This is a genomic window from Cupriavidus basilensis, assembly GCF_008801925.2.
Taxonomy (GTDB): Bacteria; Pseudomonadota; Gammaproteobacteria; order Burkholderiales; family Burkholderiaceae; genus Cupriavidus; species Cupriavidus basilensis.
The window spans coordinates 1,483,179-1,713,864 of sequence record NZ_CP062804.1 but is presented as its reverse complement, the minus strand read 5'-3'; the positions used below and the strand labels follow the sequence as shown (position 1 = coordinate 1,713,864).

General features: G+C 66.4%; 199 protein-coding genes and 1 pseudogene (2 of these 200 only partly in view). 113 read left to right on the top strand and 87 right to left on the bottom strand.

Annotated features, from left to right (window positions below; all coding sequences use genetic code 11):
- A protein-coding gene (locus F7R26_RS28465; protein WP_150984500.1) for a Bug family tripartite tricarboxylate transporter substrate binding protein crosses the window boundary here: on the bottom strand, positions 1-972 show its 5' portion. The gene continues 111 nt to the left of window position 1, outside the view; only the first 972 of its 1,083 coding nucleotides appear in the window; the start codon lies at positions 970-972; its stop codon lies beyond the left edge, outside the window.
- Positions 973-1,251: 279 nt separating this feature from the next.
- Between F7R26_RS28465 and F7R26_RS28460 the strand changes: the two genes are divergently transcribed.
- The 4 genes from F7R26_RS28460 to F7R26_RS28445 are packed head-to-tail and all read left to right on the top strand — an operon-like array spanning position 1,252 to position 6,595.
- Entirely contained in the window at positions 1,252-2,955 is a 1,704-nt protein-coding gene (locus F7R26_RS28460) for a thiamine pyrophosphate-binding protein (protein ID WP_150984501.1), read from the top strand.
- Positions 2,956-3,013: 58 nt separating this feature from the next.
- Positions 3,014-4,438 (top strand): FAD-binding oxidoreductase, encoded by a 1,425-nt coding sequence (locus tag F7R26_RS28455; protein WP_150984502.1) that lies wholly within the window; start codon positions 3,014-3,016, stop codon positions 4,436-4,438.
- Between the two features lie 48 nt (positions 4,439-4,486).
- A complete protein-coding gene (locus F7R26_RS28450) occupies positions 4,487-5,479 on the top strand; it encodes a Bug family tripartite tricarboxylate transporter substrate binding protein (protein WP_150984503.1) in 993 nt (330 codons plus the stop codon).
- A gap of 42 nt (positions 5,480-5,521) precedes the next feature.
- Positions 5,522-6,595: an Ldh family oxidoreductase gene (locus F7R26_RS28445; protein WP_150984504.1), complete on the top strand. Its 1,074-nt coding sequence runs from the start codon at positions 5,522-5,524 to the stop codon at positions 6,593-6,595.
- A gap of 25 nt (positions 6,596-6,620) precedes the next feature.
- On the opposite strand, the gene F7R26_RS28440 is transcribed toward F7R26_RS28445, so the two are convergent.
- The 4 genes from F7R26_RS28440 to F7R26_RS28425 form a co-directional block, all read right to left on the bottom strand.
- Positions 6,621-7,145 (bottom strand): nucleoside deaminase, encoded by a 525-nt coding sequence (locus tag F7R26_RS28440; protein WP_150984505.1) that lies wholly within the window; start codon positions 7,143-7,145, stop codon positions 6,621-6,623.
- 64 nt (positions 7,146-7,209) lie between these two features.
- Entirely contained in the window at positions 7,210-8,058 is an 849-nt protein-coding gene (locus F7R26_RS28435) for an IclR family transcriptional regulator (protein ID WP_241754563.1), read from the bottom strand.
- A 36-nt stretch (positions 8,059-8,094) separates the two neighbouring features.
- Positions 8,095-9,639, bottom strand: a complete 1,545-nt coding sequence (locus tag F7R26_RS28430) for a class I adenylate-forming enzyme family protein (protein ID WP_150984506.1) — start codon at positions 9,637-9,639, stop codon at positions 8,095-8,097.
- 133 nt (positions 9,640-9,772) lie between these two features.
- Entirely contained in the window at positions 9,773-11,377 is a 1,605-nt protein-coding gene (locus F7R26_RS28425; RefSeq protein ID WP_150984507.1) for a methyl-accepting chemotaxis protein, read from the bottom strand.
- Between the two features lie 289 nt (positions 11,378-11,666).
- On the opposite strand from F7R26_RS28425, the gene F7R26_RS28420 reads away from it, so the two are divergent.
- Positions 11,667-12,416 (top strand): EAL domain-containing protein, encoded by a 750-nt coding sequence (locus tag F7R26_RS28420; RefSeq protein WP_241754562.1) that lies wholly within the window; start codon positions 11,667-11,669, stop codon positions 12,414-12,416.
- Here the strand turns inward: F7R26_RS28420 and F7R26_RS28415 are convergent.
- The 4 genes from F7R26_RS28415 to F7R26_RS28405 form a co-directional block, all read right to left on the bottom strand.
- Positions 12,403-13,128, bottom strand: a complete 726-nt coding sequence (locus tag F7R26_RS28415) for a response regulator transcription factor (protein WP_170301766.1) — start codon at positions 13,126-13,128, stop codon at positions 12,403-12,405. The two genes, F7R26_RS28420 and F7R26_RS28415, sit on opposite strands and share 14 nt — an antisense overlap.
- Before the next feature lie 484 nt (positions 13,129-13,612).
- Complete coding sequence (locus F7R26_RS41525; protein WP_277820366.1) at positions 13,613-13,744, bottom strand: hypothetical protein; 132 nt, start codon at positions 13,742-13,744, stop codon at positions 13,613-13,615.
- A 157-nt stretch (positions 13,745-13,901) separates the two neighbouring features.
- Positions 13,902-15,791, bottom strand: a complete 1,890-nt coding sequence (locus F7R26_RS28410; RefSeq protein WP_206702525.1) for a potassium transporter Kup — start codon at positions 15,789-15,791, stop codon at positions 13,902-13,904.
- Between the two features lie 252 nt (positions 15,792-16,043).
- Positions 16,044-17,069, bottom strand: a complete 1,026-nt coding sequence (locus F7R26_RS28405) for an aldo/keto reductase (protein ID WP_150984509.1) — start codon at positions 17,067-17,069, stop codon at positions 16,044-16,046.
- Positions 17,070-17,224: 155 nt separating this feature from the next.
- On the opposite strand from F7R26_RS28405, the gene cls reads away from it, so the two are divergent.
- Positions 17,225-18,658 carry a cardiolipin synthase gene (gene cls, locus F7R26_RS28400; RefSeq protein WP_416351342.1) on the top strand — a complete coding sequence of 478 codons (1,434 nt, stop codon included), beginning with the start codon at positions 17,225-17,227 and terminating at the stop codon, positions 18,656-18,658.
- Between the two features lie 23 nt (positions 18,659-18,681).
- Here the strand turns inward: cls and F7R26_RS28395 are convergent, their stop codons facing one another.
- The 9 genes from F7R26_RS28395 to F7R26_RS28355 form a co-directional block, all read right to left on the bottom strand.
- A complete protein-coding gene (locus tag F7R26_RS28395) occupies positions 18,682-19,152 on the bottom strand; it encodes an ion channel (RefSeq protein ID WP_150984511.1) in 471 nt (156 codons plus the stop codon).
- 167 nt (positions 19,153-19,319) lie between these two features.
- Positions 19,320-19,751 (bottom strand): nuclear transport factor 2 family protein, encoded by a 432-nt coding sequence (locus F7R26_RS28390; RefSeq protein WP_241754561.1) that lies wholly within the window; start codon positions 19,749-19,751, stop codon positions 19,320-19,322.
- Between the two features lie 41 nt (positions 19,752-19,792).
- Entirely contained in the window at positions 19,793-20,578 is a 786-nt protein-coding gene (locus F7R26_RS28385) for an SDR family NAD(P)-dependent oxidoreductase (protein WP_150984513.1), read from the bottom strand.
- Positions 20,579-20,633: 55 nt separating this feature from the next.
- A complete protein-coding gene (locus tag F7R26_RS28380; protein WP_150984514.1) occupies positions 20,634-21,191 on the bottom strand; it encodes a DUF3833 domain-containing protein in 558 nt (185 codons plus the stop codon).
- Positions 21,188-22,510, bottom strand: a complete 1,323-nt coding sequence (locus F7R26_RS28375; protein ID WP_150984515.1) for an MFS transporter — start codon at positions 22,508-22,510, stop codon at positions 21,188-21,190. Before F7R26_RS28375 ends, F7R26_RS28380 begins: the two co-directional genes overlap by 4 nt.
- Positions 22,507-23,037 carry a chalcone isomerase family protein gene (locus tag F7R26_RS28370; protein ID WP_150984516.1) on the bottom strand — a complete coding sequence of 177 codons (531 nt, stop codon included), beginning with the start codon at positions 23,035-23,037 and terminating at the stop codon, positions 22,507-22,509. The genes F7R26_RS28375 and F7R26_RS28370 overlap by 4 nt, the downstream gene beginning before the upstream one ends.
- 1 nt (position 23,038) lies before the next feature.
- The gene (locus F7R26_RS28365) at positions 23,039-24,253 is read right to left on the bottom strand and encodes an SAM-dependent methyltransferase (RefSeq protein WP_150984517.1); all 1,215 of its coding nucleotides are present in this window, start codon (positions 24,251-24,253) and stop codon (positions 23,039-23,041) included.
- Complete coding sequence (locus F7R26_RS28360; protein ID WP_150984518.1) at positions 24,250-25,098, bottom strand: DUF1365 domain-containing protein; 849 nt, start codon at positions 25,096-25,098, stop codon at positions 24,250-24,252. Before F7R26_RS28360 ends, F7R26_RS28365 begins: the two co-directional genes overlap by 4 nt.
- Positions 25,099-25,103: 5 nt before the next feature.
- Positions 25,104-26,447 carry an NAD(P)/FAD-dependent oxidoreductase gene (locus F7R26_RS28355; RefSeq protein WP_150984519.1) on the bottom strand — a complete coding sequence of 448 codons (1,344 nt, stop codon included), beginning with the start codon at positions 26,445-26,447 and terminating at the stop codon, positions 25,104-25,106.
- 188 nt (positions 26,448-26,635) lie between these two features.
- Here F7R26_RS28355 and F7R26_RS28350 point away from each other — a divergent pair, with 188 nt between their 5' ends.
- Positions 26,636-27,250: a TetR/AcrR family transcriptional regulator gene (locus tag F7R26_RS28350; RefSeq protein ID WP_150984520.1), complete on the top strand. Its 615-nt coding sequence runs from the start codon at positions 26,636-26,638 to the stop codon at positions 27,248-27,250.
- A gap of 105 nt (positions 27,251-27,355) precedes the next feature.
- Here the strand turns inward: F7R26_RS28350 and F7R26_RS28345 are convergent, their stop codons facing one another.
- Entirely contained in the window at positions 27,356-27,625 is a 270-nt protein-coding gene (locus tag F7R26_RS28345; RefSeq protein WP_150984521.1) for a hypothetical protein, read from the bottom strand.
- Positions 27,626-27,882: 257 nt separating this feature from the next.
- Positions 27,883-28,911 (bottom strand): sigma-54 interaction domain-containing protein, encoded by a 1,029-nt coding sequence (locus F7R26_RS28340; protein ID WP_150984522.1) that lies wholly within the window; start codon positions 28,909-28,911, stop codon positions 27,883-27,885.
- Between the two features lie 313 nt (positions 28,912-29,224).
- Between F7R26_RS28340 and F7R26_RS28335 the strand changes: the two genes are divergently transcribed.
- Together F7R26_RS28335 and F7R26_RS28330 are read left to right on the top strand one after the other, a co-directional pair.
- Complete coding sequence (locus tag F7R26_RS28335) at positions 29,225-30,634, top strand: sigma-54-dependent transcriptional regulator (protein WP_150984523.1); 1,410 nt, start codon at positions 29,225-29,227, stop codon at positions 30,632-30,634.
- 187 nt (positions 30,635-30,821) lie between these two features.
- Positions 30,822-31,652 (top strand): sensor histidine kinase, encoded by an 831-nt coding sequence (locus F7R26_RS28330; protein ID WP_241754560.1) that lies wholly within the window; start codon positions 30,822-30,824, stop codon positions 31,650-31,652.
- A gap of 243 nt (positions 31,653-31,895) precedes the next feature.
- On the opposite strand, the gene F7R26_RS28325 is transcribed toward F7R26_RS28330, so the two are convergent.
- Positions 31,896-33,854, bottom strand: coding sequence for a hybrid sensor histidine kinase/response regulator (locus tag F7R26_RS28325; RefSeq protein ID WP_150984524.1), 1,959 nt, complete (start codon positions 33,852-33,854; stop codon positions 31,896-31,898).
- 391 nt (positions 33,855-34,245) lie between these two features.
- On the opposite strand from F7R26_RS28325, the gene nthA reads away from it, so the two are divergent.
- The 5 genes from nthA (at position 34,246) to F7R26_RS28300 (ending at position 38,224) form a co-directional block, all read left to right on the top strand.
- Positions 34,246-34,926, top strand: coding sequence for a nitrile hydratase subunit alpha (nthA, locus tag F7R26_RS28320; protein WP_150984525.1), 681 nt, complete (start codon positions 34,246-34,248; stop codon positions 34,924-34,926).
- Positions 34,923-35,594 carry a nitrile hydratase subunit beta gene (gene nthB / locus F7R26_RS28315; protein WP_150984526.1) on the top strand — a complete coding sequence of 224 codons (672 nt, stop codon included), beginning with the start codon at positions 34,923-34,925 and terminating at the stop codon, positions 35,592-35,594. The genes nthA and nthB overlap by 4 nt, the downstream gene beginning before the upstream one ends.
- Complete coding sequence (locus F7R26_RS28310) at positions 35,587-35,973, top strand: nitrile hydratase accessory protein (RefSeq protein ID WP_416351341.1); 387 nt, start codon at positions 35,587-35,589, stop codon at positions 35,971-35,973. Before nthB ends, F7R26_RS28310 begins: the two co-directional genes overlap by 8 nt.
- A 172-nt stretch (positions 35,974-36,145) precedes the next feature.
- A complete protein-coding gene (ribA, locus tag F7R26_RS28305; RefSeq protein WP_150984527.1) occupies positions 36,146-36,742 on the top strand; it encodes a GTP cyclohydrolase II in 597 nt (198 codons plus the stop codon).
- A gap of 129 nt (positions 36,743-36,871) precedes the next feature.
- Complete coding sequence (locus F7R26_RS28300) at positions 36,872-38,224, top strand: sensor histidine kinase (protein WP_150984528.1); 1,353 nt, start codon at positions 36,872-36,874, stop codon at positions 38,222-38,224.
- A gap of 7 nt (positions 38,225-38,231) precedes the next feature.
- On the opposite strand, the gene cqsA is transcribed toward F7R26_RS28300, so the two are convergent.
- Positions 38,232-39,557 (bottom strand): alpha-hydroxyketone-type quorum-sensing autoinducer synthase, encoded by a 1,326-nt coding sequence (gene cqsA, locus F7R26_RS28295; RefSeq protein ID WP_338404712.1) that lies wholly within the window; start codon positions 39,555-39,557, stop codon positions 38,232-38,234.
- A 218-nt stretch (positions 39,558-39,775) separates the two neighbouring features.
- Positions 39,776-40,627 carry an AraC family transcriptional regulator gene (locus F7R26_RS28290; protein ID WP_150984529.1) on the bottom strand — a complete coding sequence of 284 codons (852 nt, stop codon included), beginning with the start codon at positions 40,625-40,627 and terminating at the stop codon, positions 39,776-39,778.
- A gap of 123 nt (positions 40,628-40,750) precedes the next feature.
- Here F7R26_RS28290 and F7R26_RS28285 point away from each other — a divergent pair, with 123 nt between their 5' ends.
- From F7R26_RS28285 to F7R26_RS28260, 6 genes are all read left to right on the top strand, one after another.
- Positions 40,751-41,560, top strand: coding sequence for a sulfite exporter TauE/SafE family protein (locus F7R26_RS28285; protein ID WP_150984680.1), 810 nt, complete (start codon positions 40,751-40,753; stop codon positions 41,558-41,560).
- Between the two features lie 426 nt (positions 41,561-41,986).
- Positions 41,987-42,427, top strand: a complete 441-nt coding sequence (locus F7R26_RS28280; RefSeq protein WP_150984530.1) for an Hsp20/alpha crystallin family protein — start codon at positions 41,987-41,989, stop codon at positions 42,425-42,427.
- A 15-nt stretch (positions 42,428-42,442) separates the two neighbouring features.
- Positions 42,443-42,850, top strand: a complete 408-nt coding sequence (locus F7R26_RS28275; RefSeq protein ID WP_150984531.1) for an Hsp20/alpha crystallin family protein — start codon at positions 42,443-42,445, stop codon at positions 42,848-42,850.
- A gap of 89 nt (positions 42,851-42,939) precedes the next feature.
- Positions 42,940-43,506, top strand: coding sequence for an Hsp20/alpha crystallin family protein (locus tag F7R26_RS28270; RefSeq protein WP_150984532.1), 567 nt, complete (start codon positions 42,940-42,942; stop codon positions 43,504-43,506).
- A gap of 136 nt (positions 43,507-43,642) precedes the next feature.
- Positions 43,643-44,023, top strand: coding sequence for a hypothetical protein (locus F7R26_RS28265; protein WP_150984533.1), 381 nt, complete (start codon positions 43,643-43,645; stop codon positions 44,021-44,023).
- A gap of 386 nt (positions 44,024-44,409) precedes the next feature.
- Positions 44,410-44,598, top strand: coding sequence for a hypothetical protein (locus tag F7R26_RS28260; protein ID WP_150984681.1), 189 nt, complete (start codon positions 44,410-44,412; stop codon positions 44,596-44,598).
- Between the two features lie 21 nt (positions 44,599-44,619).
- Here the strand turns inward: F7R26_RS28260 and F7R26_RS28255 are convergent, their stop codons facing one another.
- The 4 genes from F7R26_RS28255 to F7R26_RS28240 form a co-directional block, all read right to left on the bottom strand.
- Positions 44,620-45,039 carry a hypothetical protein gene (locus F7R26_RS28255; RefSeq protein ID WP_150984534.1) on the bottom strand — a complete coding sequence of 140 codons (420 nt, stop codon included), beginning with the start codon at positions 45,037-45,039 and terminating at the stop codon, positions 44,620-44,622.
- Positions 45,040-45,140: 101 nt separating this feature from the next.
- Positions 45,141-46,112, bottom strand: coding sequence for a GGDEF domain-containing protein (locus F7R26_RS28250; RefSeq protein WP_150984535.1), 972 nt, complete (start codon positions 46,110-46,112; stop codon positions 45,141-45,143).
- 158 nt (positions 46,113-46,270) lie between these two features.
- Positions 46,271-46,687: a hypothetical protein gene (locus tag F7R26_RS28245; protein WP_150984536.1), complete on the bottom strand. Its 417-nt coding sequence runs from the start codon at positions 46,685-46,687 to the stop codon at positions 46,271-46,273.
- 230 nt (positions 46,688-46,917) lie between these two features.
- A complete protein-coding gene (locus F7R26_RS28240; RefSeq protein ID WP_241754559.1) occupies positions 46,918-48,078 on the bottom strand; it encodes a tyrosine-type recombinase/integrase in 1,161 nt (386 codons plus the stop codon).
- 122 nt (positions 48,079-48,200) lie between these two features.
- On the opposite strand from F7R26_RS28240, the gene F7R26_RS28235 reads away from it, so the two are divergent.
- Positions 48,201-49,169: a DNA-binding protein gene (locus F7R26_RS28235; RefSeq protein ID WP_241754558.1), complete on the top strand. Its 969-nt coding sequence runs from the start codon at positions 48,201-48,203 to the stop codon at positions 49,167-49,169.
- A gap of 162 nt (positions 49,170-49,331) precedes the next feature.
- Here F7R26_RS28235 and F7R26_RS28230 read toward each other — a convergent pair whose 3' ends face one another.
- Positions 49,332-50,900 carry a fatty acid--CoA ligase gene (locus F7R26_RS28230; protein WP_150984537.1) on the bottom strand — a complete coding sequence of 523 codons (1,569 nt, stop codon included), beginning with the start codon at positions 50,898-50,900 and terminating at the stop codon, positions 49,332-49,334.
- Positions 50,901-51,190: 290 nt separating this feature from the next.
- On the opposite strand from F7R26_RS28230, the gene F7R26_RS28225 reads away from it, so the two are divergent.
- The 19 genes from F7R26_RS28225 (at position 51,191) to F7R26_RS28135 (ending at position 76,837) form a co-directional block, all read left to right on the top strand.
- Positions 51,191-53,026 (top strand): acyclic terpene utilization AtuA family protein, encoded by a 1,836-nt coding sequence (locus tag F7R26_RS28225; protein WP_150984538.1) that lies wholly within the window; start codon positions 51,191-51,193, stop codon positions 53,024-53,026.
- A 291-nt stretch (positions 53,027-53,317) separates the two neighbouring features.
- Positions 53,318-54,088, top strand: coding sequence for an AraC family transcriptional regulator (locus F7R26_RS28220; RefSeq protein WP_170301767.1), 771 nt, complete (start codon positions 53,318-53,320; stop codon positions 54,086-54,088).
- 108 nt (positions 54,089-54,196) lie between these two features.
- Positions 54,197-55,009 (top strand): TIGR03084 family metal-binding protein, encoded by an 813-nt coding sequence (locus F7R26_RS28215; RefSeq protein WP_150984539.1) that lies wholly within the window; start codon positions 54,197-54,199, stop codon positions 55,007-55,009.
- Entirely contained in the window at positions 55,006-55,908 is a 903-nt protein-coding gene (locus F7R26_RS28210) for a phosphatidylglycerol lysyltransferase domain-containing protein (RefSeq protein ID WP_170301768.1), read from the top strand. Before F7R26_RS28215 ends, F7R26_RS28210 begins: the two co-directional genes overlap by 4 nt.
- A gap of 132 nt (positions 55,909-56,040) precedes the next feature.
- On the top strand, positions 56,041-57,663 hold the full coding sequence (locus F7R26_RS28205; RefSeq protein WP_150984541.1) for an acyl-CoA carboxylase subunit beta: 1,623 nt from the start codon (positions 56,041-56,043) through the stop codon (positions 57,661-57,663).
- A gap of 55 nt (positions 57,664-57,718) precedes the next feature.
- A complete protein-coding gene (locus F7R26_RS28200) occupies positions 57,719-58,873 on the top strand; it encodes an acyl-CoA dehydrogenase family protein (protein ID WP_150984542.1) in 1,155 nt (384 codons plus the stop codon).
- Between the two features lie 39 nt (positions 58,874-58,912).
- Complete coding sequence (locus F7R26_RS28195; protein WP_150984543.1) at positions 58,913-60,913, top strand: acetyl-CoA carboxylase biotin carboxylase subunit; 2,001 nt, start codon at positions 58,913-58,915, stop codon at positions 60,911-60,913.
- 85 nt (positions 60,914-60,998) lie between these two features.
- Positions 60,999-61,784: an enoyl-CoA hydratase/isomerase family protein gene (locus F7R26_RS28190; RefSeq protein WP_150984544.1), complete on the top strand. Its 786-nt coding sequence runs from the start codon at positions 60,999-61,001 to the stop codon at positions 61,782-61,784.
- A 72-nt stretch (positions 61,785-61,856) separates the two neighbouring features.
- Entirely contained in the window at positions 61,857-63,434 is a 1,578-nt protein-coding gene (locus tag F7R26_RS28185) for an acyl-CoA synthetase (RefSeq protein ID WP_193692260.1), read from the top strand.
- A gap of 891 nt (positions 63,435-64,325) precedes the next feature.
- Positions 64,326-64,937 (top strand): methyltransferase domain-containing protein, encoded by a 612-nt coding sequence (locus F7R26_RS28180; RefSeq protein WP_150984546.1) that lies wholly within the window; start codon positions 64,326-64,328, stop codon positions 64,935-64,937.
- Between the two features lie 225 nt (positions 64,938-65,162).
- Positions 65,163-66,035, top strand: a complete 873-nt coding sequence (locus F7R26_RS28175; RefSeq protein WP_043355187.1) for a branched-chain amino acid ABC transporter permease — start codon at positions 65,163-65,165, stop codon at positions 66,033-66,035.
- Between the two features lie 7 nt (positions 66,036-66,042).
- The gene (locus tag F7R26_RS28170) at positions 66,043-67,119 is read left to right on the top strand and encodes a branched-chain amino acid ABC transporter permease (protein WP_150984547.1); all 1,077 of its coding nucleotides are present in this window, start codon (positions 66,043-66,045) and stop codon (positions 67,117-67,119) included.
- 10 nt (positions 67,120-67,129) lie between these two features.
- Positions 67,130-67,927 (top strand): ABC transporter ATP-binding protein, encoded by a 798-nt coding sequence (locus tag F7R26_RS28165; RefSeq protein ID WP_150984548.1) that lies wholly within the window; start codon positions 67,130-67,132, stop codon positions 67,925-67,927.
- Positions 67,924-68,736: an ABC transporter ATP-binding protein gene (locus tag F7R26_RS28160; RefSeq protein ID WP_150984549.1), complete on the top strand. Its 813-nt coding sequence runs from the start codon at positions 67,924-67,926 to the stop codon at positions 68,734-68,736. Before F7R26_RS28165 ends, F7R26_RS28160 begins: the two co-directional genes overlap by 4 nt.
- Positions 68,737-68,775: 39 nt before the next feature.
- The gene (locus F7R26_RS28155) at positions 68,776-70,635 is read left to right on the top strand and encodes an AMP-dependent synthetase/ligase (RefSeq protein WP_170301775.1); all 1,860 of its coding nucleotides are present in this window, start codon (positions 68,776-68,778) and stop codon (positions 70,633-70,635) included.
- A gap of 34 nt (positions 70,636-70,669) precedes the next feature.
- Complete coding sequence (locus F7R26_RS28150; RefSeq protein ID WP_150984551.1) at positions 70,670-72,913, top strand: 3-hydroxyacyl-CoA dehydrogenase NAD-binding domain-containing protein; 2,244 nt, start codon at positions 70,670-70,672, stop codon at positions 72,911-72,913.
- A gap of 52 nt (positions 72,914-72,965) precedes the next feature.
- Positions 72,966-74,138: an ABC transporter substrate-binding protein gene (locus F7R26_RS28145; RefSeq protein ID WP_150984552.1), complete on the top strand. Its 1,173-nt coding sequence runs from the start codon at positions 72,966-72,968 to the stop codon at positions 74,136-74,138.
- 35 nt (positions 74,139-74,173) lie between these two features.
- Positions 74,174-75,784, top strand: a complete 1,611-nt coding sequence (locus F7R26_RS28140; protein ID WP_150984553.1) for a class I adenylate-forming enzyme family protein — start codon at positions 74,174-74,176, stop codon at positions 75,782-75,784.
- Positions 75,785-75,979: 195 nt separating this feature from the next.
- Positions 75,980-76,837 (top strand): AraC family transcriptional regulator, encoded by an 858-nt coding sequence (locus tag F7R26_RS28135; protein WP_241754766.1) that lies wholly within the window; start codon positions 75,980-75,982, stop codon positions 76,835-76,837.
- Here F7R26_RS28135 and F7R26_RS28130 read toward each other — a convergent pair.
- On the bottom strand, positions 76,834-78,459 hold the full coding sequence (locus F7R26_RS28130; RefSeq protein WP_150984554.1) for a class I adenylate-forming enzyme family protein: 1,626 nt from the start codon (positions 78,457-78,459) through the stop codon (positions 76,834-76,836). The two genes, F7R26_RS28135 and F7R26_RS28130, sit on opposite strands and share 4 nt — an antisense overlap.
- Before the next feature lie 286 nt (positions 78,460-78,745).
- Between F7R26_RS28130 and F7R26_RS28125 the strand changes: the two genes are divergently transcribed.
- The 9 genes from F7R26_RS28125 to F7R26_RS28085 all read left to right on the top strand — a co-directional run bounded on the left by F7R26_RS28125 (position 78,746) and on the right by F7R26_RS28085 (position 89,284).
- Positions 78,746-78,997: a helix-turn-helix domain-containing protein gene (locus tag F7R26_RS28125; protein ID WP_150984555.1), complete on the top strand. Its 252-nt coding sequence runs from the start codon at positions 78,746-78,748 to the stop codon at positions 78,995-78,997.
- A 2-nt stretch (positions 78,998-78,999) separates the two neighbouring features.
- Complete coding sequence (locus tag F7R26_RS28120) at positions 79,000-80,340, top strand: type II toxin-antitoxin system HipA family toxin (protein ID WP_150984556.1); 1,341 nt, start codon at positions 79,000-79,002, stop codon at positions 80,338-80,340.
- Between the two features lie 153 nt (positions 80,341-80,493).
- Positions 80,494-81,669 carry an acyl-CoA dehydrogenase family protein gene (locus tag F7R26_RS28115; protein WP_150984557.1) on the top strand — a complete coding sequence of 392 codons (1,176 nt, stop codon included), beginning with the start codon at positions 80,494-80,496 and terminating at the stop codon, positions 81,667-81,669.
- A gap of 129 nt (positions 81,670-81,798) precedes the next feature.
- Complete coding sequence (locus F7R26_RS28110) at positions 81,799-83,424, top strand: histidine kinase N-terminal 7TM domain-containing protein (RefSeq protein WP_150984558.1); 1,626 nt, start codon at positions 81,799-81,801, stop codon at positions 83,422-83,424.
- Between the two features lie 52 nt (positions 83,425-83,476).
- Positions 83,477-84,205, top strand: a complete 729-nt coding sequence (locus tag F7R26_RS28105) for a class I SAM-dependent methyltransferase (RefSeq protein ID WP_150984559.1) — start codon at positions 83,477-83,479, stop codon at positions 84,203-84,205.
- A gap of 181 nt (positions 84,206-84,386) precedes the next feature.
- On the top strand, positions 84,387-85,385 hold the full coding sequence (locus tag F7R26_RS28100; RefSeq protein WP_416351369.1) for a tripartite tricarboxylate transporter substrate binding protein: 999 nt from the start codon (positions 84,387-84,389) through the stop codon (positions 85,383-85,385).
- An 84-nt stretch (positions 85,386-85,469) separates the two neighbouring features.
- Positions 85,470-86,270 carry an enoyl-CoA hydratase/isomerase family protein gene (locus F7R26_RS28095; RefSeq protein ID WP_150984560.1) on the top strand — a complete coding sequence of 267 codons (801 nt, stop codon included), beginning with the start codon at positions 85,470-85,472 and terminating at the stop codon, positions 86,268-86,270.
- A gap of 4 nt (positions 86,271-86,274) precedes the next feature.
- Positions 86,275-88,389: an acetate--CoA ligase family protein gene (locus F7R26_RS28090; RefSeq protein WP_150984561.1), complete on the top strand. Its 2,115-nt coding sequence runs from the start codon at positions 86,275-86,277 to the stop codon at positions 88,387-88,389.
- Between the two features lie 94 nt (positions 88,390-88,483).
- A complete protein-coding gene (locus F7R26_RS28085) occupies positions 88,484-89,284 on the top strand; it encodes an IclR family transcriptional regulator (RefSeq protein ID WP_193692259.1) in 801 nt (266 codons plus the stop codon).
- A gap of 8 nt (positions 89,285-89,292) precedes the next feature.
- Here F7R26_RS28085 and F7R26_RS41520 read toward each other — a convergent pair whose 3' ends face one another.
- The 6 genes from F7R26_RS41520 to F7R26_RS28060 form a co-directional block, all read right to left on the bottom strand.
- Positions 89,293-89,421, bottom strand: a complete 129-nt coding sequence (locus tag F7R26_RS41520) for a hypothetical protein (RefSeq protein WP_277820377.1) — start codon at positions 89,419-89,421, stop codon at positions 89,293-89,295.
- A complete protein-coding gene (locus F7R26_RS28080; RefSeq protein WP_150984563.1) occupies positions 89,418-89,984 on the bottom strand; it encodes an isochorismatase family protein in 567 nt (188 codons plus the stop codon). The genes F7R26_RS41520 and F7R26_RS28080 overlap by 4 nt, the downstream gene beginning before the upstream one ends.
- Positions 89,985-90,083: 99 nt before the next feature.
- The gene (locus tag F7R26_RS28075) at positions 90,084-90,542 is read right to left on the bottom strand and encodes a MarR family winged helix-turn-helix transcriptional regulator (RefSeq protein WP_150984564.1); all 459 of its coding nucleotides are present in this window, start codon (positions 90,540-90,542) and stop codon (positions 90,084-90,086) included.
- A 142-nt stretch (positions 90,543-90,684) separates the two neighbouring features.
- Positions 90,685-92,814: a TonB-dependent siderophore receptor gene (locus tag F7R26_RS28070; RefSeq protein ID WP_150984565.1), complete on the bottom strand. Its 2,130-nt coding sequence runs from the start codon at positions 92,812-92,814 to the stop codon at positions 90,685-90,687.
- Between the two features lie 216 nt (positions 92,815-93,030).
- Positions 93,031-93,249, bottom strand: coding sequence for an FCD domain-containing protein (locus tag F7R26_RS41635; protein WP_338404734.1), 219 nt, complete (start codon positions 93,247-93,249; stop codon positions 93,031-93,033).
- Positions 93,250-93,599: 350 nt separating this feature from the next.
- Positions 93,600-94,925 (bottom strand): hypothetical protein, encoded by a 1,326-nt coding sequence (locus F7R26_RS28060; RefSeq protein WP_150984567.1) that lies wholly within the window; start codon positions 94,923-94,925, stop codon positions 93,600-93,602.
- A gap of 251 nt (positions 94,926-95,176) precedes the next feature.
- On the opposite strand from F7R26_RS28060, the gene F7R26_RS28055 reads away from it, so the two are divergent.
- The 8 genes from F7R26_RS28055 (at position 95,177) to F7R26_RS28020 (ending at position 104,548) form a co-directional block, all read left to right on the top strand.
- On the top strand, positions 95,177-95,884 hold the full coding sequence (locus F7R26_RS28055) for a response regulator transcription factor (RefSeq protein WP_241754765.1): 708 nt from the start codon (positions 95,177-95,179) through the stop codon (positions 95,882-95,884).
- Positions 95,877-97,805, top strand: a complete 1,929-nt coding sequence (locus F7R26_RS28050; RefSeq protein ID WP_150984569.1) for a sensor histidine kinase — start codon at positions 95,877-95,879, stop codon at positions 97,803-97,805. The genes F7R26_RS28055 and F7R26_RS28050 overlap by 8 nt, the downstream gene beginning before the upstream one ends.
- Before the next feature lie 430 nt (positions 97,806-98,235).
- Positions 98,236-98,616 (top strand): hypothetical protein, encoded by a 381-nt coding sequence (locus tag F7R26_RS28045; RefSeq protein WP_150984570.1) that lies wholly within the window; start codon positions 98,236-98,238, stop codon positions 98,614-98,616.
- A gap of 157 nt (positions 98,617-98,773) precedes the next feature.
- Complete coding sequence (locus F7R26_RS28040) at positions 98,774-99,184, top strand: DUF2726 domain-containing protein (protein WP_150984571.1); 411 nt, start codon at positions 98,774-98,776, stop codon at positions 99,182-99,184.
- 521 nt (positions 99,185-99,705) lie between these two features.
- Positions 99,706-99,969 carry a hypothetical protein gene (locus F7R26_RS28035; protein ID WP_150984572.1) on the top strand — a complete coding sequence of 88 codons (264 nt, stop codon included), beginning with the start codon at positions 99,706-99,708 and terminating at the stop codon, positions 99,967-99,969.
- Complete coding sequence (gene mdtN, locus F7R26_RS28030) at positions 99,966-101,015, top strand: multidrug transporter subunit MdtN (protein WP_150984573.1); 1,050 nt, start codon at positions 99,966-99,968, stop codon at positions 101,013-101,015. Before F7R26_RS28035 ends, mdtN begins: the two co-directional genes overlap by 4 nt.
- Positions 100,996-103,023: an FUSC family protein gene (locus F7R26_RS28025; protein ID WP_150984574.1), complete on the top strand. Its 2,028-nt coding sequence runs from the start codon at positions 100,996-100,998 to the stop codon at positions 103,021-103,023. The genes mdtN and F7R26_RS28025 overlap by 20 nt, the downstream gene beginning before the upstream one ends.
- Positions 103,010-104,548: a TolC family protein gene (locus F7R26_RS28020; RefSeq protein WP_150984575.1), complete on the top strand. Its 1,539-nt coding sequence runs from the start codon at positions 103,010-103,012 to the stop codon at positions 104,546-104,548. Before F7R26_RS28025 ends, F7R26_RS28020 begins: the two co-directional genes overlap by 14 nt.
- A 43-nt stretch (positions 104,549-104,591) precedes the next feature.
- Here F7R26_RS28020 and F7R26_RS28015 read toward each other — a convergent pair whose 3' ends face one another.
- The 5 genes from F7R26_RS28015 to F7R26_RS27995 all read right to left on the bottom strand — a co-directional run bounded on the left by F7R26_RS28015 (position 104,592) and on the right by F7R26_RS27995 (position 109,868).
- Positions 104,592-105,926 carry a spinster family MFS transporter gene (locus F7R26_RS28015; protein ID WP_150984576.1) on the bottom strand — a complete coding sequence of 445 codons (1,335 nt, stop codon included), beginning with the start codon at positions 105,924-105,926 and terminating at the stop codon, positions 104,592-104,594.
- A 183-nt stretch (positions 105,927-106,109) separates the two neighbouring features.
- Positions 106,110-107,081, bottom strand: a complete 972-nt coding sequence (locus F7R26_RS28010; RefSeq protein WP_150984577.1) for a quinone oxidoreductase family protein — start codon at positions 107,079-107,081, stop codon at positions 106,110-106,112.
- 70 nt (positions 107,082-107,151) lie between these two features.
- On the bottom strand, positions 107,152-108,210 hold the full coding sequence (locus F7R26_RS28005) for a beta-keto acid cleavage family enzyme (RefSeq protein ID WP_150984578.1): 1,059 nt from the start codon (positions 108,208-108,210) through the stop codon (positions 107,152-107,154).
- A gap of 66 nt (positions 108,211-108,276) precedes the next feature.
- Entirely contained in the window at positions 108,277-109,125 is an 849-nt protein-coding gene (locus F7R26_RS28000; protein WP_150984579.1) for a TauD/TfdA dioxygenase family protein, read from the bottom strand.
- 143 nt (positions 109,126-109,268) lie between these two features.
- A complete protein-coding gene (locus F7R26_RS27995) occupies positions 109,269-109,868 on the bottom strand; it encodes an RBBP9/YdeN family alpha/beta hydrolase (RefSeq protein ID WP_170301769.1) in 600 nt (199 codons plus the stop codon).
- Between the two features lie 164 nt (positions 109,869-110,032).
- Between F7R26_RS27995 and F7R26_RS27990 the strand changes: the two genes are divergently transcribed.
- From F7R26_RS27990 to F7R26_RS27965, 6 genes are all read left to right on the top strand, one after another.
- A complete protein-coding gene (locus F7R26_RS27990; protein ID WP_241754764.1) occupies positions 110,033-111,070 on the top strand; it encodes an AraC family transcriptional regulator in 1,038 nt (345 codons plus the stop codon).
- 486 nt (positions 111,071-111,556) lie between these two features.
- A complete protein-coding gene (locus F7R26_RS27985) occupies positions 111,557-112,243 on the top strand; it encodes a hydrolase (protein ID WP_150984580.1) in 687 nt (228 codons plus the stop codon).
- A 217-nt stretch (positions 112,244-112,460) separates the two neighbouring features.
- Positions 112,461-113,282, top strand: coding sequence for an alpha/beta fold hydrolase (locus tag F7R26_RS27980; RefSeq protein WP_150984689.1), 822 nt, complete (start codon positions 112,461-112,463; stop codon positions 113,280-113,282).
- A 155-nt stretch (positions 113,283-113,437) separates the two neighbouring features.
- Complete coding sequence (locus F7R26_RS27975; protein WP_150984690.1) at positions 113,438-115,303, top strand: amidohydrolase; 1,866 nt, start codon at positions 113,438-113,440, stop codon at positions 115,301-115,303.
- Between the two features lie 42 nt (positions 115,304-115,345).
- On the top strand, positions 115,346-115,786 hold the full coding sequence (locus F7R26_RS27970; protein WP_150984581.1) for a DoxX family protein: 441 nt from the start codon (positions 115,346-115,348) through the stop codon (positions 115,784-115,786).
- 64 nt (positions 115,787-115,850) lie between these two features.
- Positions 115,851-116,147, top strand: a complete 297-nt coding sequence (locus F7R26_RS27965) for a XapX domain-containing protein (protein ID WP_150984582.1) — start codon at positions 115,851-115,853, stop codon at positions 116,145-116,147.
- 30 nt (positions 116,148-116,177) lie between these two features.
- Here F7R26_RS27965 and F7R26_RS27960 read toward each other — a convergent pair whose 3' ends face one another.
- From F7R26_RS27960 to F7R26_RS27950, 3 genes are all read right to left on the bottom strand, one after another.
- Entirely contained in the window at positions 116,178-116,693 is a 516-nt protein-coding gene (locus tag F7R26_RS27960; RefSeq protein ID WP_150984583.1) for a type II toxin-antitoxin system YhaV family toxin, read from the bottom strand.
- The gene (locus tag F7R26_RS27955) at positions 116,690-117,019 is read right to left on the bottom strand and encodes a type II toxin-antitoxin system PrlF family antitoxin (RefSeq protein WP_150984584.1); all 330 of its coding nucleotides are present in this window, start codon (positions 117,017-117,019) and stop codon (positions 116,690-116,692) included. Before F7R26_RS27955 ends, F7R26_RS27960 begins: the two co-directional genes overlap by 4 nt.
- Positions 117,020-117,285: 266 nt before the next feature.
- The gene (locus F7R26_RS27950) at positions 117,286-118,191 is read right to left on the bottom strand and encodes a LysR family transcriptional regulator (protein ID WP_241754763.1); all 906 of its coding nucleotides are present in this window, start codon (positions 118,189-118,191) and stop codon (positions 117,286-117,288) included.
- 130 nt (positions 118,192-118,321) lie between these two features.
- Between F7R26_RS27950 and pcp the strand changes: the two genes are divergently transcribed.
- Positions 118,322-118,969 (top strand): pyroglutamyl-peptidase I, encoded by a 648-nt coding sequence (pcp, locus tag F7R26_RS27945; RefSeq protein WP_150984586.1) that lies wholly within the window; start codon positions 118,322-118,324, stop codon positions 118,967-118,969.
- A 122-nt stretch (positions 118,970-119,091) separates the two neighbouring features.
- Here the strand turns inward: pcp and F7R26_RS27940 are convergent, their stop codons facing one another.
- Positions 119,092-119,931 carry a transporter substrate-binding domain-containing protein gene (locus F7R26_RS27940; protein ID WP_150984587.1) on the bottom strand — a complete coding sequence of 280 codons (840 nt, stop codon included), beginning with the start codon at positions 119,929-119,931 and terminating at the stop codon, positions 119,092-119,094.
- A gap of 270 nt (positions 119,932-120,201) precedes the next feature.
- Here F7R26_RS27940 and F7R26_RS27935 point away from each other — a divergent pair, with 270 nt between their 5' ends.
- Entirely contained in the window at positions 120,202-121,917 is a 1,716-nt protein-coding gene (locus F7R26_RS27935) for a carboxylesterase/lipase family protein (RefSeq protein WP_241754762.1), read from the top strand.
- A gap of 75 nt (positions 121,918-121,992) precedes the next feature.
- Here the strand turns inward: F7R26_RS27935 and F7R26_RS27930 are convergent, their stop codons facing one another.
- Positions 121,993-122,820 carry a phosphate/phosphite/phosphonate ABC transporter substrate-binding protein gene (locus F7R26_RS27930; protein WP_150984589.1) on the bottom strand — a complete coding sequence of 276 codons (828 nt, stop codon included), beginning with the start codon at positions 122,818-122,820 and terminating at the stop codon, positions 121,993-121,995.
- Between the two features lie 17 nt (positions 122,821-122,837).
- Positions 122,838-123,860 carry a fatty acid desaturase gene (locus F7R26_RS27925; RefSeq protein WP_150984691.1) on the bottom strand — a complete coding sequence of 341 codons (1,023 nt, stop codon included), beginning with the start codon at positions 123,858-123,860 and terminating at the stop codon, positions 122,838-122,840.
- Between the two features lie 456 nt (positions 123,861-124,316).
- On the opposite strand from F7R26_RS27925, the gene F7R26_RS27920 reads away from it, so the two are divergent.
- The 8 genes from F7R26_RS27920 to F7R26_RS27885 all read left to right on the top strand — a co-directional run bounded on the left by F7R26_RS27920 (position 124,317) and on the right by F7R26_RS27885 (position 134,375).
- On the top strand, positions 124,317-126,038 hold the full coding sequence (locus F7R26_RS27920) for an ABC transporter ATP-binding protein (protein WP_206702566.1): 1,722 nt from the start codon (positions 124,317-124,319) through the stop codon (positions 126,036-126,038).
- A 53-nt stretch (positions 126,039-126,091) separates the two neighbouring features.
- Entirely contained in the window at positions 126,092-127,792 is a 1,701-nt protein-coding gene (locus F7R26_RS27915; RefSeq protein ID WP_150984591.1) for an ABC transporter substrate-binding protein, read from the top strand.
- 13 nt (positions 127,793-127,805) lie between these two features.
- Positions 127,806-128,813, top strand: coding sequence for an ABC transporter permease (locus F7R26_RS27910; protein ID WP_150984592.1), 1,008 nt, complete (start codon positions 127,806-127,808; stop codon positions 128,811-128,813).
- Entirely contained in the window at positions 128,810-129,652 is an 843-nt protein-coding gene (locus F7R26_RS27905) for an ABC transporter permease (RefSeq protein ID WP_150984593.1), read from the top strand. Before F7R26_RS27910 ends, F7R26_RS27905 begins: the two co-directional genes overlap by 4 nt.
- 40 nt (positions 129,653-129,692) lie before the next feature.
- The gene (locus tag F7R26_RS27900; protein ID WP_150984594.1) at positions 129,693-130,976 is read left to right on the top strand and encodes an SfnB family sulfur acquisition oxidoreductase; all 1,284 of its coding nucleotides are present in this window, start codon (positions 129,693-129,695) and stop codon (positions 130,974-130,976) included.
- Position 130,977: 1 nt separating this feature from the next.
- Positions 130,978-132,228 carry an SfnB family sulfur acquisition oxidoreductase gene (locus F7R26_RS27895; RefSeq protein WP_150984595.1) on the top strand — a complete coding sequence of 417 codons (1,251 nt, stop codon included), beginning with the start codon at positions 130,978-130,980 and terminating at the stop codon, positions 132,226-132,228.
- Positions 132,228-133,589: an LLM class flavin-dependent oxidoreductase gene (locus F7R26_RS27890; RefSeq protein WP_150984596.1), complete on the top strand. Its 1,362-nt coding sequence runs from the start codon at positions 132,228-132,230 to the stop codon at positions 133,587-133,589. Before F7R26_RS27895 ends, F7R26_RS27890 begins: the two co-directional genes overlap by 1 nt.
- Before the next feature lie 369 nt (positions 133,590-133,958).
- On the top strand, positions 133,959-134,375 hold the full coding sequence (locus F7R26_RS27885) for a CBS domain-containing protein (RefSeq protein WP_416351368.1): 417 nt from the start codon (positions 133,959-133,961) through the stop codon (positions 134,373-134,375).
- Positions 134,376-134,438: 63 nt separating this feature from the next.
- Here the strand turns inward: F7R26_RS27885 and F7R26_RS27880 are convergent, their stop codons facing one another.
- From F7R26_RS27880 to F7R26_RS27855, 6 genes are all read right to left on the bottom strand, one after another.
- Positions 134,439-136,523: a HEAT repeat domain-containing protein gene (locus F7R26_RS27880; protein ID WP_150984597.1), complete on the bottom strand. Its 2,085-nt coding sequence runs from the start codon at positions 136,521-136,523 to the stop codon at positions 134,439-134,441.
- 270 nt (positions 136,524-136,793) lie between these two features.
- Positions 136,794-138,002 (bottom strand): acyl-CoA dehydrogenase family protein, encoded by a 1,209-nt coding sequence (locus F7R26_RS27875; RefSeq protein WP_150984598.1) that lies wholly within the window; start codon positions 138,000-138,002, stop codon positions 136,794-136,796.
- Between the two features lie 115 nt (positions 138,003-138,117).
- Positions 138,118-139,266: an FMNH2-dependent alkanesulfonate monooxygenase gene (gene ssuD, locus F7R26_RS27870; RefSeq protein ID WP_150984599.1), complete on the bottom strand. Its 1,149-nt coding sequence runs from the start codon at positions 139,264-139,266 to the stop codon at positions 138,118-138,120.
- Between the two features lie 17 nt (positions 139,267-139,283).
- A complete protein-coding gene (gene msuE / locus F7R26_RS27865) occupies positions 139,284-139,850 on the bottom strand; it encodes an FMN reductase (protein WP_150984600.1) in 567 nt (188 codons plus the stop codon).
- 481 nt (positions 139,851-140,331) lie between these two features.
- The gene (gene groL, locus F7R26_RS27860; RefSeq protein WP_150984601.1) at positions 140,332-141,975 is read right to left on the bottom strand and encodes a chaperonin GroEL; all 1,644 of its coding nucleotides are present in this window, start codon (positions 141,973-141,975) and stop codon (positions 140,332-140,334) included.
- A 73-nt stretch (positions 141,976-142,048) separates the two neighbouring features.
- Complete coding sequence (locus F7R26_RS27855; protein WP_150984602.1) at positions 142,049-142,339, bottom strand: co-chaperone GroES; 291 nt, start codon at positions 142,337-142,339, stop codon at positions 142,049-142,051.
- Positions 142,340-142,693: 354 nt separating this feature from the next.
- Here F7R26_RS27855 and F7R26_RS41125 point away from each other — a divergent pair, with 354 nt between their 5' ends.
- The 9 genes from F7R26_RS41125 to F7R26_RS27810 all read left to right on the top strand — a co-directional run bounded on the left by F7R26_RS41125 (position 142,694) and on the right by F7R26_RS27810 (position 152,271).
- Entirely contained in the window at positions 142,694-143,083 is a 390-nt protein-coding gene (locus F7R26_RS41125) for a phosphatase PAP2 family protein (protein WP_241754761.1), read from the top strand.
- Positions 143,080-143,748 carry an ABC transporter ATP-binding protein gene (locus F7R26_RS27845; protein ID WP_241754760.1) on the top strand — a complete coding sequence of 223 codons (669 nt, stop codon included), beginning with the start codon at positions 143,080-143,082 and terminating at the stop codon, positions 143,746-143,748. The genes F7R26_RS41125 and F7R26_RS27845 overlap by 4 nt, the downstream gene beginning before the upstream one ends.
- Positions 143,745-144,542, top strand: a complete 798-nt coding sequence (locus F7R26_RS27840) for an ABC transporter permease (protein WP_150984604.1) — start codon at positions 143,745-143,747, stop codon at positions 144,540-144,542. Before F7R26_RS27845 ends, F7R26_RS27840 begins: the two co-directional genes overlap by 4 nt.
- Positions 144,543-144,583: 41 nt before the next feature.
- Positions 144,584-145,255, top strand: coding sequence for a response regulator (locus F7R26_RS27835; protein WP_150984605.1), 672 nt, complete (start codon positions 144,584-144,586; stop codon positions 145,253-145,255).
- A complete protein-coding gene (locus F7R26_RS27830; RefSeq protein ID WP_150984606.1) occupies positions 145,252-146,571 on the top strand; it encodes an ATP-binding protein in 1,320 nt (439 codons plus the stop codon). Before F7R26_RS27835 ends, F7R26_RS27830 begins: the two co-directional genes overlap by 4 nt.
- Before the next feature lie 51 nt (positions 146,572-146,622).
- Positions 146,623-148,353 carry a glycosyltransferase family 39 protein gene (locus tag F7R26_RS27825; RefSeq protein WP_150984607.1) on the top strand — a complete coding sequence of 577 codons (1,731 nt, stop codon included), beginning with the start codon at positions 146,623-146,625 and terminating at the stop codon, positions 148,351-148,353.
- A 704-nt stretch (positions 148,354-149,057) separates the two neighbouring features.
- Positions 149,058-150,293 (top strand): bacteriohopanetetrol glucosamine biosynthesis glycosyltransferase HpnI, encoded by a 1,236-nt coding sequence (hpnI, locus tag F7R26_RS27820; protein WP_193692258.1) that lies wholly within the window; start codon positions 149,058-149,060, stop codon positions 150,291-150,293.
- Positions 150,294-150,386: 93 nt separating this feature from the next.
- Positions 150,387-151,373, top strand: coding sequence for a lysylphosphatidylglycerol synthase domain-containing protein (locus tag F7R26_RS27815; protein ID WP_150984608.1), 987 nt, complete (start codon positions 150,387-150,389; stop codon positions 151,371-151,373).
- A 22-nt stretch (positions 151,374-151,395) separates the two neighbouring features.
- Positions 151,396-152,271, top strand: a complete 876-nt coding sequence (locus tag F7R26_RS27810; RefSeq protein ID WP_241754759.1) for a hypothetical protein — start codon at positions 151,396-151,398, stop codon at positions 152,269-152,271.
- Positions 152,272-152,480: 209 nt separating this feature from the next.
- Here the strand turns inward: F7R26_RS27810 and F7R26_RS27805 are convergent, their stop codons facing one another.
- Positions 152,481-153,044 carry a c-type cytochrome gene (locus tag F7R26_RS27805; RefSeq protein WP_416351373.1) on the bottom strand — a complete coding sequence of 188 codons (564 nt, stop codon included), beginning with the start codon at positions 153,042-153,044 and terminating at the stop codon, positions 152,481-152,483.
- A 109-nt stretch (positions 153,045-153,153) separates the two neighbouring features.
- Positions 153,154-154,362: a cytochrome C gene (locus F7R26_RS27800; protein ID WP_193692272.1), complete on the bottom strand. Its 1,209-nt coding sequence runs from the start codon at positions 154,360-154,362 to the stop codon at positions 153,154-153,156.
- A gap of 336 nt (positions 154,363-154,698) precedes the next feature.
- Here F7R26_RS27800 and F7R26_RS27795 point away from each other — a divergent pair, with 336 nt between their 5' ends.
- The 5 genes from F7R26_RS27795 (at position 154,699) to F7R26_RS27775 (ending at position 160,549) form a co-directional block, all read left to right on the top strand.
- Complete coding sequence (locus F7R26_RS27795; protein ID WP_150984610.1) at positions 154,699-155,394, top strand: VIT1/CCC1 transporter family protein; 696 nt, start codon at positions 154,699-154,701, stop codon at positions 155,392-155,394.
- A 126-nt stretch (positions 155,395-155,520) separates the two neighbouring features.
- Positions 155,521-156,033: a sigma-70 family RNA polymerase sigma factor gene (locus F7R26_RS27790; protein ID WP_150984611.1), complete on the top strand. Its 513-nt coding sequence runs from the start codon at positions 155,521-155,523 to the stop codon at positions 156,031-156,033.
- 4 nt (positions 156,034-156,037) lie between these two features.
- Positions 156,038-157,024: a FecR domain-containing protein gene (locus F7R26_RS27785; protein ID WP_150984612.1), complete on the top strand. Its 987-nt coding sequence runs from the start codon at positions 156,038-156,040 to the stop codon at positions 157,022-157,024.
- Between the two features lie 239 nt (positions 157,025-157,263).
- Entirely contained in the window at positions 157,264-159,747 is a 2,484-nt protein-coding gene (locus F7R26_RS27780) for a TonB-dependent siderophore receptor (RefSeq protein WP_241754757.1), read from the top strand.
- A gap of 49 nt (positions 159,748-159,796) precedes the next feature.
- Positions 159,797-160,549 carry a hypothetical protein gene (locus F7R26_RS27775; protein ID WP_150984613.1) on the top strand — a complete coding sequence of 251 codons (753 nt, stop codon included), beginning with the start codon at positions 159,797-159,799 and terminating at the stop codon, positions 160,547-160,549.
- A gap of 74 nt (positions 160,550-160,623) precedes the next feature.
- Here F7R26_RS27775 and F7R26_RS27770 read toward each other — a convergent pair whose 3' ends face one another.
- The 3 genes from F7R26_RS27770 to F7R26_RS27760 form a co-directional block, all read right to left on the bottom strand.
- Positions 160,624-163,668, bottom strand: coding sequence for an FAD-binding and (Fe-S)-binding domain-containing protein (locus F7R26_RS27770; RefSeq protein ID WP_150984614.1), 3,045 nt, complete (start codon positions 163,666-163,668; stop codon positions 160,624-160,626).
- Between the two features lie 209 nt (positions 163,669-163,877).
- Positions 163,878-165,146 carry an MFS transporter gene (locus tag F7R26_RS27765; RefSeq protein WP_150984615.1) on the bottom strand — a complete coding sequence of 423 codons (1,269 nt, stop codon included), beginning with the start codon at positions 165,144-165,146 and terminating at the stop codon, positions 163,878-163,880.
- Between the two features lie 246 nt (positions 165,147-165,392).
- A complete protein-coding gene (locus F7R26_RS27760) occupies positions 165,393-166,613 on the bottom strand; it encodes a pyridoxal-phosphate-dependent aminotransferase family protein (RefSeq protein WP_150984616.1) in 1,221 nt (406 codons plus the stop codon).
- A 170-nt stretch (positions 166,614-166,783) separates the two neighbouring features.
- Here F7R26_RS27760 and F7R26_RS27755 point away from each other — a divergent pair, with 170 nt between their 5' ends.
- Both F7R26_RS27755 and F7R26_RS27750 read left to right on the top strand, forming a co-directional pair.
- Positions 166,784-167,509, top strand: a complete 726-nt coding sequence (locus F7R26_RS27755) for a GntR family transcriptional regulator (RefSeq protein WP_150984617.1) — start codon at positions 166,784-166,786, stop codon at positions 167,507-167,509.
- 85 nt (positions 167,510-167,594) lie between these two features.
- On the top strand, positions 167,595-167,813 hold the full coding sequence (locus tag F7R26_RS27750; protein WP_150984618.1) for a DUF2188 domain-containing protein: 219 nt from the start codon (positions 167,595-167,597) through the stop codon (positions 167,811-167,813).
- Between the two features lie 71 nt (positions 167,814-167,884).
- Here the strand turns inward: F7R26_RS27750 and F7R26_RS27745 are convergent, their stop codons facing one another.
- Together F7R26_RS27745 and F7R26_RS27740 are read right to left on the bottom strand one after the other, a co-directional pair.
- A complete protein-coding gene (locus F7R26_RS27745) occupies positions 167,885-168,172 on the bottom strand; it encodes a XapX domain-containing protein (protein ID WP_150984619.1) in 288 nt (95 codons plus the stop codon).
- Positions 168,173-168,458: 286 nt separating this feature from the next.
- A pseudogene (locus tag F7R26_RS27740) lies at positions 168,459-168,566 on the bottom strand (hydrolase); the annotation flags it as partial.
- A gap of 412 nt (positions 168,567-168,978) precedes the next feature.
- On the opposite strand from F7R26_RS27740, the gene F7R26_RS27735 reads away from it, so the two are divergent.
- A complete protein-coding gene (locus tag F7R26_RS27735) occupies positions 168,979-169,743 on the top strand; it encodes an SDR family oxidoreductase (protein WP_150984621.1) in 765 nt (254 codons plus the stop codon).
- A gap of 110 nt (positions 169,744-169,853) precedes the next feature.
- Here the strand turns inward: F7R26_RS27735 and F7R26_RS27730 are convergent, their stop codons facing one another.
- Complete coding sequence (locus F7R26_RS27730; RefSeq protein ID WP_150984622.1) at positions 169,854-170,561, bottom strand: hypothetical protein; 708 nt, start codon at positions 170,559-170,561, stop codon at positions 169,854-169,856.
- Between the two features lie 251 nt (positions 170,562-170,812).
- Between F7R26_RS27730 and F7R26_RS27725 the strand changes: the two genes are divergently transcribed.
- Positions 170,813-171,130, top strand: coding sequence for a high-potential iron-sulfur protein (locus F7R26_RS27725; RefSeq protein ID WP_150984623.1), 318 nt, complete (start codon positions 170,813-170,815; stop codon positions 171,128-171,130).
- 18 nt (positions 171,131-171,148) lie between these two features.
- Here the strand turns inward: F7R26_RS27725 and F7R26_RS27720 are convergent, their stop codons facing one another.
- The 12 genes from F7R26_RS27720 to gtdA all read right to left on the bottom strand — a co-directional run bounded on the left by F7R26_RS27720 (position 171,149) and on the right by gtdA (position 184,839).
- Positions 171,149-171,553, bottom strand: coding sequence for a Na+/H+ antiporter subunit G (locus F7R26_RS27720; protein WP_150984698.1), 405 nt, complete (start codon positions 171,551-171,553; stop codon positions 171,149-171,151).
- Between the two features lie 27 nt (positions 171,554-171,580).
- Positions 171,581-171,856, bottom strand: coding sequence for a K+/H+ antiporter subunit F (locus F7R26_RS27715; protein ID WP_150984624.1), 276 nt, complete (start codon positions 171,854-171,856; stop codon positions 171,581-171,583).
- A complete protein-coding gene (locus tag F7R26_RS27710) occupies positions 171,841-172,344 on the bottom strand; it encodes a Na+/H+ antiporter subunit E (RefSeq protein WP_150984625.1) in 504 nt (167 codons plus the stop codon). Before F7R26_RS27710 ends, F7R26_RS27715 begins: the two co-directional genes overlap by 16 nt.
- Positions 172,345-172,348: 4 nt before the next feature.
- Positions 172,349-173,881, bottom strand: coding sequence for a monovalent cation/H+ antiporter subunit D (locus F7R26_RS27705; protein WP_150984626.1), 1,533 nt, complete (start codon positions 173,879-173,881; stop codon positions 172,349-172,351).
- Positions 173,878-174,273 carry a Na+/H+ antiporter subunit C gene (locus F7R26_RS27700; RefSeq protein WP_170301770.1) on the bottom strand — a complete coding sequence of 132 codons (396 nt, stop codon included), beginning with the start codon at positions 174,271-174,273 and terminating at the stop codon, positions 173,878-173,880. The genes F7R26_RS27705 and F7R26_RS27700 overlap by 4 nt, the downstream gene beginning before the upstream one ends.
- A complete protein-coding gene (locus tag F7R26_RS27695; RefSeq protein ID WP_150984627.1) occupies positions 174,273-177,098 on the bottom strand; it encodes a monovalent cation/H+ antiporter subunit A in 2,826 nt (941 codons plus the stop codon). The genes F7R26_RS27700 and F7R26_RS27695 overlap by 1 nt, the downstream gene beginning before the upstream one ends.
- Before the next feature lie 308 nt (positions 177,099-177,406).
- Positions 177,407-179,257, bottom strand: coding sequence for an OPT/YSL family transporter (locus F7R26_RS27690; protein WP_241754756.1), 1,851 nt, complete (start codon positions 179,255-179,257; stop codon positions 177,407-177,409).
- A gap of 294 nt (positions 179,258-179,551) precedes the next feature.
- Positions 179,552-180,895: an MFS transporter gene (locus F7R26_RS27685; protein ID WP_416351367.1), complete on the bottom strand. Its 1,344-nt coding sequence runs from the start codon at positions 180,893-180,895 to the stop codon at positions 179,552-179,554.
- Positions 180,896-181,046: 151 nt separating this feature from the next.
- Entirely contained in the window at positions 181,047-182,255 is a 1,209-nt protein-coding gene (locus F7R26_RS27680; protein WP_150984629.1) for a 3-hydroxybenzoate 6-monooxygenase, read from the bottom strand.
- Positions 182,256-182,328: 73 nt separating this feature from the next.
- Positions 182,329-182,973: a maleylacetoacetate isomerase gene (gene maiA / locus F7R26_RS27675; protein WP_150984630.1), complete on the bottom strand. Its 645-nt coding sequence runs from the start codon at positions 182,971-182,973 to the stop codon at positions 182,329-182,331.
- A 49-nt stretch (positions 182,974-183,022) separates the two neighbouring features.
- Complete coding sequence (locus F7R26_RS27670; RefSeq protein ID WP_150984631.1) at positions 183,023-183,721, bottom strand: fumarylacetoacetate hydrolase family protein; 699 nt, start codon at positions 183,719-183,721, stop codon at positions 183,023-183,025.
- 56 nt (positions 183,722-183,777) lie between these two features.
- Positions 183,778-184,839 (bottom strand): gentisate 1,2-dioxygenase, encoded by a 1,062-nt coding sequence (gene gtdA / locus F7R26_RS27665; protein WP_150984632.1) that lies wholly within the window; start codon positions 184,837-184,839, stop codon positions 183,778-183,780.
- A gap of 157 nt (positions 184,840-184,996) precedes the next feature.
- Here gtdA and F7R26_RS27660 point away from each other — a divergent pair, with 157 nt between their 5' ends.
- Complete coding sequence (locus tag F7R26_RS27660; RefSeq protein ID WP_150984633.1) at positions 184,997-185,941, top strand: LysR substrate-binding domain-containing protein; 945 nt, start codon at positions 184,997-184,999, stop codon at positions 185,939-185,941.
- 438 nt (positions 185,942-186,379) lie between these two features.
- Positions 186,380-186,913 (top strand): hypothetical protein, encoded by a 534-nt coding sequence (locus F7R26_RS27655; RefSeq protein ID WP_150984634.1) that lies wholly within the window; start codon positions 186,380-186,382, stop codon positions 186,911-186,913.
- A gap of 56 nt (positions 186,914-186,969) precedes the next feature.
- On the opposite strand, the gene F7R26_RS27650 is transcribed toward F7R26_RS27655, so the two are convergent.
- From F7R26_RS27650 to F7R26_RS27635, 4 genes are all read right to left on the bottom strand, one after another.
- A complete protein-coding gene (locus F7R26_RS27650) occupies positions 186,970-188,394 on the bottom strand; it encodes a DHA2 family efflux MFS transporter permease subunit (RefSeq protein ID WP_150984635.1) in 1,425 nt (474 codons plus the stop codon).
- A 151-nt stretch (positions 188,395-188,545) separates the two neighbouring features.
- A complete protein-coding gene (locus F7R26_RS27645) occupies positions 188,546-189,496 on the bottom strand; it encodes a cation diffusion facilitator family transporter (RefSeq protein WP_150984636.1) in 951 nt (316 codons plus the stop codon).
- 409 nt (positions 189,497-189,905) lie between these two features.
- On the bottom strand, positions 189,906-190,757 hold the full coding sequence (locus F7R26_RS27640) for a universal stress protein (protein ID WP_150984637.1): 852 nt from the start codon (positions 190,755-190,757) through the stop codon (positions 189,906-189,908).
- Positions 190,758-190,922: 165 nt separating this feature from the next.
- On the bottom strand, positions 190,923-191,612 hold the full coding sequence (locus F7R26_RS27635) for a cobalt-precorrin-7 (C(5))-methyltransferase (RefSeq protein WP_150984638.1): 690 nt from the start codon (positions 191,610-191,612) through the stop codon (positions 190,923-190,925).
- Between the two features lie 240 nt (positions 191,613-191,852).
- Between F7R26_RS27635 and F7R26_RS27630 the strand changes: the two genes are divergently transcribed.
- Positions 191,853-194,420, top strand: a complete 2,568-nt coding sequence (locus tag F7R26_RS27630; protein ID WP_170301771.1) for a sensor domain-containing protein — start codon at positions 191,853-191,855, stop codon at positions 194,418-194,420.
- A gap of 41 nt (positions 194,421-194,461) precedes the next feature.
- Here F7R26_RS27630 and F7R26_RS27625 read toward each other — a convergent pair whose 3' ends face one another.
- On the bottom strand, positions 194,462-195,826 hold the full coding sequence (locus F7R26_RS27625) for a M20/M25/M40 family metallo-hydrolase (protein ID WP_170301772.1): 1,365 nt from the start codon (positions 195,824-195,826) through the stop codon (positions 194,462-194,464).
- A gap of 277 nt (positions 195,827-196,103) precedes the next feature.
- Between F7R26_RS27625 and F7R26_RS27620 the strand changes: the two genes are divergently transcribed.
- From F7R26_RS27620 to F7R26_RS27610, 3 genes are all read left to right on the top strand, one after another.
- On the top strand, positions 196,104-196,334 hold the full coding sequence (locus F7R26_RS27620) for an HPr family phosphocarrier protein (RefSeq protein ID WP_150984640.1): 231 nt from the start codon (positions 196,104-196,106) through the stop codon (positions 196,332-196,334).
- 25 nt (positions 196,335-196,359) lie between these two features.
- Positions 196,360-197,502: a DUF1275 domain-containing transporter gene (locus F7R26_RS27615; protein WP_150984641.1), complete on the top strand. Its 1,143-nt coding sequence runs from the start codon at positions 196,360-196,362 to the stop codon at positions 197,500-197,502.
- A 123-nt stretch (positions 197,503-197,625) separates the two neighbouring features.
- On the top strand, positions 197,626-197,805 hold the full coding sequence (locus F7R26_RS27610) for a hypothetical protein (RefSeq protein ID WP_150984642.1): 180 nt from the start codon (positions 197,626-197,628) through the stop codon (positions 197,803-197,805).
- Positions 197,806-197,828: 23 nt separating this feature from the next.
- Here the strand turns inward: F7R26_RS27610 and F7R26_RS27605 are convergent, their stop codons facing one another.
- Both F7R26_RS27605 and F7R26_RS27600 read right to left on the bottom strand, forming a co-directional pair.
- Positions 197,829-200,822, bottom strand: coding sequence for a transglycosylase domain-containing protein (locus tag F7R26_RS27605; RefSeq protein WP_241754755.1), 2,994 nt, complete (start codon positions 200,820-200,822; stop codon positions 197,829-197,831).
- Between the two features lie 254 nt (positions 200,823-201,076).
- Positions 201,077-202,618, bottom strand: coding sequence for a methyl-accepting chemotaxis protein (locus F7R26_RS27600; protein WP_150984644.1), 1,542 nt, complete (start codon positions 202,616-202,618; stop codon positions 201,077-201,079).
- A gap of 245 nt (positions 202,619-202,863) precedes the next feature.
- On the opposite strand from F7R26_RS27600, the gene F7R26_RS27595 reads away from it, so the two are divergent.
- Positions 202,864-204,420, top strand: coding sequence for a methyl-accepting chemotaxis protein (locus tag F7R26_RS27595; RefSeq protein WP_150984645.1), 1,557 nt, complete (start codon positions 202,864-202,866; stop codon positions 204,418-204,420).
- Between the two features lie 61 nt (positions 204,421-204,481).
- Here F7R26_RS27595 and F7R26_RS27590 read toward each other — a convergent pair whose 3' ends face one another.
- Positions 204,482-205,348 carry a LysR substrate-binding domain-containing protein gene (locus tag F7R26_RS27590; RefSeq protein ID WP_150984646.1) on the bottom strand — a complete coding sequence of 289 codons (867 nt, stop codon included), beginning with the start codon at positions 205,346-205,348 and terminating at the stop codon, positions 204,482-204,484.
- A gap of 137 nt (positions 205,349-205,485) precedes the next feature.
- Here F7R26_RS27590 and F7R26_RS27585 point away from each other — a divergent pair, with 137 nt between their 5' ends.
- The 5 genes from F7R26_RS27585 to bluB all read left to right on the top strand — a co-directional run bounded on the left by F7R26_RS27585 (position 205,486) and on the right by bluB (position 211,277).
- Positions 205,486-206,073 (top strand): cysteine dioxygenase family protein, encoded by a 588-nt coding sequence (locus tag F7R26_RS27585; RefSeq protein WP_150984647.1) that lies wholly within the window; start codon positions 205,486-205,488, stop codon positions 206,071-206,073.
- A 144-nt stretch (positions 206,074-206,217) separates the two neighbouring features.
- Complete coding sequence (locus tag F7R26_RS27580) at positions 206,218-207,858, top strand: rhodanese-like domain-containing protein (RefSeq protein ID WP_150984648.1); 1,641 nt, start codon at positions 206,218-206,220, stop codon at positions 207,856-207,858.
- A gap of 282 nt (positions 207,859-208,140) precedes the next feature.
- A complete protein-coding gene (locus F7R26_RS27575; RefSeq protein ID WP_193692256.1) occupies positions 208,141-209,148 on the top strand; it encodes a Bug family tripartite tricarboxylate transporter substrate binding protein in 1,008 nt (335 codons plus the stop codon).
- A 104-nt stretch (positions 209,149-209,252) separates the two neighbouring features.
- The gene (metC, locus tag F7R26_RS27570) at positions 209,253-210,470 is read left to right on the top strand and encodes a cystathionine beta-lyase (protein ID WP_150984649.1); all 1,218 of its coding nucleotides are present in this window, start codon (positions 209,253-209,255) and stop codon (positions 210,468-210,470) included.
- A 129-nt stretch (positions 210,471-210,599) separates the two neighbouring features.
- Positions 210,600-211,277: a 5,6-dimethylbenzimidazole synthase gene (gene bluB, locus F7R26_RS27565; protein WP_150984650.1), complete on the top strand. Its 678-nt coding sequence runs from the start codon at positions 210,600-210,602 to the stop codon at positions 211,275-211,277.
- A gap of 16 nt (positions 211,278-211,293) precedes the next feature.
- Here the strand turns inward: bluB and F7R26_RS27560 are convergent, their stop codons facing one another.
- Positions 211,294-211,764, bottom strand: a complete 471-nt coding sequence (locus tag F7R26_RS27560; protein WP_045240794.1) for an Lrp/AsnC family transcriptional regulator — start codon at positions 211,762-211,764, stop codon at positions 211,294-211,296.
- A gap of 172 nt (positions 211,765-211,936) precedes the next feature.
- Between F7R26_RS27560 and F7R26_RS27555 the strand changes: the two genes are divergently transcribed.
- Positions 211,937-212,257, top strand: coding sequence for a hypothetical protein (locus tag F7R26_RS27555; RefSeq protein ID WP_241754754.1), 321 nt, complete (start codon positions 211,937-211,939; stop codon positions 212,255-212,257).
- Between the two features lie 54 nt (positions 212,258-212,311).
- Here F7R26_RS27555 and F7R26_RS27550 read toward each other — a convergent pair whose 3' ends face one another.
- Positions 212,312-213,025: an NUDIX hydrolase gene (locus tag F7R26_RS27550; protein WP_150984651.1), complete on the bottom strand. Its 714-nt coding sequence runs from the start codon at positions 213,023-213,025 to the stop codon at positions 212,312-212,314.
- A 164-nt stretch (positions 213,026-213,189) separates the two neighbouring features.
- On the opposite strand from F7R26_RS27550, the gene F7R26_RS27545 reads away from it, so the two are divergent.
- Together F7R26_RS27545 and F7R26_RS27540 are read left to right on the top strand one after the other, a co-directional pair.
- A complete protein-coding gene (locus F7R26_RS27545) occupies positions 213,190-214,221 on the top strand; it encodes an SPFH domain-containing protein (RefSeq protein WP_150984652.1) in 1,032 nt (343 codons plus the stop codon).
- An 80-nt stretch (positions 214,222-214,301) separates the two neighbouring features.
- On the top strand, positions 214,302-215,231 hold the full coding sequence (locus F7R26_RS27540; protein ID WP_150984653.1) for a diacylglycerol kinase catalytic domain-containing protein: 930 nt from the start codon (positions 214,302-214,304) through the stop codon (positions 215,229-215,231).
- 8 nt (positions 215,232-215,239) lie between these two features.
- On the opposite strand, the gene F7R26_RS27535 is transcribed toward F7R26_RS27540, so the two are convergent.
- On the bottom strand, positions 215,240-216,163 hold the full coding sequence (locus F7R26_RS27535) for a LysR family transcriptional regulator (protein ID WP_150984654.1): 924 nt from the start codon (positions 216,161-216,163) through the stop codon (positions 215,240-215,242).
- 161 nt (positions 216,164-216,324) lie between these two features.
- Here F7R26_RS27535 and metE point away from each other — a divergent pair, with 161 nt between their 5' ends.
- Together metE and F7R26_RS27525 are read left to right on the top strand one after the other, a co-directional pair.
- The gene (gene metE / locus F7R26_RS27530; RefSeq protein ID WP_150984655.1) at positions 216,325-218,712 is read left to right on the top strand and encodes a 5-methyltetrahydropteroyltriglutamate--homocysteine S-methyltransferase; all 2,388 of its coding nucleotides are present in this window, start codon (positions 216,325-216,327) and stop codon (positions 218,710-218,712) included.
- Between the two features lie 266 nt (positions 218,713-218,978).
- Positions 218,979-221,099 carry a TonB-dependent receptor family protein gene (locus F7R26_RS27525; protein ID WP_150984656.1) on the top strand — a complete coding sequence of 707 codons (2,121 nt, stop codon included), beginning with the start codon at positions 218,979-218,981 and terminating at the stop codon, positions 221,097-221,099.
- Positions 221,100-221,173: 74 nt separating this feature from the next.
- Here the strand turns inward: F7R26_RS27525 and F7R26_RS27520 are convergent, their stop codons facing one another.
- Positions 221,174-222,598, bottom strand: a complete 1,425-nt coding sequence (locus tag F7R26_RS27520; protein ID WP_150984657.1) for a DUF1254 domain-containing protein — start codon at positions 222,596-222,598, stop codon at positions 221,174-221,176.
- A gap of 759 nt (positions 222,599-223,357) precedes the next feature.
- Between F7R26_RS27520 and F7R26_RS27515 the strand changes: the two genes are divergently transcribed.
- The 3 genes from F7R26_RS27515 to F7R26_RS27505 all read left to right on the top strand — a co-directional run bounded on the left by F7R26_RS27515 (position 223,358) and on the right by F7R26_RS27505 (position 226,171).
- Positions 223,358-224,113, top strand: coding sequence for a hypothetical protein (locus F7R26_RS27515; protein WP_150984658.1), 756 nt, complete (start codon positions 223,358-223,360; stop codon positions 224,111-224,113).
- 135 nt (positions 224,114-224,248) lie between these two features.
- Positions 224,249-225,766 (top strand): MFS transporter, encoded by a 1,518-nt coding sequence (locus tag F7R26_RS27510; protein WP_241754753.1) that lies wholly within the window; start codon positions 224,249-224,251, stop codon positions 225,764-225,766.
- Positions 225,767-225,964: 198 nt separating this feature from the next.
- Positions 225,965-226,171, top strand: a complete 207-nt coding sequence (locus F7R26_RS27505; RefSeq protein WP_150984659.1) for a hypothetical protein — start codon at positions 225,965-225,967, stop codon at positions 226,169-226,171.
- Between the two features lie 26 nt (positions 226,172-226,197).
- Here F7R26_RS27505 and F7R26_RS27500 read toward each other — a convergent pair whose 3' ends face one another.
- Complete coding sequence (locus F7R26_RS27500; RefSeq protein ID WP_150984660.1) at positions 226,198-226,530, bottom strand: DUF1488 family protein; 333 nt, start codon at positions 226,528-226,530, stop codon at positions 226,198-226,200.
- A gap of 143 nt (positions 226,531-226,673) precedes the next feature.
- On the opposite strand from F7R26_RS27500, the gene F7R26_RS27495 reads away from it, so the two are divergent.
- Positions 226,674-227,651, top strand: coding sequence for a Bug family tripartite tricarboxylate transporter substrate binding protein (locus tag F7R26_RS27495; protein WP_150984661.1), 978 nt, complete (start codon positions 226,674-226,676; stop codon positions 227,649-227,651).
- A gap of 42 nt (positions 227,652-227,693) precedes the next feature.
- On the opposite strand, the gene F7R26_RS27490 is transcribed toward F7R26_RS27495, so the two are convergent.
- Together F7R26_RS27490 and F7R26_RS27485 are read right to left on the bottom strand one after the other, a co-directional pair.
- Positions 227,694-228,632 (bottom strand): alpha/beta fold hydrolase, encoded by a 939-nt coding sequence (locus tag F7R26_RS27490; protein ID WP_150984662.1) that lies wholly within the window; start codon positions 228,630-228,632, stop codon positions 227,694-227,696.
- A gap of 66 nt (positions 228,633-228,698) precedes the next feature.
- Positions 228,699-230,234 (bottom strand): flavin-containing monooxygenase, encoded by a 1,536-nt coding sequence (locus F7R26_RS27485; RefSeq protein ID WP_150984663.1) that lies wholly within the window; start codon positions 230,232-230,234, stop codon positions 228,699-228,701.
- 192 nt (positions 230,235-230,426) lie between these two features.
- Here F7R26_RS27485 and F7R26_RS27480 point away from each other — a divergent pair, with 192 nt between their 5' ends.
- Positions 230,427-230,686, top strand: partial view of a TetR/AcrR family transcriptional regulator gene (locus tag F7R26_RS27480; protein WP_150984664.1) — the 5' portion only. Its footprint extends 391 nt past the window's final position; 260 of the gene's 651 nt are visible here — the first part of the coding sequence; the start codon lies at positions 230,427-230,429; its stop codon lies beyond the right edge, outside the window.

The following is a 230,686-nucleotide window of genomic DNA, read 5'->3' as shown; positions in this document are numbered from 1 at the left end:
CGAGGCCAGCCGGGCGCGCATGTCCGGCTCCTGGATGATCTTGCCGATGTCCGCGGCAAGGCGGTTGACGATGGGTGCAGGCGTGCCGGCAGGGGCAAACACGGCTTGCCAGGAAACGATCTCGTAGCCTTGCAGCTTCGGGCCGCCGGCCTCGGCCACGGTCGGCACATCGGGCAGTTCGCGGGCGCGCTTGGCAGCCGTGGTGGCCAGCGCGCGGAACTTGCCGGACTGGATCATCGGCATGGCGGCCACGCTGTTCTCGAACAAGACATCGACCTGGTTGCCTAGCAAGGCTTGCACGGCCGGGTTGCTGCCCTTGAACGGCACGTGGAGCAGCTTGACACCCGCCATGCTGGAGAACAACTCGCCGGCCAGGTGCTGCGAGGTGCCGTTGCCGGCCGAGCCGAAGGAGACCGCGCCGGGCTTGGCCCTGGCGGCGGCGATCACGTCCTGCACGGACTTCCACGGGCTGTTGGCGTTGACCACCAGCAGGTTGGGCAGGGTGCCGATCAGGGCCACGGGCTGGAAGTTCTTGATCGGGTCGTAAGGCATCTTCGGATACAGGCTCACATTGATCGAGTGCGAGCTGATGGTGCCGCCGACCAGGGTGTAACCGTCCGGCGCGGCCTTGGCCACATAGTCGGAGCCGATATTGCCACCCGCGCCGGCGCGGTTCTCCACCACCACCGGCTGGCCGATCATCTGCGACAGGCGCTGGCCGATCAGGCGGCCGAGCACGTCCGTGGTGCCGCCCGCGGCAAAGGGCACCACGTAGCTGACCGGCTTGGTCGGCCAGACGTCCTGCGCATGCGCCGGCCGAGCGCCAACGGCGGCCAGCGCGCAGGCGAGCAGGCCAAAGGCGAGGCGAGATGGGGAAACAGCTTGGGAAGCGGAGCGCAAAGCAGCGCGCAAAGCAGAACGGGACTGATGGGCTGGCTGGCCGGCCCGCAAGGGCCGCAGGTGCAAAAGCATGTCTTGGTCTCCATTGTATTTTTGTCCGGGCCATCGCCTTTGCGCTGCGTGACGCGGCCGCTATGCTCTGGCAAGCGGCGCATGTGGCAGGGTGGGATCGCCTGGCAACAGGCTACACGCGTGCCGTGGTAGTAGCCTTGCGTTTTACGCATAACAGAAATGCGCCTGAAGCCAGGTGCCCAAAGCATTCGCGACGTAACAATCGCTCCATTCCTGGAGGTTCCGGATCGCTCCCGTTCCGGCTCCGGCCTGATTGCACCGCACCATTTTCTTTCTGCCATGACCAGCCAATCCGTTGCAGCTACCGTGCCTTCCACTTCCTCCTCCGCCAAGCCGGCGGCGCGCTCCGGCGGCCGGGTCCTGGTGGACGCGCTGCGCATCCACGGCGCGGAGCGTATCTTCTGCGTGCCGGGTGAGAGCTTCCTGGATGTCCTCGACGCGCTGCACGACCAGCCCGCCATTGACCTGATCGTCTGCAAGCACGAAGGCGCCGCGGCCAACATGGCCGAGGCCGACGGCAAGCTCACTGGCCGCCCCGGCATCTGCTTTGTCACACGCGGCCCGGGCGCCACGCACGCCAGCATCGGCGTGCATATTGCAGCGCAGGATTCCACGCCGATGCTGCTCTTCGTTGGGCAGATCGCTCGCGGCCACAAGGGCCGGGAGGCCTTCCAGGAGGTCGACTACGGCGCCATGTTCGGCTCCATCGCCAAGTGGGTGGTGGAGATCGAGGATCCGGCTCGCATCCCTGAGCTGGTGGCGCGCGCGTTCCAGTGCGCCACTTCGGGCCGGCCCGGCCCGGTGGTGATTTCCCTGCCGGAAGACGTGCTGGACGGCCTGTGCGAGGTGGCTGATACCGGCCGCTATCGCCCGGTGGCGGCGGCACCGCGCGCGGCCGATGCCGATGCGCTCGCTGCCGCGCTGGCCGGGGCCGAGCGCCCGCTGGTGATTGCCGGCGGCGCCAACTGGAGCGCGCAGGCGGCGGCCGATTTTGCGGCCTTCGTGCAGCGCTGGAACCTGCCGGTGGCCTGTGCCTTTCGCCGCCAGGATGTATTCGACAACCGCGATCCGCACTACGTCGGGCACCTCAGCCTGGGCGTCAACCCGGCGTTGGCCGAGCGCGTGCGCACGGCCGACGTGATCCTGGCCTTCGGCACGCGGCTGGGCGATATCGCGACCGACGGCTACACCTTGCTGGAGGCCCCGCAGCCGCGCCAGCGCCTGTTTCACTTGCATGCCGACAGCGCCGAGCTGGGCCGCGTCTACCAGCCCGAGCTGGCCATCCATGCGGGCATCGAGCCAGGCTCCGCCATGCTGGCCGCGCTCACGCCGCCGGCGGCGGTGCGCTGGGGCGACTGGACCAGCGCCGCACGCGCCGCGCATACCGCTTTCGTGGCCCCGGCCAAGCCGCACCCGCAGCTCACCGGCGTGGACATGGGCGCGGTGATCGCGCACCTGGACCGGGTCTTGCCCGACGACGCCGTGCTGACCAACGGCGCCGGCAACTACACGGTCTGGCTGCATCGCTACTACGCCTATCGCCAGCCGCGCACCGAGCTTGCCCCCACCTGCGGCGCCATGGGCTACGGCCTGCCCGCGGCGGTTGCCGCCAAGCTGCGCGACCCGCAGCGCACCGTGGTGTGCTTTGCCGGCGACGGCTGCTTCCTGATGTACCCGCAGGAAGTGGCCACGGCCGCGCAGTACGGCGCCAACCTGATCGTGGTGGTGGTCAACAACGGCATGTACGGCACCATCCGCATGCATCAGGAAAAGCGCTATCCCGGGCGCGTCAGCGGCACCGACATCCCGAGCCCGGATTTTGTGGCGATGGCGCAATCGTGCGGGGCCTGGGCGGAGCGCGTGACGCAGACGGAAGATTTCGCCGCGGCCTTTGCGCGTGCGCAGGCCGCGGGCAAGCCCGCCGTGCTGGAACTGGTCACGGACCCGCGCCAGATCACCCCGGCGATGCGGATCGCAGACTGACCTAAGAAGACAGAAGAAGACAGAAGGCAAAAAACAAAATACAAGGCAGGAGACACCCATGACCGATGCCACGCTGGCCGACTTGCGCAACCAGTTTGCCGGCCGCTTGCTGAGCACCGCCGATGACACGGCGCCGTTTCTCACCGACTGGCGCCGCAACTGGACTGGCCGCGCCCTGGCGGTGGCGCAGCCCGATAGCACGGCCGACGTGGCGGCCATCGTGCGCTGGTGCGCGGCGCGCCAGGTGCCGCTGGTGCCGCAAGGCGGCAATACGGGCATGGTGGGTGGCGCCATCCCGGACGACGGCGGCCGCGCGCTGGTGCTGTCCACAGCGCGGCTGAACCGCATCCGCGAGATCGATCCCATCAACAACACGCTCACCGCGGAGGCGGGCTGCATCCTGGCTGCCGTGCAGCAAGCGGCGCAGGAAGCGGGGCGCTTGTACCCGCTGTCGCTCGGCGCGGAGGGCAGTTGCACCATCGGCGGCAATCTCGCCAGCAACGCGGGCGGGGTGCAGGTGCTGCGCTACGGCAATACGCGCGAGCTGTGCCTGGGGCTGGAAGTGGTGACGCCCGATGGCGAGATCTGGGACGGCCTGCGCGGCCTGCGCAAGGACAACACCGGCTACGACCTCAAGCAGCTCTTTATCGGCGCGGAGGGCACGTTGGGTGTGATCACCGCCGCCACCCTCAAGTTGTTCCCGCGTCCGGCGGCGCGCATGACAGCACTGGCCGCGGTGAGCGATCCGCATGCGGCACTGCGCCTGCTGGAACTGGCTCAGCGCCGGCTAGCCGCCACGCTGACGGCGTTCGAGTTGATGAGCGGCGTGTGCGTGGCACTGGTGGCGCGGCATTTCCCGGACTGCCGCGCGCCCTTCGGACAGGCGCATCCCTGGTATGTGCTGCTGGAGAGCAGCGACCCGCATAGCGAGGCGCACGCCACCCAGGCCTTCGGGGAACTGATGGAAGAGGCCTTCGAGGCTGGCATCGTGGCGGACGCGGCCATCGCGGCCTCGCTGGCGCAGTCCGATGGGCTGTGGCGGATCCGCCATCACCTGCCGGAGGCCCAGTCGCTGGAGGGCGACAACCTCAAGCACGACATCTCGGTGCCGATCTCTGCGATTGGCGAGTTCATTGCGCACACCAACGCCGCCATCGTCGCCGCCAATCCCGGCGCGCGCGTACTGGCCTTTGGCCATCTGGGCGACGGCAACCTGCATTACAACGTCAGCGCGCCGTACGGCGTGCAGCAAGCGGACTTTGTGCGGGCCAACGGCGCGGCCATCAGCGCGCTGGTGTACGAGGCCGTGCACCGTGTGCGTGGCTCGATCTCGGCCGAACATGGCATCGGCCAGCTCAAGGTCGACAAGAACGCGCATTACAAATCCCCCGTGGAAATGGCGCTGATGCAAAAGCTCAAGCACGCGCTGGATCCGCACGGGCTGATGAATCCGGGCCGGCTGCTGCCGGGCGCATCGCACTGAGCGCACCGTGCACCGTGCGCGACAAGAAGAACCACAGAGGAGACACCCATGCATCAAAGCTACAAGCCGTCACGCCGCACGCTGCTGGCCATCCTGGCTGCCACCGCCGCGTGCGTGGCGTTGCCCGTGCGGGCGGATACCTATCCGTCCAGGCCGATCCGCATGGTGGTGCCGTTCGCCGCCGGCGGCAATACGGATATCGTGGCCCGGCTGATCGGGCGCGACCTGCAAAAGGCGCTGGGCCAGCCGGTGGTGGTGGAAAACCGCCCCGGCGCCTCGGGCAATATCGGCGCCGACATCGTTGCCAAGTCGGCGCCGGACGGCTACACCTTCCTGATGGGCACGGTTGGCACCAATGCGATCAATGCCAGCTTCTATCGCAAGATGCCCTACGATACTGCCAAGGATTTCACGGCCGTGGCCATGGTCGCTTCGGTGCCGAATATCCTGGTGGTCAATCCCGCCGTGCCGGCAAAGAACGTCAAGGAACTCACGCAGTTCGTGAAGAGCGAAAACGGCAAGGCCACCTTTGCCTCGTCGGGCGCGGGCAGCTCGATCCACCTGTCGGGCGAGCTGTACAAGGTCATGACCGGAACCCAGATGGTGCATGTGCCGTACAAGGGCAGCGCGCTGGCGGTGACCGACCTGATGGGCGGGCAGGTGCAGATCATGTTCGACAACGCGCCGACTTCGCTGCCCTTCGTCAAGTCCGGCAAGCTCAAGGCGCTTGCCGTGACCGGCACCCAGCGCATGAGCGCACTGCCTGATGTGCCGACGATGGAAGAAGCCGGCCTGCCAGGCTTTGTGACCGGCTCTTGGTTCGGCCTGTTTGCCCCGGCTGGCACGCCGCGCGAGATCGTATCGAAGGTGAGCGATGCGGTGATGGCGGCCATGCGCAGGCCCGAGTTCCGCGAGCAGCTGGTCCATGCCGGCGCCGAGCCGGACCCCAAGCCCGCTGCGGAATTCCAGGTCTTCGCGCTGGCCGAGAAGGCACGCTGGGAAAAGGTGGTCAAGGCGGCCGGCGTATCGGTCAACGAGTGAAACCCTGGGCGCGCCGGACGCGCCCTATCTGACGGAGCCCCTATGCAAAGCCACCCCCCAGCCACCGTGCGCCACGACGCCGCCGCCCTGCGCAGCATGGCGCGGGCCATGTTCGAGCGCGCGGGCATGCCCGCCGACCGGGCCGCCGACGTGGCGGACATCCTGGTCGAAGGCGACCTGATGGGCCACGATACACACGGCCTGCAATTACTGCCCACCTACCTGGCCGAGATCGAAAGCGGCAGCATGGCGGTCAAGGAGGACTACGAGGTGCTGGCCAACCGCGCCGCCGTGGCCACCTGGGACGGCAAGCGCCTGCCGGGGCCGTGGCTGACGCTGCGCGCCATGCAAAGCGCGATGGCGCGGGCGCGCGACTACGGCACCGGCACGGTGACCATCCGCCGCGCGCATCATATTGCGTGCCTGGCCGCCTACCTGGAGCGCGCCACGCGGGAAGGCTTCGTCATGCTGCTGTACTCCTCGGCGCCGGCCGCCATGACCGTGGCGCCGTTCGGCGGCACTCGCCCCGTGTTCTCGCCCAGCCCCGTGGCGGCAGGTTTTCCCACGCCCGATGGCCCGGTGCTGATCGATGTCTCCACCTCGGTCACCACGGTCGGCCTGACCACGCGGCTGTACAAGGAAGGCAAGCGCCTGCCGCACCAGTGGCTGATCGATGAGAACGGCAACGCCAGCGACGACCCCGCCGTCATGTTTGCGCCGCACGCGGGCTCGATCCTGCCGCTGGGCGGGCTCGATGCCGGCCATAAGGGCTACGCGCTATCGCTGATGGTGGAAGCGCTGACCGCCGGCCTGTCCGGCCATGGCCGCGACGATCCGGGCAAGCGCTGGGGCAATACCGTGTTCCTGCAGATACTGGACCCGTCTGCCTTTGCCGGCGAAGAAGCCTTTGCCGGGCAAATGGGCTGGATCGCGCGGGCCTGCACGGACAATCCGCCGCGCCCGGGCGTGGATCGCGTGCGCCTGCCGGGGCAGGGCGCGCTGGAACGCAAGGCGCGCCAGTTGCGCGACGGCGTGGCGCTGAACCCCGCCATCCTGCCGCAGATCCAGCCCTGGCTGGACAAGTTCGGCATGACGGCGCCGGCGCCGCTGGCCTGAGGCGCAGCCCGGCGCCGCGGCGCGCTCAGTCCTGCCAGAAGCCCGCGTGCGCCTGCGCCGCCTCGTCCTCCAGCGCGGGGCCCAGCACGGCGACGCGGTGCTGCCCGCGCGCGAACACCTCCCGGCAGGGCAGAGAGAAGGTGGGGTTCTCGGGGTGCGCGCCGGTCAGCGTGAGCAGCCGGTGCTCGGACAGCGCGTACACTACCCGCCCGATGTTGCACCAGTAGATGGCGCCGGCACACATGCAGCAGGGCTCCGCGCTGGTGTAGAGCGTAGCGCTGGCGAGTGCCTGCGGCGACAGCTTGCGGGCGGCTTCGGCCGCGGCGGCCAGTTCGGCATGCTGGGTGGGGTCGCCCTCGGGCGGCATCGAGTTGTTGCCGGCGCTGGCGATGATATTGCCGTCGGCGTCCGCCACCAGCGCAGCAAAAGGATGGCGCCCGCGGGCGCGGGACGCCTCCGACTGGCGGATGGCCTCGCGCAGCAGGCGCAGGTCCTGCTGGCTCAGCCCCGTGGCAGCAGCGCTGGCGTCGGCGGCAATCAATGTGGTCATGGTCTGGTCCCGGTGGGTTTCGTGAAGCGCGTAGTGGCGTAGTGGCGTAGTGGCAAGAAGGTGCCTAGCGATCCTGCGCGCGCAGCGCCGCTTCAATGCCGCGAATGCTCTCGAGCAAGCGCGGGCGCACCGTCTCCAGCAGTAGCGCGGCCGGCACGATGGCGGTGGGCCCGCTGCACGACAATGTCATCGGCGGCAGCGCCGGGCCGGGCCGGAACGCGGCGGCGATCGAGTTGATGTCCGGCAGCCATTCGCCAAACGACGTGGTGCAGCCCTGGCGCTCCACCTCCGCGCGGCTGCGCTCCACAATGGCCTGCGCAGTGGCGGCGTCCGTCCCTTCCTGTTGCCGGAAGGCGGCCAGTGCTTGCCGCTGTTCCACGGCGGGCAACGCTTGCAGGTAGGCACGCCCCGCGGCCGAGGTCAGCCCGGAAATGCGCGTGCCGACCGCCACCCGCAACGTCAGGTATGACTCCGACTGGCAGTTTTCAAAGATCAGCATCTGCGCCCGATCGCGCACGATCAGCGACGTCACGCCCTGGGACAGGTCGGCCAGCTCCTGCATGAACGGCCGCACCACCGCCAGCACATCCACGCCATGCTGCGCCGCGGGTGCAAGGACCAGCGCCGAGCTGCCGAGCTGGTACTTGGCCTGCTCCGGGTCCAGCCGCAGGTAGCCCAGCTCCGTCAGCGTATGCGTGAGGCGCGACACCGTGGATTTGGGCAGGCCGCAGCGCTGCGCCAGCTCGGCATTGCCCAGCCGCGTCTCAAAGCTGCGGAAGCTCGCCAGCACATCGAGACCCCGCGCCAGCGCGGTCACGAAATGCCGGTCTTCCTTGTGCTGCGGCATGTGCTGCGGCATGTGCTGCTGCGCTTGCGTTTCGTGCGGCGAATCTTCGGTCTGCGGTTCTGACATGGGTGGCCTCGGCTGGCTTGGGGCTGCGCTTGCGTCTCAGCCTGCGCTGGCCAGCAGCTCGCGCAGCTTGGCCTTGAGTATCTTGCCGGACGGTGCAGCCGGCAAGTGGGCCACAATCCTGACCTCGGCCGGCATCTTGTAGGGCGACAGCTGCTCACGCAGGAAGGCGCGCAGCGCGGCCTGGTCCAGCGTCATGCCCTCGCGCACTTCCACAAAGGCGATCACTTCCTCGTTGCCTTCCACCGCGCGACCCACCACCGCGGATTGCAGCACGGCCGGGTAGGCGTTGATCGATTGCTCGACTTCCTCCGGGTACACGTTGAAGCCGGAGTGGATGATGATTTCCTTGGAGCGCCCCACGATGGAGACCGCGCCGTCGGCATCGATGCGCGCCAGGTCGCCGGTGTGCAGCCAGCCGTCGGCGTCGATCACCTGCGCGGTCAGGTCGGCTCTGCGGTAATAGCCCTTCATCACATTGGGGCCGCGCACCAGCAGTTCGCCGCTGCCGTCGGGCAGGGGCTCGCCCAGGCGGATCTCCACGTCAGGCACCACCGGGCCCACCGAGCAATCCGTGCGCGGCGATTCCACCCGGGTCTGGCAGACCGTGGGCGAGGTCTCGGTCATGCCATAGCCGTTGTGCAGGATGATGCCGAAGCTCGCCTCAAACGCCGCCTTGAGCGTGGCGGTGAGCGGCGCGCCGCCCGATTGCGCCATGCGCAGCGCGGGCGCTTGCAGCGGCGTTGCCTGGGCGCGGCTCCATTCGATCAGCTTGGCATACATGGCAGGCACGCCATGCAGCACGGTGAGCTGCTCCGCGACCAGCGCGTGCGCCAGCTTCTCGGGGCGGAATCGCGGTTCGTAGAACACGGTGGCGCCGTTGGCGAGCGGGCCCACCAGCAGCACGGACAGGCCGTAGACATGCGAGATCGGCAGCACGCCGTAGACCCGGTCGCCCGGCTGCACGCGCGCCTGCATGCGATTGGAGCGGCCGATGAACATCAGGTTAGCGTGCGTCAGCATCACGGCCTTGGCCGCGCCGGTGGTGCCAGTGGTGTAGATCAGCGCGGCTACCTGGTCGCGCGCCGCTGCGTCCACCGGCTCAGCCACGGCGGCTGCATTGAGCGTGCCCAGCAGCAGCTTGCCCGCATGCGGCCATTCGGCCGGTTGCGCGCCGCGCGCCAGGCCATGCTCGCGTGCTTCGGGATAGGCGTTGTCGAGGTAGAGCGCGATGCGCGCACCCGAGTGTTCGATGATGTTGTCGATCTCGCGGGCGGACAGGCGGGCATTGACCGGCACCGCCCATGCGTCCAGCGCGCTGAGCGCCAGGATCAGTACCGCACAGCCCACGCTGTTCTCGGTCACCAGCACCACGCGATCGCCGCCCCGCACGCCGGCGCCAGCCAGTGCGCGGGCGGTTTCGGCTATGGCGCCGTCCAGCTCGCCGTAGCGCAAGGACCGCTCGGCGTCCATCAGGGCCACGCGTTCGGGGTGGCTCCGGACCCAGGGGCCAATGGTCTGGTGCAGGCGGGAAAATGAAGTGGCAGCCGGTGCGTGCGCGGCGGGCGTGGGGGTGCTACTCATCACAGTCTCCAGATAAGGCGTCCGGCGTGGGCCGCCGGATTTTTCGATGGCGGAATACTCCCACCGATCGCCTTACGCGTCAACTGCACTGTGGAATCCACGTTCTGCATTGCAGAACATGGATTATCCAGCCTCAGAACCGGAAGCGCGCGACTCCAGCCGACAGGCCTGCCGCTTGCTCATCCAGGCTGGCCGCCTGCGCCGTAACGGCTTCGACCAGCTCGGCGTTCTGCCGGCTGGTCTGGTCGAGCTGGGCCACCGCCTCGCCCACCGAGCGGATGCCGCGCGCCTGTTCGTCGGCCACCCCGCACAGCCGCTCGGCCAACTGGTAGCTCTGGCCTACCGCCTGCTCGATGCCGCTCATCGCGCTGACCACTTGCCCGCTAAGCCGTGCCCCACGAGCGATCTCCGAGCTGGCCTGGCCAATGGTGGTGCGAATCTCGCGCGCGGAGTTGGCGCTGCGCTGCGCCAGCCCGCGTACCTCCTGCGCCACCACGGCAAAGCCACGCCCGGCCTCACCCGCGCGGGCCGCTTCCACGGCGGCGTTGAGCGCAAGGATATTGGTCTGGAAGGCGATGCTCTCGATCACCTCGACCATTTCCGCGATATTGCGCGAGTGCTGGTTCACCGTGTCCATGGCGCCGCTCATCTCGTTCACCACCGCCATGCCGGCGTCGGTGGCCTCGCGTGCCTGGCGCGCCATGGCGCTGGATTCGGTGGCCTGGGCGTGGGCCTGGCCGACCAGCGCGGTGAGGCGGGCGACGCTGTCGGCGGCGGCGGTCAGCGCGGCCGCCTGCAGCGCGGTGCGGCGCGACAGATCGTGGTTGCCGCTGGCGATGCCTTCGCTGGCCGCGGCGATCTCGGCGGCGGAGAGCTGGATCCCTTCGAGCACGCCGGCGAGCTGGTCGCGCATGCGCGCCAGCAGGCTCATCAGGCTGTGGTCATCTCCGGGGCGCACGCGCACGGCTTGCTGCAGGTCGCCCGAGGCGATGCGGCTGGCCACCTTGGCCGCGTCCGCGGGCTCGCCGCCCAGTTCCGAATGCAGCAGGCGCGAGGCAAACCAGGCCAGCGCGGCCGCCGCTGCAAGGCTCGCCACCAGCATGCCGACCATCACGGCCTGGGCGCGCAACTGGCTGGCCGTCACGGTAGCTACCGTATCGGCGGCCTGCCGCTCCTGCTGCTTGCGCGTGACCTCGACCAGGTCGGCCAGCTTCTGTAATTGCTCGCCAAGAAAATGGCCGTCGACCGAAACGGCGCTGTCGAACTGCAGGGTATCGAGCGGCTGCTTGCGCAGCAACGTGACATAGTCACGCAGCATCGCCGCGGCGCTGTCGCGTTCCGCTTGCAGCGCGGTGGCCTGGGCGGGTGCGGCCGTGCGCACGGTGCCAAGGGCCTGGTCGAGGCGGGCGAGTGCGCTGTCGATGTCGGCGGTTGCGCCGTCGCGCTCGGTGCTGCTGGTCGCCATGGTCAGGGCAAGCTGGGCGCGGCCTAGCCGGGCCAGCGCCGATTGCGCGCGCTCCGCAGCGATGGCACCCTGCATATCGCGTTGATAGAGCGTATCTGTCATCTGCTTGACCGAGACGAGGCTGAAAATGCCCGTCAGCCCCACCACGGCGCCGAACACATAGACCAGCGCAAATGCCATGCACATGCGCGCGCTGAGGGGAAGCCGGCCCAGCCAGGCGGGCATGCGCCGGCCGGTGCGGCGTGGAAGGCGAAGGTTGATGGCTTGCAACACGGTTGAGACTCCGATGGGCCACGCGGCCCATATGCTGACCCAGGGGGGGCCGCCATCTCGCGCGCCGGCTTGCAGCACCGGCTTACCGCGGGTGACGGCATGACTTAGTTATGGCTTGCATGCTCGCCGCAACCTGTGACGCATCAATGACATCCCGCCATTGCGCAGGGGTAATCGGCTTTGTCATCCGGGTGACACATGACTGACATGAAATAGAGGGCGAGTCACATTGGCTCACCAGCTTCTTGCGCCTGGCGCCGCGCCTCCCCACGTCACGTTCACTCCGCCCATGCAGATTGCCTCCCCCCTGGCCGGCGTGCCCGTGCCGCGGCTACGCTTGCCGCCGCTGCACGCCGTCTTCCAGCCCATTGTGGTGTTCGGGACCGGCCAGGTGCTGGGCTACGAGGCGCTGGTCCGGGGACCTGCCAAGTCACCGCTGGCCATGCCGGAGGCCTTGTTCCGCCTGGCGCGTGACGAGGCCGAGACCATCGAGCTGGAGCTGCGGGCGGCGCGCACTGGTCTGTCCACCTGCCTGGCGAATGGCTTGCGCGGCAAGCTGTTCCTCAACTTCAGCGCGATGGCACTGCGCTACCTGCTGGCCGACGGCGGGAGCGCCATGCGGGCGCTGGTGGCGAACAGCATCGCGCCAGATCGCATCGTGATCGAGGTGACCGAGCAGACCCCCATCGAGGACGCGGAGCGCTTCGGGCAGGCCATGGCCGTGCTCCGCGAACTGGGCATGCAATATGCGCTGGACGACTTCGGCACCGGCCACGCCAATCTCGACCGGCTGGTCCACCTCGCGCCGCACTACACCAAGCTGGACAAGTCGCTGGTGCGTGGCATCGGTAACTGCTCGCGCCGGCTTGAAGTCGTGCGCACGGTGCTGGCTCTGGTCAAGGCGCTGGGCGGCGAGGTGATCGCCGAAGGCATCGAGGATGCCGATGAGCTGGCGGTGCTGCGCGATCTCGGCGTGCCCTTCGGGCAGGGCTACTACCTCGGCAGGCCGGCGCCGCACCCAGTGCTCAGCCAGTACTGAGCGGGCCGGGCCGAGGCAGCCGCGCGCCGGTCTCATCCAGGCGATATCCCTTGCCATACACCATCGTGATGACCAGACCATTGCGGGGGTGGAGCTCCAGCGCCCTGCGCAGGCGCGATACCAGGCTCGCCAGGGCGCGGGAGAACGGTGGCAGTGAATAGCCCCAGATTGCGCGTTCGATATGGGAATGGGACAAGACCCGGCCGACGCTGCCAAACAACAACGCTGCCAGCTCGAACTCCTTGGGGGGCAGCGTGAGCCGGCGTCCCTGGAAAACGACCTCGTGCGCCAGGCAGTCCAGTGTATAGATCCCCACCGCCAGGTCCGGGCTGGGTGTTTGCCGGTGCGCGGCGGCGCGGCGCTGCAACGCGTGCAGCCGGGCCACCAGCTCGCGCGCGCGCAGCGGGCGGATCATGTAGTCGTCGGCGCCCGCCTGGAGGGTATTGACGACCGAGTCTTCGTCGCGCCGCTGGGAAACCACCATCACCGGCACTTTGCTGCGCCAGGCGCCGCGCACCGCGCGCACGGCTTCCACGGCAGGCATGTCGGCAAGGTCGTGGTCGATCAGCAGGACGTCATAGCCGGCTTGGTCGATGCCACGGAAAAGCTCCGCGCTTGCGGGGTAGGTATGGCAAGGCACGCCGGCGCGAGCAAGGGCGTCTGCAATGGCCTTGGCCTCTAGCGACAGATCCGCTAGCAGTGCGATCTTCATAGGCATTGTCCTACTGGCATTAGTGCGGTTCGCGGGCCGGCGCGCGCATCGGCTGCCAGGCCGGTCAGGCTGTCAATGTGCCTGGGCCGGGCGGCCACCGGCCTGCCCGCGAGGCGATCCAGGCAGGATAGTCCGCGACGTCAGGGATATTGTTCGGAACAATCTGCAAGAGGGGGAAGAAGATTCCCAAAGCAGGCGGGGAGCCAATCCACAAGGCGACCGGCATCGCACCGGGCCAAAGTCGATTGTTGCGGCGCACGTACACATTTTGTCCACGATTGCCGGATCGTGTTATCCACAGATTGTGTGGATAACCGCGCTTGACGTGCCGCGCTTGGCCAATGGTGGCGGTTATGTATCGGGCTGCCTAAATTTTGAACAGGAAGGCGGGTGACGCCTCGCCAGCGGCGGAGGACGCGGACAAATTCAGCACGATAGCGTGCGAGGCAGCAAACGCGGATTGCGTCTCGCCAGGGCCAGCGTGCTAGCGGTGGTCGATGCCGGAGGCTTTCCTGACGTAGCCGGTGCCTTTGCCGAGCACCTTGTCAAGCTCGGAGGAGGTGACCTGCCGGGCAGGGCGTGCTTTGCCTGTGGCCAGGATTCTTGATGGCAACATGTCGTTGGTTGGGTCTCCCGCCGGCGTGCACTGAGCGGCAGGCGCGAATCGATCCTTGAGTGGCCGAGAGATAGGTCACGAGAGACAGTGCGTATGACAGTGCGTATTGCAATGAGCTGGCCGGCAGGGGGCGCGTGATCGTCAGGTCGCCCGATCGTCAGATCGAGACGCGCCGGCCGATCTCCACCACCTGATCGCTGGGCAGCCGGAAAAGATCGGTAACGTGCATGCCGTTCCTGACCATCAAGGCGAACAGCTTGCCTTGCCAGCGCGGCATCCGGCTGTCGCCCTCGCGCAGCACGATGGTCTCCAGGCCCATGTAGTAGGTGATGGTGCCCAGGTCCAGCCCGCAGGGCAGCATCTGGGGCTGTTGCAGCAGATTGGGAATATCTGGCCGCTCCATGAAGCCGTAGCGGGCGTTGGCGCGCCAGAAACCCGGCATCGGCTGCGTTAGCGTCAGGCGCTCGGCATCCTTGATCCACGGCACCGTCTCCGTCACGATGCTCACGGCAAGGATCTTCTGCTGCAAGGCGTGGTTGCGCTTGACATGCCACAGCATCACCGGCGGCGTGCCATCCAGCGTTCGCGTCAGGAACACCCCGGTCCCGGGCACGCGCGGGATGCCCTTTGCCTGCACCTCGCCCAGGAACGCGTCGATTGGCGTGATGTCTTCGTTGATGGCCGCCGAAATCGCGGCCGTGCCGCGGTGCCAGATCAACATGACGCCATAGACAACCGCCGCCAGCATCAACGGGATATACCCGCCATCCAGTACCTTGGCGAGATTGGCCACGAAGAACCCGCCGTCAATGATCAGGAAGACGCCCGACACGGCCGCGCTGGCCCACAGGCTCCAGCCCCAGATATCGCGCATGGCGATAAACAGCAGCACGGACGTCATCAGCATGGTGAGGGAAACGGCGATGCCATACGCGGAAGCCAGTTGATCCGATGACTTGAAGAACAGTGCCAGGCTGACCGTCACCACCATCAGCAGCCAGTTGACCGTGCCAACGTAGATCTGCCCGTAGCCCTCCTCGGAGGTCTGCCTGATCTGCAGGTGCGGCAGCCATCCCAGCAGGATCGCCTGGCGCGTCATGGAAAAGGCGCCGGTAATTATGGACTGGCTGGCGATCACCGTCGCCACGGCGGCCAGGATAACCAAGGGCACCAGCAGCGGCGGCGGGCAGAGCAGGTAAAAGATGTTGTGCGTTGAATCGGCCCCGGACAATACCAGCGCGGCTTGTCCGGCATAGTTGAGCAGCAGGCTGGGGAACACGATGGCGGACCATGCCAGGCGGATCGGGCGCGGGCCAAAATGGCCCATGTCGGCATACAGCGCCTCGGCGCCGGTCACGCAGAGGAAGATGCCGCCCAGCACCAGGAAACTGGTATAGCCATTGGAAAACAGGAATTCCAGGCCATAGATCGGATTGAGCGCAATCAGGATCGACGGGTGCAGCAGGATGCCGCGAATGCCGAGCACGGCTATGCAAAGAAACCAAAATGCCATCACCGGCCCGAAGGCCCTGCCGATGCGGGATGTTCCCATGGGCTGGATCGCAAAGAGCGCCACCAGTATGGCCACCGTGGCCGGCAGGATAACGGATTTGGCCTCGGGAACGACAATCTCCAGCCCCTCCAGCGCGGAGAGCACGGAGATGGCGGGTGTGATCGCGCCGTCGCCATAGATCAATGCCGCCCCGAACAGCCCGGCGGCCACCACCAGCGGGCGTTTCTTCTGCTTGATCCCCAACAGCGACATCAAGGCAAGAATGCCGCCTTCGCCGTTGTTATCGATGCGCATGGCAAAGGACACGTACTTCACCGTTGTGACGATAATCAATGTCCAGATCAGCAGGCTCAGCAGGCCCAGGATAACCGGCGCCGACGGCTTGCCCCCCGAGAGCGCGAGTACGGTTTTCAACGTGTAGAGCGGGCTGGTGCCGATGTCGCCAAATACCACGCCCAGTGCGGACAGCCCCATGACGGCGAGGCCGGACCGGGGTTTGGCGGGCGTATCGATCAGCGCAGGGGCTTGCGGCATGACTATTTCTCCAGGCAACCCATTGAAGAACATTCCGGGAAGCCCGGGATGCAGATCATGGCTTGTAAGCCAACATGATGATAAGCGCGAGGCAAAACCCGCGATCTGTCCGCGAAATGCGGGCCGGCCCGAGCGCGAGCCGTTGGCCTGGGCCGGCGGCCCGGCAACCCGGCAACCGTGCGTGCGGGTTGCCGGGCGAACCGGTTGTGCGCAGGGTAGCCTGCGGGCGGGCCGCCCTGGCGGGCAACGCGTTCAGGCTGCAGGAACCGGACGCCCGGTCAGCGGATAGTTCGGGTCGTTGTAGCCATGCGTGGAAGCATGTCCGGGGCGCACCAGTTGGTCGACCAGGGCCTCTTCTTCGGCGGAGATGGGCACGCCGACGGCGCCGAAGTAATCCTCGAACTGTGCCAGCGTGCGTGGCCCGGCAATCACCGAACTGACGATCGGGTTGGCCAGCACCCAGGCGGTAGCGAACTGGCCCAGCTTGAGGCCGCGCGCATCGGCATGCGCCTTGAGCGTCTGGGCAATCACCAGCGATTCCTCACGGAATTCCGTTTCCATCATGCGGCGGTCGGCGCGGCCCGCGCGCGAGTCTTGCGGGGGCTGCTGGCCGGGCAGGTACTTGCCGGTGAGCACGCCGCGCGCGATCGGGCTATAGGGCACCACCCCAAGGCCGAAGTGCTGGCAGGCCGGCAGGATTTCCACCTCGGGCATGCGGTTGAGCAGGTTGTAGTAAGGCTGGCAAACCACCGGGCGCGGCACACCCAGTTGGTCGCACAAGCGTGCGACCTCGGCGATGCGCCAGCCGCGGAAATTGGACAAGGCCCAGTAGCGGATCTTGCCGGCACGCACCAGGTCGCCCATGGCACGCACGGGTTCTTCCAGGTTTTCACCGGGGTAGTCGCGGTGCAGGTAAAGGATGTCGAGGTAATCGGTGCCAAGGCGGCCCAGGCTTTGCTCGACTTCGCGCAGGATCCAGACGCGCGAGTAGTGCGCATGGTTGGGCGCAGCCTGCATCGGGTTGCCGAGCTTGCTGGCCAGGATCCAGTCATGGCGGTCGGCGGCGAGCAGCTTGCCCACCATGCGCTCGGAGCCGCCCTTGCTATACACATCCGCAGTGTCGATTAAGTTGACGCCGTGCGCGCGAGCGCTATCGACGATGCGGCCGGCCTCGGCTTCGTCGGTCTGGTCGGCGAACATCATGGTGCCGAGGCACAGGGCCGATACCTTGAGGTTGCTGGCGCCCAGGCGCCGGTATTCCATCTTGAACTCTGACATTGCGGTCCTCCTTGATGTGGCTGGCGCTAAGGTAGTAAAGCGCTAGGGCGTGAAAGCTTAACGCCTGCGGGGAATTTCTGCCTGCCCCCGGGCCGCGCCTATGCCAGAATGCTAGCCATCGTGGTCCGGCTCCGCCAAGGCGAAATCTAACAATCATGCTCAGCCCCTCCCTCGTCGCGGCGATCGTGCTGGTATTCCATCTGCTTGGCGTCGTTGCGGCTTTGCACGCGGTCATGACCGTGCGCACCGCGCCCGGCGCCATTGCGTGGGCCGGCTCGCTGGTGATGATGCCGTACTTCACGCTGATCCCTTACCTGATCCTCGGCAGCAGGAGTTTTGCCGGCTACGTGAACGCCCGGCGCTTCAACAACGACCGGCTGCGCGAGGTCACGCACGAGATGGAGCCGCACGAGCGCGAGGCACGCGACGCCAGCGTCGTGCACTCGCCCCCCCAGCCTTACCTGCGCGCCTTGCCCCGGCTGACCGGCATGCCGTGCCTGGCCAACAACGCGGTGCGGCTGCTGGTCAACGGCGAGGCGACGTTCGAGGCCATCTTTGCCGCGATCGCCGCGGCGCGGCAGGTGGTGATCGTGCAGTTCTTCATCGTCCACGACGATGCGCTTGGACGGCGCCTGCAGAGCCTGCTGTGTGAACGCGCTGCCGCGGGCGTGAAGGTGTATTTCCTCTACGACAGCATCGGCTCGCATGCGTTGCCGGGCCAGTACGTCAAGGTGCTGCTGGCCGCCGGGGTGGAGGCGCGCGCCTTTGCCACGCGGCGCGGCTTTGTCAACCGCTTCCAGCTCAATTTCCGCAACCACCGCAAGCTGGTGGTGGTGGACGGGGAGTGCGCGTTTACGGGCGGTCATAACGTCGGCAACGAGTACGTCGGGCTAAAGCCGCCGCTGGCGCCCTGGCGCGACACGCATATCGAGATCCGCGGCAGCGCGGTGCTGGACTTGCAGATGGTGTTTGCCGAAGACTGGTTCTGGGCCGCGCGGGAGGTGCCGATGCTGCTGCCCCCGCCGGCAGCACCTGCCGGGGGCATGACCTGCCAGGTGGTGCCGTCCGGCCCCGCCGACGCGCAGGAGACCTGCTCGCTGTTCTTCGTCGAGGCGATCCAGGCGGCGCGCTGGCGGGTGTGGATCACCAGCCCGTACTTCGTGCCGGACGAGGCCGTGTTCGCCGTGCTCCGGCTGGCGGTGCTGCGCGGGGTTGACGTACGCATCCTGCTGCCGGCGCGCCCCGACCATCTCGTGGTGTTCGCCGCCTCCACCCTGTATGCCTACCAGGCCGTCTGCGCGGGCGTGAAGCTCTATCGCTACCAGCCGGGCTTCCTGCACCAGAAGGTTATCCTGATCGACGATGAGGCCGCGGCGGTCGGCAGCGCAAACCTCGACAACCGCTCGTTCCGGCTCAATTTCGAGCTGATGGTGATGACCGCGGACCGCGATTTTACCGCTAGCGTGACGCGCATGCTGGAGGCGGACTTCGCGCAGGCCTGCCAGATCGAGCGCAGCGAATACACCGCTGCGCCGACGCTGCGCCGCGTGGCGATGCACGTGGCCACGCTATTTGCGCCGATCCTGTAACCAGCAGGTGCCGTGCGCCGTGCCTACAGATCCGCTTGCGCCGCTTGCCTGGAGGTGCCGGTTGGCCAGTCGCGGCGCATGATGATGTAGGTGAAGGAGGTCGACCAGCCGATCAGGATCAGGCCCACCAGCGGCTCGATGCTGGCGAGCAGGCGCGTGGCGCCGATCGGCGCGATGTCGCCCAGGCTTTGCGTGGTGAAGGTTTCAAGTGAAAAGTAGAGGTAGACGATGGGCGTGATGGGATGGGCGCTGGTAAGGCCGCCCAGGCCCAGCACATTGCCCGCGACCCAGTAGCCGACGGCGAACACCATGGCTTCAAGGCTATGGGCCAGGATGATGCAGACAATCAGCACGCCAACGTTGACGCGGCCGGTCCAGCGGCGCGGATTCATGCCGGACAGCAGTCGCAGGGCTTCGTAGTGGATGGCGACCACGGTCACGGTCAGGATACTGGCGCTGGCCAAGGCCAGGAGGTCGTGGACGGTGAGGTTCATTGGGCATTCCTTGTCGGGCCGGCATCGCCTCGGTTGGGCGCGGCACGCGGGTAGTGACCGCCATTGCCGCCGGGATGTTCCCAGGAATATGGCCGCACACCGTCACAAACTGCTTGGAATGTAACCGGGGATCACGCGCAATGCCAGCCGCAAGCGCACTAGCGCGGCTAGGAAAGTGGCGTGGCGAAGCGCCGGCGCAGCCAGCCTACCAGCGGCCCTAGCCAGGGCAGTTGCTGCCAAAGCTCCTGCGCGGCGTCCCAGTAGTCGCGATGGAGTGTCACGCGCCCATCGTCGCCAAAGCAAAAATGCGAACTACCGTGCACGTGGTAAGGCTTGCCCTTCAGGGTGAAGTGGAAGTCCCACAGCACAAACGCCTGGCCCGGTTTCCGGAATTGCTCACCGATCACAAAGCGCGGGTTGTCCGTGGCGACGAACATATGCGCAAAGATCCGGCGGATCGCCTCGCGTCCGCGCACATCGTTGAAGGGATCCTTGAAGCGGGCATCGTCGGAATAGAAGCGCGCGATGTCGCCCAGCGAGGCGGGCGAGAGCGTTTCGTACCATCGCAGCAGGGCTGTCAGCCCGGTCGGCTCGGTCAAGTTGGTCAACTCCGTCAGTGCGTTCGGGCCAGTCAATGGCATCACGGCGCGTCCATCACTTTTTGCAGGGCCGCAAGGCGCAGCCGGTAGGGTAACAGGCTGGCGAACTTGAGCACGAGGGTGAAGCGGCGCGGGAAATCGATCTCGAAGCGGCCGCGCGCCAGCCCGTGCAGGATGGCCTCGGCGGCGGCCTCGGGGGTGAGCAGGGCAGGCATCGGGAACGCGTTGTTGGCCGTCAGGCGTGTCTTGACGAATCCCGGGTTGACCAGATAGACGCCCAGCCCGCGCGGATGCAGCTCGGCGTAGAGCAGTTCGGCCAGGTTGATCAGCGCGGCCTTGGTCGGCCCGTAGACGGTGGCGTTGGGCAAGCCCATGTAGCCGGCCACGCTGGCGACCAGCACCAAGCTGCCACTGCCGCGCGCGAGCATGTCGGCAAGCGTGGCCTGCAGCCCGTAGTAGACGCTGTTCAGGTTGGTTTCGATGGTGTGGCGCACGCTCGCGGCCTCCAGCTCCCAGGGGCGCAACGCACGATAGTCGGCGGCGCAAAACACCACCAGGTCCACGCCGTCCCAGGTCTCGCGCAGTGTGTCATGCGCCTGGCGCCAGGCATCGGGATCGGTGGCATCCATCGGCAGCAGCAGCGCCGTGGCGTGATCGCCGGCAACCGCCTTGAGGGCTTCAGCCCGGCGCGCCGACAGGGCTACCCAGGCGCCGCGCGCAAGCAGGGCGCGCGCCAGCGCCGCGCCGATGCCGCTCGATGCGCCGACCAGCCAGACCCGCTTTTCGCGCCAATCCGTCCAGCGGGGGTTGAGTGCCGTCCAGGCCATGGTTGCCTCTCTGATTTGCGCCGCAGCCGCGATTGGCTCATTGCGGCTGATGCGGCTATTGCGGCGATTGCGGGCGCCGGAAGAACACCGTGACCTGGCCAACCTCGAAACCGAATTTCGAGACGCTGGCGCGATTGATCATGGTGCGCGCGTCGACCAGGTACATCCAGTCGTCGAACTGCACGTCATACGTGGTGTCTCCCACTGGCAGCCGCAGCGTGTAGCGCCAGTTCAGCGCGTTGCCCGCGCTGTGCCCGATCGCTTCGCCCACCACGTCGCCGGCGCGGCCGCGCCAGGTGCCATCGGGCTGGCGCGCCAGCGTCCAGGTGCGCTGCTCGGTGCTGCCGTCGCTGTAGGTGAAGTGCTCGTCCAGTACGAAATCGCTGCCTTGCCGGCGGCCCTCGATGGCTACCGTGAAGCGCTTGACGACCTCGCCGCTGCGTTTCTGGAACATGCCCCAGGCCTCGGTCTTGCCGCCGAAGAAAGCCGGCACATCGAGCACGGGCTGCTGCTGCGCATACTGGGAAACTTCCGGGCCGGCGCAGCCAGCCAGCCATAGCGCGGCGTACAGCAGCAGGCGTTTGCCGCAGTGCGAAGGGTCAAGGCGAATCATGTCGGGTCCTCCATCAGTGGTGCCGGGGCCGTGCGCAGGCACAGCATGGCGGCGAGCTTGAACAGGCAGGGCAGGCCGCCGTAGACCAGCGCCAGGGCATGGCTGCCGGCCGCCGTGCCGCCCGCGCCAGGCTGGTAGCCGCACCAGGCCAGCAATGGCAGCGCCAGGCCAGACAGCGCGAGCGCCAGCTTGCCCAGCAGGCTCCAGATGCCGTAGTAGCCGCCGGGTTGCTCGCCGGGGGGAATCAGGCAGGCCAGCAGCACCGGCGGCAGCGCCAGGTCGGCGCCAAGCGCAAGCCCCGCCAGCACGCACACGGCCAGGTAGGCCCCGGTGTCGCCTGTGTCCAGGCCGGCCGCCCAGACAAAAGCGGCCACCGCCAGCACCATGCCAAGCCGCCAGGCCCGCGTGGGGCCGATGCGCGCGCAAAGCCGGGTCCAGAGCGGCAGGCCGGCAGCGCCCGCCGCGAAATAGGCGGCGAGGAACGCGCCGGACCATTGCGGCGCGCCCAGCCGATCCTGGATGAAGAACAGAGCCAGCGTGGCCGGTATCGAGACCGACACCGCGTTGAGGAAATACGGCAGCAGCAGGCGCCGGAATGCGCGGTTGGCGAGCGTGGCGCGCCAGCCGTGCACGCCAGCGCTGTGGTGGCGCCAGGCCGGCGCGCGCCGCAGCAGCAACGCCAGCGCCCCCAGCAGCAAGGCGGCGAACACCAAGGCATAGCCCGCCATGGCCGGCGCGGCGGGCCAGCCCGATGCGCCCAGAAGCCAGGCAGGCAGGACGCTGGCCAGCATCACCCCGGCCAGGCCCGCTGCCTCGCGCCAGGCCGCGGCGCGGGTCAGCGTGGCCGGCTCGCGAGACAGGCGCGCGCCCCAGGCCAGGTAAGCAATGTTGACCACGCTGTGCGCGCTATAGACCAGTACCAGCGAGAGCGCCAGCCAGGCGGCCAGCGCCCCGCCGCGCACGGGCGGCAGCCAGAGCATGGCAAAGGAGGCCGAGAGCACCAGGCACGCCAGCCACAACGCCGGCGCCAGCTTGCCGCGCTGCGCCAGGTGGTCGATCCAGCGGCCGAGGAACGGGTCCTGCACGGTATCGAGCAGACGCGCGGCGAACAACACCGTGCCGGTCGCGGACAAGGCCAGCCCGAGCTCGCTCGCGTAGTAGGCTGGCACCTGCACGTAGACCGGCAAGGCCGCCATGGCCAGCGGCATGCCGAGCAGGCCATAGGCAGCCATGGCGGATGCCGGGGCGGGCGCGGGGAGGGCCGGATTGGGCGCGGCGGGCGTCGTGGCTGCCGCGCTGCCGAGGTGCGGTGCGGTCATTGCGCGAGCCCGAGCAGGCGCCGGCGCAGCGCCGGCGCGCGCGTGGCGGGGTCGAGCCAGATCGAGAAAAACGCCTGCGCGAAGGCGGGGTCGTCGATCTCGGTGGTCAGCCGATCGCCAGCGTAGAAGCGCACGCCCTTGCCGGGCATGAACACGCCGGTGAGCGTGTCGCCCGGGCGCACGTCGACAAACGCCTGCGCCATGCTGGCGCGCCAGCTATCCAGTAACTGCGGGCTGGGCGGCGCGTTGCCGGCGCTGCCGATGCGCTTCATCTCGTCCAGGCTGGTTTCTACCAGGCGCTCACGCTGGATGCTGCGGTCGTAGGTGAGTTGCAGCGCAAAGGGCGCGTCCGGCGTGATCGGCAGCTGTGCGCTCCATAGCTGGGCGGTATAGAGGCGAAATCCAAACACGCGGAATTCGCCTTCGCCCGACAAGCGGGCGGCTTGCACGTCTGCGCGCCAGCCCGCGGCGGCAAGCGCTGGGACACAGAGGAGGGCCATGGCGAGGGCGGCGGCAACGCGGCGCATGTCAGGCCTGCCGCTGCAGCACGAACTGCATGACGTCGGTGCGGCCTTCGTCGAACCCGGCTTCGCAGTAGCACAGGTACAGGCGCCAGGTACGGATGAAGACCGTATCGAAGCCTTGTGCGGTGACATCATCGAGCGCCTGCTCGAAGGCCGCGCGCCAGCGCCGCAGCGTCTCGGCATAGTCCGGGCCAAACACCAGCGTGACGCGGCTTTCCAGCCCGGCCCGCAACCCAGCCTTCAGGAATCGCTCGGGGCTGGGCAGCATGCCGCCCGGGAACACGTACTCGCGGATAAAGTCGCTGCTCGCGCGGTAGGCCTTGAAGCGCTGCTCTTCGATGGTGATCGACTGCACCAGCGCGCGCGCGCCGGGCCGCAAGCGCTGGCGCAGCATCTGGAAGTAGCCGGGCCAATAGCGCTCGCCCACGGCCTCGAACATCTCGATGGAGACAATGGCGTCGTACTCGCCATCGAGATCCCGGTAGTCGCGCAGCTCCAGCCGGACGAGCCCTTCCAGCCCGGCCTGGGTCACGCGCTGCTGCGCTACCTCAAGCTGTGCGGCGGAGATGGTGATGCCGTGCACTTGGATCCCTTGCCTTGCCGCGTGCATGGCAAAGCCGCCCCAGCCGCAGCCCACTTCCAGCACGCGCATGCCGGGCCTGAGGCCAAGCGTGTCGACGATATGCTGGTATTTGGCGTCCTGCGCGGCTTCCAGCGGCCGGCCCCGCTCGCCCTGGAACAGCGCGGCGGAGTAAGTCCAGGTCGGGTCCAGCCAGCGCTGGTAGAAGGCGTTGCCCAGGTCATAGTGCGCGTGGATGTTGCGGCGGCTGCCGGTGCGGCTGTTGGGGCGCAGCCGGTGGCGCAGGCCGTACCACCACCGCGCCAGCCAGCTGCCGACCACGGTCCGCGGCAGCGCGGACTCATTGCGGATGGCCAGGCGCAACAGCGCGGTGAGGTCCGGCGTATCGAGCCAGCCTGCGCGGTAGGCCTCGGCAAAACCAATGTCCCCCGCGCGCAGGATCTCGGCACTGGCACGCCAGTCACGCAGTTCCAGGCGCGCGCCCGGTGCGGCATGCGGATCGCCAAACAGGCGCTGCTCGCCCGAGGGCGCGACCAGCAACAGGTGGCCAACGCGGATGCGCTCGAGCAGGGTTAAGAAAAGACGGGCTGACGCAGGGGCACCGTCGGGCGGCAGGGTTAGCGCGCGAGAGGGCGTCATGGCTTGTTTTCCTCGAACTGCGACAGGTTGGCGGAGGGGTTGGGGAAACTGGTCGGGCCGGGCGGATCGGCACCGGGGCCCGGATCTTTGCCGCGGAACGGCACGTTCTTCAGCCACAGCCGCAGAGCCTGCCAGTGGATGCGCGCCATCACCGACACCGTGAGCCAGGGCTGGCGCGCCAGCGCACCCAGCACATTGGCGCGCGAGAACGGCAGGCGGCGCCCGCCGATCGCGGTACGGATCAGGAGGCCCGTGGCGTCGTAGTAGTCGACGCCGGCAAAGCTGGTGCCGCCGGTTTCGCGCAGGCGGAACGCATAGCTGCCCTCGACCACGCAGAACGGCGACACATGCAGCGCCTTGTGGCAGGTCAGCACGGTGTCGGGACCGATTGCGCAACGGTCGGGCGCGCACAGCAGGTAACGGTGGCTGGCGCCGAAGGTGTTGTTGACCTCGGCCAGCACCGCGCGCAACTGGCCGGCGCGGTCATGGCAATGCCAGAAGCTCACCGGGTTGAAGGCATAGCCGAACACGCGCGGGAACGTCTGCAGCCAGATCTCGCCATCGGCCGGCAGGCCGGCTTCGGCCAGCAGCTTGCGCATCCACGCGGCCAGGTCGCTGCCATCGCGCGGGCCGTAGTCGCGCGTGGCAAGTGACAGCGGCGCCCAGCGGTCGATGCCGAACCACCAGTGGCGCAAGGCAGGCAGGCGGTCGAGATTGCAGCGCAGGTAGAACACTGGATACACAAAGCGGTGCCGTGCGGGACGCAGGCGTTCATGCATCACGCGGCCAAGTAGCAACCACGCGGGCGGCGCGCCGGCGGGGCTGCTGGCGAGGTGGTCTTCCATGCCGCTCATAGCCTGGCCCAGTCCGGCAGCGCATCGAAATCGGCGGCCACGCGCAGCGCGGACTTGAGTCCGTCCTCGTGGAAGCCGTAGCCCGTCCAGGCCCCGGCAAACCAGGTGCGGCGCCGACCCTGCAGCGCGGGCAGCGCGGACTGCGCTGCCACGGCGGCCAGGTCGAAGACCGGGTGCTGGTAGTGGTAGCGGCCCAGTTCCGTGCCGGGCGCTGGCGCGGAGATGGGGTTGAGCGTTACCACCACCGGGGTCTTGAAGGGCAATGGCTGGAGCTGGTTGCACAGGTAGCTCACGCAGACCGGGCGGGTGTGGCCGGCATGATCGTGCGTGCCCGCGCCCGCATCGTGGGTGCCAGCGGCTCCGCCCAGGTAGTTCCAGGCTGACCACACCTTGCGCCGGCGCGGCAGCAGGGCCGGATCGGTATGCAGGATCGCCAGGTTAGGCTGGTACTGGACCGCGCCAAGCGTACGGCGCTCGCCGGGATCCGCGTCGGCCAGCATGCGCAGCGTGGTGGGCGCGTGGGTGGCCAGCACCACCGCGTCGAAGTGCTCGGGGCCATCGTCGGTCAGCAGGTCAACGCCGTGGTCATGCCTGCGGATGCTGCGCACGGGCGTCGATATCCGGATGGCGGCATCGCGCTGCGCCAGTTGTGCGGCGATCCGCCGTACATAGTCGCGCCCGCCGCCCTGCACCGTTTTCCACTGCGGCCGGTTGTTGACCTGCAGCAAGGCGTGGTTCAGGCAAAAGCGCAGGAAGGTGGCGGCAGGGAAACGCAGGATATCGGCGGTCGCGCTGGACCAGATCGCCGCCGCCATCGGCAGCAGGTAGTTGTGGCGAAACGGCTGGCCATAGCCGCCGTCGAGCAGCAATTGGTCCACCGAGCAGCCGCTCTGGGTGGCCAGCGCAAGGTTGCGCTCGGCGGCACCGTTGAAGCGCACGATATCGCGCAGCATCGACAGGAAGCTGGGCGAGAAGAGGTTGCGGCGCTGCGCGAACACGGTGTTGAGGTTGCTGCCGGCCCATTCCAGCCGTCCCTGGTCCAGCGATACGGAGAACGACATATCGGTGGGATAGGCCGTGACGCCAAGCTCGGCGAACAGCGCGATCAGGTTGGGATAGGTGCGGTCGTTGAACACCAGGAAGCCGGTGTCCACGGGATGGCGTACCCCCTCCAGCTCGACCTCGACCGTGTTGGTATGCCCGCCCAGGTAGTTACCGGCTTCAAACAGTGTGATGTTGTGCCGACGCGACAGCAGATAGGCGCTTGCCAGGCCAGAGATGCCTGCGCCGACGACGGCGACGCGCTGGCCGCGCGGATAGGTTCCGGGCGCGCCGCTCATGCCGGCTCCTTGCTGGCGAGCGCGCGCTCGCCAATGGCGCCAGCCCTTGTGGCAGCTTGGCTGGCGGCGGTTGCAGGGCGGCAGTGCTGGGGATTTCCTGAATTCGACATCGCTTTGCCTGGATGGGTGCTAAGATGGTTTCGTACCGAGTTGGAAAAAAGATTACTACATAGTAGCGAGATTTACTAATGAGTATTTTCGGCAGGCTGAGTTTCAAGGACCAGGCTTTCAAGCTGCGTGAGGACGCGATCCTCGATGCGGCGACCCGCATCCTGGCTGGCAAGGGCTTCGACCTGATGACCATGGACGACGTGGCGCTGGAGGTTGGCATCTCCAAGCCCAGCCTCTACAAGCACTTCAAATCCAAGGAAGATCTGGTCGGCGAAGCATTGATCCGGCTGATCGACGGCGCGCTCGAGTACCTGGAGCAGCTCCCGGGCGATCTGACGGGGCTGGCGCGCTTGCGCGCCTTGCTCGAGTGGGCGCTGCGCGTACGCCTGACCGGCGGGCTGCCGTTCCTGCCATCCACCAGCCCGCATGTGCGCGAGATGCTCACGCGCAACCTGCGCTACGTCACGCGCGTGCTCAAGCTCAACCGGCAACTGGAAAAGCTCGTGGCCGAGGCCAAGGCGGCGGGCGAGCTCGATCCGTCGCTCCCCGACGATGTGATTCTGTTCAGCTATTACGCGCGCACTTGCGATCCGGCCGTGGATTACCTGCAGCTGTACAGCAAGCTGGGCACCGACGCGATCGTCGAGCACATGCTCAAGGTCAGCTTTGAAGGAATGCGTAGTCACTTGTAGGCGGGCGCGGGCATGCCGCGCGCTGGTGGTCCTGATGCCTACATGTACGGTGCGCAGCGGGGATTGGATGCGCGCCGGCAGCGCCCGGCGCCGGGGAGGCGGGGCTTAGTCGAACTCGACGTAGAATTCGCCGCGCGGCCCGTCAAAGCCGACGCGTGGCACCTTGCCGTGCTCGCGGCTGGAGCGGGCCAGGGCGCGGAGCTCGGCCTGCCGGGCGGGCTCGCGCAGGCTGCGGCGCGCCTTGGTACTGATCTCGACCGGGCCGCACTGCGGGTTGTCGCAGTCGTATCGCACCCATTGCCCATAGCTGCCGCGACGGGCGCGGGCTGCGGCCTGGGTGCCGCAAAGCGGGCAGTATTCTTGTTTTTCCTTCATCGCCGTCAATGGTCGTAAAGGGGAGGGGGCAGGGGCTGGGAAATCGGTCCTGGCGCCATGCTGCCTCGCTGGCAGTCAGGCAAAGTCAAATGGAAACGTGGCCAGCCACGCAGCCAGGCGGTCAATGTCCAGACAGACTTTGCATACAAGTCTGCGCAGTTCGCGGTCGTGGTGCTGCCCCTCTTTAGAGGGGATCGATTGGCCGAAGGAGCCACCGGGACGCGCTCGGCGCGCCGGCAGCGGGCGAATTGGGCAGCTCAGCTCGCGCGATAGGCATCCAGCCGGTTGTAGAGCGTCTTCAGGCTGATGCCTAGCGAGTGCGCAGCCTGCCGCTTGTCGCCGTCAAAGCGCGCCAGCGTGGCCAGGATGATTTCGCGCTGCGCGTCGGCCAGCGAAGTGCCGATGCGCACATTGACGAAGCCGTCCAGCGTGGCCGGCCGTGGCGGTTGGGTGGCGATATTGGGGTTGGCGATGTCGATGACGCGGTCGGCCAGGATAAAGGCGCGATAGATGGTGTTCTTCAGTTCGCGCACATTGCCGGGCCAGCCATAGTGCCGCAGCCGTTCCAGCGCCGTGCCGGAGAACACCTTGTCGGCGCCTTCCATGGCGTTGAACTCCGCCAGGAAATGCCTGGCCAGCTGCGCGATATCCTCGCCACGCTCGCGCAGCGGTGGAATGTGCAACGGGAAGACCGCAAGGCGGTAAAGCAGGTCCTCGCGCAATTGGCCAGTGCGCACCGCTTCGACAGGGTCGCGGTTGGTCGCCGCGAGGATGCGCACGTCGCATACGATCTGCGTGTCGCCGCCTACGCGGTGGAAGGTGCGCGTCTCCAGCACCCGCAGCAGCTTGATCTGCATGTCGGGCGCCATTTCCGTGATTTCATCCAGAAACAGCGTGCCGCCGCGGGCTTGCTCGAAGTACCCGGCCTTCTGCTGCACGGCACCCGTGAAGCCGCCTTTCTCGTGGCCGAACAACTCCGACTCGATCAGCGTGGGGGATATCGCCCCGCAATTGACCGCGACGAACGGCCCGGCCCGGCGTGCGCCGCGGTCGTGCACGGCGCGGGCTACCAGTTCCTTGCCAGTGCCGCTTTCGCCCACCGCCAGCATCGTGACTTCCGTGGCGGCCACCCGCTCGATCTGCGCGAGCAACTGCCGCATGACGGGCGAAGCGCTTTGCCATAGCAAGGCCGAGGGACCCTGAACGGCGTGCCGCGGCGCGCCGCTTGCCGGCGTGGCGGGAAGGGGAGCGGCAGGCGGGTTGAGGCTTGGCATCGAGAGCGGCATGGGGGGCGTGATCGCCTATGGCCGGGTCGGCGGGAAGTGCGTCGGCGGTGGGGCAATCTGGCGGCGGTTGAGCTAATCCTAGCGCGTGCTTTGGCTTGAGGCCACCGTTTTGAACGGTTCCTGCGCCAACGCGTGCCGGCGTGTGGCGTTGTCAGACAGACACTGGTACCGCTGCGGCTGGCGCCCGCATAAACTTGGTTGTATCCCCGGATTCACCTTGGCGCCAGGACGCACTGCCTCCCTATGTGCTGACATAGGGCCAGGACCGTGCTTGCCGTGGCAGCCGGGTGATGCGGTGCCGATACGGAGAACGATGCCCCACATCCTGATCGTCGACGACGATGAAAATACTTGCGCCGCACTGTCCGAGATCGTGACGGCCGAGGGCTTCACGTCCGCCACCGCAGGCGACCTGCGTGAAGCCTGCCTGCAGATTGGCTGGCAGGTGCCGGACGTCGTGCTGGCCGACCTGAAGCTGCCTGACGGCAGCGGCATGGACCTGTTCAACGAGGTCGGCACCGCTGGTGTCGAGGTGATCCTGATGACCGGATACGCCAGCGTGGAATCCGCCGTGGATGCGCTGCGCCGGGGCGCCACCGATTACCTGGTCAAGCCGATCAACGTGACACGCCTGCGCACCGTCCTGAAGCGCATTGCCACCACCGGCGACCTCAAGGCGGAAATCCATTCCCTGCGCGACGAACTGCGCCGCTACGGCCGCTTTGGCCGGCTGCTTGGCAGCTCCGAAGCGATGCAGGTGGTCTACGACCAGCTCGGCAAGGTCGCGCCCACCGAGGCCACGGTGCTGCTGGTGGGCGAGAGCGGCACCGGCAAGGAGCTGGCCGCGCAGACCTTGCACGAACTCTCCGCGCGCCGGCGCCAGCCCTTCCTGGCCGTGAACTGCGGCGCGATTTCCGCCACGCTGATCGAGTCCGAGATGTTCGGCCACGAGCGCGGCAGCTTTACGGGCGCGGAGCGCCAGCACAAAGGCTACTTCGAGCGGGCCGACGGCGGTACGCTTTTTCTCGACGAAATCACCGAGATGCCGGTCGAGCTGCAGGTCAAGCTGCTGCGCGTGCTGGAGTCCGGCGCCTTCATGCGCGTTGGCACCAACCGTGAGCTGCATGCCGACGTGCGTGTGGTGGCCGCCACCAACCGCAACCCGGAAGACGCGGTAGCCGAGGGCAAGCTGCGTGCCGACCTCTATCACCGGCTCAACGTGTTCCCGATCGAGCTGCCGCCGCTGCGCGCGCGCGCCAACGACGTGGTGCAGATCGCTAACACGCTGCTGGCGCAGATGAACGGCGAGCACGGCACGCAACGCCGCTTTGCCCCGGCGCTGCTCGATAGCCTGCTGCTGCATGCATGGCCCGGCAATGTGCGCGAGCTGCGCAACTTTGTGCAGCGCGCCTACATCATGGCCGACCAGGATCTCATTGCCGATGCGCACGTGCCGCTGCAGGTGGCAGCGGCCAATTCGGCCGCCACCGCCATGGTCTCGGTGCCAGTGGGAATGTCGCTGGCCGAGGCCGACCGCCAGTTGATCTTCGCCACGCTGGAGCAGTGCTCCGGTGTGAAGAAACACGCCGCCGAGATACTCGGCATCAGCCTCAAGACCTTGTATAACCGGCTGGAAGAATATGCCTCAAGGGGGGAGTTGCCGGAATCGCTGCGCGCCAACGGCACGAGGACGCCGCCGGGAAGCACTACGGCGCCGAACTAGCATGTGCGGCGCGCCGCCAGCACTGCTGGCCCGCCGCCGCTGGATCGGATACCCAAAATTGGTAGGGTGCGACCCGGGATTACGGTTTCGCGCTACACGGATGCCTTCCATTAGCGCGAGCGGAATGGTTATTGCATGACAACCGGGCGAGCATGCAGCCCCAAAAGGAATCCCCAAAAAGGTATCCATGTCGCAGCAACATCATCCTTCAGAGGGCCCCGAAGCATCGGATCATCCCGCGACGGTTGAACCCAGCGAGCCGATCCAGAGTGCCGCGGAGGTCGCCACGTTGATCAGCCAGGTGGCGCATGACCTGCGCTCCGCGCTTAACGGGGTGCAGAGCTGGGCCTACGTGCTGGACCACTCGCTCGACACGCCTCCCGCCTCCACGCAGCGGGCGCTCAGCGGCATCCGCACCGGCATGCTGCAGCAACTGGAACTGATCGAACACATGGAGGAGGCGGTGGCGCTGCTGGCCGACGACAGCGCGCCGCAGTGGGAGCGCGTAGACCTGCTGGCCGCATTGCAGAAGGCGACGGACGAGGTACGCCCGCTGGCCGAGGCGCGCGGCGTCACCCTGGCCGCGGGGTGTGTGGATGGCCTTGAGGGGCAGCCTGCCGCTGCCCTGCTGATCGACGCCGACCCGCGCCGCCTGGATCCGCTGCTGCGTCACCTGCTGGTGCATTGCATCCGCCATGCGCGCAGCGCCGATACCGTGGAGGCGCACCTCAAGCCCGAGCCCGGGCGGATCCGGCTGCGCATTACCGAGAGCCGGGCGCCCACCGGCGCACGCAAGGAAGAGCGCATAGCCGTGCTCTCCGATTTCTTCCGCCGGCGCAAGGCCCAGGGTGGCGTATATGCGCCACGCCAAGGCACTGCGCTGCTGCTCGCCAGGCGGCTGGTGGAAATGCATGGGGCGCACATCGAGGCCGAAGGGCAGGGCTGTTCGACCGATAGCGGATCGGTGTGCATTGCAGTGAGTTTTCCGCTGCATGCCACGCCGCCCGGAACCCCTTGAGCCCGTATTTTTTACCGGTTGCGGCATAAAGTGCATGGCGCCTGCGAAACGCCGTTTTCAGTTTGGCTTCGAAGCCTCAGGCCCGCTGCGGCGGCGGGGGCCTGTCGCCTGGCGGCGGATCGCTCACGGGCATGGGCGGATCGGGATCAGGCACCTCCGGCGGCGGCACCTCCGGCGGTGGCGGGTTTTGATCAGGCTCGGGCGTGATATGAAAGTGCATCTGCATGCTCCGTCTCCGAAGAATCAAGGTCGGGGGGCAACCGGCTCCCCAAGTTCATCCAGCATCCGCGACAACGCCTCCAGGTCCACCGGCTTCACCAGATGCTGGTCAAAACCGGCTTCGGCGGTCCGCTGCCGGTCAGCTGGCTGGCTATAACCCGTCAACGCTACCAGCCGCACATGCTGCAACTCCGGTATGGCACGTAGCCGTTGCGCAATCTCGAAGCCATCCATGGCCGGCATCCCGATATCCAGCAAGATCACGTCGGGCTGCGCCTTGACCGCGCGCACGATGGCGGCCGGCCCGTCGATGGCGGTCACTACCGTGTGTCCCATCGCCTCCAGCGTGAGCGCCATGGCCTCCAGCGCATCGATGTTGTCGTCCACCACCATCACCGTGCGCGGCGTGCCCAGCGGGGAGCGTAGCTTGCCCACTTCGGGCTGCCAGCTCTGCCACGGCTGCGCGGGCAACTCCACCACAAAGGTGCAGCCCAGGCCCGCGCCCGCGCTCTGCGCGTATACAGCGCCGCCATGCAGCCTGACCAGCTTTTGCACCAGCGACAGCCCGATGCCCATGCCTTCCTGCCCGGTGGTGCCGCGGGGCTTGTCGCCGTGATGCGCGGTGGTTGGGTCGAAGATGGCTTGCAGCGCCTGTAGCGACAAGCCGGGGCCGTTGTCCCGCACCCGGACCGTGAGCAGCGTGCCATCGCTGGTGACTTCCAGCGAGAGCTGGCCGTCCGGCTGGGTGTAGCGCGCCGCGTTGTGCAGCAGGTTGCTGAAGATCTGCGTCAGCCGCACCAGGTCGCCGCGTACGGGCATTGGCCCCTCGGGCACGCTCAGCCGCAGCGAGTGGCCGCGCGAATCGATCAACGGGCGCACGGCTTCCACGGCGGTGCTCAGCGCGGTGCGCAGCTCGACCAGGTCGTCGCGCAGCACGATCCGGCCCTGGGTGAAGCGTGAAATATCGAGCAGGTCATCCACTAGGCGGGTCAGGTGATGCAGTTGGCGGGCGATGATGTCGCGCGCCTTGAAGGTGTCCTCTCGGCTCGGCGCGCAGCGCATCAGCAAGTCGGCGGCGCTGCGCATCGGTGCGAGCGGGTTGCGCAGTTCGTGGGCCAGCATGGCGAGGAAATCGTCCTTGCGGCGGTCCTCGTCCAGCAGCATGCGCTCGGCGCGCTTTTGCGGAGTGATGTCCTGGCAGATGCCAGCCACGCGATAGAACACGCCGGCCGTGTTGGAGACCGGGAATGCGCGCGCGCGGACCTCGCTGACTTCGCCATCGCCGCGCTCGAGCCGGAATTGCGCATCCATATGGCCGTCGCGCAGCATGGCATCGAATGCAGCCTCCATGCGCTCGCGGTCCTCGGCGTGCACGCTGGCGAGCCAGTTGCGCGGGTTGTGCTTGAGGTCTTCCACCGGGCGCCCCCAGAGCTTGGCAAACGACGGGCTCATGAACAGGAACTGGCTCTCGGCGGGGTCCAGGATCCACAGCGCATCGGAGAGATTCTCGGCCAGCTGGCGGAACAGTTCCTCGTTCTCGCGCAGCGCTTGCGACGACTGGCGGGAGGCCTCCTCGGCCTTGCGCATGCGCAGCAGGGCATTGATGCTCGACACCAGTTCTTCCGCATCCACGGGCTCGATCAGGTAGCTGTCGGCGCCGCCATCCAGGGCCTGAACCCGGTGGCGCGATTCGGTTAGCGCAGATGAAGTCTGCAGCACCAGCGTGCTGGCGGTCTCGGGATCGCTCTTGATCAGCCGGCACACCTCCAGCCCACTGATGTCGGGCAGCTTCACGTCCAGCAGCACCAGGTCCGGGGCATGCTGGCGCACCAGCGACAGCGCAGCCTGTCCGCTCGCTGCCTCCAGCACGGAGAAGCCCGCGCGCTGCAGGATGCGGCCCTTGACGTAGCGAGCCCCGTCGCTATCGTCCACGTTGAGGATCAGCGGGCGCCTGGCGTTGATGGGAGAGGGCAGGATGTTCATGGTGAACTCAGCGAAGTGGCTCCATATCCGCTCGTGCGTTGCGTGGGGCTAGCGCGGGGCGGAGCTTGTAAGAACTTCAAGGACGTCAAGTCCCCGATCGGTATTTTCTGCATGTAGCGTTTGCGCCACGATTCCCCCCTGATATGCCGAAGGCTGCGTTTCCCCTTGGCCGGCCACGGTTTGCGGGCGCGGCCCCGGAGCCGGCAGGCCTGGCTCGGGGCACCTGGAGGCCCGGATGGAGGAAATGGCGCAAAAGCCGTGCCCACGTGCAGGACCCGGCATGAGGAGGGTGCCGGGCGGCCCGGATTGCCAGGCGCCGCACGCGCGGCCATACTGAGCGGTCAGCAGTGTCCATGCCAGAACGATCCCGGAACGCTCTCCCCAGACATCGATGCGCCAAGATTCCCCCGGCTCGCCAGCCAGTCCCCCGCATGACCATGACCATGAACATGAGCACGGCGGCAGCACGCTCTCCGAGATGGACCTGCGCGTGCGCGCGCTGGAATCCCTGCTGGTGGAGAAGGGCTATGTCGACCCGGCCGCGCTGGATGTCCTGATCGAGACCTACGAGCAACACATCGGCCCACGCAACGGGGCGCGCGTGGTCGCCAAGGCCTGGTCCGATCCGGCCTACAAGGCGTGGCTGCTGGCGGACGCCACCGCGGCCATCGCCTCGCTCGGTTTTACCGGGCGCCAGGGCGAGCACATGATTGTGCTGGAGAACACGCCCGCCACCCACAACATGGTGGTCTGCACCCTGTGCTCCTGCTATCCCTGGCCGGTGCTGGGGCTGCCACCGGTCTGGTACAAGTCCGCGCCATACCGCGCGCGGGCGGTAATCGACCCGCGCGGCGTGCTGCGCGATTTTGGCTTTTCGCTGCCGCAGGCGGTGCAGATCCAGGTGTGGGACTCCACCGCCGAGCTGCGCTACCTGGTACTGCCCATGCGCCCGGCCGGCACCGAGGGCTGGAGCGAGCAAGCGCTGGCGGAACTGGTGACCCGTGACGCGATGATCGGCACGGGCCTGCTGCCGGATGTGACCACGCCGGCAACAGCAGGGGAGCCGCAATGAACGGTGGCCAGGACCTCGGCGGCATGCAGGGCTTCGGCCCGGTTCGCCCGGAACCCGGTGAGCCGATATTCCACGCTGGCTGGGAGCGCCGCATGCTCGCACTGACGCTCGCCATGGGTGCGCTCGGCAAATGGAATATCGACACCATGCGCGCGGCCCGCGAAAGCCTGCCGCCGGGGCAGTACCTTGGCAGCAGCTACTACCAGATCTGGTTCGAAGGCCTTAGAGCCATGCTGCTCAGGACCGGCATGGCCAGCGCGGAAGAAATCGCCAGCGGCGTATCCACCGCGCCGCCGCTGCCCCTCGCGCGCATCCTGAGCGCGGATCAGGTCGCCCCGGCCCTGGCGCGCGGCACGCCCAGCGCCCGGCCCGCGCCGGGCGCAGCCCGCTTCCAGGTGGGCGACCGGGTACGCACCCGCCAGATGCATCCCGCCGGCCACACCCGGCTGCCACGCTATTGCCGTGGACGGCAGGGCGAGATCGCGGCTTTGCACGGCGCCCATGTGTTCCCGGACGCCAGCGCCGCCGGGGCGGGCGACCAGCCACAGTGGCTCTACACGGTGCGCTTTGCCGCCACCGAGTTGTGGGGCCCCGACACCACCGCGGCCTCGGTCTGTGTGGATTGCTGGGAGTCCTACCTTGACCCGGCGGAGGTGGCCCATGGCTGATCCGGCGTCAACTTTGCCCTCGCCCGCAAGCCTGCTGGCCATGCGGGCAGCACTGCCGGCACTGCCTTGCGACAGCACCGGACCGGTGTTCCGTGAGCCGTGGGAAGCACAGGCCTTTGCGCTGGCGCTCGCCCTGCATGCGCGCGGCGCCTTTACCTGGACGGAATGGGCGGCCACCCTGTCCCAGGTCATCCGCGAAGCCCAGGCAGGCGGGGATCCCGACAACGGCGAGCATTACTACCGCTTCTGGCTGACCGCGCTGGAGCGGCTCGCGGCGGCCAAAGGCCTGGTCGACGCCAGCGCGCTGCTGAAGCGGCGCGACGCGTGGGACGCGGCGGCCCGGCGCACGCCCCACGGCCAGCCCATCGAGCTTGGCTAAGGCGCCAGGGGGCAGGTTTCAACGCAACGTTCAGGCCAAAGACATGCCGCCGGAGCGCGCCCGGCCACTTGCCCGCCAGCGATCCGGCCCCGCTCGTGCTACCGTAGCGGACTAGACGCTATCAAGCGCCCCGATGCCGCGCCGCCAAGGCCGGCGCAACACTCCGACTGACATGAACGACACAGAGATCCAGCTGATCGGCTCGGCCCGCTTGCCGACCCGTTTTGGCGAATTTACCGCCCACGCCTTCAAGGGTGCCGTTTCGGGCATCGAACACCTTGCGTTAAGCGTTGGCGACATCGCCGGCGAGGCTGTGCTGACCCGCCTGCACTCCGAATGCCTCACCGGCGACGTGTTCGGCTCGTGCCGTTGCGACTGCGGCGAGCAGCTCGACCTGGCCATGAAGAAGATCGCCGAGGAAGGCCGCGGCATCCTGTTGTACCTGCGCGGCCAGGAAGGGCGCGGGATTGGCCTGGGCCACAAGATCCGCGCCTACGCGCTGCAGGACGGCGGGCTCGACACCGTCGACGCCAACCTGGCGCTGGGCCAGGAAATCGATAGCCGCAACTACGCCTTTGCCGCCGACCTGCTGCATCAGTGGGGCGTCAAGTCGATCCGGCTGATGAGCAACAATCCCAAGAAGAAGCAGGCGCTGGAAGCCGCGGGCATCAAGGTGGTCGAGCAAATGCGCCATATCGTGCCGTCCAACGCCGAGAACGAAAAATACCTGGAGACCAAGCGCGAGCGCATGGGCCACCTGCTGGATTGACGCTGCGGGGCAAGCCAGCAGCGGATTCCGGTCTAAGCCGCGAAAAGCGCACAAAATCGAGAAAAGAACCGGGCTATCCGGCTACACTTTCGCATCGTTGCCACCATCAGCCCTAAGCCGGTTCTCAACATGCTTGCCCAGATTCAACGCAGTTGCGGTGAAAGCGCGATGCGCCTGCGCCGGGTGCTTGCCAGGGAAGTCCATCTCGATATCCGCCAGCCGGCCCAGGTCAAGCGCATCCGCCTGCTGGGGTGGCTCGCCTTTACGGGCTACCCGGCGTTCTACCTGATCTGGAAATTCTGGTTTCCCCAGCCTTACGAGAGCCTGGTCCTGCGGCTGGTGGCCATGGTCATGTGCCTGCCGCTGATCGTCTCGCGCGATCTGCGTGACAAAAAATGGCTTCCTGCGCATTTTTTGGCGACCCTGACGTACAGCCTGTCGTTTTTTTTCGTCTACATGTATTTGATGAATCACGGCAACCTGGTGTGGTCCCAGTCGCTCGTGATCGCCGTCATCATCCTCTTCAACTTCAGCGGCTGGCTGGGTGGCGCCACCTCCCTGCTGGTGGGCACCGCCCTGGCGTGGCTCGTCTACAACTACGTGACGCCACCGCCCGCCGCGATGCTGGAGGTGAACTGGCCGATGGAGCTGCCGATCATCGGTTTCACCATCTGTACCATTGCTGTGCTGAAGATCGACCAGCGCATCCTGATCCAGGAAAAGCTGGACGGCATGGCGATTGCACTGGGCACGGTGGCCCATGAGTTGCGCACGCCGATCCGCAGCATCGGCTCCACGGCGCTCGGCATGGGCCGGTACCTGCCGGGGCTGATCCGTTTCTATGAGGAAAACGAGACGCCGGAGAACTCGCTGCACCTGCCGCGAGCCCATTTTGGCCTGCTCAAGGATGCGCTGCCGCGGATCCAGCTGGAGGTTGACCGCATGAACCACGGCATCGACGTGCTGCTGGTCAATGCGCGCGTCAAGGCCCTGCACGGGCCCAGCGAGGTTTTCCTGCTCGGCCAGGCCGTGGAGGAAGCGATCTCCCGCTACCCCTTCGAAGCCAGCCAGCGGGAGCTGGTGCGCGTGGATCTGGAAGAGGATTTCCTGATCCACGCGGACCAGAAGCTGATGGTCATGGTGCTGTTCAACCTGATCAAGAACGCGCTGCACGCGCTGGCGCGGGCAGGGCACGGCGATATCCGGCTGCGGCTGGAGCGCGGCACCCGGCGCAACCGGCTGATCTTCCGCGACACCGGCACCGGCGTGCCGGAGCGCGAGCTGCCGTCCATCTTCAAGCGTTTCCACACCTACCCGCGCAACGAGGGCACCGGCATCGGCCTGGCCTTTTGCCGCGAGACGCTCGAGGCCTGGGACGGGCGCATCCATTGCAGCTCGGTCGAACATGAGTACACGGAGTTCGTCCTCGAGTTCCCGCTTGCCAAGCCGCGGCCGGAGGGCGACGGCGCGGCAAGAAGCTGAGCCGGCGTCAGGCCGTGCCGTGCAACGCTTCGAGGCTGGCTTGCAGCGTGCTCTGCATGGCCACCGGTGGGCGCGCCGCCGGCGCGCGCGGCTTGCGCTGCGTGGAACGCCAGCCGGCCAGGTTCACCTCATCGCGGATTTCCGCGCAGACCTGGATCAGGCGCTCGATTTCCACGGCGGTGAGGTGGGCATGCATGGTCAGCCGCATCAGCGCGCGGTCCCGCGCGGTGGCCGGCGCGCAGAACACGGCGCCAAAGATCCCGCGTGACTGCAAGGCATTGCGCAGCACCAGCGTCTGCTCCTCGGTGCCAGACTCCAGCGCGATGATCTGCTCGGATCCTGCCGAGACGTTGTAGCCCAGCCCGGACAGCGCTTCGCGCACCTGAGCCGATACCGCATGCAGCTGCCTGCGGCGATCGTTCGCCCCGACGATGAAATCCGCCGCGGCGTCGAACCAGGCCAGTTCATGGCTGAGCAGCCCTGAACTGAAAATAGCCGGGCGCGATTCCGCGGCGAAATACCCCTTGAACGACGACGGACACGTCACCAGCCCCGCGCGGCCGCCAAACGCCTTGGCCAGGCTGGCGGTCTGGAAGTGGACCCGCTTCGACAGTCCGAGCTGCGCCACCAGGCCCGCGCCGCCGGGGCCATGCGTGCCGAGCGAATGTGACTCGTCCACCACGATCACACTACCGGTACGCTCCGCCACCTCCACGAAATCGGTCAGCGGGCACAGGCTGCCGTTGGTGCTGTAGACGGAATCCACCACGATGATGCCGGGGCCCTCCTTGCGGATCTGGCGCTCGGCGTGCTCCGCATCGTTGTGCATGAAGGGCACGGCACGGGCGCGCGCCGCGTGGGCGCCTTCCCACAGCGACATATGCGCCAGCATGTCCAGGTAGACCGGCGTGCGCTCGTTGGCGATGCTCTGCAGCAGGCCCACATTGGCCACCCAGCCCGACTGGCAGAGGATGCTGTCCTCGGCGCCGCTGAACTGCGCCAGCTTGCGCTCCAGCCGGCTGGTGGGGTTGTCGCCGTACTGGAACACCGCCGACATCAGCAGCTCGCTCTCCGGCCCGCGCATGGCGGCCGTCTGCGCGCGCACCAGCTTGTCTTCGCCGAGCAGGCAAAGATAGTCGTTGCTGGAAAAATGCACGGCGTCGGGCCCGGGTTGGCGGCCATGCAGCAGGTGGCTGCCGCCCCAGCGCTTCTGTACGCGTTCCACCTCGTGGCCCGCCACCCGCGTAGTGACAAAATCCGGCCAGGCAGCCACTGCGGCGGCCTGGTGCGACGTACGGCTAGCTTGCAGGCAACCCGAATCCATATTGCTCATTACAACCCCCATGAAGTACTCCGACTAAAGAAAATGGCCGAAACGGCCGATAAAGGTCGAGGCAACACAGGTGCATCCCGCGTCCTTTGTTTGCAATATAGGTTCCGGGGCGGAATGCAGCCTGCTGCATGTCTGATGTTGCGCCGACAAGCTATTCTGACGCGTGTACGGGAATTCGCCTTGTTCCGTAGCAGACAAATGGCGCGGCGACGCCACGCCTAGATGCGGGCTAAGGCTTCGGCGGGCATGCCGGCAGGCGGCAATGCGGCGGCCAGCGGCGCGCCGGCGGCGCGCGGGCTGGCCATGCCTTGGCGCAAATATTCTGTGGGGGCGTGGCCCAGCACGCGGCGGAACATGGTCGAGAAGGCCGCCGGGCTGTCGTAGCCGAAATCCAGGGCAATGCGCGTGACGCCGTCGCCGGCGGTCAGCCGGGACAAAGCCAGGACCACGCAGGCGCGCTGGCGCCATGCCGAAAACGCCATGCCGGTCTGCTCGCGGAAAAACCGGCTGAAGGTCCGGCTGCTCATATGCAGCGCCAGGGCCCAGCGTTGCGGCGAATCATGGGTGTCGGGCTGCCGGAGAAAGGCTTGGCATAGCGGCGCGAGCCGCGCATCGCGCGGCAGCGGAATATGCAAGGGCAGCGCCGTCATGCCGGCGATCTCATGCAGCAGCAGGGCGACCAGCGCGCCGTCCCGGCCGTCGGGATCGTAGTGCGCCGGCATCTCCACCGCGCCAATCAGCAACTGCCGCATCAAGGCGGATATCCCCACCACCTGGCACGTATCGCCCGGCCCCGGCACGGCGCCGGGCTCGATATACAGGCTGCGCGTGCTGACGCCCAGCATCGTGACCTCATGCGCCATCCCCGGCGGAATCCAGACCGCGCGCTGCGGCGGAACGATCCAGTTGCCATCGTGCGTCGCCACATGCATCACACCCGTCGCGCCATAGAGCAGCTGCGCGCGGCGATGGGCGTGGCGCGGCAGCCGGTAGCCCTCGGGGTAGTCGGTGCCGATCGCAACCACGGGCCTGGGCACGTGGTCGTAGTCGTCGATGCGGACGTTGCGCATGGCAGGAAAGGGCGGCGGAAGGGTGGAATGGCCGAAACACAAATATTATTGACCAATCTTCGAAAGTTGGCCATGCCAACCGTACGTATCGTGGGCGGACCTGGAACCCACTCCGCCTTTGCGATGCTCTATCTCCTTTTTGTCCTGTTCGGCTGCCTGACTGGCTTGACCTCTGTCTTGTTCGGCTTCGGCGGCGGGTTTGTGGTGGTGCCTTTGCTTTACCGCGCATTGAGCACCGCCGATGCGCCTGGGCCAGGCCAGTCCGCCATGCAGATTGCCGTCGCGACCTCCACGGCGGTGATGATCCTGAGCGCCTCGCTCGCCACCCGCACGCATCGCCTGGCGGGCAACATCCAGTGGCCCTATGTGTGGCCGCTGGGGGGATTCATCGGGTTGGGCGCCATCGTGGGCGCCGGCGCCGCCACGCTGGCGAGCAGCGACGTGGTTCGCCTTGCCTTTGTGGCCTACCTTGGCGTCACGCTGCTGGATTGCCTTGCTCGGCGCGGATTTCTTGCGCGCGCCGGGCAGGACTCGCCGCGGCGGCTCGGGCAGGCGCAGACGGTGGCGGGCGGCCTGGCGATCGGTGCGGTCGCCACGTTCCTCGGCGTAGGGGGCAGCGTCATGACCGTGCCCCTGCTGCGCCGCCGTGGCCTGAGCATGGCGCAAGCCACGGCAATGGCGAACCCCTTGAGCCTGCCGGTTGCCGTGCCGGGCACCCTGGCCTATGTGGTCATGGCGTGGTACCAGCCAGTGGCGCTGGGCCGCGGTTATCTGGGGTACATCGACCTCGCCGCGTTCGGCCTGCTATCGATCGGCGCACTGGCCGGCATCCGCCTTGCCGCCCCGCTGGCCGGGCGCATCCCCGACCGCGTGCATGCGCGCGTCTATCTCGGGCTGCTGGCCCTGGTGATGGTCAGCATGATGTTCAAGTAAGCGCAAGCCTGAAGCCGAACGCGCAGAGGCGTCTGCGGTGTGGCAGCCAAGCCGGCTGCATGCCAGTTCACGCGTTGCCGCTGAAGCTGCCCCAGAGTACGGCGGTGGATCGCATCCTCGTAGAACAGCCAGGCTCGCTTCCGGCTGTCGGCCCATGCTTGCGCGCAGGCAGCGTGTGCCGGGAGATGGTCGCGGTGAAAGACCCCGGCGGGCGCGAGCACGGGCACATCCGGATGTGCCGACACGACCTCCGACACCGCAGGCTTGCTCCCTTGAAATTTGGGTGGCCAATTACTATTTTATTTTTGCTCAGGCAGTCGCGACCATTGCGCGCTGCGTGTTTCTGTTTGTTTGCCAGCAGCTTGGCAGGTGGATGGGAGCGCGTTGCCCCTTCGCCTCCTTGCTGCGTCGAAGGAGGATACGACCATGAGCGACCTTTTCTTTGGAACTGACGTCTTCAGCGAACTCGACCGCATGCAAAGGCAGATGGCGAGCTTGTTCGGCGGCTTCCCATCCAGCATCCGCTCCGGCCGCTTCGGGGCATTCCCCCCCGTCAATATCGGCGCCACGGACGATTCCATCGAGATCGTCGCGTTCGCGCCGGGGCTCAAGCCAGACAAGTTCGAGGTGTCGATCGACAAGGGCTTGCTGACCATCAGCGGCGAGCGCGAAACGGCGCAAGCGGAGGAGGATCCGGAGGTCCGGCTGTACGCGCAAGAGCGATTCACAGGCACGTTCCGGCGCGTCGTCGAATTGCCGCAGAGCGCCGACCCGGACAAGGTTCAGGCGCGCTATGCCAACGGCTGCCTGTCTATCAGTGTCGGTAAGCGCGAAGCCTCTAAGCCCCGGGCGATCACGGTCCAGTAACGCGAGGAGAATGCCATGAACGAAACTACCCAAATGGTTGAACGCGACCAGAATGCGGTGACAAAAGGTCAGGAGGACAGGTCGACGCCGACGATGACACTGCTTCCCGCGGTCGATATCGTCGAGAACAGCAACGGCGTCACCCTCTGGGCCGACCTTCCAGGCGTGACCAGGGACAAGCTCGAGGTGAATGTTCACGACGGCAACCTCCATATCGAGGCGGAAGCGGTCGTGCCCACCCCCCAAGGACTGCGGGTGCAACACGCGGAAATTCGCCAGCCGCACTTCGCACGCGCTTTCTCGCTGAGTGCGGACCTTGACGCGTCGAAGATCGAGGCGAACCTGCAGGACGGCGTGCTCAAGCTGACGATCCCGCGTCGCGACGAAGCGCGCCCACGCCGCATTGCAGTCAACGTGGCGTGAGTGGCCGTCGCCCGCCGGGTAGCGGTGGCATCCGCAAGGGCGCCACCGCAGTGCCCGCGGAAATTGGCTGGACATTCGGTGAGGACAAGATGAAAACAGATCTGGGTAAATGGAACCCCTTCAAGTTCCTACGCAAATCGACAGAGGACGGGCAGCCGGCGGGCGAGTCATCAAATGTTCCCGCGCCAAGGCACCGGACACCGGACTGGCCTGACGTTTCGCGGCTGTTTTCAAGCGACCCATGGCGTGCGATGGGCGAGCTTCTGCATGAACCCTTCGCGGGCTTCGGGGGACTGGATCGATGGTTCGGTGACTTCAGCTCATCGCGCTTCCAGCCACGGATCGACGTGGTCGATGATGGCACGGCGCTGAGGATTACGGCGGAGCTGCCCGGCATGGATCGCGAGGACCTGCAGACCACCATCGAAGATGGCGCCCTGGTGTTGCGCGGTGAGAAGAAGCAGGACATCCGGAGCGAGGAAAACGGCTGCTACCGGCTGGAGCGGGCATACGGCGCCTTCATGCGCAGCATTCCGCTGCCAGATGGCGTCGACCTTGATCACGTCGAGGCGAACTTCGACCGCGGTGTATTGACGCTGCGTCTGCCCAAGACCGGTTCGTCGCAATCTGCGGTGAGGAAGATCGAGGTGAAGTGAGCGGGAGATGCAAGCTGCGTCAAGGGCATAGACTCGCGTGAGCCTGCAGCGAATCCACGTGCGAAGCTGAGGTCTTGAAATCGCGGGACTGGCCTCTATTTTTCCCGGCAAAACACTTCGCGAGAAGGAGGCTTCGATGAAATTCGATTCCGAGTGGGTGACGCTAGGCAGGCATCGGGTGCGGCTCAAGTGCACGCGTGGCTTCCCTACCGAGCGGACGCGGCGCGTGGCGGAGTTGGTCACGATCGCGATCGACAACAACCTCAGCGCGCGGGCCCGGCTGGTGGAAGTCACGGCGCAAGGCGATGCTTACGTGATCAGCATCGGCACGACGTTCGAAAAGGACAGAGAGGCAGCGCCCCACCTGGAAGTGGCCCTTGCCACGATGTTCGGCCTGGCGCTCGATCAGGTCACGATTGACGTTGTCGTCGTCAGTCAAACAGAAGTGGATACGCATTTTGGCGTGTATGAGCGGATGCTGGCAGAGAAGCTCGGTGCCGTGCCGCCCATTCAGTGAAGCGCCAGAATTCGCTTCTGGGCCAGTGACGCTTGTGGCGCGAATCCAGGCATCGGCGTCATGGCAGCCAGGAAGATCCCGTTTCAGGAGTCCGTCGCCGCCGCATCGTGGCGGGTGTCAGCCTGCTGCCCAGTTGGTCAAGCAGGTTGCGGCCAAGACTTCCGACAAGGCCGCGTGGCGGTCTCCGGCCATGACAGCGGCGCGGGCTGCCTACCTTGTGCCGGACGGCACGCCCGGGTGCGGGACGGCTTCGCCGGCTACCTGCGCGCGCTGGCCGACGCGCCGGAGCCCGGCACTGCCTTCGCGCCCGCGATCGGCGCAGGATTGGCATCCCGCCCATAAGCCTTCTAAGATCAAGTCACACTCACCCGTCCAGGGACATGACCATGACCAATGCGAGCAAGCCAGCGGCGCCGACGCCTCACAAGGCGCCCGCACCATCCAAAGCCAAGCCGTCGCCTGCCAGCAAGGCTGACCAGGCGGAAGAAGAGCTCGACGAAGCCCTGAGGGAAACCTTTCCCGCGAGCGACCCGATTTCGGTGGACCACGGACGCGTCACCCGGCCTGCGAAGTAGCCGCTGCACCGGGCCGCCGCGCTAGACCAGTTGCCGCAACTGCGCGACGACGTTCATCAGTTGCCCGTGCGCCACGATCACGCCTGACTCGTCCTGCAGCGCCTGCTGGTAGCGGTCACGAAACGCCGGGTCGCTGTCGGGACCAAACAGTTTCTCGGTGGCCGCGGCCACCGCCTTGCAGGTTTCATCGTGATGCTCGGGCGCGTCCAGCTCTTCGTCGATCTCGATGATCAGCCGCGAGAGCGGGTCCAGCCAGCGGAAATAGGTCTCCTCGGTCACAACCTGCACGAACAGCCCGGCCGGGATCGGGCCATGCAGGCGTTCGTACTCGGTGCGATTCAGCGCGATCACTTCCTTGTGCACCTTCAGGAGCGCGGCTCGCAGGGCGCGCAGGCCGCTGCGGCGATCCTCCTGCTTGGCCAGGAATTGCTCGTGTGCCATAGCCGTTCTCCTTTTCTTGTTGGCTCGGTGGGGCTGCTTGTCAGTATAGGCAGGAGGGCGCGCCCGGCGGTGCGCGCGTGGCTTGGCAGCAACCCCTAGGGTTAGCGCTGGCTTGCCTTGCGGGATGCCTTGTTGGCATACATGGCCGCATCGGCCTCGGCCAGCAGCGCGGTGGTGCCATCGTGGCGCGCCGCATCGAACTGGACGGATCCGACGCTGAACGCGATGTCATAACCTCGCGCCGCCTGCTCGTTGATCGCATCCATGGCCGATTTCAGGCGTGCCAGCGTAGCCTGGCACAGCGCGGCATTGGAGCCGGTCAGCAGCGCCACGAACTCATCGCCGCCCAGGCGGCCGATCACATCGGAGTCACGCAGCGACTGGCGCAACTGCGCGGCAAAGACCGACAGGGCGCGGTCGCCCTCGGCATGGCCAAAGCGGTCGTTGATGCCTTTGAAATTATCCAGGTCGAAGAACAGCAGCGTGGCGGGCTTGTCCAGGCGCTTGCACACATTGAGCGCATGTTGCGCCAGCGCCGAGAAGCCGCGGCGATTGGACAACAGCGTCAGCTCGTCCATGGTGGCCAGTTGCAGTGCGGCCAACTCCTGCTCGGCCATGCGAGCCAGGTCGCGCAACAAGGCGCGGTCTTCCTCGCCGAACTCGCGAGGCTGCACGTCGATCAGGCACAGCGTACCCAGCTTGCTGCCGTTGGCCACCGACAATGGACAGCCCGCATAAAAGCGGATACCGGGCTCGTCCACCACCAGCGGGTTGTCGTGAAAGCGTTCGTCGAGCAGCGCGTCGGGCACCAGCAGGATGCCGTCATCGAGGATCGCGTGCCCGCAGAACGAGACCTCGCGAGGGGACTCGGTGGAAGACAAGCCAATGCAGGACTTGAACCACTGGCGGTTGGCGTCCACCAGGCTGACCAGCGCAATGGGTACGCCAAACAGGCGCCGCGCCAGCCGGGTCAGGCGGTCGAAGCGCTCCTCCGCCGAGGTATCGAGGATATTCAGGGCACGCAGCGTATCCAGCCGAAGCTGTTCGTTGGCGGGGATCGAAGGCGGCGTCATAGGGGTTCGGCGACTGGCAGGGGATGGTGTGCGACATCACGCTCTCGGGCTGCGATTGCACGCGCACCGCCTGTATATCGGCATACCCGGCGCATATTGTAGTGGCTTGCGGAATTCAAACAGGCAATCGAACAGGCAATCGAGCGATGTCCATGGCCTCAGCAGCGCAGCCGCGCCTGCTGATCGCGCAGGTTACGGTAGCGCCTGCGGTAGTCCTCCTGCTCCGGCAGCCGAGCCAGGCGGCGCGCACTGTAGTCGGACTCCAGCAGCCGCATCTGGTTGGCCAGCCAGTAACACTGGTTGAGCTCGGTGCGGGCGGCCTCGTTTTGCTCGCGCACCAGCCGCGCCTGGTATTCGCGCTCCTCCGCCTCGCGCTTTTTCAGGAACTGCTGGTTGGCCGCGTCGGTAGCCGGTTCGGGGCTGATACGAGAGAGATTGCCGCCCAGCGCCGCGCCCTGCCAGCCGGCCGGGCACGGGGAGTCGGTGTAGAGCGTTTTGTTGCCGCTTACGCATTTGCCGGCGTGGGCCGCACCCATGCAGCAGGCAAGCGCAAGCAGGACAAGCCAGTGCCGCATGGCAGTCTCCCGTTGGCACCGCCGGTAGCGGCCGCCGTAATTGTCGGTCTGGAATCTGGTGGTCGTGTGCACAACCCGGCCCATATTCTTGTCCGCCCCAGGGCGGCTTGTCCAGCGGTGACGACCGTTCTCCCGTGATCCTGGCGCCCTTGCATTCTCGGCAACAGAATCAGATTTGAGACGTTCTCCTTGCATCAAGGAGAACTACACGTGGAAGGCGGCATCTGTTGTTACGGCTCCGCATCCTCGTCCGGCACGCCGATCAGGTCAGCCGCCACCGAGCGGCGTGCATCCGCCGCCCGGAAATACCGTACCAGCGTCGCCACGCTGGTGTGCCCCGTCATGGCCATGGCCTCGGCCATCGGCACCTGGCGCGAAGCGGCCTCGGTCACGAAACCCGAGCGCAGCGAATGCGCCGAGAAATCTCCCTCCAGCCCGGCCGCCTCGCAACGCTGCCTGACGATCTTGCGCACGGCGGCGTCGGACAGCGCTTCGCCCACATGCCCGCCACGGCGCACGCGCCGGAAGATCGCGCCGTCGCCAATCCCCGCAGCCGCCAGCCAGGCCTCCAGCGCGGCGCCCGCCGCGCCGATCACCGGCTTGGCGTTGTCAGGCAGGTCGGCCCCGGCCTGGTTGGTCTTGGACCAGCCCAGTTGATAGACGAACTCGCCCGGGGCGAGGCGCCGCAGGTTGGCAACGGTGGCCCCCGCCACCTCGGAGCGCCGCCGGCCACCGCTGGACCAGGCGAACAGCAGCAGCGCACGGTTGCGCAAGCCGATCAGCGAATCGTCGCAGGTTTCCAGCAGACGGGATAACGGCTCACGCGTCAGCGCCGCCTTGCGCGCGGGACGCTCGCCGCGCTTGGCATAGGCCCGGCGCGTGCGCGCCACCAGTTCACGCGCGGCCGGGTCGGCGCAGGGGTTATCCAGGTTTTCCAGCCGATGCGCCTTGGCAATCACGGCCAGCCGGTGCATCAGGGTGGCTAACGCTGGCGGGCCTGTACGCGCCTTGAGGCCACGGGCGACCAGTGCCGCATCAATGGCCGGCGGCAGCTCACTGACCGGGCCCTGGGGCGTGGTCCGCGTGGCGTGGTCTACGACGAACTGGATGATGACCGCCGGCTGCAAGGGCAGGGCGATCGGCTGGCCATAGCGCAGCGCGAACCAACCAGCCCAATACCGTAAGGCGGAACGATAGCTGGCCACCGTGTTGGCGGATTCGCCCTCGCGGTACAGCGCTTCGGCGGCCTGGCGGCCCAGCGGGTCGAGTTCGGACGGGCGCAGCGGCGCGGGAAAATCGGCATGAGCGGGCTTCAGGATGGAGGAATCGGGGCGCTTTGGCGAGTTTTCGGCCTTGTCACCTGGGAGTAAGCTAGGTTCTTGAGAAATCATAATAAATATGATGTATGCTGTATTAAATTATACAACAACAAGCAATAAGGCACGATAACCATTCATTATCGTGCCTTATCGTTGGGACGCAATCCAACGCCGCCAAAAAACCTGCCCGGACCATGCAAAACGCCAATCTGCCCGCCACGCGCTCCCGTTCCATCACCCAGCAAGATGTCTGGCAAGCCGCCGATGCCTTGCTGCTGGCCGGCCAGCGCCCAACCATCGAACGGATCCGGCTGCATCTCGGGCGTGGCTCGCCAAACACCGTCAGCCCGCACCTGGACGCCTGGTTTGCCGGGCTCGGCGCGCGTTTGCAGGACCCGCAGGCGTTTGCGGCGCCAGCGAACCTGCCCGAGCCGGTGAACCAGGCCGCACGCTATCTCTGGGATGCGGCACAAGCCGAGGCCCGTGCCACCGTATCGGCGAGCTATGCCGCGCGGGAATCGGAACTGGCGCTGGCGAGGGCAGCCGTCGAGGCGGAGCAGGCCGCGCTGGCGCAGGAGCGCGCCATCCTGATGGCGAAACTGGACGCGGCCGACAACGCCCTGGCCGAACTGGCGCGCGCCCGGGACGAAGCCAGCGAACGCGCTGCCCGCGCCGAGGCGCAACTAGTGGCGCAGCAAACCGAGAACGACGCCATGCGCGCCGCACTGGGACGCGCGCAGGAAGAGAAAGACGCGCTGCTGCGCGATACCGCTAGCCAGCGTGCCGCTTGGGACAAGGAGCGCGAAACCATGGCGGATCGCTTTGGCGCCAATGAGCGGCGCATGGCGCTGGAACTGGACGGCGCGCGGGTGGCGCTGCGCGAAGGGCAGCGTCAGTTGGACAACGAGCGCAAGGCGGCCCAGCAAAAGCTGGCCGACGCGGCGCAAGCCGCGGGGCGCCACGCCGAGGAACTGGCAAAGCTGGGGAACGCCGTGGCTGTGCTGGATGAGCGGGTCCGGCAGCAGGATGGCTTGCTGGCCGAGTACCGGCAGCAATTGGAAAACAGGGGAGAGCCGGACGCGGATATTGCGCGGGCAGCACGCCCGCCGATCCGTAAGGCTCGCCCGATCAGGCCCGCCCGGCCACCGAGGTTCAAGGTGTAAAGAGGGCTATTCCTAAAGCCAGATCTAGCATTGACAGTGAAGCACAACCAGTTGAATTGATTGGATATTCCGAGGGGAGTTCCACACCGGAACACCTGGCACCTGACATCAGCACATGCCGGTAAGCTGCTGATTTACAAGCGTTCCCATGGCCCGGCTCCTTTAGCTCGCCCGCAGCAAGTGCTTCTGGATTTTCCCGCTCGTGGTCTTCGGCAGCGCATCGACGAAATGATACCGGCGCGGCCGCTTGTAGGCCGCCAGCCGGTCGCCATCCACCAGGAAGCCATCGAGCAATGCCGCGGTAGCTTGTGCCCCGGGCTTGACCACCACATAAGCGCCGACAACCTGTCCCCAGGTAGCATCCGCCTCGCCGATGACCGCCACTTCCAGCACGGCAGCGTGCTCGATCAGCGCATCCTCGACTTCCCGAGGATACACATTCTCGGCGCCCGAATTGATCATGTAGTCGATGCGATCGCGCACCCACAGGTAGCCGTCCTCGTCCAGGCTGCCGAGGTCGCCGGTGTGGTACCAGCCGTGGGCCAGGGCGCGCGCATTGGCATCCGGGCGGTTCAGGTAGCCGGCCATCATGCACGGGCCGCGCACCAGGATCTCGCCGACTTCGCCCGGGGCGCAAGGCTGGGCCGGATCGGTTGGGGCGTCGTCCTCGCGCAGCACCGCAACCACCAGGTCGTGATTGAGCGAGGGCAAGCCGGCCGAGCCGGCGCGGCTGAGCTGCTCATGCGGGTACAGCACGGACATGCAGGGCCCCATCTCGGTGGTGCCATACACCTGCACCAGGCCGGCGCCAACCACGCGGTCCCACTCGCGGATCAGGTGCGGCGCCATCGATGCGCCGCCGTACTCCACCAGCCGCAGCGACGACACATCGCGCGTGTGGGCGTCCGGGTGATTGAGCATCATGCCGACCATGGTTGGCGCGGCGAAGAAGTGCGTGACTTTCTCGGCCTCGACCAGTTGCCAGGCCTCGCCGGCATCGAAGCGCCGCTGCAGCACCTGCGTGGCGCCCAGCTGCAGGCGCGGCAGGAAGCTGGTGTGCAGCTCCGCCGTGTGGTTCAGCGGCGCAATCGACAAGCCCACGTCCTCGCGCGAGAGTGTCATGGCCTGATGCATCATCGCGTTGTGCGCGAGCTTGCTGCGGTGCGTGTGCAGCACGCCCTTGGGGCGGCCGGTGGTGCCGCTGGTGTACATCAGGATGCAGGGATCGTTCTCAATCACGGCGATGCCTGGCGCGTCATGCGGCTGGCCCGCGGCCAGCGTGGCCAGGTGGTGCGTGGCAAAGGCCGGTGCCGGCTCGGGGTCCGCGTAGATCCAGCGTGTCGTGCCCGGGGCCAGCTGGGCGGCTTTTTCCACCACGGCGCAGCCTTCCTGCTCGAACAACAGGGCGCTGGCCTTGCCATCCTCCAGGATAAAGGCCAGCTCCTGGGCAGCCAGCCGGTAGTTGATCGGATTGAAGATCGCGCCCACCCGGGCCGCCGCCAGCATGCTGAAAACAAACGCTGGCGTGTTGTAGAGGAAGGCCGCCACCACATCGCCATGGCCTACGCCGATCGACAGCAGCGCATGAGCGTGGCGGTTCACCTGCGCATCCAGCTCGGCATAGGTCCAGGTGCGGCGGCTCGGCCCCATGCCGGCGACCAGCGCGGTCTTGCGTGGCAGGTAGCGCGCGGGCCAGGAAAGGGTGTCGCCCAGGGTAAGGACGTGGCTCAAGGCAATGCTCCAACAGCGGGGGTGGGGGGCGCCGGCGGGCAAGGCAAGCCGGCGGAAGCGGTCGAACAAAAGCGGTCGAAAGAAAGCGGTCGAATATAAAGCCAGCGTCTCTTTTGGGGAAATAACGATTTGCACTTTGCATATATGGATCCGCCAGGGCGCCCGGCGCCGAAGCCAATTGACGCAAGACGCCATGCCCGCAACTCGCTATCGTGCCAGCAAGGCCGGCGAGCCACGACTCGCCGATGACAACGGCAATCGATGACCGAGGCGAAAGGGGAAGCGCGTCCATGAACAAGCAAAGTCGGCAGGGCAAGGAAAACGTGCGGATAGGCGGCGCCTCCGGTTTCTGGGGCGACAGCGCCATCGGCCCGGTCCAGCTGGTGGACAAGGGCGACATCGACTACCTGGTGTTCGACTACCTGGCTGAGCTCACCATGTCGCTGCTGGCGGCGGCACGGCTGAAGAACCCGGAAGCCGGCTACGCGCTGGATTTTGTCACCGGGGCCCTGCGCTCGGTGCTTAAGCCAGCCATGGAAAAGGGCATTCGCATCGTGAGCAATGCCGGCGGCGTGAATCCGCGGGCCTGCGCGGCGGCGGTGCGCAAGCTGGCCGAGGAGCTCGGCGTGACGGTGCGGGTGGCGGTGGTCGATGGCGACGACCTGTTGCCGCAGCTCGACGCGCTGCGCGAGGCAGGCACGCGCGACATGCAAAGCGGCGCCGCGATGCCGGCCCGCATCCTGACGGCCAACGCCTACCTGGGCGCCGTGCCGATCCGGGCCGCGCTGGATGCCGGCGCGGATATCGTGATCACCGGGCGCTGCGTGGATAGCGCGGTGACGCTGGGCGTGCTGATGCACGAGTTCAACTGGAGCCCCACCGACTACGACCTGCTCGCCGCGGGCAGCCTGGCGGGGCACATCATCGAGTGCGGCTGCCAGGCCACCGGCGGCCTGCATACCGACTGGGAGCAGGTGCCAGACTGGGCCAATATCGGCTACCCGGTGGTGACCTGCCGGGCGGATGGCACCTTCCTGGTCGGCAAGCCGCCAGGCACCGGCGGGCTGGTCAGCCCCGCCACCGTCGGCGAGCAGATGCTGTACGAGATAGGCGATCCAGCGGCCTACCTGCTGCCTGACGTGATCTGCGATTTCACGGGCGTCACGCTGCGCCAGGCCGGACCGGACCTGGTGGAAGTCCAGGGCGCCAAGGGCCGCCCGCCGACCGCCAGCTACAAGGTCTCGGCCACCTATGCCGACGGCTACCGCTGCTCGGCGCAACTGACCATTGTGGGCTTCGATGCCGTGCGCAAGGCACGCCGCAGCGGCGAAGCCTTCCTGGCGCGCACCCGCGGCATGCTGGCACGGGCCGGGCAGCCGGATTTCACCGAGACCCGGCTGGACGTGCTGGGCACCGCCGCGGCCTTTGGCCCGCATGTGCCGCAACCGGCCTTGTTCGAGGCGGTGATGTGGCTGGCGGTGACGCATCCGGACAAGCGCGCGCTGGAAATGTTCGCGCGCGAGATCGCGCCGGCAGGCACTTCATGGTCGCCCGGGACCACCGGGGTAGGCGGGCGGCCATCGGTCAGCATGGCCGTCAAGCAGTTTCCCTTCCTGGTGCCAAAAACGCGGGTCCAGCCCGCCGTGTGGCTTGACGAGCAGCCGGTGCCGCTGCCCGCGACCTTGGCCAGCGCAAGCGATACGCCAACCGGCGCGGTGCCGGCGGCCGAGCCAGCCCGCGCATCAACGCCTTGCGCGGCGGCCACAGAGCCCGCCGCAGACTGGGTCGATGTGCCGCTGATCCGGCTGGCGTACGGGCGTAGCGGCGACAAGGGCGACTTCTCCAATATCGGCATCATCGCGCGCGACGCCGCCTACCTGCCGCTGATCGCAGCGCAGCTGACGGAGGCCGCCGTGGCCGCGTTCCTTGCGCACAACGTCAAGGGCAGGGTGACGCGTTACTTCCTGCCCGGCATCGGCGCCTTCAACTTCCTGTGCGAGCAGGCGCTGGGCGGCGGCGGCATGGCGTCGCTGCGCAACGATCCGCTGGGCAAAGGGATGGGCCAGGTCCTGCTGGCCATGCCGGTGCGGGTGCCACCGGCGCTGGCGCGGGCACTGGGCGCCTGAGCCAGGCCGGATGGGCTCCATCCCGATGCCGACGGCATGCGGCATCGGGATAAACCCCCATCCGGCGGCTCTTGGGCCGCCTTCGCTGGCATCATGACGCAGGCGCGCAAGGCCACAGGGCGGCTGCCCGCGCGTTCTTGCCGAACCAGGCGCCAGCCGTCAGTCACATCAGCCACTTCGGCCACTTTAGCCACGCGCGGCGCCGCGAACAGTGAGACCCAGATGCAGCCAGTTTTGCCATGCACACCGGACGTCACGGGCCTGCCGTGCGGGCGCCCGAGCGGAAGCTTCATGTGGATCGACCCCGACCGCGTACTCTACGTTGGCCTGCTGGGCGCGCCGTCGGTGCGCTCCATCGGTGCCATGCTGCTTTATGTGGCGCTGGACGCGCCGTTTCGCCTGAGCGTGGCGGATGGCGAGTGGGAAACTGCCGAGATCGCCTTCGTGCCGCCCTACGTCGCGCACCGCATCGCTTCCGACAGCCGCAGCCTGTGCGGCTTCCTGATCGAGCCCGAGACCGTCGATATGTCCCGCTTGCCCCTGCCGCTGCGCGGTCCGGGCGGCGCGCTGGCGGCCCCGCGCATGGCGCAGCATGCGCGCGACCTGATCGCCCAGCTGCGCGGCATGCGGCGGCCAGAGCTGGGCGCCGGGCTGCTCGATGCGCTGTTGCTGGGCGAGCCGCTGGCGCCGCGCGCGCTCGATCCGCGCATCGCCGCGGCGGTGCGCCAGATCAAGGCCGAGCCGGGCGGGCGCAGCGCCGCCAGCGACCATGCGCGCGACGCCAACTTGTCGTTTTCCCGCTTCCTGCACCTGTTCAAGGAGGAGGTCGGCACGCCGTTCCGCACGTTCCGCACCTGGAAGCGCGCCCGCAGCCTGCTGCACTACGTCACCCAGGAGGCCAACCTGGCCGAGGTCGCGCTGGATACCGGCTATCCGGATTCCACGCACTTCAGCCACTCCATCCGCCGCGTGTACGGGCTCAAGCCGCGCGACATCTTCGCCGGCTCGCGCAAGCTCGCGCTACATGGCCTGCCGCCAATGACTGCCTATCGCCCCGCGTAGCTGGCCAGCCCGCGACCACTTTGCACAAGACCAGCGGCGCGCCGCGCGCCAGAATCGAAGCCATCGAACCTCTCCAGGCCTGCCGCCAACGGCAGCCAGATACGCCCCATGAAAGCAACCTGCCAGGACCTGCTGGACGAATACCGCGAGCTGGCCGCCCTTTGCGCCACGCTCACCCCCGCGCAATGGCGCGCGCCAAGCGCCTTCTATGACTGGAGCGCCTGGGACGAGATCGCCCACCTGTGCTACTTCGACCAGACCGCGCTGCAGGCTGCCACCGACCCGCAAGCCTTCCTGCGCGACGCGCAAGCGCTCAATGCGCTGATGGCGGGAGGCGGGCATATCAGCGCCGTGGCGCGCGATACCTACGGCCACCTGGACGGCCCTGCCTTGCTGGCGTACTGGCAGCCACTGTACGAGCAACTGGTGCGCACGCTGGCCGCGCTCGACCCCAAGGCCCGCCTGCCCTGGTACGGCCCACCCATGAGCGCCCGCAGCTTTGCCACCGCGCGGCTGATGGAGACCTGGGCCCATGGCCAGGACATCTGGGATACGGCAGGCCGGGCCCGCGCGCCCACCGCCCGCCTCAAGCACATCGCCCATATCGGCGCCACCACCTACGGCTGGACCTTCGTCAACCGCGGTGAGCCGGTGCCGGGGCCCGCGCCTTATATCGCGCTGAGCGCGCCCGATGGCAGCGAGTGGGCCTGGAACGAGCCGCAGCAGGACAACTACGTGCGCGGCAGCGCGGAAGATTTCTGCCTGCTGGTCACGCAGCGCCGGCATCTGGACGATACCCGCCTGCAATACAGCGCCGGGCCGGCCCGCCAATGGCTGGCGCAAGCCCAGTGCTTCGCCGGGCCGCCCGCTACCGGGCCGGCTGCCGGCACGCGCGTGTTGCGCACGGCTTCGGCAGGGTGAACGGCACCGCAGCGCCCGTTCAGGCCGTGCACGGCGAGCCGCTGGTGCCGGCGCTTGCCGCCGGGATCGACGCAGCGCTGCGCCAGCTCAGCGCTGACGCTGGCGAAACCTGCCTCTCCGAGCACGCCTTCGCCAACCTGTACCTGTTCCGGCAAGCGCACGCCTACCGCTATGTCGGCGGCGGCTATCCGCATATCAGCGGCGTGACCTATGACGGCGCGCGCCACGTGCTGCCGCTGTTCGCGCTGGAAACCGCGCCGGTTGACGTGCTGCGGGCGCTGCTGCGCGAGCACGCCTGCTTCTATCCGCTGTCCACGGCCCAGGTCGCGCGGCTCGACCCCGCCATCTTCACCTGGACGGCATCGCGCGCCGACGCCGACTACCTCTATCCCGCCGCCAACTTCACCGCCTATCGCGGCACGACGCTCGCCAAGAAGCGCAACCTGATGAAGCAACTGCTGGCCACGCATGCCGTCACCGCGCGCGCCTATCACCCGGGGCTGGCGGACCAGGCCCTGGCCGTGCATGAAGGCTGGATGCAAGCCAAGCACAAGGCGCACGGCGAAGCCGACGACACCCCCTGCGGTGAGGCCCTCCAGCACGCCGATCGCCTTGGCCTGGAAGGCTTCCTGTACGAGATAGCAGGGCAGCCCGTGGGTTTCGTGCTGGCGCAGGAGATCCGCCCAACGGTCTTCGCCATGCGCTTCGCCAAAGGCCTGGCGGACTGCAAGGGCATCTACCAGTACATGTTCCACCACTTCTGCACGGCGTACCCACGCCCGGTAGCGTGGCTGAATTTCGAACAGGACATGGGCCTGGACAACTTCCGTCAGACCAAGCTCTCCTATGCGCCGAGCGCGTTGCTGCCGAAGTTCAGGGTGCAATTGCGGGTGGATTGACGTCCTTCCGACATCTGTGTCGCAGAAGGGCACAAAGGTGCAAAGCAGCACAGCCAGTTCTCGCAAGACCCTGCCGGCTCCCACCCCTACCATGGCTTCACACCGGCGCACCGCCCCGAACAGTGAACCCCTATGGCAAATATCGAATCCAGACTCTCCGCCGGCAGTGAAGCATTCCAGGCCAACCGCGCCGGCATGCTGGCACTGCTGGAGCGTATCCGCGCCTTCGAGCAGCGCGCCGCCAGTTTGTCCGCCGCCTCGCGCGAGCGCTTCGAGAAGCGCGGGCAGTTGCTGCCGCGCGACCGGCTGGCATTGCTGCTGGACCCGGGCGCACCGTTTATCGAGTTATCGTCGCTAGCCGGGCTGGGGCTGGACAACCCCGACCTGGACAAGAGCGTGCCCGGCGGCGGCCTGATCGCGGGCATCGGCTTTGTGTCGGGCCTGCGCTGCATGATCAGCGCCTCGGACTCGGGCATCAACGCCGGTGCCCTGCAACCCAAGGGGCTGGACAAGCAGCTGCGGGTGCAGGAGATCGCGCTCGAGAACAAGCTGCCCTATGTGCAGCTGGTGGAGAGTGCCGGCGCTAACCTGATGACCTACAAGGTCGAGGATTTCGTGCGGGGCGGCAACCTGTTCCGCAACCTGGCGCGCCTGTCGGCTGCCGGGCTGCCGGTGGTGACGGTGACGCATGGCTCGTCCACGGCGGGCGGGGCTTACCAGACCGGCTTGTCGGACTACATCATCATGGTGCGCGGCCGCTCGCGCGCCTTCCTGGCAGGCCCGCCGCTGTTGATGGCCGCGACGGGCGAAGTGGCCACCGAGGAGGAGCTCGGTGGCGCCGTGATGCATACCTCGGTCTCCGGCCTGGGCGACTACCTGGCCGAGGACGACCGCGATGCGCTGCGCATCGCCCGCGAGATCCTGGGCAAGATCGACTGGCACCGCGACCAGCCCGCCGCTGCGCCGCGCAGCTACAAGCCGCCGCGCTTTGATGCCGAGGAGCTGCTCGGCGTGATGCCGATGGACCATAAGCGGCCGGTCGACATGAAGGAGGTGATCGCGCGCATTGCCGACGACTCCGACTTCCTGGAGTTCGGCGAGAACTACGGCGGCGCCACCGTATGCGGCCATGTCAAGATCGAGGGCTGGCCGCTGGGCATCATCACCAACAACGGCCCGATCGATCCGGCCGGCGCGACCAAGGCCACGCACTTTATCCAGGCCTGCTGCCAGTCGCGCACGCCCATCCTCTACCTGAACAACACCACCGGCTTCATGGTGGGCCGCAGCTATGAGGAAGCCGGCATCATCAAGCACGGCTCCAAGATGATCCAGGCGGTGAGCAACGCCACCGTGCCGCAGATCACGATCTATTGCGGCGCGTCGTTCGGCGCGGGCAACTACGGCATGTGCGGGCGCGGCTTCCACCCGCGTTTCTGCTTCTCCTGGCCCAATGCCAAGACCGCGGTGATGGGCGGCGAGCAGGCCGCGCGCACCATGGCCATCGTGACCGAGGCCGCCATGAAGCGCAAAGGCGGGCAAGCCGATGCCGACCAGCTGGAAGCCCTGCAAAAAGGCATCGTCGAGCGCTTTGACCGCCAGATGAGCGTGTTTGTCACCAGCGCCCACGTGCTGGACGACGGCGTGATCGACCCGCGCAATACGCGCGCGGTGCTGGCCAATGTGCTGGCGGTCTGCCGCGAGGGCGATGCCAGGACGCCGCAAGCCATGCAATTCGGGGTTGCGCGGCCCTGACGGCCAGCGACTCAGCCAGAACAGACATGCAAAAGAACGAACGGAGACCAGCGACATGCTACTGACACCCGAACACGAGGCGCTGCGCGCCACCATCAAGCGCTTTATCGCCGAGCAGATCAATCCGCACGTGGACGCCTGGGAGGAGGCCGAGATCTTCCCCGCGCATGAGGTCTTTCGCAAGATGGGCGATCTGGGCCTGCTGGGCCTGTCCAAGCCGGAAGAGGATGGCGGCATGGGGCTCGATTACTCCTACAGCGCGGTGCTGGCGGAGACGCTGTCCGACATCAACTGCGGCGGCGTGCCCATGGCCATCGGGGTGCAGACCGACATGGCTACCCCGGCCCTGGCCCACCACGGCAGCGCGGCGCTGCGCCGCGAATTCCTGGCGCCCGCGATCCGCGGCGAATATGTAGCCTGCCTGGGCGTCTCGGAGGTGGGCAGCGGCTCCGACGTGGCCTCGATCAAGACTACCGCAAGGCGCGACGGCGACGACTACATCATCAACGGCGGCAAGATGTGGACCACCAATGGTACCCAGGCCGACTTCTGCTGCGTGCTGGCCAATACGTCGGACGGCGCGCCGCACCGCAACAAGACGCTCATCGTGGTGCCAATGAAGACCCGCGGCGTTTCGGTGGCCAAGAAGATCCGCAAGATCGGCATGGACTCGTCCGATACCGCGCAGCTGTACTTCGACGACGTGCGGGTGCCGCAACGCTACCGCATCGGCGAGGAAGGCATGGGCTTTACCTACCAGATGGAGCAGTTCCAGGTAGAGCGCCTGTGGGGCGCGCTCAGCTCCGCCAGCCGATGCGCCAAGGCGATCGACCTCACCATCGACTACACCCGCGAGCGCAAGGCATTTGGCCGCTCCATCCTGGACAACCAGTGGGTGCACTACACCTTGGCCGAGCTGCAGACCGAGGTGGAAGCGCTGCACGCATTGTGCTGGCGCGCCGTGGAGATGATGGTGCGCGGCGAGGATGCCACCCGCCTGGCCACCATGGCCAAGCTCAAGGCCGGCCGGCTGTCGCGCGAGGTGGCGGACCGCTGCCTGCAGTTCTGGGGCGGCATGGGCTACGTGCTGGAGAGCCCGATCTCGCGCATTTTCCGGGACGGGCGGCTCACCTCCATCGGCGGCGGCGCCGACGAGGTCATGATGCAGATCCTGTGCAAGTTCATGGGCACCTTCCCCCAGTCGAAGTAAGCGTTCAAAGCGAAAGACAAGAGAGCAGACCAGGCCATCATGAAGCAGCCCACGCCATTCCAGAAGATCCTGATCGCCAACCGGGGCGAAATCGCCTTGCGCGTGATGCGCAGCGCCACCGCGCTGGGCTACCGCACGGTGGCGGTCTACTCCAGCGCCGACGCCGGCGCGCGCCATGTCCAGGAAGCCGGCCAGGCGGTGTATATCGGCGAGGCGCAGCCGGCGCAGTCCTACCTGCGCATCGACGCCATCATCGAGGCAGCGCGGCGTTGCGGTGCCGATGCCGTGCATCCCGGCTACGGCTTCCTGGCGGAGAATGCCGCTTTTGCCCGCGCCTGCCGCGAGGCGGGGCTGGTATTCATCGGCCCGTCGGCCGAGTCCATCGTTGCCATGGGCAACAAGGCCGGCGCCAAGCGGCTGATGATGGCCGCGGACGTGCCCTGCATCCCGGGCTACCAGGGCGAGGACCAGGATGAGGCGCGCCTGTGCGCCGAGGCCGAGCGCATCGGCTTTCCGGTCATGATCAAGGCCACGGCAGGCGGGGGCGGGCGGGGCATGCGGCTGGTGCCGCACGCGCGGGCCTTTGCCGAGCTGCTGCGCAGCGCGCGCTCGGAAGCGCAGGGCGCCTTCGGCGATCCCGAGGTGATCCTGGAGCGGGCCGTGGTGGAGCCGCGCCATATCGAGATCCAGATCCTGGCGGACCGCTATGGCAACGCCATCCACCTGGGCGAGCGCGATTGCTCGGTGCAGCGGCGCCACCAGAAGCTGATCGAGGAAGCGCCATCGCCCGCGGTGAGCCCCGAGCTGCGGGCCCGCATGGGCGCCACCGCCGTGGCCGCCGTCAAGGCGATCGGCTACGAAGGCGCGGGCACGCTGGAGTTCCTGCTCGACCGCGACGGCAACTATTACTTCATGGAGATGAACACCCGGCTGCAGGTGGAGCACCCCGTGACCGAGGCCATCACCGGCCTGGACCTGGTGGCGCTGCAACTGCGGATTGCCGCAGGCGAGCCGTTGCCGCTCAAGCAGGAAGACGTGCGCTTTTCCGGCCACGCCATCGAAGTGCGGCTGTGCGCCGAAGACGCCGATCAAGGCTTTATGCCGCAAAGCGGCAAGATTGCGCTGTGGCAGGCCCCGCCCGCCTTGCGCGTGGAGCATGCGCTGGGCAGTGGCGCGGCGATCCCGCCGTACTACGACTCCATGATTGCCAAGCTCATCAGCTACGGCGGGACACGCGACGAAGCGCGGCGCAAGCTGTCGCAAGGCCTGGAGGACCTGGTGGCGCTTGGCGTGACCACCAACCAGGTGTTTCTTGGCCGCTGCCTTGCCCATCCTGCCTTTGCCGCCGGAGAGGCCACCACCGCCTTCATCGGCCAGCACCAGGACGCGCTGCTGCAACCCGATGCGGCAGTACGCCAGCGCGCCGCCGCGCTGGCGGCGCTGCTCCTGTATGAAACCTCGCCGGAGCGAGAGCCGGGCGCGCCAGCCGCGAGCCTGGCCCCCACGCTGCCCATCGGCCTGCGCTACCGGGTCAACGGGGCGGAGCATCAGGCCAGCCTGGCATTTGGTGGTGGCAATCGCTTCGCGGTTGCCATGGGCGAGGCGCGCTTTGCCTTCGAGACCATCGCGCTAAGCGCGCATTCGGTACGTTTCAGCTGCGATGGCCTGGTCGAGAGCGCCACCTTCCATCGCGACGCCAGCACGCTGCTGCTGCACTACCAGGGCACGCCGTTGCGCATCGAGGACCACACCCGGGCCGCTGCCGCCAGGGCTGGCGAGGCTGCCGGGGACGGCAAGCTGCGCGCCTCGATGAATGGCCGCGTGGTCAACGTGATGGTGGCCGCCGGCGACCAGGTCGAGGCGGGCCAGCCCATGGTCACGCTGGAGGCCATGAAGATGGAGCACATCCACGTGGCCCCGGCCGCCGGCCGGGTTGGCGCCGTGCACGTGCAGGTTGGCGACCAGGCCGCCGCCATGCGCGTGATCGCGGAGATCGAGTTCGAGGCGCCGCCGGCGGAGCCGGCCAAGGCCGCCGCCTGAGCCCTCCGAGTGGCCTGAGCCCGTTGCCACGGTACCCCTCAGATCGTTTTCCAACACATAGAGACAGCCTAACCAGCGGAACACCATGAGCGAATCGGACACCCCAGCCGTCCTCCATGAAAAACGCGGCGCCGCGTTCTGGATCACCATCAACCGGCCCGACAAGCGCAACGCCATCAACAAGGAAGTCGTCGCCGGCATCCGGGCGGGCTACCGCGCTGCGCACGCAGACGCCGCCATCCGCGCCATCGTGCTGACCGGCGCCGGCGACAAGGCCTTCTGCGCCGGTGGCGACCTGCAGCCGGGCAAGGGCTTTGCCTTCGACCTCTCGCAGCCTAATGTGGACTACGCCGACATGCTGCGCGAGTCCCAGCATGCCACGCTGCCCAGCATTGCGCGGATCAACGGCACCTGCATGGCCGGCGGCATGGGCTTGCTGTGCATGACCGATATGGCGGTGGCCGCCGACAACGCCTTGTTTGGCCTGCCGGAGGTCAAGGTAGGCGTATTCCCGATGCAGGTGCTGAGCCTGTTGCAGACCCTGGCGCCACCCCGGCTGGTGCGCGAGTGGTGCATCAGCGGCGAGCCGTTTTCCGCCGCCGAGGCCAAGGCCGCCGGGCTGGTCAACCACCTGGCCGCGCCGGGCGAGCTGGACGCGCGCACCGAATGGCTGGTCGCCCGCGTGGCCGACAAGTCGCCTACCGCCATCCGGCGCGGCAAGTACGCCATGCAGGCCATGGCGTCGATGAGCTTTTCCGAAGGCATCGCCTATACCGAAAGCCAGATCGCGCTGCTGGCGATGACCGAAGACGCGCGCGAAGGCCTGGCCGCCTTCAACGAAAAGCGCAAGCCGGTCTGGACCGGCAGGTAAAACAACCGGCGAGGCGCGCGCCGGGCAGGGCGCGCTGGCGGTGTCTGCAACGACTGAACAAGGAAGCAGCCTATGAACAAAGCATCGTCGACAACATCGTCCACCCAAGCGGACAGCGCCGCCTTCCTGGCGCTCGGCATGGCGCAATGGCTGCACCGCCGCGCTGCGCGCAGCCCCCGCAGCCCCGCGCTGACCTGCGCCGGGCAGACCTGGACCTATGCCGAACTGGTGGCCGACGCCCGGAAGATGGCTGCCGTGCTGGCGGCGGGCGGCGTGGGACGCGGCCAGCGTGTGGGCTACCTGGGCCTGAACGACCCGCTGTTCCTGGTGACGCAGTTCGCCTGCGCCTGGCTGGGCGCCATCTTCGTGCCGCTCAACTTCCGGCTCACCGGGCCGGAGCTGGCCTTTATCCTCAACGATGCCGGCGTGCATACCCTGTTCGCCGATGAAGACTACGCCGGCCTGATCGATGAAGCGCGCCCGACGCTGGAGTGCCAGCGCTACCTGCGCCGCACCGATGCGCCAGGCTGGGAAGGTTTGTCATCGCGGATGGCGCAAGCCGATGCCGCGCTGCCGCCCGTGCCCACCGATCCGGACGATATCGCCGCGATCATGTACACCTCGGGCACCACCGGACACCCCAAGGGCGCCATGCTCACGCATGGCAACTTCTGGGCCAACAACCTGAACGTGATGATGCTGAGCGACCTCGCCAGCACCGACGTCGCGCTCAATTTCGCGCCCCTGTTCCATGTTGGCGGCATGTGCTGCGTGAGCTTGCCCATCCTGATGGCGGGCGGCCATCTCGTGTTGCAGCGCAGCTTCGACCCCGCAGCCGTCATGCAGGCGGTGGCCGAGCACCGCGTGACGGTCAGCTTCGCGGTGCCCGCCATGCTGCTGTTCGTCAGCCAGCACCCGGATTTCGCGCAGGCGGACCTGTCCAGCCTGCGGACCATTTCGGTCGGCGGCGCCCCCATGCCCGAGCCGCTGCTGCGCCTGTTCGCCGGGCGCGGCATCCCGGTCAACCAGGGCTACGGCCTGACCGAGACCGCCGCGGCGACGACCTTTCTCGCCCCGGAGCGCGCGCAGGACAAGCTCGGCTCCTGTGGCACGCCGGCCATGATGACCGAAGTCTGCATCCGCGACTTCGACGGCAAGCCACTGACCGAGCCGCAGGCCCGCGGCGAGATCTGCGCGCGCGGCGGCAACATCATGAAAGGCTACTGGAACCGCCCGGACGCCAGCGCCGCGGCGTTCTACGAAGGTGGCTGGTTCCGCACCGGCGACGTCGGCTATGTCGACGAAGAAGGCTTCTACTACGTCTGCGACCGCCTCAAGGACATGGTGATCACCGGCGGCGAGAACGTCTACCCGGCCGAAGTCGAAAGCGTGCTGTACGAGCACCCGGCCATTGCCGAAGTCGCCGTGATCGGCGCGCCCGACGAGCGCTGGGGCGAGCATGTGGTTGCCGTGGTGGCGCTCAAGCCGGGCGCCAGCCTGACGCTGGAAGCCCTGCAGGCGTTTGCGGAACCGCGGCTGGCGCGGTACAAGTTGCCGCGGGCGATGCGGGTGGTGGCGGCGTTGCCGCGGAATCCTACGGGGAAGGTGTTGAAGGTGCGGTTGAGGGAGATGGGGAGGGGTAGGGGGTAGGGGTTGTGGGGCATGTCGGGGATCGCTCTTTATTTTAGCGGCGTTGGTTTTTGGACCCAACAGCCATACGACATCCCCCTGCGGGGGCTGCCGGTCACTCTTCTTTGCGTCGGCAAAGAAGACTAACGAGAAGAAAGCCGACCCTGCCGGGAGCAGAGCAATCGGGCTTATGTGGGGCTGTGGTTTCGTCGTACGGCCCGGAGTGTTGGCTAGCGTGTTCTACCGGCTCGAAGGTCATCGCACTTGCATGACCCATGGGTTACGTGGTGCAGCCCCTGACCTCGCTTGCGGTGCCCGTTCCCACATCTGCCGTTCGCGGTGCAACGTGCTGCGCCGTTTCGGGTGTGGCTGGTTTCGTGGTTTTGTCTCGGAGAGCAAGCGTCGTGGGTGTGAGCGCGGCCCTCGCGGACGGGCCACGGTGCCCACCACGAAACCAGGGGAGTTGGTAGCAAGGTACCCCTCGCACCGGTACGGCAGGGCATCAAATGGCAGGGCGCCCGCCGTCAGAGACAAAACCACGAAACCACCAGGGCAGGCAGGATCGTGGTGCTACGCACCGCGAACGGCAGATGCCCGAACGCTCACCGAGCAAAGCGATCAGGGGCACCACCACGTGACCATATGGTCATGCCGTAACGATGACCTCCAAGCCGGTATGGCAAAGGCCAGCCAACACTCCGGGCCGTACGACGCAACCACCGAGGCAAAAGCAGCCTGATTGCTCTGCTCCCGGCAGGGTCGGCTTTCTTCTCGTTAGTCTTCTTTGCCGACGCAAAGAAGAGTGACCGGCAGCCCCCGCAGGGAGATGTCGTATGGCTGTTGGGTCCAAAAACCAACGCCGCCAAAAGAAACAACAGACAAGAAACTTTGAAAAAACAAGAGGAGCCTCCAATGGCAGGACCAACCATCAATTTCTGGCAATCCCGCTTCGAATCCGGGCAAACCCCTTGGGAACGCGAAGCCGCCAGCCCGCAACTCCAAGCCTGGCTTGCGCAAGGCATCATCCAGCCCGGGGAGCGCGTGCTCGTGCCCGGCTGTGGCGGTGGCTGGGAAGTCGCCGCGCTGGCGGCGCACGGCGCGCGGGTCAGCGGTATCGACTACGCGCCCGGGGCGCTGGCCCGCACGCTTGCCCGGCTGGCGCCGAGCGGACTGCAGGCGGACCTGGAACAGGCGGACGTATTGCAGTGGCAGCCGGCCACGCCGGTGGATGCGATCTATGAGCAGACCTGCCTGTGCGCGCTGCATCCCGACCACTGGACCCGTTATGCCGCTCAGCTCCATGCCTGGCTGCGTCCAGGAGGGCGCCTGCTAGCGCTGTTCATGCAGATGCGCCGTGACAGCGCTGGGCAGGGCGTGGTGGAAGGGCCCCCGTATCACTGCGACATCAACGCCATGCGCGCGCTGTTCCCCGCCCAGCAATGGGAATGGCCCAAGCCACCGTTTGACGCTGTGGCGCATCCCGGCGGCGCATTCGAGCTTGCGGTGGTGCTGGTGCGCCGCTGATCCCCTGGCGGCGCACGGCGCCAGCCGCGTTATCCATGGGTAATCCATGGGTAATCCCCAATCCATATACAGCCAGTCCACACAAGAGCCATACCGGTAGTTTTGTTACGGTGGCACCAGTCGCACCCGGTGCCATCGGGCGCGCTCGACCCACCCAAATCCGAGATCGGCCCCGGCCGCCCGCACACCGCGCGCGGCAAGGGGCGGCCGGCACAGGAGACAAGATTGGAGATCCTGCAATTGACGATCTCGGGGATTGCGCTGGGCTGCATCTATGCGCTGATCGCCCTGGGTTTTGTGCTGATCTACAAGGCGACCGAGACGGTGAATTTCGCGCAAGGCGAGTTCATGATGCTGGGTGCCTTCGCCGGCGTGGTGCTGACCATGCTCGGGTTGCCGCTGGTCCTTGCCGTGCCATTGACGGTGGCGGGCATGGCTGGCTTTGGCATGCTGGTCGAGCGCCTGGCGATTCGCCCCATCCTGGGCCAGCCGCAGTTCACCGTGGTGATGCTGACCATCGGCATGGGCTACGTGATGCGCGGGCTGATCACCATGGTGCCGGGCATCGGCGCCGGCACGCATACCTTGCCGGTGCCTTACCAGGGCATGGTGTGGCGCACCGGCGCGCTGGTGCTGAGCGTGGAGCAGGTGGCGGTGATCGGCGTCACCGCGGCGCTTTGCGTGGTGCTTTACCTGGTGTTCCGCTACAGCCGCATCGGCGTGGCGATGCAGGCCAGCTCGCAGAACCAGCTTGCCGCTTACTACATGGGCATTCCGGTGCGGCGGCTCAACGGGCTGGTGTGGGGCTTGTCGGCGTCGGTGGCCGCGATCGCCGGCCTGCTGCTGGCGCCCATCACCTTTGTCCACGCCAGCATGGGCATGCTCGGCCTCAAGGCCTTCCCCGCAGCGGTGGTGGGCGGCTTCGGCAGCCTGCCGGGCGCGATCGTGGGCGGGCTGGTGATCGGCGTGGTGGAGTCGCTGGCGGGCTTTTACCTGCCCGAGGGCTTCAAGGACGTCGCGGCCTATGTCGTGGTGCTGATCATGCTGGTGGTCAAGCCGAACGGCCTGTTCGGCGAGAACCTGCGCAAAAAGGTGTAGAGACGCGATGCGATTCCTTTTCAAGACCGACTATCGCCAGGACCTGCGCCTGGCCAGGCACCCGGGCCATGTGTTCTGGTACGGCTTGCTGATGGCGTGCCTGCTGGTCGCGCCGGGCTGGGCCAGCAGCTACTGGATCGCGCAGCTTGGCTTTGTGCTGATCTACGCCATTGCGGGCCTGGGCCTGATGGTGCTGTCCGGCTACACGGGGCTGCTGTCGATCGGCCATGCGGCCTTCCTTGGCGTGGGCGCCTATACGCAGGCCTGGCTGACCAGCCACGGCGTGCCCTTCGTGCCGGCCTTGCTGGCCGCGGCTGCGCTGTCGGCACTGACGGGCGTGGTGGTGGGACTGCCGGCATTGCGCGTCAAGGGCATCTACCTGGCGATCGCCACGCTGGCCTTCGGCCTGATCGTCGAGGAGGTCCTGGCGCGCTGGGAAAGCGTGACCGGCGGCAATGCCGGCCTGCCGGTGGCCGCGCCGCAACTGTGGGGCTATGTGCTTGACGGGCCGGTGGCGTTCTACTACCTGTCGCTCGCGGTTTGCCTGCTGGCCACGCTGGCCGTGCTCAACCTGTTGCGCAGCGCCACGGGGCGGGCCTTCATCGCCATCCGGGACTCGGAGATCTCGGCGCAGAGCATGGGCATTCACCTGGCGCGCTACAAGACCTTGTCGTTCGCGTTGTCCGCCGCGCTGGTTGGCATCGCCGGGGCGTTGTATGCCCACAAGCTGCGCTACATCTCGCCCGAGCAGTTCGGCATTGCCCAGTCGATCGACTTGTTGCTGCTGGTTGTGGTGGGCGGGCTGGGCTCTGTGCATGGCGCGTTTCTTGGCGCGATCTTCCTGATCGTCATGCCGCAGATGATCGTGCTGGCGAAGGATCTCCTGCCGCCGGCCATCGGGCAAGCCAGCGGCCTGCAGGCGCTGGTGTACGGGCTGGTGCTGATGGCTTTCGTGCTGTTCGAGCCGATGGGGCTGTACGGGCGCTGGTGCAAGATCCGCACGTACCTGGAGCTGTTTCCCTTCTATCGCCAGGGCATGTTCCGGCGCCAGAAGGCCTTCCAGCGCTCCGAGCGCCTGAAATAAGGAGACCCGCATGACAGACACTCTTCTCAGCGTGCGCGACCTGTCGGTGCGCTTTGGCGGCGTGCTGGCGCTTGGCGGCGTGAGCTTCGATGTGCGGCGCGGCGAGGTCTTTACGCTGATCGGGCCCAACGGGGCCGGCAAGACCACGGTGTTCAACCTGATCAGCCGCATCTATCCGCCCACCAGCGGCGAGATCCTGTGGCAGGGCAGCAGCCTGACGCAGTTGCCGCCCCACGCGATCGCCGCGCAGGGCATCGCGCGCACCTTCCAGAATATCGAGCTGTTCGAGCACGCCACGGTGCTGCAGAACCTGCTGATCGGCCACCACACGCATCGCGCCAGCGGCTTCTGGGCAGACCTGCTGTTTACCCCTGCCGCGCGCCGCTCGGAGCTGGCCGCGCGCCACAAGGCCGAGGAAATGATCGAGCTGCTGGACCTGCAGGCGCATCGCGACGCGCTGGTGGCGGGCCTGCCCTATGGCGTGCGCAAGGTAGTGGAGCTGGCGCGGGCCTTGTGCAGCAGCCCCCGGCTGTTGCTGCTGGACGAGCCGTCTTCCGGGCTGAATGTGGAAGAGACCGAGGACATGGCCTGGTGGATCCGCGACATCCAGAGCGAGCTGGGCATCACCGTGCTGATGGTGGAGCACGACATGAGCCTGGTGTCGCGCGTGTCGGACCGGGTGCTGGCGATGAACCAGGGCCAGGTGCTGGCGCAGGGCACGCCAGCCGAGGTCCAGGCGCATCCCGGGGTGATCGAAGCCTACCTGGGCACCGTGGACGACGTAGCCTCACTGCGGAGAGCGGCATGAACCTGATGCAAGGCGCTGACAAGATGCGCGAAATCCAGGACACGCCCGTGCTGGCGCTGGCCAACGTGGAAAGCGCCTACGGCCCGGTCAAGGCGATCCGGGGCGTGAGCCTTGCCGTGCAGCGCGGCAGCATCGCCACCGTGCTGGGCGCCAACGGCGCCGGCAAGACCACCATCCTCAAGACCATTTCCGGCGTGCTGGACCCGACGCGCGGCAGCATCGCCTTCAAGGGCGAGAGCATCGCTGCGATGGACCCGGCGCAGATCGTGCGGCGTGGCCTGAGCCACGTGCCCGAGGGCAGGGAGGTGTTCCCGCTGCTGTCGGTGCACGACAACCTGCTGATGGGGGCCTATACCCGGCGCGACCGCGACGGCGTGGCGCGCGACATGGAAGCGGTCTACGGCTACTTCCCGGTGCTGCGCGAGCGTGCCGCGCAGGATGCCGGCCTGCTCTCGGGCGGCCAGCAGCAGATGCTGGCGATCTCGCGCGCGCTGATGGCCGCGCCGGAGCTGATCCTGCTCGACGAGCCCAGCCTGGGCCTGTCGCCAAAGCTCACCAAGGACATCTTCGAGATCGTGGTGCGCATCAACCGCGAGCGCGGCACCACCATCTTGCTGGTGGAGCAGAACGCCAATATGGCGCTCAACGCGGCGGACTATGGCTATGTGCTGGAGAACGGCCGCATCGTGGCCGAGGACACCTGCGCCGTGCTGCGCGAGAAGGATGACATCAAGGAGTTCTACCTCGGCATGAAGGACAGCGGCGTGCGCGGCGAGCGCCGCTGGAAAAAGCGCAAGACCTGGCGGTAGCGCGCTAAACCATCACCAAGTTGAGAGCAATCAATGGCAATGGCAACGGCAATGGCGACGGCGCACACCCTGCAGCCCCTTTCCGAAGCGGCATTCGAGACCCTGCCGCAGATGTTCTGGCACGCCGTGGACCAGCGCGCCGACGCCGTGATGATGCGGCAAAAGGACCTCGGGGTCTGGCGCAGCTACCGCTGGCGCGAAGTGGGCGAGATCGTGGCCGATGTCGCCGCTGGCCTTGCCGAGCTGGGCCTGCAGGCAGGCGAGGTGGTGTCGGTGCTGTCCAGCACCAACCGCGAATGGGTGTGGAGCGACCTTGGCGCGCTCACCGCCGGTGCGGTGGTCAGCGGCATCTATCCCACCGACTCGCCTTCGCAGGTGGAGTATCTTTGCCACGACTCGGGCAGCGTCATGCTCTTCGTCGAGAACGAGGAGCAGCTGGACAAGTACCTGGAGGTGCGCGAGCGCCTGCCACGGCTACGCAAGGCGATCGTGTACGACATGGAAGGGCTGGCCGGCTTCGATGACCCCGGCGTGCTCAGCTTCGACGCGCTGCTGGCGCTCGGCAGGCAAGCGCGGGCGCGGCAACCGGGGCTGGTGGCGGCGCGGCTGGCCGCCGGCAGCGCCGACGCGCTGGCGGTGCTGGTCTATACCTCCGGCACCACGGGACGGCCCAAGGGGGCTATGCTGTCGCACCGCAATGTGCTGCGCAGCTGCCTGACGCTGCGCGAGTTCCTCCCCGCCACCACCATCGGCGAGCGCATGGCCTTCCTGCCGCTGTGCCACGTCTCGGAGCGGATCTTTGGCGAGTACTACTCGATCCTGTCCGGTGCCGTCGTCAACTTTGTCGAGAACCCCGACACCATCTTCGACAACATTCGCGAGATCCAGCCCGACGCCTTCCTGGCGGTGCCGCGCGTGTGGGAGAAGCTGTATTCCAGCGTGACCATCGCGGTCCGGGAAGCGACCCGCCTGCAGAGCTGGGCCTATGACTGGGCGCTGGCCGCCGGTCAGGCCCGCGTGCACGAGGACGGGCAGGCTACGGTGCTGCCGCTGGCCGCGCGCCTGAAGCTCTGGCTGGCCGATACGCTGGTGCTGGGCAATGTGCGGCGCATGATGGGCCTGAACCGCGTGCAGCTGGCCGTGACCGGCGCGGCGCCGATCTCGCCCGACCTGATCCGCTGGTATATGGCGCTGGGCATCGTGCTGCACGAGCTATGGGGCATGACCGAGATCACCGGCGCGGCCACTTGCAACCCGCCCGGCCGGACCCGCCCGGGCAGCATCGGCATTGCCTTGCCGCATACCGAGGTGAAGGTCTCGCAGGAAGGCGAGCTGCTGGTGCGGGGCCCGCAGGTCTTCATGGGCTACCTGAACCTGCCCGCCAAGACCGCCGAGACCATGGCCGATGGCTGGCTGCGCACGGGCGACGTGGGCCGGGTGGACGAGCAGGGCTACTTCTATATCACCGACCGCATGAAGGACCTGATCATCACCGCTGGCGGCAAGAACGTCACGCCGTCCGAGTGGGAGAACCAGCTTAAGTTCAGCCCCTATGTGACCGACGCCGTGGTGATCGGAGACCGCCGGCCCTACCTGAGCTGCCTGGTGATGATCGACCAGGACAACGTGGAGCAGTGGGCGCAGGAGCACGATGTGCATTTCTCCGACTACGGCTCGCTGTGCCGCAGCAAGGAGGTCATCGCGCTGGTGGGCCAGGAGATCGACCGCGTCAACAAGCAGTTCGCGCGGGTCGAGCAGATCAAGGCATTCCGGCTGATCGAGACCCGCCTTGGCGCCGAGGACGAGGAACTGACGCCCACCATGAAGCTCAAGCGCAAGCTGGTCAACGACAAATACAGCGCGCTGATCGAGTCGATGTACCTGGCCAAGGTGGCCTGAACGCAAGCGGCCCCAACAGGAGACAGGAGGCGCCATGAGCGATGCGGACAAAGCGGTTCCCGTCAGCCTGGTGCGGCACGGCCGCATCGGCCTGCTGTGCATCGACCATCCACCGGTGAACGCGCTCTCGGTGGCGACGGTGGCGGGGCTGGAAGCCAAGGTGGGCGCCTTCGAGGCCGATTCCTCCCTCGATGGCTTGCTGATCTGGTGCGCGGGCCGCACCTTCGTGGCGGGCGGCGACATCGCGCAGTTCGATGCGCCGGATTTCACGGCTGCGCCTTACAACCGCATCCTGGCCCGGCTCGAAGCCAGCGAACGGCTGGTGGTGGCCGTGCTGCACGGCACCGCGCTGGGCGGCGGGCTGGAACTGGCGCTGGCCTGCCATTACCGCTTGGCCGTGCCCGGCACGCGGGTCGGGCTGCCCGAGATCAAGCTGGGGCTGCTGCCCGGCTCGCTGGGCTCCCAGCGGCTGCCGCGCGCCTGCGGGGCGGCCCTGGCGCTGGACCTGATGCTGAGCGGGCGCATGCTCGACGCCGAGGCGGCGCTGGCCGCCGGCATCGTCGATGCGCTGGAGCCGGGCGAGCCGTTGGCCGCTGGCCTTCATTTTCTGGAAGACCTGCTGGCGAGGCGGGCATCGCCGCGCCGGCTGTCGACGCTGTCCGTGCCTGTTGCCGGGCTCCCGCCGGACTTCTTCGCGCAGGCCTTGCAGCGCGCCACGCAGGAGCGCGCGCGCTATCCCGCGGCCGCCGCTGTCGTGCAAGCGGTGAAGGCGGCGGCGACCCTGCCGTTCGCCGAGGGCGAGGCGGTGGAAGCTGCCCTGCTTGCCGCCTGCGTGGCGTCGCCAGAATCGCGGGCGCTACGCCACCTGTTCTTTGCCGAGCGCCAGACGGCCCGCGTGCCCGGGGTGCCCTCGGGCATCACCCCGCGCGCGCTGCATACCGCTGGGGTGGTGGGCGCCGGCACCATGGGCAGGCGCATCGCCATGAGCCTGGCGGACGCCGGCGTGCCGGTCACGCTGGTCGAGGCCAGCGACGCGGCGCTGGCCAAGGGCCTGGCGTCCGTGCGCGCCCAGTACGAGGCCAGCGCGGCGGCCGGGCGGCTGCAGCCCGATCAGGTGGCCAGGCGCATGGGCCTGATTGCCGGCACGCTGGACTACGCCGCACTGGGCGGCTGCGAACTGGTGATCGAAGCGGTGGTGGAGGACATGGCGCTCAAGCAGCAGGTGTGCGCCCGTCTTGGCCAGATCTGCAAGCCCGGGGCAATCATTGCCACCAATACCTCCACGCTGGACGTGGAGGTATTGGCCGAGGCCTGCGGCCGGCCGGACGATTTCGCCGGGCTGCATTTCCGCAACCCGGCCAATGGCGGGCGGTTGATCGAAGTGGTGCGCGGCAGCGCCACCGCGCCGGATGTGCTGATCACTGCCATGCAGCTGGCCCGGCGGCTCGGCAAGGTGGCGGTGGTGACGGGCGTGTGCTTCGGCTTTATCGGCAACCGCATGGCCGAGGCCTACCTGCGCGAGAGCGAGTTCCTGCTCATGGAAGGCGTGAGCCCGGCGCGGCTGGATGCCGTGATGCAGGCTTACGGCATGGCGATGGGGCCGTGCCGCATGCTGGACCTGGCCGGGATCGACACGGGTGCCAAGATCGTGCTGGAGTACGGCAAGGCCGGGGGACTGCCGCCGGATCCCGCCTATCGCGCGGTGGTGCGCACGTTGTTCATGCTGGGGCGGCTCGGCTGCAAGAGCGGCGCGGGCTACTACCGCTATCCGGACGGCGAGCCGGTGGCGGACCCGGAGGCCGAGCGCATCTGCGCCGCGCTGGGCCGCGCGCACGGCATTGCCCGGCGCACCGACATTACCGATGCCGAGATCATCGAGCGCCTGGTTTTTCCGCTGATCAACGAGGCCGCCAAGCTGCTGGAGGAGGGCATGGCCTGCCGGCCCGGAGACATTGACATGGTGTGGACCGCCGGCTATGGCTTTCCCGACTATCTCGGGGGCCCTGTATGGCAGGCGGACAGCATTGGCCTGCCCCGCGTCAAAGCCGGGCTGGAGCGCTACGCCCGCCTGCGCGGCAATCCTTACGACTACTGGGACATCTCCCCCTTGCTGGCGGCGCTGGCGCAAAGCGGGCAGCGCTTGTCCGACTGGTCCGCGCCGCCGCCAGCCGCCGATGCCGTGGCACCGGGCCATGCGCCTATCGCATTACCGCCGGACTCGCGGTCCGTGCAAAGCAGGTTCCAGCCGGGACCCAAGCCGCCGCAGAGCGTGCATTGAAGCCAAGGCAATCCACTCATAGAGCACAAACCGATAAGACAAGGAGACAACCATGATCTTGAAGACCACCATCGCCGCCATTGCGCTCGCGCTCAGCGCCGGCGCGAGCGCGCAGACGCGCGGCGTCACCGACAAGGAAATCGTGCTCGGCCTGATCACCGATATGTCCGGGCCGATCGTCAACTACGGCAAGGAGTCGCGCAACGGCATGACCATGGCCGTGGAGGAGATCAACGCGCGCGGCGGCGTGCAGGGCCGCAAGCTGCGGGTGGTGGTGGAAGACAACGGCTACGAGCCCAAGCGTGCCGTGCTGGCCGCGCAGAAGCTGGTCACGCAGGATGGCGTGTTCGCCATCATCGGCCACCTGGGCACCGCGCCCAATATGGCCACGCTGCCGTTCCTGGTGCAAAGCAAGGTCTTCAACTTCATGCCGCAGAGCGCCGCGCGCGACATGTATGAGCCGGCCAGCCCATACAAGATCGCGTTGGGACCGTCCAATTTCCTGATGTCCACCACCATCATGGATTACTTCTTCAAACAGAAGCCCTACCAGCGGGTGGGCGCGCTGTACCAGGACGACGACTACGGGCGGGAGTCCGTGGAGGGCGTGCAGGCCTACCTCAAGACCAGGAACATGACCCTGGTGGAAAAGGTGTCGTACAAGCGCGGCGCCACCGATTTTTCCTCGCAGATGGCGCGGCTCAAGGCGGCCAACTGCGACCTGGTATTCAACGCCTCCACGATGCGCGAGTACATCGCCTCCGTCCAGGAAGCGCGCAAGATCGGCTTCAACCCGGTCTTCGCCGGCACCTCGGCCAACTACGCGCACCAGGTGCCATTGCTGGGCGGCAAGGCCATGGAAGGCCTGCATGCGGCGGCCTTCATCATGCTGCCCTATGCGGACGATGCAAACCCGGCGGTACGGCAATGGGCAGCCGCCTACAAGAAACGCTTCAATGAAGACCCGGGTGTGTACTCGATGTTCAGCTACTACGCCTACACCACCTTCGCCACCATCGCCGACAAGGCCGGGCGCAACCTGAGCGCGGAGTCCTTCAACGCCGCCATGGAGTCGACCAAGCTACCGCAGGACGCCCTGGGCAACCCGGGCTTCAATGTCTCCGCCAGCAACCGCCTGAGCAACGACCGCATCCGCATCATGAAGGTGGCTGGCGACAAGTGGATCCCGGCCAGCGACCTGCTGCCGCCGCCCAAGATGAACTGAGCGGGCGCGGCATCCATGAACAACCGGAGACAACCATGAGCACGGCAACGGAACAGGCGCGCGAGCGCATCGGGCGCATCGCCCTGGGCGATGTGATCCACCGTAGCGCGCGGCGCTTCGGCGCCCGCACGGCATTGATCGAAGGCGACCACAGCCTCAGCTACACGGCGCTGAACGCCGCCACCAACCAGTTTGCCCACTACCTGCTGGCCCAGGGCATGCGCAGCGCAGAGCGTGTCGGCATGCTGTGCAACAACTCCATCGACATGATCGTGGCGCTGCTGGGCATACAGAAAGCGGGCATGGTGTGGGTGCCGATCAACACGGCGCTGGCGCCGGATGCGATCCAGTACATCCTGGAACATGCGGAGGTGACGCGCCTGGTGGCGGACGCGTCCGTGCTGGCGCGGCCCGGCATCGGCGAGCTGGTCGCGGCGTCGCGCATTCCCGTCGTGTTGCTGGAGCCGGCGGGCGAGGCGGCAGGCGAGGTGGCAGGGTTGGCGCTTACCCGGCATGCCGACGCGCTGGCCGGCCAGCCGGCCACGCTGCCAGATGTGGATATCGCCAGCGGCCAACTGGCACAGATCATGTACACCAGCGGCACCACCGGCCCGCAAAAGGGCGTCATGCATTCCCACGCCTCGGTGCATTCGGTGCTGGCGGCCAACCTGGTCGATACCGGCTGCGGGACGGCGAGTGAAGTCTTTACCTGCCTGCTGCCGATGTTCCACTGCGCGCAGCACGGCAATACCATGAGCGCGCTGCTGGGCGGCCATGCCGTGGTGATCGGGCGCGGCTTCGATCCGGCCCGGGTGCTGGCGGACCTGGCCCGGCACCGCGTCACCGTGGTGGTGGCGCTGCCGATGATGTACCGGGCCATGCTGGAGCACCCGCAGTTCGCCGCGACCGACCTCTCCAGCGTGCGGCTGTGCATCTACGGCATGGCGCCATTGCCCAAGAACCTGCTGCTGCGCCTGCTGGATGCGTTTTGCCCCAACTTCGTCCTGTGCTCGGGCCAGACCGAGATGTACCCGGCGGCCACCATCTTCGAGGCGCAGGAGCAGCGCAAGCGCTTTGGCGCCTTCTGGGGCGTGGGCACGGTGGTCAACGAGGTGGCGGTGATGAGCGACGATGGCCGGCTGCTCGGCCCGGGTGAGCCTGGCGAGATCGTGTTTCGCGGGCCGAACGTGATGCTGGGCTATTACAAGGATCCCGAGGCTACCGCCCGCGTGCAGCGCTTTGGCTGGCATCACTCCGGCGATCTCGGCGTGCTGGACGAGGATGGCCAGTTGCTTTTCCTCGACCGCATCAAGGACATGATCAAGAGCGGCGGCGAAAACGTGCCCTCGATCAAGGTCGAGGAGGTGTTGCTGCGCCATGCCGCCGTAGCCAATGCGGCGGTGGTCGGGCTGCCGCATGCGCGCTGGGGCGAGGCGGTGACTGCCTTCGTGACCCTGAAGCCCGGCGCCCGGGTGGAGGACGACGAGCTGGGCGCGCACTGCCGGGCCCACCTAGGCGGCTTCGAGGTGCCCAAGGCCGTGCTGCTGCTGGCGGCATTGCCGGCCACCTCCACCGGGAAGATCCAGAAGTTCGCGTTGCGCCAGCGGTATCGCGAGCATTACGACGTGCCCCCTGGCGAGGGCTGAGCACCGGACCCGCCTGTGGCTGGCATGGCCAGCTGACATAGCCACCTGACGCAAGACGTAGCCGGTAGCCCCGGCTACGCTGCTTTTTGCGTCGCATTTTTGCATCGCATCCTGGCGGCGTACCGAGAGCAAATAACTAGCAGGCCTGGCGACGCATCCATCGGTGCGCGGACGGTGCCAGCAGGAGACGAGGACATGCAGATGCAAGCACCAGGCATTGCGTGCCCGCCAGCGACGACCGTGGCGCCTGGCGCCCGGGACGGAGCCGGACGGGTGATGTGGCTCACCCCCGACAGGCTGTTCTACGCCGGCCTGCTTGGCTCGCCTTCGGTCCGCACCATGGGTGGGCTATTGATTTATGTGGCTTTGCGCGCACCCATCCGCATCCGGTTTGACGACGGGCCCTGGGCATCCACGGAACTGGCGGTGGTGCCGGCGTACATGCCGCACTCGGTTGCTTGCGACGACCGCATGATCTGCGACCTCGCACTGGAGGCGGAGAGCATCGACCTGGCGCGCCTGCCGCCGGTGATACGCGAGCGGGCAGGGCCGGTGGACGATCCGGCCTTTGTGCGCCATGTGCGGCAGGTGCATGCCTACCTGAGCGAGCGCGGCCGGGAGCTGGAACTGCAGGCGGACAGCTTCGACCAGATCTTCTTCGGGCACGCGCTGGCGCCGCGCAAGCTGGACCCGCGTATCGAGGCCGCGGTGCAACGCATCCGCAACGCGCCGTCGGCCACGGCCACGGCCGAGTCATGCGCCGCTTCGGCCCATCTGTCCTTCTCGCGCTTCCTGCATCTGTTCAAGGAGGATGTCGGCACGCCGTTCCGCAGCTTCCGGACCTGGAAGCGCGCCCGCAGCCTGCTGCATTACGTCACCCAGGACTCCAACCTAGCCCATGTGGCGCTGGATGCGGGCTATCCGGACTCCACCCACTTCAGCCATTCCATCCGCCAGGTCTACGGGCTCAAACCCAGCGATATCTTTGCCGGCTCGCGCAAGCTCGCCCTGATTGGCGAGCGTGTGGAGGTGGGCGGCGGCATGCCGGGCTAGGCGGGCCGGGCAGGGGTATCCGGCGCGTCCTCCGTGCGCAAGGCCGCCTTGTGGATCTTGCCGGCCGGCGTGAGCGGCAGCGCATCGCGCAGCACCACCTGGCGCGGCACCTTGTAGTCCGCCAGGCGGGTCCCGCAGTACGCGCGGATTTCCTGCTCGGAGACCTGGCAGCCAGGCTTGGGCACGATGTAATAGCGGCCGATCTCGCCCAGCACCGGGTCGGGCACGCCAATGCCGGCGACCATCATCACCGCCGGGTGGCGCGCGATCACGCCTTCGATCTCGGCCGGATAGACGTTGAAGCCGCCCTGGATATACATATCCTTCTTGCGCCCCTTCAAGTGGATATAGCCGCGTTCGTCCACGTAGCCCAGGTCGCCCGAGTGCAGCCAGCCCTGGGCATCGAATCCATCCTCCCCGGCCGCGCCGCCCACATAGCCCGGGCAAACGCCCGCGCCACGGAAACAGAGCTCGCCGATTTCGCCCGTGGCCAGGCTTTCGCCAGCAAACGAAACCACCCGTACCTCGGCGGTATCGAACACGCGGCCAATCGATTGCATCAGGTCCTGTCGCTGCGCGTCCCAGGGCGTCATGACGATCGCGCCAGAGGATTCCGAGAGGCCATACAGGTTCATCACCGTCGCCTGCGGCATGCGGGCCTGCAACTGCTCCAGCAGGGCCGCATCCACCGTGGCGCCGCCCACGATCACGAGCCGCACGGAGGAGAAATCCACCTTGGCGGAGTCGGGATGCATCAGCAGCAGCGTGGCCATGGTCGGCACGCCCGAGAAGATGGTGGGCGGGTGCTCGCGCATCCTGGCAAGCACCAGGTTTGCCTTGAAGGCTGGCACGAGGTCGCAGGTACCGCCGCCAAGCAGGAAGTTCAGCACCCCGCAGGTGATGCCGCCCACATGGTTCAAGGGCAGGGCCAGCTGGAGCTGGTCGGCCTCGGTCGTGCGCACATGGCGCGCTTGGGCCAGGGCTGCCGCCAGCATGCTGCGGTGGGACAGTCCCGCGCCCTTAGGCCGCCCGGTGGTGCCTGAGGTGTAAATCACCATGGCCTGGTCCTGCGGCACGACCTGCGCCTCGGCGGCCTCCAGCACGGCCGGGTCCGGCGCGGTGGCCAGCAGCATGGAAAGCCGCAGCGAGCTGGTGTCGGCCGGTGGCGCCGTTTCGATTGCGTCGATTGCGTTGATTGGGTCGATCAGCACCACATGCGACAAGCCCGGCATGCGCGGAGCCAGCCGTGCCAGCATGCCTGGAAAATCAAAGCCCTCGCACTCCGGCACCGTGAAGACCGCCTTGACCGCGCTGTCGTTGACCATATGCTCGATCTCGTTATCGCGGTAGCGCACGCTCAGGCCCACCACCGCCACGCCGATCCGGCTTGCGGCAAAGAACAGCTGCAGCCACTCGATCTGGTTCAGGCCAATCACGCCGATGCGCTCGCCACGGGCGATGCCCAGGCCAAGCAGCCCACAGGCAAGCCGCGCGGAGCTGGCCTCCATCCCGGCAAAGGTGTGGGCCTGCGGCCCGCAGCGGTAGGCAGTGCGCTGGCCCCACCGCTGGCTGGCCTGGCGAAGGGCGGCACCAATGGTGGCGGGCGGCGGGTTGGCAGTCATGCGGACTCTCCTGGCGTTGGATGGCAAATTGGATGCGGCAAAGACCCGGGGCAGGTCAGAGCGGCAAGCGTAGCCAAGTCGCGTGGGGCAAGGCTTGCGGAAAGTGGCTGGGTCGCTGCGTAGGGCGGCAGCGTCGTCTCTGTGGACGTAGATTAAGCGCGAATCAAACACGGATTACGCATGACATGGGTAATTGATGATTACCCACTAAATTGGTATTTGCAATTTACCCATGTAGTTTGTAAAGTGAGATTACGCATTGGATGGGTAACTTCGGATCACCAAGATGAAACAGCTGCTCACCACCCCCAGCCAGCTCGGGCAAGTGCTGCAATCCGCACGGCGCGCCGCCAAGCTGTCGCAGACGGACCTGGCCGCGCGGCTGGATGTCAGCCAGAGCCGCATCTCCCATATGGAACTCAACCCGGGCAGCATCAGCGCCGACCAGTTGCTGGCGCTGATCAGCGTCCTCGGCCTGGAACTCGTCGTGCAAGACAGGCACGCGGCAGGCACCGAAGCCTCGCCGGTGGAGTGGTAGCCATGGGCCGCAGATCGCATGCGCGGGCGTTGTCGGTATGGGCCAATGGCGAGCGGGTGGGGACGTGGCGCATCCCCACGCGGGGCGACATGGAGTTGCAGTACGACCCCGGCTGGCTGGCCTCGCCCGCCGGACGCCCACTTTCCCTGTCGCTTCCCTTCGGCGTCGATACCTCCCCGCTCAAGGGCGACCGGGTGCGCAACTACTTCGACAACCTGCTGCCCGACAGTGACGCCATCCGCAAGCGCCTGGCTACGCGTTTCAAGGCGGCAACCACGGAAGCCTTCGACCTGCTGGAAGCCATCGGCCGCGATTGCGTCGGCGCCGTGCAATTGCTCGGCGAGAACGAACAGCCGGCGGGCCATGACCGCATCGAAGGCACCCCGCAGTCCGACGCCGATATTGAAAAACTGCTGCGGCAGACGGTCAGCCCCACCGGCATGGGCGCACAGGAAGATGACGAAGACTTGCGCATCTCCCTGGCCGGCGCGCAGGAAAAGACCGCGCTGCTGTGGCACGGCAACCAGTGGATGAAGCCCCACGGCGCCACGCCCACCACGCACATCCTCAAGCTGCCGCTTGGGCTGGTGGGCAACAAGCGGGCCGACCTCAGTACCTCGGTCGAGAACGAGTGGCTCTGCCTGGCCATCCTCGCCGCCTACGGCCTGCCGGTGGCGCATAGCGAAATCAAGACCTTCGCCAGCCAGAAGGTCCTGAGCGTGCAGCGCTTCGACCGGCAGATGCATTCCTCGGGAGGCTGGATCCTGCGCCTGCCGCAGGAGGATTTCTGCCAGGCGCTCGGCGTCGCCCCACACCTGAAGTACGAGGCGGATGGCGGCCCTGGCATGCGCGACATCGCCCAGATCCTGCGGCAATCGACCCATGCCGACGAAGACCTGGAGACCTTCCTCACCACGCAGATCCTGTTCTGGATGCTGGCGGCGCCCGACGGGCATGCCAAGAATTTCAGCATCCGCCTGCTGCCTGGCGGGCGCTACCGGATGACGCCGCTTTATGACGTGATGTCGATCTGGCCGGTGGTTGGCTTTGGGGCAAACCAGTGGTCATGGCACAAGGCCAAGCTGGCCATGGCGGTGGCCGGCAAGAACCGGCACTACCTGTTCAAGGACGTGCAGCGCCGGCATTTCAACGCCATGGCGCCCAAGTGCTTCCACGGCCCGGATGCCGAAGGCATCGTCCAGCGGCTCATTGCGCAGACGCCGGCGGTCATTGCCACGGTCAGCGCCGCCTTGCCGGGGGGCTTTCCGCAAAAGGTGGCGGACAGCATCCTGCAAGGGCTGGAGGCATCCGCCCGGCAGCTCGATCGCATGCCGCCCGGCTAAGCGGTTGGTTGGGGAGTTTGGGTTTGCCGGGGCCAACCACTTTGCGCAAGACGAAGCGCACGGCGCGGCCTATGGTCGAGGGATGCCGGCTTGCATGCCGCACGCCACCCCCGACCCGAACGCCCACTGACAGCCCCACTGACAGGACCCACGATGAGCCTCCTGACCCTGCCGCCCCTGGCGCACTATTTCACCGCCGAGCATGAGCAGTTCCGCAGCACGCTGCGCGACTTCGTCGCCCGCGAGATCACGCCCTACGTGAACGACTGGGACGAAGCCGGGACCTTTCCCCGCTCGCTATACCACCGCGCCGCGGAAGTCGGCCTGCTCGGGCTGGGTTACCCGGAACACTTCGGCGGCACGCCCGGCGACATCTTCTATCACCTGATCCAGGCCGAAGAGTTTGCCCGCTGCGGCTCCGGCGGCGTCAACGCATCGCTGCACTCCCATTCCATCGGCGTGCCGCCCATCGTCGCGGCCGGCAGCCAGGCGCTGCAGGAACGCGTGCTGCCCGCGGTCATCGCTGGCGACAAGATCGCGGCCCTGGCCATTACCGAGCCCGGCGGCGGCTCCGACGTGGCCAGCCTGAAGACCACCGCCGTGCGCGACGGCGACCACTACATCGTCAACGGCGAGAAGACCTTCATCACCTCCGGCATGCGCGCCGACTTCATCACCACCGCGGTGCGCACCGATCCCGCCAACAAGGGTGCGGGCGGCATCTCCCTGCTGCTGATCGAAGGCAACCCGCCCGGCCTGACCCGCACCGAACTCAAGAAAATGGGCTGGCTCGCCTCCGACACCGCCCACCTGCACTTCGACAACTGCCGGATCCCGGCCGCCAACCTGATCGGCGAAGAGAACCGCGGCTTCCAGGTCATCATGCGCAACTTCAACGCCGAGCGCCTGGGGATGAGCGCCAGCGCCTATGGCTACGCCGAAGCCTGCCTGCAGGAAGCACTCGACTGGGCGCGCCAGCGTAGCACCTTCGGCCACCCGCTGGTGGAGCGACAGGTGATCCGCCACAAGCTGGTCGACATGGCCCTGCGCATTGAAGCCGCCCGCAACCTCGTCTACGACCTCGCTTACCGCGTGCAGCATCAGGCCGGCGACCCGGCGCAACTGGTGGCGCGCACCTGCATGGCCAAGATCCAGGCCACCCAGGCCATGCAGTTCTGCGCCGACCAGGCCGTGCAGATCCTGGGCGGCATGGGTTTCATGCGCGGCACCCTGAGCGAGCGGGTGTACCGCGAGGTCAAGGTCATGATGATCGGCGGCGGGTCGGAGGAAATCATGAAAGACCTGGCCGCGCGGCAGTTGGGGTTTTGAGGAGGGCATTCGTCCAGGGAAGCGCCCAAGCCTTCCCGCGACACGGATCAGCCCCGTCGCGCCACCTTATAATCCGACCGGAGAATCCACCGCTGGCGCTGCCGGCGGGCGCGTCCTGGAACCGGCCGAATGCCTTCGTACCCCCTTGTCCTCTGCCTCACCTTTGCGGTCGTCGGAAGCCTGACGGTTGCCGTCGCCACCTGGACGCGGCGGGACGATCCCATCGTCAAGGCCTTCCTGGCGCTGGCCCTGGGGAGCGCGCTATGGAGCGGCGGCCGCCTGCTCGAGTTGAACTCCGTCGACCTGGAAACCCGCATCTTGTGGGCCAAGGTGCAATATGTCGGCATTGTCGCCGTGCCCATCGGCTGGCTCTGCGCCATGGTCCAGCTCAGCCGGCCAAGATTCGTCATCCCCTGGTCTCTGCTCTCGCTGCCCATCGTCATCAATATCGTGACGCTGGCCCTGGTCTTTACCAACGAACGGCATCACCTGATCTGGACATCGATCCGGCTGGTGCCGGGGGGCGCGCCGCCGGGCGCCGTCTTCGGCCATGGCCCGGGATACGCCGCGGTGGCGGCCTACACCTACCTGCTGTTGCTGATCAGCGTTTACTTCCTGCTGACAGCCCGGGTGCCAAGCAGCAGCCTGACCCGCGGGGGAAGGGCGGTGCTTGCGGGCGGCCTGGCGTTGCCGCTGGTGGCCAATATCGCGTACTTGCGCGGATGGACGGGGCCGCTGGGCGGTGACCTGACCCCCGCCACCTTCGCGGTGACGGCGGTGCTGGTGTGGGTATGCGCGCTGCGCCGGCACCTGGATGACGTTGGCCACTACGCCAGGCTCAGGGTCTTCGATGCCTTGCAAGAGGGCTGCGTGATCGTGAATGCCAACGACATCATCGTCGACTTCAACCCTGCCGCCCGGCGCCTGCTGGTGGAGGTGGAGCGGGGCAGCGCCTTTCCGCCTGCCTGGCGGGACGCGATTGCCGCCAGCCGCGGCGGCGCACCCGGCAGCGGCGGCTCGCACCTGATTTCACAGGCGCGTGTCGAGTACGAGCTCACCGTGGATACGGTGCGCAACCTGCACCGGCAGCCGGTCGGGACCATTGTCTTCCTGCGCGACGTCACGCGCTTTCGCTCGCGCGAGCACGCGTTGACGGTGGAAAACTCCAGCCTGGCGGTGCGGCTCGGCGAGACCGAGGAAAAGCTCTCACGCATCGAGGCGGACCTGTATCGCGATGCGCTCACCGGCGCGCTCAACCGGCGCTACTTCCAGCGCGAGGCTGCCGCCGCGATCGCCGACGCGTTTGAGCGCGGCATTCCGGTCGGCCTGCTGATCATCGACGTCGATTACTTCAAGCAGTACAACGATCTGCACGGCCACGTGCACGGCGACGAATGCCTGCGCCGCATTGCCGCCGCCATCGGCGAAGCCATGCGCAACGGCCCCGGCGACTTCTGCGCCCGCGTTGGCGGCGAAGAGTTCGTCATCGTGCTGCCGGCGATCGCGCCCGCCGAGACGAGGGAAATCGGCTTGCGCCTGCTCAATGCCGTGCGCTCGCTGGCGCTGCCGCATGGCGGCTGGCCGGAGCACCCGTGCGTCACCATCAGCGTTGGCGCAGTTTGTGAAATCCCGGCGTCGCCGTCGCTGGAGTTCCTGCTAGAAAAGGCCGACGCAGCCATGTACGAGGCCAAGCGCAACGGCCGCGACCGCTTCATGATGCACGACCCGGTGGCGTCGCCTGTGTACCCGGGCTGAACGTCTTTCATGGATTGGCCTGACCGGCCATCATCTCAGGAGTACCCCGCTCATGTCATTCGGCGAATCCGCAGCCATCTACAACCAGGCACGCCAGTCCTACAGCACGGCTGTGATGGACAAGGTCGCAGATATTTTGGCGGCAGCACAAACGCCAGCCATCCTCGACATCGGATGCGGCACGGGCATCGCCACCCGGCAACTGACCGCGTGCGGTTTTCGCCCGGTCGGGATCGACGTTGACCCGGACATGATCGACGAGGCGCGCCGGCTGGGGCAGGCGGGCGCGTACCACGTAATGGGCGCCGATCGCCTGGATTTTGCCGACGCGGCATTTGGCGGGGCTACCGCCTTCGGCGCGTTCCACTGGTTCTCGGACGATGCATCGGTGCGCAACATACGCCGCGTATTGATGCCGGGCGCGGCCTTCGTCGTCGTCAACAAGAACGACGCGGGCGATTTTCGCGAGGCCATCGTTGACATCGTCGGCCGCCACGTGGCCCTGAGCCAGGCGCGGCCCAAAGCCGAGTACCAGCCCGCCAGGACGCTAGCCGCCGGCGGCTTTCACGCGGTCCGGGAAGAGCGGATCCAAACGATGGAGTCGCTCTCCATCGACCATGCGGTTGCGCACGCACGGTCGATGCGCTTGTGGGAAGAGGTGCCGACATCGCGCCACGCCGCCATCGAGGCTGAGCTGCGTGACTACGTGGGACGTCATCTTGACGCATTCGGCATGTTGCCGCGGCCGCTGGTCGTGACCGTAGTCTCGGGATGCCGGTAGCGGCCGGGCGGGCGGCCACACTGGCCCCAAGCAAGCCCGCCGAGGCCCGAACGCAATTCCACTGCGTGGAAATGCAGGGCTGTATTCGACCATATTTGCGCTTAATCTGGGTTCATCGATAAGCGACGGGTAGGGCAAAAAATGGCGCCTGTCCCGTCAAGAAACCCGGACGGAGACGCAAGTGCCTAAATCATTCCCCCTCTTCAGCAGGGCGCTGGCCACGTTGGCCATTGCGCTTGCCGCCACGGGCGCGCTGGCGCCAGCCGCCAACGCCGCAGCCTTCCCGGAAAAGCCCATTCGCCTCGTCGTGCCCTTCGCCCCGGGCGGTGGCACCGACCTGATCGCCAGGACCATGGGCGTGACGATGTCGCAGGATCTCGGCCAGCCGGTGATCATCGACAACAAGCCGGGTGGCGGTACCATCATCGGCTCCGACACGGTGGCCAAGAGCACGCCGGATGGCTACACCATGGTAATGGCCACGTTTGCGCACGCGGTCAACCCGAGCATCCACGCCAAGCTGCCCTATGCCACCGACAAGGCATTTGCGCCGGTGATGCTGGTAGGCCAGTCGCCCAACGTGCTGGTGGTTCGCCCGGACAGCCCCTACAAGACGGTGCAGGACCTGATCGCTGCCGCCAAGGCCAAGCCAGGGAAAATCTCGTTTGCCTCGCAGGGCCCTGGCACCTCCGCGCACCTCGCGGGTGAACTGTTCAAGTCACTGGCCAAAGTCGACCTCAATCACATTCCCTACCGAGGCGCCGGCCCAGCCATCACCGACTTGCTGGGCGGCCAGGTGGATGTGATGTTCGCCACGGCCTCCGCAGTCGGGTCGTTGCTTGAGAACGGCAAGCTGCGCGCGATCGCGGTGACCACGGCCAAGCGCTCGACAAGCCCGGTGCTGGCGAAGGTGCCCACCATCGCGGAAAGCGGCGTGCCCGGTTACGTGGCCGAAAGCTGGTACGGGCTGTTCGTGCCGGCAGGCACGCCCGCCCCGGTGATTGCACGCCTGAACGCCGCCGCCAGGAAAGCGGTGCAGACCGAGGCGTTCCGCAAGCGTGCCGAAACCGAGGGCCTGGAAGTCAGCGCGGGAACGCCCGAGGAATTCGGCCGCTATGTGCGCGCCGAGGAGGTTCGCTGGAGCCGGGTGGTCAAGCAAGCCAACATCACCGCGGAGTAGTCCGGCAGCCCTTGATTGCGCATCGGCACGCAATACAGAGAACACCAAGCACAAAACACAAAACACAAGGTAAAGAGACCCACCATGAACACCACTTCACTGATCACGCTCGACGTCGACGCCGGGATCGCCACGCTGACGCTGAACCGCCCTGAGAAGCGCAACGCCATGACCGACGACATGCGCACCGAGCTGATCGCCGCCCTGGAGCACGTCACGCAGGACAAGGCCATTCGGGCGCTGGTGCTCACCGGCAACGGTAAAGGCTTCTGCGCAGGCGGCGATGTGGCCGGCATGCAGCGGCGCATGGATGCGCCGGCGGGCGAGGTTGCATTCAACGGCTGGTCGCGCCAGCAACGGGTACACCATACCGTGGCGCTGCTGCACAACATGCCCAAGCCCACCATTGCCGCGGTCAATGGCGCCGCCGCCGGGCTCGGTGCCGATATGGCCATGAGCTGCGATTTTGTGATGGCCTCGGAAAGCGCCAGTTTCGCCTGGTCGTACATCCATCGTGGCCTGATCCCCGACGGCGGCGGCATGTACTTCCTGCCTCGCCGCACCGGGCTGTCCAAGGCCAAGGAGCTGATCTTCAGCGGGCGCAAGGTCGATGCCGCAGAAGCCCTCCAGCTGGGCATCGCGGATCGCGTGAGCGAGCCGGAGGCGTTGTTGACCAATGCCCGGGCCTGGGCGGCGGAGCTGAGCCAGGGCTCCGCAACCGCCCTGGCGCTGGGCAAGTCCATCCTGAACCAGGCCTTCGAGTTGCCGGCCGAGCAGGTATTCGCACAGGGCAGCCAGGCACAGGGCATCTGCTACACCAGCGCCGAGCATCGGGAATCCGTGCAGGCATTCCTGGCCAAGATGGCTGGAAAGGAACAGGCCTGACACCATGGAAGCAGATAACGCAGATAACGCACTCTCCGCCATCGCCCGCCTGGTCAAGCCGCGCAGCGTCGCCATCATCGGCGCATCCGCCGATGCGGCCAAGACCGCCGGGCGCCCGGTCGCTTACCTGAAAAAACACGGCTTCGCCGGCGCCATCTACCCGGTCAACCCGAAGGTGGGCGAGATCGACGGCATCCGCTGCTATGCGGATATCGACGCGTTGCCGGAAGTGCCGGATGTGGGCATCGTCCTGCTGGGCGCGCAGCGCGCCCACCTGGCCGTGCGCGAACTGGCCGCGCTCGGCACCGGCGCCGCCATCGTGCTGGCCAGCGGCTACTCGGAGACGGGCGCCGAAGGCGCGCGCCGCCAGGCGGAGCTGATCGAGGCAGCCGGCGCCATGCGCCTGCTCGGCCCCAACACCATCGGCCTGGTCAACCTCACCGACAATATCCCGCTTTCCGCCAGCGGGGCGCTGGAGATGGATCATTTCCCCGTCGGCAACATCGGCGTGGTCTCGCAGAGCGGCGGCATCCTTGGCGCCTTGCTCTCTCGCGCCGCCGCGCGTGGCATCGGGCTTTCCAAGCTGGTTTCCACCAGCAACGAAGTGGATCTCGACCTGGCCGATTTCATCGACTACCTGGCGGATGATGAGGCCACCCGCGTGATTGCGCTGTATGTGGAAAGCGTGCGCCATCCCGACCGATTCCGCGCCGCCGCGCTGAAGGCGGCCAGGGCAGGCAAGCCGGTGGTCGCGTTCAAGATCGGCCGCTCCGAGGCGGGGGCCCGTGCCGCGGTGTCGCACACGGGCGCGCTGGCCGGCGCGGACCGGATGTACGACGCGCTGTTCCGGCAAGCCGGCGTGATCCGCGCGCAGACCTTCGCGGACCTGCTCGACATGCCCGCCGCGCTCGCCACCGGCAGGGCGCTGCGCGGCAAGCGGGTGGCCATCCTGACCTCGACCGGCGGCGCCGGCACGCTGGTGTCGGACAGCCTCGGCTTGTCCGGCTTCGAGACGCCCGCGCCGGATGAAGCCACCGCGCAACGGCTGCGGGCGCTGCAGCAGGGCGATCACGCGGCGCTGGATCGCAACCCCATCGATGTCACCCTGGCAGGCCTGCAGCCGGACCTGCTGCGCGGCGCAATCCGGGCGCTGCTGGATAGCCCGAGCTATGACGCCGTTGCCATCATCGTCGGATCGTCCGGCCTGGCCATGCCAGACCTGATGGCCGGCGCGATCCAGGAATGCCTGCCCACCAGCGACAAGCCGGTGGTGGCCTTCGTCAGCCCGCATGCGCCGCAGGTGGCCAGCCTGCTGACCGCGCGCGGCGTGCCCGCATTCAGCGCGCCCGAAAGCTGTACAGCCGCGCTAAGCGCCATGCTGCGTGCCGGGCAATGGCGCGAGACGCCCGACGTCCCGGCCCCGGCGGCAGCCCGCATCACAGGGGAGCTGCCGCACGGCGCGCTGGATGAGGCAGCGGCAAAGCAGCTCTTCGCGCGCTTTGGCATCCCGTCGGTGCGCGAGCGCATCGTACGCAATGGGCAAGAAGCCAGCGACGCCGCCGATGCCCTCGGTGCCCGCGTGGTCCTTAAGATCCTCAGCGCCGAGATCACGCACAAGAGCGATGTGGGCGGCGTCGCCGTCAACCTGACGCCGCAAGACATAGCGGCGCGGCTGTCGGCGATGGCCGACGACGTGCGAGCGCACACCGGCGTGGTGCCCCAGCGCTTCCTCGTCCAGGAGATGGTCACCGGCGGCGTGGAGATGATCCTTGGCATGCACCGCGACGCGCTCGGCACCGCGATCCTGCTGGGCATGGGCGGCGTGACCGCGGAGCTGTTCAAGGACACCACCATGCGCATGCTGCCGCCGGCCGGCGGGCTGTCGCACAACGAAGCACTTGGCATGATCCAGGAACTGAAAACCTGGCCGCTGCTGGACGGCTTCCGCGGGCGGCCCAAGGCCGACGTTGCGGCGCTGGCCGATGCCATTGTGGCGTTTTCCGGCATGACGGCCGCGCTGGGCGAGCAGTTGGTGGAGGCGGAGATCAACCCGGTCTTCGTGCTGCCGGCATCGCAAGGCGTGCTAGCGGCAGATGGCGTGGTTGTGATGGCGGGCTGATGGCAGTGAGCCGGGCAGGGGAGTCTGGCATAGTGATGCTCTCCGATACTGCAATTCCGGCAGTCGGAAATCAGCCCCACCCTGGAGCATGACCTTGGATCCCGAACTGGCGTTGTCGCGGGCGCGTGGCAGGGCGAGCAGCACGTCGGCCAATCGCTCGCTCGAGCGCGGCATGGAGATACTCCGGGCGTTTCGTGCGGGCTCGGAAGTGCTGGGCAACGGCGACCTGGCCGAACGCACCGGCCTGCCGCGCTCGACCGTCAGCCGACTCACGCAAAGCCTGGTCGAGGCCGGCTTCCTCCTGTACGACGCCACGCTGCGCGCTTACCGGCTTGGCCCGCCGGTCCTGAGCCTGGCGCACGCCATGCGCACCGGCTCTGCCGTGCTGCAGGCAGCAGCCCCGTTGATGCGCGAGCTCGCGCAAAGCCAGCACATCAACGTCGGGCTGGCCATGGCCGACCGCGACGAGATGGTCTACCTGGAATCCATCCGTTATAGCCGCAAGGTTTCGCTGCGCAGCGTGGTGACCGGGCAGCGTGTGCCCATGGAGCTGACCTCGCTGGGACGCGCTTACCTGGCCGCGGCCCCCGAGCAGGAAACCAAGGCCTTGCTGGACGGCTTCGGCAGGCGCCTGCGCGCTAACTGGCCCGCACTGTCACAAGACATCGAGCAAGCCATCGGGCAGGTGCGCAAGCAAGGCTGGTGCATGGCGAGCTGGCAGCCGGAAGTGGTCGCGCTCTCCACGCCGCTGGTGTTCAAGCGCTACGCCATCCACGTGCTGAACGTCAGCACCACCACGCAGGCAACGCCGGCCAGCGCCGCACGCATTCTCAAGCCACACCTGATGAAGCTTGCCGCGCAGATCCGCAGCGCGGTGGGCGATGAGGCCGTGTAGCAGGCGGCTCACGCCTTTGGCTTCAGCACGAACTGCAGCGCCATGACCACGCCCACGAACGTTGCGTTCTTGTACGTCAGATGCGTGAGCACCAGCCGGTAGTTGAAGTTGTTGAGCGAACGGAAGGTGCCTCTCACCGGCTACCGCCCTTTTCGAGCAGATCGATGATCTCGCGGGTTGTGCCGGTCTCCCCCAGCCTCGGGAAAATCCGCGCAATGCTGTTCGTGTGCGCATCCAGGCTCATGTCGGTCATGGCATCGACGGCGAGAGCAACGTTGAACCCAAGCTCATACGCTTGGCGCGCGGTCGACTCCACGCCGATGCTGGTCGCAACGCCAGCAAGCACCACCTGCGTCACCCCCAGCTTTCTCAGTTGCGCCTCAAGATCGGTATTGGTGAATGCTCCCCAGGTCCGCTTTGTCACGGTGTGGTCAGCCGGCTGCCGGTTCAACTCGGGCACCAGATCGACCCATCCGGCGGGAAGATCGCCAAGCCTGCGTCCCTGTTCGGTACGGCCGGGAGCGCCGCCGGCAACGTTGACCAGCACAACTGGCAGGCCGTGGCCGCGGAACGCGGCGGCAAGTGCCGCAGACTGCTTCACGACTTCGTCGACCGGGTGCACAACGGGAAGCGAGACGATTCCCTGCTGCAGATCGATGACAACGAGAGCGGCCTTTGGATCAAGAACGGTGACTGGCATGGTGTTTTCTCTCGGTCGACAGGGACTACGGTCGGAACTACGGCAGGGACTTCGGCAAGTCCGGAGTGGGGCGCTGGCCAGGACCTTGAGAGAGCCTCGTCACGAGTCGGCCAGTCGTTTGAGCAGGGCGATGCCGGCCGCAAGCTCCTCTTGCTCCGTCGCCGCGAGTTTTGTCCGGATGGCACGGAGCAGCCAGTCTTCGCGCGCTGCCCGGGTCGCCAGGATCATCTCCCTCGCGTCAGCCGTGAGCGACAAAATGGTCTGCCGCCCGTCGACCGGATCCGGCGCACCGCTCACCAGCCGGGCGGCTTCCAGGACGGCAACCGTGGCGCCCATGGACTGCGACCGCACACCCTCGGCCCGCGCCAGGGTTGTCACGGTGGCCGGACCGTCGCGCTCCAGGCGGCCCAGAACCGACATCTGGGCCCAGGTGAGATCGCCCGGATGCACCTCTTCACGCAGGCGGCGCCTCAACTGGCCGATCACGATACGAAGATCGGTTGCCAGCGCGGATGCGCGAGCAACCTGCGGATCATCTTGCTTGTGGTTGGAATGCATCTCCCCAATATAGTCGATGCGAAGGAAAACTACAAAGGTAACCTTCTTATTTTTCTCAGGTCCGTCATGATTGACGCTCAGGGAGATCCAGCAAGGTCATCGTCCACCAGCGCTTCCGTGTCTGCATGCGCGCGAACAGGGCTCAGTAGCTCAGCCGCAGGCCCAGGCGCACAGTACGGCCGGCGCCGGGCATGACCCACACGCTGCTATAGGAGCTGGCGTAGTAGGTCTTGTCGAACACGTTGTCGACGTTAAGCGTCACGCGTACCGTCTTGCTGTATTGCCAATAACCCAGCACGTCGGCCAGCGTGTAGGCGGGCAGCGAGAAGCTGTTCTGCGAGTCGCCGGAGCGCTTGCCGACATAGCGGATGCCGCCGCCCACGCCGTAGCGCTGGCCGATGGGGGCCGCATCCTCGTACACCGCCATCACGCTGGCGCTGGTGCGCGGGATGTTGACCAGCGGCGTGCCGGCGGCGAGCGTGCTGTCCTGGGTGATTTCGGCGTCGGTATAGGCAAAGTTGCCGGTCACGCGCCAATGCGTGCCGAGCTGCCCGGACGCGTCGAGTTCCACCCCGCGGCTGCGCGCCTCGCCGGCGGCCACCGAGTAGGAGGGATCCAGCGGGTCGGTGGTCAGCACGTTGCGCTTGCGGATCTCGAAGACCGACAGTGTGGCGCCGAGACGGCGGTCATCGCTGTCGAGCTTCACGCCGGCCTCGACGGCCCGCCCGTGTTCTGGAGAAAACGGGTTGCCGGCGGAATCGGTGCCGGTATTGGGGCGGAACGAGCGGCTGGCGTTGGCGAAAAGCGAGACGTTGTTGCTGGCCAGATAGGTGAGGCCGATGCGCGGCGAGACTGCGCTCTGATGCTGGCTGGCACTGGTGCCGGCAAGGCGGTTGTCCAGCGACTGGTTGTAGGCATCGAAACGCACGCCGGCCAGCAGGCGCCAGCGTTCGCCCAGCCGCAGCTGGTCCTGGGCATAGAGGCCGAGATTGGTCTGGCGCTCGTAGGTGTCGGTGTTGGCTGCCAGTGTGGGCGGGGTCTGCCCATAGACCGGGTTGTAGATGTCGATGGCATAGGGCGCGCTGGCGCTGGGGTTCTTGCGCAGTTGCACCTGGGTGTTGCCGAAGCGGTAGGCGTCCACGCCGACGATCAGCTCGTGGCCGATCGCGCCGGTGGTGAACTTGCCGGTCATGTCGGCCTGCAGCGAGACGTCGTCGGACTGGTAGTCGCGATAGCGACGCTGGCGTCTCAGGGTACGCTGGTCTGCGGACAGCGCGCTGGCCTCGGTGGAGTAGCCCACCAGGCTGCCGCCGCGGTAGGCCGCGGCCAGGCGGCCCTTCCAGTCCGGCGAGAACTGATGTTCAACACTCAACTGGTGCGACTGGCTGTCGAGGCGGATGTCGCTGTCGTTTGGCTCGCCGAGGAAGCGCGAGCGCGGTATGGCGCCCAACTGCCCGTTGATGGCCACCACGCCGCGGTCCAGCGGGATGGTGTAGCGCTGGAACTCGGCCGCGTACTGCACGATGGTGTCAGTGCCCAAGGTCCAGGTGAACGACGGCGCCACAAGGTAGCGCTTGCTGTTGATGAAGTCGCGCGTGCTGCCTTCGTGGTCGCCCACGGCGATCAGCCTCCCGGCCACGTTGTCGCTGATGGCGCCGGTGACGTCGGCCGACGCGCGGTAGCCATCACGGCTGCTGACCTCCATGTCGTAGGTCTGGCTGGGCTTGAACTGTGGCTGCTTGGTGATGACGTTGATGCTGCCGCCGGGTTCACTGTTGCCGTACAGCGAGGAGGTCGGGCCCTTGAGCACCTCCACGCGTTCGATGGTGGCTGCGTCGCGCGGCGCGGTGAAGCCGCGGTTGGCGGCAAAGCCGTTGACGAGGTAGCCAGCGCCAGTGTTCTCGTTGCCGGTGAAGCCGCGTATCGCGTAGTTGTCCCACAGGCCGCCGAAGCTGTTCTGGCGCGACACGCCGCTGGCGTAGTCGAAGGTCTGGTCCAGCCGCGTGGCGCCAATATCGTCGAGCAGCTCGCGCGGCAACACGCGCACGGATTGCGGCACCTCGCGCAGCGGGGCCTCGGTGCGCGTCGCGCCGGTGGAGGAGGAAGGCGCGTAGGTCTTGTCGGCGGTGCTGACCACCGAGACTTCGGGGAGCATCGTCGCGCTCGCCTCCTCGGCATCGGCGAGCGGCGCGGTGATCGCCGTGGCGGCGGCCAGGGCGGCGAGGGGACTGCGTCGTCGTTGGCTGGCTGGAGTGACAAAAAGTATCGGCATGTTCGGATCAGAGGAAAGCGCTGGTGCTGGGTAGCGCGTTGAGGATTCGGCAGTGGCGCGACGCGAGACGGCCGGTCCCAACGGGTGGGCCAACGTGATTGACTTCTTATTGCAACAGGGTTGCATTATAAGGGTCTTCTCCATCACTTGTGTGAAATTTTCCGGAGCCGCGGCGCCATGCCACAGGGTCGACATGCCGGCAAGCAGGGCTGGGGGCTAAGCCGCTTCCACCAGCCGGTGCAGTGTGGGGTTGCGTGCCACATCCCGGCTGCACGCGATATGAGCGCGCAGCGTCCCGCGCGCACCCGGGCAATCGCGCGCGACGATCGCCTGCAGAACGCCTGCATGCTCATCGTAGGTAGCCACTATCCGTGGCCGCTGTGTGAAGTCCAGACGTCGGATGATGCGGATCTTTTCGGTGACGCCTGCGTGCATGCAGGCCATTCATGGCGCGGCCGTTTCGAAATGGTGCAGCGGCTCCGCGCCGCTCGTGGTGCGCTGAAGGTGCCCATTGCCGAGCCGCTGAAGAATTTCCAACCACATGGGCACCCATGACGGGCTCCATGGCGCTGGAAGCCGTCAAGCTTGCGCTGGCCAAACTCGGACATTTGAGCTTAGCCAGATGGGAGTGCGGTCATTCTGATTTGGCTCTTACACAGAAAATGCCTTCAAATGTCGTATCCCGCCCCGGCCCCCGCCGCGAGCACGCGGCCGTCTGAAACCGGCCGGCGGTTGGGGGGCGCCGTTGCCGTCGGAAGCGCATCCGGACCAGTGACAGCTCGCGCCTAACCCTTCCGGCACATCCCTTGCACAACGAACGACCAGTTCACCGGATCGGTCGGCTTGCTTTTCACCTCGGCGTAGTAGGCCATGCTATTTTCGTCGAGCGGCATGAACACCTGCGTGCGCAGGCCCGTGATCGTGTTGGGCGGAACCGCTGGCACGATCCAGTCCGCGTACATGGTGCCTGGGATGGTGGTCGGGGATGAGAAGCCCAGCAGGTTGTTGGCTTCGTTCAGCGCCAGCGAGGCAACCTGCCCGGTCCCGGCACTGGTGACCGCACCCGCGCCGGAGATGGTCAGCGTCTCCTGCTGCATCGAGCCATCCAGCGCGGCACGGATGCCGATGCCCGTGACAGCGGCATATGACACGCCGGGCTGCCGGCAGACCCATTGCCCGGCTACCTGACTCGCCGTCAGCGTCTGGGCGGGCCGGAAGACGCCCGTTCCCGTGACGCGGTTGCCGCCGGTATCGAGTTGAAGGTGGTCGAGGTACAGCGAGGTCACGCCGTTCGTCCTCAGTGGGAACACCTGTCCCCAGACCTTCCCCCCCAACGTCAGCGTGTAGGCGCCCGGGTAGCGCGTCTGGTCCGCCAGCGCGAGTGTGCCGGCAAGGCCCATATTGCAGGTGTCGCTGTACGGGCCAGCCTGGCACATCCGCACGGTGCCATCGGCACCCACGCGCATCTGTCCGCCCATGCCGTACTGCACCTGGAGGTTTCCGGACCTCGTGTAGTACGTGGATTGCCCGCGCAGGAACGTGTAGGTGCCGGCCACCTCAGCGGGCGGCACCGGCGTGCTGGCACTGCTTGCTGTGACCTGACCCGACAGCTTGCCGTCGCCGAGCTGTTTCGGCAGGCCGGAGATCTCGCCCGTCAGTGTGGTGCCCGACACCGTGAACGACGCGGTCACTGAGCCCAGCAGCGCGGTTACGAATGCCGGCGGCGGCTCGGCACTGTCAGCCTCGAGCGCGCTGACCGTGTAGACGCTGCCGTTCTTGACGTAGTGGCCGATCACCGCACCGGCCAGGCCAAACGCCGAATCGGAGAAGCGGATCCGCACCTGGCCCGCGACTGGGGCATCGAGCGTCACGGCAAGCGTGTCGCCAAAGCTGATCACGCCCAGGTACGTCACGGCCTGTGGCATCGCCGGCGTCTCCGGATTGCCCGGGGTTACGGGGGTTTCCGGCGTGGATGGCGTCACTGCGCCGCCGTTACCGCCACCACTGCCCGTGCCGGTCCCCGAGTCGTTTCCGCCATCCCCGCCGCACGCGCCCAGTACAACGCTGACCGCCACGGCCGCCCATGCCTTCGCCAAGTGTTCCAGTTTCATCTGCGCCCCTTTCCCCGTCCGTTAGTCTGCTGACTCGTCGCCCCTGTTGTTTTGGTGCATGCCCGCGCGCGCCGTCTTTGCATACGGTCCCGTGCGTGCAACAATCCGGCTGGATCATAGCCTTGGGTTTCCGGGCTGTATGTCCCCAAATCGTGCGACATCGCGTCATGCCCCATGATCGCGGGGGCATAGCGGCAGCACGGGCCGTTGCATGTCGTGTCTCGACCCGTTTGTTTCGCATACGATCTCCCGTGTCCACTGAATCCTTCCTGCCGTTCGCCTCGCCCATCCGCGTCGCCCTGATCGAGGACGATCCCCGGTTCAGCGCGGCATTCCTCGAAGCGCTGTCCAGCGCCCCCGATATGCGCACAGCGGGCGTCGCCACGACGTTGCAAAACGGGCTGGCGCTGCTGCAATCCACCCCGCCAGCCGACATCCTCGTGGTCGATCTGGGCCTGCCTGACGGCTCCGGGATCGATGCCATCCGCGCGGCACGCGTGGCTTGGCCGCGTTGCGATGTGATGGTGGCCACGGTCTTCGGCGACGAAAGCCACGTCATGCAGTCGATCGCCGCGGGCGCTACCGGCTATCTGCTCAAGGACAGCTCGGCGGCGCATATCGTGCGCGAGCTGCGATCGCTGCATCAGGGCGGCAGCCCGATCAGCCCGGTGATCGCCCGGCAAGTGCTGTCCCGCCTGCAGACGCCGCCAGCCGACATGCCGGTGCAAGCGCCCCAGGCACCGGCGGGCCCGAAGCCTTCTGCGCTATCCCCGCGCGAATATGAAGTCCTGAACGAGATCACGCGCGGCTTCTCGCATGACGAGATCGCGCAACGGATCGGCGTATCGAGACATACGCTGCTGACCTTTGTGCGACGCATCTACGTCAAACTGGACGTCCATTCGAAGGTCGAGGCCATCAACGTAGCCCGGCAACACGGGCTGCTGCGCGATGACTGACCGCAGGGGCACGCCGGCATGGCGACGGTGGTTCCCCTTCTTCCTGGCACTGCTGCTTGCTGGGTCGCTGTCCGGCGCTCTGGCGCAGGCCCTGCCTTGGCACATCACCTCGGCGCAGCTACGAATCACACCCGACGGCTCGCTCGACCGGCTTCCATCGCAGCTCGCGCTGCCGGCCGGCGGCGAAGGCTGGCAGGACACGCCGTTGCCGATGGTGGTGCCGCGTCACCTCGCACCCGATCAGGTCGGGGCAGGCCACATTGAAACAATCTGGGTGAGACTGGCGCTTCCGGTGGCCTCGGCCGCTGCCGGTGCGCCCCATTATCTCTACGCGCCGCGCTGGCAGACCGTGGGACGTCTCACCGTGTATGCCGACGGCGAGCAGGTCTGGCAGTCTCGCGGCGGCCCGGTTTGGAACGGCTACAACTACCCCCTGTGGATCGCGCTCGGGCAGGCGCCACGCGACATCGTCATCCGTATCGATGTGATGGGTCAGGTCGGCGCTGCCCTGTCGTCCGTGCGGATTGGCACGGACGAGGACCTGTTCTGGCGCTACGCAGCACGCAGCTTCCTCCAGACGCAGTTTCCCTATCTGTCCAGCGGCGGCCTGCTCGCGGTGGGCATCTTCTCGTTGCTGGTCTGGCTCCGGCGCCGCGAGGAAACGCGCTACCTGCTGTGCTTCCTGGCCGCAGGGGCCTATTTCCTGCACACGCTCCAGTATCTGGTCGGCCAGGACCCCTTGCCGATTCCGGAGGCCTGGTTCAGCTGGCTGGCGTTCAACAGTATCGCGTGGCTGATCATGGCCTGCTACCTGTTCATCTTCCGGTATCTTGGCCTGCGCTACCGGCGCCTGGAGGCAGCGCTGTACGCCTCGGTCGTGTTCCTGGCCACCAGCACGCTACCGTTGTCGTGGCTCACGCATGTGGTGTTCCTATACCCGCTGTCCCAACTGCTGCTGGTGGCGCTGAATCTCGTGGTGTCGATTGCCGCGTTGCGCGCCGCCTGGCGGGCCAGGTCGCGCGAGGCGATGACCTTCTCGGTATGGAATGCGATGAGCACGCCGATCGCCGTGCATGACGTGCTGCTGCAGAACTACCGCATCGATATCGAGGGTATCTACCTGCTGTCCTATCTGGGGTGCGTGCAGCTGCTGCTGTTCATGTATCTGATGTATCGCCGCTATATCAGCGCGCTTGATGAGGTCGCGCAGGCTAACACCAACCTGTCGCTGCGTCTGGCGCAGCGGGAAGCGGAACTGCTGGAGAGCCATCGGCAGCTGCGCGACGTGGAACGCCGCGAGACTCTGACGCGCGAGCGACAGCGGCTGCTGCAGGACATGCACGACGGTCTCGGTTCATCGTTGATCAGCGCCTTGCGCATGGTCGAGAGAGGCCCATCCGGCATGGCGCGCGCCGACGATATCGCCCAGGTGCTGCGTGAATGCATCGACGACCTCAAGCTGACGATCGACTCGCTGGAGCCGATATCGACGGATCTGTTGCTGCTGCTGGCCACGCTGCGCTACCGGCTCGGGCCGCGGCTTGAGGCCGCGGGCATCTCGCTCACGTGGGAAGTCGGTGACATCCCGCCGCTGCCATGGCTCGGCGCCCAGAGCGCCCTGCACATCCTGCGCATCCTGCAGGAAGTCCTCACAAACGTGCTCAAGCACAGCCGTGCAACCGCGGTCCGCGTGCAGACCAGCCGCGACGACCATTGGGCAAGGGTGCGTGTGCACGACAACGGCACGCCGTTCGACCTCACCGCGCTGCCACTGGAACACGGCGGCAGAGGGCTCGCCAACGTGCAGCGCCGCGCGGCGGCCCTCGATGCGGCGGTGTCCTGGGAGCCGGACGCAACGGGCACGTGGTTCACGTTGTGCCTGCCCATTGCGCCCGTAGCCTCTTCGCTGGATGCCTGCTAGTGGCGCTTTGCCGCGAATATCAGCGAGTCATCGCCATCCCGTAGCGTATGCGTTGCGTCGGGCGCTGCGAATAGCGTCGTCTTCGGCGTGCCGTTGTATTCGCTGTCCCGGACTTCGAGCGTCTTCCAGCGCCTCGTCCGACAGCCCGTACTAGTGCTGCACGAAGTCGATGCCCAGCATCCGCACCTGTCGAATTGGTAGCCGCGCTCGTTTTTCATCGCCGAGGATAACTCCGCCAGGATCATCGACGCGTTTGTTGAAGAGATGGATATCGAGTCGCTCGGGTTCGAGGGCGCCAATCCTTCGACGACAGGTCACCCCCCATATCATCCTGCCGTCCTGTTGAAAAGAGACCACGCCGGAGAAGGCGCAAGGGAAGGGCGGGGCGGTTCAGTCTGCTCAGCAGCCGCTACAGCAGGGCAACCGGCCAATGACGGCGCAAGAGTACGTCGAGCGCTATACGCCGCGTGTAGCGGGCCTGGAGCACTCTGCACCGGTCTACGATGAGATCACGAAGGCAGTGCGCGCGCCGGTGCCCCCTGCGTACGTGGTGATCAAGAGGCATTGCGAGCGCTACAGCCAGCAAGGAACGCGGTTGCAGATGACGGGCGATCAGTGCAAGACCATCGTGGACAACGGCTACTTCCTGGCGTTCGATCCGGAGCCACAGAAGGCCCAGCAGCAGCCCGTAACGCAGCCCGCCTATATGGCCGGCTCACCGCAGGATATCGGCTCCAAGCGCCGTCTAGACCCGTTGGATCTGGCGGTACTCGACGAGCCGGATTCCCCGCGGCATCGAGTGCGCCGCTAATATTCGTTACGGGTACTATGATCCCCTCAAAAATAAGGGGGTCAAGATGAAGGGCGTTGTCTTATTTTTACTCTTACTGGTCGTTGTTGTTGCTGTGCTTGCGGCCACCATGCGTGCACGTAGTGGGCCAGCGTATAAGTATTCGCGCAGATCATTGATGACCGATCGTGAGCTGCAGTTCTTCAACGTTTTGCGTCAGGCACTTCCCCAGGCCCAGATTTTTAGCCAGGTTTCTATGTCGGCAATCGTTGAGGCGAAGAACAAGGGCAAGGAGGGGCAAGCGGCGCGAGCTCGGTTTAGCCAGAAGTATGTTGACTACGTGATCTGCTCTCCGAATTGCAGAGTGCTCTACGTGATCGAATTGGATGACCGTAGTCACAACAGCGCTAGGGCAAAGAAGGCAGATGCTACGAAGGATGAAATCCTTGCGAACGCTGGCATTCCTCTGAAGCGGTATTCGTCAGTCAAGATGGACGTATCCACGTTGGCTGCCGACTTTCAGCAAGTCGTGCTAGCCATCTCTGCGCCGCCCGTGGTTTCCGGATCTATCAGCCGAACATCTCCTTGAACGCCCGTACTCGCTCGTATTGATGGACTCGGAGCGTATCAAGCGTCCAGGCGGGAATGGGTCGTCTACCTGTCTGCCAATCGCGCATGGTTCTGTCGCATCTACGCTATAGACGGACAAGGGTTTTTCGTGGTATGCCGCTGGCATGCTTTTCGAATTCGTTTGAACTGACCCAGCGCCTGGACGTATTTTTCATCTCGTCTCCGGCAACAAAAAAGCCAGCACCTTATGTGCTGGCTTGTTCGTTTCACACCCCCGACGTCGGGGGCTTGATCTTCCAATTTCCTTACAGCTTAAAACCCGATTTCTGTATCTGTCGCATAAGATTTCTTATGTTAAATCTAAAAAATATTGTTAATCCACGCCGGAGATACTGACTGCCTGAACGTCCATCCTCCCCATTCTTGCCCCCTAGCAACGCCGCGCATCGTCAGCCCGGCATTGACCAAGTTTTCCTTGTCCCTTGGACAATCGCGAAGACTCGCTGCTATATTGCGTGAACCAATCCTGCCCCAGATCCCATGGCACGCTCGCTTGTGCTTGTCGCGTTGGCCGCTTCGCTTTATGGTTGCGCCGGTGCCCCGTCCTTCAGCCTGTTTGGCGCCTATTTTCCGCTTTGGCTCTTGAGCGCCCTGATCGGCATCGTGGGCGCCGTCATTTCCTGGCGGCTGTTTATCCTGGCCGGCTGGGCGGAGGTCGTTGGCTTCCCGCTGATGGTAAACACGGCAATCGGCCTGATGATCGCTGAAATCGTCTGGTTATCGGCGACGGGACACATCCTATGAAAATGGCTGGCGTTCGCAAAAGCCCGTTGCGTGGGAAATTGATCGCCCTGGCGATCGTAGTTCTGGCCATCTTGCTCTCCATCTTTGCCTGGCATCGCACCGTGCGGTTTCCGTCTTCCGACGATGCCGGGCTCGATGCCGACATGGTGCATGTGGCCTCGCCCGTGGGCGGCAGGATATCGAGGATCCTTGTCAGCGAGAACCAGCACGTGGCCAAGGGCGATGTGCTGTTCGAGATCGATCCTGTGCCATACCGGCTAGCCGTGGCCCAGGCGACTGCCGATCTGGAACTGGCTCAGGCTGCGCTGGGCACGCGCAGACGCACGATTGCCACCGAACACGCCAATGCGGCGATTGCCTCGGAGCAGACCGCCCGCACCGAGCAGAACTACGCGCTGACCGCGCGCACCGTGGAGCGTCTGCGCCCGCTGGCCGCGGATGGCTACGTGCCGAAGCAGCAGCTCGACCAGGCCGAAGTGGCGCAGCGCGACGCGGCAGTATCGCTAAAGCAGGCCAATGTGCAGCGTGCCGCGGCGGCAAAGGCGGTGGGCACAGAGGACGACGCCACGGCGACCGTGCGAGCGCGCGAGGCGGCGCTGGCCATCGCCCAGCGGGCACTGGACGACACCGTGGTTCGCGCCCCGCATGAGGGCCGCGTGAGCGGCCTGACCGTGCTGTCCGGCGAAGTCGTGATTCCCAATCAGTCTCTCTTCCTGCTAGTCCATACCGGCGAATGGTTCGCCGTCGCCAATTTCCGTGAAACCCAGCTTGCCGATATCCGTCTTGGCGATTGCGCCACGGTCTATTCGATGATCGATCGCAGCCATGCCATGCGCGGCAAGGTCGAGGGCATTGGCATTGGCATCACCGATACCGAGCGCCTGAACCTGCCGCGTTCCCTGCCCTATGTCCAGCCGTCGGTGAACTGGGTGCATGTGGCCAAGCGATTCCCGGTGCGGATCAAGCTGGAAGAGCCGCCAGAAACGCTGGCCCGGGTGGGCGCGAGTGCAACCGTCGAGATCCGGCATGGCGCAGCCTGCCGCTGACAAGTTGCGGCTCGGGCTGGCCGATCTCGGCGCCCTGCTGGCACCGTTTCCGGGCCGCGCATCGGCCACCACGCGCATTGCCGTGGCTTGCACGTTGACGGTGCTCGTCACCAGCATCTATGGCACGCCGGAGGCGGCCATCTCCGCCTATATCGTCTTCTTCATCAACCGGGCGGATCGCACCGCCAGCATCATGATGAGCGTGGCGGCGCTGGTGCTGGTCAGCATCATCATCGGACTTGTGATGCTGCTGGCCGATTTCAGCGTCGATGACCCACTGCGCCGGGTGGCGTGCATGGCCGTACTGTCAGCCGCCCTGCTCTTCCTGACCTCGGCCAGCAAGTTGCGCCCGGTGGGCGCCATCATCGCCATGATCATCGGGTTCGGGCTTGACGAACTCGGCCTGGTGCCCGGCGGGGAGATCGCCACGCGCGCCCTGCTCTATGCCTGGCTGATGGTGGCGATCCCGATTGGCGTGAACGTGGCGGTCAACCTGGTGCTGGGGGCGCCGCCGCGCCGGCTGGCCTGCGACCGGCTGGCCCATTGCCTGCGCGTGGCGGCGGCCTGCCTGCGCGATCCGGCACCGCACGGCGCCGCGCTGCACGCAGCCTTGCGCGCCGGCGTTCAGCCGGTGGCGGGCTGGCTGAAGCTGGCAAGGATCGAAGGCACGGCCAATGCCAGCGACGTCGCCGCGCTGCGTCATGCCGCTGCGTCAACCATGGCGATCCTGCTGGCGGTCGATGTCGCCCGAGGGCAGCCAGGCGCCCCCCTGCCCGCCCCGGTTGCCGATCCGATCGCCGACACGCTTGATGCGATGGCGCGCATGCTCGATGCGGGCGGCTATCCGGTGGAAATCGGGCTGAGCCCACCGGACTCCAGCCAGCTTGCGCCGGCGCAGGCGGCCCTTGCCAGGGCACTGCACACTGCCATCAACGGCTTTGCCGAGCCCCCGGAGGCGGACACAGCGGCACCCCCGATGCCGCCAACCAGCCATGGCGGCTTCCTCGACGCAGATGCCTTCAGCAATCGCGACCACATTCACTACGCGCTCAAGACTACCGGCGCGGCCATGTTCTGCTACCTGCTCTATCAGCAGCTCAACTGGCCGGGCATTCATACCTGCTTCATCACGTGTTATCTCGTGTCGCTAGGGACCACCGCGGAGACCGTGGAGAAGCTCTCGCTGCGGTTGGCCGGCTGCCTGGCCGGCGCGGTCATCGGCACGGCTGCCCTCGTGTATGTCGTGCCTTCGCTGTCGTCGGTGGGCGGGCTCATGTTGCTCGTCTTCGCGGGCTCGTGGATATCTGCCTGGGTTGCGCAAGGCTCTGCGCGCATCGCCTACGCGGGCTTCCAGATCGCGTTCGCGTTCTACCTGTGTGTCATCCAGGGCGCGGGCCCAGGCTTTGACCTGACCATCGCGCGTGACCGGGTCATCGGCATCATGCTTGGCAACCTGATGGTCTACCTGGTGTTCACGCGTATCTGGCCGGTCAGTATTGCCGCGCGCATCGAAGCGGCGCTGGGCCGGCTGGTCGAGCAATGGCAGCAACTGGCGCATGCCAGGCGGCCCGACGACCGGCGCGGGCATGCCACGGCTGCGCTGGCCTTGCAGGGCGATATCGCGCAAGACCTGATCCTCGCGCGCTACGAGCCTGCGTCCGTGGGCCCAGCGCCCGAGTGGGTCGAAGACCGCGAGCGGCGCCTGCGCTCGCTCGACGCGATTGCCGGTCCGGCGTTCCTGTTCGCCGAGCGGTTCCCCGGCGACCCTGACCTCACGCAGCGGCTTCGCACGCTGCGGGCCCACGATACGGCGCAGCACCCGGTGCAGCCCGCCCACGCCACTGAGGCCACTGAGGCGACCAATGCCTCCACCGAGGCCATTGACGCCGCCGGTCCCGACGGCGCGGCCCGCACCGCCTTGCTGGCCCTCATCGACAAACGCCTGACCGCCTCCGTTGCCGACGCCACGCAGACGGCCCACCCTTGCCCAATCCATGCGCAAATGTGATTCGCTGGTGATTCCGCTATCGCTGATTGCCGCGACGCTGGCCGGTTGTGCCACGTCGTCGCTGAATCTCGCGCCTGCGCAAGCCGATCGGCCGTGGCAGCCCGCCACCACGGCATCCGGAGACATCGTGCCCGGCGCCGCAGCCAGGGCCGCACCCGCGCCAGGGCCTTCCGACTACACGCTGCCCGCCAATTCTGCGCTGGCGTCGATCGCACCGCCGCCCGCGCTTGATCCGGCGCACGCGTACTCGCTGCCGGAACTGATCGACATGGCCGAGTCAGCCAACCCGCTGACGCGCATCGCGTGGAACGACGCGCGCAATGCGGCGCTGGCCGCGGGCATCGCCAAGGCCAGCTACCTGCCGCACATCTCGGCAGCGGCCATGGGCGGCTACCAGAACGGGCATCTGTCCACCAGCACGCCCCTGGGAGCGGCCGGCACGAACACATCCAACCACGGCGCGGTGTCGGTTCTGTCGCTGCAATGGCTGCTGTTCGATTTCGGTGAACGCGCGGGGATTGTCGATGCCGCGGAACAAACTTCGATCGCCGTCAATATTGCGTTCACGGCCGTTCACCAGCGCATCGTGCACGATGTCAGCGTGGCGTTCTACCGCTATCAGGCTGCGCGGTCGCGCGGCGGCACGGTGCAGCAGGCCATGACCAACGCCGATGCCGTGCTCGCGGCCGCCAAAGCCCGCTACCAGCGCGGCATCGGCACGGTCGTGGAGGTGGCCCAGGCCACCCAGAACCGTGCGCAGACCAACCTTGCGATGGTGCAAGCACAGGGCGCCGAGACCGACGCGTATCTGGCCCTGCTCACGGCCATCGGTATCTCGCCGCTGTCGAAGCCACGCATCGCCGAAATGCCCGTGCGGCCCTTGTCGCCCGCCTTGCGTGGCTCCATCGAGCAGATCGTCGAAAGCGCGATCGCGCAGCGGCCCGACGTGCTGAGCGCCTATGCGGTCGAGCGCGCCAGCCAGGCCAAGGTCAAGGCAGCCGAGGCGGCGTTCCTGCCTAAGGTGTTCCTGTCCGCGTACACGTCATATGCCTCGGGTGGATCGTCCATCTCGGCGATTCCGCCAATCGGCCAGCAGCCGCCGACGCTGAACCTCAACGGCTATCGCTACGGCGCCAGCGTATTCCTTGGCGTTACCGTGCCCATTTACGACGGTGGGGTGCGCTCGGCGGTAGTCGCGCAGTCGCGCAATGACGTCGACAGCGCATCGGCCCGGCTGACGCGCGCCAAGGAAGAATCGGTGCGGCAAGTGGTAGTCAGCCAGAGCGCGCTCGAATCGAGCCTGGCGGCGTATGACGCGGCCAAGGCGCTGGCCGACGCGGCCCAGGTCACCTACAACGCGGCCTTTGCCGCATACAGCAAGGGCGTGGGATCGGTCACCGATGCCAACCTGGCGCAGAACCAGTTGCTGCTGGCATGGAACGCGTCGACCGATGCGTACAGCGGCGCGCTGGCCGCCGCCGCCACGCTGGCGCTCGCGACCGGGGCGATCGGCTCGACGCGTTGAGCCACCCGAATCCGGCTGCGTCCGCCTGTGCTTCCAAAACCAATCAGGCGGATGCGGATGCGAGCGGTACTTCGTTGTAAGCCTGCAGGCGGTTGTCGGCCCGATGCAGATCCGATTCATACTGGCGCGCCGCCAAAAGGAAACATGCGGCGGCAACCAAGCCGAATGCCGGCATCACCGCAAGGGCCGTCTGCAGGCCAAGGGCATCAGAAATCGCCCCCCCGACGAAAGGCCCAACCGCAAGGCCAAACATGTTCTGAAAGAGCGACAGTAGTGCGGCGCCGGTGGAACGCACGCCCGGGTGAACGACGTCGAGCACAATACCCGCCGCCGGCCCTACCGTACACGTCATCAGGAAACCGCCGAACGCAATGAGCAGGAACTGCTGGCCGGCTGGCATCGCAACGGTAAAGGCTGCAACGAAAACCAGCAGGGTCGCCACGCACAGGAAGGCCACGGCGAGAGGCTTGTTGCGTGGCCGGCGTGCAGCCGCCCTGTCCACCACGAGACCCCAGACGAAGGCCCCCAGCGCGCCGCACAACACGATCAGCGCCGCCTGCCTGGCGGCAACATCCGGGGCCGCGCCGTGGAACCGGTTGAAGTAGCTGGGGAGCCAGGCCCAGACGGTAGACACCACGATGAGCTGGAACGCTGCGCCGACGCAGGTCGACCAAACCGTACGCGAGTCAGACAACGCGCTTGCGACGTGCCTGATGAAGTTCCATGGTGATTCCTTCGCCTTGTGCAGCCGGGATGTCAGTTCCACGGTCTTGTAGTCAGGCACGAACAGGTACAGCAGCGCGATTGCCAGGCCCGGGAAACCCACCACGCCGAACGCAGCCTGCCAGCCCCAGCGCTGGGCTATCACGCCACCCAGCATGACGCCGAGGACCGCGCCAATGGAGCCGGCGGCAAAGAACGCTCCCAGCAACATGGAGCGCATGCGCTTGGGGAACAAGCTTGCAATCAGCGCCGCACCGACGGAACCATAGCCGCTTTCGCCAACGCCGACCATGGCGCGCGCGGCAAATAGCTGACTGTAGTTGCGGGTAAACATGCATGAGATGGTCGCTACGCTCCATACCGTTGCCATCACGGCGACACTCTTGACCCGGCTCATCCGATCGGCCAGAAGAGCAACGGGCAGGCCGCCTAGTGCGACAACGATCGAGATGATCGACACCAGTGCGCCAAGCTGCTTGTCCGACAAGCTCCACTCTGCCTTCAAGTGGGGAAACAACGAGACAATGACCTGCCGGTCGATGTAGTCGAACAGCATCAGCGCAAAGGTCATGGCAAAGGCAAACCAGGCTCTGGACCGGCCGACCAGATAGTCGTCGCGATCATCGGGTCCGGAATGCGGGATGTGCGGGTTCATGCGTGTCTCCATAGTGGGTTGGCTCTTGCATTGAGAGCCACCTCTGATGCTTGCATAGTCTGCTACGTGCGACTGACATTGCCGGCAGCCTTCCGGCATGGTGCGTTCAAAGTCAGCCGGGCACGCCAGCAATGCGTTCTTTCTGCTTGCCGCGTGCGCTTCGCGCAACGTGACAATGCCCTGTCAGGGCACCAGGACGGTGGAGCCCACTGTCTTTCGCGACTCGAGAGCCCGGTGCGCATCGGCGGCATCGGCCAGGGCAAAGGTCTGCTGGGGTTCGCTCGCGATGCGCCCGGCCAGCACGTGGTCGAACAGTTCCTTGGCCATGTCCAGCATGTGCGCGCGCGGCTGGATATAGTGCATCATGGCGGGCCGCGTGAACCAGATCGAGCCCTTCACGGCCAGCATCTGCGAGTCGACGATCACCGCGCCCGACGAGGTGCCGTTGCTGACCAGCGAACCGCGCGGCTGCAGGCAGTCCAGGGAGGCTTCCAGCGTGTCCTTGCCCACCGAGTCATAGACCACCGGAACCCCCTTGCCATCGGTGATCTCCTTGACGCGCTGCACGATGTTCTCGCGCGAGGTCACGATGGTGTGCGCACAACCGTTGGCCTTGGCGATCGCGGCCTTCTCGTCGGTACTCACGGTTCCGATCATGGTGACGCCCATCGCCCGCGCCCACTGGCAGGCGATCAACCCCACGCCACCCGCAGCCGCGTGGTAGAGGATGGTTTCGCCACCCTGGAGCGGGTAGACCTGACGGAACAGGTATTGCGCCGTCATGCCCTTCATCATCAGCGTGGCGGCGGTGCGCTCGGATATGCCTTCGGGCAGCGGGATCAGCACCGCGGCCGGCATCACGCGCACCTGGGAGTAAGCGCCCTGCGGACCGACCAGGTAGCCGACGCGGTCACCCACACGGATGTCCGTCACCCCGGAACCCACGGCCTCGACCACACCGACCGCATCGGAGCCCAGCCCGTTGGGCAGCGGCAGCGGGTAGCGGCCGGTGCGGAAATAGATATCGATAAAGTTCAGCGCGATGTAGCTGTGGCGCACACGGGCCTCGCCGGGGCCGGGCTCGCCGACCTCGACGTCCTCGAACTTCAGCACTTCCGGGCCGCCGGTTTCGTAGAAGCGAATGGCTTTTGACATGCTTGTCTTCCTGTCTATGTTCTGTTGTGCTTTGCGCCGCCGACTCAGTTGAGCCAGGGCGTGGCCGCGCTCAGGCGACCTTGCGCAGGTGGCCCTGCTGGCGACCGATGCGGTTGGGCGCGAAGCCATTGGCGGCCAGGGACTCTTCCACGGTGTCGTAGAACACGCCAATCTTGGAAATCTCGCGCGCCTGCTGTGCGGTGGCGATCGGGCGGCCGAACTCACGTGAAATGCGCACCAGTTGCTCGATCTGCTGGACCGTGCTGAACTTGCTGGAGCGCTGCTGGTTCCAGAGGTTGTCCTCGATGCCGCAGCGCACATGCAGGCCCATGGCGATGCCCATCATGTTGATCGGCAGCACGTTGAGCACGGAGCTTTCCACCGTCAGCACTGCGCCATCGGGCACGGCGCGCACGATGTTGGCCATGTTGTAGATGTTGGGCGCGTCCATGCCGCCGCTGATGGCCACCCAGTTCATGACCAGCGGGCCCTTGTAGATGCCCCTGCGCATCAGGCGCTCGACCGACTCGAAGCTGTTGATGTTGTAGCACTGGAAGGCGCTCTGGATGCCGGCAGCCGACAGGCGGCGGATGTGCTCCTCGACCCAGCCTGGCTGCGAGGGCACCGTCATTTCCTTGTAAGCCTGGAAGGTGGCCGGATCTTCCATCGACGTGCCACGCAGGTCTTCGTAGTCGAAGTGCTCCAGCACATTCATCTGCGAGGTGTTCACGGTCACCGTGACCTGGTCGGGCTTGGGGTCGAGATCGGCCAGCATGTGGCGCGTATCATCCGAGAGCCACTTGGCGGCAGCGCCATCGGTCTCTGGCGCAAAGGAGATCGAACCACCCACCTGGATGATCATCTCGGGCACGGCCTTGCGCACGCCGGCAACCAGTTCGTTGAATTTGGACAGCCGCTTGGAGCCGCGGCCATCGAGTTCGCGTACGTGCAGGTGCAGCACCGTGGCACCCGCGTTGTAGCAGTCCACGGCCTTCTGGATCTGCGCCTCCATCGTCACCGGGATGTCCTCGGGAAAGTCAGAAGGGACATAGGACGGCGCGTAGGGCGCGGCCGTGATGATGAGCGGCTGCTGGTTTTCGGGGAACAGGTGTCCGTCGAGAAAGTTCATGGCGTGTCTCCAGGGGGAAGGAAGAAAGGGGATAGGGTTGGCGGGAGTGAGGGTCAGAGCGCCAGGTCAGAACACCTTGTCGCCGATGATGCCGGCGCGCTCCATCTTGCGATGGCAGGGCGGGTAGTCCATCACGGCATAGTGCTGCGTCGAGCGGTTGTCCCAGATGGCAATGCTGTTTGGCTTCCAGCGCCAGCGCACCTGATACTCGGGGATCAAGGCCTGGCCGATCAGGTACTGCAAGAGCGCCGATCCGCCTTGGGTGAAGTCCTGGCCGTAGCGCACGTTGGCCGCTGTGTGGAAGTTCGTGAAATGGGTGGCGAAGCCGTTGACGAACAGCACCTTCTCGCCGGTCTCGGGATGGGTGCGCACCACGGGATGCTCGGCATCCGGGTACTGGGCCTTGAGTGCCAGGCGTTTCTCAGTCGGCATGGCCGCACCGAACGTGGCTTCGATGCTGTGCCGCGCACGCAGGCCGGCGATCTGGCGCTTTACCTCGTCGGGCAGCTTCTCGTAGGCCAGCGCCATGTTGGCCCACATGGTGTCGCCGCCCACCGGCGGGCATTCCACGCAGCGCAGCACACAGCCCATTGGCGGCGTCTCGCGCCAGGTCGCGTCGCAGTGCCAGCCGTTCTCGTAACGGTCGTTGGGAGCCTCCGGCGATTTGTAGATGCGCACCAGGCCCGGGTGATCCGGGTCGCTGCCGACCACGGGGTGGTCCTCGAGCTCGCCAAAGCGGCGCGCGAAGCCCACATGCGCGGCGCGCGTGATGTCCTGGTCGCGCAGGAACAGCACCTTGTGCTTGAGCAGCGCGGCCCTGATCTCGGCGAACAGCCCGTCGTCATGCACGGCATCTGCCAGGTCCACGTTCACGAGCTCGGCACCGATGGCGCACGTCAGCGGTTCGATATGCATGGTTTGTCTCCTTCTTTTTTTGTTCAGATCACCACGACGGGCCCGTCGTCTTGCGGGACTCGAAGTCGCGGTGGGCACGCCCCGCTATATGCGGCGCGTAGCGCTGGTCGGGCCGCTCTCGCGTTGAGAGCTGTCGCCAATGCTCAGTGGTGCAACGTGGGCTCGGAACGGCTAGAGAGGCGCCCGGTGTCAAGCCGCTCGATCAACTGTGAGGCCATCGGCCAGGGCCCATAGCCAGATGCCGGGTTCAGATGACCGACCTTGCCCAGGTCCACCGTGTCGCTGCCCCAGGCCTGCGCGAGTTCGATCACCCTCGGCAGATCGCCCAGCGGATCGTTCTGGCTGGTAGCGACCAGGCTCGGAAACGGCAGTCGCTGGCGTGGCACCGGGAGCCAGCCGCTGGACTTGATCGCGGAAAGTGTCGGATAACCTTCCGGCATGGGGCGTTCAAAGTCAGGCGGACATGCCAGCAAAGCGCCCTTGATGCGTGCTGCGTATGCGGTTGTCAGGGCCCAGTGGGCAAGCATGATGCAGCCACCGCTGTGAGCGACCAGCAGTACGGGGCCGCCAATGTCTGCCACCGCCTGCTCAATTGCTGCGACGCGGCGAGAACAGTCCAGGTTCTCGCGTCCCATCGGGGGCACTGTGCGCGCACCGGGCATGCGCTCGGCCAGTAATGTCTGCCAATGGTCGGCGACCTGGTCACGCAGGCCGGGGACGATAAGCACAGTGGACATTGTCATGATGGATTTCGATTTGAGGTTGTGCTGGAACTCGGGTCTGTCAACAGCTATCGGGGATCAGATCCACATCAGAGCCACATCAGATCCACATCGCAAGACTATCTCTGCAAGACCAAATGCGATGTATTATTTGGGACATTCAATGTCTAAATTGGGACACGCCCATGCCCGGCTATACGCCCCTGATCCGAAGCGCCAGTCTTACCGGCTACATGGAACTGGCACGCCACCATGGACTGAACCCTGAGGCTATGCTGCGCACGGTGGGGTTGAGTCCTCGAAGCCTTCTCGATCCCGACATGCCGGTCACTTCCATGGCGGTACGCCAGTTGCTTGAGGAGAGCGCATCGATGGCAGGGGTGGAAGACTTCGGCTTGCGGCTAGCCATGGACCGGCGGCTGGCCAACCTGGGCCCGATCAGCTTTGTGATGCGTGAAGCACCCAATGCCCGGCAGGCGCTGGACAACCTGTGTCGCTATATGCGCCTGATCAATGCGGCGCTGCTGACTAGCATCGAAGACTTTGGCGATGCCGTATTGATCCGCGAAGAGATCCTGGTCACCGGCAAGTACCCGGTGCGGCAGTCCATTGAAATGGCGGTGGGCGTGCTATATCGCACGATCCAGGAACTACTTGGACCAACCTGGCGGCCCCGAAGCGTCTGTTTCGAGCACCGTCAACCGCACGGTGCTACGTGTCACAAGGCGCTGTTCGGCTCAGTGGTTGAATTCAATGCGAGTTTCAATGGCATCGTCTGTGCGGCAAAGGACCTCGCCGCGCCCATGCCGGCCAATGACTACCGGATGACGCCCTATGTCCGTCGCTTTCTCGACCAGGCCTTGTCTGGATCCGAGGAGAGTGCGTCGCACACCGTTCGGCAGGTCGTGATTGCCATGTTGCCCGGGGGCAGGTGTACGTCGGACCAGGTGGCAAAGCACCTTGGCGTGGATCGCCGAACCTTGCATCGCCGGCTCGTTGCGGAAGGCACGAGCTTTTTGTCACTGCTCCAGTCGGTCCGGGCAGAACTCGCCTCCCGCCAGATCCTCGACAGCGATCGCTCGCTCGCCGAACTCGCCGATCTGCTTGGCTTCTCAAGCCCCAGCGCTTTCGCCTTCTGGTTCAGAAAGCACTTTGGCATGACGGTGTCGAGCTGGAAGCAAAGCTCACAGGCAGTCGCAAGTGCATTGCCGCAACGTGGCTGACCTTCGCCCTCTCCCACTGTAACCTCCGCACCGAGGCAGGCCAGTTTCTGGCGGGGCTCGCCGGTATGATCGCCTCATACCAAAGGCCAATAGACGCCCCCTGCCCCTACGCCTAGCCTTGCGCTGACCTGGCAGCAGATACTCCCGGCCCCGGAAGCAGCGCAGAACGGCGCCTGGTTCGGCGCCGCGCCCATCTCCTTTCCGGGTCTTGGCCATATCGGCATCAAGGGACGGGAATCCCACGGGATTCTCGAACGCGGCCGTGTTGATCCGCTCCCCGCCCTGTCCTGCCCATAACGCGCCACAACAGCTGACTAATACGAAGAGACAATGGCGACGAGCACCATGCAGCTTTAACCTTCGTTCGAGGTGCTTGCGCAGAGCTCCGCCACACTCCCGCGCTGCACCCGACAAGGGATCGGCCGACCGTCGCCTGTGCCGCGCCGTGCCTGCACGATCCTGCCAACCCAACTTCAGGAGAGAATCATGACCAATCCCAAGCTAGAAGTGCTGACCCCTCAGAACAGCCAGTTGATCTTCATCGATCATCAGCCGCAAATGGCTTTCGGCGTGCAGTCGATGGATCGCCAGGCCATGAAGAACAATGCGGTTGGGCTGGCCAAGGCGGCCAGGATCTTCAATATTCCCACCACCATCACCACGGTGGAGAGCGAGTCGTTCTCGGGCTACACCTATCCCGAACTGCTCGACGTATTCCCCGGCCAGAAGACGCTGGAACGCACCTCGATGAACTCGTGGGACGACCAGAAGGTGCGCGACGCGCTGAAAGCCAACGGCCGCAAGAAGGTCGTCGTCGCCGGCCTGTGGACCGAAGTCTGCAACACCACCTTCGCCCTGTGCGCGATGCTCGAAGGCGACTACGAGATCTACATGGTTGGCGATGCCTCCGGCGGCACCAGCAAGGAAGCGCACGACTACGCCATGCAGCGCATGGTGCAGGCCGGCGTGGTACCGGTGACCTGGCAGCAGGTGCTGCTCGAATGGCAGCGTGACTGGGCGCACCGTGATACCTATGACGCCGTGATGAAACTCGTCAAGGAACACTCGGGCGCCTACGGCATGGGCGTGGACTATGCCTACACCATGGTGCACAAGGCAGAGCAACGCACCGCCACCCCGCACGAGTCGCTCGCGCCGGTACCGGCCCGCTGATGCGCCCCCAATACCACCCTTATCTTTCGGGCAGACAAGCATGAGCGCGCAATCCAATCAGCAAGGCATGGCCCAGAACCCATCGCGGCGCGAGCTGCTGGTTTCCGGCGCCAGCACGGCCGGTGCCGCCGCCCTCGCGGCCCTGGGCAGCACCGCCTCCGTTGCCGCCGGCAAGCCGCAGGACCACGCCGCATCCCACCATACCGGAGCACGTAGCATGAACACCGTCACCACCAAGGATGGCACCCGGATCTACTACAAGGACTGGGGCACCGGCCGCCCGGTCGTGTTCTCGCACGGCTGGCCGTTGAACGCCGACGCCTGGGACGCCCAGATGCTGTTCCTGGTGCAGCACGGCTTCCGCGTGATCGCGCATGACCGCCGTGGCCATGGCCGCTCCGACCAGCCCGCGAAGGGCAACGACATGGACACCTATGCCGACGACCTGGCCGCAGTGATCGAAGCGCTGGACCTGAAGGGTGCAGCGCTGGTCGGCCACTCCACCGGCGGTGGCGAGGTGGCCCACTACATCGGCCGCCACGGCACCAAGCGCGTGGCCAAGGCCGTGCTGATCGGCGCGGTGCCCCCCATCATGCTCAAGACCCCGTCCAACCCCGGCGGCCTGCCGATGGACGTGTTCGACGGCATCCGCAAGAACACGGCAGAAAACCGTTCGCAGTTCTTCAAGGATCTGGCGGTGCCCTTCTTCGGCTTCAACCGTCCCGGCGCCAAGGTCTCGCAAGGCACCATCGATGCGTTCTGGGCACAGGGCATGACCGGCAGCATCCTGGGCCAGTACCTGTGCATCAAGGAATTCTCGGAAGTCGACTACACCGAGGACCTGAAGAAAATCGACGTGCCGACGCTGATCCTGCACGGTGATGACGACCAGATCGTGCCGATCGACGATGCGGGCAAGCTCAGCGCCAAGATCGTCAAGAACGCCACGCTGAAGGTCTACCCGGGCGGCTCGCACGGCATGTGCGTGGTGCAAGCCGACAAGGTCAACGCCGACCTGCTGGCCTTCCTCTCGGCCTGATGAGCACGCCGTCCCGCGACCAGCAGACGGGCCGGGACGGCACGCCTGCATCCGATGCCTCCCTGCCCTCCTCGCCTTCCGTCTCACTGACCCGCCGCCAGTTCATCGCCGGCGCCGCCGCGCTCGGCGCGGCTGCCGCCAGCCGGAGTTTCGCCATGACCCAAACCAGCACGCCCGAGCTCATCCTCGTCAACGGCAAGTTCGCCACACTTGACCGCGCCAATCCGCAGGCCGAAGCCGTGGCCATCAGCGACGGCAAGTTCATCGCCGTCGGCACCCGGCACGAAATCATGCAACTGGCCGGCAACGCCACCAAGGTGGTCGACCTGCAAGGCCGCCGCGCGATTCCCGGGCTGATCGACAGCCACATGCATATCATCCGCGGCGGGCTGAACTACAACATGGAGCTGCGCTGGGACGGCGTGCGCTCGCTAGCAGATGCCATGCGCATGCTCAAGGACCAGGTGGCGCGCACGCCCGCGCCGCAGTGGGTACGCGTGGTCGGCGGCTTCACCGAGCATCAGTTCGCCGAAAAGCGCCTGCCTACCATCGAGGAGCTGAATGCGGCGGCGCCGGACACGCCTGTATTCATCCTGCACCTGTACGACCGGGCCATCCTCAACGGCGCCGCCCTGCGCGCCGTGGGCTATACCAAGGACACGCCGAACCCGCCGGGCGGCGAGATCGTGCACGACAAGGCCGGCAATCCCACGGGCCTGCTGCTTGCCAAGCCAAACGCCACCATCCTCTATGCCACGCTGGCCAAGGGCCCCAAGCTGCCGCCCGAGTACCAGAAGAATTCCACGCGCCATTTCATGCGCGAGGTGAACCGTCTGGGCGTGACCGGCGTCATCGACGCTGGCGGCGGCTACCAGAACTACCCCGAGGACTACCACATCATCGAGGAGCTGCACAAGGACGGGCAGCTCACGGTGCGCCTGGCGTACAACCTGTTCACGCAAAAGCCCAAGGACGAGCTCAGCGATTTCAGCGGCTGGTCCAAGCAGATCAAGCCTGGCCAGGGCGACGACCTGTACCGCCACAACGGCGCCGGCGAGATGCTGGTCTACAGCGCCGCCGACTTCGAGGACTTCCGTGTCGAGCGGCCCGACATGCCGCCGTCGATGGAAGGCGACCTGGAGCCGGTGATCCGGCTGCTGGCGGAGAACCGCTGGCCCTGGCGCCTGCACGCCACCTACAACGAGACCATCTCGCGCGCGCTGGATGTCTACGAGAAGGTGGCGAAGGACGTGCCCTTCGACGGCCTGCACTGGTTCTTCGACCACGCCGAGACCATCACGGACCGAAACATCGACCGCATCGCGGCGCTGGGCGGCGGCATCGCCGTGCAACACCGCATGGCCTACCAGGGCGAGTATTTCGTCGAGCGCTACGGCGCGCGCGCGGCCGAGGCCACGCCGCCGATCAAACGCATGCTTGAGCGCGGCGTCAAGGTCGGCGCCGGCACCGATGCCACACGCGTGGCCTCATACAACCCGTGGGTGTCGCTGTACTGGCTGACGACCGGCAAGACGGTCGGCGGGCTGTCGATGTATCCGCAAGCCAACCTGCTCGACCGCGAAACGGCGCTGCGGCTGTGGACCGAAGCCAACACCTGGTTCTCCTCCGAGGAAGGCAAGAAGGGCCAGATCAAGGCCGGCCAGCTGGCCGACCTGGCGGTGCTCTCCGCCGACTACTTCAGCGTGCCCGGAGACGATATCCAGGACATCACCTCGGTGATGACCGTGCTGGGCGGCAAGGTGGTGTACGGCGACGGCGACTTTGACAAGCTCGCGCCGGCGCTGCCGCCCGCCATGCCGGACTGGTCGCCGGTGCGCCACGCTGGCGGCTACCAGCCGCGGCCGCAGGCCAAAGCGCTCGCGCTCAACACCGCGTGCGCCTGCGCCAGCGCCTGCGGCGTGCACGGCCACGGCCATGCCAACGCATGGACGGCCGGCGTGCCTGCGTCGGACGAAAGCACCTTCTGGGGCGCGCTCGGCTGTTCCTGCTGGGCCTTCTGAGACGCGCGCCCGATCCACGCATCCTGCCAGGGAGACTCCAAGATGCGCACTTCCGCCTCCACCCACCCTTGCGCGGCGGGCACCGTCGCGCTCCCGTCCTGGCTGCGCTGGCTTGCACTGCTGGCGCTGTGTGCCGCCTACCTGCAAGGTGGCCTGGTCAAGGCCATGGACTTCGCCGGGGCCATCGGCGAGATGCAGCACTTCGGCCTCGCGCCGGCGGCGCCGCTGGCCGCCGCGGTGATCGCGCTGGAGCTGGGCGCGTCGCTGATGATCCTGTGCGGGGTCTACCGCTGGCTCGGCGCGCTGGCACTGGCGGCCTTCACGCTGCTGGCGACCCTGCTGGCCAACCGCTTCTGGGCGGCGCCGCCAGCCGAGCAATTCATGATGGCCAACGCCTTTTTCGAGCATATCGGCCTGGTCGGCGGCTTTGTACTGGTGGCGTGGGAAGACCTCTCCCGCCGCGCCGCCAGGCAAACGGCATGAAGCTCGCCATGCCGATAGCCCGGCAACCCGCGCTGAACACTGAACACAGAACACTGGAATTGCGATGAAGCTCTATATCGTTTCGCTTGGCGCCGGCATCCTCGTCGGCATCATCTACGCCTTGCTGCAGGTCCGCTCGCCCGCCCCGCCCGTGGTCGCGCTGATCGGGCTGCTCGGCATGCTGATCGGCGAGCAGGTCGTGCCGCCGATCAAGCGCCTGCTGGCCGGCGAGCCCGTCACCGCCGCCTGGTTCCACACGGAGTGCGTACCCAAGATCACCGGCACACCGCCGCCGGCGACCTTGGCCGCGGCCCGCAACGACACACCCGCGGCGCCGCGCGGCACCACCGATTCGCGCTGAGCCTGCCCGCAAGCCAAGTCTTCCGGCGATTCAAGGCTGCACCTGCGCTGCTCCCGCAGCCATCCGCTGCAAGCGCAGACCTTCTGCGCGCGCCTCGGCCAGTAGTTGATTCCAGTCGTCCGGAGGGTGGCCACTTTCCAGCATCTTGCGGAACACGCGGTAGGCGTCGTCACTGCTCTCGAAGGCGCGCTTGGTGTCTTCGTCATTGACCCAGGCAAATACGATGACCTTGCTTTGCGCGTGGTAGCGGAAGAACAGCCGGTACTGTTGAAAGAACTTGGCCCGGAACCAATGTTTGTGATCGTCGCCGAGCGTGCCGCCCTGCCGGTATTCCGGCCGTGCCGGGTCCTGCGCGATCACCTCGAACGCCAACCTGCTGATCGCCGCCAGCCGCTTGCTGGCGTTCTTCTTCACGTACCCGGTTGGGTCTCTTTGCTTAAGCGCTTCGACTTGTTGGGTCAGCCCCTCAAGTTGAGCGAGAAACAGGGGATGGGCGAAAACGGTCCAGCCGTTGATGACCAAAGGCGCAGGCCGACCCGCGCTCATTCATCGTCTGCCAAAAGGGCGGCATCAAGATCAACTTCAATGCCACCGACCAGCGACTGGATGCGCCGCACAAAACCGGCATCGACGGCCTGCAGGCGCTCCGGATGGCTGGCGATGTCGCTGACAAGGAAATTCAGGAAGTTGCCCAGCACCGGATCGTCTCCGTCGGAAGCCTCGGCGCGCGTCAGCACGACCTCGCCACCGGGGCGGATCGTATAGTGGATCTTGTCGCGCTTGCCCAGCCGCAGGGCGCGCCGCACGGTTTCCGGCACCGTGGTCTGGTAGCGGTCAGTCAGCGTGGATTCGACTTCGAGGGTGGCAGCCATGGGGCTCTCCGGTCAAAGGGGTGCATGCCTTGCATGGTAATGCAGTTGCCTTACCACGTCAATGCAAGTGCATTGCCTCCGGAATGTGCCATCCTGCCCCAAGCCCAGATGGAGGCGGCCTACCAACCGACCACATCGAGATAGCGCTTTCTTCACTTTTCTCCATGAAGCGCCGCCAGAACAAGGGCCGAAATGGCCACCATGCACAATCCCCAAGGCTAGGCCGGGACGCATGCGAGCCTGGCTCACCGCTACATACCCGGCAGCTAGACCGCGTCCTTCCTCTCCATATCGCCCACCGCTTCGCCGACGATGTGGCGTAGCCACTCAAGCGCCGCATTACCCTGCACGCGGCGACTGCAGACCATGTCTATGCTGAACACGTTGTCACCCAGTTCCGGCGGCAGCGCGTGCAGCGCGATCTGCCGGCCTGCCAATTGCAACGCGGCTCGCCGCGCGAGCGTTGCGACGAGGTCGGTGTTCTGCACGGCATAGGGCAACGCAATAATGTGGGCAAAAGTCGCCGCCACGCGTCGCCTGACTCCTAGCCTGGCCAGGTTCTCATCGATCACGCCGCGGATGGAACCGTCATCGCTCGGCACGAACAGGGCATGCGGCAATGCGATGAAGGTCTGCAGATCCAGCGCGTGCCGGCGCAGGCGCGGATGGCGGCGGTCAGCGATGCAAACGAATTGCTCCTCATACAGATGGGTGACAAGCATGCGTTTTGGCGGTGCCAGGTGGCCGCCGATCGCCATGTCCAGCACGCCTTCATCCAGTTGCTTGTAGATGGCAGCGCGATCGAGCTTGGCCACACGCAGGTCGGTGTGCGGCGCCAGGCGACGCAGCCGCGCCAATATATGTGGCACGACCACAATATCCGCATAGTCGCTGGCGGCGATGGTGAAGCGCTTGCCCCTGGCCGTCGCGGGATCGAAGCCGGCGCCCTGATCCAGCACCTCGCGGATCTGCATCAATGCCTGGCCGATGGACGGCATCAGGGCCATGGCCCGCTCGGTTGGCACCATGCCGGCCGCGGTCCGCATGAACAGTTCGTCTTGAAACAGCGTGCGCAGGCGGCTCAGCGCGTTGCTGACCGACGGCTGGGCTCTGTGCAAACGCTGCGCGGCTAGCGTGACGTTACGCGTCTCGAACACTGCCTCGAAGGCCACCAGCAGGTTCAGGTCGATGGAAGCTAAATTCATGATTCCAATACTACGGATATTGATTATCCATTTCAAGAATTCATAGCCGCAGATCTATGCTTGCGGATCTACCAGCTAACCAGGTATGGAGCCTGCAATGACCAAGATTTTGCTCACCGGCATCGAGCCATTCGATGGCGAAACGATCAATCCATCATGGGAAGCGGCACGTGCGCTCGACGGCGAGTCCATCGATGGGGCAAGCATCGTCTCCCGTCAACTGCCGTGCGTGATCGGCAAGGTGAACCAGGTCCTGCAGCGCGCCATCGAGGAGGTTGATCCGGCCGTGGTCATTTGCCTCGGACAGGCCGGCGGCCGCAGCGATATCTCGATAGAGCGCGTCGCGATCAATGTGGTCGATGCACGGATCCCGGACAATGAAGGGCGCCAGCCTGTCGACGAACCGGTCGTCAGCGGCGGGCCAGCGGCCTATTTCTCCACCCTGCCGATCAAGGCCATTGTCAGCGCGCTCCGTCAACATGGCGTGCCCGCCTCTGTGTCGCAAACCGCCGGCACGTACAACTGCAACGCGATTTTCTATGGGCTATCGCACTACATTGCCGAGTGCCGGCCCGGCCTGCGCGGCGGCTTCGTCCACGTGCCGTATCTGCCTGAAATGGCGGCTCGCCATCCGGGCGCTCCCAGCCTTGCGCTCGATACGCTGATCGCCGGCGTCCGGGTCATGGTGGCGACGACGCTAGCTGTGGAGCAGGACATCCGGGAAGGCGCGGGCGCTCTGCACTGAAATGGCCAGGAACTCGGCATTGCCGAGCCTGCGCAGAGACCGGCACCGAGAGTCAGGATGGTCTCGGCCTGGGTGCGCAGGCTGTCTGCGCTGTAGCAATTCCCAGCCATGTGCGCGTCGCCTCAGGCGGGAGTCTTGCGAAACTTCTCATGCAGCTGGCGCAGCAGCGGCGTGGGTGTCATGCCGTTCTTTTTTTCCACGGCAATCAGCCAGCCGGTGCGATGCCAGTCCTGCACGATGCGGTCGATGGCGGCCTGGGTATCGGCCTCGCCCCTACGCACCCAGATCACCGATGGCGACGGGATCAGGTCGCGTGGCGAAACGATCTCGTAGTCCTTCCAGTCAGCGTTGTTCTCCACCAGGTCGCGCAGCGTCGGACTCACATGCACCGCCGCCACGCAATTACCGCCCCTGAGCGCCAGCAGCGACTCCGGCTGGCCGCGGAAGGCCTTGATCTGCGCGCCATACTGCTCGGCCAGCGGCTTGGTGAAGTTACTGCCCTGCGAAACGCACACCGGCTTGCCTTTTGTGTCTTCCCACCTGGCGATGCCGCTACCCTTCCTGGCGATGGCCGCGCCACCAACCTCCTCGAAGGGCGTGGGCACGAAGGACAGGATCTCGCTGCGCTCCTGCGTCCATTGCATATTGGCGATCAGGATGTCGACCTTGCCCTGCTGGAGGAACTGCACGCGGTTCGAAGGCTGCACCTGGATGGTTTCCAGTGTTACGCCAAGCCCCCTGGCCACGCCTTCTGACAACTCCACGTTATAGCCGATGTGCTTTTGCGTGGCCGGGTCGATGGTGCCAAAGGGCGGGCCGGGCAGGATCACGCCGACCACGAGCTTGCCGCGCTGCCTGATCTTGTCGAGCGTGGCATCGGCATGCGCGGCGCCCGCCGCCAGGCAAAGCAAGGCTGCGGCTGCGATTCGGGGAACGAACGGGAGGCGGAAGACGGAATTCATGCGGGCTACGCGCCGAGGCAAGTGAAGCGGAAGCGGAGATCTTGCTGGATCGCCCAGACGATCACAAGAAAGGGTTTCGGATATGGATATCTGCTTATGGATTGGCCCGCTGCAAAACGGCTGTGCACTTTTGCAAATACCCATATGAGCGAACCTTCGTATGCAAGGCATGGGGGCGGGACTAAGATCGGCGCCTTTCTCCTTTCTCCTTTCGCCGTGCGGCGTCCCGACAGGCCGGCCTGCCCGCCATGGCGCTCACTGGAAACCACCTTGACTCTCGCCGTCCCGCCCTTCTCTCCCAACGCTTCTCGTACCGCCTCTCGCACTTCCCGACGCACCTCCCGGCGCATCTTCCTTCTCAGCGCCGCGCGCGCCGGGGCCAGCCTTGCCGCATTGGGCGCGCTGTCGGCATGCGCCACGGTATCGGGCACCGCCGAGCCGGTCGTCGATACCGCATCGGGCCGCCTGCGCGGCACGCGTGCGCGCGGCGCGTTCGTCTTCAAGGGCGTGCCCTATGCGGCGACAACGGCTGGCGACAACCGTTTCCGCCCGCCCGTCGCGCGGCAACCGTGGGCAGGCGTTCGCGATGCCCTGGAAGGCGGTGCTTCCGCGCCGCAGCCGCTAGTCGGCAGCCCGATCGAGTTCGCCTGGTACTGGTCGGGCATTCCGGCGAACGAGGACTGCCTGTCGTTGTCGGTGTTCACGCCCGCGCTGCGAGACAATCAGCGCCGCCCCGTGCTGGTGTGGCTGCACGGCGGGGCATTCGCCATCGGCGCCGGCACGTCGGCGGGCTTCGATGGCAGCCATCTGGCGACATCGCAGGACGTGGTGGTGGTGTCCGTCAACCATCGCCTCAACGTGTTGGGCGGGCTGTTCACTGGCGAGCATCCCGAACAGTTGTCCGCCGAATCCGGAAACCTCGGCACGCTCGACCAGCTTGCCGCGTTGAAGTGGATCAAGGCCAATGCCGAGTCGTTTGGCGGCGACCCGGCCAACATCACGGTGTTCGGCCAGTCGGGCGGGGCGGCCAAGGTCACGGCGCTGCTGGGGCTGCCCGCCGCGCGCGGCTACATCCAGCGGGCCATCGTGCAGAGCGGCTCCGGCGCCTGGAAGCTGGCAGGGCCGGATGCGGCAGCACGCGCCGCGCATGCGTTCCTGCGTGAGTTCGGCTTGACCGCCGCCAACGCGGGCCGCCTGCGCCAGTTGCGGGTGGAGCAACTGGTGGCCGCATTCGCCAAGGTGTCCGGCGCCGCCGGCGGCGTCAGCGAGTTCCGGCCCACGCTGGACGGCAAGGTGTTCGTCGATGATCCGTTCGACCCGGTGGCATCGCCGCTGTCGGCGGACGTTCCGGTCCTGATCGGCAATGCCGCGCAGGAGGCAACGTTCTTCCTCGCCGCCGACCCGCGCAATTTCTCGTTGAGCGCCGGCCAGGCCCGCCAGCGCATCCAGCGCTTCCTGAAGCTCGACGACGCCGGCACCGCTCGGCTGATCGATGCCTACCGCGACCTCGACGGCAAGGCTACGCCCAGCGAACTGCTGATCCGCATTGCCGGCGACTACAACTACCGCCTGCCGACGCTGGCCGTGGCCGAGCGCAAAGCAGCGCTGAATGGCGCGCCGGTCTATGCCTACGAATTCGACTGGCAATCGCCGGCGCGCGGCGGCGTCCTGGGGGCTGCGCATACGTCGGAGGTGCCGTTCATCTTCGGCACGCTGGACGCGGCGAGGCCTCTGGTGCAAGACAGCGCCGACCAACTGGAGGTGCGCGACCGCATGGGGGCAATCTGGGCGCAGTTCGCACGCACCGGCAAGCCGGGCAGCGACGTGGTGGCCAACTGGGCGCCTTACGACGGCTCGGCGCGCACCACCGCGCTGCTGGGCAAGTCATGGGAGGCACGGCGCGACCCTGCCGCGCACGCACGCGCCGCGTTTGCGGGTATCCCGCTGTACGAGTACAGCTACCCGGTGTCGTTCACCCGCGACTGACGCCCGGCGCGCGTTGGCAGACGCGACTGCGTGCCCGGCGCGGATCAGCGCGCATCAGGCCGCGTTGATCCGCGATCAGACCAGCCGCGCGTAGCCGGCCGCCACCGCGGCGCGGGCCATCTGCGCCACCGGCTCGTAGTGCGCCAGTCCGGTCCGCGCAATGCCCCGCAAGCGCAAGCGGCGCGCCAGTGCCGGTTCGCCGGAAAGCACCTGGGCCAGCGCCGCGCCAACGCGCGCGCTAAGCGCCGGGGCGGCGTGGCGCGAAGACACCAGCGGCAATCCGGGAGCGGCCTCGGTGCGGCCAATCTGACGCAGCGCGACAAGACGATCGGGCAGGTGATCGCGCGCGAACGCCAGCGTGACGCAATCGATGGCGGCGACATCCGCCGCGCCGTTGGCCACGGCGTCAAGCGATGCCAGATGCGAGCCGGTGCGCACCGTGCCGGAGAAGAAGCGGCCGTCCCGCGCCAGCGGTGCCACCGCGTAGCGCAGCGCGTTCATGCCGCTGTGCGAGCCCTCGTCGTTATAGGCCGCGCGCAATCCGCGGCACGCGGGGAGCGTGGCGGGCCCGTCATTGGCGCGCACCACGATGGCGCTGGTATAGCTGGCGCCGTCGCAGCCCGGCGCATTGAACCGAGGCGTGCCAATGACGCGCACATGGCGCCGCAGGCCCTGCACCAGCGGATAGCCGCAGGTTTGCGAGAGCAGCAGGTCCGGCCGGCGCCAGAAGTCGTGCAGCGCTTCCGCCGTCCCGACGGGTTCGACGATGCTCAGCTGGAGCGGGTCGCGTTGCCGCGCGAGCAGCTCGGCCACGTGTGCGATCAGCGCAAGCCAGTCCGTATGCAGCGCGGGTGTCAGGTTATACATGGGTAGCGCGGCCACCCAGTGCTTGCGTTCGGTCATCGGCCGGTCTTCCACGTTCACCCCGCTAGTTGCGCACGGGCATCGTTGCTGGCCTGCCCGCCTCCTGTTGCAACGGGCACCGCGTCACGCGCAGGACCGTGAAACAGCGGATGCACCACGGGCGCGGCCGGACGCAGCGAGAAGCGCGCCAGCCATTCGCCGTAGCCATCAACCACGAAGCCGCCGCTGCGCCGCTGGTAGTCGGCCGCGCGGCGACGGTAGATACGCCCCAGCGCGAACCAGGGCACCGCGGGCAGATCATGGTGGACGAGGTGATAGTTGTTGTTGAGAAAGAGCAAGCGCCATGGCCACGCGGCCTCGTTGATCACGCTGCGGCATGCCGGCAAGGCATGGGCACGGTGCTCCTGGAAGGAGCGTACCGCCGACAGCGACAGCGCCGGATAGGCCACGCCGCCCAACATCAGCCACGGCGCTATGCCGCAAATGCGGTCGAGCCAGGCCAGCAACGCGGCCAGCGCCAACAGGTGCGCAAGCCACATCGGCAGGTCGCGCAGATCGCCGTCGCGCACCCTGCGCCCTGCGCCGGCCGCAGTCTGCGCAATGGCAAAGGCCGGGCCGATCAGCACACGCCCCGCCAGGGTATTGCGACAGCGCAGCAGCACCCGCCCTAGCGGACCGGCCGCCTGCCAGTCGCCGGAGAGCATGAAATAGCTCTCCGGATCGGCGCCCGGATGGGTGAGATCATCGGCCTCGTGATGGCGCAGGTGTTCGCGGCGATACAGCCCGTAGGGAAACCATACCGCCAGCGGCGCCATGCCGAACAGTGCATTGAACCAGGCCAGCCGGGTCGGATGACCATGCAGCAACTCGTGCTGCACAGACATATACCAGGCGGTGACAAGGGCCAGCAGCGCAACAGCCAGCGGCAGGCCGATGCGGGTGGCGTTGAAGGCGATGCCAAACCACGCGCCATAGACCGCCGCGATCAGCAGCCAGGTGGGCGCCTCCGCTCGCCATAACCAACGGCGGGAGGCGCGCGCAATCTCGGCGCGTTGAATGTCATCCAGGTAGATTGCCATGGCTTCGTCATCGTCGATCGGTGGCGGGCTGGTCGGCAATCGAGGCGATGCGAACACCCAGGGCATCCCGCGCCCGGCGCTCCGCCATGTGCATGGCTCCCGGCGCGAGGGATGTCACTCCAGCTTAGCGCCGACGGAAAATAAGGGAACGAAGGAATGCCGATAAGGATATGCGCAGCGCAGGGCCGGCTAACCGCTGCTGTTGCTGGAGTGCTCGCCGGGCCCGCAGGCATCGGGTTTACCGCCTCGGCAGACGTTCGATAGCTTACTTCTGCAGCGAGCACACGCACGGAACCGAGTAAGCATCTACAAAAAAATTCGTGGGAAAAAGCCGAGGCGCCATGCTGCAATGTGCGGATGGTTTACTTAGCGCATCCAGCCTCCAGGCCGGGCAGCCACGCTGCTCCATCGCCCTCCCCAGTCACGCAAACCGGCACACGAGCCGGCACGGTGAGCCTGCAGCCATTACTGGACATCCATGGCCTCAACGTGCACTTTCCCGGCAATCATGCGCTGCGCGACCTGAACCTGCAGGTCGCTGCCGGAGAGACGCTGGCGTTGGTCGGCGAATCCGGCTGCGGAAAATCCACGATGGCCCTGGCGTTGATGCGCCTGCTGCCGGCGCATGCGCGGCTTTCGGGCACTGTCCGCTTCGACGGCGTGGACCTTCTTGCGCTGCGCGAGGCGCAGATGAGCGCCATGCGGGGGCGCGCTGTGTCGATGATTTTCCAGGAGCCGATGACTTCGCTGAATCCGGTGCTAAGCATCGGCCAGCAGGTCGCCGAAGCCTTGACGCTGCATGCACCGCTGTCACGCCGCGCGGCGCGGGCACAGGCCATCGAACTGCTGCACCTGGTCCAGCTGCCCGACCCGGCGCGCCGCTTCGATGCGTACCCGCACCAGTTCTCCGGCGGGCAGCGCCAGCGCGTGATGATTGCCATGGCGGTGGCCTGCAAGCCGCGCCTACTGATCGCGGACGAGCCGACCACGGCGCTGGACGTGACCATCCAGGCGCAAATCCTCGCGCTGATCGACAGCCTGCGCCGTGAACTCGGCATGGCCGTGCTGCTGATCACGCACGACCTGGGTGTCGTGGCCCAGTATGCAGACCGCGTTGCGGTGATGTACGGCGGGTGCAAGCTGGAAGAAGGCGCCACGCAGAGCGTATTCGCCGCGCCCCGGCACGCCTACACGCGTGGACTGCTTGGCGCATCGCTGCACATCGCGCAGGGCCTGCATTACACCACCGACCGGCTGGCGGAGATCCGCGCTGATGGTCAGGATGGCTTCCAGCTTGTCAAGCCGCCGGTAGCGCCCTGCGCGGCCGCGCTGCGCACGCCGGCCGCCAACGCTGCACCGCTGCTCTCGGTGCAAGGCCTGCGCGTCTCCTACACCAGCGGCGAGCATCGGGTAAGCGCGGTCAACGACGTCTCGCTCGACATCGCTGCCGGCGAAACACTCGGACTGGTGGGGGAATCGGGCTGCGGCAAGTCCAGCCTGTCGCGCGCCATCCTGCGGCTCGCGCCTGCCGACTGTGGCCGCGTCTCGTTTGCCGGACAGGACTTGCTGGCCCTGGCGCCCGGTGCGCTGCTGCCCTGGCGCCGCCGCGTGCAGCTGATCTTCCAGGATCCGTACGGTTCACTCAACCCGCGCCACTGCGTGGAAGACATCCTTGGCCATGCCCTGGCCATCCATGGCGTGCGCGAGCGTGCCGAGCGCACGCGCCGCATCGACGCCATCCTCGACGACGTCGGGCTGGGCACGGGCGCGCGCAGCCGCTATCCGCACGAGTTCTCGGGCGGGCAGCGCCAGCGCATCGCCATTGCACGCGCGCTGGTGCTGCGCCCTGAGCTGGTGATCTGCGACGAGCCCGTATCCGCGCTGGACGTTTCCATCCAGGCGCAGATCCTGAACCTGCTGGTCGACCTGAAGGCAGAGCACGGCCTGACCTACCTGTTCATCTCGCACGACCTGTCGGTCGTGCGCTATATCGCCGATCGTGTGTGCGTGATGCAGGCGGGGCGAATTGTCGAATCAGGCGATCCCGAGGCCATCTGGACGCGTGCGCAACATCCCTACACCCACACCCTGCTGGCGGCCATGCCCGGCCATGCGCGACCGGGCTGTCCTCAGGACGCCGCCGCCGAAGCGCCGCGGCCTGCCCTCGCGCACAGCTGAACTCTCGCAGTCTTCTTTCCGCAGTTGCCGCATCACCGGAACCTCAACGCCCCATGAACGAACACGATTTTCCCTTCGCCAAACCGTCCGACGCCCTTGCCCAGGACAAAGCCGCGCCGCATAGCACGCAACGCCGTCAGCTGCTTGGCGCCACCGGCGCCCTGCTTGCCGGCGGCCTGTTCACCGGCCTGCTGCCCGAGGCCAGCGCGCTGACCAAGCCACTGCCGAATACCGAAGACGGCGCCCAGCGCGGCGGCGCTCTCGATGCCGTGGTGCACCCCGAGCCACCCACGCTGGCGTTCTTCATCAACACCTCCACGCCGGGCCGCACCGTGGTCAGCAAGATCTTCGACGGCCTGCTGGACTACGGCCCCGACCTCAAGCCGCGCCCGCAGCTCGCGCAGAGCGTCGACGTCTCACCCGATGGCCTCACCGTGCGGATCAAGCTGCGCAAGAACGTGCTGTGGCACGACGGCAAGCCCTTCACCGCCGCCGACGTAAAGTTCTCCGCCGAAGAAATCTGGCGCAAGCACGCACCCACCGCGCGCCGCGTATTCCAGCACCTGGCCAAGGTCGATACGCCGGACAGCCATACCGTGGTGCTCACGCTCGGCAAGCCAACGCCGGTGATCCTGAACGCGCTCGACGTGGTAGCCGCGCCGATCCTGCCCAAGCACCTATACGAAGGCACTGACATCCCGAACAATCCGTACAACAACAAGCCGATCGGCACCGGCCCTTTCGTCTTCAAGGAGTGGGTGCGCGGCCAGCATATCGCGCTGGAGCGCTTCGACAAATACTGGGCGCCGGGGCTGCCTTACCTCGACAAGCTCACCTTCAAGATCATCCCGGACGTGGCGGGCCGCGCCACTGCGCTGGAGACCGGCGCGGTGCAATACGGGGAGCGCAACCCGGTGACCTTTGCCGACGCCGACCGCCTGGCCAAGTCGCCTAACCTGGTGGTGAGCACCGAGGGCTACAACGGCTTTGCCGGCTGGCTGTGGCTGATCCCCAACCTGCGTGACCCGGTCATCGGCAACCTCAAGGTGCGCGAGGCCATCCTGTATGCGATCAACCGCGATGCGCTGGTCAAAACGGTGTGGGGCGGCTACGCGGTGCCCGCCACCGGGCCGGTTTCCTCCCTGCTCAAGACCTTCTATACCAAGGACACGCAGCAGTACCCGTTCGACCGCAAGAAGGCCGAAGCGCTGCTCGACGAAGCCGGTTTCCCGCGCAAGGCGGACGGATTCCGCTTCAAGCTCAATCACGACTTCATTCCCTTTGGAGACGACTACCGCCGCACCGGCGAGTTCGTGCGCCAGTCGCTGCGCGCTGTCGGCATCGATGTGAACCTGCGCGGCCAGGATCTGCCCACCTGGACCAAGAACGTGTTCACCGACTACAACTACCAGTTGGTCAGTTCCTGGGGCATCAACTGGCAGGACCCGCAGATCGGCGTGGAGCAGCATTACTGGTCCAAGGCCGAGTCCAAGGGCACGCCGTGGCAAAACGCGTCCGGCTATGCCAGCCCGGAAGCAGACAAGCTGATCGAAGCGGCACAGGTCGAGCGCGATCCCGCCAAGCGCGTGCAGCTCTACCAGGATTTCCAGAAGCTGGCGCAGAAGGACCTGGCGCTGCTGAACCTGTTCGAGTTCCGCTGGTTCGGCGTCTGGGACAAGCGCCTGCGCAACGTCACGGATACCTTCGACCACAGCCAGAACAATTTCGCCCGTGTCTGGCTCAGCGCCAAGTGAGGTCGCCGTGCGCATGACCCGACGCCTGCTCCGCCGCCTGCTGCAACTCCTTGGCGTGATCGTCGCCACCGCCGTGCTCAACTTCGCGCTGCTCAAGGCGTTGCCTGGCGACCTCGTGGATGTGATCGCCAGCGAGAGCGGCAGCGTGCCGCCGGAGTACGTAACGCAGCTGCGCCAGCTCTACGGGCTGGACCGCAGCCTGCCGGAGCAGTTGGCAAGTTATCTCGGCCGCATCGCGCATGGCGACCTGGGCTACTCGTTCCGCTTCGGCGAGCCTGTCCTTGATCTCGTGCTCGGCCGGCTTGGGCCAACGCTGGCGCTCGTCGGTGCCGCGCTGCTGCTGTCCACCGTCGGCGGCGTGCTGCTGGGCGTGGCGGCGGCGCGGCGCCCGCATGGCCTGACCGACACCGTGCTGTCCGCGCTGGCTACGGTGGGCTACTCGGCGCCGATGTTCTGGACCTCGCTGATGCTGATCGTGCTGTTTGGCGTGCAGCTGGAATGGCTGCCGATCGGCGGGCTGCGCGAAGTCAATGCCGGCTACCACGGCCTGCGGCTGTTGCTCGACTACATCCATCACCTGATGCTGCCTGTGCTGACGCTGGCGATCTACTACATCGCGGTATACGCACGGCTGGCGCGCGCGTCGATGATCGAGACGCTGGCGGAGGACTTTATCCGCACCGCCCGCGCCAAGGGCGCGCGGGAGGCGCGGGTCATCTTTAGCCACGCGCTGCGCAACGCCGTGCTGCCGGTGATCACCATGCTGGGCGTGCAAAGCAGCGCGCTGCTGGGCGGCTCGATCGTGGTGGAAACGGTGTTTGCGTGGCCCGGGCTGGGCCAGCTCTCCTTCGAGGCTATCAAGAGCCGCGATATCCCGGTGCTGCTGGCCGTGCTGATCTTCAGCGGCGTGCTGGTGGTGCTGGCCAACCTGCTGGTGGACATGGCACAGGCGGTGCTTGACCCGCGCGTGCGGGCCAGCTCGGCCCCCGTGCCTTCGGCAACACAAGGAGGCGCGGCATGAAGCGCTGGTACCTGCAACCTTCCATCTGGCTCGGCAGCGCCATCCTGCTGCTGGTCGTAGCCGCAGCGGCGCTGGCCGGCGCGCTGTTCCCGGCGGATCCGCTCGACATGGTAGGCGCGCCCTTCGTCTGGCCCGGCACGGACCCGGCCACGCCGCTCGGCACCGACCTGATGGGCCGCGACCTGCTGGCCGGGCTAGCGCACGGCGCGCGCGTTTCACTGCTGGTTGGCGTGTCGTCGGCCGCGGTAGCGCTGGCGATCGGCGTCACGATCGGCGCGGCGGCGGGCTTCTATCGCGGCGCCGTGGACGCGGTGCTCAGCCGCATCACCGAGTTCTTCCAGACCATCCCGGCCTTCCTGCTGGCGATCATCCTGGTGGCAGTGCTCAAGCCCAGCCTCGGCACCATCGTGTTCGCGCTTGGCGTGACCTCATGGACCAGCGTGGCCCGGCTGGTGCGCGCGGAGTTCCTGACGCTGCGCGAGCGCGATTACGTGCGGGCCGCCGTGGCGGTGGGCGCCAGCGACGCGCACCTGATCTTTCGCGAGATCCTGCCCAACGCCTGGACGCCGATCATTGTCTCCACGGGCCTGCTGGTGGCCAACGCGATCCTGTCCGAAGCCGGGCTGGCCTTTCTGGGGCTGGGCGACCCCAACGTGGTGAGCTGGGGTTCGATGATCGGCCTGGGCCGGGACGCGCTGCGCACCGGCTGGTACATGACCGCGATCCCCGGCCTGGCCGTGGTGCTCACCGTGCTCTCGCTCAACCTGCTCAGCGACGGCCTGCAGGCCGCGCTCAACCCGCGCCTGCGCCGCGCGCGCCGGGCTGCTCTGCCAACCTGAACTGCCAGCCTGACCCGCGCCGACCCGACACACGACTGCCATGACGAAACTGAACGATCTCCCTTCCACACCCATTTCCACACCCATTTCCACACCCATTCCCGCGCCACCGGCACGGCTGCCCAACCCGGAGCGCGTGCGCCGCATCACCAGCGATGCCGAGGCGCTGCAAGCCGCCCGCGAGCTTGCCGCGGTATTCGCCGACGGCGCCTCCGAGCGCGACAGCGAACGCCGCCTTCCCTGGGACGAGCTGGACCGCTGGTCCGAAAGCGGCCTGGGCGGCATGACCGTGCCGCGCGAGTACGGCGGCGCCGATGTGTCCTACGCCACGCTGGCCGAAGTCTTCGCCATCCTCTGCGCTGCCGACCCCGCGCTCGGCCAGATCCCGCAGAACCACTTCGGCTTGCTGGGCGTGCTGCGCGAAATCGGCAGCGAATCGCAGAAACGCCGCTTCTATGGCGAGGTGCTGACCGGCGCGCGCCTGGGCAACGCCGGTCCCGAGCGCCGCTCCGAGACCAGCCAGACCATCCTCCAAGGCACCACGCGCCTCACCGGAACCGCCCAGGGCCTGCGGCTCAACGGCCAACGCTTCTACGCCACGGGCGCGCTGTTCGCGCATCGCGTTCCCGCACGGGCGCTCGACGACCAGGGCCGCAGCGTGCAGGTGTGGACGCCGCGCGAGGTGCGCGGCCTGCGCATCGTCGACGACTGGTCCTCCTTCGGCCAGCGCACCACGGCCAGCGGGAGCGTGGTGTTCGACAACGTGCCGGTGGCGCCCGAGGACGTGCTGCCGATCTGGCAGCTGGCCGACCGGCCGGGCCTGTACGGCCCCACCTCGCAACTGATCCAGGCCGCCATCGACCAGGGCATCGCCGAGGCCGCGCTGGCCGATGCCATCGCCTTCGTGCGCCAGTACGCCCGCCCGTGGATCGACTCCGGCCTGGAGCACGCCACGCAAGACCCCTACATCATCCAGGACGTCGGCCGCCTGCAGATCGACGTGCACGCCGCCCGCGAAGTGCTGCTGGAAGCCGGCCGCACGCTAGACGCGATCGCCGCGCGGCCACTGGATGCCGAAGCCAGCGCGCGCGCCTCCGTGGCAGTGGCCGAGGCCAAGGTGCTGAGCACCGAGATCGCCCTGGAAGCCAGCCAGAAGCTGTTCGAACTCGCCGGCTCGTCCGCCACGCGCGCCAAGCACAACCTGGACCGCCACTGGCGCAACGCGCGCGCCCACACGCTGCACGACCCGGTACGCTGGAAAACCCACCTGATCGGCAACTACCACCTTAACCACGTGCTGCCCGCGCGCCACTCCTGGAACTGATATGTCCGAGCTCCTCTCCCCGGTTCCCACCGATAGCCGTCCCGCGCCAGCCGCACCGCCCGCCCAACCTCCCGAACTGATCCGCGACGATGCCCACGCCATCCTGAGCGCTCGCCAGCTCGCAGCCCGGTTTGCCCCCGAGGCCGCATTGCGCGACCGCGAGCGCCGCCTGCCCTGGGCCGAGCTGGATGCCTTCAGCGCCAGCGGCCTGTGGGGCATCACGGTGCCGCGCGAGTACGGCGGCCCCGGCGTGTCCAATGTCACGCTGGCCGAGGTCATTGCCACCATCGCCGCCGCGGACGGCTCGCTCGGGCAGATCCCGCAGAACCATTTCTACGCGCTGGAAGTGCTGCGAGTGGGTGGCAGCGATGCGCAAAAGCGCTTTTTCTACGCGCGTGCACTCGCCGGCGAGCGCTTTGGCAACGCCCTTGCCGAGATCGGCCACAAGGATTTCAAGCGCCGCACCCGGCTTGCGCCGGACGGCGACGGCTGGCGCGTGGACGGCAAGAAGTTCTATTGCACAGGCGCGCTCTACGCCCACTGGATCCCCACGCTGGTGGTGGCCGAAGAGAAAGGGCGCGAGGTCACCTACCTGGCTTTTGTGCCGCGCCGCGCCGAAGGCGTGTCCATCGTCGACGACTGGGACGGCTTTGGCCAGCGCGTCACCGGCAGCGGCTCGGTGTCGTTCGAGAACGTCCGGGTCGAGCCCGAGTGGGTGGTGCCGTTCCTGGCCTCCTTCGAAGAGCCGACCACCATCGGGCCGGTGGCGCAGATCCTGCACGCGGCGATCGACCTGGGCATCGGCCGTGGCGCCTTCGAGGCCACCCTGCCCTTCGTGCGCGAACGCGCCCGCCCCTGGGTGGATGCGGGCGTGGAGCGCGCCGCCGATGACCCGCTCACCATCCATCAGGTCGGCGAAGTCTCGGTGCGGCTGCGCGCCGCCGAAGCGCTGGTACGGCGCGCAGGACGCATCGTCGATGCCGCCCAGCTTGCGCCCACCGAGCGCAGCGTGGCTGAGGCCTCCATCGCCGTGGCCGAGGCGCGCGTGCTGACCACCACGGCCTCGCTGCTGGCGGGCAACAAGCTGTTCGAGCTCGGCGGCACCGCCTCCACGCTCGACCACCTTGGCCTGGACCGCTTCTGGCGCAATGCCCGCACCCACACCCTGCACGACCCGGTGCGCTGGAAGTACCACGCCGTCGGCAACTTCTATCTCAACGACCGGCTCCCCACCCGGCACGGAGCGCTGTAATGGCACGCAAGGAAATCCTGCTCAACGCGTTCAACATGAACTGCGTCGGGCATATCAACCACGGCCTGTGGACGCACCCGCGCGACCGCTCGGCTGACTACAACACCCTGGCGTACTGGACCGGTCAGGCGCGCACGCTGGAGCGCGGGCTGTTCGACGGACTGTTTATCGCCGATATCGTCGGCGTCTACGACGTCTACCAGGACAATGTGGACGTGACGCTGCGCGAGTCGATCCAGTTGCCGGTCAATGATCCGCTGCTACTGGTGCCAGGGATGGCCGCCGTCACGCAGCACCTTGGCTTCGGCGTCACCGTGAACCTGACCTACGAGCAGCCCTACCTGCTGGCGCGCCGCTTCTCCACGCTGGACCACCTGACGCGCGGACGCATTGGCTGGAACATCGTCACCGGCTACCTGGACAGTGCCGCGCGCGCCATGGGCCTCGCCGGCCAGATCGCGCACGACGAGCGCTACGACCGCGCGGACGAATACCTGGAGGTGCTCTACAAGCTCTGGGAAGGCAGTTGGGAGGACGATGCGGTACGGCGCGACAAGGCCGCCCGCGTGTTCGCCGATCCGCGCAAGGTGCATAAGGTCAGGCACGAGGGCAAGTACTACAAGGTCGATGGCTATCACCTGGCCGAGCCCTCGCCACAGCGTACGCCGGTGCTGTTCCAGGCCGGTAGCTCCGGGCGCGGCCAGCAGTTTGCCGCGCGCCATGCCGAGTGCGTGTTCATCTCGCCGCCCAGCAAGGAAGCCGCCCGCCATACCGTGAGGGCACTGCGCGAGCAACTGGTAGCCGCCGGACGCAGGCCGGATGACATCAAGATTTTTGCCGGCACCGCCGTGGTAGCGGGCAAGACTGCAGCCGAAGCCCGCCTGAAGCACGCCGAGTACAAGGACTACGCCAGCCGCGAAGCCGGCCTGGCGCACTTTGCCGCGAGTACCGGCGTGGATTTCGGCCGCTATGACCTTGACGCGCCGGTAGACTACGGCGGCGGCAACGCCATCGAGTCGGCCACGCGCACCGCGCAGCAGCATGGGTGGACCCGGCGCAAGCTGCTGGAGCTGTTCGAGCTTGGCGGCCGCTATCCCGCCATCGTGGGCGACGCGCAGCAGGTTGCGGATGAACTGCAATCCTGGGTGGACGAGACCGGCATCGACGGATTCAACCTCAGCCGCACCGTGGTGCCGGAGAGCTACGAGGACTTCGTGGACCTGGTGGTGCCCGAGTTGCAGAATCGCGGCCTCTACAAGACGGCCTATGCCGAAGGCAGCCTGCGCAAGAAGCTGTTCGCCGAAGACGACCGGCTGCCGGCGCGGCACACGGCGGCGGGATTCCGCCATGGCCGGTACTAAGCCCCGCGCACCCCATTGAAGGCACCCGAGGCACCGAAGGCACCGAAGGCACACGAGGCGAGGATCTCCCCGGGAACGCCTCGCATCGTGGCACGGTCCAGCGGGCTTGGCCGGTCGTAGCGAGCGGTCGCGATATGCCGGCCCGCGGCCCCTCCGATTTGCTATCGGCATGCACCTGGCACCAGGTAGCGGTACACACCGAAATACAAGCCCCCCCCCCGATAGTAGGGTCAAGTTTCCCCCCCGGGTGGCCGATAGGAAAGATCATGGCTTTGGTCTGTGACCGGCCGGGCGCACGTACGCGCATGCGGATCACTTACGATCATGGAAAAGACAAACATGGAGCTAGTAGTGAGTATTGATAGCATCATGTCCAAAAAGCTCGTCACCGTCGTGTTCGACGACACGTTGGCAACGATCAAGAATATCTTCGACGAGGCTAAGTTCCACCACGTGCTCGTCGTAGAGGACGGGAAGCTGCATGGTGTTGTATCGGACCGCGATCTGCTGCGCGCGATGAGCCCGTTTATAGGCAGTACGGTAGAGTCGGCCAGGGACGTCAATACCCTCAAGAAGCGCGTGCACCAGATCATGACGCGCAAGCCGGTAACGCTGCGACCCGAGGCCGGGATTGCCGATGCCATTGCACTATTTCTCGCCCACCAGGTCTCGTGCATTCCCATCGTCGACGAGCAGTTCCGGCCGGTCGGCATCGTAAGCTGGCGGGACATCCTGCGATCGTTGTCGTTGGCGGCAAGTTCCACGCCGCCGGATAGCGCCGCCTAGAAAAGCCATGGCGTCTGAGATATCCCGGCGGGGAGTACTGTCCTCCCCCTTGCAGTACGGCCGCTACACGTAATGCACCGTTCCGATGCCGACGCGACGGGATCTGCCACCCTCGTCGGGCATCGGGTCGTTTTCGAGTGCCTCGATCGCCTCCTCCAGCGCTTGCCTCACATCCTCGCGCCGTTTCGGCAGGGCCGATAGCAGATCGCGCAGTTCGGACACATCGCAGATCTCGGCCAGCGCCTGGACAGCCTGCTGCCGCACATGGGGATCGCTGTCGCCAAAGCTGGCCGTCAGCAGCGGCAGCACCTTGCCGGGCGTGAAGAAGCTCAGCGCCCAGACGGCCCGGCGCCGAACTTCCGGCGAAGGCTCACGCTTGAGCCGCGACGCCAATGGCGGAACCGCCTCATCGTCGCCGATGGCCGCCAGCGCCAACGCCGCCTCGCCACGCACCGCATCTTCGTCATCGCTCAGCAGCCCAAGCAGCGGCGCCACCGCGCGCGGATCGGGTTGTTCCCGCAAGGCTTCGACGAGACCGGCGCGCGCATCTGCCTGCGCGGTGGCGAGCGCGTCGATCAGGTGCGCAATGGCTGCGGGGTTGCCATGGCGCGTCAGCGATTTCGCCAGCGCCCCTTTTACTTGTGCATCCGCATCCGGGGCGCGCAGAAAGGCCAGTGCTTCCGGCGGTGTTACGGCACCATCGGGCAGCCAGAGTGCTTCGGCTGCGCACTGCTGCACGCGCCGGCTCGGATCCTGGAGGCAACCCAGGATCAAGGCGGCATGGCGCTTCGCGTCGATGCGGCTGATGGCCTCGATGATCTTGCACCGAACCTCGTCGTCGCCGTCCCCCAACGCGCCGGCAAGAAACGGGACGGCCCGCGCATCGCGCAAGCTGGCAAGCGCGTCGCAGACGCTGCGCCTGACGTTCGGCTCGGCATCGCTCAGCGCACGGCAGAGGCTTTGCAGCGTGGCCGTGGGGTCGGGATGCGCCTCCCACGGGAGGCTGCCGAGCGAGTCGGCGGCGCGCTCCCTGAATTCGGCGTCGGGATCCTGCAAGGCGGCATGCAATGCTGGCAGCGCGTCAAAGTCGTTGTTGTCGCCCAAAGCCCAGAGCGCCGCCCAGCGCACCCGGCGTGTCTCGGCAGGCTTGTTGAGCGCGTCAATCAGATGCTGCGTGGCGCCCGCGTGCCGCATCTCGCCCAGCGCATTGACCGCGTAATAACGGACCTCCTCGTCCGGATCGCTGAAGACGCGGTTGGCGAGGGTATCGATGGCTTGATGCACCTGCATCGAGCCCAGCGCGATGACGGCCTGCAGCCGCACGCGAGCCACCTCGTCGTTTGCCGCAACCATGAGCGCCGGGATGGCCTCCGGCGACGAGAATCGCAAGGCTTCGGCCGCCGTTTCCCGAACGATTGCGGAGGTATCCGACAAAGCGGCCAACAGCACGTTGCACAACGCCGGCCCCACCTCGAAGCCGGCGCACTCCCTGAGGGCGGATAGCACCGTGGCCCGTACGCCCTCGTCGCTGTCGTTGACGGCCACGCGCAGATCCGGGATCAGGTCGGCGCGCCTCAGTTCTCCGAGCATGGAGGCGGCAAAGGCGCGAACCTCGGCGTCCTGATCGTGGCCCAGGCGGTCTTTCAGCGCCTCGACTGCCGGCTCCGTGCGAAAGACGCCAAGCGCCAGGACGGCTTGCGTGCGGACCTCGGCACTGGCGTCCCCGAGCGCCGCCTTCACGAGCGCATGCACGTGCTTCGGCGACTGGCTCGCCAGGGCTGCCGCCGCGGCCGCCCGGATCGACGCGTCGGGGTCGCCCGCCAGCGCCCGAATCACGGCCTGCGCCGCTTGCGCATGCGTCTCCATGTCGTAGTGCCCGAGCGCATGGATCGCGCTGGCGCGGATGTACGGGTCTTCGTCCCGCGTCGCGGCCAGCAACGACGGAACGAACGCATCGGCCGTCCCCGGATCGGTGAGACTGACGTTCGCGCCGCGCCGCTCGTCTGGGGGCTGAGCCCTCAAGGACGCGATCAGGTCTTCGATTTCACTCGCCGCACGCGCCGCTTCACCGGCCGAATCGTCAGCGGCGGTCTCTCGATTGCCAGCAAGGGCCGCTTTCACGCGCAACATCAGTGCCTTCAGCCGCATGTGCCGGGCCCCGGACCGTCCCTAGTGTCGTTGTCCGCAACCGGTGACGCGCGCAGTCGCCGCCCCTCGAACAGCGCATCGGACACGCGGTCCATGCGCCGGATCTCCTTGATATCTATCACGATGCGAAAGCTTTCCTCTCCATTGCGCGGTCGTCGCAACCATTGCGCGTCGAACCGGCGCGACACGTTATCACAGGCGCTTCGCCCATCTCAAGTGCAGGCGCAACCCGGCAATGGGGACAAACGGGAGCTGACGCCCCGGCGACAATCAGGCCGCCTTCGCTCCAACCGACCAGTAGTAAGTCGGCGCCGTGCCATTGATGACGTGATCGCCGACAGCTCTCCCCTTGTAGAGGGTCGGATTATGCGAAGCCAGTGTTCGCGCATTGCGCCAGTGGCGGTCCAGCCGGCGGTCCTCATCCAGCGCGGAAGCGCCGCCGATGTCGAACAGCCGCGTGGCCGCCGCCAGCACCTGGTCCGCGATGCCGACCTGCGCCTTGGCGGTACGCAACTCCACATCGTCCAGCAAGCCGACCGGCACGGCTTGGCCCCGCTGGCGCAGGCGGTCGATCTCGCCAAGGCCTTGCGCCACGGCGGCGACGGCGGAAGCCGCAATGAACGCCGTGCCGGCCAACTGGCCCACCACCTGCTGCACCAGCGGATCCTCGGCCGGCGTGCGTCCGCTGCCGTGGCTGTACACCCGCTTGCGCGCGCGCACAAAGGCGGCCGCGTCGCGCTCGATGGCCCGGGCGATGCCGGCCAGCGTCGCCAGGTGCACCAGCTGGAAGTAAGCCGTGATGGACGTGGGCACATTGCGCGGGAAGCTCAGCACCTGTTCACCGGACACCGCGACGTCGCGAAAGCGTGTGGTGCCGGAGCCGGTGAGGCGCTGGCCAAAGCCACGCCAGTCGTCGATGCGGTCGATGCCCGGCGCATTGGCCGGCACCAGCACATAAACCGGATCGGCACTGCCCTCGCGGCTGGCACTGACGGCAATCCAGTCGGCATAGAGCGTGCCTGTGCTGTAGAACTTCTCGCCGTCGAGCCGCCAGCCTTCGCCATCTGGCGACAAGTTGGTCTTGTGCTTGCCTGGTGCGCCGTCGCCAAGCTCGGTAGTGGCGTTGCCGAAGATCGCGCCCCGCGCGACGAGCCGCAGCCAGCGCTCCCGCAGTTCGGGCGCAATCTCCGCATAGAGCCGCTCGACAAAGCCAAAATGCGCGCGCAGGATCTGTGGCAAGTTGGAATCCGCTTCGCCCAGCTCGATCAGCAGCTGGAACAATTGCTCGACCGACGCGCCCAGCCCGCCGAGCGCCACCGGGACGCGCAAGGCGCCGAAGCCGGCCTCGCGCAGCAAGGCGACCGCATCGAAGGCAAGCTCGCGCTCCTGTTCGCGCTGGGCCGCGCGTTCGGCGATCTGCGCAAAGATCGGGCGGAAGCGCGCAAAGAGATCCGCCTGGAAAGGATTGAGTTCTGGCATGCGTTTGTTGTCTGGGTTTAGATGGCAATGGCGAACCCAGGAGGCTCGCCGGGCTTGCGCCGGCTCTGCCGTGGCTCACCGGCCTGGATCAGGCGCGAGCGCATGATGTTGCGGCTCAAGCCGCAGCCTTGCTGCCCGGCAGCACGTCGTTGGCGATCATCTCGCCGAACGGCCCCGTCAGGTTGGTGGTGCCGCCGCGGCCCAGGCTGGCGTACGGCTCCGGCAGCAACGGGAACACCAGTTCGGCGAAGCGGTACGCTTCCTCGAGGTGCGGGTAGCCCGAGAAGATAAAGCTCTCGATGCCAAGATCCGCGTATTCCTTGATCCGCGCGGCCACTTCCTGTGGATTGCCCACCAGCGCGGTGCCGGCACCGCCGCGCACCAGGCCCACGCCGGCCCAGAGGTTGGGATAGATCTCCAGCTGGTCGCGGCGGCCGCCGTGCAACGCGGCCATGCGGCGCTGGCCGACGGAGTCGAAGCGCGAGAAGGACTTCTGCGCGGCGGCGATCGTTTCGTCCGAGATCTGCGCGATCAGTTCATCGGCGGCCCGCCAGGCTTGCTCGCTGGTACGGCGCACGATCACATGCAGGCGCACGCCAAAACGCACTTTGCGGCCAAGGCGCGCGGCGCGCTCGCGAACATCGGCGATTTTCTGCGCTACGGCCTCGGGCGGTTCGCCCCAGGTCAGGTACACGTCGACCTGCTCGGCTGCCAGGTCGTGCGCTTGCTCGGACGAGCCGCCAAAGTAAAGGGGCGGGTAAGGACGCTGCACCGGCGGATACAGCGCCTTGGCGTTATCCACCTTGATATGCTCGCCATCGAAGTGAACCGCCTCGCCCTCCAGCACGCGGCGCCAGACGCGCAGGAACTCGGCCGATGCCGCGTAGCGCTGGCTGTGGTCGAGGTACAACCCATCCCCACGATTCTCGTCCGGATCGCCGCCGGTCACCACGTTGATCAGCAGCCGGCCATTGGTAATACGGTCGAGCGTGGCGGCCATGCGCGCCGACACGGTCGGCGAGATGATGCCCGGGCGGATTGCCACCAGGTAGCGCAGGCGCTCAGTCCAGGGCGCCACCGCGGAGGCAATCACCCATGAATCCTCGCAGGAGCGGCCCGTGGGAATCAGCACGCCGTAGTAGCCCAGGTTGTCGGCCGCCTGCGCGATCTGCTTCAGATAGCCCAGTGAAACGGGGCGCGCTCCCTCCGTGGTGCCGAGATAGTGGCCGTCGCCGTGCGTGGGAAGAAACCAGAAGACATTCATTGCCGCGGTTCTCCCCTTCAAGCCGCGCGCTGCAGCGGCAATTTGCGGCTGGCTTCGAACAACGGCGCGCAACGATCCGCGGCCAGGCGGATACGTTCGGCCAGCGCGGTGCTGCTGACCTGGTAGTTGTGGAAATCCCCCGGGCTGCCGTACACGCCGATGGGCAACGTGAGCGCCTGCAGGAAGCCGAACAGCGGCCGCAACTGATGCTCCAGCACCAGCGCGTGGCGGTCGCTGCCGCCCGTCGCCCCCAGCAACACCGGCTTGTCCACCAGCGCTTCCTGCCCCACCAGGTCGAAAAGGTGCTTGAAGTGGCCAGGATAAGAGCCGCGATACACCGGCGCGGCCACCACCAGCAGGTCCGCGGACTCGATGGCGAGCAGCTCGCTTTCAATCCCGGCGGGCAGCTCCGCGCGCGACAGCGCCGCGCCCAGCGGACGCGCGATGTCGCCAACGTTGACGATATGGCTTTGCAAATGCAGCCGGCTATCCAGTTCCGTGAGCAGTGCCTGCACGAGCGCGAGCGTGCGCGAGGGCTGCTGTGCGCTGCCGTTGACGGCGACCACGTTCAGCGGTGTAGCCATGGGAAGAACCTCCTGTCGATATCGATGGTTTGTGGATTCACGCGCAGGGCGCATTTCGTTGCCGGCAGTGCATCAGGCAAGAAGCAAGCCCGCGTGGATGGCCATGCTCTTTGCCCGTGCGCCATGCCTGGCGCGGATCTGCATCGTTCTCCCAGAGCACACTGTTGATCTGCTGTTGCTGGTGCAGCAGTGTGGAGAGGGGGCGTAGCCACCGCAGCCGTCTTAGGCAAGCGCTTACAAGTCCCTCACGATAGCGCAACGGAATTGGCCGCCGAAGGATGAATTTCGTCTATGTATAGACGCGCGAGACGCATATAGGCATACGGGCTTTGCGTCGCCACCCGCCCTCCACGGAGGGTGCCGAAGATTGGTGTCGGCTCCAACCTGAAAACGCTGCGGCGAAGCATGCAAAGCGAAGGGGGCCCCGCTTGCGAGCCCCCCTTCGTTCATGCCTTGCCGGATCCGTCTTCAGCCAATGGCCTCAGAAATCGAGTCCACCACCACCGCCGCCGCCGGCCGCGCCCTGCGCGCCGGGCTGGCCCTCATCCTTCGGCAGTTCAACGATCGCGGCATCCGTGGTAAGGATCAGGCCTGCCACCGATGCGGCATTCTGCAAAGCGGTGCGTGTGACCTTGGTCGGGTCAACCACCCCACCTTCCACCAGGTCACCATATTCGCCCGTCGCCGCGTTGTAGCCAAAATTGCCCGTCCCTTCGGCCACGCGCGCCACCACCACGCTGGCCTCTTCGCCAGCGTTGGCAACAATCTGGCGCAACGGCTCCTCCAGTGCCCGCAGCACGATCTTGATGCCTGCCTGCTGGTCCGGGTTGATGCCCGTCAGATCCTTGATCGCCTGGCGCGCACGAATCAGCGCGACGCCGCCGCCGGCCACGATGCCCTCTTCCACCGCGGCACGCGTGGCGTGCAGCGCGTCTTCCACGCGGGCTTTCTTCTCCTTGACCTCGACTTCCGTGGCGCCGCCGACCTTGAGCACCGCCACCCCGCCAGCCAGTTTGGCCACGCGCTCCTGCAGCTTCTCGCGGTCATAGTCGGAGCTGGCCTCGTCGATCTGGGTGCGGATACGCTTGACCCGCGCCTGGATCTGCGCGGCGTCGCCGGCGCCATCGATGATGATGGTGTTCTCCTTGCCGATTTCCACGCGCCCTGCCTGGCCCAGTTGCTCCAGCGCGATCTTTTCCAGAGACAGCCCGACCTCTTCCGACACCACCTGGCCGCTGGTCAGGATCGCGATGTCTTCCAGCAGTGCCTTGCGGCGGTCGCCAAAACCGGGGGCCTTGACGGCAGCCGCCTTCAGGATGCCGCGGATATTGTTGACCACCAGCGTGGCCAGTGCCTCGCCCTCCACGTCCTCGGCCACGATCAGCAACGGGCGTCCGGCCTTGGCCACCTGCTCCAGCACGGGCAGCAGGTCGCGGATGCTGGAGATCTTCTTGTCCACCAGCAGCAGGTAGGGCTGCTCGAGCACCGCCACCTGCTTGTCGGGGTTGTTGATGAAATAGGGCGACAGGTAGCCACGGTCGAACTGCATGCCCTCCACCACTTCGAGCTCGTCTCCCAGCGACTTGCCGTCTTCCACCGTGATCACGCCTTCCTTGCCGACCCGGTCGATGGCCTGGGCGATACGCTCGCCGATGGCGCTTTCGCCGTTGGCGGAGATGGTGCCGACCTGCGCGATCTCGCGGCTGGTGGTAGTGGGCTTGCTGATGCGGCGCAGCTCTTCAATCGCCGCCGTCACCGCCTTGTCGATGCCGCGCTTCAGGTCCTGCGGATTGAGCCCGGCCGCGACGTACTTGACGCCCTCCCGCACGATGGCCTGCGCCAGTACGGTAGCGGTGGTGGTACCGTCGCCAGCGTTATCGCTGGTGCGGGAAGCGACTTCCTTGACCAGTTGCGCGCCAATGTTCTGCAGCTTGTCCTTGAGCTCGATCTCCTTGGCCACGGAGACGCCGTCCTTGGTCACGGTGGGGCTGCCGAAGCTGCGCTCCAGCACCACGTTACGGCCCTTGGGGCCCAGCGTCACCTTGACCGCATTGGCGAGGATATTGACGCCTTCGACCACCTTGGCGCGGGCCACGTCGCTGAACACTACATCTTTTGCTGCCATTGCTGTCTGTCCTGTCTGGATTGTCGGGTTCGTTCGGGAAATATTGGATCGATGCCGGCGGACGCGCGGCGACTCAACGCTCGACCACGGCGAGGATGTCTTCCTCGCGCAGCACCAGTAGTTCGTCGCCGTTGACCTTCACCGCCTGGCCAGCGTACTTGCCGAACAACACCCGATCGCCTGCGCGCAGGTCCGGCGCAATGCGTTCGCCAGCTTCGTTGCGCCGGCCCGGGCCGACGGCGATCACCTCGCCCTGGTCCGGCTTTTCGGCGGCGCTGTCGGGAATGACAATGCCGGATTGCGTGCGGGTTTCGTTGTCGGACCGCTTGACGAGAACGCGGTCGTGCAGTGGGCGAAGGCTCATGCTGGCTCCAGGAAGAAAGAGAGAGAGAAGTTCGTTGACGGCGGATGTCAGTGCCGACGGTGGCACTGCGGGCTGGCAATCAGCACTCGATGCCGGTGAGTGCTGAGTATAGAAAGCACCGCCATGCGCGGCCAACTGATCGTTTCGCATTTGCTTAGAAGCGCGCCTGACAGCGCGCCTGCCGTGCCGAGCACATCGGGTTCGCACCCACGCTGCCTAGCACGAGCCGCATGATTTTCCCGGGCCCACGACGTCGGCATGGAGCGGGCCGGGCGGGGCCAGCCAGCCAGCCTTAAGCCTTCCTTAAGCCGCTGTGCCCTATCCTTGTCGCATCGCCAGAATCCAACGTTCCCGATGTCGATGCGCCTTGCCCTGAACCTCACGCTGTTCCAGCGCCTGAACGCCCCCGCAGGGCTGTCTGGCGCCGGCCTCTGGGTGGCCGCCTTCCATGCCGAAGGGCTGATCGCAGCCGCCGCGGGCTGGCCGCGCGCGCCCGGCAGGGCCCGGCGCCTGAGCGTGACCGGCTTGCTGGTAGCCGCAGCACTAACGGGCTGGGCCCGCGTCTTGCTCGGCGTACACTTTCCACTGGACATCGCCGGCGCATTTGCGATAGCGGCATGCTGCGCGGCCGTGGCTACGTCTGCCTTCACGCGCCCGCTGCTTGCTGCTGTCGCGGTGCGCGCGGAGCAGCTTTACCGGCGCTTGCTCGCCTACCCCTTCGCACACGGATGGCTCAACCCATGACAACGGCTGACACGATGCCGCCCCTTGCCACCGCTGGCGCACTGCCGTCAATGCGCGATGCCGACGCCAGCCTGGCCATCGTGGGGCTTGAAGGTGCTGGCCGCGGGCCGTTCAGCCTCACCATCGCGCCCGGCACTTGCGTGATCCTGTCCGGCGCGTCCGGCGCGGGCAAGAGCCTGCTATTGCGCATGATTGCCGATCTCGATCCCAATCGCGGGCAGGTCCGGCTAGGCCAGTCCCCGCGCGAGAGCATGAGCGGGCCGGCCTGGCGGCGCCAGGTCATGTACGTGGCGGCCGAGTCCGGCTGGTGGGGCGATGACGTGCTTGAACATATCACGGACGTGCCGGCCGCCCGGGCGCTGCTGGCGCGGCTGCGCCTGCCCGCGGACATCCTGCAGGCGCCCGTGAGCCGCCTGTCCACCGGCGAGCGCCAGCGCCTCGCGCTGATCCGCGCGCTGGTGCGCCGTCCGCGCTTCCTGTTACTGGATGAGCCAACCTCGGCGCTGGACGCCGAGACCACGCTGGCCGTCGAAGCGCTGCTGCGCGACTGCAAGGCACAGGGGCTGGGGCTGCTGATTGTCTCGCACAATCCCGCGCAGGCGGCGCGCCTGCAGGACCGCCACTACCGCCTCGGCGCCGCCGGGCTGGAAGCGGTGCCGGCATGAGCCCGATCCCGCTCACAGCCTATGACCTGGCGCTGGCCAGCCTGCTGGTGCTGGCCGGCGCGGGCGCTTCGCTGGCGATGTCACTGGACGTGCACCGCAGCCTGCTCTGGGCCGCGGGCCGCATGGTGGTGCAACTGCTGCTGGTCGGCCTGGTGCTGCGCACGGTGTTTGGCTTGTCGTCGCCGCTGGTGACCGCGTTGACGGTAGCCGCCATGATCGCGGCAGCCGCCCGCGAGGTGGGCAGCCGGCAGGAGCGCCGCCTGGCGGGGCCCTGGCACGCACTGATCGGCGCCGCCGCCGTGAGCCTGCCGACGCTGCTGGTGACCGTGCTGGCGCTGACCACGGCCTTGCGCCCGACCCCCTGGTACGACGCCCGCCACGCGATCCCGCTGGCCGGCATCATCCTGGGCAATGTGATGAACGCCGCGAGCCTGGCGCTCAACGGCGCCTTTACCGCGGTCTGGCACCAGCGTGCCGCCATCGATGCGCGCCTGGCGCTTGGCGACGATCGCCATGCGGCGCTACGCGTGATCGTGCGCCAGGCGGTGCGCAGCGGCATGCTGCCCACCATGAACACCATGGCGGCGGCCGGCATCATCACCATGCCGGGCATCATGACCGGCCAGATCCTGGCCGGGATGGACCCGATCGCCGCGGCCCGGTACCAGATCCTGCTGATGTTCCTGCTCGCCGGCGGCAGCATGCTGGGCGTGATCCTGGCCGCCACGCTGGCGGTCCGGCGCCTGACCGACCACCGCCACCGCTTGCGCCTGGACCGGCTGCAACGCCGTTGAACCCAGGGCGCCCACCCATCACCAACCAAGGAACCCATGCCATGCGCCTGCTGCTGGTGGAAGACGACCCGATGATCGGCGAAAGCGTGGAGGAAGGCCTGCGGGCCGAAGGCTACGCGGTCGACTGGGTCAAGGATGGTCGCCTCGCCGATGCCGCGCTGGCCGCCAATGCGCCCGGCACCTACGACGCCCTGCTGCTCGACCTCGGCCTGCCCGGCCGCTCCGGCGAGGCGGTGCTGCGGCAACTGCGCGCCCGCGGGCTGGCACTGCCGGTGCTGATCCTGACCGCGCGCGACGCCACCGCCGACCGCGTGCGCGGCCTGGATGCCGGCGCCGACGATTACATGGTCAAGCCGTTCGACCTCGACGAGTTGTTCGCGCGCATCCGGGCCCTGCTGCGCCGTAGCGCCGGACGCGTCAGCACCGAGCTGGCACACGGCCCGGTGCGCCTGGACCCCGCCACGCGCGAGGTGCGCTGCGCCGGTGAGATCGTGGCGCTGTCGATGCGCGAGTTCATGGTGCTGCAGGCCCTGATGGAGCAACCGGGCCACGTTGTGACCCACGAGCGCCTGCGCGAGGCGGTCTACAACATGAACGAGGAAATCAGCAGCAATACGGTGGAAGTCCATATCCATGCGTTGCGCAAGAAGCTCGGCGCCGACTTTATCCGCAATGTGCGCGGTGTCGGCTACAAGCTGGGCGGCCCGGCATGAAAACGATCCGCGCCCAGTTGCTGGCCGGCCTGCTTGGGGCCATGCTCGCGTGCGCTCTGGTAGCGGGCGCGGCCGCCTACTTCAAGGTGCGCCGCGAAGCCAACGAGGTCTTCGATGCGCAACTGCAGCAAGCCGCGCGCATGTTGCCGACACATCTGGAGCGCGATGCCAAGCCGCCGCTGGACGGCAGCGAACTTGACGAGGAGATCGTGGTGCAGGCCTGGGATGTGCAGGGCCGCCAGATTTACGCCTCGCACCCCGTCACGCTGCCGCGCGCGGACCTGCCCGGCTTTCATGACCTGCAGGCGCACGGCCGCGAATGGCGCATCTACGGCGTGCTCGCCGGGGATCGCTATGTGCAGGCCGCGCAATCGGTGGCGTTTCGCCGCAAGCTGGCGGCCTCGCTGTCGCTTGGCGCGCTGCTGCCCATCCTGGCGCTGGTGCCTGCGCTTGGCTTGCTGATCCACCTGGTGGTCAGGCGCTCGCTGCGCCCGGTCGAGGAGATCGCGCGCGCGGTTGGCAGCCGCTCGGCAAACACCCTGGCGCCACTGGACGCGCACGGCTGGCCGCCGGAACTGGTGCCGGTGGTGGACGCCCTCAATGCCCTGCTGGCCCGCCTGCAGCAATCCATGGACACCCAGCGCGCCTTTGTCGCCGACGCCGCGCACGAACTGCGCACGCCGCTCACCGCGCTCAAGCTGCAGCTGCAGCTGGCCCTGCGCGCCGACAGCGAAGACAAGCGGAAACTGGCGCTCGCCAAGCTGGGCGAGCGCCTGGACCGCACCACGCACCTGGTAGCGCAGTTGCTGACGCTGGCACGCAGTGAAGACGGCGCCCCTGCCACCCAGGCCCCGCTTGCCGACGTGCGCTTGCACGACGTGGCGGTACAGGTGGTGCGTGAGCTGCTGCCCATGGCCGAAGCCAAGGATGTGGACCTCGGCCTGGATGCGAGCGCGCCCGAATGCCGGGTGCGCGCGGTCGATGGCGATCTCTTTATCCTGCTGCGCAACCTCGCCGACAATGCGATCCGCTATACCAGCCCGGGTGGCCGGGTCGACCTGCGCATCGAATGGCGCAACGGCGCGCCCATGCTGGGCGTGAGCGACACCGGCCCGGGCATCGCCCCGGCCGAGCGCGACAATGTGTTCCGCCGCTTTCATCGCGGCGACGCCAGCGACCCGCATGGCAGCGGATTGGGCCTGGCGATCGTGCAGAGCATCGCCGCGCGCCATGGCGCCACGGTGTTGCTGGAGGATGGCCCGGCGGGCCACGGGCTCACGGTGGCCGTGGTGTTCCCGGCGCAAAACGGTGCGTGAAAAGCAACGCCGGTCGTGCACGGCTAGACTTCATTCTGATCCGGAGTTCCGATGCATCCCCAATCCGACTCTCGCTCCCCTGCGTTCTTCGCCCGGCGGGTGGCCGGCCTGCCCGCAGCCCTGTGGCTGCTCGCGGGCCTGCTGATCCTGCTGCTGTGGTTCGGCACGCTGGATTTTCGCCACCTGCTCAGCTCCGATGAAGGCCGCTACGCCGAGATCTCGCGCGAGATGTTCGCCAGCGGCGACTGGGTAACGATCCGCTACAACGCGCTCAAGTACTTCGAGAAGCCGCCTTTCCATATGTGGGTGACGGCGCTGTCGTACACCCTGTTCGGCGTGGGCGACTGGCAGGCCCGGCTGTGCGTGGCGCTGTCCGGCATGGTTGGCCTCATCGCGTCGATGTTTGCGGCAACGCGCTGGTATGGCATTCGCGCTGGCCTGCTGACCGGGCTGGTGCTGGTGGCCGCGCCGATGTGGAGCGTGGCCTCGCACTTCAACTCGCTGGACATGACGCTGTCCGGCGCCATGGCCTGCGTGCTGGCCTTTATGCTGGTGGCACAGCATCCCGACGCCACGCCTGCGGCCCGCCGCTACTGGATGTGGAGCTGCTGGGCGGCCATGGGCGTGGCGATCTTGAGCAAAGGCCTGGTGGGCATCGCCCTGCCCGGCCTCGTGCTGGTCATCTACACCCTGATCTCCCGCGACTTCGGCCTGTGGCGGCGCCTGCACCTGATCTCCGGCATCGCGCTGATGCTGATCGTCACGGTGCCCTGGTTCTGGCTGGTGTCGGCGCGCAACCCCGAATTCCCGAACTTCTTCTTTATCCACGAGCACTGGCAGCGCTACACCTCGACAGTGCACTCGCGCGGCGGGCCGGTCTGGTACTTCGTGCCGTTGCTGGTGGCGGGCTTCGTGCCCTGGCTAGGGCTGGCGCCGCGCTTGTGGGAGGTGGTCCGCGACGATGACGCCGCAGCGCGCGTGGCGACGGTTCGTCGGCTCCGGCCGGCGCTGTTGCTGGCCGTGTGGGCCATTGCCATCTTTGTCTTCTTCAGCCTGTCCGGCTCCAAGCTGCCCGGCTATATCGTGCCGGTCTTCCCGGCGCTCGGCATGCTGGCAGCCATGGCGCTGGAGCGCATCGGCGAGCGCGGCTGGTGCCGGCAGCTCAACGCCATGCTGGTGATCATGGCGATCGGGTTGCTGGCCAGCCCGGTGGTGGCCACGCTGCACTCCAACCACACCGCGACCGCCGACTACCGCCGCTACGCGGTCTGGGTGGCCGCCGCGTTTGTCGTGATGCTGGCGGGCACGTGGCTGGCGCGCCGGCTGCTGCGCACCCACGGCCTGATGCCGAGCATCGTGGTCTACGCGCTAGCGCTGTTCACGGGCTTTACCGCCGCGCTGCTCGGGCACGAAACGATCGGCGGCCCGGCCTCAGGCGCCAGCCTGGTGCCGGCCATCCGGGCGGTGCTCAAGGACGACATGCCGATCTACGGCGTGCGCACGCTGGACCACACCCTGCCGTACTACCTGCGCCACACCACCGTGATGGTGGAACACCCCGACGAACTGGAGTTCGGCACCCAGCAGGAGCCGCAGAAATGGCTTCCCACGCTCGACAGCTTTATCTCCCGCTGGCGCGAGGGGCCGCCGGCGCTGGCGATCATGTCCGCCGATACCTACCGCGAGCTGACCACGCGCCAGGTGCCCATGCACCTGGTAGCGCAAGACCAGCGGCGCATCGTGGTGGCCAATTTTCCGGTGCCGCCTTTGCCTGGCCACTAAACGCGGCCGTGGCATATCCAGCACGCGGCCGCATCTGGCTTCTTATAGCCAAGCCCATATCTTTTTTTAGAATTATTGGATCGACAATTCAAACCAAATATGACAGTACTTCCAATATCGTATTTAAGAAGCGAATTTAGTGGATCACCTTACCCCAGCAAGGCACGGAACACCAATCCTTGCCTCTTCCTCACTCCTGTTTCGCACGCACGCCGATCTGCTTCCGTGCACTTGCACGGCCCCTTTCCTCCACTCGCCATAGAGATTTAAATAACACTCATTATCAATACATGACATATTTCCTGCAGAAAATCGTCAATAGCTGCAGATCGCCGGCGAGTTGCTTACAGTTTCATTTCAATAGATTGCGTAATTTTCCAGATCAGGCAGCGTGTCTTTTCTTTCCATTGACATATGATTGAGGCTCATCAGAATCGAGGTAGGACGATCACGGTGAATGAATCGGGGGTAGCCCATGCTAACTGGGTCTTCCCAGTTCAGGAGCCTCCGGTGCAAGGGGCCGGTAGCTCCCGCCGGTACTGTCGGACGTCATCGTCCTCACGGATGTGACTGAAACGCGGCTGGCTGCGCACCATCCGCTCGCTCATTCCTCCAGGTGCCTCTCTTCGATGGCTTTGACGGCGGCGCTCAGGGCATCAGGGCCGTCACGGGCTTCGGTACATACGTCGCCACAAAGGTCAGACATGAAACGTGCTGCACTGCTTGCCATGCCGTTCGCCTTGTTGCCGCCGGCCGTGCTGGCATCGCCCGGAAACGTGCCGCACATCGTCCACGTCATCCATGTGGGACTCTCGCTGTTCTGCGCCGCCGCTGCGGTCTTCGGCATTATTTATATGGTGGCGGCAGGTGTACTCATCCGGCGGTTCTTCGCTCGCGCACCAGCAGAGCCCGATAGCTTCCCGCCGGTTACCATCATCAAGCCGCTCCGTGGCCAAGAGCGGATGCTGCTCGATAACCTGTCGAGCTTCTGCAGGCAGGACTACCCGGGCCCCGTGCAGTTCCTGTTCGGCGTGCAGGACTCGGGCGATCCCGCGCTGGAAATACTGAATCAGCTTCGGATTGTGCACCCTGAAGCCCAGATCACGGTGGTAAGCGACTCCCGCTCGTGCGGCCCCAACCGCAAGATGAGCAACATTCTCAATATGCTGCCGCAGGTGCTGCACGATGTGCTGGTGTTCGCGGATAGTGATGTTGGCGTCGAGCATGGCTACCTTCGCCATGTCGTCGGCGAACTGCAAAAACCCGACGTTGGGCTCGTGACCTGTCTCTACCGGGGGCAGCCCGCGCCTGGCCTCTGGCCTCGGTTGTCGGCAATGGCCACCAACTATCAGTTTGTTCCCGGTGTGGTGACCGGCCTCGCGCTCGGGCTCGCGCGCCCCTGCTTTGGCCAGACCATCGCAACGCGCCGGGCGACCGTGGAAAGGATTGGTGGCTTCTTGCAATTCGCGCATCACCTGGCCGAAGATCACGCCATCGGCAAGGCCGTGCGGGAAGCGGGCGAGAAAGTCGCCATCCCGCCGTTTGTCGTCACGCATGCTTGTGTCGAAGCCGACGCAACCGAACTGCTGGCGCACGAGTTGCGCTGGAGCCGAACGATTCGGACCATCGACCCGATCGGACATCTGGGCTCCGTGCTGACCTACCCTCTGATTTTTTCCGCGCTCGCCGCCCTCGCATCCGGCGGCGCGGCCTGGTCATTGGCGCTGGTACTGACAGCGGTATTGGCAAGGCTGCTGCTCAAGTGGCAAATCGACCGTGCCACATGCCAGCCATACCGCGACGCCTGGCTGCTACCGATCTGGGACCTTTTGTCATTCTGCATCTTTGTTGCCAGCTTCTTCTCCAGACGCGTGGTGTGGCGCGGATTCAGTTTCGAGGTCAGTGGCAATGGCCTGCTGCACCCGGTCAAGAAGGACTGATTCGCGATGCAGGTGCCTTGCCAGGCGGCGGCATCCGATTTCGCGCCTCCTGTCGTCATTGACGCTATTCATCCCCGGAGCGGCACTCGTATCATGAAGTATCTCGGTTCCATAGCGGCCTTTGTCGGCCTGGTGGCTGCACTCTGGCTCGTCTGGCACGAAGACCCCGGCCAGGTGTACGCCCTGATGCGCACCGCGGGGGGCGGACTTTTTATCGCCGGGCTTGCGCATTGGCTTCCCATGCTGTTCAACGCGTGCGACTGGCAGACACTGATTCCAGAAACGAAACGCCCCGGACTTGGCACGATGCTGCGCCTGGTCTGGATCCGGGAGTCAGTGAACGGCTTGCTGCCTGTCGCCCGCGTAGGGGGCGAGATCGTCTCGTTCCGGCTGATGCGGCACTGGGGACTGCGCGCGTCGACGGCATCGGCCAGCCTGATCGTCGATATGCAACTGACCTTGATCAGCCAACTGATTTTTACGATGGTGGGAATCGGCTTCCTGCTCTCGGCACATTCAGACTCGAAGGCACTCCATCTCGCCGGCAATCTCGCCTGGGGTGTAGTCGTGCTGATGCCGCTGATGGTGTTGTTCGTACTGGTGCAGCACGCCAGTCCATTCGAACGGGTCAGTCGCGCTCTGAGCCGGTTGACCAGCGGCAAACTTGCCGCGCTGACTGGCCAGCCGGCCAGGATCGATCAATCGATCAAGCTTGTCTGGCGCCGCCGCGCCGTCGTCATTCGCTACCTGTTCTTCTGGCAGCCGTTGCAGTACATGGCGACTGCGCTGGAGTTGTGGCTAGCACTATATTTCCTTGGGGAACCGGTGAGCATGATGGATGCCATGGTGCTCGAAGCCCTGGTTCAGGCACTCAGCAGCGCGGCTTTTTTCGTGCCTGCGGCACTGGGGGTTCAGGAGGGTGGCTTTGTCCTGATCGGGACCGCGCTGGGTCTTGAGCCCACGACCTGCATTGCGCTGGCCGGTGCCCGTCGCATCCGGGACTTGATGATTTACCTGCCCGGGCTGCTTGCCTGGCAAATCTCGGAATCGCGCAGCCGCATCGGCCGGCTTCGCTCCTGACTCGATCTGCAGCAATACGGATATGCAGCAACTCATGAAAAAGACGCGCCGCGCGCGCCTGAAATCCCGGCAGGGTGACCGCGAGCCACGAACGGGGCTGCCCGGAACGGGCGCCAAGTCCCACTCGTGCGCCGCCCTTTGCTTGTGTTCCGCGTTGCTCGGTTTCCTGAGTGCACCGGCCTCGGCGGTGCTACCGGATGAAATCCAGGTGTACACCGGCGATATCAACGCGCCGGGAGAGTTCGGACTCGAACTGCATCTCAATACCACGCCAAGCGGCCATTCGCAGCCATCCTATCCCGGTGAAGTCACCACCCCGCACGGCTGGCGCGCGACCGCCGAGTTCTCCTATGGCCTCGCGCCTGCCTGGGAGCTTGGGCTTTACATCCCCACCATGCTCTCGCGAGACAACACCTACTACGTGACCGGCCCCAAGCTTCGTGTGAAGTGGATGCCGATCCGCACTGTCGATGGCGCTGGATACTTCGCTGGCGCCAACGTTGAACTCGCACGCGTCGGACAGAAATTCGAGAGCGCGACCAAGACCCTGGAGCTGCGGCCAATCATCGGCTATCAGGACAGTAATTGGCTCTTTGCCTTTAACCCCGTGCTGGGATGGGATCTTGCCGGCCCGGACAAAAGCGCTGTCCCCAGCGCAACCCCTAGCTTCAAGGTGGCCCGAACAGTATTGCCAGGATTGCGCGCGGGTGCCGAGTACTACATGGATCTGGGCCGCGTCAATCATCCAGCCACGGGGCCTGGGCAGGCACAGACCATCTATCTTGCTTTCGATGTGAGTCGCGGCCCCCTCGTCTTCAATTTCGGCATAGGCCGCGGGCTATCCCAGGCAGCGGACCGCTGGACACTGAAATGGATATTCGAAATACCGTTCTCCTGAGCCGCCAGCCTTGAGAAGCGACATCGCCGGGATAAGTGCCGGGAGGCTCTTGAGCCGGGGCGCCTTCGCGCGCAAATCGGTCATCGACCTCTGGCCGTCAAGTCCGATTCCTTGGCCTACCCAACAATCACTGACAAGATACGACTGAATCTGAATCTGAATCTGAATCTGAATCTGAATCTGAATCTGAATCTGAATCTGAATCTGAATCACTTGGATTGCAGATAGGTTGCAACGGCGTTAGCTTGATCGTTGTTCAGATTGTGCGCGACCGCACTCATGACCGGTGCATTGCCGCGCGACTTGTCCCTGAAAGCCTCAATCTGACGCAGTAGATAGGATTTATGCTGCCCGGCAATTCGCGGGAATTGCGCAGCCCCCTGTCCCTGCGCGCCATGACAGGACGCGCAGGCCGGCACCCCGTCATCGGGAGCGCCATGCTCGAAGAGGGTCTGCCCCTTGGCCATCAGTGCCGTGTCTCCGGCCGCACCGGGTGCCGCCGTTTGACCTGCATAGTATTCGGCCAGCGATCGGATAGTTGCGTCGTCAAGTTGTGACGCGATACCCCACATGAATGAACGCGCCTCGGATTCGCCACGCGCATGCTCCCGGAAACCTTTGAGCTGCGCCTCCAGGTATTCAGGTGTCTGAGCGTCAAGCCGGGGGAACATTGGCGATTCGCTTCGCCCGTGAATGCCATGGCAAGTTGCGCATAGCTGGGCGGCGAGCTTGGCGCCATCCTCGCCATAAGCCCGCATGATCGCCATGCTCATGCCTGCAAAGGTCAGCAGCGCGAACAACGGCACACGGATGGTCAGCGTCATTTTCATAGTCGTACCAGGCCCGGAAAATCTCCAGCGGCAGAGGTTGCCGTTGGCTCGTTCAAAACAGAAACCAGCCGAGCAGATATAGCGTGTTGTTATCGCCGGCATTCCGGCCGTTACCGTCGTAATTGGAGCGTGCGCCGTTGAATTTAAGGAACCACGTGTACTGCACCGCGAACTTGACTTGCGGGTGAGGCAGATAGTTAAGCTCGAAGATCAGCCCGCGCGTGTCGGGATATCCATTGGCGCTGCCTGTGACCGGCGCCGGAGCGTACAAGCCCGTATCCGCGTTTCCGGTGGTCGAGAAGTAGGCCAGCGTGCCACCATACTTGCGTTGGTAGATATAGGATGCCTTGGCCTTGAAGGTCGTGAGGTGGTCGGTCGGGTTCGCCGGTGTGGGGCCAGCGCCTATGCCGCCGCCGGGAAAGCTCGCGCGCCAGTCCTGTTTCTCGTAGATCCAGGCTGCCTGGGCGGTAAAGGCATGGGGTAGCGTGAGGTACTGGTACTGCGCGTCCAGCGCATAGTCGCTGAAGCGGTCCGTGGGCGTGCCGGGCAAGGTGTTGTCCGGATACCGGCTGGCTATCAGGCCAAAGGTGCCCGCCATGATGGAGTGCGGGCCCCACTCCCGGTTGTACGCCACGCGCCAATATGGGTTCGCGCCACTCAGGCGTGCCACGCCCCCCGGGGTGTTGCTGTCTTGCCCGGTCCGGAATACCGAGAATGCCTGGTCAGCTGTCCGATAGAGGCCAAATTCGATATAGAGGCTGCGCTGCCAGAAGAGGTACGCGGACGCGCCCGCCACTTGTTGAGACAACCCGCCATCGATGAGCGTGCTCGCCATTGGCGTGAGCGAAACACTGCTCGACGCATAGGGATAACCGAAGGCTGGCGTGCTGTTCCACACGTCGGAGACCGTCGGGTTGTTGTTGACGGTCATGCCGTAGATGAAGTCGACATCGTTATCTGTCAGGTGCCACGCGGCACGGATATCTGTGTTGTCGAGCGCGGCGTGGTGGGCGATGCCATCGTAGGTCCATTGCGCAAAGGCGCCCACATGGTCGACGATGCGACCGGCATAAAAGAGGCTCGCCTGCTGCACCGTCGTGTCGCCATCGCGCAGGAAGTCGTAATTGGCCCGGTCAAGCGTCCTGGTATGTGTTTTTGATACCTGCACCATGGCCGAGACCGGAATGGTGGTGTTGTTCGTCAAGGTGTAGCCAGTCAACTTGAAGAAGCGGCCGAACGGAGTCAGTTCGGGAAAATTCACATGGCAGGCCATGCAGGCCATGCCCGTCTGGCGGGCAAAGGCGGGAACCGCCTCTGCCTCCCTCGGCAGCAGAGCGACCACGCAGGCAAGCGTCAATAGCGCCTCGACAGCGTACCGTGTGTGAGCTCTCATCATGTCCCCCCGCCTTCCCTTCGGATTCCGCTCTTTGGCTGGCACTTTTTCCAAGCCTAGAAAATCGACTAACCTTTGAACAGGAACTTGGACGCAAAAGCTTGCGCTGCGTCAAGTTGAGCGGATGCGGGCGGCCAGCCGCCACTTCGACGATCCCCTCTGCCGCCGTCCAGGCGATTCTGCCAACCCTCCAGATGAGGAAATATGCCCAGGCGACATAAGGAACAGCATCGTGTTGAGGCCATTGGATGGCTACGTGCCGCGGTGCTCGGGGCCAATGACGGCATCGTATCGACCGCAAGTCTCGTTATTGGCGTCGCATCGGCACACACCGCTCACGAAAATATCGTGCTCACGGCTGTAGCGGGTCTGGTCGCAGGGGCCATGTCGATGGCAACAGGGGAATACGTATCGGTTTCATCTCAGGCGGATACCGAAGCGGCGGCCTTATCCGAGGAGCAGGCTGAACTCGACGCCGATTTTCCACGCGAGCAGCAAGAACTGACCGCGATCTATATGCATCGTGGCCTGGATCTTTTGCTTGCCAGGCAGGTTGCCGAAAAGCTGATGGCGCACGACGCGCTTGGCACGCATGCACGCGATGAGCTGGGGCTTTCGACTGCGACCGCTGCCCGGCCTTTGCAAGCCGCGCTGGCTTCCGCCTGCAGTTTTTCGGTGGGCGCCGCCCTGCCGGCTACCGTTGCAGCGCTTGCCCCCGAATCAGCGGTGATCCCGTGCATCGTCATCTCGGCGTTGATATCGCTGGCTGCCCTGGGCGGCCTGGCCGCAAAGACCGGCGGTGCGAAAGTCGGCCCGGGTGTTATCCGCGTGGTCTTCTGGAGTGCCTTGGCCATGGCCGTGTCATCAGGCATCGGCCTGTTGTTTGGCAACATAGGCTGAGACGCCGTAGCGCGACGGCGCGGCCATGATCGTCATTGCCACAGGTATCCCCGCTTTGTTATACTGAGAATCGTTCTCATTTCTTTTGTTCGGTGCCGCGCACCCCTTCCCGATTAGACAGTGCCCATGCCGGCCGCCGATTCTCCGCGTCAGCGTGACTTGCTCACGCTTTACAGTGACCACCACCGTTGGCTGTGCGGCTGGCTGCGCAAGAAGCTCGGCTGCACGCATCGTGCCGCGGATCTGGCCCACGACACCTTCCTGCGCCTGCTTGCCCGTGAAGAAGCCATCGCGATCCACGAGCCGCGCGCGTTTCTCACCACCGTTGCCCAGCGGGTGCTGGCCAATCACTGGCGGCGCGAGCAAATCGAGCGCGCCTACCTCGAAGCGCTGGCGCAAATGCCGCAACCGCTGGCCCCCTCGCCCGAAGAACGCGCCATCCTGCTGGAAACCTTGCTTGAAATCGACCGCATGCTGGCTGGCCTGCCCACGCCGGTCAAGCGCGCATTCCTGCTCTCGCAGCTCGACGGCCTTGGCCAGGCGGACATCGCCACGCAACTTGGCATCTCCGTGACTACCGTGAAGCGCTACCTCGTGCGTGCCGGCACGCAGTGCTATTTCGCGCTGCCGGTGGCTTGACATCATGTCGTTAAACGCACCCGCGGGGATTCCCCCTGACGTCGCCACACGCGCGGTCGAATGGCTGCTCGCGCTGCAAGCCGAGGATGCCACCGGCGCCACTAAGCTTGCCTGGCAGCAGTGGCTGAAAGCCCACCCCGATCACGCCCGCGCCTGGCAGCGCATCGAAGCGGTCAATGGCAGGCTGCGCGCACTCTCGTCGCCGCACGCCTCGGCGGTGGCCCACGCCACGCTGGCGCCGCCCCGCTCACCCCGGCGCCGCGAGGCCGTCAAGACGCTGGCGCTGCTGGTGTTTGCGGGTGGCGGCGCGTGGATGGTGCAAGAGCGCGCACCGTGGCGGGAATGGGTGGCGGACGAGCGCACGCGCGTGGGCGAGCGGCGCACCGTCGCGCTGGCAGACGGCACCGTGGTCTCGCTCAATACCGATAGCGCCTTCAACGTACGTTTTTCACCTGCCGAGCGCCGTGTGCGGCTGCTTGCCGGCGAAGTCATGGTGGCGACCGGCAAGGACGGCGGCGCGGGGGCGCGTCCCTTCATCCTCGAGACCGCCCACGGAGAACTGCTACCGCTCGGCACGCGCTTTACGGTGCGGCTGCAGCCCGACGCCAGCCGCGTCGCCGTATTCGAAGGCGCCGTGGCCGTCCGCCCGCGCGACGGGCATGGCCTGGCACGCACGCTGCAAGCCGGCGAGCAGGCGCGCTTCACCGGCACGGCAATCGGTGAGCCCGAGCAGGCCAACGATGCCGATACCGCCTGGGTCGACAACATGCTCGTGGCCAGCGGCATGCGCCTGGACCGGTTCCTGGCCGAGCTCGGCCGGCATCGTCCGGGGCTGCTGCACTGCGATCCGGCGATCGCCGGCCTGCGCGTTTCCGGCACGTACCCGCTGGCGGATACCGACCGCGTCCTCGATATGTTGCGTACCACGCTGCCGGTAGAAATCCGCTTCATGACGCGCTACTGGGCAACCGTGCGGCCTGCGCGCTCCTAGCGGCCATTTCCAAAAGATGCTGGCGTCGTTGCGCGGCCTTGGCCGATCCACGTGTACTGTCCGGGGCCGCGCGCCTGGCCAGAACCGCCTCGCGTCATGTTGAAACAGTCAGCCACTTAGGTTCAGACATCCGCTCCATTGCCCGAAAAAATCTCTGCCGGAGGTGGTCTGTTTTTGATTCTCGCGTGACATGGAAGGTAAGCGCACCACATCTTCCATCCTCCACCGAGCCATCGAATATGGAACTTCATCAAAACGCCGGCGCCTTCGGCCGCCTCAAGCGGCAGGCGCTAGCGTCCGCCATCGGGCATGCCGCGCTCGCCATGGGCCTCACCACGGCCAGCCTGCTTCCCGGCACGGCGTGGACGGCAGACGCGCCTGGGACGCCAGCCGCCGCCAAGTCCTACGACATCCCCGCCGGACCGCTGGAGGGCGCGCTCAACCGCCTGGGCCGCGAGGCCGGCATCCTGCTTGCCTTCCCTACGGAAACCACCGCCGGCCTGCAAAGCAAGGGCTTGCACGGCCGCTATAACGTGCCGGATGCGCTGGCTCAACTGCTGCAAGGCACCGGCCTGGCCGCCGTGGCGCAGGCCAATGGCGGCTATGCACTGGTCAGGCGCATCGAGCCCTCGGCAGCGGCACCAGCCGCGAGCGGCAACGAGGCCGCCCTGCCGCCGGTCACCGTGCGCGCCGATGCCGCGCGGGAAGACAGCTACCGTCCTGCGCCCACGGCATCCGTGATGCGCTCTGACACACCGTTGCTCGACACCCCGCAGGTGGTGAACGTGGTGCCGGCGCAGGTGCTCCGCGATCAGCGCCCCCGCAACCTGGACGACGCGCTCGGCAACATCAGCGGCATCACCCAGGGCAATACGCTGGCGGGCACGCAGGACACCATCATGAAGCGTGGCTTTGGCGGCAATCGCGACGGCTCGGTGATGCACAACGGCATGCCGCTGATCCAGGGCCGCGGGCTCAACGCGGCGGCCGACAGCGTGGAGGTGCTCAAGGGCCCGTCCTCGCTGCTGTACGGCATCATGGATCCGGGCGGCGTGATCAACATCGTCAGCAAGCGACCCATGCTGCAGCAGTACAACGCCATCTCCGTGCTCGGCTCCACCTATGGCCACGGCAAGAACGGCGCGGGCGCCACGCTGGATTCCACCGGCCCCATCGGGGCCTCTGGCCTGGCCTATCGGCTGGTGGTGGACCAGGTGGGCGAGCAATACTGGCGCAATTTCGGCGAGCATCGCGAGACGCTGGTGGCGCCCTCGCTGGCCTGGTACGGCAAGGACACGCAGGTAGTCCTGTCCTACGAATACCGCAAGTTCCTGTATCCGTTCGACCGCGGCACAGCCATCGACCCGAAGACCAACGAGCCCCTTGCCATCCCCAGCCGGCGCCGGCTGGATGAGCCGTTCAACAGCATGGACGGCCAGTCCCACCTGGTGCAGCTGGCGGTCGATCACCAGTTCAATGCCGACTGGAAAGGACACTTTGGGTACAGCTACAACCGCGAGAGCTACGACGCCAACCAGTTGCGCGTGTTCGGGGTCAATGCCACCACCGGCCTGCTGTCGCGCAGCAACGACGCCACCCATGGTGCATTGAGCACGGACAGCTACGGCATCGCCTATGTGGATGGCCGTTTCACCGTGGCCGGGCTGCGCAACGACCTCCAGGTCGGTGTCGACAGCGAGTACCGCAGGATCTACCGGGCGGACCTGCTACGCCAGAACACCACCCGTGCCTTCAACTACCTGAACCCGGTCTACGGCCTGGAGTCGCCATCCAGCACGGTCTCGGCGAGCGACAGCGACCAGACGGACACGCTGCACGACACCTCGTTGTTCTTCCAGGACAGCCTGCACCTGAGCGAGAAATGGATCCTCGTGGGCGGCGCCCGCTTCCTGTCATACAGCCAGGTAGCCGGACGCGGCCGTCCGTTCAACGTCAACACCGACATCAACGGCAACAAATGGCTGCCGCGCGCCGGCCTGGTCTACAAATGGACCGAGGCCGTGTCGCTATATGGCAGCTACACCCAGTCCCTCAAGCCCACCTCGACCATCGCGCCGCTCAGCTCCGGCGTGGTGATCGACTCGGGCGTGTTGCCGGAACAGGCCACGTCATGGGAACTGGGCACCAAGCTGGACCTTCCGGGCAGCATGACCGGCTCGCTGGCGTTTTTCCATATCGACAAGAAGAACGTGCTGGTGTCCCAGTACAACGACGTGACCCGGCAGACCGACTGGCGCACCTCCGGCCGCGCGCGCTCGCGCGGGATCGAGCTGGACGTGGCCGGCCAGATCGGCGAGCACTGGAACCTGATCGGCAGCTACGCCTATATCGACGCCAAGACCACCGAAGATCCCTTGTACGCGGGCAATCGCCTGTGGAATGTGGCGCAGCACACGGCCTCGCTGTCGGCCGTCTACGATTTCGGCCAGATCTTTGGCGGCGACAAGCTGCGCCTGGGCGCGGGCGCGCACTATGTAGGCAACCGCCCGGGCGATTCGGCCAACAGCTTCACGCTGCCCGCATATACCGTGGCCGACGCGTTCGCTACCTACGAGACCAAGATCGGGCAACGCAAGCTCAGGTTCCAGCTCAACGTGAAGAACCTGTTCAACCGCACCTACTACCCGTCCAGCGTCAACAAGTACTTCGTATCCGTGGGCGATGCGCGTCAGGTCACGCTCCTTTCCACCTTTGAATTCTGAGCCACCGATTACCCGATCCACCGACTACCCGATGAGGAAGACTGACACCATGAAGCTCGAAGACAACCGCCCCGCCGCCTGCGCCAGCGTCATGGCCAGAGCGCTGCGCGCGACGATCGCCGCCGTGCTGGTGGCCGCCTGCGGTGCCGCCATGTCTGCCCACGCCGCGGAGCCCACCGGGCAAGGCAAGAGGATCGCGTTGATCGTCCAGGCCGCAGGGCCTGACATGCCCGTGGACCAGAAGATCAAATCGCACCTGGAAGCACGCGGCTACGCGGTCAGCCTGGTTGAGCAGGATCAATCGCCTGACGCAGTGCGCGACGCGGATCTCATCGTCATGTCGTCCACCATCTCCGCCAAGCGCGTCGCGCCCGGATGGCGCCAGTTGCCCAAGCCGCTACTGACCTGGGAGAACGACTTGCTGGACGACCTGGCCATGACCGGCAAGCGCCACGACGTGGACTTTGGCGAAGCGCCGAAAGAGCGCTATGTGTGGCTGGTCAATGCGCCGCACCCCATGGCAGCAGGCCTGCCGGCCGGAGCGATCAGCGTCTACAACCGCCAGGCCGGCATGAGCTGGGGCAAGCCCGGCCTGGGTGCCAGCATCATCGCCACGCTATACGGCCAGCCCGAGAAGGCCGCTATCTTCGCCTACGAAAAGGGCGCGACGATGGACTACGAGTCGCTTGCCCCGGCACGCCGCGTCATGTTCTTCCTCGACAACGACACGTTCGGCAACCTTGCGGCGCCGGGGCGGCAGCTCTTCGACGCGGCGGTGGATTGGGCAGCGGGCTTGCGCTAGGACGCCGGCAAAGGGGGGCTTCCCGCTCGCCCGAATTCACAAGCATGTGGGGGGGGCGCCAGACTGTGCGGGCCTCAAGCCTGCGGCCCACCCTCCCGCTTCAGCGCCATCACCAGCACCCGCGCCACGTGCATGGCCTCGGTGTCGGCGCCGTCCAGGATCTGGTGGCGGCAGCTGGTGCCGTCGGCCACCACGATGGCATTGGCGGCGCGCTTGCGCACCGCTGGCAGCAGCGACAGCTCGGCCATGGCCTTGGACGCCTCGTAATGCTCGGCCTCGTAGCCAAAGCTGCCCGCCATGCCGCAGCAGGACGATTCCACCGGGGAGACCTTCAGGCCGGGGATCCAGCCCAGCACGGTCTGCACCGGGGTGAAGGCGTCGAATGCCTTCTGGTGGCAGTGGCCGTGCACCACGGCCTCGCTCGTCTGCAGCGCATCGAGGTCGAGCGAGAGGCGTCCGGCTTCTTTCTCACGCACCAGGAACTCCTCGAACAGGAACGCGTGCGCGGCCAGCTTCCTGGCCTCGTCGCCGTAGCCATAGTTCAGGAACTCATCGCGCAAGGACAGCAGGCACGAGGGCTCCAGGCCGACGACGGGAATGCCGCGATCGACATAGGGCTTGACAGCATCCAGCAGGCGGCGCGCCTCCTCCTTGGCCTGGTCCACCAGCCCCGCCGCAAGGAAGGTGCGGCCGCAGCACAAGGGGCGCTCGCCTTCGCGGCGGTTGAAATGCACCGTGTAGCCCGCCGCCTCCAGCACCTGCTGCGCCGCCAGGGCGTTCTCCGGCTCCATGTAGTTGCTGAAGGTGTCGACGAAGAGCATGACTTCGCGGCCCGCCCCGCCTTGGCGCGTTGCCCTGGCTTTCGCCAGGAACGCGGGCTTGAAGCGCGGCAGCGAGCGTTGCGGCGCGAATCCCATGGCCCGCTTGACCACACCGGAGATGCCGGGAAGGCTATCGGCCAGCGCCAGCAGCGCGCCAAGGCGGCTCGCCACGGGCGCATAGCGCGGCATGAATGCCACCATGCGCTCGCGCAGGGTGATGCCGTGCCGCCGGGCCCAGGCATGGCGCGCTTCGATCTTGAACCTGGCCATGTCCACGCCGGTCGGGCAGTCGCGCTTGCAGCCTTTGCAGGAGACGCACAGATCGAGCGCTTCCTTGACTTCGAGGCTGGCAAGGCCGTCGTCGCCCAGTTGGCCCGACACTGCCAGGCGCAACGTATTGGCACGGCCGCGCGTGACGTGCTGCTCGTCCTTGGTCACGCGGTAGCTCGGGCACATGGTGCCCGCATCGAACTTGCGGCAGTGGCCGTTGTTGTTGCACATCTCCACCGCCGCCGCCAGGCCGCCGGCGCGGTCGGTGCCCGTGCCGGGCGCCGTCTCCTCGCCGGTCAGCGGGTTGCGGCTGACGTTCCATGCGGACCAGTCGAGCGCCGGCGTGAGCGGCAAGGCGGCATAGCCCGGCGCAAAGCGGAAGTTCTCGCGCGCGTCCATCCTGGGCGGGCGTACGATCTTGTCCGGGTTGAAGCGGTTGTCTGGATCGAACAGCGCCTTGATCTCCCCGAAGGCCGCATTGATGCGCGGGCCATACTGCCAGGCCACCCATTCGCCCCGGCACAGGCCGTCGCCGTGTTCTCCGGAGTACGCGCCCTTGTACTCGCGCACCAGCTCCGCCGCTTCCTCGGCGATCTCGCGCATGCGCACCGCGCCGTCGCGCCGCATGTCCAGGATCGGGCGCACATGCAGCGTGCCCACGCTGGCATGGGCATACCAGGTGCCTTCGGTCTCGTGCTTGTGGAACACGGCGGTCAGCCGGCGGGTGTACTCGGCCAGGTGCTCCAGCGGCACGGCGCAATCCTCGATAAAGGAAACCGGCTTGCCGTCGCCCTTCATGCTCATCATGATATTGAGCCCAGCCTTGCGCACATCCCACAGCGCCTTCTGCGACTTCGCGTCGGCCATCTTGACCACCGAGCCGGGCAGCCCCAGGTCGCTCATCAGCGCCGCCAGGTCGTCAAGCTGCGCCAGCAGCGCGCTGTGTTCCTCCCCGGCGAACTCGACCAGCAGGATGGCCTGCGGCTCGCCGGACAAGGCGCTCTCGATGACCGGGCGAAACGCCGGGTTCTCCATCGACAGGTCGATCATGGTGCGGTCCACCAGCTCCACCGCAACCGGCTTGAGCCTGACGATATGCTGCGTCATGTCCATGGCCTGGTAGAACGTGGGGAAATTCACCACGCCCAGCACCTTGTGCCGTGGCAGCGCAGACAGCTTCAGCGTGACCTGCCGGCTGTACGCCAGCGTGCCCTCCGAACCCACGAGGATATGGGAGAGATTGGCGTAGCCGTCGTCGGTATAGGCGCGCGGATTCTGGCATGCGAACAGGTCGATGTTGTAGCCGGCCACACGGCGCAGCACCTTGGGCATGCGCTCAGCGATCTCATCCCGCTCGCGCGTGGCGATGCGTTGCAAGCCCTTCAGGATGCCCGCCACGCGTGGATCGGAAACGGGTGACTTGAGCGAGCCGAAATGGCATTGGCTGCCATCTGCCAGCACGGCATCGATGCCCAACACGTTGTGCACCATGTTGCCGTACTCGATGGAGCGCGAGCCGCAAGAGTTGTTGCCGGCCATGCCGCCGATGGTGCATTGCGCCCCCGTCGATACATCCACCGGGAACCACAGGCCGTGCGGCTTCAGCCAGGCATTGAGGTGATCCAGCACAATGCCGGGCTCAACCGTGACGGTGGCGGCCACGGGATCAAAATCCACCACGTTGTTCAGCCACTTGCTGTTGTCGATCACCAGCGCCTCGCCAACCGTCTGGCCGCACTGGCTGGTACCGGCGCCGCGCGCCAGCACCGGGGCTTTTTCGTCGCGGGCGATCTCCAGCGCCAGCAACAGGTCCGCCTGGTCCCGCGGCACCACCACGCCGATGGGCGTGATCTGGTAGATCGAGGCATCGGTGGCGTAGCGGCCCCGGCTGGCGCGGTCGAAGAACACGTCGCCGCGCAGTTCCTTGCGCAAACGGGCCGAGAGCGGTGACAGGGCCGGGCCGGCGGGGCCAGGCGACGGCACGAGATGGATCGGCTTGACGAGCATCGGGGAGGAGGATGGGTTCATGGCTTTCTACCAGGGCTTGTGTGGAGCGGTGCCGTGCCGGCGCGCCGTGTCATGCGAGGATCGGTTCAACCGGCGGCAGGCCGGCGATCCGGCCCAGCGCCACGCCCGCCCGGGCGGGAACATGCATGCCCGTGTACGACCCGGCGAGGGATAGAGATGGGCATAGAGCTGGCGCATGGATTGCATGTCGGTTGGCAGGTCTGCGTGGCTCAGGCGCGCAACGGCTTCGCGGCTTCCGCGGGCTCGGCTTCGAACTTGCTCTCCGGCTGCATGCGCAAGGCCAGGATCACGCCGATGCCCATCAGCACCATGCTGCCGATAAAGGGCAGCTCCCAGCTGCCGAAGCGGTCGATCAGGTAGCCCGAGAGCACCGGCGAGATGATCGCGGCCAGCGCCGAGCCGGAGTTCATCATCCCGCTCGCGGTGCCGGAATGCTCCGGCGCGATGTCCATGGGAATCGCCCACATCGGCCCGATCGTCATCTCGGCAAAGAAGAAGCCGGCAGCCAGGCAAGCCATCGAGACATAGAGGTTGTGCGTAAACAGCAGGGGAAGCAGCGACAACATGGTCAGCAGCATGCAGACCGCCACCATCCCGCTGCGCGCGCGTTTCAGGCTGCCGGTGCGGTCGTAGAGCTTGTCGGTGACAATGCCGCCCAGGGTGTCGCCGATCACGCCGGCAAAGAATACGGCGGAGGCAAAGATGGCGGACTTCTTCAGGTCCAGGTCGTAGCTATGCAGGAAGTACTGCGGAATCCAGCTCAGGAACAACCACAGGGTCCAGCCGTAGCAGAAGTAGACGATGGTGACAGGGGCCATGCGCTTGAACAAGCGGCGCCAGGGCACGCTGGCAGCTTTCTTCCTGGGGGTGGGCAGCGTCTCGAGTTCTGCCGGGGTCATGCGGGGATGGTCCTTCGGATGCTCGGTGAAGGTCACCGCCCACAGCGCCACCCAGACCAGACTGATCGCGCCGCAGATATAGAATGACTCGCGCCAGCCGTAGACCGCCATGATGGCAACGACCGCGGCCGGGGCCACGGCGTTGCCGACCCGGGCGCAGGCATGGGTGATGCCCTGCGCGAAGCCGCGCTTTTCCTTGGGCACCCAGCGTGCCATGGCGGCGGTGGCAGCAGGAAAGGTAGCGCCCTCGCCCAGGCCCAGCAGCAAGCGCGCGGCGAGCAGGGAAACCAGACCGCCGGCAAAGCCCGTGAGCAACGTGGCGACGGCCCACAACACGCCGCAGACCATCAGGGTGCGCTTGGCGCCGAACCGGTCGCTCACCCAGCCGCCGATGATCTGGAACACCAGGTAGGGATAGGCAAAGGCGGAAAACACCAGGCCGATCTCGGTCTTGCTGAGGTTGAACTCCTGGCCAAAGCCGGCCGCGGCTGTGCTCACATTGACGCGGTCCAGGTAGGTGATGAAATACATGATGCATAGCATCCCCAGCACGACGCTGGTTGCACGCAGGCGCTTCATGGTCTGTCTCCATTGTGTTGTTCCTGCCCGCCCGGCGGAGCGCCGGGGCCAGGGCAAATTCATCGCGGCCGGCTCTATGGCCGGTTCCCGCTACTGCGCACAGGCGTTGGCATGGCTGCCGAACGGCAAAAATGGGCAACACCTCTGCCTGGCCTCACCCCAGGGGGCAAGCCATGCCTGCTTGCACTTGCTCGCTTGTTACTGCGTTGCGCGGTTCAGCAAGGCCGCCCGGCCTCCCGCACTGGCTTATGCCGCGGCCTTCAGCACCGGCCTATCCGCATGCGATGCCAGGTACTCCATCGCCGCCACGACACCGCTGTCCGCCACCGGCACGCCGGCGAGCTTCAGCCCCATTTCGCAGCCGGACAGCGTGGCCATCAGCGTGAGGTCGTTACAGTCGCCGAGATGCCCGATGCGGAACATCTTGCCGCGTATCTTGCCCAGCGCCTGTCCCAGCGACATGTCGAAGCGTTCATAGATGCGCTTGCGCACGTCGTCGGCATCCACGCCGTCGGGCATCATCACGCCCGTCAGCACGGGGCTGTACACGGAAGCATCCGCACACTGGATCTCCAGGCCCCAGGCCCGCACCGCGCGGCGGGTGGCTTCGGCCAGCCGCTGGTGCCGCGCGAAGACGTTGTCCAGGCCCTCCTCCAGGATCATGTCCAGCGCCTCGGACAGGCCATAGAGCAGATTGGTGTTCGGCGTGTACGGCCAGTAGCCGTTCTTGTTGGCTTCGATGATCTCGTCCCAGGCCCAGAACGCGCGCGGCAGCTTTGCCCCCTTGCTGGCCGCGATGGCCTTGGGCGACAGCGCATTGAAGCTGATCCCCGGCGGCAGCATCAGCCCCTTCTGCGAGCCCGATACGGTCACGTCCACGCCCCACTCGTCATGGCGGTAGTCCGCCGAGGCCAGGCCGGAGATGGTGTCCACCAGCAGCAGCGCCGGGTGGCCGGCCGCGTCGATGGCGCGGCGCACCGCGGCGATGTCGGAGGTCACGCCGGTCGAGGTCTCGTTGTGCACCACGCACACCGCCTTGATGGCGTGCGCGCTGTCGGCGCGCAGGCGGGCTTCGATCATGTCGGCCTGCACGCCACGGCGCCAACCCTCGATGCCGGGCAGCCCGAGAAATTCCGGCTTCAAGCCGAGCGCTTCCGCCATCTTTTTCCACAGCGTGGCGAAGTGACCCGTCTCGAACATCAGCACTGTGTCGCCGGGGCTCAGCGTGTTGGTCAGCGCGGCCTCCCAGGCGCCGGTGCCAGAGGCCGGATAGATGATGACCGGCTGCTCGGTCTTGAAGATCTTCTTGATGTCCGCCAGCACCTTGCGGCCCAGCGCGCCGAACTCCGGGCCACGGTGGTCAATGGTCGGGTAGCTCATGGCACGCAGGATCCGGTCGGGCACAGGACTCGGGCCGGGGATCTGCAGGAAGTGGCGGCCGGCGGGGTGGAAGTCGAGTTTGATCATAAGTTGTCCCTCCTTGGTGAATTATGCATTTTGCATTCAAAATACTTTAGCAGACAAAACGCACCACCTCCAAGGGCTGTTTTGGCATGAATACTGGGTGTTTACCCCGAATTTTGGTGCCTGCCAGGAGATGCAGTAGAATGCGAAAAACGCAAAGATAAGGACTTTGAATGCAGAATCCATCTGGCAGCGACCTCACGCGCCCTGCCGCGGTCCTCCCCAAGGTCGAGCGCCAGCGGCTGCACGACACGGTGGTCGACCACCTGCGCAAGTTCATCGTGGAAGGCGTGCTGTCCCCGGGCATGAAGCTCAACGAACGTGAGCTATGTGAAACGCTGGGCATCTCCCGCACGCCGCTGCGCGAGGCGTTCAAGGTGCTGGCGGCGGAGGGGCTGATCGAGATCTCGCCCAACCGGGGCGCCAGCGTCTCGCGCATGACGGAGGCCGAAGTCTGGGAGACGTTCGAACTGATGAGCGGTCTGGAAGCCTTCTCGGGCGAGCTGGCTTGCGAGCGCATCACGCCGGCCGAGCTGGCCGAGATCAAGGCGCTGCATTATTCGATGCTGGCCTGCCGCGTGCAGAACGACCTGCCGGGCTACTACAGCCGCAACCAGGAAATCCACGACCGCATCAACGAGGCGGCGCGCAACACCGCGCTGCGCCAGACCTACCAGGGCATCAACCGCCGCCTGAAGGCGCTGCGCTTTCGCTCCAACCACCAGACGGACAAGTGGGACCGCGCCGTGCATGATCACGAAGACATGATCAAGGCGCTGGAGGCCCGTGACGGCAAGCTGCTGGGCGCCATCCTCAAGCGCCACCTGCTGGAAAAGCGCGACGCCATCATGCAGATCCATCCGGATCCGGTCGGCGACCCGCCCGCCCACAACGATTAAAGTCAGACGGTCTCCGATAGCGCTGTGCTGGCACTGGACCAGAATGGAGTCAGCCGCTATCAGCTAGAAGCCACAGGAGATCGTCATGACAGCCCATAACATCCACGTCTTGCCGCATGGTTCTGGCTGGGACGTGATCCAGGAGGGCGCGCGCTATGCCAACTCGCATCACGCGTCGCAGGAAGACGCCGTGGCGGCGGGCACGCGCGACGCCCAGCGCGAGCAGGTCGAGTTGTTGATCCATGGACTGGACGGACAAATCCGTACCCGCAGCAGCTTCCGGCATGAGCCTCGCTCGATATAGCGCTGAAGAAGGGCAAGCCGGGGCATCAGTCCAGGTCCTGGCGCCATGCCCCTCCCCGCGTGGGCCGGCACCTACGTACCGTTCTTGTCCCCCGTGCTGGCCACCGTTGCCGCCGCCCCCTGTGCCGGCGCAGCCGGCGCACCACTGATCTTGGGCACGCACTCGGAGCGGAACCACGCGACGGTGATCGGCTCACCGGCCATCAAGCGCTTCGCGGTAGGCACCACCTGCTCGCCAATCAGCATCCCCAGCAGCCCGATCAAGGCAATGGCTGGCGGGGCCGGCGAGCGGACCTGCAACAGCGCATAGATGATGCCAACCAGAATCCCCGCGCCGAACGAAACAAGAAACAGCTTCATGGTGCTTCTCCCTGGAAGTAGCCGCCGTTCAGGATGGTAGTGCGGGACAAAGGGTTGTTCCCGGCCATCAGATCAGAACGCCAAGCAGGAGCGATCACCTGGGTGCGGCTGTGCGCCAGTGCCATCACATCCTGCCGCGTACCCACGGCAACGAACTTGCCATCCCGGATGGCAACGGCATCGGCCTACGGGTTGGCGCGGTCAAGCGTGGCAAAGCGCCCGTTCATCAGAATCAGTTCGGGCCTGGCGGTAGCATCCATGGCGAGGCTCCGGTCGATGGCAACGACCAGGTCACGGGGACGACGCCGGCCTGGACCATGCGTTGCATGGGGTAGTCGTGTGCTTCCTTGGAAGTGCCGCCCGAGGCGTCAGCCACCATGTAGATTCCGTAGTGTTACTCGTAGTGTTACTCGTAGTGTTACTCGTAGTGTTACTCGTAGTGTTACTCGTAGTGTTACTCGTAGTGTTACTCGTAGTGTTACTCGTAGTGTTACTCCGATACGGACGTACGGCTCGATTGAGGACGCGTGGCGCCCTTGCCTTGGATTCGCGTCGCGGCTACAGCGCCCACGTGCGTGCATGAAGCGATGCCAAGCACGCCCCATGCTTTGAGCCTTACTAATATAGGAACTCTTTTCAAACGAGCCAGGCTTTTCTTACGCGGCAGCGCGCACTTCAGCGCCAGCATGGCCTCATGCGCTTGTGTGAATTTTGTGATCCGGCCCTGTTGGAAATCGCTTTTGGCAACCATACTCGTTTAACCACGCGCGATCCGCATGCGCCTAACGCAAGAAGGGAGAACCACCATGGAACGCCTGGCCGGAAAGGTCGCCATCGTCACCGGTGCCAGCGGCGGCATCGGATTCGCTACGGCAAAGCTGTTTGCCGCCCAGGGCGCCAAGGTTGTCATCGGCGCGCGGCGCGAGGCCGAGCTGGACGAACTGGCCGCGCAGATCCGCGCGGCCGGTGGCGACGCCATCGCGTTGGCTGGCGATGTGCGAGCGGAGGACTATGCCAAGGCGCTGGTCGCGCTGGCGGTCGAGCGCTACGGCAGGCTGGATGTCGCGTTCAACAACGCGGGCACGCTGGGCGAATCAGGCCCCAGCACCAGTGTTTCCGAAGCGGGCTGGAATGACGCCATCGCGATCAACCTGACAGGCTCCTTCCTCGGCGCCAAGCATCAGATCGCGCAAATGCTCAAGAACGGCGGCGGCTCGGTCATCTTCACCTCGACGTTCGTCGGCTACAGCTTTGCGTTCCCCGGTGTGGCAGCCTACGCGGCGAGCAAATCGGGGCTGATCGGCCTAACCCAGGCGCTGGCCGCCGAGTTCGGGCCGCAAGGGGTGCGTGTCAATGCGATATTGCCCGGGGCGGTGGACACCGACATGTACCGCAGCATGAACAGCACGGCGGAGTCCCAGTCATTTATCACCAACCTCCACGCCCTGAAGCGCGTGGCCAGCGCAGACGAACTGGCCCGGTCGGTGCTGTACCTGGCATCCGACGATTCCGCCTTCGTGACCGGCACCGCGTCCCTGGTGGACGGTGGCGCATCGATCACCCGCACCTGAGCGAAAGCCACCAATGGGCGGCCACGTGGTGGCGCGACACTTGGTGGACCGGTCCCTGCTGCCTGCCGGGCAAGCTTTAGGCCAGCAGCCGGCATGCTGGCCGACGCCGGTCAACCCGCCGAGCTGGCCGGAAGCACCGAAACACGGACGCTGGTAATGGCGAGCGGCTCGCGTCCGGCTGCATCCGGTGCGACCGTCCACGCCTTCAGCGTCTCGGCGACCGACTGCAGCAGCGCCGCCCCCGTAGTGGACGCCTGGTCCAGCCCCAGCAACACCTCGAACGACGCGCTGCGCTCGCCCGCCACCTGCAGCCGCGCATCCAGGTCGCCCAGCAAGGCATAGACGGCATTGGCCAGCAGTTGCACAAAGCCGCGCTGCAAGCCAAGCGGCTGGTACTGCGGGCGAATCCACGACTCGACCAGCGTGACGAAGATCACGCCGGTTTCGTCGGCATTGATCTCGAACGCGCAGTACCCGACCGGATCCAGGTCCCGCGCGAGGATCAGGCGGTAAAACAGCACCTGGCCGCAAACCTCATCGGTATCCATGTCCATCTCGAATGCCTGGCCCGGCTCCCAGTCCTCGCTGTCGAGGACTTCGCCAACGGCCGGCTCGTCGCCGGCGTGCCCCTCGAGATGGCTGCGCAGCGCAGCGAGCACCTCGTCGCGCCCGGGCGCTTCCGGCGGTTCCGTATAGATGGCAAACCGCTCTGCCTCGCCCGCCTCGGCAAAGGCGGTGCCCATCAAGGGTGCGAGCTGCAAAGGCAGCGGCTCCTGCAGGGCTTGGCGGAGTGTGTCGGTATTGGTGGACGCGGTCATGGGCTTGATTGGACTTGATGAGGGCTTAAGGGCTTGGGATTGAATGCGCGCCAGCGGCGCAGGCACAAAAAAAGTTAGCGCCGAGTTTGCCACAGATATGGCGCGGCGAAGCGCTCGGATGGGTTGGCGCCGCATCAACCCGCAACCAGCCAGCAGCGCCTGTGCCACAATCGCCCCGCCGGATGCCGAAACACCCCGCTGCCGAAACACCCCGCAAAATATCCGCCGGCCCACAGAAAAAAGGAAGCCCCATGTCCTCCCGCCGTCAATTCATGAAAACAATGCCGGTGGCGGTTGTCGCAAGCCTTGCCGCCGTCCCGGCCTGGCGTGGCGCTTACGCCGCCGCGCCCTCGCTCGACGAGGCCGACCCGCAGGCGGTCAAGCTGGGCTACAAGGCGGATACCCGCAAGGTAGACCAGGCGAAATATCCCAGGCATGCCACCAGCCAGACCTGCGCCAACTGCCAGCTGTTCCAGGAGGGCGCCAACCCGGCGACGGGCGGCTGCGTGCTGTTTGGCGACAAGCAGGTCGCAGCCGCCGGATGGTGCAGTTCGTGGGAACAGGGGTAACGACCGAAGGCTGCAGGCTCAGTTGCCCCGAGCGTCCCGGGGCACAGCGGGCTGCGCGCCCTGCGCCGGCGCTTCGCTGCGCTCCCGGTCCTGCGCATCCCACAATCGCCCGCGCGTGCGCGGGTCTACCGGCAGGCGCTGCTGCATGGCCGCCTTGGCCAGCATATGGGCACTGATCGGCGCGGTAAGAAACAGGAAGGCAGTCACCAGCAACGCATTCAGGCTCAGGCCGTCGCCTTGGTTGCTGAAGAACACCACCGACGCCAACACCACGCCGCCAACGCCAAGCGTGGTCGACTTGGTCGGGCCGTGCAGGCGCATGAAGAAGTCAGGCAGCCGGACGAGGCCGATGGCGCCGGCCAGGGTAAAGATGCTGCCGATCAGCAGCAGCGCGCAGGTGGCGATTTCCGCGAAGGGGCTCATCGAGTCCATTGGGGCTCCCGGTGCCGGTTACTTGAGTTCGATGATGTCGCCGCGCTGCAGGTACTTGGTCAGCGCGACGGTGCCAATGAAGCCCATCACCGCGATCAGCAGCGCAATCTCGAAAAACAGCGCCGAGCGCAGCCAGATGCCGAACACCATGATCAGCGCGATGGCATTGATATTGAGCGTATCGAGCGCCACGATGCGGTCGGGCAGGCCCGGGCCGCGCACCAGGCGGATAAAGGTCAGCAAGCAGGCAACTCCGAGGATCGCCAGCGAAATCGGCATCACGACGGCAAGCATTCGAATATCTCCCTTAACGGTGTCTCGTAGCGCGTCTTGATCAGCGCGACCAGGCCGGCCTCATCGTCGAGATCCAGCACATGCACCAGCAGGCGGCGGCGGTCGTCGCTGAGTTCGGCGCACAAGGTGCCAGGGCTGAGCGACACGATGCTGATCAGCGCGGACAGCGCCAGCTCGTGTTCGACATCGATCGGCACCTGGATAAAGGCCGGGCGCAGCCGGGACACCGGCCCCAGCACCAGGATGGCGACTTCCACATTGGCCACCACGATGTCGATGAGCACATGCACGAACAAGCGCAGCATCAGGTCGGGACGAGACACCCGCACCGGCCGCAGCCAGAGCCGTGCTCCGATCCGCAGCGAAAATGCCCAGCCGAGGAAGGCACCCAGCGCCAGGTTGCCTGGCGATGCGCTATTGGCCAGCAGCAGCCAGATTGCCAGCAGCGCCAGGCTGAGCCAAGGATGCGGGAACAAGCGTTTCCACATGGTGTCAGCCTCCCCCGGGCGGCAGCACCGCGCGCAGGTACGCGCCACGGTCGAACAACTGGGCGGACGTGTCGGCAAGGTACTGGCTCAGCGGACGTGCGCACACGACCAGCGCCAAGCTGCAGGCCAGCAGGAACGCGCAGCAGCCCAGCTTCCAGCCGTCGGGCGCCATGCGCTGGCAGGCGCCATGGCGCTCCGGATCGTGATCCTGAGGCAAGCGCCACAACAGGCGCGTGCCCGTGCGGCTGACCGCGATCAGCAACGCCAGGCTGGACAGCAGGATGCAAGGCCACAACACGGCCGCCGCCGGCAGCGAGGCACTGCGCATGACCATGACCTTGCCGATGAAGCCGGATAGCGGGGGCAAGCCGATCGCCGCCACCGCCGCGACCAGGAACAGCAAGCCGGCCAGCCGCGAGCCACGGACCACCGCCACCGGCTCGCGCGCTGGGGCGGCAGGCGGCGCCGGCTCCAGCGCATCCGCCAGCAGGAACAGTGCCGCCGTGCACAGCGTGGTGCTGAGCAGGTAATACAGCGCGCCCGCCCAGCTCTGCGCTGTCTGCATCGACACGCTGGCCGCCAGCAGCCCTACCGATGCCAGCACAAGGTAGCAGGTCAGCGATTTGAGGTTCGGGGCGGCCAGCGCGCCCAGGGCGCCGAACGCCATGGTGGCAAGGGCCAGCCACCACACCCAGTCATGCAGGAACACGCCCAGCATGCCATACGGGGCATCGAAAACCAGCGCGGCGCAGCGCAGGATGGCATAGATGCCCACCTTGGTCATGATGGCGAACAGCGCCGCGGCCGAGCCCGTGGCGCTGGCATAGGCCTTGGGCAGCCAGAAAACCATGGGAAACAGCGCGGCCTTGAGCGCGAAGACCAGCATCAGCATGACGCCCGCCGCCGTGGCCAGCGGCACATCGGCCGGCGCCAGCCCGGCCAGCCGCACACCCATATGCGCCAGGTTAAGCGTGCCGCTCAGCCCGTACAGCACGCCGATCGCGATCAGGAAGAAAGCGGATCCGGCCAGGTTCAGCACGACGTAGTGCAGCCCGGCGCCGATGCGTGCCCGCCCGCCGCCATGCAGCAGCAAGGCATAGGAGGCGATCAGCAGGATCTCGAAGAAGACGAAGAGATTGAACAGGTCGCCGGCCAGGAAGGCGCCGTTCAACCCCATCAGCTGGAACTGGAACAACGCATGGAAATGCCGTCCGAGGCGCGCATCGCCCCGGCCCGCCGCCACCACGGCGGCCGCGCCCAGCACCGCGGTCAGCAACAGCATCAGGGCACCCAGCCGGTCGAGCTGGAGCACGATGCCAAACGGCGCCGGCCAGTTTCCGATGTGATCGACCATGATGGCGCCGGTAGCCGCCACGCTGACCATGCACGCCGCGACCGGCAGCAACAGCAGCGTGACCGCGGTGCTCAGCACGCGCTGGGCCCGTGCCCAGCGCGCCGGCGCGGCCACCAGCAGGCCGCCGGCAAACATCGGCAGCAGGATGGGCAGGAGGATCGACAGCTGGAGGCTGTGGGTCATTGGCCGCCCGCCCTGTCGGTGGCGGGGGTGCCGGCGGTGCCGGCCGCCGGCGGCTCGCCCTGCGCCGGGCCCGCCTCCCTGCCGTCCACATGATCGCTGCCCGTGATGCCGAGCGAGCGCAAAGCCAGCACCACCGCGAATGCCGTCATGGCAAAGCCGATGACGATGGCCGTCAGCACGAGGCCTTGCGGCAGCGGATCGGCATACTGCGCGCCCGTGGCAATGATCGGCGGGCGGCCGGTGGAGAGCCGCCCCATCCCCAGCAGGAACAGGCTCACGGCGTACGAGATCAGCGCCAGCCCCACCACCACGGAAAACGTGCGGGCACGCAGCAGCAGGTAGATGCCGCAGGCCATCAGGATGCCGACCGTGCCGGCGTAGACGGCTTCCATCAGTCCCCCTCCCTTGCATTGCCATTGCCATTGCCATTGCCGCCGGCATTGACGCGCTTGTCGCGCACACCGAGGTGGGACACGATCAGCAAGGTCGTGCCTACCACCGTGAAATAAACGCCAAGGTCAAACACCATGGCGGTTGCCAGTTCGATTTCTCCCAGCACCGGTATGCGGAAATGGCCGAAGGCCGTGGTCAGGAACGGAAAACCAAACGCCCAGCTGCCCAGGCCGGTCAGCCCCGCCACCAGGATGCCGCCACCGGCCAGCGCGCGATAGTTCAGCGCGATGCGCGCCTGCGTCCACAGCACGCCGCTGGCCACATACTGCAGCAGCAAGGCCACCGCCGTGATCAGCGCGGCGATAAAGCCGCCGCCCGGCAGGTTGTGCCCGCGCAGCAGCACGAAGACCGCGACCAGCATGGTCAGCGGCAACATCAGCCGGGCCAGGATGGCGAGCAGCAAGGGATGGCTCTGGCTTGACCATGGCAGCCCGTTGGGCCCCGCTGGCGGCGCTGTCAGGCGCATGCCCTTGAGCAGCGCCTGCACCGCCAGGCCGGCGACCAGCAGCACGCAGATCTCGCCCATCGTATCGAAGCCGCGGAAGTCCACCAGGATCACGTTGACCACATTATGGCCACCGCCACCTTCCACGCTGTTGGCCAGGAAGAACGACGAGATCGCGTCGTAAGGCCGGGTCATCACCGCGTAGGCCAGAATGGCCAGCAGCGTGCCGCCGCCCAGCGCCAGGCAGCCGTCGCGCACATGCCGGCCCACCGAGGACGAATCCGGCCGGTCAACAGGCAGGAAATACAAGGCCAGCACCAGCAGCAGGATCGTGACGACCTCGACCGAGACCTGCGTCAGCGCCAGGTCCGGCGCCGAGAAGCGCGTAAACAGCAGCGCCACCAGCAAGCCGCACGCGCTCAACAGCACAAGCGCGTTCAGCCGTTGCCGGTGGGCAATCACCACGCCGATCGCCGACAGCCCCAGCAAACCCATCCCCGCCACCGTCAGGAGGTCGAGCGGCATCGCTGGCACCGGGCCAGCCAGCGTGTCCAGGTCGGACAGGAAGACGGCGGGAATCAGCAGCATGGCGGCCAGCATCCACGCCAGGTAGCCTTGCAGCGAGCCGGTCTCGAATGCGCCGGTGATGCGCCCGGCCATCCGCGCCAGGCTGTCGATGCCAGCCTCGAACGCATCGCGCGCGTTCAGATGGGCAAAACGCGCTTGCGTCCGATGAAAAGCATTGCGCCGCAAGAAGAACAGCACGCTGCCGCCGCCCATCGAGAGCAGGCTCATCACCAGCGGCAGATTGACGCCATGCCACAAGCTGAGGCTGTATTGCGGCAGCGGCCCGCCCAGCGTGGCCAGGGCGGCCGTCGCCAGCAAGGGCCCCACCGTATACGCCGGGAACAGCCCGACCACAAGGCAGATGGCAACCAGCACCTCCACCGGAATCTTCATGGAGCGCGGCGGCTCATGTGGCGGATAGTTCGGCAGGTCGTCCGGCTCGCCGCCAAAGAACACGCCGTAGATAAAGCGCAGCGAGTACGCCACCGTCAACGCCCCGGCAACGGTCGCCGCCGCCGGGATGATCCAGTTGAAATCCCCCAGCAGGCCCTGTGCGAGCGTCTCGCCGAAGAACATCTCCTTGCTCAGGAAGCCGTTGAACAGGGGCACGCCCGCCATCGAGAGCGACGCCACGATGGCCAGCAACGCGGTGTGCGGCATATAGCGGCGCAGGCCCCGCAGCCGTTGCAGGTCGCGCGTGCCGGTCTCATGGTCGATGATGCCCGCCGCCATGAATAGCGATGCCTTGAACACCGCATGGTTGATGATGTGGAACAGCGCGGCCACCGTGCTCAGCTGCGTGTCCAGGCCGAACAGCAGCGTGATCAGGCCAAGATGGCTGATGGTGGAATACGCCAGCAGGCCTTTGAGGTCCCGTTGCAGCAAGGCCATGCCCGCGCCAAGCACCAGCGTGGCAAGGCCGGTGAGGCTGACCATGTAGAACCACCAGTTGGTGCCGTCCAGCACCGGATACAGCCGCGCCAGCAGGAAGACGCCAGCCTTGACCATCGTGGCGGAATGCAGGTAGGCGGACACCGGCGTGGGCGCCGCCATCGCGTGCGGCAGCCAGAAACTGAAGGGAAACTGCGCGGACTTGGTAAACGCCGCCAGCAAGATCAGGCTCAGCATCACCGGATACAGCGGGTGGCGCTGCACGGTGCCGGCCTGGGCCAGCACCACGGAGAGCTCCATGCTGCCGCAGATATGCCCGAGCAACAGCACGCCGGCCAGCAACGCCAGCCCGCCTCCGCCGGTCACCGTCAGCGCCATGCGCGCGCCCTTGCGCGCATCGGAGCGATAGGACCAGAAGCCGATCAGCAGGAAGGACACGATGCTGGTCATCTCCCAGAACACCGCCAGCAGCAGCAGGTTGCTGGACAGCACCACGCCCAGCATCGCCGCCATGAACAGCAGCAGCAGGGAGAAGAAACGTACGGTGGATTCGCTGCGCGGCAGGTAGTGGCGCGCATAAAGGATGACCAGCAAGCCGATGCCCAGCACCAGCAGCGCAAACACGTAGGCCAGGCCGTCCAGCCGCAGGCTGAGGCTTAGCCCGATGTCCTCGAGCCAGGGCTGGCGCCAGGCAATGGTGCGGCCCTCGAACACCGCGCTGCGCACGCTGAGCAGCAAGCCAAGGCCAAGCAACGGCGTGCCCACCACGATGGGCGTGGCCAGAAAGCGTACACGGCGCCGCACCGGCAACAACAGCAACGCGGCCAGCAAGGGAAGCGCGATCAACCAGGCCATCACCATCGGCCGGCTCCGCAGACGCGCCGCATGCTGCCGGCGACGGGCGCATCAATGACGTTGAGGGGGGTGTCGAGGGCGTTCAATGTGTCGGCGTCCTGGGAAGCTCCGTGGCGTTCATTGGCATGCATGTCCACGCTGCCAGGTTTCCCCCCGGCTGCCTCGGCCTATTCTGCGCCACAACCACTCACCTCCGGCATGGCCTCTCCATCCCGGATAAAGAATTCAGATCTCTCTCAAAAGAATTGAACACGGGGCTGGGCTTCGCACCAAATGGCAGAAACGGCACGCTGGTCATCGATTTCTCACATGCGCTAGCCCAAAGCCGTAAACAGCAGCCCCGCGATGCCCAGCCCGACTGCCGCCAGCGCATCCCCTGCGATCAACCCGCCCCCCACCAGCGATGTCGTGCTCATGTCCTCGGGCAAGGCATCCGGCGCGTCCCCGGGCTTGCGCAAGCGGTTGAGCACGCTGGCCACGACGCCGCCCAGCGCAAACCACGCCGAGGTGGGCAGGTTGACGAATCCGCCAAAGGACGAGGCATAGGGCGACGGCAGCACCACCGCATCCAGCAGGAAATCGGCAACGCTGCCACTTCTTCCCGCCCGGGCAAAGCGCTGGTAGCGCGGCCACGACTTGACCAGGAGGCGCAGCACCGCCGTGGCCAGCCCAAGAGCGATGCCCAGCACAACCGCCGTGCGCTGGTGCGGCAAGTCGTTGGTCAGGCCGCGCAACGCGCCGACGATCTTGTAAGTCATGGCCGAAGCCCAGTGCTGGGGCTGCTCGCCGGCCGAGAGCACAGTCTGGTCGAGCGCCAGCACCGGATACGCCCGCATGAACAGCCTGGCGAACAACACGGCCAGCACCGCGCCGGCAACGATGCCCGCCACCTGGAAGCGAAACTGCACGGTGCGGCTGGTGCCGAGCCGCCAGCCGGTGGAGCGGTCTTGCTGCATGTCGCACGCCTCGCTGGTCGAGACCAGCAGCACCGTCGCCGCGATCAGCCCCACATTCGGGTCACGCAAACCCAGCGCGGCCATCAGGATCACGGACAGCACGAAGGCGGAAGAAATCGGGTTCTGGTCGACCATGCCCACCGAGATACCGTTGACCATGGCAAACACGAACACCAGCAGCACCGCCAGCACCATGTAGCCCGCGGGCTGATGCAGCAGGCCCACGCCCACCGCCACCACCGCGAGCCCCCAGAACAGCACCCACGCCACCATCCGCCACAGGCTGGCGCCACCTGCCGCCGCAGCGGGTTCGCGCCGTATCCGGGCGGGCAACTGCCGGCCATGCCGATACACCTTGCGCAGGATCAGCGAGATATCGAGCAGCGCGGCGCCCATGATCATGCCGAGCGCAATCAGGAAGGTGATCTTGCGAAAGGGGTCGCCCGGCGCCAGCCAGCCGATCGAGACAAAGAAGGGGATCAGCGCCTGGCCCGCCAGCCCGGCAACCAGCGCCGCCACGCCGATGCGGGCCCCGACGATCATGCCCGCGCCAAAGGTGGACGCGGACAAATCGATGGCGGCAAGCCGCTCCACGCGGGCCGCACCGATGCCGCTGACGATGCCCAGCACCGTGCCGCCAGCCAGCCGCGACACCGACTGCCTGAGCAGCACCGGATCCGTCAGGGCGCGCAGGATATTGGCCACCGCCAGCCCGGAGGGAAAGGTGAGTTGCAGCCGGTCGACCAGGATTGGCGTGTACAACATGCCCACACCCACACCGAACATGCCCACGCAAAGCATGTACAGCATCAACTGCCAGATCGGCGGCTCGGGCAGGCCCATCCAGGTCATCGCCTGGATCACCACGGCCATGCCGCTCATGCCGGCGACCGATGCGGCAATGGTCTGGATATAGTTCGCGCCATGGCGGCCGTCCGCGCCATACCCGTAGGTCACCGTGGAGCCGAGAATGCCCGCCAGCACCTGCCCGCCTACGAAGAAGCCGAGCGAGAAGTTCATGTACGCCGCGGCGATCCCGCCCAGCGGGCCGAGGACAAGGACCCCGATGGCGCCGAGCAGCGCATAGTATTTCCAGCCGCCCTGCTCCGGCAGCCATGCCCAGCGCCGGCCACTGGCGGCAGCGGCACCGAGCCTCCCTGCGTGTCCCGGCGAGCTAGCGTCTTGCGGTGGCCTGCCGACTGCCGTCATTGGCTTCCCCCATGCGGGCAAGCCGCATCGGTGGCGCTGGATCGAAGGAAAAGGAAAAAGGCGCGCGCGGCAAGGACAACGCCGCCGGCGCTGGGCAGATGCTACCGCAAGCGGCGCTCCGCGGGCACGTCAAGACGCAGGAACGGCAAGGCGGTGGCACAAAAAAACCGGACACAAGGCGTGTCCGGTAACCCATTTGCTGACTCAGATCGTGTCACTAACCCGAGACATCAAATGATAACGATTATCATTTGAATACTCAAGGATGAAACGCGCACCCGCGGCTGGAAGCCCTCAAGCCGCCACCACCATGCGCCGTGCCTGGCCCGCGCGATGGCGTCCGAACCGGAGCATGGTGGCGCCAGCGATCACCGCCGGTATCCCCACCATCAGGAACAGCGCCGGCATGGTCAGGCCCATCGACAACATCGTGCCGCCCCCGACCGAGCCAACCACCGAGCCCATCCGCCCGACGCCATTGGCCCAGCTCACGCCGGTGGCACGGCAATCGGTGGGATAGTAAGCCGCCGACAAGGCATTGGCGCCCACTTGCGAGCCGGAGATGCAAAAGCCAGCGGCGAATACCGCCACCCCGGCCAGCCATGGCGCCGTGGTCAGGCTGCCGATGGCGGTGATGAACACACCTGCCAGCGCGTAGCTTGCGGCCAGCACATAGTGCGGGTTGGCCCGGTCCATCAGCCAGCCCAGCACGATGGCGCCAAGGGTGCCGCCCACCTGGAACATCATGGTGACAAGGGCCGCCGTCTTGAGCGAGATCCCGGTTGCCCGCAGCAACGTGGGCAGCCAGCTGGACAGCAGGTAGATGACCAGCAGGCTCATGAAGAAGGTCAGCCACAGCAGCAAGGTCCCGCGCACCAGTTCGGGCTTGAACAGGTGCGCACCCGGCGAGCCGGGCGCGCGCTTGTCCGCCACGACGATGCTGCCCGGTGCGACACGCTCGCGCGGTGCGATCCGCTCCAGGATGGCCGCCACCTTTTCCGGGTGCTTGCCACTCAGCACCAGGTAACGGACCGACTCAGGCAGCCTCCAGACCAGGAGCGGCAGCAGCAGCAACGGCAGCACCCCCCCCAGCACCAGCACGGCGCGCCAGCCGTGCTCTTCGATCAGGTTCGCCGAGGCCAGGCCGCCAAGCGCCGAGCCAATCGTGAAGCCGCAAAACATGGTCGTGACCAGGAAGGAGCGGCGCTTGGCCGGGCAATACTCGGAGGTCAGCGTGATGGTATTGGGCATGGCGCCGCCCAGCCCCAGACCGGTCAGGAAACGCAGCGCCACCAGCCCCCACAGCGAGCCGGAGAAAGCGGAGGCCAGGCTCGCGATGCCAAAGAACAGCACGCAGAAGAGCAGCACGTTCTTGCGGCCAAAGCGGTCGGCCAGGGGGCCGAACAGGAACGCGCCGGCCATCAGGCCGGTGAGCCCGGCGCCAAACAACGGCGCCAGGTGCGCCGGCGTGAGCTGCCATTCGGCGCGGATCGCGGGTGCGATAAAGCCGATCGCGGCGGTATCGAACCCGTCGATGGCGACGATCAAGAAGCAAAGCGCGACGATCGTGACCTGGAAGGCCGATAGCGGCTGGCGATCGATGAATTCGGTGATGCCGATGGATGGTTGCGTGGGCACAGCGGTCTCCTGCATTGTGTTTCGAAGCGGCCGACTTGCGATCGGCTCGCCATTTTTTGGCGGCTCTTTGGCCGCTCTTTGCTTCTTTTCTTCTTTTGGACACGTTGGGTCGCTTTGGGCCACCTCCGGCCACCTCGGGCCGGCGCGCCCCCTACCGTGCCCCGCCCAGGCAGTCTTCCGCGCGCCAGCCGTGCAGCCATTGCAGCGCGTCGTAGAACTGCTCCTGCGTGCGTCCGACCCACAGCGAATTGCGCACCAGCCGCTCCACGCCCTTGGCGTGATACAGCCGGCCCATCTCGCGGGCGGAGTACAGCACGCGCGCGGTGCGCGGGATGCGCGCCTTCTCGTACAGCGCAAAGGCCGCCACGAAATCGCCGTCGGTCTCGGCCACGGCCGCGCCCAGTGTCACGGCGTCTTCCAGCGCCTGGCAGGCGCCCTGCGCGAGGTACTGCGTCATGGGGTGGGCGGCATCGCCCAGGATGGTGGCGCGGCCAAAGCTCCATTGCTCCACCGGGTCGCGGTCCGCGGTGGCCCAGCGCCGCCAGGAGGTGGGCCGGTCCAGCATCTGGTGCGGGCGGGCATGGATGCCCTCGAAATACGACAGCACTTCTTCCTTGCTGCCATCGCGCACGCCCCAGACTTCTTTCTCGCGGCTATGGAAGGTCACCACCAGGTTGTACTGCTCGCCGCCGCGCAGCGGGTAGTGCACCAGGTGGCAGTTGGGGCCGGCCCACACTACCGGCGCATTGATCTGCAGGTCGGCCGGCATATCGGCCACATCCACCACGGCACGGTACACCACGTGGCCGGTCACGCGCGGTTCGTCGCCAAGCAAGGCCTGGCGCACGGCGGATTTCACGCCGTCGCAGCCGATCACGGCGTCGCCCTGGTGGTGTTCGCGGTGCTGGTCGATCACGGTCACGCCGCGCTCGTCCTGCTCCAGCGCGCACACCGTGGTGGCGGTTCGGAACTGAATCAGCGGGTGATCCCGTACGGCTTCCAGGATGGACAGGTGGATGTCGGCGCGATGGATCACCGCGTAGGGGTTGCCGAAGCGCTGGCGATAGCGCTCGCCGACATCCACCTTGGCGACTTCGGTGGCATCGATCGCATCCATCATCACCAGATAGTCGGTGAAAACGGAGCGCTTGCGCGCGGCTTCGCCCACACCCAGGGCATCCAGCGCGGCAAAAGCGTTGGCACCAAGCTGGATGCCGGCGCCGATTTCACCGATCTGGGCCGCCTGCTCCAGCAATTCAACGCGGATGCCCTGGCGGGCGAGCGCCAGGGCGGCGGCCAGGCCGCCGATGCCGCCGCCGACCACGATCACCTTGCGGTCCGTGCTGCGCGTGTTGTTCATGTTCGTCTCCTTGGGTGCGCACCCGGTGGCCATCCGGCCCCGGGGTGCCCTGTCGCGTTGGTTAGCGCATTGGTTAGCGCGCCGTGTAGTCCGGCTGCCGCTGAGGTGCTGCCTGCTGGAAGGCGGGGTGCTCGCAGGCGTGGCGGTAGACCGCCATGGCGCGCTCGAAGTGTTCGGTACGGCAGCCCATGCGCTGCGCATTGGCGATCTGCGGCACCAGGCAGCAGTCGGCCAGCGTGGGCTGGTCGCCGAAACACCACGGGCCGTGCCCGTGCTGCGCCAGCAGCCGCTCCACCGCGCCCAGCCCTTCATCCACCCAATGCTGGTACCAGGCATCCTTTTGCGCTGGCGTCACGCCCAGCGTGTCCTGCAGGTAGCGCAGGATGCGCAGGTTGTTGACCGGATGGATATCGCAGGCAATCACATTGGCCAGCTCCAGCACCCGCGCGCGCAGCTCCGCCGCTTGCGGGATCAGCCGCGGCTCGGGATGGCGGGCGTCGAGGTAGTCGATGATCGCCATCGACTGGCCCAGGTGGAAGTCCCCGTCCACCAGTGCCGGCACCACCGCCGAGGGGTTGATGGCCACCACATAGTCCGCGGCGCAATGCTCGCCCACGCGGATATTGACCGGCTGGTAGTCGTACGGCAGGCCCTTGAGCGCCAGCGCGATGCGCACGCGGTACGACGTGGAGCTGTTGAAGAAACTATAGATCTGCACGGTGAAGCCCTTTTTCTCGAAATCTCGAAATGCCGGAGTCTCGACGCCGTCAGGCCACGCGTACCGACAACTCGCCGAGGCGCTCCACGCCGGCAACCATCAGGTCACCCGGCTTGACGGCCCCGACGCCTTCCGGCGTACCCGTGTAGATCAGGTCGCCCGGCTCCAGGCGGAAGTACTTCGACAGGTCCGCCACGGTCTCGGCCACCGACCAGATCAGGTGCGTGACGTCGCTGCGCTGCTTGTCGGCGCCGTTGACGGTCAGCCAGATCGCGGCCTGCTCGAAATGCCCCACATCGCTAGCCGGATGGATCGGGCCGATCGGCGCCGAGGCGTCGAAGGCCTTGCCGATTTCCCACGGGCGGCCCATCTCGCGCATCTTCATCTGCAGGTCGCGGCGGGTCATATCCAGGCCCACGGCATAGCCCCAGACGTGCTCCAGCGCCTGTTCCAGCGCAATATCCGAGCCGCCCTTGCCGATGGCGACAACCAGCTCGGATTCATAGTGGTAGTTGCTGGTCTGGGCCGGGTATGCCAGCGTCAGGGTCTCGCCGTAGGCGACCGGGATCACGGCGTCGGCCGGCTTGCAGAAGAAGAACGGCGGCTCGCGGTCCGGATCGAAGCCCATCTCGCGGGCATGCGCGGCGTAGTTGCGGCCCACGCAGTAGACGCGGCGCACGGGAAACTGGTCGCTGGTGCCAACGACCGGCACGGCCACGGCAGCGGGAGGGGTAATGACGAAAGACATGGAAGACCTCAGGCAAGAAAACGGGGGAAAAAACAAAGAATTGGGACTGCGCCGGATCAGGTGCGCTCCTCGCGCAGCAGGTTGAGCGCGGACAGCACCGGGCGGTCGGAATAGCTGAACAGCACCGTGTCCTCGACCGAAGCCAGCTGCACCGGCTGCCAGGACGGCGCCACGAAGGTGTCGCGCGGCTCGAACTGGAACTGCGCCTCGCCGATGCGCACGGTGCCGCGCCCTTCCACCACGGAATAGACGGTGGCGTCGGTGCTGCGATACGTTTTTCCCTGGAAACCGGCAGGGAGGTATTGCATGAAGGTAGCCATGGTCGGCATCGGCCAGCCGCCGGTAGCCGGGTTCACGTAGCGCAGCTTCACGCCATCCCAGGCATCGAGCTCGCCGTTGCGGTAAAGCTGGTCCAACGCCTCGCGGCTGCGGGCATAGGGATAGCTGAAGATTGGCGAGGTGGGATCGGTGACGCGGTGGCGCACCGGCAGCATGTTGTGGCCGAAGCGGGCAAAACTATCGCCTTCGGGCCGCAGCACCGGCTGCGAGGCTTCTGGGTAGTTTTCCGCAAAGCCGGCATCCAGGTGCTGCAGCAGCGGGATATCCAGCCCGTCGAGCCAGACCACCGGCTCGCCACCCTGCGCCACGGACGGGTTGCCGTGGTCATGCCAGGTCCACGACGGCGTGATGATGAAATCGCCCGGATGCATGGTGGTGCGCTCGCCGTTGACGGCGGTCCAGGCGCCGCGGCCTTCCACGATAAAGCGCAGCGCGGACTGGGTATGGCGATGGCTGGGGGCAATCTCGCCGGGCAGGATCAGCTGCAAGCCAGCGTACAGCGTGGAAGTGATGCTGGACTTGCCGGGCAGGCCGGGATTCTCCAGCACCAGCACGCGGCGCACGGCTTCTTCCGCGCTGATGACCTCGCCCGCCTGCATCACCAGCGGGCGGATCTCGGCGTATTTCCAGATCGCCGGCTGCGCTTGCGGGCGGGGCTCGCGCGGAACCAGCGCGTGCAGCGATTCCCACAGCGGCGCCATCTGGTTGCGGCCGATGCGGCTGTAATAGGCTGAACGGTCTGAAGCTGAACGGTCGGTGCTCTTCTTTGCGTCTGGCATGGCCTTGTCTCCGATTCATCGCCCGGTGGGGAGCGTGGGCAGCCGCTTTGGGCTGCGGGGTGCGATGGAAGATTTATACGCCCGGAGATATACCCTGTAAAATGAAGTATTCCTCTTATCCATATGGATATGGATATACCTCAAAGGGAATACCCTGATGGATTGGACCCAGCGGCTCCGGCTGCGCAACCTGCAGATGCTGCTTAGCCTGGCGCAGACCGGAAACATGAGCCAGACAGCCGCCGCGCTCAGCACCACGCAGCCCGCCTTGTCGAAGTGGCTCAAGGAACTCGAAGACGACATCGGGCTGCCGCTGTTCGAGCGGCACGCGCGCGGCCTGCGCCCCACGCCCTATGGCGAATCGATGATTGCCCATGCCAGGCGCATCGAAGCGCACCTGGATACCGCCCGCGACGACATGCAGGCCATGCGCGAAGGCGGCAGTGGCCTGGTGGTGATCGGCGCCTCCGGCGCGTCGGCTGCCGATACCGTGCCGCTAGCCGTCACCTCGCTCTTGCAGCGCCTGCCGAAAGCCCATGTCCGGCTGGTGGAAAGCACCATGAACCTGCTGATGGCGCAGCTGGCCCGGGGCGAGGTCGATATCGTGGTGGGCCGCTCCGCGCCGGAGCTGCAGGACGGGCAGATGCGCGCCGAGGCGCTCTACATGGAGCCAATCCATTTCGTCACGCGCCCGCGGCATCCGCTGTTTGAGCTGGCCGAACCGGGCTGGAGCGACCTGCAGGCATACCGGTGGATCGTGTGGCCACGCGGCACGCCCATCCGCAACACGCTGGAGTCGGCACTGAACGCGGCTGGCCAGGGCATGCCGGCCGATTGCGTGGAGTCGAATTCGGTCATCCTCAACCTGACCTTGCTCAACCACAGCAACATGATCGGCGTGGCCTCGCACCGGACCGCGCGGCGCCTGGAGCATCTTGGCGCCCTGCGCATCCTGCCGCTGCGGCTGGCGGGCTTTGGCTCGGTATCCATGTACTGGCGCGACGACGGCTTTGGCCGTATCGCGGTCAGTGCCGCGCTGGATGCCCTGCGGCGCGCGGCGGTGCGCTCGGTCGATGAAATCCCCGACGACACCCACGGGTGACGCCAGCCCGCGCTGGCTTACCTGCAAGCCATCGGGCAGCGCCACGGTGACGTCGCGCAGGGACATCCAAACTGAGCGGGAATCCAGGGGGGTGGCGCCAGAACAGGTTTGAAGTGGGCTTACAGGATCATTCTGCGTTGACTCCAGTGGATGCGGGCGGTGTGGCCGGCGACGCCCATGCCGAGTGCCGTTCAGTTCGGGTGGCACGCAGCGGGCGAGGTAAACGCTTCTACTTTAACCGCACTTTTTGCGGTGGCCGGCAACGCGCTCGTTCCCGGTGTTCCGGCGCCAAGGCGCATGCGCTTTGGCATTGCGGTGTGTTCGCCCGGCTCACGCTCTACCGTCGCTCACCATTTCGTGCATTGCAACGCAGCATGACCTTGCTTGTCATGACAAGCATTACGCCCCACCCTAAAGGGGAACAAGCAGGAGTCCATCATGACCGCCACGCACTTAGTCTGGCACTACACCACCGGCAGCCAATTACCCACCATCGCCCAATCCCATGGCCTGATCCCCACCGCGCCTCCATTCGCCTCGTCCGCCGCCAAAGTGCTTTGGTTTTCGCGTCAACAGCGCTGGGAACCCTCGGCTGCCAACATGGAATGGAAACGCCACGAAGTGTTTCGCACGCATTCGCAGGCACAGGCGCAGGGGCGCACGCTCAACGGCCTTTACCGGTTCGGCTTGTCCCGTTCGGACAACCGGCTCCTGCCGTGGCCGACCATCACGCGAATCGCCGGAATCGATGTACCGGAGGCCCTGGCCATGGTTGCCAGCGGCATCCGCGCCGGGGCCAACCCAACCGACTGGCTCGGCACGATGTCCGCGATTGCGCTCTCGGAACTGCGCTTCCAGGCCTGGGACGGCACGGAATGGAAGGATGCGAGCCTGCATGAATATGAGCTCGCGGCACGGCATGGGGTGCCGGCGGGAAACTGGCTGCGCCACCCGCTCGCACTGCCTTCTTGACACGGCTTGATGCCGGGCAGCAGGCCGAGGTTGCCGTGCCTATCGGGAGGAACCTGTCATCCGGCCGCCCGCCGGCTCGACAAATGCCGCCCGGCATCCGGCGCGAGCCGGACATACCCGATCAACGACACCAGCGTCAGCGCGCCCGCGAAGAGAAACGCCCAGCGAAAATCACCGAGCGTAAAGTGCGGCACGTCGCTGGCCTCGCCGCGCAGCGACGCGGCAATCCTCAGCGACAGCGAGCCAAACGCAATGCCAAGGCCGATCGACATCTGCTGGGCAGCATTCCATAGCGTATTGGCGCTGCTCATCTGGTTTTGCGGGATATCGGCGTAGGCCAGCGTGGCGAGCGTGGAGAACTGCATCGAGCGCGTCACGCCGTAGATGAACACCACGAACAGCACGATGGCGAGCGGCGTCTCGGGCGTAAGCAACCCGCACGCGACGATGAACACGCTGGCGAAAGCCACGTCGACGATCGCGGTGGCGCGAAAGCCGTAGTGCTGCAGCACGCGCGTGGTCAATGCCTTCATGCCGAGGTTGCCGAGCGCGCTGGCGAGCAGCAACAGCCCGGAGCGGAACGCGGACAGCCCGAAGCCAACCTGGAACAGCAGCGGCATCAGGTACGGCACCGCGCCGATGCCGATACGGGTGACGGACCCGGTGATCACGGTGACCGAGAACGTCGGCACGCGCAGCGTCGTGAAATCGAGCAGCGGATGCTCGCGCCCCGCTGCATGGCGCACGGCGAGCACGCCCAGGACGAGGCCGGCGGCCACGAACGCGCCCGCCGTAGCCAGGCTGGAGCCTTGCTGGCTGGCCAGCTCCGTGCCATACAGCACGAAGGTGAGCGTGGCGCCGCTGAGCAGGAAGCCAACGACATCCAGCGGCTTGGGCTCGCTCGCGCGTTCGTTGCGAATCATCATGAAGGTGGCGATCAGCGCGGCGATGCCGAATGGCACGTTGAGCAGGAAGATCCAGCGCCAGGAGGCGTAGGTGGTGATGAACCCGCCGATGGGCGGCCCCACCACAGGCGCCACGATGGCCGGCCAGGTGATGGTGGAAATGGCCTTGATCAACTGGCGCTTGTCCGTGTTGCGCACCACGATCAGCCGCCCGACCGGCACCATCATCGCGCCGCCAATGCCCTGCAGCACGCGCGCCGCGGTGAACGCGAACAACCCGTTCGATGCGCCGCAGAGCACTGAGGCCACCGTGAAAACAACGATCGCCCCGCCGAACACCGTCCTTGACCCGAAGCGATCAGCGATCCATCCGCTGATCGGGATAAACACCGCCAGCGCCAGCATATAGGCTGTCATGCCCAGGCTCAGGTCATTCGGCCCGACCCCGAACGACTGCGCCATCTGTGGCAGCGCAGTGGCGAGCACCGTGGTATCGAGGTACTCCATGAAGAAGGTGGCCGCGACGAGATAGGGCAGGAATCTCATCGACGATGACTGGGTTTGCGTTGGGTCCATGGAGCGGCGGGTGCGGGGGTGCGTGTCTGCGCGGCGAAGCGGGCGGACCGCTCTTTGCCACCGGGAAAGCCATTTCAAGCCAGGATGGCAATCATACCGGGCATCGGCAAAGGACGTTTGCCCCCGCCCGGCCCACGCTTTGCTCAGTCCATCATGCCGCGCCTGCGCGCGCCGGGTCCTCCGCCTGGCGCTGCGGCACGCGCACCGGGTCGACATGGGTCATCACATTCAGCACGTCCTGAATCTGCATGGCGGCAAGGCGCGCCTCCACCGCAATACGGTGCCCCGCCTCGACCGTCATGGCGCCATCGATCTCCAGATGCACATCGACCAGGATGGCGTCGCCCATCTTGCGGGTCTTCAGGTCATGCAGGCCCAGCACGCCTGGCGTGGCCAGCATGGCCTGACGAATCGCCTCGATGCTCTGCGCATCCACGGCGCGGTCCATCAGGTCATGCAGGGCATCCCAGGAGAACTTCCAGCCCATCCGGGTCACCATCAGGCCGACCACCAGGGCGGCCACTGGGTCGAGCATGTGGTAGCCAAGCAGGTTGCCGCCGATGCCCACGGCGACCACCAGCGACGATGCCGCATCCGAGCGCGCATGCCATGCGTTGGCAACCAGCATGCTGGAGCGCACGCGCTCGGCCACGGCGAGCATGTAGCGGAACAACGATTCCTTTGCCGCCAGCGCGCCCAATGCCACCCACAGCGCGACACCCTTGACCGGCTGGATCAACTCGGGATGCTCCAGCTTTTGCACGGCCGACCAAAGCATGCCGACGCCGACCGCGAGCAGCAGCAGGCCGATCGCCAGCGAGGCGGCGGTCTCGAAACGCTGGTGGCCGTATTGGTGGTCGGCATCCGCGCCCTTGCGGCTATGGTGGCTGGCAAACAGCACCACAAAGTCCGAGACCAGGTCGGAGAGCGAGTGAATGGCATCCGCGATCAACGCCTGCGAGCCGGCCACCACGCCCGCCACCAGCTGCATGCAGGTCAGCAGGATATTCACGGCCACGCTCACCCAGGTGCTGCGCCGCGCCGCCTGGGCGCTGGCGGGCGTTTCTACCTCGGCCTCGTCGATGGCCTCATCAGTTCGCATCGATGGATGATTCATGTTGTCCAGTGAATGTCCGGTTCATGTCCGGCTAGCGTCCAGTGAATGCCTTGCCGGTTAAAGCGCGGCCGCGCCCCAGCCATTCTAGCCACTCGAACAGCGCCATGCCGGCCAGCATGGCCAGCACAAAGACTGCGCCTCGCCGTGCGCCCGCGCATCGGCAACCGCGTAAAGGATCCGCTTGCCATCTGGCAAAGCAGCAGCAGCCTGTCTTCATTGGCGAGGGCGCGCAACATGGCGGCGGCGCGCATCGTGTCCAGGCTAAGGGAGGGAGAAGCCGCTTGCACGGGTTCGGCAAAGTCCAGGCGAGACCCCGGCCTGCCAATCACCTGCCAATCAATATGCGGCCAAATATTATATTCAAAGATAGATTGACGCCAGTCGCGACCGGCCTTCAATGGGACATCAACACCGGAATGTCGGCTTGGCGCATCAGGGTGCGGGTGGTGCCGCCAGTGACTAGCTCACGCAGCCGGGCGTGCCCATAGCCACCCGCCACCAGCAGATCGGCCTTCAAATGCCGCACGGCCTCCAGCAGCAGCTGGCCGACCCGGTGGCTGCCTTGCACGGCGTGCATGACGCTGGTGATGCCCTGGCGTGCCAGGTGATCGCGCAGGCCGGCGTGCGCACCGGGCACATCGGGCATGCCGTGGGTCGCCGAGCCGTCATGCGTGCTGGACGCTGACACCACGGTGACGCGCTTGGCCAGGCGCAGCAGGGGCATCGCATCGGCCACGGCGCGGGCGGCTTCGCGCCCACCATCCCAGGCAATGGCGACATGCTCGCAGGGCAGATGCCGCACGCCCGGCGGCACCAGCAGCACCGGGCGGCCGGTGTTGAGCAACACATATTCCGGGGTCTGTGCCACCAGCACGGGAATGGACTCCGGCCCGGGCAAGCGGGCCAGGACAACCACGTCCGCCACCCGCCCTTGCTGGACCAGCGCCCAGCCCACATCGTCCTCGATGACGCGGTGGGTGAAGCCCACGCCGGGCGCCGCTTCGCTCATGGCCCGATGAAATGCGGCGCTGGCTTCGGCGCCTTGCGCAAGCAACTGGCGCCGGGCCAGTTCCGCGTAGTATCCCGCCTCGTCGCCCGCGCCCCGGAACGGCTCCAGCCGCATGCCGGTGGCCGTCACCCCGATCACATGGCCGGCCGAGCGCTGCGCCAGCTCCGCCGCCAGGTTGACGCGATCCGCACAGCCGGGGTCGGCGCCGAGTTCGACCAGCACGGTCTTGAAATCCATGATGTTTTCCCTCCGATCCAAAGACCCCTGCACAGGGTTGGAGACGTTTTTCCGACTATCCGAAAATGGACTCTACTCCGTGCGCGAGGCAGCGCAAGCGGGCAATGCGGGCAACTTGCGGCAGATCAACGCCGAGACCTTGCCGGGCGCGGCCGGCACGCGGGGCTACGCAAGCGGCGGCGGCTCAATCTGGCTGGCCATTGGCGCCAGCGCGCGGATCAGCATGATGCTCATATCGGTGAACGCCAGCGTGCAACTGGCCAGCGTGCCACGCCAGTCCGCATCGGCCAGCGTCAGATTCTCCCAGACCTCGACCGGCTGCTCGGGCGGCACGCCCTGCGCCACCAGCCAGGCGGCGATATCGCTGGGCATGAAATCCCACGGGCGCGGAATCACGATGGCGTTGCGCTGGTCCGCCAGCACGTGCACCAGATGACGCTTGAACGGCTCCAGGTCTCCGCGCCGGTGAAAAGTCAGGAAGGTGGTCTCGTCAAAGCAAACCTTGCCGCGCGCGGCCAGCACCTGGGCCGAAGAGATCCCGGGCACGGTATCCACCGGATGGCCGCATGCCCGCTCGACCCGCTCCAGGTACTGGAAACCGCTGAAATGCATGTCGCCCATGAACAGCACCACGCAGCGTCGGCCGCCATGGTGCTCGGCGGCAACCCAGGCAAGCCGCTCCACCTGGTCCTGGTATCCCATGGTGACCACCTGGGCCGCCGGCGGCACCAGCGGGCGGATGACGTCGATGACCGTGTCGAAGCCGGCCACGATGTCGGCGCCACGGATCAGTTCCGCCACGCCGTGGGTCAGGAAGTCGAGGTGCCCGGGGCCAACGCCGGCGCAGATGATCATGAAGAATCCCGGTTCGATCGATGCAAAAGAGGACGGCGCGCGCACCGCCCCGTCAAGACAGGGCGCAATTATGCCAAGCCATCGGAGCGCGAGGCCTGCGCCGAGGAACACCTGGCGCAAAAAAAGTACTTCAGGATCCGGCACCGGATGCCGATACCTGCTTCAGAGCCGAGTCAATGTCCCGCGAGCCCCACCGGGCAAGGCAGGCATCCTCGGTCGTTAGCGACGTTTACCTCACTCATGCCAGATAGAGACAAAGCGCTCAGCATAGCCGACCCCCACCAGTTGTTCCGCAATTCGCTCGAGCAAGCCACCGACGCCGTCTTCATCCTGAACACGGACAATAAGGTGATCTTCCTGAACGCTGCTGCGGAGGCACTCTATGGCGCATCCCGTACGCAAGTCTTCGGCATGAACGTAGAGGCGCTCGTGCGAAAGCTGCCGGATGCCGACGCGCAGCGTGCCCAGCCCTTGCCCGCCGTCCAGATCCTGAGGCCGGATGGCGAACTTCGCTTTGGCCATGTCGCGGAATCCAGCACCCGCCTGGGCGACGTGACACTGCGCACGCTGCTGGTAAAGGTGGCCAACCACCCGGATGCCAGCCGCGACGATCACCCGTTGCTATCCGTCATTGCCGACGAGATCGACAGTGCCGTGCTGGTGGTCGATGCTGACTGGCACATCGTGTACGCCAACGCCGGGCTCACGCGCATGCTGGGCTACAAGCCCTGCGAGCTGAGGGGCAAGACCCCGCGCGAGATACTGGCCGGCGAGTTCACCGATCCCGGCGTGATGCAACGCTTGCATGCCCAGCGCTCATCCCCGGGCGGCGAGCGCCACGAGGCCCTGGTGTATGCGCGCGACGGCAACGCACTCTGGGTCAGCGCCACCGTGCGCCATCTGGTCAGCGCGACCGGCGACCGGCATCACGCCATCGTCATCCTCTCCGACATCACCCAGCAGCGGACCTACGAGATGCTGCAGCGAAAGGTGCTGCAAGCCATGGTGATGGAGCAGCCGCTGCCCGCCGTGATGGAGTTGATCTGCGAAGAAGTACAACGCGTGGCACCCGCCGTGATCGCGTCCGTACTGCGGTTGGACGCCGATGGGCGCCTGCACCCGCTGGCCGCGCCTGGCCTGCCGCCGGGCTATTCGGCGGCGCTGAACAGCCTGATCATCGGGCCATCCGTGGGCTCCTGCGGCACGGCCGCCTGGCTCGGCGAGCCGGTGATCGTCAGCGATATCGCCAACGATCCGCTTTGGGCGGATTTTCGCGATCTTGCCCTACCCCTCGGCCTGGCGGCATGCTGGTCCTATCCGATCAAGGCAAGCGATGGCCGCGTGCTTGCCACGCTGGCCTTCTACTGCCGCACCGTCCGCCAGCCCGACGCCTTCCACCAGCAACTGGCCGAGGTATGCGCCTCGCTGTGCAAGCTCGCGTTCGAGCGCGAAGAAGCCGCCGAGCGGATCCTGCAGCTCGACCACTATGATTCACTGACCGGCTTGCCCAACCGCAGCCTGCTGCAGATGCAGGCCGGCACCCTGCTGCTCGCGGCACGCTCGGCCGGCACCACGCTCAGCGTGCTCTTCGTCGACCTGGACCGCTTCAAGCATATCAACGACTCGCTCGGCCATGTCGGCGGCGACAAGCTGCTGCGCGAGGTTGCGCAACGCCTTAGCGCGCACGCCGGGGAGACCGCGCTGGTGGCGCGGCTGTCAGGCGACGAATTTGCGCTGGTGCTGCCCGACAGCGACCGCACCCAGACCATTGCAGCGGGCAAGCGCATCCTGGCCGCGCTGCGCCAGCCGCTGCGCATCGACCACGCCAGCATTGCGCCCTCGGCCAGCATCGGCATCAGCATGTTCCCGGCCGACGGCGATGCGCTGGACTACCTGCTGCATTGCGCCGAGATGGCCATGTACGATGCCAAGGCTGCGGGGCGCAACCTGTTCCGCTTCTTCAGCATCGAGATGAACTGGGCCGCCCAGGAACGCCTGGCGCTGGAGTCCGCGCTGCGCGACGCCCTGCTGGCCGAGGAGCTTCATCTCAACTTCCAGCCCCAGGTGTTCCTGCGCGATGGGCGCCTCTACGGCCTGGAGGTGCTGGTGCGCTGGCACCACCCGCACTTTGGGATGGTGTCGCCCGACCGCTTCGTGCCGCTGGCCGAAGACAGCGGCCTGATCGGCACGCTGGATCGCTGGGTGCTTGAGCAATCGTGCGCGCAGCTAGCCGCCTGGCGCCGGGAAGGGCTTTCCGTACCCACGATCTCCGTCAATATTTCGCCCGCCAGCTTCCGCGACCCGGGGCTGCCGGCGCAAGTGGCCGAGACCCTGGCCCGCCATGGGCTGCCCGCCCAGGCGCTGGTGCTGGAAATGACCGAAGGGCTGCTGATGGAAGACGACGCGGGCCTCGCCGCCACCGTTGCCGCCATCCACGCGCAGGGCGTGCGCTTGTCCATGGACGACTTCGGCACCGGATATTCCAGCCTGGGCTACCTCAGGCAGTTGCCCGTGCACCAGCTCAAGCTGGACAAGAGCTTTGTGATCGACCTCGAAAGCGATGCCGCCGCCCGCGAGCTGGCCAGCGCCGTCATCCGCATTGGCGACAGCCTGAAGCTCGCGGTGATCGCCGAAGGCGTGGAAAACGAAGCCCAGCGGCGCTTCCTGCTATCGCAGGGATGCCATATGGGGCAAGGCTACCTGTTCTCGCGCCCGCTGGATGCCCTGGCGGTGGCGAAATGGATCGCCACGCCGCGGGCGGTTGAGCGGCAGCCGGCGGAACATGGGGAGCGGCATTCGCGGCGTTGAAGGAAGAGGCGGTGGCGACTTAGGCCGGCACCGCCCGCTGGCTACTTGGCGGTGCGCTTTTCGAGCAACGGCTGGCTCACGCCCTGCACGCCCACCAGCCCGAGCACGGTGGTTAGCCCGACCTGGGCGCCTTCCCAGGCGTTGGTCGGGTCGTACCACTCATCGCGGGCGTGGAAGCCGCCGGTCTTGCCGCCGCTGCCGATGATGATGGCGGGAATGCCGAGCGACATCGGCACGTTGGCGTCGGTGCTGCCGCCGCGCAGGCTGGGCGTGCCCTTGCCGTAGCCCTTGATGGCGCGCACCGCCGCCTGCACGATCGTGGCGTCAGGCGGCGTGCTGCCCGCCGGACGGTCGCCGATCTGCTTGACCTGGTAAGTGATCTGGCTGGCGGCGTCGGCGGGATGCCAGCGGCGGTTTTCCTCGGCAACCCCGGCCTCGATGGCCGCCATGATCTGCTTCTCGGTTTCCAGCAGCGACGGCGTAGCGTTGGAGCGGATATCCACCGCCATGCGCGCATCGCCCGCAATCGCGTTGACCGACGTGCCGCCGCCCACCGTGCCCACCGTGAACGTGGTCTTGGGATCCTCGGGCGGGCGCACGTCGCTCACCTTGGCAATGGCCCGTCCCATCGCGTGGATGGCGCTGGGCAGGCCGAAGGCGCCGAAGCTGTGGCCCCCCGGGCCACGGAACGTCACCTCGTAACGATGGCTGCCGGTGCCGAGCGACAGCACCCGGTCGCCCACGCCCGGCTCCAGCCCGACCATGCCATCGATATCCGGGTGGTCGCGAAACACGGCCTTCATGCCGCGCAGGTTGCCCAGTTCTTCCTCGCCCACGTTGCCAACGAACACCAGGTCGCCCACGGTGCGCACCTGGTTGTCGTTGAGCACCTTGAGCCATGACAACAGGACCGCCAGCCCGCGCGTGTCATCCGAGATGCCTGGCGCATAGAGACGGCCATCGCGCGGCTTGACCGTGACATCCGTGCCTTCGGGAAAGACCGTGTCCAGATGCGCCGAGATCAGCAGCTTGGGGCCGTTCCCGCTGCCCTTGCGGATGCCGATGGCATTGCCCTCGGCATCGATATGCGCATCGGCAAGGCCAAGTGCCTTGAGCCGGGAGAGGAAATGCTCGGCCCGTGCCTTCTCCTTGAACGGCGGCGCAGGGATCTCGGTCAGCGCCTTGAGATCGCCCAGCGAGCGCGCGTCATCCGCCTTCACGTCGGCCAGCACCTTCTTGACCAGCGGCGCCGCTTCGAGGGTGGCGTAGGTGCGCTCCACCACAGGCGAGACCGCTGGCACGGGGATGGTCTGCGCAACGGCGTGGGTGCCTGCCAGGGCAAGCGCCGCGAGCATCAGGGAGAGCGGACGGAACGGGACGGCAACGGATTGGGGGCGTGCTTGCATGGTGGGGCGATGGCTCCGGAAAGGACATGGCGGCAAGACAAGCGGCACAGGCATCGGGCCTGGCCGGGCGAACCCATATTCTGCCAGCGAGGCAGGAGATGGTGGGCGGCAAGCAGTGGGCGGCATGAGGCATCCATGCGCCGGGCAAGGTAATTGGATTACCATTCCATACTTGACGGCAGGCGATGCCGTGCCTGTCGCCCGCCTTCCGGCTTGCCCGGAGTCCACGCTACATAGCGGTTTTACCGAGGGTGATGTGGTAGAAGCAACGATTGAGATGTCCAGCCCTCACGGCCTGCAGGGCCGCAGGGCCACACGGCTGACCACCACGGCCAGCCAGTTCGAGTGCAGCATCCAGCTGAGCAGCAACGACTGCGCAGCGGACGCCAAGAATGTGTCCGAAGTCATGCGCTTGTCGGCGCGCGCCGGCCTGCGCTTGCGCATCCAGGCCAGCGGCGCGGACGAGTCGGTGGCGCTGCGCGTCATCTGCGCCTTGCTGACCGACTAAGCGGCCGGCCCGGCAGTCAGCGACCATGCCCATCACCTACCTGCGCAACCTCACCGGACGGGTACGCAGCCCGCGCGCCAACCGGCAGCTTGCCGGCTATCTCAGCTTTGTGGCCGGCGCCACCAACGCCGGCGGCTTCCTTGCCGTGCAGCAGTACACCTCCCACATGACGGGCATCGTCTCGGCCATGGCGGACCACATGGCGCTGGGGCAGGTCGGGCTGATCCTGGAGGGACTTGGCGCGCTGCTGTCCTTCCTGGCTGGCGCGGCCACTTCCGCCGTGCTCATCAACTGGGCACGGCGCGAGCACCTGAACAGCGAATTTGCCCTGCCCCTGATGCTGGAGGCCTTCCTGTTGCTGTGCTTTGGCTTGCTCGGCGGCAACCTTGGCAATCACCAATGGCTGTTCATACCCGCCACGGTGATGGTGCTGTGCTTCATCATGGGCCTGCAAAACGCCATGATCACCAAGATCTCCCACGCCGAGATCCGCACCACCCATCTCACCGGGATGGTGACCGATATCGGCATCGAACTCGGCAAGCTGTTCTACTGGAACCTCGCCAAGTCCGACGAGGCCAGGCCGCCGGTGCTGGCCAACCGGTCCCGGCTGCGCATGCTGGCCACGCTGGTGGCGCTGTTTTTCTTCGGCGGCGTCGTCGGCGCGCTGGGCTTCAAGCATTTGGGATTCAGCGCCACGCTGGCGCTGGCGGCGTTGCTGCTGGTGCTGGCCTTCGTGCCGGTGGTGGACGATGCGCGGGCCCACGGCGCGCGGCTGGCCGCCTACGGGCGCAGATGGGCGCGCGAGGTCTTGCGCGATGTCCATGCCCTGTGGCTGGCCGCGCGCGACCCGCGCACGCCGTGGTACGCAAAAGCCATGGCACTGCTGGTGGCGGGCTACGCGCTGTCGCCGATCGATCTGATCCCCGACTTCATCCCGGTGCTCGGCTACCTGGACGACGTCGTGCTGGTGCCGCTCGGGGTCATGCTGACCATCCGGATGATCCCGCCAGACCTCATGCGCGAGTACCGGGCCGCCGCCGTTGCGGCCGGGCAACGGCCAAGCAGCCGCCTGGCGGCCGCGGTCATCATCATGCTGTGGATAGGTGGCGCCATTGTGATGGCGGCGCTGCTCGCGCGCTATGTTCCGTGGCTCCGAAGCAACTGATTTTCGATTCCAGGCCCTGAAGGTACGCGCGGACACATTGGTTTGCATTTGGCACGGCCGGCGCTACCTACAATCGAATTGTCGGGAGGCACATCCCGCCCATCACCGAGCCAGCAACGCATCATGCAGGACCAAGCCTTACCCCCCACCGTGACCTGCCTGCAGGGCCTGCGCGAACTCGCGGCCCTGCTCACCGCAGGCTCCCTGCTCCAGTCCGCCACCTTGCAGGTCATTGCCGAGTACGAACGGCACGCCCGCACCTCCGAAGACAATTACTGCGCCCGACGACATAGCTGGGACTAGACGCGCCCCGGCAGCGCTGCCGCTCAGTGCTTGCATGCCAGCGGCGAACGCACGCCGCCGTCGCGCACCAGTGGCAGGATGGTTGGCGCCAGCGATTTGAGCAACTGCACGGACAGCGCGCTGGTGAAGGCATAGCGCGCGGCATAGGGCTCTTGCACGTACGCCGTGACGTTGCCGAAGTAACGGTCGCCAAGGAAAAACACGAAGGTGGCCGAGCGGCTGACCACACGCGAGGAAATCAGCCTGCCGCCTGGCCCGTAGACTTCGTAGCGATGATCGCCCGTGCCGGTCTTGCCACCCGCCACGATGCCGCTGCCAACCAGCGCTGACTTCAGCATGCCCGCAGTGCCCGAATCCACCACGCCGATCAGCGCGGCACGCACCACCTCGGTGATATCCTCGCTCAGCAAGCGCGTGCCCTTCTGCCCCAACCCGAAATCAGTCTCGTACGGCGTGCCCGCCGCAAATTCCAGGCTGCGCAGCGCCGTGGCCTGCTGGCGCACGCCATTGCCCTGCACGATGCCGACCAGCTCGGCCAGCGCGGCCGGCCGGTCCCCCGCCGCGCCGATCGCCGAGGCATAGGACGCCGTGATCGCACTGAACGGATAGCCCAGGCGCTGCCACCGGCGCGCAATCTCAACAAAAGCCTGGCGCTCCAGCTGGCTGCGGATGCGGCGCGTCTGGCCGCCGGGATGGCGGGTCTTGAACAGCCACGCATACACCTCCTGGCGTTGCTCGGTGCTGTCGCGCAAGACTTCATCCAGGCTGGCATCGGGGCGCTGGCGCAGGTAGTTGAGCAGCCATAGCTCAAGTGGATGCACGCGCGCCAGGTAGCCCCGGTCATTCAGCGAAAAACTGGTCGGTCCGTATTTGCTGTACAGCTTGGCCAGCTTCTCATCGGTCAACCCCGCCTTGGGCAGGGTAGCGAGCATGACCTTGTTAAACTGCGCCGGATCGATGTCGGGATCGATGCTGCGCAGCGTCACCGCCAGCCCCACCGGCGAGAAGTGGCGGTTCTGGAGCACGCGCCTGGCCGCTTCCTGCTGGCTCATGCCACGATATTTCGCATAGAAGGCGCGCAGGTAGTCGCTGCCCTCCTTGTCGGCAAAGCGCACCAGGTAGGCGCGGCGTTGCGGCGCAGCCGGATTGTTCAGCCAGTCGTCGGCATCGGGATGCAAGCGATAGGTTTCGTAGCGCACGATATCGCGCATCAGGCGGATAAAGACCAGGTTCACCGAGTGCTCGAACGCTTCGCGCACGGTCATGATCTTCATGTTTTCCCAGCGCTCGAAGTTGGTGAACGTCTGCAGCCCGCCCCCGGTAAAAAAAGCCTCTCCCGCGCTGCCGGAATAGCGGCGCAGCATGGCGGCTTCCAGCATGGCGCGGCGGCTCTTGTCGGGCGCGGCGAGTAGGTAGCTCACCACCCACTGGGTCAGCGCATCCAGCTTGGCCGGCTTGATTTCACGCAGCTCGGCGGCAGACATGCCGGCATATTTTTCGTGGAGCTCGGAGAGGATTTCCAGGTAGGTCACCAGCGTGCGCAGCTTGGCGGTGGAGCCCAGGTTCAGCCGCGCGCCGCGGTTCAGGTCGAACGGCAGGTCCAGGTTATCGGCTTGCACGCGCAGCAGGTTGGCACCGTCGACCTTCTCGTAGAGCGTGAAGCTGATCGCCAGCTTGCCCGGGTCGTCGCCCTCGCGCAGCAGGTTGTGGCCGTACATCCCGAAGTCATGTGCGCCATCACGCGTGCCCGCCCGCAGCAGCGCCTCGGTGACCACCCGTTGCAGGCCCGTGTTGATGGTGCTGTGGGCAGTCAGGTCGAGCCGGTCCAGTTCGTAGCTGCTGCCAAGGTCAAGATAGCGCAGCAAATCGGTACGCACCCCGCTGATGGCCTTGCGCGAGATAAATGACACCTCCGGCCGGTCCAGCGGCGGGGCGCCCAGCGTCAAGGACTGGGCCAGCGAAGCGTCGCGCAGCCAGGGCGGGATGGCGCCGGCGGCAGAGAGCAAGCGGATGTAGCTGTCGGTCAGCTCTACCAGCGTGGCTGTATCGCGCCGCAGGAAATGCGATGGCCCGCGCTGCGCGATGATCAGCGAGAGCGCTTGCTTGAACACCCGCGCCTGCCGCTGGCCGAGTTCGCCCTCGCCCTGTCCCGCGCCCGGCCCCGGCCCGGCGGCGTTCGCCAGCAAGCGATTGGCCTCGTCGAAGTCCTGCCCGTACCAGGCCCACAGGCCATCGCCCAGCCCGTTGACCTCGCCCAGGCCGGCCCGGGCCGAGAGTGGCACGGTGTTGAGGTAATCCAGCAGGATGCGCTGCCTGGCGGCCACGGTGTTCGGGCCGTCCAGGTAGGCGCGCATCGATGCGCTGGCCATCTGGCGCAGCTTTTCCTTGGGCGAACCGGTGCGGCCGGCGCGTGAATGCCGGTATTTCTCGATCTGGGTAGCGAGCGTGCTGCCGCCGGCGGCGTCGTGCTTGTCGTTGAAGAAATGCACGCCCTGATCCAATGCGGCGCGCGTGAAACGCCGCACATCCAGCGCGGGATTACGCGTGGGGAATTCGGGATCGAGCAGGTCGCGGTTCTCGATGAAGAGCAGCGCGTTCACGAGCAGGGCCGGAATGTCCTCGAACCTGGCGTAGGTACGAGGCGGCGTGCGCCTGGCGCCAAATGGCAGGTCATTGCAGTCGAGCAGGTCCAGGCCGGCATGGGTCTTCTCGTGATAGGGCGCGAACAGGCCGGCGTCCGTCAGTTCCAGCATGCGGTCGGACCACTGTGCCTGGCGTTCGCGCCGAAAGCCCCGCGCTTCCAGCAATTCGGTGAACTGCGGTAACCGGCTATAGCCGAAGCGCAGGTCATAGGGGCCGTCGTCCGGAAAGCGGATGCGGTCGCTCGGGCCGTCCCTTACCGCGAAGGCGACGTCTTTCGCCCGCCCGGCGAAATAGCGCGCCTGCAACCGCGAGGTGGCGAGTTCCTCGGCAACGACGGCGCAAAGGAGGTAACCGCCCCCTACAAGCAGAGCCAATACCAGGAGCCTGGGCCAGAGACGTCGACGCACGATTCAGGTCCGTTTGCGAGGAAACCGGGGCTTTTCCCGGCGCGTCGGCCTATGCCGGGCGCCTGCAGGCAACGATGGCACTATTCCGCCACTCTCGTCACAACGTATACCCTAGTCTAATGGGGCCTAACGCACAAAGTACGCGTGCACCATCCCGGCGTTTGCTGCCATGCTCCCGTCATTTCCTGCCGCTCACCGGCACTCCAGGCCCGCCCGGCCGCCTATATGCGGAACGCCGCGATAGCCTGGTCAAGCTGGCGCGCCTGGTCCTCCATCGACGCGGCAGCAGCAGCGGCCTGCTCGACCAGCGCCGCGTTCTGCTGGGTGGCCTGGTCCATCGACGCCACCGCCTGATTGACCTGCTCGATGCCGCTGCTCTGCTCGACCGAAGCCGCCGCAATCTCGCTCATGATGTCGGTCACCCGGCGGATCGCCGTGACCACTTCCTCCATGGTGCTGGCCGCGCGCCCGGCCTGGCCACTGCCCAAAGCCACATGCGCCAGCGACGTCTCGATCATGGACTTGATCTCGCGGGCAGCCCCCGCGCTGCGCTGCGCCAGGCCGCGCACTTCGCCGGCAACCACCGCGAACCCGCGCCCCTGCTCCCCGGCGCGGGCCGCTTCCACGGCGGCGTTGAGCGCCAGGATATTGGTCTGGAAGGCGATACCGTCGACCACGCCGATGATCTCTGCGACCGTCCTGGCCGCCGTGCTGATATCGCCCATGGTGGCCAGCACATCGCCCACCACCGCACCGCCCTGGCTAGCCACCTCGACCGCGCTGACGGCAAGCTGGCTGGCCTGGCGCGCGTTGTCTGCGTTCTGGCGCACGGTGGAGGTCATCTGCTCCATGCTGGAGGCCGTTTCCTCCAGCGAGGCAGCCTGCGCTTCCGTGCGGCTGGACAAATCCGCGTTGCCCGCGGCGATCTGCCGGGTGGCCGCCGTGATCGCTTCCGAGCCCTGGCGCACCCGCCCCACGGTAAGCGCAAGGCTGGCTTGCATGCGGGCGAGGCCTTCCAGCAAGCGGCCCATTTCATCGCGGCGCGTGACCTGCACCGTGTGGCTCAGATCACCGGCCGCGATGCGGTCGAATTGCGTCAGCGCCAACTCCAGCGGGCCAACGATGGCACGCAGCAGAAACACCGCGCAGGCGGCCGCCACCAGCAACGCCAGCACGATCGCGGCAATCACGCCGTGGCGAAAGTGCCGGTACGCCACCTGCGACGCTTCGAAATTGCCCGCGGCCATCTTCATCTGGAACTGGCTCAGTTTCAGGCTGCTGTCGTTGGCGTCCCGAAACAGCTTGGACAACTTGCCATCCATGATCTGGTCTGCCAGCGCGCGATCCTTGGCGCGCAGCGCGGCGATGATGGCAGCGATGCCTTCGCGGTTGGCGGCATCCCGCTTGGCCGATACGGCCACCGCGAGCTGGTCTTCCTCACTGTTGCGCGGCAGGGCCATAAAGCGCATCCAGGCCTCGTCAGAGCGCCGCGTGAGCTCTTCGGTGCGCTCCAGCAGGCCCGGGGCTTCCGGGCTGTCCGGGTACAGCATGGCGCGGTCCAGCGCGGTACGCGCCCGGGTGAGGCTCAAGTCCGCCTCGCCTAGCGCCAGGGCAGAAGCAAGCTGGTTCGCGTAAGTGGACTCATGGGCGTCGTTGGCGGCGCGCAAGCCAAGCAAGCCGGCCACGCCCACACCAAGCGCAAGCAGGAACAGCAGGGAGACGGTGGCAATGAGGCGGGCGCGTATGGTGAGGCTGGCAAGCATGTGAGAGAGGCCCGGATAGTGAAAGGCTGAAATGCCGCGCTGGGCGGAGAACCTGTCTATCGGTGCGGTGCAGCAACAACTTGAGGCCGCGCCATCGCTTGTGCGCAAGACCGCACCTGAACGACGAATTCGGGCACCGCGATTGATCTTGCGCAAACTTTCATGCGTCCACGCGCCAGCCTCGGTCAAGTCCCGGCAAAGCAGACCGTTAGCCCAGTGATCTCAATCCCCTGTTCCAGACGATGATGAAAAACCTGAGCGTGCGCACTGCCCTGTTGGCGATCCTGGTGACCTTTGCCTGCATGATCGTGTTCGGCGCGGGCGTTGGCGTGCTAGCGCTGCGCGCCGCGGACCAGGCGACCAGTCGCGTGGAACAACTCTCCGCCGGCGCCCTGCTGCTCAACGATGCATACAAGGACATGACCCGGGCGCGCTCGGCGCTCGCGCGCGCCTACGCCTCGGCCCGCGAGGGCAGCACCGAAGTCAACACCGGCGCGCTCGACGCCGCCGGCAAATCGCTCAAGCGCTCGGACGAGACGTTGCAGCGCTTCGCGGCCGCGCCCTTGCTGGAAGGCCAGGACGACGCCCAGCGCCGCCAGGTCGTGGATGCCGCGCGCCGGCATGCCGGCACGGTCGAGCGAGCCCTGGCCGCCTTGCGCGCGGGAGACCCCGCCGCCTACGCGGCGATCAACGACCGCGACATCACCGCTTCCGGGGCCGAGTATTCGGCGGGCGTCGAGCGCTTCCAGGAACAGGCGAGCCAGCTGGCGCAGCAGGAAACCGAGACTAGCAGCTCGCGCTACCAGTGGGTGGTGAAGCTCGTGGTGGTTGGCATCACTGCCGCGCTGGGCTTGATCGTCGCAGTGCACCTCGGGCTGCGCGCGGCCATCGTGGCGCCGCTGGCCACGGCCGCCGAGCACCTCGACCGTGTAGCGCAGGGCGACCTGAGCCATCCCGCCGCTGCCGCCGGCAGCAACGAGGTAGGCCGCGTGCTCGCCGCCGTGGCACGCATGCAGGCGGCGCTCACGCGTACAGTCAGCCAGGTGCGCGCCAGCTCGGACTCGGTCAACATCGGCGCGCGCGAGATCGCGGCCGGCAATACAGACCTGTCCTCGCGCACCGAGCAGCAGTCCGCGTCGCTCGAGCAAACCGCGGCCAGCATGGAGGAGCTCACCTCCACAGTGAGCAACAACACGGAGAGCGCGCGCCAGGCCAGCGCGCTGGCCGCGGAAGCGGCGCGGCTGGCCACGCGCGGCGGCGACGACGTGCGCGGCGTGGTCCAGACCATGGGCGACATCAGCAACAGTTCGCAACGGATCGCCGACATCATCGGCGTGATCGACGGCATTGCCTTCCAGACCAATATCCTGGCGCTCAACGCTGCCGTGGAAGCGGCGCGCGCGGGCGAGGCGGGCCGCGGCTTTGCCGTGGTGGCGGGCGAGGTGCGCGCGCTGGCGCAGCGCAGCGCCAATGCCGCACGAGAGATCAAATCGCTGATCGACGACTCGGCCAGCAAGGTGGGCGCCGGCAACGCGCTCGTCGCCCAGGCCGGCCAGACCATGAGCGAGACCGTGGATGCCGTGGGCCGCCTGGCGCGGATCATGGAAGACATCTCGTCGGCGTCGCTGGAACAAAGTGCCGGCATCGTGCAGGTCCGCCAGGCGGTGACGCAGATGGAAGCCGTCACCCAGCAGAACGCAGCGCTGGTTGAGCAGGCAGCCGCCGCGGCCGGATCGCTGGAAGCACAGGCGCGCCAGCTTGCCGAGGCGGTGGGTGCCTTCCGGCTTGCGCCTGCAGCTTGAGGGACCGCGGCGCCCCCCCACCCCCCGAAAAGGCCAAGCTCAAGCCGACCTTAGGCCACCTTCACGCGGCCGTGATGCCGCGCTGCAAGGTGGTCTTGAGCATGGAGAACACCTGCCGCGCCACCGGGTTGGCCGCATTGGGCCGCGCCCACAAGTAGTACGTCACATCGGGCAGGCGCGGCAGCCCGTCCTTGTCGCCCAGCACCCGCATTTCGGCACCCAGCAGGTCGATGCTGCGCGCCGTGATCCCCAGGCCGGCGCGGATCGCCGCCTTGATGCCGATCAGGCTCGGCGCGAAATACGCCGCGCGCCAGGGCACGCCGGCCTCCTTCAGCGCATCCAGCGCCAGCTTGCGAAACAGGCTGGGCTCGTCAGCCAGGATCAGCGGCACCATGCTGCCGCTCTCATAGGCGAAATCCGCCGCGCAAACCCAGATCGTGGGTGAGGTGCGCAAGACCAGGCCATCCAGGCTGGTGTCTTCCCGGGTGGAAACGGTCAGATCGATCTCCCCGCGCCGCAGCGATTCCATCAGGAAGGGGCTGCGTCCCACATGGATCTCCAGCCGCAGGGCGGGCGACGCACGCGCGATATGCGACAGCAGCGGCGGCAGGATCGTGTCGGCCACATCGTGCGGCGCCCCGATCCGCAACGAGCCTGTCAGGTCACCCTCGCGCAGCACGCGCAGAGCCTCGTCGTTCAGGTTCAGTAATTGCCGCGCGTATTCCACCAGCTTGTTGCCGTGCCGCGTGAGCTGCTTGCCGCGCCCGTGCCGCTCGAACAGCGCCAGCGCCACCTGCTCCTCCAGCCGCTGCATCTGCTGTGTGACGGCGGACTGGGTGCGGTGCAGCCGCTGCGCCGCGGCAGCAAAGGTACCGTGATCGGCAATGGCCACCAAGGTGCGCAGCAGGTCCAGATCGAGATTACGCATTCATTAGACTTGCTTAAGTATTTTCATGAGTGATTAAGTGGTTTCAGGTGCCAGCCTTCATTACAGTGAAACCATGCAAGGTTACGCAACACCCCGCAAACCAAGAACCATCAAGACTCAGCAAGGATTCTAGAGACATGTCGATCGCACAACAACGCCAGGCCGCCGTCGGGGACACGATTCAATCCATCAAGAAAATCGTAGCTAGCGGTGGCGTCACCCGCGAATCGCTGGCCAGCGTGCTGAGCGAGGTGGAGCAACTTGCGGCCAAGCCGCACCTGTGGGCGCAGAGCGAATTCGCCCCACCGGAGGAAGGCGAACGCCAGGCCCGCTACCTGATCGCAGAAGATCCCGACCAGACCTTCGCCCTGTACCTCAACGTGATGCGCCCCGGCAAGCGCATTCCCCCGCACGACCACACCACCTGGGCCTGCGTGGCGGGCGTGGTGGGCACCGAGTACAACGACGTCTACCTGCGCACCGACGATGGCAGCGAGCCGGGCATCGGCACGCTGAAGCACTCGCACACGGTGGAAGTGGGCCCGGGGTCTGGCATCGCGCTGCTGCCCGAGGACATCCACTCGGTGGAGATCCGCGGCGAATCCGTGATCCGCCACCTGCACATGTACGGCCGCGCGCTGGAAACCCTGACCGGGCGCACTGCCTACGACCTCGAGACCGGCCGCTGCCAGCCTATGAGCGTGGGCGTCAAGACGCGCCGCTAGACGGCACCCGGGAGGTGCGGCGCTAACCAATCCCCAGCCCCCCACCTGCCGGCTTCCGCCGAAGCCCATATCCAACGCATTTCCAGTAGCCTCCCGCCCGCGTGCGGCCAGGAGGCCTGGCCCCCTTTTTGCCTGAACAAACGCATGCCCGCCATCCTGAACACGCCCGACACCCGCTACACCCAAGTCGACCCGGTCACCCTCAAGGCCTGGCTGCACGACCAGGACGAGATTGCCCTGTTCGATATCCGCGAGCATGGCCAGTATGGCGAAGGCCATCCGTTCTTCGCAGTGCCGCTCCCCTTTAGCCGGCTCGAACTGGATATCGGCCGCCTGGCCCCCAACACCGCGGCGCGCATCGTGCTGGCGGACAACGACGATGGCGTGGCAGCGCGCGCCGCGCAGGCCCTGGCCACCCTCGGCTACACCCGCCTGTTCGTGCTGGACGGTGGCGTGCCGGGCTGGCTGGCCGCCGGCTACAGCTTGTTCGCTGGCGTCAATGTGCCCTCCAAGACCTTCGGCGAGCTGGCCGAGCACCATTACGGCACGCCGCGCGTCTCGGCCGCGGAGCTGGCGGCCATGCAGGCAGGCGAGCCAGCTCCGGTGGTGCTTGATGGCCGTCCCGTCTCGGAATTCCGCAAGATGAATATCCCCGGCGCCATCTGCTGCCCCAACGGCGAGCTGGCTTACCGGCTGCGCGACCTGGTGCCGGATCCGGCCACGCCCATCGTGATCAACTGCGCCGGCCGCACGCGCAGCATCATCGGCGCGCAAACCCTGATCAACTTCGGCGTGCCCAACCCTGTGTTCGCGCTGGAAAACGGCACCCAGGGCTGGTACCTGAACGATTACAAGCTGGAGCACGGCGGCACCCGGCGCTATCCCGACAGCGCCGTGCCTGCCGGGCTGGATGCCGCCCGGGCCGCGGCGCAGACGATGGCGGTGCGCTTTGCGGTACCGCACATCGACGCCGCCGAAGCGGGCGCGTGGCTCAGCGACCGCTCGCGCACCACCTTCCTGTGCGACGTGCGCACGCCGCAGGAATATGCCGCTGGCTCCGTGCCCGGCGCCCAGAACACGCCGGGCGGCCAGTTGATGCAGGCTACCGACCAATACGTGGGCGTGCGCCGCGCGCGCCTCGTGCTGATCGATGCCGATGGCGTGCGCGCCACGGTGGTGGCGAGCTGGCTGCGCCAGATGGGCCATGACGCCGTGGTGCTCGAAGGCGGGCTTGCAGCTGCGCTTGCCTGCGGCCTCGCCGCGCCCGCAGGCCCCGTGGCGCCCTCCCGTGCCTTGCCGGGCATCGATGCCAGCTCGCTGGCGGCGGGCCTGGCCGGGCGGCAGCTGCTGGCGCTCGACGTGCGCGCCAGCATGGCGTATCGCGCCGGGCACGTGCCGGGCAGCCGCTGGTCGATCCGCCCGGTGTTTGCCCGCGACCTCGCCGGCGTGCCGCGCGACACGCCAATCGTACTCATCGGCGATGACGATCAACCGGGTGTGGCCGCGCTAGCCGCCGGCGAACTGGCCGCACTTGGCTACAGCGACATCAGGCTGCTCGCCGGTGGCGCAGGCGCCTGGCAGGCGGCAGGCCATGCGCTGGCAGGCGATGCCGGGGATGGCGATGCACCAAACGGCCTGCCCGATGCGCGCTGCATCGATTTCCTGTTCTTCGTCCACGACCGTCACGACGGCAACAAGGAGGCTGCTCGCCGCTACCTGGCTTGGGAAACCAACCTGATCGGCCAGCTCGACGCCCAGGAACTGGCCACTTTCCGCTTCGCCTGATCCATACAGCGTCCTTCCAACATGACCCGCCATCAGCGACCGAGCCCGTCACGCAGCCACCTCCCGCCCCCGCAGCGGGAACGGCATGCATGACTGGCAAGGCGAGTCGCAAGGCATTGATTCCCATCCGGCTCGACGGTGCAGCGCAAAGGTAACGCCCCGGCACTCCGGGGACACAGGGGCAAGAGGCAGCAACCGGTACGCCACAGCGGCCAGCGGGGCCAAAGAAGCCTGCCCAGCCCCCTTCGCTCTGACAACGCTCTACATACACAGGGGTTTTTCATGTCACGCATCCAGCAAGTCCTGATCCGCACCTTCGCCACCGCTGTCACCGTCACCCTTGCCATGGCCGGCGCCCCCGCCAGCGCGCAGCCGCTCGCGCCCGTCGGCGGCTTTCCCTCGCAGCCGCTGCGCTTCGTCTCGCCGTTTCCCGCCGGCGGCGGCAACGATGCCGTCACGCGCATCGTCACCACGCGGCTCGGCGAAGTGCTGGGGCAAACCGCCGTCACCGACAACCGCGCCGGCGCGGGCGGAAATATCGGCACGCGCTTCGTCGCCGAGGCCAAGCCGGACGGCTACACCCTGCTGACCTCGCAGGTGTCGGTCATGGCCGTGAACCCGACGCTGTACAGCGCGCCTGGCTTCGACCCGGTCAAGAACTTCATGCCGGTCACGCAAATCAATGCGGCGCCGCTAGCCATCGTGGTGGCAGCCAACGCGCCCTGGCAGACCTTTGCCGAACTGGCCGCGCAGGCCAAGGCCCAGCCGCAAAAGATCGCCTTTGCCACGCCCGGCAACGGCACGCTCTCGCACCTGGTCGGCGTGGTGCTGGACAAGGATAGCGGCATCGCCTTGCAGCACGTGCCCTACAAAGGCGCCGGCCCGGCCATCAATGACCTGCTGGGCGGGCAGGTCAGCGTGCTGATCACCTCGACTTCCTCGGTGGCGGGATTTATCCAGGCCGGCCGCATGCGCGCGCTGGCGGTCACCAGCCCGCGCCGCCTGGGCGTGTTCGCCAAGGTGCCGACGCTGGAGGAACTGGGCTACCGCAATGCCCGTTTCGAGGACTGGTATGGCGTGTTCGCCCCCGCCGGCACCTCGCCCGAGCGCGTGGCCTACCTGAACCGCGCCATCTTGCAGGTACTGCAGATGCCCGAGGTGGTGAAGCTGATCAACGAAGGCGGCAGCGACGTGGTGGGCAGCAAGCCAGAGGCATTCGCCGCGCAGCTCAAGGGCGACATCGCGCGCTGGTCGCAGATCGTCAAGCTCTCTGGCGCCCGCGTGGACTGATCCGGGCGCAGCCGGAGCAGGGGGCATGGCTCTTGCTGCTGCCCGCCACCGCAAGTTGTCACACCGGCCGCGCCACCCTGGCGCGGCACCCACCAGGCCAAGCCATGAAGCCCAGCATCCTTACCCACCTCGCGCACGCCGGCCGCGCCAGCGGCGTGGATGGCGGACAGCCCGTCAACCCGCCCGTGGTGCGCGCCAGCACCGTGTTGTTCGACTCGGTGGCACAGATGCGCGAGATGCGCTCGCGGCGCGGCAGCGAACGCCTGTTCACCTACGGCGCGCGCGGCAATCCCACGGCGTTTGCGCTCGAAGACATGGTCACCGAGCTGGAAGGCGGCTACCGCACGCGCCTGTTCCCCAGCGGGCTGGCAGCCGCCGCGATGACGCTGCTGGCCTACCTGCGCCCCGGCCAGCACGTGCTGCTGCCCGATTGCGTGTACGAGCCGGTGCGCAAGCTGGCCGAAGGTTTCCTGGCGCAGCACGGCATCGCCGCCAGCTTCTACGCGGCCGATGGCCACGACCTGCAAGCCAGGCTGCGGCGCGAAACCCGGCTGGTGTATGTGGAGGCGCCCGGTTCGCTGGCTTATGAAATGTGCGACCTGCCGGCCATCGCCGACATCGCCCACCGGCACGGCGCGCTGGTGGCGGCCGACAACACCTGGGGCTCCGGCTTGCTGTACCAGCCCCTTGCGCTGGGCGCCGATATCTCCCTGATGGCCGCGACCAAATACCTGTCCGGGCATTCGGACGTGATGATGGGCACGGTCTGTACCCTGGAAGCTCCCTGGCAGGCACTCGCCGCGGTGGCCGACGCCTTCGGCATCAGCGTCAGCCCGGACGACGCCTACCTGGTCCAGCGCGGCATGCGCTCCCTCGGCGCGCGCCTGTCGCAGCACGAGCGCAGTGCGCTGGCGGTCGCGCGCTGGCTGCGCAACCGCCCCGAAGTGGCGGAGGTCTTTTGCCCCGCCCTGCCCGGCGACCCCGGCCACGCGCTATGGCAGCGCGATTGCCGCGGCACCAACGGCCTGCTGTCGTTCTCGCTGCGCGCCGCGTCACCGGACGCCGCCGAACGCTTCATCGACAGCCTTGCACTGTTCGGCATCGGCGCCTCCTGGGGAGGCTTCGAAAGCCTCGCCGTGATCGCCGACATGCGCGGCGCGCGCAGCGTCACCGACTGGTCCGGGCGCGGCCAGGTGATCCGGCTGCATATCGGGCTGGAGGATGTGGACGACCTGCTGGCAGATCTGGCGCATGGGTTCGAGGTGATTGGCGGCGGCCGGGTTGCCGGGCGGGCGTTGGAGGCGCGCCAGGATACGGCTTAGTGAACCAATCTGCAGGTGTCAGCGCAAAAACTCATCGCTGCGTCCTGACCGTGCCCCTCGCAAGCCCTCCTTGCGCTCCGCCGCTTCGCACAGGCATACAATGCCGGCTTTTGCCCTTGCGCCCCCGCGATGCCTGCACCCCTGACCGAAAGCCACTCCGCCGTTTTCTCGCCCGAGGAACAGGAGAGCTTCTACCGTCTCATCGCGTCGCGCCGCGACATGCGGCATTTCATTGCGGGCGCGTCGGTCGATGACGCTGTCCTGATGCGCCTGCTGCGGGCCGCGCACAGTGCGCCCTCGGTGGGGCTGATGCAGCCGTGGCGCTTTATCCGCGTCGCCGATGCCGCCTTGCGGGAAGAGATCGCCGCACTGGTCGAGGCCGAACGGCAGAAGACCGCCGTGGCGCTGGGCGAGCGCGATGGCGAGTTCCTGCGGCTGAAGGTGGAGGGCGTGCGCGAGTGCGCCGAGCTGTTGGTGGTGGCGATGGCACCGGATGACGGCACCGTGTTTGGCCGGCGCACCATGCCGCGCGAGATGGCGCTGTGCTCGGCGGCCTGCGCCATTGAAAACCTCTGGCTGGCGGCGCGCGTGGAAAACCTCGGGCTGGGCTGGGTGTCGATGTTCGCGCCCGACGCGCTGGCTGCGCTGTTGCGCTTGCCGCCGGGTGGCCAGCCGATCGCCATTCTCTGCCTAGGCCCCGTGCAGGCCTTCTACCCCGCGCCGATGCTGGAGCTGGAAGGCTGGCGCCAGGGCCGCCCGCTCGCGGACCTGATGTCCACGGACACCTGGGACCGCCCGCACGCCTGAAGCCCCATCGGGCCACTCAAGGCGCCACTGACGGCTCCCGCTTCATGCAGCGCAGCACGAAGGTGGAATGGCTGTGCCGCAAGCCCGGCAGCTTGTAGAGCTTGTGGCGCAGGAATTCCTCGTACCCTTCCGTGCCCGCCACCGCTACCTTGATCAGGTAATCGTATTCGCCGGTGAGCAGGTACGCCTCCATCACTTCCGGCAATTCGGCCAGCGCTTCGCCGAAGCGATCCAGCATGTCGTCGTCGTGCCGGTCCAGCGTGACCTCGATCAGCACGGTGTCGGGCAGGCCGAGCGCCTTCTGGTTCAGCAGGGCCGCATAGCCCTCGATCACACCGCTTTCTTCCAGGGCGCGCACGCGGTTCCAGCACGGCGTGGGCGACAAGCCAACCTGCTCGGCCAGCTTGAGGTTGGAGAGCCTGCCGTCGCGCCGCAGCGCGCGCAGGATGCGGCGGTCGGTTTCGTCCAGTTTTGGGGAGGTTGCCATGTCTTCTACCGAGGATAAGGAAGGAATCACCTTTAACTCTATCATCAATAGATAATTCATCTCCATATTGATCAAAACCGGAGGCAATAAAGAAGCCCATTCTGGGGTGGCGATGGTAAATTTGTCGCATGCCTTCCCGGCCACAAACCCCATTAAAACTGCCGCCGATACCATGTCAACCTTGAACCTCGCCCTGCGGCTGGACCGCACTGACCTCTTCGGCGCCGTCGAATGGACGCTGGCCAACGCCCGCCGCACCGGCCTGCACCTGATCGACCTGTGCTTCGGGCAAGCGGCCGCGCCCTACCAGCTCACGCTGTCGGTCGGCGCGGAGGATGCGGACCGGCTGGACCTATTCGTCAGGCGCCTGGAAAACGGCGTGGACGTGCTTGAGGTCTTCGAGATCGCGGCGCCGGGCGAGCGTGCGGCCGAGGCGCCGGCGCACGTCGAGGCGCGTCGTGACGAGGTGGAACATTCGCTGGCATTGGCCTAGGCCGTTGCCGAAGAACGGGGCCCGGTACGCAGCCCGGCGCCGCGCCCGCCTGATTCAGCGCTGCTCGAAGCTGCGCGTGAAGTAGACCAGGCCGGCCTGCTCGCGCAAGCGGTACAAGGAGGCCGGGCGGCGCCCGGTCTCCTTTTGCGCGCCCAGGTCTTCCAGCAAGTCCGCCGCGAGCATGCGGGTGCGGAAGGCCTTCTTTTCGAGAGGACGGCCCAGCACGATCTCGTAGACATGCTGCAGTTCGCCTAACGTGAACGCGGCCGGCAGCAAATGCGCAGGCAGCGATGTGTACTCGGTCTTGCCCCGCACGCGCCCGAGCGCCGCGCTCAGCAGCGTGGCGTGATCAAAGGCCAGCGCCATCCCCACACCATCGCCCTCCACCGGCGCCCAGCGCAGGTCGGCGGCGTTGCCACCCTTGTGCAGAGCCAGCGTGTCATCCGCCAGCAAGGCGACGTAGACATGGGTGGTGGACCATCCGCGCGGGTCTCGCGTGGCGCTGCCCCAACTGCCTACCTGCTCCAGATAGGGACTATTGACCCCGGTCTTCTCCGCCAGCTTGCGCAACGCGCAGCCCTGCAGATCCTGGTCCCGCTCGATATCGACAAAGCCGCCCGGCAAGGCCCATTGGCCAGGAAACGGCTCGCCGGATTGTTGCGGCCGCTGCACGAGCAGGACCTGCAGCGCCCCCGCACGGATCGTCAGGATGACCACGTCGACGGTGGTCAGCGGGCGCGGGAATGCGGCGGGGGTGGGTTTCGTCATCGGGCGGGCATTCCTGGAAAGAGGCGGTTCAAGCTGTTCAAGCGATTCACGCCGGATTATAGATTGACAAGTGTCTCAGCCACACTTATATTAGTGGTACAGACACACTTAGTGCCAGTCGCCCGGCGCGGGCGAATCCAACAACACCACCGGAAAGGACCACCATGTTCGGCATCCGATTCATCAAGGCAGATCCCACCACCTATCTGATGCAGATGAAGAGCGGCAAAATCATCCGCGAAGGCAGCGGCCAGTCGTTCTACTACTACGCGCCCACCACATCCCTCGTTGCGGTGCCCGTAGGCAGCCAGATCCTGCCGTATATCTTCGAGCTGATCACGACCGACTTCCAGTCCGTCACCGTGCAAGGCAACCTGTCCTACCGCATCACTGAGCCGCGCAAGACGGCCGCCATGCTCAATTTCGCGCTCAAGCCGGACGGCCGCAACTACATCTCCGAGGATCCGCAGAACCTGCGCACCCGCGTGGAGGGCGTGGTGGAGGTACTGGTGCAGCAGGCCGTGAGCGCCGAAACGCTGCGCACCGCGCTGCAGGCGTCCGACCGCATGGCCCGCCAGGTCGAAGGTGCGCTCAAGGCGCATCCGGACGTCCTGGCCCTCGGCCTGGAAATCCTGTCGTTCTCGATGGTGGCCGTCAAGCCGCGCGCCGAAACCGCGCGGGCGCTGGAAGCCGAGGTCCGCGAGCAGATCCTGAAGGCGGCCGACGACGCCATCTACGCCCGCCGCAACGCCGCGGTGGAAAACGAACGCGCCATCAAGGAAAGCGAGCTCGACACCGAAGTCGCCGTGGAGCTCAAGCAGCGCACGATCCGCGAAACCCAGATGGAAGCCGAAGCCGCGGTGCAGAAAAAACAGGCGGAACTGGAGGCCAGCACCATGGAGGCGCAGATCACGCTGGAAGCGCGCCGCAAGGAGTTCGTGGACCTGGAGGCCGACAACACGCGCACCACCGCCGAAGCCGAGGCACAGCGCCTGGGCGCCGTGATGCGGGCCCTGCAAGGCGCCGACGCGCGCATCGTGCAGGCGCTGGCCGCATCAGGCATGGCGCCGGGCCAGTTGATCGCGCAGGCCTTCGGCGGGATTGCCGACAAGGCCGAGAAGATCGGGCAGCTGAATATGTCGCCAGAGCTGCTTCAGTCGCTGCTGGCACCACTGAGCAGCGGGCGCGCAAAATAACCGAAGATCCGCGCAGCTTTAAGACGCTTTAAGACGCTTCAAGCGGTATTCAGTAGTGAAAAGAAAAAGGAGCCAGAACAATGAGCGCAACCGCCGATCGCAAGGTAGTGCTGGTGACGCGCAAGACACGGCTGGAAGAGCTGCTGGCGCGCTACCACTCGCTGGCGCAGGCACGCTTCTACCTGGAACACCTGGGCGCGGACATCACCGATTACCAGCGTGAGCACGACACCTATCTTGCCGCGCGCGAACAGGTGGCAGCCGTGCTGTCGCGCTACCTGCGCCGGCAGGTGGTGGACCGCCAGTTCCTGCCCAACTTCCTGTTCGGCCCGGAAGACATCGTGGTGGCGCTGGGCCAGGACGGCCTGGTTGCCAACACCATGAAATACCTGAACGGCCAGCCGCTGATCGGCGTGAACCCGGATCCGGCGCGCCACGACGGTGTGCTGCTGCCATTCAAGGTGGGCGACCTGGCGCGTGTGCTGGCCGAAGCCATGCAGGACCGCCGCCCCGCGCGCCCGGTCACCATGGCGCGCGCCGAGCTGTCAGACCAGCAGGTGCTGTACGCGGTCAACGACTTCTTTATCGGCCCGCGCAGCCACACCTCGGCGCGCTACGAGATCCAGCTCGGTGCGCGCAGCGAGGTGCAGTCATCGAGCGGCGTCATTGTCTCCACGGGACTGGGGTCCACTGCCTGGCTCAAGAGCATCGTGACCGGCGCGCGGGCCATTGCGCAGCCAGACGGTGGCGCCGAAGCCGCGTATCAACCCTTGCCATGGGATACCGACCGGCTGGTATTTGCGGTGCGTGAGCCCTTTCCGAGCCGCGCCAGCCAGGCCACTCTGGTCTACGGCAACGTGCCGCGCGGCGAGCAGATCGTGCTGCGCTCGCTGATGCCGGAAACCGGCGTGATCTTCAGCGACGGTATCGAAGCGGATTTCCTGCAATTCAACGCGGGCACCGAAGCCCGCATCGGCGTGGCCGAGCGCAGCGGGCAGCTCGTGCAGTAGGCCGCCCCTTATTCGCCCTCCGGCAGAAGTTCGATCCCATCCAGCGCGGCCGCGCAGGTATCGCGCACGATGCAGACGAAGTCGCGCACATAAGGGCGCTGCGCAAGCGGCGCCGGCGTGGTGGCATAGAGCTCGCTCCACAAACCCTTGGCGCCGATGCGCTTGGCCAGCACGTAATCGTGGTCGACGTAGTTCTTCACGCCCCAGTTGGGCAGCGCGGCCACGCCGCGGCGGCTGGCGACCAGTTGCAGCACGGCCACCGTCAGCTCGGCGGTGCGCCGCTGCAGCTTGATGCCGGCTGGCTCCAGCACTTCGCGGATCAGGTCGATGCGCTGCTCCGGCACCGGATAGGTGATCAGCGTTTCGCCGTCCAGGTCGGCCGCCTCGATCCGGCGCTTGTTGCGCAGCCGGTGCTCGTTGGCGATCACCGCGAGGATCTCGAAGCGGAACAGGGGCGCCACCGCCAGGCCGCGCTTGGCCGGCGGCATCGAGCCGATCACCATGTCCGTGCGGCCCTCGGCCAGCAGCGCCAGGGGATCAGCGTGGAAGCCCGCCACCAGGTCTACCTCCACCTCCGGCCAGCGCCGGCGGAACTCGTCCATCACGGGCATCAGCCAGTCAAAGCAGGTATGGCACTCAAGCACGATGCGCAGTTCGCCGCGCGTGTCACCCTTGAGCCGGGCCAGGTCACGCTCGGCCGTGCTGATGGCCGCCAGCGTCTCGCGCGCCAGCGCCAGCAGCCGGTCGCCGGCCGGCGTGAAACGCAGGCCCTGGCGGGTGCGGTCGAACAGTGGCAAGCCGTAGTGCGCCTCGATGCCTTTGATCTGATGGGACAGCGCCGACTGGCTGACGTGCACGCGCTCGGCGGCCGTGGCGAGCTTGCCGGATTCGGCGATTGCTACCAGCGAGCGCAGGTGCCTGACTTCGATCACGGCTGGCTCCTGGAATGTGAAACATGGCGCCTGGGTGGCTTGATATGAAACTGATTCATACGTTGATTAAATCTTATCGCTTGATTCATTTTACGCTGGATTCCACACTGGGCGCCATCGTCACATTCGCAATATCCCAACATCCCAATACGGAGCACTGCATGGCACGCACTCATATCGCTGGATTTCCGCGCATCGGCGCCCAGCGCGAACTGAAATTCGCCCAGGAGGCGTTCTGGCGCGGCGAAACGGACGAGGCCAGCCTGCGCCAGGTAGCAGCCGGCCTGCGCCAGCGCCACTGGCAGTCGCAGGCGCAGGCCGGGCTGGACAGCGTGGCGGTGGGGGACTTCGCCTACTACGACCAGATGCTGGGCCTGAGCGCCTTGCTCGGCGCCCTGCCCGCGCGTTTTGGCTTCGACCCGAAGCAGCTGAGCCTGGCGCAGTATTTTGAGCTGGCCCGTGGCAACAAGGCCCAGCCGGCCATGGAAATGACCAAGTGGTTCGATACCAACTACCACTACCTGGTCCCGGAACTCGGCCCGGACACCCGTTTCGACGGCGGCGTGGACTGGTTCTTCGACGAAGTGGAAGAAGCGCTGGCGCTGGGCCTCAAGGCCAAGCCGGTGCTGATCGGGCCGCTCACCTACCTGTGGCTGTCCAAGACCCACGTGGACGGTTTCGACCGCCTGGGCCTGCTGCCCAGCCTGGTGGCCGCCTATGGCCGCATCCTGGCCCGCCTGCGCGAACGCGGCATCGAATGGGTACAGATCGACGAGCCCGCGCTGTGCCTGGACCTGGCGCCGGCCTGGCTCGATGCCTATGACGGCGCTTATGCCGAACTGGCCAAGTCCGGCGTCAAGCTGCTGCTGGCCACCTACTTCGACAGCGCAGCCGACCACGCCGCGCGCGCCGCCGCCCTGCCCGTGCAAGGCTTCCACATCGACCTGGTGCGCGCACCGCAGCAGCTCGACGCCTGGCGCAAGGTGCTGCCAGCCGGCGCGGTGCTGTCCGCCGGCGTCATCGACGGCCGCAATATCTGGCGCACCGACCTGCGCCGCGCGCTGGCCGCGCTGGCACCGCTGCATGCCGAGCTGGGCGAGCGCCTGTGGGTCGCGCCGTCCTGCTCGCTGCTGCACGTGCCGGTCTCGCTAGAGGCCGAGCGCAAGCTCGATGCGGAAATCAAGACCTGGCTGGCCTTCGCCACCGAGAAGCTGGCCGAGGTCAGCGTGCTGGCCCGCGCCCTGAACGAGGGCGAGGCCGCGGTCGCCCCCGAACTGGCCGCTGCCGATGCCGCGCTGGCCTCGCGCCGCAGCTCGCGCCGCGTGGTCAACCAGCAGGTGCAGGCACGGGTCGCGGCAGTCACCGCTGCCATGGCCCAGCGCAAGAGCCCGTTCCAGACCCGCATCGAACGCCAGCGCGCCGCGCTGCAGTTGCCGGCACTGCCGACCACCACCATCGGCTCCTTCCCGCAGACACCGGCAATCCGCCAGACCCGTGCCGCCTACCGCCGCGGTGACATCGGCGCGCTGGAGTACCTGCAGCGCATCCGCGGTGAAATCGAGACCGCCGTGCGCAAGCAGGAAGCGCTCGGCCTGGACGTGCTGGTGCATGGTGAAGCCGAGCGCAACGACATGGTCGAGTATTTCGGCGAGCAGCTGTGCGGCTACACCTTCACCGAGAACGGCTGGGTGCAAAGCTATGGCTCGCGCTGCGTCAAGCCGCCGGTGATCTACGGCGATGTGTATCGCCCCGAGCCGATGACGGTGGAAACCACGCGCTATGCGCAATCGCTCACCGAGCGTCCGATGAAGGGCATGCTCACCGGCCCCGTCACCATGCTGCAATGGTCCTTCGTGCGCGACGACCAGCCGCGCGCCACCACCACGCTGCAACTCGCGCTGGCGATCCGCGACGAGGTCTCGGACCTGGAACAAGCCGGCATCCGCATCATCCAGATCGACGAGCCCGCACTGCGCGAGGGCTTGCCGCTGCGCAAGGGCGACTGGGCCGCGTACCTGGACTGGGCCGTGCATGCGTTCAAGATCTCGGCCGCCTCGGTGGCGGATGAAACGCAGATCCACACCCACATGTGCTACGCCGAGTTCAACGATATCCTGCCCGCCATTGCCGCGCTGGACGCCGACGTGATCACCATCGAAACCTCGCGCTCCGCCATGGAGCTGCTCGAAGGCTTCGGCGAGTTCGACTACCCCAACGAGATCGGACCGGGCGTGTATGACATCCACTCGCCGCGCGTGCCGAGCGTGGAAGCCATCACGCATCTGCTGGAGCGCGCCTGCGAGGTGATTCCGCCGCAACGGCTGTGGGTCAATCCGGACTGTGGGCTAAAGACGCGCGCCTGGCCCGAAACCGAAGCCGCGCTGGCCAATATGGTCGCCGCCGCGCGTAACCTGCGCGAGCAGATCGGCAAGGACAGCGCGACCAAGTGGCAGCGCGCCAACCGCCGCACCGGCCTGGGCGGCCACGCGGCACACCAGGGCGCCGCGCACGCTGCGGGTTGCGTCGATTGCGCTAGCCAGGCGGCCTGATCCGCGCCTGGGCGGGTCCGATCCCCCCTCCAAGCCTTACCAAGCCAACGGGCCGGCATGCAGCGCATGCCGGCCCGTTGGCCGTCTTGCGTTCCCTTGCACGCAAAGCGGCAAAACGCCGCACCGCGACGCACAGACTGCCCTGGACACACGTTGCGGCACTGTGTCACATAGCACACACCAGGCTTCCCTCCGTATCGTACGCGGCTATTCAAGCACCGTTAAAAGGCGCAGCCCAAAGCAGGCCTGCCGCTACAAGGGAAATCATGAAACGAGCCAGACACTGGAAGCAGCGCGCCGCCGCCCTGCCCACCGCCGCCTTCACCACGTTCACCACCGCCGCGCTCGCGCAGGCTGGCACGCCCGCCACACCCGCCACGCCCGATACAGCTGTCACGTTACCTGCGGCGACCATCACGGCCAAGGCCCCAGGGTCGCTCACCGCGCCGAACGTGCAGCAGCAGCAACAGGCACTGGACCAGACGGCCGGCTCGATCGGTTTTGTCGACGCCGCGTCCTACAGCGACACCTACGCCAGCAACCTGCGCGACGTGCTCAAGGATGCGCCCGGCGTGTATGTGCAGGAGCGCTACGGCCAGGAACTGCGCCTGTCGATCCGCGGCTCGGGCGTTGCGCGCGGCTATCACGCGCGTGGCCTGGATCTCCTGCAGGATGGCGTGCCCACCAACTTTGCCGATGGCAGCGGCGACTACTACCAGATCGACCCGCTCGGCCTGAGCGCGGCCGAGATCTACAAGGGCGGCAACGGGCTGGCCTACGGTACCACCACGCTGGGCGGCGCGATCAACTTCACCACGCCCACCGCGCTCACCGCCGATGCGCCCAACCAGGTGCGCGTCGATGGCGGCAGCTTCGGCACGGCGCGCGCCAGCGGCCAGGTCTCGCGCCAGATCGGCGCCTTCGACTTTCTCGCCAACCTGAGCGTCAACCACTCGGACGGATTCCGTGCGCACGAGCGCGGCCAGTACGAGCAGTTCAACGCCAACTTCGGCTACCGGTTCAGCCCGGCGGTGGAAACCCGTTTCTACCTGGGCGCCTATATCGTCGACCAGCAGTTGCCCGGCGCGCTGTCGCTCACCGATGCGCTGAACAATCCGAAGAAGGCCGCGCCAGCCGCGCTGTCCGGCGACCAGGCGCGCAACACGCGCACCGAGCGCGTGGCCAACGTCACCACCGTCAAGCTCGACAGCGGCCAGCTCGATTTCAGCACCTGGGTCATCCACAAGAGCCTGTACCACCCGATCTTCCAGGTCATCGACCAGGACTACTGGACCTATGGCTTCGCGCCGCGCCACACCGGCACGCAGACCATCGGCGGCCTGCGCAACCAGCTCATCGTCGGTGCGCGCTTCTTCGGCGGCAACAACGATGCGCGCCAGTACGTCAACAACGCCGGCAACCGCGGCGCGCAGACACTCAACGCCGCGCAGGATGCGTACAACTACGAGGCCTATCTCGAAGACCGCCTTTACGTGACCCCCACCATCGCGCTGATGGCCGGTGCCAAGGCCTACCGCAATGTCCGCCGCTATCAGGACTACGGTGGCCTGCCGGCCAATCCCACGGCCAAGTCCGATAGCGCCACCTACAGCGGCGTGAACCCGAAATTCGGCGTGCTGTGGGAGCCGGTGCCTGACGTGCAGGCATTTGCCGACATCACGCGCAGCGCGGATGTACCCGACTTTACCGACCTGAGCCAGACCATGGCCACTACCACCCGCTTTGTGCCACTAAGCGCGCAGCGCGGCTGGACGCTTGAGCTGGGCACGCGGGGCAAGCGCGAACGGTTCTCCTGGGACGTGACGGCCTATCGCTCGCTGGTGCGCGACCAGTTGCTGCAATACACCGCCAACCCGAATATCCCGGCCGCTACCTTCAACGCCAACCGCACCACACTGCAAGGCGTGGAGCTCGGCGTCAGCGGCGACGTGCTGCAAAACCTGTTCGGCTCCGGCGACAAGCTCACGCTGTCGCAACTGTGGAACTACAGCGACTTCCGCTTCGACAATGATCCGCAGTACGGCAACAACCGCATCGCCGGCATACCCGAGCACGTGCTGCGCACCACCGTTGCCTACAGCCGCGCGGCCGGGCTGCGCGTTGCCGGCACCATCGACTGGGTGCCGGGCGGCGCCTATGTCGACTACGCCAACACGCTGCGCACGCCTGGCTACGTGCTGTTTGGCCTGCAGGCCAGCTACGAATTCCAGCGCGGCGTGACGGTGTTCCTGGATGCGCGCAATCTCGGCAACAAGCGCTATGTGAGCGACTTCAGCACCGTGGCCGACGCGCGGACAGCCAACACCGCGGTGTTCTACCCCGGTTCGGGCCGCGCGCTTTATGCCGGCGTCAAATACAAGTTCTGAGCCTGCACCTTGCCATGAAAAAAACCCGCCTCGGCGGGTTTTTTTCATCTCAGCGCGCGGCTTGTGGCCCGCAATCACTCCACCCGCAGCACCGGCGGCGCGCTCCACGTGCCGTCCAGCATCGCCTGCCGGGGCCAATACACCCGCATCATCAGGTTGAAGCCATCAGGCGGAGCCGGCAGCCAGTTGGCCACCCGCTTGCCCGCCGGGCGCGCATTCTGGATATAGATATCGAGCGAGCCGTCCCGGTTGTACCGCAGCCGGTCACGGTCCCCGATGGCATAGCGGTTGAGCGGATTGGCGACAAACGCCTGCTTGTTGTTATAGAGCGTCAGTGACCAGAAGGCCATGCTCGGCGGCATCTGGCCCTTGTTGAAATGCAGTACGTAGCGGTTTGCCCCGTTCAGCGGCTTGCCGGCGGCGTCAACGCGCGTGCTGGGATACAGCGCATCCGCCGGCAGGTTGGCGCCAAGCCCAACCCAGGCCACCAGCGCGCGCTTGCCATAGGCTGTGCCGTAGTTGCCCAGATCCCGGTGCACGGTCCATTTGCCATCCCCTTCGCCGCCGCCGCGCTTGGCCATGGCCACAATGCCGGCCAGGGCGGTGGTGGCGCCCTCCTGCACCGCGCGGGCTGTCGAAGGCTCCAGCGCGGTTACGGAGAAGGGCTTGCCCGGAACGATCCCGAACTTCTTGATCGACTCCACCATGGCCGCATCGGCCGCGGCCGGAGGATTGGCCGGCAGCAATTCGGCGAAGCGGGTAAAGAATGCCTGCGCGTCCATCGCCGCCACCTGCTCAACGGGCGGCGTTTCCACATCCACGGGAACCGCTTCGGGCAGCATCACCTCGGCGGGCTTGGGCCGCGCCTTGCCGCCACGCTGCAAGGCGGAGAGCGGCGCCAGGCGATATTGGTCCTGCAAGCGGCGGACCGCTGCGTAATCCTGCTTGCCATTGGTTTGCGTACGGCCGATCAGCCACACCATCTCGGTCGGCGAACGGATTTCAGTGACCCCGGGCGGCAAGATGCCGTTCCACATCGGCCCCGTTACGGCGTAAATCGCCTTTTTGGTGCCCGTGGTGCGCTTGCCGGGCGACGCGAAGACGTTGGTCCAGGCGTCCATCAGCGGCATCAGGTAATAACGCCCGTGCGTGTCGGGCAGCGAGAGGATCACCGGGCCGCCGGACAAGTCCAGCCATGCCGTCGAGTAAAGCGTATCGGCATTCGGGCTGACCACGTCGGTGAAGGCAGCATCCGGGAAACTGCGCTTGTGCGAGAAGGTATTGGCCGGCACGCGGGCACTCATGACCTCACGCGTGACATCCATCAGCACCAGCGGATAGGCGTAAACAAAAATCTGGGCGGATAAAGCCTTGATCGCCCCATCGGACGGCGGCGAGGCTGGCTGCGGCACCGCTGAAGTTTGCGGACCCGCGGCGCAGGCAGACAACAGCAGACCGAGCGCAAACGCGCTCGCGATTCGACGCAGCGAAATGATCATGACCCCGGTTCCTTGTCGGAATGGCTACCTTCCATGCGCTTTTCGCCGACGAACGGGCGACATCGTTGCACAGAGGCGCGTCTATTTTCCCCGAGCGATGATGTTCCCGGCAGCCGGCGTTGTCAATTGAGCGACGCTAAACAGTGAGGGAAAGCGCACCAACGCCCACCAACGCCGGCCCCGCTGCAGCGCATTTGACGGGAAAGCCGATGGACCGCTGCGGTCTCTCATCGCCACCGAAATTACCTTTGAGATGGTCCTGGTAATTACCTCTCTGATTACCTCGGCGATTATCTTTCCGACAAGATCCGTCTGATTGAATGAATATGACCAAGCCCCCAGATTCCATTATCGGCCCGACACCTTCGTCCTGGATTGCGCTCCGGCAAAGCTGGAGCCTGAGCACGTGGGACTGCGGCGACCCACCCGTACGCGCGATATCCAAAAGTGCATCAAAAGACGCAAAAACGAAGCGACTCGGATTGTGTCGTCTGGCGGATCTGAAAGTAGTTTTGTCCGTTCGGTAACGCTCTGACGCCGTAGATTCATAGCACCGGATATGGGACCGCCCGCGTTTTCTTCCCTGGCAGCACCGATCGATGCCAGCGGCGGCCTGTGCAAGATCATCAGGAGGAAGGCCGGCAACGCGGGCCGCGCCTAGTCCGGTAGCGGCGGGCCATTTGTGGCCGGCCGCAACATGTCGCCCCCTTCCCGGGCCTTGTACCGGGCGGAACGGGGCGGTAAGCGGAGCAACATGCGATGCGTGACTACGACATCGACGCGGAGCTGCCCAGGCTCCAGGTATTCGAAGGCGTCGTGACTCGACATCTGCTCGATGAGATCAATGCGGCAATCGACGCCAGCCGGGAGACATGGCGGCCGGCGGACGGCCGCCGCGCCACGCAGGCAGCGCAGCACTTTGCAGACATGCTGCGGCAAAACGAAGGCTTCCAGCTGGCGGAGCGGCAGGCCTGCGAGATATCGAGGCGATGGGCGCGCAAGGCCGGATGGGAACTCAACGGCGAGCCGCCACTGTGCGTGCTGCGCTGTGTCAATAGCGGCTTGCCCGCCCAGAGCCACTTGCGGCACTACGACTCCCATATCCTGACGCTGCTGATTCCGCTGCAAGAGGCACAGGCCACCCGGGAAAACGGCGACCTGATCATCTACCGGCGCCAACGCCATGCGGTGACGGTCATGTCGAATATCGTTGCGAAGATCGGGCTGATCCTGTTGCGTAACCTGCCGTTCGTCATTCGACGCGCGCAGACCTTCCGCCATCTTGCCGAGCACCAGTGCGACCGCATCGCCTGTGTGCCGGGCAATGTCTATGCGTTCAACGGCTTCATCACGCTGCATGCCAACCTGCATGCCGAGGCGGGCGAGCGCCGCTCATTGATCGTCCACTATTATGATCCCGGCCTGACCGCCGGACTCAGCGCGGTGCCGCGCGCGTGGCGCGCGTTGCGCGACCGGCTGCTCGACGCGTTCCAGCACACCAGGCCGCGGGCATAGAGCCCCTCCCTCTTCCTGTCATTCCCCATCGGTTCCGCTTGGGCGCCCGGATCATTTCGCCGATACTGGGTAGGCGGGTCGTCGCCCCGGCGGCGCCAGACTGCATATTGCATCTACGCGACAGATGGGACCGTCATGGCAACTGGCAGCGCGATGCTGGGCAAGCACCCTGACCTGTCGGCTGCGCAGGTTTATCTCTTCGCCTTTACCTTGGGCTGCACCACCGGCGTGGACTTCGTGGCGTCGTCCATGATGGGGGTCGCGGGCACCCATATCCGAGGTGGCATTCACGCCTCGCCCGAGGATTTTCTCTGGAGCCTCACGTCCTATGCCGCCGCGGCCACCGTCGCCAACCTGGTGCTGCGGCGCATCGCGCAGGACATCAGCTATCGCGGATTTACCCTGCTCGGCCTGCTCGTCGCCACCGTGGGCGCCGCGCTTTGCGCCGTCTGCGATACACCGCTCGAACTGAGCCTTGCGCGCGCGGTGCAAGGTCTTGGCGCGGGCGGCCTGTTCACCGCGTCGCGCATCATCATCCAGTTGGCAGCCTCCCGTGAAGAGCGCCGGCCCCTGTTCATGGGCTTCAACGCCGGCGCCATGGGCCTGGCGGCACTGGCCCCATGGATCTCCGCGGTGCTGGTGGAGGATGCGAGCTGGCGGATGATCTTTGTGGTCCAGGCCGGGATGTCGGTCGCAGCAATACTGCTGGTGCTGCTCTCGTATCCGCGCCGTGTCGCGGCCTCGCTGCCACCGTGGGAGGTGGACGTCGGCGGCATGGATTGGGTGACCGTCATATTGCTGGGCACGGGCGCGCTGGTGCTGCTACACGGGCTGGGCGACCTGCGATTCTACGAACTGGCGAGCTCGCCGTCGGTAGCGATCACCCCGATCGTCGGGCTATTGCTCGTGGCCAGCGTCTTCGTCCACCAGCATCGCCACCCCGATCCCTGGCTCAACCCTAAGCTGCTGTTCGGCCGCCGCTACCTGGTCGGGCTGGGCTTCTATACCTTGTATTACTTCCTCAACGGGCTATGGGGCTATGTCGTACCCACCACGCTGCAGTCCGGGCTGGGCTTTACCTTCCAGACCACCGGCAAGGTCCTCACCATCACCGGACTGATCGGCTTCGCGGGCCTTTGCGTCTTTACCTATGCCGGCGCCCGGTTGACAGGGCAACGCCGCTACCTCGCCCTGGGGTACTGCATGTTCGCCGGCGCGGCCTGGATGCTGAGCCAGCGGATGATGCCGGGGGCCTCCATGGCCGTCCTGCTGCCAGCCCTGACCCTGCAAAGCCTGACCACGCCCTTCATCCTGGCGTTGGTGGCGGGGCTGACCTATGCGGAATTCAGCGTCGAGGATTTTGCCCACGCCTATCAGTTCAAGAACATCGTGCGCCAGATCGCAACGGCCGCAGGCACGGGCGTGGCGAGCCTGTGGCTCCAGTATGGCGAGGCCATGGCACGCACACAGCTGGTCGCGCGGATTACGCCCTTCGACCTGCCCGATGGTTTTGACGCCGCCACGCTGGCGCGCTGGTCGGCGCTGATCGACCAACAGGCGCAACTGATTGCGGTGAGCAATCTGTTCGCGCTGCTGGCGGTAGCGTGCATGGGCGTGGCGCTGATCGCCGTGGCGCAGCGCGCGCTGCGCTAAGCCGCGTTAAAGTAGGGACAAAAGAAGGCGACGGAAGGAGGCAGCGGACTCAGCGGCGCACGGAATTGCGACGTAAATATGGATGCCGGACCGGAAAAAATCCCCCGAAGTGGCGGGATTGTGAGCGAACGAATGGGTTCTACAATGCGGCTGCGCGGGGCATCTGCCTCGCCAGGCGAGCCGCACAGGAAGCACACCATGACGCTTTATCTACTCGGGTTCCTATTCTTCGAAGCCTTGTGGTTCTTCCCCTTCAGGAAGGTATTCAAGGCTGCCCATTTTGGTGCACTCTACGCATATCTGGCGCTGCTGCCGTTCATCGGGCCGCTGCTATGCATCTGGATTCTTGCGTCACGCCCCTGGCCACTGAAGACCAAGCTGGTCCGCACGTTCTCGCAGGCCTAGCGTGTGCGGGGGGCTGCGTGCCCCTCTCAGAAATCGTGGTCCCCCAGCATAACGGGATTGAGAGACGGGTCCGCAGACCACTTTTGCAAGGCCACGTCCTGGATGCGATCGCGATTGCGCTCGAAAATATCCAGGTGGCTGCCAATCTGGCCCTGGGCCAGTTCATCCAGCGCCGAGCGCGACACAAAGCCGCTGCTGTCCACGCCGTTTGCCGCAATGGAAAAGCCGATTTGCTCGCCATCTTCGGACGGGGCCGGATTGAATATCAGGAAGGCAGTCGACATCGTTAGCTCACGTTGATTCAGAGGCCGGATCGTAGCATGAGCGACTCCGCACGATTCAGCCAGGAACTGGCTCACGCAATCGAGGGGCACGATCTGCGTCCATGCATGCCGTCATGGGAAGGGTATCGCCCGATTCCATGACCATCCCCTCTTCCATGAGTATCTTCCTTGCGCACTAAAAAGCACATGAATGTGCACCACCGCCAGGAGACAAAAACATGGATCGTCGTCATTTCCTTACCACCGCGGTTGCAACCGCCGCGCTCGGCACAACCCCCGCCTTTGCCAATGGCTGGCCAAGCCGCCCACTGCGCCTGGTCGTGGCCTACCCTGCTGGCGGCGGCACCGATGTGGTCGCGCGGCTGTTCGCGGACTTCCTTGGCAAGGCCCTTGGCCAATCGGTCGTGGTCGAGAACAAGCCGGGCGGCGCGACGATTCCCGCGACGCTCGACGTGATCCGCGCCAAGCCGGACGGCCACACGCTGCTGATGACGCTAGGCTCCTCGGCCACATCGGGTGCCCATATCAACAAGGTTCCCTACGACCCGCTGACTGACCTGACCGCGCTGGCCGAAGCCGCACGGGCCCCCGTCCTGCTGGTCGCCACCAGGAACGCGCCCTTCTCCACGCTGGCGGAAATGATCGCCTACTCCAAGAGCGCGAAGTCGCCGCTGCATTCGGCCTCGTATGGTCCGGGCACATCGTCGCACTTTGGCCCGCTGCTGCTGAACAAGCTATCTGGCAGCCGGCTCGAACCGGTGTTGTACAAGGGTTCGGCTCCTGCCACGCAAGACCTGGTGGGCGGCGTGGTGCCGGTAATGATCGACGGGCTGACCACCGCCGTGCCGCTCTATCAGTCGGGCAAGACCAAGGCGCTGGCCATCTCCACGCCGGAACGCTCCGACATGGCGCCTGGCGTCGCCTCGTTCCGTGAACTGGGGTTTCCGGGCATGGAGCAATTGAGCGGCTACTTCGCGCTGTTCGGCCCCAAGGCCATGCCGGCGGACGTGGTTGGCGCGGTCTCGGCGGCGATCCAGAAGGTGCTCGCCGACCCGGCCTATCACAAGCGGCTGTTCGCGGTCGGCGTGCTGCCGCCGCAGGCCATCACGCCGCCTGCCTTCGCCGCGCAGGTCAGGGCGGACTATCTGCGCTGGGGCGAGTTCATCAAGGAGATCGGCTTCACCATCGACGCTTGACCGGCCAGCGCGGCAACTGCCGCGCGCCGCATCAGTGCCGAGTCAGAGCCGCGCGGCAGCCGCCGTGAGCCAGGCCGCGGTCTGGTCGGGAATGGTGACCGGCAGCATATGGCCGCCAGGGACAAGTTCGAGATCCAGCGCCGGCAGCTTGTCCTTCATCGCCTTGCCCTGCGCCTGCCAGTCGAGCACGGCATCCCCGGTCCCGTACAGGATGCTGATCGGCAAGGCCAGCGAGGCATAGCGCTGCGCCATGGATGGCAGGTCCTCCTCCACGCTGACCATATCCGTCGATGTGGCATAGAAGCTGCGCGGCCTCAGGCTGAGCAGGCCGCCGCCTGCGGTGCCAAAGTCCTGCGGCGGCCGGTCGGGGCTGAAGACCAGTTCGACCATGGCCTTGCCGCGCAAGATAGACCGTGGGATCGCCCACGTCCACGCGATCACGCGGCGCATCGTGGCGGAGGAAATGGACAGCGTACGGAACATGGGCGGCACGCCCTCCACCGGATGCGTCAGCGGTGCAATCAACGCCAGCCCGCCGACCGTGCCGGGATGATCGAGCGCAACGCCAAGCGCCACCGCCCCACCCAGGGAGTGCCCGACCAACAGCGGATTCTTCAGGTCTAGCGCACGGATGAACTTGGCCACGACCGTGCTCTGCACGCTCAGGCGGGCCGACATCGCCGGTGGCCGGGTCGAATGGCCCGAGCCGGGCCGGTCGACCAGGATCACGCGGAACCGGCCGGTCAGCTTTTCCAGCAGCGCGTAGGAAAAATTGCCGGTCTGCCCCCCCAGCCCGTGAACCATCACGATGGCCGGGCCCTCGCCCTTGTCGATGTAATGGAGGCGGGCGCCATCGATCTCGATGAACTTCCCCTTGGGCGGCAGGGCATTTTCCACCTTGCGCGCAATCAGGCCGGAGAATGCCACCAACCCAAGCAGAACGACGGCGCCCACGGCGACGCAGGCAATCAATATGGTCATTGCGTATGTACCTTCACCCTTGAAATTCAACCTTGACGTTCAACTTTCACGCTCAAGCATTATCCGTTAGCCATCCACCGAGGCGGCCGTGCCCGCGCGGCCGAAGGCCATCTCGCTGTCCTCCACCTTGCCGAACTTCAGAGCCATCAGGTCGAACAGGTAGTTCTGATGCACCTTCCATGGCCGCCTGGAGCCCTGCTTGGGCAAGATGTTGCTGGCCCGCTGGACATAGCCGGAGCTCAGCGAGAGCGAAGGCTCTTCATCGGCTGCCGGATCTGTGCGGCGCGGCGCGCACCAGGCGTGGCCCTTCGCGTCCATATGATTGATCAGGCGGCACACGTAGGTCGACGAGAGTTCGGCCTTCAGCGTCCAGGAAGCGTTGACATAGCCCATGGCTACCGCCAGGTTCGGCATGTCGCTATACATCATGCCCTTGTACATGAAGGCCTGCGCCGGGTTCATCAGGGTGCCGTCCACTTCGAGCTTCATCCCCCCGGCCACCTTCAGCTGAAGCCCGGTAGCCGTGACGATGACATCCGCGTCGAGCCGCTCGCCGGAGCGCAGCAGCAAGCCAGTCTCGGTAAACGACTCGATCTGGTCGGTGACCACCGAAGCCTTCCCTGAGCGGATGGACTTGAACAGATCCGAGTCAGGCACCAGGCAGAGCCGCTGGTCCCATGGCTTGTAAGACGGCGTGAAATGTTTGTCGATATCGTAGTCCGGACCGAGTTGCGCGCGCACCCCCTTGAGGATCTTGCTCTTGACCAGGTCCGGCTTCTTGCGCGAGAGATTGTAGAAGTACATGCCCAAGAGCACGTTCTTCCAGCGCGTGGCGCGATGCGCCATGGACGCCGGCAGCCGCCGCTGCAACCATGCGGAGACAGGATCGCTGGACGGGCGCGCCACGATGTACGTTGGCGAGCGCTGCAGCATGGTCACGTGGGCCGCCCGCTCGGCCATCGCCGGCAGCAGCGTGACGGCCGTGGCGCCGCTGCCGATCACGACCACGCGCTTGCCGTCATACGCCAGGTCCGCCGGCCAGTGCTGGGGGTGCACCACACGGCCATTGAAGCGCTCCATGCCCGGCCACCCGGGCATATAGCCGTCCGCATAGTCGTAGTAGCCGCTGCACAGGTAGAGAAAACCGCAGGTAAAACGGGCAGGCGTGCCTTGCGGGCCTACCGTGGCATCGATCGTCCACCTTGCGGTCTCCGACGACCACGACGCACGCAATGCGCGATGGCCAAAGCGAATGTGCCGCTCGATGTCGAATTCCTTCGCCGTGCCACGGATGTATTCAAGGATCGCGTCACCATCGGCAATGGACTTTTCGCTTCGCCATGGGCGAAAGCTGAAGCCGAGGGTGTACATGTCCGAATCGGACCGCACGCCAGGATAGCGAAACAGGTCCCATGTGCCACCAATGGCGTCGCGCCCTTCCAGGATCGCGTAGGTCTTGCCCGGGCAACTGGTCTGCAGATGGTAGCCCGCGCAGATGCCGGAAAGCCCCGCCCCGACTACCAGCACATCGACGTGCTGCGCCGCTGCCGCCGTGCCGGCATGAGCGCCGGTATGCGGGTGCTTCGCATTGCCTGAAAGCATCGATCGTCTCCTGTTGGCCAAACCGAGCCGGCGCTTGCCGCGTTGAATTCTCACGGTGCGTCCGTGCTGTATTCAGACTAGACTAGGGTGTTCACCCTAATTAATCAACCGAGATTGCCAAAACTAGGGCTTACCCCTAACCATCTGCCGTGCAAACATGCAGATAACGGAATATGCAGGGAGTTACCAGCCATGACGGTGCAAATCGCGCCAGCCCGGCGCCCCAAAACGCGCGAGCGCATCCTTGACGCTTGCCTGAGCTTGTTCAACGAGCGCGGGCCGGTCGTCGTGACCACCGCGGAGATCGCCTCGGCTGTCGGCATACAGGAAGGGAATCTCTACTATCACTTTCATCGCAAGGAACAGATCCTCGAGGCCCTGTTCGACAATTTCGAGCGGGCGCTGCGCGACACTTCGGTTGCGGATCTGGCACAAGGCGATACACCCAACCG

Coding starts and splice junctions, on each gene's coding strand:
- F7R26_RS28460 (WP_150984501.1), top strand. CDS start 1,252: ATGACCAGCCAATCCGTTGCAGCTACCGTGCCTTCCACTTCCTCCTCC.
- F7R26_RS28455 (WP_150984502.1), top strand. CDS start 3,014: ATGACCGATGCCACGCTGGCCGACTTGCGCAACCAGTTTGCCGGCCGC.
- F7R26_RS28450 (WP_150984503.1), top strand. CDS start 4,487: ATGCATCAAAGCTACAAGCCGTCACGCCGCACGCTGCTGGCCATCCTG.
- F7R26_RS28445 (WP_150984504.1), top strand. CDS start 5,522: ATGCAAAGCCACCCCCCAGCCACCGTGCGCCACGACGCCGCCGCCCTG.
- F7R26_RS28440 (WP_150984505.1), bottom strand. CDS start 7,145: ATGACCACATTGATTGCCGCCGACGCCAGCGCTGCTGCCACGGGGCTG.
- F7R26_RS28435 (WP_241754563.1), bottom strand. CDS start 8,058: ATGTCAGAACCGCAGACCGAAGATTCGCCGCACGAAACGCAAGCGCAG.
- F7R26_RS28430 (WP_150984506.1), bottom strand. CDS start 9,639: ATGAGTAGCACCCCCACGCCCGCCGCGCACGCACCGGCTGCCACTTCA.
- F7R26_RS28420 (WP_241754562.1), top strand. CDS start 11,667: ATGCAGATTGCCTCCCCCCTGGCCGGCGTGCCCGTGCCGCGGCTACGC.
- F7R26_RS28415 (WP_170301766.1), bottom strand. CDS start 13,128: ATGAAGATCGCACTGCTAGCGGATCTGTCGCTAGAGGCCAAGGCCATT.
- F7R26_RS41525 (WP_277820366.1), bottom strand. CDS start 13,744: ATGTTGCCATCAAGAATCCTGGCCACAGGCAAAGCACGCCCTGCCCGG.
- F7R26_RS28410 (WP_206702525.1), bottom strand. CDS start 15,791: ATGCCGCAAGCCCCTGCGCTGATCGATACGCCCGCCAAACCCCGGTCC.
- F7R26_RS28405 (WP_150984509.1), bottom strand. CDS start 17,069: ATGTCAGAGTTCAAGATGGAATACCGGCGCCTGGGCGCCAGCAACCTC.
- cls (WP_416351342.1), top strand. CDS start 17,225: ATGCTCAGCCCCTCCCTCGTCGCGGCGATCGTGCTGGTATTCCATCTG.
- F7R26_RS28395 (WP_150984511.1), bottom strand. CDS start 19,152: ATGAACCTCACCGTCCACGACCTCCTGGCCTTGGCCAGCGCCAGTATC.
- F7R26_RS28385 (WP_150984513.1), bottom strand. CDS start 20,578: ATGGCCTGGACGGCACTCAACCCCCGCTGGACGGATTGGCGCGAAAAG.
- F7R26_RS28380 (WP_150984514.1), bottom strand. CDS start 21,191: ATGATTCGCCTTGACCCTTCGCACTGCGGCAAACGCCTGCTGCTGTAC.
- F7R26_RS28375 (WP_150984515.1), bottom strand. CDS start 22,510: ATGACCGCACCGCACCTCGGCAGCGCGGCAGCCACGACGCCCGCCGCG.
- F7R26_RS28370 (WP_150984516.1), bottom strand. CDS start 23,037: ATGCGCCGCGTTGCCGCCGCCCTCGCCATGGCCCTCCTCTGTGTCCCA.
- F7R26_RS28365 (WP_150984517.1), bottom strand. CDS start 24,253: ATGACGCCCTCTCGCGCGCTAACCCTGCCGCCCGACGGTGCCCCTGCG.
- F7R26_RS28360 (WP_150984518.1), bottom strand. CDS start 25,098: ATGGAAGACCACCTCGCCAGCAGCCCCGCCGGCGCGCCGCCCGCGTGG.
- F7R26_RS28355 (WP_150984519.1), bottom strand. CDS start 26,447: ATGAGCGGCGCGCCCGGAACCTATCCGCGCGGCCAGCGCGTCGCCGTC.
- F7R26_RS28350 (WP_150984520.1), top strand. CDS start 26,636: ATGAGTATTTTCGGCAGGCTGAGTTTCAAGGACCAGGCTTTCAAGCTG.
- F7R26_RS28345 (WP_150984521.1), bottom strand. CDS start 27,625: ATGAAGGAAAAACAAGAATACTGCCCGCTTTGCGGCACCCAGGCCGCA.
- F7R26_RS28340 (WP_150984522.1), bottom strand. CDS start 28,911: ATGCCGCTCTCGATGCCAAGCCTCAACCCGCCTGCCGCTCCCCTTCCC.
- F7R26_RS28335 (WP_150984523.1), top strand. CDS start 29,225: ATGCCCCACATCCTGATCGTCGACGACGATGAAAATACTTGCGCCGCA.
- F7R26_RS28330 (WP_241754560.1), top strand. CDS start 30,822: ATGTCGCAGCAACATCATCCTTCAGAGGGCCCCGAAGCATCGGATCAT.
- F7R26_RS28325 (WP_150984524.1), bottom strand. CDS start 33,854: ATGAACATCCTGCCCTCTCCCATCAACGCCAGGCGCCCGCTGATCCTC.
- nthA (WP_150984525.1), top strand. CDS start 34,246: ATGCGCCAAGATTCCCCCGGCTCGCCAGCCAGTCCCCCGCATGACCAT.
- nthB (WP_150984526.1), top strand. CDS start 34,923: ATGAACGGTGGCCAGGACCTCGGCGGCATGCAGGGCTTCGGCCCGGTT.
- F7R26_RS28310 (WP_416351341.1), top strand. CDS start 35,587: ATGGCTGATCCGGCGTCAACTTTGCCCTCGCCCGCAAGCCTGCTGGCC.
- ribA (WP_150984527.1), top strand. CDS start 36,146: ATGAACGACACAGAGATCCAGCTGATCGGCTCGGCCCGCTTGCCGACC.
- F7R26_RS28300 (WP_150984528.1), top strand. CDS start 36,872: ATGCTTGCCCAGATTCAACGCAGTTGCGGTGAAAGCGCGATGCGCCTG.
- cqsA (WP_338404712.1), bottom strand. CDS start 39,557: ATGAGCAATATGGATTCGGGTTGCCTGCAAGCTAGCCGTACGTCGCAC.
- F7R26_RS28290 (WP_150984529.1), bottom strand. CDS start 40,627: ATGCGCAACGTCCGCATCGACGACTACGACCACGTGCCCAGGCCCGTG.
- F7R26_RS28285 (WP_150984680.1), top strand. CDS start 40,751: ATGCTCTATCTCCTTTTTGTCCTGTTCGGCTGCCTGACTGGCTTGACC.
- F7R26_RS28280 (WP_150984530.1), top strand. CDS start 41,987: ATGAGCGACCTTTTCTTTGGAACTGACGTCTTCAGCGAACTCGACCGC.
- F7R26_RS28275 (WP_150984531.1), top strand. CDS start 42,443: ATGAACGAAACTACCCAAATGGTTGAACGCGACCAGAATGCGGTGACA.
- F7R26_RS28270 (WP_150984532.1), top strand. CDS start 42,940: ATGAAAACAGATCTGGGTAAATGGAACCCCTTCAAGTTCCTACGCAAA.
- F7R26_RS28265 (WP_150984533.1), top strand. CDS start 43,643: ATGAAATTCGATTCCGAGTGGGTGACGCTAGGCAGGCATCGGGTGCGG.
- F7R26_RS28260 (WP_150984681.1), top strand. CDS start 44,410: ATGACCAATGCGAGCAAGCCAGCGGCGCCGACGCCTCACAAGGCGCCC.
- F7R26_RS28255 (WP_150984534.1), bottom strand. CDS start 45,039: ATGGCACACGAGCAATTCCTGGCCAAGCAGGAGGATCGCCGCAGCGGC.
- F7R26_RS28250 (WP_150984535.1), bottom strand. CDS start 46,112: ATGACGCCGCCTTCGATCCCCGCCAACGAACAGCTTCGGCTGGATACG.
- F7R26_RS28245 (WP_150984536.1), bottom strand. CDS start 46,687: ATGCGGCACTGGCTTGTCCTGCTTGCGCTTGCCTGCTGCATGGGTGCG.
- F7R26_RS28240 (WP_241754559.1), bottom strand. CDS start 48,078: ATGATTTCTCAAGAACCTAGCTTACTCCCAGGTGACAAGGCCGAAAAC.
- F7R26_RS28235 (WP_241754558.1), top strand. CDS start 48,201: ATGCAAAACGCCAATCTGCCCGCCACGCGCTCCCGTTCCATCACCCAG.
- F7R26_RS28225 (WP_150984538.1), top strand. CDS start 51,191: ATGAACAAGCAAAGTCGGCAGGGCAAGGAAAACGTGCGGATAGGCGGC.
- F7R26_RS28220 (WP_170301767.1), top strand. CDS start 53,318: ATGTGGATCGACCCCGACCGCGTACTCTACGTTGGCCTGCTGGGCGCG.
- F7R26_RS28215 (WP_150984539.1), top strand. CDS start 54,197: ATGAAAGCAACCTGCCAGGACCTGCTGGACGAATACCGCGAGCTGGCC.
- F7R26_RS28205 (WP_150984541.1), top strand. CDS start 56,041: ATGGCAAATATCGAATCCAGACTCTCCGCCGGCAGTGAAGCATTCCAG.
- F7R26_RS28200 (WP_150984542.1), top strand. CDS start 57,719: ATGCTACTGACACCCGAACACGAGGCGCTGCGCGCCACCATCAAGCGC.
- F7R26_RS28195 (WP_150984543.1), top strand. CDS start 58,913: ATGAAGCAGCCCACGCCATTCCAGAAGATCCTGATCGCCAACCGGGGC.
- F7R26_RS28190 (WP_150984544.1), top strand. CDS start 60,999: ATGAGCGAATCGGACACCCCAGCCGTCCTCCATGAAAAACGCGGCGCC.
- F7R26_RS28185 (WP_193692260.1), top strand. CDS start 61,857: ATGAACAAAGCATCGTCGACAACATCGTCCACCCAAGCGGACAGCGCC.
- F7R26_RS28180 (WP_150984546.1), top strand. CDS start 64,326: ATGGCAGGACCAACCATCAATTTCTGGCAATCCCGCTTCGAATCCGGG.
- F7R26_RS28170 (WP_150984547.1), top strand. CDS start 66,043: ATGCGATTCCTTTTCAAGACCGACTATCGCCAGGACCTGCGCCTGGCC.
- F7R26_RS28165 (WP_150984548.1), top strand. CDS start 67,130: ATGACAGACACTCTTCTCAGCGTGCGCGACCTGTCGGTGCGCTTTGGC.
- F7R26_RS28160 (WP_150984549.1), top strand. CDS start 67,924: ATGAACCTGATGCAAGGCGCTGACAAGATGCGCGAAATCCAGGACACG.
- F7R26_RS28155 (WP_170301775.1), top strand. CDS start 68,776: ATGGCAACGGCAATGGCGACGGCGCACACCCTGCAGCCCCTTTCCGAA.
- F7R26_RS28150 (WP_150984551.1), top strand. CDS start 70,670: ATGAGCGATGCGGACAAAGCGGTTCCCGTCAGCCTGGTGCGGCACGGC.
- F7R26_RS28145 (WP_150984552.1), top strand. CDS start 72,966: ATGATCTTGAAGACCACCATCGCCGCCATTGCGCTCGCGCTCAGCGCC.
- F7R26_RS28140 (WP_150984553.1), top strand. CDS start 74,174: ATGAGCACGGCAACGGAACAGGCGCGCGAGCGCATCGGGCGCATCGCC.
- F7R26_RS28135 (WP_241754766.1), top strand. CDS start 75,980: ATGCAGATGCAAGCACCAGGCATTGCGTGCCCGCCAGCGACGACCGTG.
- F7R26_RS28130 (WP_150984554.1), bottom strand. CDS start 78,459: ATGACTGCCAACCCGCCGCCCGCCACCATTGGTGCCGCCCTTCGCCAG.
- F7R26_RS28125 (WP_150984555.1), top strand. CDS start 78,746: ATGAAACAGCTGCTCACCACCCCCAGCCAGCTCGGGCAAGTGCTGCAA.
- F7R26_RS28120 (WP_150984556.1), top strand. CDS start 79,000: ATGGGCCGCAGATCGCATGCGCGGGCGTTGTCGGTATGGGCCAATGGC.
- F7R26_RS28115 (WP_150984557.1), top strand. CDS start 80,494: ATGAGCCTCCTGACCCTGCCGCCCCTGGCGCACTATTTCACCGCCGAG.
- F7R26_RS28110 (WP_150984558.1), top strand. CDS start 81,799: ATGCCTTCGTACCCCCTTGTCCTCTGCCTCACCTTTGCGGTCGTCGGA.
- F7R26_RS28105 (WP_150984559.1), top strand. CDS start 83,477: ATGTCATTCGGCGAATCCGCAGCCATCTACAACCAGGCACGCCAGTCC.
- F7R26_RS28095 (WP_150984560.1), top strand. CDS start 85,470: ATGAACACCACTTCACTGATCACGCTCGACGTCGACGCCGGGATCGCC.
- F7R26_RS28090 (WP_150984561.1), top strand. CDS start 86,275: ATGGAAGCAGATAACGCAGATAACGCACTCTCCGCCATCGCCCGCCTG.
- F7R26_RS28080 (WP_150984563.1), bottom strand. CDS start 89,984: ATGCCAGTCACCGTTCTTGATCCAAAGGCCGCTCTCGTTGTCATCGAT.
- F7R26_RS28075 (WP_150984564.1), bottom strand. CDS start 90,542: ATGCATTCCAACCACAAGCAAGATGATCCGCAGGTTGCTCGCGCATCC.
- F7R26_RS28070 (WP_150984565.1), bottom strand. CDS start 92,814: ATGCCGATACTTTTTGTCACTCCAGCCAGCCAACGACGACGCAGTCCC.
- F7R26_RS41635 (WP_338404734.1), bottom strand. CDS start 93,249: ATGCACGCAGGCGTCACCGAAAAGATCCGCATCATCCGACGTCTGGAC.
- F7R26_RS28060 (WP_150984567.1), bottom strand. CDS start 94,925: ATGAAACTGGAACACTTGGCGAAGGCATGGGCGGCCGTGGCGGTCAGC.
- F7R26_RS28050 (WP_150984569.1), top strand. CDS start 95,877: ATGACTGACCGCAGGGGCACGCCGGCATGGCGACGGTGGTTCCCCTTC.
- F7R26_RS28045 (WP_150984570.1), top strand. CDS start 98,236: ATGACGGCGCAAGAGTACGTCGAGCGCTATACGCCGCGTGTAGCGGGC.
- F7R26_RS28040 (WP_150984571.1), top strand. CDS start 98,774: ATGACCGATCGTGAGCTGCAGTTCTTCAACGTTTTGCGTCAGGCACTT.
- F7R26_RS28035 (WP_150984572.1), top strand. CDS start 99,706: ATGGCACGCTCGCTTGTGCTTGTCGCGTTGGCCGCTTCGCTTTATGGT.
- mdtN (WP_150984573.1), top strand. CDS start 99,966: ATGAAAATGGCTGGCGTTCGCAAAAGCCCGTTGCGTGGGAAATTGATC.
- F7R26_RS28025 (WP_150984574.1), top strand. CDS start 100,996: ATGGCGCAGCCTGCCGCTGACAAGTTGCGGCTCGGGCTGGCCGATCTC.
- F7R26_RS28020 (WP_150984575.1), top strand. CDS start 103,010: ATGCGCAAATGTGATTCGCTGGTGATTCCGCTATCGCTGATTGCCGCG.
- F7R26_RS28015 (WP_150984576.1), bottom strand. CDS start 105,926: ATGAACCCGCACATCCCGCATTCCGGACCCGATGATCGCGACGACTAT.
- F7R26_RS28010 (WP_150984577.1), bottom strand. CDS start 107,081: ATGTCAAAAGCCATTCGCTTCTACGAAACCGGCGGCCCGGAAGTGCTG.
- F7R26_RS28005 (WP_150984578.1), bottom strand. CDS start 108,210: ATGAACTTTCTCGACGGACACCTGTTCCCCGAAAACCAGCAGCCGCTC.
- F7R26_RS28000 (WP_150984579.1), bottom strand. CDS start 109,125: ATGCATATCGAACCGCTGACGTGCGCCATCGGTGCCGAGCTCGTGAAC.
- F7R26_RS27995 (WP_170301769.1), bottom strand. CDS start 109,868: ATGACAATGTCCACTGTGCTTATCGTCCCCGGCCTGCGTGACCAGGTC.
- F7R26_RS27990 (WP_241754764.1), top strand. CDS start 110,033: ATGCCCGGCTATACGCCCCTGATCCGAAGCGCCAGTCTTACCGGCTAC.
- F7R26_RS27985 (WP_150984580.1), top strand. CDS start 111,557: ATGACCAATCCCAAGCTAGAAGTGCTGACCCCTCAGAACAGCCAGTTG.
- F7R26_RS27980 (WP_150984689.1), top strand. CDS start 112,461: ATGAACACCGTCACCACCAAGGATGGCACCCGGATCTACTACAAGGAC.
- F7R26_RS27975 (WP_150984690.1), top strand. CDS start 113,438: ATGACCCAAACCAGCACGCCCGAGCTCATCCTCGTCAACGGCAAGTTC.
- F7R26_RS27970 (WP_150984581.1), top strand. CDS start 115,346: ATGCGCACTTCCGCCTCCACCCACCCTTGCGCGGCGGGCACCGTCGCG.
- F7R26_RS27965 (WP_150984582.1), top strand. CDS start 115,851: ATGAAGCTCTATATCGTTTCGCTTGGCGCCGGCATCCTCGTCGGCATC.
- F7R26_RS27960 (WP_150984583.1), bottom strand. CDS start 116,693: ATGAGCGCGGGTCGGCCTGCGCCTTTGGTCATCAACGGCTGGACCGTT.
- F7R26_RS27955 (WP_150984584.1), bottom strand. CDS start 117,019: ATGGCTGCCACCCTCGAAGTCGAATCCACGCTGACTGACCGCTACCAG.
- pcp (WP_150984586.1), top strand. CDS start 118,322: ATGACCAAGATTTTGCTCACCGGCATCGAGCCATTCGATGGCGAAACG.
- F7R26_RS27940 (WP_150984587.1), bottom strand. CDS start 119,931: ATGAATTCCGTCTTCCGCCTCCCGTTCGTTCCCCGAATCGCAGCCGCA.
- F7R26_RS27930 (WP_150984589.1), bottom strand. CDS start 122,820: ATGACCGAACGCAAGCACTGGGTGGCCGCGCTACCCATGTATAACCTG.
- F7R26_RS27925 (WP_150984691.1), bottom strand. CDS start 123,860: ATGGCAATCTACCTGGATGACATTCAACGCGCCGAGATTGCGCGCGCC.
- F7R26_RS27915 (WP_150984591.1), top strand. CDS start 126,092: ATGAACGAACACGATTTTCCCTTCGCCAAACCGTCCGACGCCCTTGCC.
- F7R26_RS27910 (WP_150984592.1), top strand. CDS start 127,806: ATGACCCGACGCCTGCTCCGCCGCCTGCTGCAACTCCTTGGCGTGATC.
- F7R26_RS27905 (WP_150984593.1), top strand. CDS start 128,810: ATGAAGCGCTGGTACCTGCAACCTTCCATCTGGCTCGGCAGCGCCATC.
- F7R26_RS27900 (WP_150984594.1), top strand. CDS start 129,693: ATGACGAAACTGAACGATCTCCCTTCCACACCCATTTCCACACCCATT.
- F7R26_RS27895 (WP_150984595.1), top strand. CDS start 130,978: ATGTCCGAGCTCCTCTCCCCGGTTCCCACCGATAGCCGTCCCGCGCCA.
- F7R26_RS27890 (WP_150984596.1), top strand. CDS start 132,228: ATGGCACGCAAGGAAATCCTGCTCAACGCGTTCAACATGAACTGCGTC.
- F7R26_RS27885 (WP_416351368.1), top strand. CDS start 133,959: ATGTCCAAAAAGCTCGTCACCGTCGTGTTCGACGACACGTTGGCAACG.
- F7R26_RS27880 (WP_150984597.1), bottom strand. CDS start 136,523: ATGCGGCTGAAGGCACTGATGTTGCGCGTGAAAGCGGCCCTTGCTGGC.
- F7R26_RS27875 (WP_150984598.1), bottom strand. CDS start 138,002: ATGCCAGAACTCAATCCTTTCCAGGCGGATCTCTTTGCGCGCTTCCGC.
- ssuD (WP_150984599.1), bottom strand. CDS start 139,266: ATGAATGTCTTCTGGTTTCTTCCCACGCACGGCGACGGCCACTATCTC.
- msuE (WP_150984600.1), bottom strand. CDS start 139,850: ATGGCTACACCGCTGAACGTGGTCGCCGTCAACGGCAGCGCACAGCAG.
- groL (WP_150984601.1), bottom strand. CDS start 141,975: ATGGCAGCAAAAGATGTAGTGTTCAGCGACGTGGCCCGCGCCAAGGTG.
- F7R26_RS27855 (WP_150984602.1), bottom strand. CDS start 142,339: ATGAGCCTTCGCCCACTGCACGACCGCGTTCTCGTCAAGCGGTCCGAC.
- F7R26_RS41125 (WP_241754761.1), top strand. CDS start 142,694: ATGTCGATGCGCCTTGCCCTGAACCTCACGCTGTTCCAGCGCCTGAAC.
- F7R26_RS27845 (WP_241754760.1), top strand. CDS start 143,080: ATGACAACGGCTGACACGATGCCGCCCCTTGCCACCGCTGGCGCACTG.
- F7R26_RS27840 (WP_150984604.1), top strand. CDS start 143,745: ATGAGCCCGATCCCGCTCACAGCCTATGACCTGGCGCTGGCCAGCCTG.
- F7R26_RS27835 (WP_150984605.1), top strand. CDS start 144,584: ATGCGCCTGCTGCTGGTGGAAGACGACCCGATGATCGGCGAAAGCGTG.
- F7R26_RS27830 (WP_150984606.1), top strand. CDS start 145,252: ATGAAAACGATCCGCGCCCAGTTGCTGGCCGGCCTGCTTGGGGCCATG.
- F7R26_RS27825 (WP_150984607.1), top strand. CDS start 146,623: ATGCATCCCCAATCCGACTCTCGCTCCCCTGCGTTCTTCGCCCGGCGG.
- hpnI (WP_193692258.1), top strand. CDS start 149,058: ATGAAACGTGCTGCACTGCTTGCCATGCCGTTCGCCTTGTTGCCGCCG.
- F7R26_RS27815 (WP_150984608.1), top strand. CDS start 150,387: ATGAAGTATCTCGGTTCCATAGCGGCCTTTGTCGGCCTGGTGGCTGCA.
- F7R26_RS27810 (WP_241754759.1), top strand. CDS start 151,396: ATGCAGCAACTCATGAAAAAGACGCGCCGCGCGCGCCTGAAATCCCGG.
- F7R26_RS27805 (WP_416351373.1), bottom strand. CDS start 153,044: ATGAGCATGGCGATCATGCGGGCTTATGGCGAGGATGGCGCCAAGCTC.
- F7R26_RS27795 (WP_150984610.1), top strand. CDS start 154,699: ATGCCCAGGCGACATAAGGAACAGCATCGTGTTGAGGCCATTGGATGG.
- F7R26_RS27790 (WP_150984611.1), top strand. CDS start 155,521: ATGCCGGCCGCCGATTCTCCGCGTCAGCGTGACTTGCTCACGCTTTAC.
- F7R26_RS27785 (WP_150984612.1), top strand. CDS start 156,038: ATGTCGTTAAACGCACCCGCGGGGATTCCCCCTGACGTCGCCACACGC.
- F7R26_RS27780 (WP_241754757.1), top strand. CDS start 157,264: ATGGAACTTCATCAAAACGCCGGCGCCTTCGGCCGCCTCAAGCGGCAG.
- F7R26_RS27775 (WP_150984613.1), top strand. CDS start 159,797: ATGAAGCTCGAAGACAACCGCCCCGCCGCCTGCGCCAGCGTCATGGCC.
- F7R26_RS27770 (WP_150984614.1), bottom strand. CDS start 163,668: ATGAACCCATCCTCCTCCCCGATGCTCGTCAAGCCGATCCATCTCGTG.
- F7R26_RS27765 (WP_150984615.1), bottom strand. CDS start 165,146: ATGAAGCGCCTGCGTGCAACCAGCGTCGTGCTGGGGATGCTATGCATC.
- F7R26_RS27760 (WP_150984616.1), bottom strand. CDS start 166,613: ATGATCAAACTCGACTTCCACCCCGCCGGCCGCCACTTCCTGCAGATC.
- F7R26_RS27755 (WP_150984617.1), top strand. CDS start 166,784: ATGCAGAATCCATCTGGCAGCGACCTCACGCGCCCTGCCGCGGTCCTC.
- F7R26_RS27750 (WP_150984618.1), top strand. CDS start 167,595: ATGACAGCCCATAACATCCACGTCTTGCCGCATGGTTCTGGCTGGGAC.
- F7R26_RS27745 (WP_150984619.1), bottom strand. CDS start 168,172: ATGAAGCTGTTTCTTGTTTCGTTCGGCGCGGGGATTCTGGTTGGCATC.
- F7R26_RS27735 (WP_150984621.1), top strand. CDS start 168,979: ATGGAACGCCTGGCCGGAAAGGTCGCCATCGTCACCGGTGCCAGCGGC.
- F7R26_RS27730 (WP_150984622.1), bottom strand. CDS start 170,561: ATGACCGCGTCCACCAATACCGACACACTCCGCCAAGCCCTGCAGGAG.
- F7R26_RS27725 (WP_150984623.1), top strand. CDS start 170,813: ATGTCCTCCCGCCGTCAATTCATGAAAACAATGCCGGTGGCGGTTGTC.
- F7R26_RS27720 (WP_150984698.1), bottom strand. CDS start 171,553: ATGAGCCCCTTCGCGGAAATCGCCACCTGCGCGCTGCTGCTGATCGGC.
- F7R26_RS27715 (WP_150984624.1), bottom strand. CDS start 171,856: ATGCTTGCCGTCGTGATGCCGATTTCGCTGGCGATCCTCGGAGTTGCC.
- F7R26_RS27710 (WP_150984625.1), bottom strand. CDS start 172,344: ATGTGGAAACGCTTGTTCCCGCATCCTTGGCTCAGCCTGGCGCTGCTG.
- F7R26_RS27705 (WP_150984626.1), bottom strand. CDS start 173,881: ATGACCCACAGCCTCCAGCTGTCGATCCTCCTGCCCATCCTGCTGCCG.
- F7R26_RS27700 (WP_170301770.1), bottom strand. CDS start 174,273: ATGGAAGCCGTCTACGCCGGCACGGTCGGCATCCTGATGGCCTGCGGC.
- F7R26_RS27695 (WP_150984627.1), bottom strand. CDS start 177,098: ATGGTGATGGCCTGGTTGATCGCGCTTCCCTTGCTGGCCGCGTTGCTG.
- F7R26_RS27690 (WP_241754756.1), bottom strand. CDS start 179,257: ATGACGGCAGTCGGCAGGCCACCGCAAGACGCTAGCTCGCCGGGACAC.
- F7R26_RS27680 (WP_150984629.1), bottom strand. CDS start 182,255: ATGAACAACACGCGCAGCACGGACCGCAAGGTGATCGTGGTCGGCGGC.
- F7R26_RS27670 (WP_150984631.1), bottom strand. CDS start 183,721: ATGTCTTTCGTCATTACCCCTCCCGCTGCCGTGGCCGTGCCGGTCGTT.
- gtdA (WP_150984632.1), bottom strand. CDS start 184,839: ATGCCAGACGCAAAGAAGAGCACCGACCGTTCAGCTTCAGACCGTTCA.
- F7R26_RS27660 (WP_150984633.1), top strand. CDS start 184,997: ATGGATTGGACCCAGCGGCTCCGGCTGCGCAACCTGCAGATGCTGCTT.
- F7R26_RS27655 (WP_150984634.1), top strand. CDS start 186,380: ATGACCGCCACGCACTTAGTCTGGCACTACACCACCGGCAGCCAATTA.
- F7R26_RS27650 (WP_150984635.1), bottom strand. CDS start 188,394: ATGGACCCAACGCAAACCCAGTCATCGTCGATGAGATTCCTGCCCTAT.
- F7R26_RS27645 (WP_150984636.1), bottom strand. CDS start 189,496: ATGCGAACTGATGAGGCCATCGACGAGGCCGAGGTAGAAACGCCCGCC.
- F7R26_RS27640 (WP_150984637.1), bottom strand. CDS start 190,757: ATGGATTTCAAGACCGTGCTGGTCGAACTCGGCGCCGACCCCGGCTGT.
- F7R26_RS27635 (WP_150984638.1), bottom strand. CDS start 191,612: ATGATCATCTGCGCCGGCGTTGGCCCCGGGCACCTCGACTTCCTGACC.
- F7R26_RS27630 (WP_170301771.1), top strand. CDS start 191,853: ATGCCAGATAGAGACAAAGCGCTCAGCATAGCCGACCCCCACCAGTTG.
- F7R26_RS27625 (WP_170301772.1), bottom strand. CDS start 195,826: ATGCAAGCACGCCCCCAATCCGTTGCCGTCCCGTTCCGTCCGCTCTCC.
- F7R26_RS27620 (WP_150984640.1), top strand. CDS start 196,104: ATGTCCAGCCCTCACGGCCTGCAGGGCCGCAGGGCCACACGGCTGACC.
- F7R26_RS27615 (WP_150984641.1), top strand. CDS start 196,360: ATGCCCATCACCTACCTGCGCAACCTCACCGGACGGGTACGCAGCCCG.
- F7R26_RS27610 (WP_150984642.1), top strand. CDS start 197,626: ATGCAGGACCAAGCCTTACCCCCCACCGTGACCTGCCTGCAGGGCCTG.
- F7R26_RS27600 (WP_150984644.1), bottom strand. CDS start 202,618: ATGCTTGCCAGCCTCACCATACGCGCCCGCCTCATTGCCACCGTCTCC.
- F7R26_RS27595 (WP_150984645.1), top strand. CDS start 202,864: ATGAAAAACCTGAGCGTGCGCACTGCCCTGTTGGCGATCCTGGTGACC.
- F7R26_RS27590 (WP_150984646.1), bottom strand. CDS start 205,348: ATGCGTAATCTCGATCTGGACCTGCTGCGCACCTTGGTGGCCATTGCC.
- F7R26_RS27585 (WP_150984647.1), top strand. CDS start 205,486: ATGTCGATCGCACAACAACGCCAGGCCGCCGTCGGGGACACGATTCAA.
- F7R26_RS27580 (WP_150984648.1), top strand. CDS start 206,218: ATGCCCGCCATCCTGAACACGCCCGACACCCGCTACACCCAAGTCGAC.
- F7R26_RS27575 (WP_193692256.1), top strand. CDS start 208,141: ATGTCACGCATCCAGCAAGTCCTGATCCGCACCTTCGCCACCGCTGTC.
- metC (WP_150984649.1), top strand. CDS start 209,253: ATGAAGCCCAGCATCCTTACCCACCTCGCGCACGCCGGCCGCGCCAGC.
- bluB (WP_150984650.1), top strand. CDS start 210,600: ATGCCTGCACCCCTGACCGAAAGCCACTCCGCCGTTTTCTCGCCCGAG.
- F7R26_RS27560 (WP_045240794.1), bottom strand. CDS start 211,764: ATGGCAACCTCCCCAAAACTGGACGAAACCGACCGCCGCATCCTGCGC.
- F7R26_RS27555 (WP_241754754.1), top strand. CDS start 211,937: ATGTCAACCTTGAACCTCGCCCTGCGGCTGGACCGCACTGACCTCTTC.
- F7R26_RS27550 (WP_150984651.1), bottom strand. CDS start 213,025: ATGACGAAACCCACCCCCGCCGCATTCCCGCGCCCGCTGACCACCGTC.
- F7R26_RS27545 (WP_150984652.1), top strand. CDS start 213,190: ATGTTCGGCATCCGATTCATCAAGGCAGATCCCACCACCTATCTGATG.
- F7R26_RS27540 (WP_150984653.1), top strand. CDS start 214,302: ATGAGCGCAACCGCCGATCGCAAGGTAGTGCTGGTGACGCGCAAGACA.
- metE (WP_150984655.1), top strand. CDS start 216,325: ATGGCACGCACTCATATCGCTGGATTTCCGCGCATCGGCGCCCAGCGC.
- F7R26_RS27525 (WP_150984656.1), top strand. CDS start 218,979: ATGAAACGAGCCAGACACTGGAAGCAGCGCGCCGCCGCCCTGCCCACC.
- F7R26_RS27520 (WP_150984657.1), bottom strand. CDS start 222,598: ATGATCATTTCGCTGCGTCGAATCGCGAGCGCGTTTGCGCTCGGTCTG.
- F7R26_RS27515 (WP_150984658.1), top strand. CDS start 223,358: ATGCGTGACTACGACATCGACGCGGAGCTGCCCAGGCTCCAGGTATTC.
- F7R26_RS27510 (WP_241754753.1), top strand. CDS start 224,249: ATGGCAACTGGCAGCGCGATGCTGGGCAAGCACCCTGACCTGTCGGCT.
- F7R26_RS27505 (WP_150984659.1), top strand. CDS start 225,965: ATGACGCTTTATCTACTCGGGTTCCTATTCTTCGAAGCCTTGTGGTTC.
- F7R26_RS27495 (WP_150984661.1), top strand. CDS start 226,674: ATGGATCGTCGTCATTTCCTTACCACCGCGGTTGCAACCGCCGCGCTC.
- F7R26_RS27490 (WP_150984662.1), bottom strand. CDS start 228,632: ATGACCATATTGATTGCCTGCGTCGCCGTGGGCGCCGTCGTTCTGCTT.
- F7R26_RS27485 (WP_150984663.1), bottom strand. CDS start 230,234: ATGCTTTCAGGCAATGCGAAGCACCCGCATACCGGCGCTCATGCCGGC.